This window comes from Hyphomonas oceanitis SCH89 (genome assembly GCF_000685295.1).
Lineage (GTDB): Bacteria > Pseudomonadota > Alphaproteobacteria > Caulobacterales > Hyphomonadaceae > Hyphomonas > Hyphomonas oceanitis.
This window is the reverse complement of sequence record NZ_ARYL01000002.1, coordinates 1-225,928: the sequence shown is the minus strand read 5'-3', so window position 1 is coordinate 225,928 and position 225,928 is coordinate 1. Positions and strand designations below refer to the sequence as shown.

Annotated in this window: 212 protein-coding genes, 1 tRNA gene, 1 other RNA gene, 2 pseudogenes and 2 riboswitches (1 of these 218 cut by a window edge); of the genes and pseudogenes, 105 read left to right on the top strand and 111 right to left on the bottom strand. The window is 62.1% G+C overall.

Translation table 11 applies throughout. The annotated features are described in order from the left end of the window. The 4 genes from HOC_RS02555 to HOC_RS02540 form a co-directional block, all read left to right on the top strand. Positions 1-962, top strand: partial view of a ShlB/FhaC/HecB family hemolysin secretion/activation protein gene (locus HOC_RS02555; RefSeq protein ID WP_035535656.1) — the 3' portion only. It extends 631 nt beyond the left edge of the window; only the last 962 of its 1,593 coding nucleotides appear in the window; its start codon lies beyond the left edge, outside the window; its stop codon occupies positions 960-962. Positions 963-1,159: 197 nt separating this feature from the next. Then, positions 1,160-2,752, top strand: a complete 1,593-nt coding sequence (locus HOC_RS02550; RefSeq protein ID WP_035535654.1) for a phosphoenolpyruvate carboxykinase — start codon at positions 1,160-1,162, stop codon at positions 2,750-2,752. 114 nt (positions 2,753-2,866) lie between these two features. Continuing rightward, positions 2,867-4,075 (top strand): acetyl-CoA C-acyltransferase, encoded by a 1,209-nt coding sequence (locus tag HOC_RS02545; RefSeq protein ID WP_035535652.1) that lies wholly within the window; start codon positions 2,867-2,869, stop codon positions 4,073-4,075. 194 nt (positions 4,076-4,269) lie between these two features. Continuing rightward, entirely contained in the window at positions 4,270-5,448 is a 1,179-nt protein-coding gene (locus tag HOC_RS02540) for an OprO/OprP family phosphate-selective porin (protein ID WP_051624450.1), read from the top strand. A 60-nt stretch (positions 5,449-5,508) separates the two neighbouring features. On the opposite strand, the pseudogene HOC_RS22900 reads toward HOC_RS02540, so the two are convergent. Then, positions 5,509-7,925, bottom strand: a pseudogene (locus HOC_RS22900) (TonB-dependent receptor). Positions 7,926-8,276: 351 nt separating this feature from the next. Between HOC_RS22900 and HOC_RS02530 the strand changes: the two are divergent. The 3 genes from HOC_RS02530 to HOC_RS02520 all read left to right on the top strand — a co-directional run bounded on the left by HOC_RS02530 (position 8,277) and on the right by HOC_RS02520 (position 13,606). Beyond that, positions 8,277-9,482 carry a TlpA family protein disulfide reductase gene (locus tag HOC_RS02530; RefSeq protein WP_035535650.1) on the top strand — a complete coding sequence of 402 codons (1,206 nt, stop codon included), beginning with the start codon at positions 8,277-8,279 and terminating at the stop codon, positions 9,480-9,482. A 148-nt stretch (positions 9,483-9,630) separates the two neighbouring features. Beyond that, complete coding sequence (locus tag HOC_RS02525) at positions 9,631-11,133, top strand: hypothetical protein (RefSeq protein WP_035535648.1); 1,503 nt, start codon at positions 9,631-9,633, stop codon at positions 11,131-11,133. A 217-nt stretch (positions 11,134-11,350) separates the two neighbouring features. Next, positions 11,351-13,606 carry a TonB-dependent receptor gene (locus tag HOC_RS02520; protein WP_084146096.1) on the top strand — a complete coding sequence of 752 codons (2,256 nt, stop codon included), beginning with the start codon at positions 11,351-11,353 and terminating at the stop codon, positions 13,604-13,606. Positions 13,607-13,665: 59 nt separating this feature from the next. Here HOC_RS02520 and HOC_RS02515 read toward each other — a convergent pair whose 3' ends face one another. The 4 genes from HOC_RS02515 to HOC_RS02500 form a co-directional block, all read right to left on the bottom strand. Next, complete coding sequence (locus tag HOC_RS02515; protein WP_035535644.1) at positions 13,666-14,340, bottom strand: SOS response-associated peptidase; 675 nt, start codon at positions 14,338-14,340, stop codon at positions 13,666-13,668. A 67-nt stretch (positions 14,341-14,407) separates the two neighbouring features. Then, positions 14,408-14,776: a hypothetical protein gene (locus tag HOC_RS02510; protein WP_035535641.1), complete on the bottom strand. Its 369-nt coding sequence runs from the start codon at positions 14,774-14,776 to the stop codon at positions 14,408-14,410. A gap of 33 nt (positions 14,777-14,809) precedes the next feature. After that, positions 14,810-15,643 (bottom strand): universal stress protein, encoded by an 834-nt coding sequence (locus HOC_RS20960; RefSeq protein WP_051624449.1) that lies wholly within the window; start codon positions 15,641-15,643, stop codon positions 14,810-14,812. An 80-nt stretch (positions 15,644-15,723) separates the two neighbouring features. After that, positions 15,724-16,764: a Glu/Leu/Phe/Val family dehydrogenase gene (locus HOC_RS02500; RefSeq protein WP_035535639.1), complete on the bottom strand. Its 1,041-nt coding sequence runs from the start codon at positions 16,762-16,764 to the stop codon at positions 15,724-15,726. A 233-nt stretch (positions 16,765-16,997) separates the two neighbouring features. Between HOC_RS02500 and HOC_RS02495 the strand changes: the two genes are divergently transcribed. From HOC_RS02495 to HOC_RS02480, 4 genes are all read left to right on the top strand, one after another. After that, positions 16,998-18,452, top strand: a complete 1,455-nt coding sequence (locus HOC_RS02495; protein WP_035535636.1) for a TrkH family potassium uptake protein — start codon at positions 16,998-17,000, stop codon at positions 18,450-18,452. Positions 18,453-18,547: 95 nt separating this feature from the next. Then, on the top strand, positions 18,548-20,455 hold the full coding sequence (locus tag HOC_RS02490; protein ID WP_084146095.1) for a DUF3604 domain-containing protein: 1,908 nt from the start codon (positions 18,548-18,550) through the stop codon (positions 20,453-20,455). Beyond that, a complete protein-coding gene (locus tag HOC_RS02485; RefSeq protein ID WP_035535634.1) occupies positions 20,456-21,292 on the top strand; it encodes a peptidylprolyl isomerase in 837 nt (278 codons plus the stop codon). Then, the gene (locus HOC_RS02480) at positions 21,289-22,263 is read left to right on the top strand and encodes a HupE/UreJ family protein (RefSeq protein ID WP_035535632.1); all 975 of its coding nucleotides are present in this window, start codon (positions 21,289-21,291) and stop codon (positions 22,261-22,263) included. The genes HOC_RS02485 and HOC_RS02480 overlap by 4 nt, the downstream gene beginning before the upstream one ends. On the opposite strand, the gene HOC_RS02475 is transcribed toward HOC_RS02480, so the two are convergent. The 6 genes from HOC_RS02475 to HOC_RS02450 all read right to left on the bottom strand — a co-directional run bounded on the left by HOC_RS02475 (position 22,260) and on the right by HOC_RS02450 (position 27,540). After that, complete coding sequence (locus HOC_RS02475) at positions 22,260-23,084, bottom strand: sulfite exporter TauE/SafE family protein (protein ID WP_035535630.1); 825 nt, start codon at positions 23,082-23,084, stop codon at positions 22,260-22,262. The two genes, HOC_RS02480 and HOC_RS02475, sit on opposite strands and share 4 nt — an antisense overlap. Positions 23,085-23,139: 55 nt before the next feature. Then, the gene (locus HOC_RS02470) at positions 23,140-23,556 is read right to left on the bottom strand and encodes a DUF1489 family protein (protein WP_035535626.1); all 417 of its coding nucleotides are present in this window, start codon (positions 23,554-23,556) and stop codon (positions 23,140-23,142) included. 10 nt (positions 23,557-23,566) lie between these two features. Continuing rightward, positions 23,567-24,304, bottom strand: coding sequence for a hypothetical protein (locus tag HOC_RS02465; RefSeq protein ID WP_035535624.1), 738 nt, complete (start codon positions 24,302-24,304; stop codon positions 23,567-23,569). Between the two features lie 122 nt (positions 24,305-24,426). Next, the gene (locus HOC_RS02460) at positions 24,427-25,707 is read right to left on the bottom strand and encodes an amidohydrolase family protein (RefSeq protein WP_035535622.1); all 1,281 of its coding nucleotides are present in this window, start codon (positions 25,705-25,707) and stop codon (positions 24,427-24,429) included. Continuing rightward, positions 25,704-27,074 carry an amidohydrolase gene (locus tag HOC_RS02455; RefSeq protein WP_241766864.1) on the bottom strand — a complete coding sequence of 457 codons (1,371 nt, stop codon included), beginning with the start codon at positions 27,072-27,074 and terminating at the stop codon, positions 25,704-25,706. The genes HOC_RS02460 and HOC_RS02455 overlap by 4 nt, the downstream gene beginning before the upstream one ends. A 103-nt stretch (positions 27,075-27,177) precedes the next feature. Continuing rightward, on the bottom strand, positions 27,178-27,540 hold the full coding sequence (locus tag HOC_RS02450) for a hypothetical protein (protein ID WP_035535616.1): 363 nt from the start codon (positions 27,538-27,540) through the stop codon (positions 27,178-27,180). 140 nt (positions 27,541-27,680) lie between these two features. Here HOC_RS02450 and HOC_RS02445 point away from each other — a divergent pair, with 140 nt between their 5' ends. Further along, positions 27,681-29,048, top strand: a complete 1,368-nt coding sequence (locus HOC_RS02445; RefSeq protein ID WP_035535613.1) for an acyltransferase family protein — start codon at positions 27,681-27,683, stop codon at positions 29,046-29,048. A 5-nt stretch (positions 29,049-29,053) separates the two neighbouring features. On the opposite strand, the gene gcvPB is transcribed toward HOC_RS02445, so the two are convergent. Genes gcvPB through gcvT form a run of 5 tightly spaced genes read right to left on the bottom strand, consistent with a single transcriptional unit; the run spans position 29,054 to position 33,900 of the window. Beyond that, complete coding sequence (gene gcvPB, locus HOC_RS02440; protein ID WP_156950346.1) at positions 29,054-30,625, bottom strand: aminomethyl-transferring glycine dehydrogenase subunit GcvPB; 1,572 nt, start codon at positions 30,623-30,625, stop codon at positions 29,054-29,056. Further along, the gene (locus HOC_RS02435) at positions 30,622-30,993 is read right to left on the bottom strand and encodes a hypothetical protein (protein ID WP_035535611.1); all 372 of its coding nucleotides are present in this window, start codon (positions 30,991-30,993) and stop codon (positions 30,622-30,624) included. Before HOC_RS02435 ends, gcvPB begins: the two co-directional genes overlap by 4 nt. Beyond that, positions 30,993-32,336: an aminomethyl-transferring glycine dehydrogenase subunit GcvPA gene (gene gcvPA, locus HOC_RS02430; RefSeq protein WP_035535608.1), complete on the bottom strand. Its 1,344-nt coding sequence runs from the start codon at positions 32,334-32,336 to the stop codon at positions 30,993-30,995. Before gcvPA ends, HOC_RS02435 begins: the two co-directional genes overlap by 1 nt. Positions 32,337-32,339: 3 nt before the next feature. Then, positions 32,340-32,732 (bottom strand): glycine cleavage system protein GcvH, encoded by a 393-nt coding sequence (gene gcvH, locus HOC_RS02425; protein WP_035535606.1) that lies wholly within the window; start codon positions 32,730-32,732, stop codon positions 32,340-32,342. 10 nt (positions 32,733-32,742) lie between these two features. Then, positions 32,743-33,900: a glycine cleavage system aminomethyltransferase GcvT gene (gene gcvT / locus HOC_RS02420; protein WP_035535764.1), complete on the bottom strand. Its 1,158-nt coding sequence runs from the start codon at positions 33,898-33,900 to the stop codon at positions 32,743-32,745. Between the two features lie 54 nt (positions 33,901-33,954). After that, a riboswitch (glycine riboswitch) is annotated at positions 33,955-34,039 on the bottom strand. Between the two features lies 1 nt (position 34,040). Further along, a riboswitch (glycine riboswitch) is annotated at positions 34,041-34,133 on the bottom strand. A 182-nt stretch (positions 34,134-34,315) separates the two neighbouring features. On the opposite strand from gcvT, the gene HOC_RS02415 reads away from it, so the two are divergent. Continuing rightward, positions 34,316-34,711 (top strand): hypothetical protein, encoded by a 396-nt coding sequence (locus tag HOC_RS02415; RefSeq protein ID WP_156950345.1) that lies wholly within the window; start codon positions 34,316-34,318, stop codon positions 34,709-34,711. Positions 34,712-34,855: 144 nt separating this feature from the next. Continuing rightward, on the top strand, positions 34,856-35,662 hold the full coding sequence (locus HOC_RS02410; RefSeq protein ID WP_035535602.1) for a sulfatase-like hydrolase/transferase: 807 nt from the start codon (positions 34,856-34,858) through the stop codon (positions 35,660-35,662). 14 nt (positions 35,663-35,676) lie between these two features. Here HOC_RS02410 and argS read toward each other — a convergent pair whose 3' ends face one another. Together argS and HOC_RS02400 are read right to left on the bottom strand one after the other, a co-directional pair. Continuing rightward, entirely contained in the window at positions 35,677-37,446 is a 1,770-nt protein-coding gene (gene argS / locus HOC_RS02405) for an arginine--tRNA ligase (protein WP_035535600.1), read from the bottom strand. A 3-nt stretch (positions 37,447-37,449) separates the two neighbouring features. Beyond that, positions 37,450-38,007 carry a hypothetical protein gene (locus HOC_RS02400; protein ID WP_035535597.1) on the bottom strand — a complete coding sequence of 186 codons (558 nt, stop codon included), beginning with the start codon at positions 38,005-38,007 and terminating at the stop codon, positions 37,450-37,452. 112 nt (positions 38,008-38,119) lie between these two features. On the opposite strand from HOC_RS02400, the gene ispH reads away from it, so the two are divergent. Both ispH and HOC_RS02390 read left to right on the top strand, forming a co-directional pair. Then, positions 38,120-39,067: a 4-hydroxy-3-methylbut-2-enyl diphosphate reductase gene (gene ispH / locus HOC_RS02395; RefSeq protein WP_035535595.1), complete on the top strand. Its 948-nt coding sequence runs from the start codon at positions 38,120-38,122 to the stop codon at positions 39,065-39,067. A gap of 128 nt (positions 39,068-39,195) precedes the next feature. Continuing rightward, positions 39,196-40,827 carry a DUF389 domain-containing protein gene (locus HOC_RS02390; RefSeq protein ID WP_051624448.1) on the top strand — a complete coding sequence of 544 codons (1,632 nt, stop codon included), beginning with the start codon at positions 39,196-39,198 and terminating at the stop codon, positions 40,825-40,827. Here the strand turns inward: HOC_RS02390 and HOC_RS02385 are convergent. Continuing rightward, entirely contained in the window at positions 40,824-41,375 is a 552-nt protein-coding gene (locus tag HOC_RS02385) for an NADPH-dependent FMN reductase (protein ID WP_035535594.1), read from the bottom strand. The genes HOC_RS02390 and HOC_RS02385 overlap by 4 nt on opposite strands. Positions 41,376-41,662: 287 nt before the next feature. Here HOC_RS02385 and HOC_RS02380 point away from each other — a divergent pair, with 287 nt between their 5' ends. The 5 genes from HOC_RS02380 to HOC_RS02360 all read left to right on the top strand — a co-directional run bounded on the left by HOC_RS02380 (position 41,663) and on the right by HOC_RS02360 (position 44,838). Then, complete coding sequence (locus HOC_RS02380; RefSeq protein ID WP_035535591.1) at positions 41,663-42,040, top strand: hypothetical protein; 378 nt, start codon at positions 41,663-41,665, stop codon at positions 42,038-42,040. 110 nt (positions 42,041-42,150) lie between these two features. Beyond that, the gene (trhO, locus tag HOC_RS02375) at positions 42,151-43,092 is read left to right on the top strand and encodes an oxygen-dependent tRNA uridine(34) hydroxylase TrhO (RefSeq protein WP_035535589.1); all 942 of its coding nucleotides are present in this window, start codon (positions 42,151-42,153) and stop codon (positions 43,090-43,092) included. Beyond that, positions 43,089-43,736: a glutathione S-transferase gene (locus HOC_RS02370; RefSeq protein ID WP_035535587.1), complete on the top strand. Its 648-nt coding sequence runs from the start codon at positions 43,089-43,091 to the stop codon at positions 43,734-43,736. The genes trhO and HOC_RS02370 overlap by 4 nt, the downstream gene beginning before the upstream one ends. A gap of 48 nt (positions 43,737-43,784) precedes the next feature. Further along, a tRNA-Pro gene (locus HOC_RS02365) sits at positions 43,785-43,861 on the top strand. Positions 43,862-43,881: 20 nt separating this feature from the next. Next, on the top strand, positions 43,882-44,838 hold the full coding sequence (locus HOC_RS02360) for a zinc-dependent alcohol dehydrogenase family protein (protein WP_035535584.1): 957 nt from the start codon (positions 43,882-43,884) through the stop codon (positions 44,836-44,838). Here the strand turns inward: HOC_RS02360 and alaS are convergent. Next, positions 44,835-47,474, bottom strand: coding sequence for an alanine--tRNA ligase (alaS, locus tag HOC_RS02355; protein ID WP_035535583.1), 2,640 nt, complete (start codon positions 47,472-47,474; stop codon positions 44,835-44,837). The genes HOC_RS02360 and alaS overlap by 4 nt on opposite strands. A 198-nt stretch (positions 47,475-47,672) precedes the next feature. Beyond that, positions 47,673-48,770 (bottom strand): recombinase RecA, encoded by a 1,098-nt coding sequence (gene recA / locus HOC_RS02350; RefSeq protein ID WP_035535579.1) that lies wholly within the window; start codon positions 48,768-48,770, stop codon positions 47,673-47,675. Between the two features lie 156 nt (positions 48,771-48,926). Here recA and HOC_RS02345 point away from each other — a divergent pair, with 156 nt between their 5' ends. Genes HOC_RS02345 through HOC_RS02335 form a run of 3 tightly spaced genes read left to right on the top strand, consistent with a single transcriptional unit; the run spans position 48,927 to position 50,553 of the window. Beyond that, a complete protein-coding gene (locus HOC_RS02345) occupies positions 48,927-49,139 on the top strand; it encodes a DUF2093 domain-containing protein (RefSeq protein ID WP_034735721.1) in 213 nt (70 codons plus the stop codon). Then, positions 49,136-50,038, top strand: coding sequence for a M23 family metallopeptidase (locus tag HOC_RS02340; protein ID WP_051624447.1), 903 nt, complete (start codon positions 49,136-49,138; stop codon positions 50,036-50,038). The genes HOC_RS02345 and HOC_RS02340 overlap by 4 nt, the downstream gene beginning before the upstream one ends. Continuing rightward, entirely contained in the window at positions 50,035-50,553 is a 519-nt protein-coding gene (locus HOC_RS02335) for a DUF1697 domain-containing protein (RefSeq protein WP_035535577.1), read from the top strand. The genes HOC_RS02340 and HOC_RS02335 overlap by 4 nt, the downstream gene beginning before the upstream one ends. Here the strand turns inward: HOC_RS02335 and HOC_RS02330 are convergent. The 3 genes from HOC_RS02330 to HOC_RS02320 are packed head-to-tail and all read right to left on the bottom strand — an operon-like array spanning position 50,543 to position 53,467. Beyond that, positions 50,543-51,709: a winged helix-turn-helix domain-containing protein gene (locus HOC_RS02330; RefSeq protein WP_035535574.1), complete on the bottom strand. Its 1,167-nt coding sequence runs from the start codon at positions 51,707-51,709 to the stop codon at positions 50,543-50,545. The genes HOC_RS02335 and HOC_RS02330 overlap by 11 nt on opposite strands. A 9-nt stretch (positions 51,710-51,718) precedes the next feature. Continuing rightward, on the bottom strand, positions 51,719-52,690 hold the full coding sequence (locus HOC_RS02325) for a quinone oxidoreductase family protein (protein ID WP_035535572.1): 972 nt from the start codon (positions 52,688-52,690) through the stop codon (positions 51,719-51,721). Then, positions 52,691-53,467: a TerC family protein gene (locus HOC_RS02320; protein ID WP_035535570.1), complete on the bottom strand. Its 777-nt coding sequence runs from the start codon at positions 53,465-53,467 to the stop codon at positions 52,691-52,693. A gap of 102 nt (positions 53,468-53,569) precedes the next feature. Between HOC_RS02320 and HOC_RS02315 the strand changes: the two genes are divergently transcribed. After that, the gene (locus tag HOC_RS02315; RefSeq protein ID WP_199285870.1) at positions 53,570-54,169 is read left to right on the top strand and encodes a ribonuclease HII; all 600 of its coding nucleotides are present in this window, start codon (positions 53,570-53,572) and stop codon (positions 54,167-54,169) included. On the opposite strand, the gene HOC_RS02310 is transcribed toward HOC_RS02315, so the two are convergent. Further along, positions 54,159-54,944 (bottom strand): transglutaminase-like domain-containing protein, encoded by a 786-nt coding sequence (locus HOC_RS02310; RefSeq protein ID WP_035535566.1) that lies wholly within the window; start codon positions 54,942-54,944, stop codon positions 54,159-54,161. The two genes, HOC_RS02315 and HOC_RS02310, sit on opposite strands and share 11 nt — an antisense overlap. A gap of 188 nt (positions 54,945-55,132) precedes the next feature. On the opposite strand from HOC_RS02310, the gene HOC_RS02305 reads away from it, so the two are divergent. Continuing rightward, the gene (locus tag HOC_RS02305) at positions 55,133-55,555 is read left to right on the top strand and encodes a GIY-YIG nuclease family protein (RefSeq protein ID WP_051624446.1); all 423 of its coding nucleotides are present in this window, start codon (positions 55,133-55,135) and stop codon (positions 55,553-55,555) included. A gap of 75 nt (positions 55,556-55,630) precedes the next feature. Here the strand turns inward: HOC_RS02305 and HOC_RS02300 are convergent, their stop codons facing one another. After that, entirely contained in the window at positions 55,631-56,020 is a 390-nt protein-coding gene (locus HOC_RS02300) for a hypothetical protein (RefSeq protein ID WP_156950344.1), read from the bottom strand. A 96-nt stretch (positions 56,021-56,116) separates the two neighbouring features. Between HOC_RS02300 and ttcA the strand changes: the two genes are divergently transcribed. After that, positions 56,117-57,004: a tRNA 2-thiocytidine(32) synthetase TtcA gene (gene ttcA / locus HOC_RS02295; protein ID WP_035535560.1), complete on the top strand. Its 888-nt coding sequence runs from the start codon at positions 56,117-56,119 to the stop codon at positions 57,002-57,004. A 196-nt stretch (positions 57,005-57,200) separates the two neighbouring features. Continuing rightward, positions 57,201-59,417 carry a carbohydrate binding family 9 domain-containing protein gene (locus HOC_RS02290; protein ID WP_206741521.1) on the top strand — a complete coding sequence of 739 codons (2,217 nt, stop codon included), beginning with the start codon at positions 57,201-57,203 and terminating at the stop codon, positions 59,415-59,417. Positions 59,418-59,435: 18 nt separating this feature from the next. On the opposite strand, the gene HOC_RS02285 is transcribed toward HOC_RS02290, so the two are convergent. Together HOC_RS02285 and HOC_RS02280 are read right to left on the bottom strand one after the other, a co-directional pair. After that, positions 59,436-60,158 (bottom strand): hypothetical protein, encoded by a 723-nt coding sequence (locus tag HOC_RS02285; RefSeq protein WP_156950343.1) that lies wholly within the window; start codon positions 60,156-60,158, stop codon positions 59,436-59,438. 165 nt (positions 60,159-60,323) lie between these two features. Continuing rightward, positions 60,324-61,625: an acyl-CoA dehydrogenase family protein gene (locus HOC_RS02280; RefSeq protein WP_035535554.1), complete on the bottom strand. Its 1,302-nt coding sequence runs from the start codon at positions 61,623-61,625 to the stop codon at positions 60,324-60,326. A 148-nt stretch (positions 61,626-61,773) separates the two neighbouring features. On the opposite strand from HOC_RS02280, the gene HOC_RS02275 reads away from it, so the two are divergent. The 3 genes from HOC_RS02275 (at position 61,774) to HOC_RS02265 (ending at position 64,365) form a co-directional block, all read left to right on the top strand. Beyond that, positions 61,774-62,520, top strand: a complete 747-nt coding sequence (locus tag HOC_RS02275; protein ID WP_035535551.1) for a sulfite exporter TauE/SafE family protein — start codon at positions 61,774-61,776, stop codon at positions 62,518-62,520. Positions 62,521-62,674: 154 nt separating this feature from the next. Beyond that, positions 62,675-63,577 (top strand): LysR family transcriptional regulator, encoded by a 903-nt coding sequence (locus tag HOC_RS02270; RefSeq protein WP_035535550.1) that lies wholly within the window; start codon positions 62,675-62,677, stop codon positions 63,575-63,577. A gap of 218 nt (positions 63,578-63,795) precedes the next feature. Then, positions 63,796-64,365, top strand: coding sequence for a TMEM165/GDT1 family protein (locus tag HOC_RS02265; protein ID WP_035535548.1), 570 nt, complete (start codon positions 63,796-63,798; stop codon positions 64,363-64,365). Positions 64,366-64,384: 19 nt separating this feature from the next. Here the strand turns inward: HOC_RS02265 and HOC_RS02260 are convergent, their stop codons facing one another. From HOC_RS02260 to HOC_RS20955, 5 genes are all read right to left on the bottom strand, one after another. Next, positions 64,385-65,053, bottom strand: a complete 669-nt coding sequence (locus HOC_RS02260; RefSeq protein WP_035535545.1) for a crotonase/enoyl-CoA hydratase family protein — start codon at positions 65,051-65,053, stop codon at positions 64,385-64,387. 82 nt (positions 65,054-65,135) lie between these two features. Beyond that, positions 65,136-66,872: a cation:proton antiporter domain-containing protein gene (locus HOC_RS02255; protein WP_035535544.1), complete on the bottom strand. Its 1,737-nt coding sequence runs from the start codon at positions 66,870-66,872 to the stop codon at positions 65,136-65,138. Between the two features lies 1 nt (position 66,873). Next, positions 66,874-67,335, bottom strand: a complete 462-nt coding sequence (locus HOC_RS02250) for a nucleoside deaminase (RefSeq protein WP_241766862.1) — start codon at positions 67,333-67,335, stop codon at positions 66,874-66,876. Positions 67,336-67,410: 75 nt separating this feature from the next. Beyond that, positions 67,411-67,932, bottom strand: a complete 522-nt coding sequence (locus HOC_RS02245) for a hypothetical protein (RefSeq protein WP_035535539.1) — start codon at positions 67,930-67,932, stop codon at positions 67,411-67,413. A gap of 114 nt (positions 67,933-68,046) precedes the next feature. Further along, positions 68,047-68,517, bottom strand: coding sequence for a cupin domain-containing protein (locus HOC_RS20955; protein ID WP_051624445.1), 471 nt, complete (start codon positions 68,515-68,517; stop codon positions 68,047-68,049). A gap of 143 nt (positions 68,518-68,660) precedes the next feature. Here HOC_RS20955 and rsmD point away from each other — a divergent pair, with 143 nt between their 5' ends. Continuing rightward, entirely contained in the window at positions 68,661-69,221 is a 561-nt protein-coding gene (gene rsmD, locus HOC_RS02235; RefSeq protein ID WP_035535536.1) for a 16S rRNA (guanine(966)-N(2))-methyltransferase RsmD, read from the top strand. On the opposite strand, the gene HOC_RS02230 is transcribed toward rsmD, so the two are convergent. Continuing rightward, positions 69,218-70,225, bottom strand: a complete 1,008-nt coding sequence (locus HOC_RS02230; protein ID WP_035535533.1) for a patatin-like phospholipase family protein — start codon at positions 70,223-70,225, stop codon at positions 69,218-69,220. The genes rsmD and HOC_RS02230 overlap by 4 nt on opposite strands. A 50-nt stretch (positions 70,226-70,275) precedes the next feature. On the opposite strand from HOC_RS02230, the gene HOC_RS02225 reads away from it, so the two are divergent. Together HOC_RS02225 and HOC_RS02220 are read left to right on the top strand one after the other, a co-directional pair. Then, positions 70,276-70,734 carry an NUDIX hydrolase gene (locus HOC_RS02225; RefSeq protein WP_084146091.1) on the top strand — a complete coding sequence of 153 codons (459 nt, stop codon included), beginning with the start codon at positions 70,276-70,278 and terminating at the stop codon, positions 70,732-70,734. Positions 70,735-70,789: 55 nt separating this feature from the next. Then, positions 70,790-71,575, top strand: coding sequence for an SDR family NAD(P)-dependent oxidoreductase (locus HOC_RS02220; RefSeq protein WP_035535528.1), 786 nt, complete (start codon positions 70,790-70,792; stop codon positions 71,573-71,575). Between the two features lie 79 nt (positions 71,576-71,654). Here HOC_RS02220 and HOC_RS02215 read toward each other — a convergent pair whose 3' ends face one another. Both HOC_RS02215 and HOC_RS02210 read right to left on the bottom strand, forming a co-directional pair. Continuing rightward, the gene (locus HOC_RS02215) at positions 71,655-71,939 is read right to left on the bottom strand and encodes a hypothetical protein (RefSeq protein WP_035535759.1); all 285 of its coding nucleotides are present in this window, start codon (positions 71,937-71,939) and stop codon (positions 71,655-71,657) included. Between the two features lie 167 nt (positions 71,940-72,106). Beyond that, a complete protein-coding gene (locus HOC_RS02210) occupies positions 72,107-72,394 on the bottom strand; it encodes a hypothetical protein (protein ID WP_035535526.1) in 288 nt (95 codons plus the stop codon). 207 nt (positions 72,395-72,601) lie between these two features. Here HOC_RS02210 and HOC_RS02205 point away from each other — a divergent pair, with 207 nt between their 5' ends. Beyond that, positions 72,602-73,585 (top strand): NAD(P)H-dependent flavin oxidoreductase, encoded by a 984-nt coding sequence (locus HOC_RS02205; protein WP_035535524.1) that lies wholly within the window; start codon positions 72,602-72,604, stop codon positions 73,583-73,585. Positions 73,586-73,631: 46 nt separating this feature from the next. Here HOC_RS02205 and HOC_RS02200 read toward each other — a convergent pair. Continuing rightward, positions 73,632-74,825: pseudogene (locus HOC_RS02200) on the bottom strand (PQQ-dependent sugar dehydrogenase). Between the two features lie 161 nt (positions 74,826-74,986). On the opposite strand from HOC_RS02200, the gene HOC_RS02195 reads away from it, so the two are divergent. Beyond that, the gene (locus HOC_RS02195) at positions 74,987-75,472 is read left to right on the top strand and encodes a pyridoxamine 5'-phosphate oxidase family protein (RefSeq protein WP_035535522.1); all 486 of its coding nucleotides are present in this window, start codon (positions 74,987-74,989) and stop codon (positions 75,470-75,472) included. Between the two features lie 3 nt (positions 75,473-75,475). On the opposite strand, the gene HOC_RS20950 is transcribed toward HOC_RS02195, so the two are convergent. Beyond that, on the bottom strand, positions 75,476-76,462 hold the full coding sequence (locus HOC_RS20950) for a D-2-hydroxyacid dehydrogenase (RefSeq protein WP_051624444.1): 987 nt from the start codon (positions 76,460-76,462) through the stop codon (positions 75,476-75,478). Between HOC_RS20950 and HOC_RS20945 the strand changes: the two genes are divergently transcribed. The 5 genes from HOC_RS20945 to HOC_RS20940 all read left to right on the top strand — a co-directional run bounded on the left by HOC_RS20945 (position 76,442) and on the right by HOC_RS20940 (position 81,212). Further along, complete coding sequence (locus HOC_RS20945) at positions 76,442-76,867, top strand: TIGR02301 family protein (RefSeq protein ID WP_051614532.1); 426 nt, start codon at positions 76,442-76,444, stop codon at positions 76,865-76,867. The genes HOC_RS20950 and HOC_RS20945 overlap by 21 nt on opposite strands. Continuing rightward, positions 76,867-78,783: a gamma-glutamyltransferase family protein gene (locus HOC_RS02180; protein WP_241766860.1), complete on the top strand. Its 1,917-nt coding sequence runs from the start codon at positions 76,867-76,869 to the stop codon at positions 78,781-78,783. Before HOC_RS20945 ends, HOC_RS02180 begins: the two co-directional genes overlap by 1 nt. Positions 78,784-78,834: 51 nt before the next feature. Further along, the gene (locus HOC_RS02175) at positions 78,835-79,179 is read left to right on the top strand and encodes an endonuclease domain-containing protein (RefSeq protein ID WP_051624443.1); all 345 of its coding nucleotides are present in this window, start codon (positions 78,835-78,837) and stop codon (positions 79,177-79,179) included. Then, entirely contained in the window at positions 79,176-79,874 is a 699-nt protein-coding gene (locus HOC_RS02170) for a uracil-DNA glycosylase (protein ID WP_051624442.1), read from the top strand. Before HOC_RS02175 ends, HOC_RS02170 begins: the two co-directional genes overlap by 4 nt. A gap of 72 nt (positions 79,875-79,946) precedes the next feature. Next, positions 79,947-81,212 (top strand): cytochrome P450, encoded by a 1,266-nt coding sequence (locus HOC_RS20940; protein WP_051624441.1) that lies wholly within the window; start codon positions 79,947-79,949, stop codon positions 81,210-81,212. Between the two features lie 12 nt (positions 81,213-81,224). Here HOC_RS20940 and smpB read toward each other — a convergent pair whose 3' ends face one another. Beyond that, complete coding sequence (gene smpB, locus HOC_RS02160) at positions 81,225-81,704, bottom strand: SsrA-binding protein SmpB (RefSeq protein WP_035535519.1); 480 nt, start codon at positions 81,702-81,704, stop codon at positions 81,225-81,227. 9 nt (positions 81,705-81,713) lie between these two features. Further along, positions 81,714-82,592 carry a 4-hydroxy-tetrahydrodipicolinate synthase gene (gene dapA, locus HOC_RS02155; RefSeq protein WP_035535516.1) on the bottom strand — a complete coding sequence of 293 codons (879 nt, stop codon included), beginning with the start codon at positions 82,590-82,592 and terminating at the stop codon, positions 81,714-81,716. An 89-nt stretch (positions 82,593-82,681) separates the two neighbouring features. Between dapA and HOC_RS02150 the strand changes: the two genes are divergently transcribed. The 8 genes from HOC_RS02150 (at position 82,682) to HOC_RS02115 (ending at position 93,716) form a co-directional block, all read left to right on the top strand. Then, a complete protein-coding gene (locus HOC_RS02150; RefSeq protein ID WP_035535514.1) occupies positions 82,682-84,715 on the top strand; it encodes a lytic transglycosylase domain-containing protein in 2,034 nt (677 codons plus the stop codon). 80 nt (positions 84,716-84,795) lie between these two features. Continuing rightward, on the top strand, positions 84,796-86,253 hold the full coding sequence (locus tag HOC_RS02145; protein ID WP_084146089.1) for an amidohydrolase: 1,458 nt from the start codon (positions 84,796-84,798) through the stop codon (positions 86,251-86,253). 84 nt (positions 86,254-86,337) lie between these two features. Further along, complete coding sequence (locus HOC_RS02140) at positions 86,338-88,554, top strand: hypothetical protein (protein WP_035535512.1); 2,217 nt, start codon at positions 86,338-86,340, stop codon at positions 88,552-88,554. 209 nt (positions 88,555-88,763) lie between these two features. Continuing rightward, on the top strand, positions 88,764-89,906 hold the full coding sequence (nadA, locus tag HOC_RS02135; RefSeq protein WP_035535509.1) for a quinolinate synthase NadA: 1,143 nt from the start codon (positions 88,764-88,766) through the stop codon (positions 89,904-89,906). A gap of 82 nt (positions 89,907-89,988) precedes the next feature. Then, complete coding sequence (locus HOC_RS02130) at positions 89,989-90,456, top strand: hypothetical protein (protein WP_035535506.1); 468 nt, start codon at positions 89,989-89,991, stop codon at positions 90,454-90,456. Then, positions 90,440-92,005, top strand: a complete 1,566-nt coding sequence (locus tag HOC_RS02125) for an L-aspartate oxidase (RefSeq protein ID WP_035535504.1) — start codon at positions 90,440-90,442, stop codon at positions 92,003-92,005. The genes HOC_RS02130 and HOC_RS02125 overlap by 17 nt, the downstream gene beginning before the upstream one ends. A 3-nt stretch (positions 92,006-92,008) precedes the next feature. Continuing rightward, positions 92,009-92,863 (top strand): carboxylating nicotinate-nucleotide diphosphorylase, encoded by an 855-nt coding sequence (nadC, locus tag HOC_RS02120; protein ID WP_035535500.1) that lies wholly within the window; start codon positions 92,009-92,011, stop codon positions 92,861-92,863. Between the two features lie 43 nt (positions 92,864-92,906). Next, positions 92,907-93,716 (top strand): SDR family oxidoreductase, encoded by an 810-nt coding sequence (locus tag HOC_RS02115; protein WP_035535497.1) that lies wholly within the window; start codon positions 92,907-92,909, stop codon positions 93,714-93,716. Here HOC_RS02115 and HOC_RS02110 read toward each other — a convergent pair. The 10 genes from HOC_RS02110 to HOC_RS02070 all read right to left on the bottom strand — a co-directional run bounded on the left by HOC_RS02110 (position 93,713) and on the right by HOC_RS02070 (position 104,638). Beyond that, positions 93,713-94,369 (bottom strand): O-methyltransferase, encoded by a 657-nt coding sequence (locus tag HOC_RS02110; RefSeq protein WP_035535494.1) that lies wholly within the window; start codon positions 94,367-94,369, stop codon positions 93,713-93,715. The two genes, HOC_RS02115 and HOC_RS02110, sit on opposite strands and share 4 nt — an antisense overlap. Before the next feature lie 9 nt (positions 94,370-94,378). Beyond that, complete coding sequence (locus tag HOC_RS02105) at positions 94,379-95,467, bottom strand: cell wall hydrolase (RefSeq protein ID WP_241766857.1); 1,089 nt, start codon at positions 95,465-95,467, stop codon at positions 94,379-94,381. Positions 95,468-95,896: 429 nt separating this feature from the next. Then, the gene (gene ppdK / locus HOC_RS02100; protein WP_035535491.1) at positions 95,897-98,590 is read right to left on the bottom strand and encodes a pyruvate, phosphate dikinase; all 2,694 of its coding nucleotides are present in this window, start codon (positions 98,588-98,590) and stop codon (positions 95,897-95,899) included. Between the two features lie 217 nt (positions 98,591-98,807). Next, entirely contained in the window at positions 98,808-101,294 is a 2,487-nt protein-coding gene (glyS, locus tag HOC_RS02095; RefSeq protein ID WP_035535489.1) for a glycine--tRNA ligase subunit beta, read from the bottom strand. 95 nt (positions 101,295-101,389) lie between these two features. Then, entirely contained in the window at positions 101,390-101,917 is a 528-nt protein-coding gene (locus HOC_RS02090; RefSeq protein WP_035535486.1) for a hypothetical protein, read from the bottom strand. Between the two features lie 51 nt (positions 101,918-101,968). Continuing rightward, complete coding sequence (locus HOC_RS02085) at positions 101,969-102,868, bottom strand: glycine--tRNA ligase subunit alpha (RefSeq protein ID WP_035535484.1); 900 nt, start codon at positions 102,866-102,868, stop codon at positions 101,969-101,971. A 62-nt stretch (positions 102,869-102,930) separates the two neighbouring features. After that, the gene (locus tag HOC_RS22785; protein WP_277813032.1) at positions 102,931-103,065 is read right to left on the bottom strand and encodes a hypothetical protein; all 135 of its coding nucleotides are present in this window, start codon (positions 103,063-103,065) and stop codon (positions 102,931-102,933) included. A gap of 120 nt (positions 103,066-103,185) precedes the next feature. Continuing rightward, entirely contained in the window at positions 103,186-103,914 is a 729-nt protein-coding gene (locus HOC_RS02080; RefSeq protein ID WP_051624438.1) for a tRNA1(Val) (adenine(37)-N6)-methyltransferase, read from the bottom strand. Further along, complete coding sequence (locus tag HOC_RS02075; RefSeq protein ID WP_035535482.1) at positions 103,911-104,117, bottom strand: putative signal transducing protein; 207 nt, start codon at positions 104,115-104,117, stop codon at positions 103,911-103,913. Before HOC_RS02075 ends, HOC_RS02080 begins: the two co-directional genes overlap by 4 nt. Beyond that, the gene (locus HOC_RS02070) at positions 104,117-104,638 is read right to left on the bottom strand and encodes a CC0125/CC1285 family lipoprotein (RefSeq protein WP_162174796.1); all 522 of its coding nucleotides are present in this window, start codon (positions 104,636-104,638) and stop codon (positions 104,117-104,119) included. Before HOC_RS02070 ends, HOC_RS02075 begins: the two co-directional genes overlap by 1 nt. Positions 104,639-104,767: 129 nt before the next feature. Between HOC_RS02070 and HOC_RS02065 the strand changes: the two genes are divergently transcribed. Further along, positions 104,768-105,781 carry a polyprenyl synthetase family protein gene (locus tag HOC_RS02065; protein WP_035535476.1) on the top strand — a complete coding sequence of 338 codons (1,014 nt, stop codon included), beginning with the start codon at positions 104,768-104,770 and terminating at the stop codon, positions 105,779-105,781. Here HOC_RS02065 and HOC_RS02060 read toward each other — a convergent pair. The 4 genes from HOC_RS02060 to HOC_RS02045 all read right to left on the bottom strand — a co-directional run bounded on the left by HOC_RS02060 (position 105,778) and on the right by HOC_RS02045 (position 110,733). Continuing rightward, complete coding sequence (locus HOC_RS02060) at positions 105,778-106,812, bottom strand: glycosyltransferase family 4 protein (protein WP_035535474.1); 1,035 nt, start codon at positions 106,810-106,812, stop codon at positions 105,778-105,780. The genes HOC_RS02065 and HOC_RS02060 overlap by 4 nt on opposite strands. Continuing rightward, the gene (locus HOC_RS02055; RefSeq protein ID WP_035535473.1) at positions 106,809-107,696 is read right to left on the bottom strand and encodes a 4-(cytidine 5'-diphospho)-2-C-methyl-D-erythritol kinase; all 888 of its coding nucleotides are present in this window, start codon (positions 107,694-107,696) and stop codon (positions 106,809-106,811) included. Before HOC_RS02055 ends, HOC_RS02060 begins: the two co-directional genes overlap by 4 nt. A gap of 9 nt (positions 107,697-107,705) precedes the next feature. Next, complete coding sequence (locus HOC_RS02050) at positions 107,706-109,466, bottom strand: tetratricopeptide repeat protein (protein WP_051624437.1); 1,761 nt, start codon at positions 109,464-109,466, stop codon at positions 107,706-107,708. 64 nt (positions 109,467-109,530) lie between these two features. Further along, on the bottom strand, positions 109,531-110,733 hold the full coding sequence (locus tag HOC_RS02045) for an N-acetylmuramoyl-L-alanine amidase family protein (RefSeq protein WP_035535750.1): 1,203 nt from the start codon (positions 110,731-110,733) through the stop codon (positions 109,531-109,533). Between the two features lie 428 nt (positions 110,734-111,161). Here HOC_RS02045 and HOC_RS02040 point away from each other — a divergent pair, with 428 nt between their 5' ends. Both HOC_RS02040 and HOC_RS02035 read left to right on the top strand, forming a co-directional pair. Beyond that, positions 111,162-113,825, top strand: coding sequence for an Rne/Rng family ribonuclease (locus tag HOC_RS02040; protein WP_035535470.1), 2,664 nt, complete (start codon positions 111,162-111,164; stop codon positions 113,823-113,825). A gap of 120 nt (positions 113,826-113,945) precedes the next feature. Continuing rightward, the gene (locus tag HOC_RS02035) at positions 113,946-114,941 is read left to right on the top strand and encodes an ankyrin repeat domain-containing protein (protein WP_035535467.1); all 996 of its coding nucleotides are present in this window, start codon (positions 113,946-113,948) and stop codon (positions 114,939-114,941) included. A 61-nt stretch (positions 114,942-115,002) separates the two neighbouring features. On the opposite strand, the gene HOC_RS02030 is transcribed toward HOC_RS02035, so the two are convergent. From HOC_RS02030 to HOC_RS02000, 7 genes are all read right to left on the bottom strand, one after another. Beyond that, positions 115,003-117,237, bottom strand: coding sequence for a 3-hydroxyacyl-CoA dehydrogenase NAD-binding domain-containing protein (locus tag HOC_RS02030; protein ID WP_035535464.1), 2,235 nt, complete (start codon positions 117,235-117,237; stop codon positions 115,003-115,005). A gap of 28 nt (positions 117,238-117,265) precedes the next feature. After that, the gene (locus HOC_RS02025) at positions 117,266-118,471 is read right to left on the bottom strand and encodes an acetyl-CoA C-acetyltransferase (RefSeq protein WP_035535462.1); all 1,206 of its coding nucleotides are present in this window, start codon (positions 118,469-118,471) and stop codon (positions 117,266-117,268) included. Next, complete coding sequence (locus tag HOC_RS02020) at positions 118,464-118,868, bottom strand: endonuclease domain-containing protein (protein ID WP_084146087.1); 405 nt, start codon at positions 118,866-118,868, stop codon at positions 118,464-118,466. The genes HOC_RS02025 and HOC_RS02020 overlap by 8 nt, the downstream gene beginning before the upstream one ends. A gap of 152 nt (positions 118,869-119,020) precedes the next feature. Beyond that, positions 119,021-119,461, bottom strand: a complete 441-nt coding sequence (locus HOC_RS02015) for a PaaI family thioesterase (RefSeq protein WP_035535460.1) — start codon at positions 119,459-119,461, stop codon at positions 119,021-119,023. 6 nt (positions 119,462-119,467) lie between these two features. Continuing rightward, on the bottom strand, positions 119,468-120,634 hold the full coding sequence (locus tag HOC_RS02010; RefSeq protein WP_034735814.1) for an acyl-CoA dehydrogenase family protein: 1,167 nt from the start codon (positions 120,632-120,634) through the stop codon (positions 119,468-119,470). A 138-nt stretch (positions 120,635-120,772) separates the two neighbouring features. Next, a complete protein-coding gene (locus HOC_RS02005; RefSeq protein ID WP_035535457.1) occupies positions 120,773-122,557 on the bottom strand; it encodes an acyl-CoA dehydrogenase C-terminal domain-containing protein in 1,785 nt (594 codons plus the stop codon). 100 nt (positions 122,558-122,657) lie between these two features. Further along, a complete protein-coding gene (locus tag HOC_RS02000; protein ID WP_051614547.1) occupies positions 122,658-123,137 on the bottom strand; it encodes a MerR family transcriptional regulator in 480 nt (159 codons plus the stop codon). A gap of 225 nt (positions 123,138-123,362) precedes the next feature. Between HOC_RS02000 and HOC_RS01995 the strand changes: the two genes are divergently transcribed. From HOC_RS01995 to truA, 6 genes are all read left to right on the top strand, one after another. Next, complete coding sequence (locus HOC_RS01995) at positions 123,363-126,893, top strand: peptidoglycan-binding protein (protein WP_035535454.1); 3,531 nt, start codon at positions 123,363-123,365, stop codon at positions 126,891-126,893. A 79-nt stretch (positions 126,894-126,972) separates the two neighbouring features. Further along, positions 126,973-128,304, top strand: a complete 1,332-nt coding sequence (locus HOC_RS01990) for a DNA recombination protein RmuC (protein ID WP_035535451.1) — start codon at positions 126,973-126,975, stop codon at positions 128,302-128,304. Positions 128,305-128,349: 45 nt separating this feature from the next. Then, positions 128,350-128,880, top strand: coding sequence for a peptide deformylase (gene def, locus HOC_RS01985; protein ID WP_035535450.1), 531 nt, complete (start codon positions 128,350-128,352; stop codon positions 128,878-128,880). A 58-nt stretch (positions 128,881-128,938) separates the two neighbouring features. Further along, positions 128,939-129,892: a methionyl-tRNA formyltransferase gene (fmt, locus tag HOC_RS01980; protein ID WP_035535448.1), complete on the top strand. Its 954-nt coding sequence runs from the start codon at positions 128,939-128,941 to the stop codon at positions 129,890-129,892. Further along, complete coding sequence (locus HOC_RS01975) at positions 129,892-130,383, top strand: GNAT family N-acetyltransferase (RefSeq protein ID WP_035535445.1); 492 nt, start codon at positions 129,892-129,894, stop codon at positions 130,381-130,383. The genes fmt and HOC_RS01975 overlap by 1 nt, the downstream gene beginning before the upstream one ends. A gap of 2 nt (positions 130,384-130,385) precedes the next feature. Continuing rightward, complete coding sequence (gene truA, locus HOC_RS01970) at positions 130,386-131,123, top strand: tRNA pseudouridine(38-40) synthase TruA (protein ID WP_035535442.1); 738 nt, start codon at positions 130,386-130,388, stop codon at positions 131,121-131,123. A 196-nt stretch (positions 131,124-131,319) separates the two neighbouring features. On the opposite strand, the gene HOC_RS01965 is transcribed toward truA, so the two are convergent. Beyond that, positions 131,320-131,682 carry a hypothetical protein gene (locus tag HOC_RS01965; protein ID WP_035535439.1) on the bottom strand — a complete coding sequence of 121 codons (363 nt, stop codon included), beginning with the start codon at positions 131,680-131,682 and terminating at the stop codon, positions 131,320-131,322. Between HOC_RS01965 and HOC_RS22895 the strand changes: the two genes are divergently transcribed. From HOC_RS22895 to HOC_RS01950, 4 genes are all read left to right on the top strand, one after another. Then, positions 131,628-131,924, top strand: coding sequence for a DUF6471 domain-containing protein (locus HOC_RS22895; protein WP_422120027.1), 297 nt, complete (start codon positions 131,628-131,630; stop codon positions 131,922-131,924). The genes HOC_RS01965 and HOC_RS22895 overlap by 55 nt on opposite strands. Continuing rightward, the gene (locus HOC_RS01960) at positions 131,879-132,757 is read left to right on the top strand and encodes a hypothetical protein (protein ID WP_035535436.1); all 879 of its coding nucleotides are present in this window, start codon (positions 131,879-131,881) and stop codon (positions 132,755-132,757) included. Before HOC_RS22895 ends, HOC_RS01960 begins: the two co-directional genes overlap by 46 nt. A gap of 323 nt (positions 132,758-133,080) precedes the next feature. After that, positions 133,081-134,226 carry an NADH:flavin oxidoreductase gene (locus tag HOC_RS01955; RefSeq protein ID WP_084146086.1) on the top strand — a complete coding sequence of 382 codons (1,146 nt, stop codon included), beginning with the start codon at positions 133,081-133,083 and terminating at the stop codon, positions 134,224-134,226. 65 nt (positions 134,227-134,291) lie between these two features. Beyond that, on the top strand, positions 134,292-135,128 hold the full coding sequence (locus HOC_RS01950; RefSeq protein ID WP_035535434.1) for a class I SAM-dependent methyltransferase: 837 nt from the start codon (positions 134,292-134,294) through the stop codon (positions 135,126-135,128). On the opposite strand, the gene HOC_RS01945 is transcribed toward HOC_RS01950, so the two are convergent. Both HOC_RS01945 and HOC_RS01940 read right to left on the bottom strand, forming a co-directional pair. Beyond that, complete coding sequence (locus HOC_RS01945) at positions 135,125-135,613, bottom strand: SRPBCC family protein (RefSeq protein WP_035535431.1); 489 nt, start codon at positions 135,611-135,613, stop codon at positions 135,125-135,127. The two genes, HOC_RS01950 and HOC_RS01945, sit on opposite strands and share 4 nt — an antisense overlap. An 87-nt stretch (positions 135,614-135,700) precedes the next feature. Further along, the gene (locus HOC_RS01940; protein WP_035535428.1) at positions 135,701-136,354 is read right to left on the bottom strand and encodes a TetR/AcrR family transcriptional regulator; all 654 of its coding nucleotides are present in this window, start codon (positions 136,352-136,354) and stop codon (positions 135,701-135,703) included. 171 nt (positions 136,355-136,525) lie between these two features. On the opposite strand from HOC_RS01940, the gene HOC_RS01935 reads away from it, so the two are divergent. The 14 genes from HOC_RS01935 to HOC_RS01870 all read left to right on the top strand — a co-directional run bounded on the left by HOC_RS01935 (position 136,526) and on the right by HOC_RS01870 (position 149,625). Further along, positions 136,526-137,068, top strand: coding sequence for a cupin domain-containing protein (locus HOC_RS01935; RefSeq protein ID WP_051624434.1), 543 nt, complete (start codon positions 136,526-136,528; stop codon positions 137,066-137,068). 23 nt (positions 137,069-137,091) lie between these two features. Then, complete coding sequence (gene budC / locus HOC_RS01930; protein ID WP_035535746.1) at positions 137,092-137,874, top strand: meso-2,3-butanediol dehydrogenase; 783 nt, start codon at positions 137,092-137,094, stop codon at positions 137,872-137,874. 3 nt (positions 137,875-137,877) lie between these two features. Further along, the gene (locus tag HOC_RS01925) at positions 137,878-138,939 is read left to right on the top strand and encodes a zinc-binding dehydrogenase (protein ID WP_035535425.1); all 1,062 of its coding nucleotides are present in this window, start codon (positions 137,878-137,880) and stop codon (positions 138,937-138,939) included. Between the two features lie 50 nt (positions 138,940-138,989). Further along, positions 138,990-139,355 carry an EthD domain-containing protein gene (locus HOC_RS01920; protein WP_035535424.1) on the top strand — a complete coding sequence of 122 codons (366 nt, stop codon included), beginning with the start codon at positions 138,990-138,992 and terminating at the stop codon, positions 139,353-139,355. Between the two features lie 138 nt (positions 139,356-139,493). Then, positions 139,494-142,337 (top strand): [protein-PII] uridylyltransferase, encoded by a 2,844-nt coding sequence (locus HOC_RS01915; RefSeq protein ID WP_084146085.1) that lies wholly within the window; start codon positions 139,494-139,496, stop codon positions 142,335-142,337. Between the two features lie 22 nt (positions 142,338-142,359). Next, entirely contained in the window at positions 142,360-143,916 is a 1,557-nt protein-coding gene (gene murJ, locus HOC_RS01910) for a murein biosynthesis integral membrane protein MurJ (protein WP_035535422.1), read from the top strand. A 24-nt stretch (positions 143,917-143,940) separates the two neighbouring features. After that, a complete protein-coding gene (gene trpS / locus HOC_RS01905; protein WP_035535744.1) occupies positions 143,941-144,978 on the top strand; it encodes a tryptophan--tRNA ligase in 1,038 nt (345 codons plus the stop codon). 87 nt (positions 144,979-145,065) lie between these two features. Beyond that, positions 145,066-145,524: a copper chaperone PCu(A)C gene (locus HOC_RS20935; protein ID WP_051624432.1), complete on the top strand. Its 459-nt coding sequence runs from the start codon at positions 145,066-145,068 to the stop codon at positions 145,522-145,524. 178 nt (positions 145,525-145,702) lie between these two features. Continuing rightward, complete coding sequence (locus tag HOC_RS01895) at positions 145,703-146,761, top strand: hypothetical protein (RefSeq protein WP_035535419.1); 1,059 nt, start codon at positions 145,703-145,705, stop codon at positions 146,759-146,761. Between the two features lie 80 nt (positions 146,762-146,841). After that, on the top strand, positions 146,842-147,423 hold the full coding sequence (locus HOC_RS01890) for a NifU family protein (RefSeq protein WP_035535416.1): 582 nt from the start codon (positions 146,842-146,844) through the stop codon (positions 147,421-147,423). A 32-nt stretch (positions 147,424-147,455) separates the two neighbouring features. Beyond that, a complete protein-coding gene (locus HOC_RS01885) occupies positions 147,456-148,055 on the top strand; it encodes a malonic semialdehyde reductase (protein WP_035535413.1) in 600 nt (199 codons plus the stop codon). A gap of 13 nt (positions 148,056-148,068) precedes the next feature. Next, positions 148,069-148,713: a tRNA (adenosine(37)-N6)-threonylcarbamoyltransferase complex dimerization subunit type 1 TsaB gene (gene tsaB / locus HOC_RS20930; RefSeq protein WP_051624431.1), complete on the top strand. Its 645-nt coding sequence runs from the start codon at positions 148,069-148,071 to the stop codon at positions 148,711-148,713. Continuing rightward, the gene (gene rimI / locus HOC_RS01875; protein ID WP_051624430.1) at positions 148,710-149,165 is read left to right on the top strand and encodes a ribosomal protein S18-alanine N-acetyltransferase; all 456 of its coding nucleotides are present in this window, start codon (positions 148,710-148,712) and stop codon (positions 149,163-149,165) included. Before tsaB ends, rimI begins: the two co-directional genes overlap by 4 nt. Before the next feature lie 46 nt (positions 149,166-149,211). Next, the gene (locus HOC_RS01870) at positions 149,212-149,625 is read left to right on the top strand and encodes a Fur family transcriptional regulator (RefSeq protein WP_035535411.1); all 414 of its coding nucleotides are present in this window, start codon (positions 149,212-149,214) and stop codon (positions 149,623-149,625) included. Between the two features lie 45 nt (positions 149,626-149,670). On the opposite strand, the gene HOC_RS01865 is transcribed toward HOC_RS01870, so the two are convergent. Both HOC_RS01865 and HOC_RS01860 read right to left on the bottom strand, forming a co-directional pair. Beyond that, complete coding sequence (locus HOC_RS01865) at positions 149,671-150,648, bottom strand: NAD(P)H-dependent flavin oxidoreductase (protein WP_035535407.1); 978 nt, start codon at positions 150,646-150,648, stop codon at positions 149,671-149,673. A gap of 99 nt (positions 150,649-150,747) precedes the next feature. Then, entirely contained in the window at positions 150,748-152,169 is a 1,422-nt protein-coding gene (locus HOC_RS01860) for a DEAD/DEAH box helicase (protein ID WP_035535405.1), read from the bottom strand. Positions 152,170-152,420: 251 nt separating this feature from the next. Between HOC_RS01860 and treA the strand changes: the two genes are divergently transcribed. Then, positions 152,421-154,052: an alpha,alpha-trehalase TreA gene (treA, locus tag HOC_RS01855; RefSeq protein ID WP_051624429.1), complete on the top strand. Its 1,632-nt coding sequence runs from the start codon at positions 152,421-152,423 to the stop codon at positions 154,050-154,052. Positions 154,053-154,185: 133 nt separating this feature from the next. Further along, positions 154,186-155,691 (top strand): flavin-containing monooxygenase, encoded by a 1,506-nt coding sequence (locus HOC_RS01850; RefSeq protein ID WP_035535403.1) that lies wholly within the window; start codon positions 154,186-154,188, stop codon positions 155,689-155,691. 18 nt (positions 155,692-155,709) lie between these two features. Here HOC_RS01850 and HOC_RS01845 read toward each other — a convergent pair whose 3' ends face one another. Both HOC_RS01845 and HOC_RS01840 read right to left on the bottom strand, forming a co-directional pair. Next, positions 155,710-156,168: a c-type cytochrome gene (locus HOC_RS01845; RefSeq protein ID WP_206741520.1), complete on the bottom strand. Its 459-nt coding sequence runs from the start codon at positions 156,166-156,168 to the stop codon at positions 155,710-155,712. A gap of 60 nt (positions 156,169-156,228) precedes the next feature. Beyond that, positions 156,229-157,146 carry a fatty acid desaturase family protein gene (locus HOC_RS01840; RefSeq protein WP_035535400.1) on the bottom strand — a complete coding sequence of 306 codons (918 nt, stop codon included), beginning with the start codon at positions 157,144-157,146 and terminating at the stop codon, positions 156,229-156,231. A 69-nt stretch (positions 157,147-157,215) separates the two neighbouring features. Here HOC_RS01840 and HOC_RS01835 point away from each other — a divergent pair, with 69 nt between their 5' ends. Next, positions 157,216-158,019 carry a hypothetical protein gene (locus HOC_RS01835; RefSeq protein ID WP_035535398.1) on the top strand — a complete coding sequence of 268 codons (804 nt, stop codon included), beginning with the start codon at positions 157,216-157,218 and terminating at the stop codon, positions 158,017-158,019. 136 nt (positions 158,020-158,155) lie between these two features. Then, entirely contained in the window at positions 158,156-158,899 is a 744-nt protein-coding gene (locus HOC_RS01830) for an alpha/beta fold hydrolase (protein WP_035535395.1), read from the top strand. Positions 158,900-158,919: 20 nt separating this feature from the next. On the opposite strand, the gene HOC_RS01825 is transcribed toward HOC_RS01830, so the two are convergent. Then, a complete protein-coding gene (locus HOC_RS01825) occupies positions 158,920-161,511 on the bottom strand; it encodes a response regulator (protein ID WP_084146083.1) in 2,592 nt (863 codons plus the stop codon). A gap of 197 nt (positions 161,512-161,708) precedes the next feature. Here HOC_RS01825 and HOC_RS01820 point away from each other — a divergent pair, with 197 nt between their 5' ends. Then, positions 161,709-163,577, top strand: a complete 1,869-nt coding sequence (locus HOC_RS01820) for a DUF885 domain-containing protein (RefSeq protein ID WP_035535391.1) — start codon at positions 161,709-161,711, stop codon at positions 163,575-163,577. Positions 163,578-163,684: 107 nt separating this feature from the next. Beyond that, complete coding sequence (locus HOC_RS01815) at positions 163,685-164,596, top strand: TerC family protein (RefSeq protein WP_051624428.1); 912 nt, start codon at positions 163,685-163,687, stop codon at positions 164,594-164,596. Here the strand turns inward: HOC_RS01815 and HOC_RS01810 are convergent. Then, positions 164,593-165,660 carry a FliM/FliN family flagellar motor switch protein gene (locus tag HOC_RS01810; protein ID WP_084146082.1) on the bottom strand — a complete coding sequence of 356 codons (1,068 nt, stop codon included), beginning with the start codon at positions 165,658-165,660 and terminating at the stop codon, positions 164,593-164,595. The two genes, HOC_RS01815 and HOC_RS01810, sit on opposite strands and share 4 nt — an antisense overlap. 350 nt (positions 165,661-166,010) lie before the next feature. Further along, entirely contained in the window at positions 166,011-166,427 is a 417-nt protein-coding gene (dksA, locus tag HOC_RS01805; protein ID WP_034735873.1) for an RNA polymerase-binding protein DksA, read from the bottom strand. A gap of 312 nt (positions 166,428-166,739) precedes the next feature. Here dksA and HOC_RS01800 point away from each other — a divergent pair, with 312 nt between their 5' ends. Beyond that, complete coding sequence (locus tag HOC_RS01800; protein ID WP_156950341.1) at positions 166,740-167,972, top strand: hypothetical protein; 1,233 nt, start codon at positions 166,740-166,742, stop codon at positions 167,970-167,972. A 3-nt stretch (positions 167,973-167,975) separates the two neighbouring features. Here HOC_RS01800 and HOC_RS01795 read toward each other — a convergent pair whose 3' ends face one another. The 3 genes from HOC_RS01795 to flbT are packed head-to-tail and all read right to left on the bottom strand — an operon-like array spanning position 167,976 to position 169,335. Then, on the bottom strand, positions 167,976-168,626 hold the full coding sequence (locus tag HOC_RS01795) for a MarC family protein (RefSeq protein ID WP_035535382.1): 651 nt from the start codon (positions 168,624-168,626) through the stop codon (positions 167,976-167,978). An 11-nt stretch (positions 168,627-168,637) separates the two neighbouring features. After that, positions 168,638-168,949 carry a hypothetical protein gene (locus tag HOC_RS01790; protein ID WP_035535380.1) on the bottom strand — a complete coding sequence of 104 codons (312 nt, stop codon included), beginning with the start codon at positions 168,947-168,949 and terminating at the stop codon, positions 168,638-168,640. Further along, complete coding sequence (gene flbT, locus HOC_RS01785; protein WP_035535377.1) at positions 168,949-169,335, bottom strand: flagellar biosynthesis repressor FlbT; 387 nt, start codon at positions 169,333-169,335, stop codon at positions 168,949-168,951. The genes HOC_RS01790 and flbT overlap by 1 nt, the downstream gene beginning before the upstream one ends. A gap of 422 nt (positions 169,336-169,757) precedes the next feature. On the opposite strand from flbT, the gene HOC_RS01780 reads away from it, so the two are divergent. Continuing rightward, on the top strand, positions 169,758-170,633 hold the full coding sequence (locus HOC_RS01780) for an AAA family ATPase (RefSeq protein ID WP_035535375.1): 876 nt from the start codon (positions 169,758-169,760) through the stop codon (positions 170,631-170,633). Positions 170,634-170,643: 10 nt separating this feature from the next. On the opposite strand, the gene HOC_RS01775 is transcribed toward HOC_RS01780, so the two are convergent. From HOC_RS01775 to HOC_RS01760, 4 genes are all read right to left on the bottom strand, one after another. Then, positions 170,644-171,885: a hypothetical protein gene (locus HOC_RS01775; protein WP_035535373.1), complete on the bottom strand. Its 1,242-nt coding sequence runs from the start codon at positions 171,883-171,885 to the stop codon at positions 170,644-170,646. Positions 171,886-171,983: 98 nt separating this feature from the next. Then, positions 171,984-172,757, bottom strand: coding sequence for a DUF2270 domain-containing protein (locus HOC_RS01770; protein WP_084146081.1), 774 nt, complete (start codon positions 172,755-172,757; stop codon positions 171,984-171,986). A gap of 60 nt (positions 172,758-172,817) precedes the next feature. Beyond that, positions 172,818-173,735, bottom strand: a complete 918-nt coding sequence (locus HOC_RS01765; protein ID WP_035535735.1) for a mechanosensitive ion channel family protein — start codon at positions 173,733-173,735, stop codon at positions 172,818-172,820. A 35-nt stretch (positions 173,736-173,770) separates the two neighbouring features. Beyond that, positions 173,771-174,517 carry a hypothetical protein gene (locus HOC_RS01760; protein WP_035535370.1) on the bottom strand — a complete coding sequence of 249 codons (747 nt, stop codon included), beginning with the start codon at positions 174,515-174,517 and terminating at the stop codon, positions 173,771-173,773. A gap of 124 nt (positions 174,518-174,641) precedes the next feature. Between HOC_RS01760 and HOC_RS01755 the strand changes: the two genes are divergently transcribed. Beyond that, positions 174,642-175,823: a vWA domain-containing protein gene (locus HOC_RS01755; protein ID WP_034735886.1), complete on the top strand. Its 1,182-nt coding sequence runs from the start codon at positions 174,642-174,644 to the stop codon at positions 175,821-175,823. A 17-nt stretch (positions 175,824-175,840) separates the two neighbouring features. Here HOC_RS01755 and HOC_RS22560 read toward each other — a convergent pair whose 3' ends face one another. Next, positions 175,841-176,194 (bottom strand): hypothetical protein, encoded by a 354-nt coding sequence (locus HOC_RS22560; protein ID WP_035535367.1) that lies wholly within the window; start codon positions 176,192-176,194, stop codon positions 175,841-175,843. A gap of 173 nt (positions 176,195-176,367) precedes the next feature. Between HOC_RS22560 and HOC_RS01745 the strand changes: the two genes are divergently transcribed. Both HOC_RS01745 and HOC_RS01740 read left to right on the top strand, forming a co-directional pair. Further along, positions 176,368-177,294, top strand: a complete 927-nt coding sequence (locus HOC_RS01745) for an alpha/beta fold hydrolase (RefSeq protein ID WP_035535365.1) — start codon at positions 176,368-176,370, stop codon at positions 177,292-177,294. After that, complete coding sequence (locus HOC_RS01740; protein ID WP_035535362.1) at positions 177,291-178,067, top strand: crotonase/enoyl-CoA hydratase family protein; 777 nt, start codon at positions 177,291-177,293, stop codon at positions 178,065-178,067. Before HOC_RS01745 ends, HOC_RS01740 begins: the two co-directional genes overlap by 4 nt. A 3-nt stretch (positions 178,068-178,070) precedes the next feature. Here the strand turns inward: HOC_RS01740 and HOC_RS01735 are convergent, their stop codons facing one another. Beyond that, positions 178,071-178,652 carry a GNAT family N-acetyltransferase gene (locus HOC_RS01735; protein ID WP_035535359.1) on the bottom strand — a complete coding sequence of 194 codons (582 nt, stop codon included), beginning with the start codon at positions 178,650-178,652 and terminating at the stop codon, positions 178,071-178,073. 42 nt (positions 178,653-178,694) lie between these two features. Beyond that, entirely contained in the window at positions 178,695-179,795 is a 1,101-nt protein-coding gene (locus HOC_RS01730) for an energy transducer TonB (protein WP_035535358.1), read from the bottom strand. 235 nt (positions 179,796-180,030) lie between these two features. Here HOC_RS01730 and HOC_RS01725 point away from each other — a divergent pair, with 235 nt between their 5' ends. Further along, a complete protein-coding gene (locus tag HOC_RS01725; protein ID WP_035535356.1) occupies positions 180,031-181,284 on the top strand; it encodes a TCR/Tet family MFS transporter in 1,254 nt (417 codons plus the stop codon). 62 nt (positions 181,285-181,346) lie between these two features. Here the strand turns inward: HOC_RS01725 and HOC_RS01720 are convergent, their stop codons facing one another. Then, on the bottom strand, positions 181,347-181,631 hold the full coding sequence (locus HOC_RS01720; protein WP_035535353.1) for a hypothetical protein: 285 nt from the start codon (positions 181,629-181,631) through the stop codon (positions 181,347-181,349). A 144-nt stretch (positions 181,632-181,775) separates the two neighbouring features. Between HOC_RS01720 and HOC_RS01715 the strand changes: the two genes are divergently transcribed. After that, on the top strand, positions 181,776-182,306 hold the full coding sequence (locus HOC_RS01715; RefSeq protein WP_035535350.1) for a D-glycero-alpha-D-manno-heptose-1,7-bisphosphate 7-phosphatase: 531 nt from the start codon (positions 181,776-181,778) through the stop codon (positions 182,304-182,306). Next, positions 182,303-182,995 (top strand): aspartate/glutamate racemase family protein, encoded by a 693-nt coding sequence (locus tag HOC_RS01710; RefSeq protein WP_035535347.1) that lies wholly within the window; start codon positions 182,303-182,305, stop codon positions 182,993-182,995. Before HOC_RS01715 ends, HOC_RS01710 begins: the two co-directional genes overlap by 4 nt. Positions 182,996-183,089: 94 nt before the next feature. On the opposite strand, the gene HOC_RS01705 is transcribed toward HOC_RS01710, so the two are convergent. The 7 genes from HOC_RS01705 to HOC_RS01675 form a co-directional block, all read right to left on the bottom strand. Next, entirely contained in the window at positions 183,090-183,527 is a 438-nt protein-coding gene (locus HOC_RS01705) for an EVE domain-containing protein (RefSeq protein ID WP_035535344.1), read from the bottom strand. A 69-nt stretch (positions 183,528-183,596) separates the two neighbouring features. Next, the gene (locus HOC_RS01700) at positions 183,597-184,415 is read right to left on the bottom strand and encodes a heme-dependent oxidative N-demethylase family protein (RefSeq protein WP_084146080.1); all 819 of its coding nucleotides are present in this window, start codon (positions 184,413-184,415) and stop codon (positions 183,597-183,599) included. 7 nt (positions 184,416-184,422) lie between these two features. Next, entirely contained in the window at positions 184,423-185,049 is a 627-nt protein-coding gene (locus tag HOC_RS01695; protein WP_035535342.1) for a class I SAM-dependent methyltransferase, read from the bottom strand. Then, on the bottom strand, positions 185,046-185,765 hold the full coding sequence (locus HOC_RS20925) for a hypothetical protein (RefSeq protein WP_051624425.1): 720 nt from the start codon (positions 185,763-185,765) through the stop codon (positions 185,046-185,048). Before HOC_RS20925 ends, HOC_RS01695 begins: the two co-directional genes overlap by 4 nt. Before the next feature lie 127 nt (positions 185,766-185,892). Further along, on the bottom strand, positions 185,893-186,687 hold the full coding sequence (locus HOC_RS01685; RefSeq protein WP_241766853.1) for a sulfite exporter TauE/SafE family protein: 795 nt from the start codon (positions 186,685-186,687) through the stop codon (positions 185,893-185,895). Beyond that, complete coding sequence (locus HOC_RS01680; RefSeq protein WP_035535339.1) at positions 186,684-187,217, bottom strand: rhodanese family protein; 534 nt, start codon at positions 187,215-187,217, stop codon at positions 186,684-186,686. Before HOC_RS01680 ends, HOC_RS01685 begins: the two co-directional genes overlap by 4 nt. Next, positions 187,198-187,527, bottom strand: a complete 330-nt coding sequence (locus HOC_RS01675) for an ArsR/SmtB family transcription factor (protein ID WP_035535730.1) — start codon at positions 187,525-187,527, stop codon at positions 187,198-187,200. The genes HOC_RS01680 and HOC_RS01675 overlap by 20 nt, the downstream gene beginning before the upstream one ends. 75 nt (positions 187,528-187,602) lie before the next feature. Here HOC_RS01675 and HOC_RS01670 point away from each other — a divergent pair, with 75 nt between their 5' ends. The 3 genes from HOC_RS01670 (at position 187,603) to HOC_RS01660 (ending at position 190,180) form a co-directional block, all read left to right on the top strand. Further along, on the top strand, positions 187,603-188,466 hold the full coding sequence (locus HOC_RS01670; RefSeq protein WP_035535337.1) for an MBL fold metallo-hydrolase: 864 nt from the start codon (positions 187,603-187,605) through the stop codon (positions 188,464-188,466). Positions 188,467-188,528: 62 nt separating this feature from the next. Next, positions 188,529-189,431, top strand: coding sequence for a DMT family transporter (locus HOC_RS01665; protein WP_035535334.1), 903 nt, complete (start codon positions 188,529-188,531; stop codon positions 189,429-189,431). Next, positions 189,431-190,180, top strand: a complete 750-nt coding sequence (locus HOC_RS01660; protein ID WP_035535332.1) for an N-acetylmuramoyl-L-alanine amidase — start codon at positions 189,431-189,433, stop codon at positions 190,178-190,180. The genes HOC_RS01665 and HOC_RS01660 overlap by 1 nt, the downstream gene beginning before the upstream one ends. Before the next feature lie 9 nt (positions 190,181-190,189). Here the strand turns inward: HOC_RS01660 and HOC_RS01655 are convergent, their stop codons facing one another. Beyond that, positions 190,190-191,119, bottom strand: coding sequence for a YhjD/YihY/BrkB family envelope integrity protein (locus tag HOC_RS01655; RefSeq protein WP_051624424.1), 930 nt, complete (start codon positions 191,117-191,119; stop codon positions 190,190-190,192). A gap of 169 nt (positions 191,120-191,288) precedes the next feature. On the opposite strand from HOC_RS01655, the gene HOC_RS01650 reads away from it, so the two are divergent. Continuing rightward, positions 191,289-191,822, top strand: coding sequence for a low molecular weight protein tyrosine phosphatase family protein (locus tag HOC_RS01650; RefSeq protein ID WP_241766852.1), 534 nt, complete (start codon positions 191,289-191,291; stop codon positions 191,820-191,822). A gap of 54 nt (positions 191,823-191,876) precedes the next feature. Beyond that, an RNA gene (gene rnpB / locus HOC_RS20970) (RNase P RNA component class A) lies at positions 191,877-192,259 on the top strand. 6 nt (positions 192,260-192,265) lie between these two features. Here the strand turns inward: rnpB and HOC_RS01645 are convergent. From HOC_RS01645 to HOC_RS01630, 4 genes are read right to left on the bottom strand one after another with little or no spacing between them, the layout of a single operon-like run. Next, positions 192,266-192,667: a hypothetical protein gene (locus HOC_RS01645; protein ID WP_035535330.1), complete on the bottom strand. Its 402-nt coding sequence runs from the start codon at positions 192,665-192,667 to the stop codon at positions 192,266-192,268. Between the two features lie 4 nt (positions 192,668-192,671). Continuing rightward, positions 192,672-193,631 (bottom strand): prolyl aminopeptidase, encoded by a 960-nt coding sequence (pip, locus tag HOC_RS01640; RefSeq protein WP_035535327.1) that lies wholly within the window; start codon positions 193,629-193,631, stop codon positions 192,672-192,674. Between the two features lie 12 nt (positions 193,632-193,643). Next, on the bottom strand, positions 193,644-194,099 hold the full coding sequence (locus HOC_RS01635) for a GNAT family N-acetyltransferase (RefSeq protein ID WP_035535324.1): 456 nt from the start codon (positions 194,097-194,099) through the stop codon (positions 193,644-193,646). Between the two features lie 10 nt (positions 194,100-194,109). Continuing rightward, entirely contained in the window at positions 194,110-194,769 is a 660-nt protein-coding gene (locus tag HOC_RS01630) for a DUF2959 domain-containing protein (protein WP_051624423.1), read from the bottom strand. Between the two features lie 133 nt (positions 194,770-194,902). On the opposite strand from HOC_RS01630, the gene HOC_RS01625 reads away from it, so the two are divergent. The 3 genes from HOC_RS01625 to HOC_RS01615 all read left to right on the top strand — a co-directional run bounded on the left by HOC_RS01625 (position 194,903) and on the right by HOC_RS01615 (position 197,941). Continuing rightward, complete coding sequence (locus HOC_RS01625) at positions 194,903-195,823, top strand: RnfABCDGE type electron transport complex subunit D (protein ID WP_084146078.1); 921 nt, start codon at positions 194,903-194,905, stop codon at positions 195,821-195,823. Between the two features lie 4 nt (positions 195,824-195,827). After that, positions 195,828-197,216, top strand: a complete 1,389-nt coding sequence (locus HOC_RS01620) for a DUF2330 domain-containing protein (RefSeq protein WP_035535321.1) — start codon at positions 195,828-195,830, stop codon at positions 197,214-197,216. Positions 197,217-197,323: 107 nt separating this feature from the next. Beyond that, positions 197,324-197,941, top strand: coding sequence for a TetR/AcrR family transcriptional regulator (locus HOC_RS01615; protein WP_035535319.1), 618 nt, complete (start codon positions 197,324-197,326; stop codon positions 197,939-197,941). A 5-nt stretch (positions 197,942-197,946) separates the two neighbouring features. On the opposite strand, the gene HOC_RS01610 is transcribed toward HOC_RS01615, so the two are convergent. The 3 genes from HOC_RS01610 to HOC_RS01600 form a co-directional block, all read right to left on the bottom strand. Next, positions 197,947-198,969: a threonine aldolase family protein gene (locus HOC_RS01610; RefSeq protein ID WP_035535316.1), complete on the bottom strand. Its 1,023-nt coding sequence runs from the start codon at positions 198,967-198,969 to the stop codon at positions 197,947-197,949. Between the two features lie 99 nt (positions 198,970-199,068). After that, a complete protein-coding gene (locus HOC_RS01605) occupies positions 199,069-199,821 on the bottom strand; it encodes an SDR family oxidoreductase (protein WP_035535315.1) in 753 nt (250 codons plus the stop codon). After that, the gene (locus tag HOC_RS01600) at positions 199,818-200,807 is read right to left on the bottom strand and encodes a calcium/sodium antiporter (RefSeq protein ID WP_035535312.1); all 990 of its coding nucleotides are present in this window, start codon (positions 200,805-200,807) and stop codon (positions 199,818-199,820) included. The genes HOC_RS01605 and HOC_RS01600 overlap by 4 nt, the downstream gene beginning before the upstream one ends. A 307-nt stretch (positions 200,808-201,114) precedes the next feature. On the opposite strand from HOC_RS01600, the gene HOC_RS01595 reads away from it, so the two are divergent. Continuing rightward, a complete protein-coding gene (locus HOC_RS01595; protein ID WP_035535309.1) occupies positions 201,115-201,588 on the top strand; it encodes an NUDIX domain-containing protein in 474 nt (157 codons plus the stop codon). Positions 201,589-201,948: 360 nt separating this feature from the next. On the opposite strand, the gene HOC_RS01590 is transcribed toward HOC_RS01595, so the two are convergent. From HOC_RS01590 to HOC_RS01560, 6 genes are all read right to left on the bottom strand, one after another. After that, positions 201,949-202,605 (bottom strand): CDP-alcohol phosphatidyltransferase family protein, encoded by a 657-nt coding sequence (locus tag HOC_RS01590; protein WP_051624422.1) that lies wholly within the window; start codon positions 202,603-202,605, stop codon positions 201,949-201,951. Between the two features lie 40 nt (positions 202,606-202,645). Then, complete coding sequence (locus tag HOC_RS01585) at positions 202,646-203,581, bottom strand: hypothetical protein (protein ID WP_156950339.1); 936 nt, start codon at positions 203,579-203,581, stop codon at positions 202,646-202,648. Positions 203,582-203,654: 73 nt separating this feature from the next. Next, positions 203,655-206,291 carry a TonB-dependent receptor gene (locus tag HOC_RS01580; RefSeq protein ID WP_035535306.1) on the bottom strand — a complete coding sequence of 879 codons (2,637 nt, stop codon included), beginning with the start codon at positions 206,289-206,291 and terminating at the stop codon, positions 203,655-203,657. Positions 206,292-206,452: 161 nt separating this feature from the next. Beyond that, positions 206,453-207,943 (bottom strand): inorganic phosphate transporter, encoded by a 1,491-nt coding sequence (locus HOC_RS01575; RefSeq protein ID WP_035535303.1) that lies wholly within the window; start codon positions 207,941-207,943, stop codon positions 206,453-206,455. A 111-nt stretch (positions 207,944-208,054) separates the two neighbouring features. Continuing rightward, positions 208,055-208,528: an NUDIX hydrolase gene (locus HOC_RS01570; protein WP_051624420.1), complete on the bottom strand. Its 474-nt coding sequence runs from the start codon at positions 208,526-208,528 to the stop codon at positions 208,055-208,057. Positions 208,529-209,119: 591 nt separating this feature from the next. Further along, positions 209,120-210,454, bottom strand: coding sequence for an oxygenase MpaB family protein (locus HOC_RS01560; protein ID WP_035535298.1), 1,335 nt, complete (start codon positions 210,452-210,454; stop codon positions 209,120-209,122). Positions 210,455-210,568: 114 nt separating this feature from the next. Between HOC_RS01560 and HOC_RS01555 the strand changes: the two genes are divergently transcribed. Beyond that, positions 210,569-211,183 carry a TetR/AcrR family transcriptional regulator gene (locus HOC_RS01555; protein WP_035535296.1) on the top strand — a complete coding sequence of 205 codons (615 nt, stop codon included), beginning with the start codon at positions 210,569-210,571 and terminating at the stop codon, positions 211,181-211,183. 3 nt (positions 211,184-211,186) lie between these two features. Here HOC_RS01555 and uvrC read toward each other — a convergent pair whose 3' ends face one another. Further along, positions 211,187-213,061, bottom strand: a complete 1,875-nt coding sequence (gene uvrC / locus HOC_RS01550) for an excinuclease ABC subunit UvrC (protein WP_035535292.1) — start codon at positions 213,059-213,061, stop codon at positions 211,187-211,189. A gap of 39 nt (positions 213,062-213,100) precedes the next feature. After that, positions 213,101-213,427, bottom strand: a complete 327-nt coding sequence (locus HOC_RS01545) for a hypothetical protein (RefSeq protein ID WP_035535289.1) — start codon at positions 213,425-213,427, stop codon at positions 213,101-213,103. 265 nt (positions 213,428-213,692) lie between these two features. Between HOC_RS01545 and HOC_RS01540 the strand changes: the two genes are divergently transcribed. Next, the gene (locus tag HOC_RS01540) at positions 213,693-214,904 is read left to right on the top strand and encodes a pyridoxal phosphate-dependent aminotransferase (protein WP_035535287.1); all 1,212 of its coding nucleotides are present in this window, start codon (positions 213,693-213,695) and stop codon (positions 214,902-214,904) included. Between the two features lie 7 nt (positions 214,905-214,911). On the opposite strand, the gene HOC_RS01535 is transcribed toward HOC_RS01540, so the two are convergent. Further along, complete coding sequence (locus tag HOC_RS01535; RefSeq protein WP_035535716.1) at positions 214,912-215,967, bottom strand: PAS domain-containing sensor histidine kinase; 1,056 nt, start codon at positions 215,965-215,967, stop codon at positions 214,912-214,914. A gap of 229 nt (positions 215,968-216,196) precedes the next feature. On the opposite strand from HOC_RS01535, the gene HOC_RS01530 reads away from it, so the two are divergent. Together HOC_RS01530 and HOC_RS01525 are read left to right on the top strand one after the other, a co-directional pair. Continuing rightward, positions 216,197-216,661 (top strand): Dps family protein, encoded by a 465-nt coding sequence (locus HOC_RS01530; protein ID WP_035535284.1) that lies wholly within the window; start codon positions 216,197-216,199, stop codon positions 216,659-216,661. A 131-nt stretch (positions 216,662-216,792) separates the two neighbouring features. Then, positions 216,793-217,458, top strand: a complete 666-nt coding sequence (locus HOC_RS01525; RefSeq protein ID WP_035535281.1) for a hypothetical protein — start codon at positions 216,793-216,795, stop codon at positions 217,456-217,458. 316 nt (positions 217,459-217,774) lie between these two features. Here the strand turns inward: HOC_RS01525 and HOC_RS01520 are convergent, their stop codons facing one another. Next, positions 217,775-218,680 (bottom strand): LysR family transcriptional regulator, encoded by a 906-nt coding sequence (locus HOC_RS01520; protein WP_035535279.1) that lies wholly within the window; start codon positions 218,678-218,680, stop codon positions 217,775-217,777. A 116-nt stretch (positions 218,681-218,796) separates the two neighbouring features. Between HOC_RS01520 and HOC_RS01515 the strand changes: the two genes are divergently transcribed. Continuing rightward, positions 218,797-219,264 carry an SAM-dependent methyltransferase gene (locus tag HOC_RS01515; RefSeq protein WP_035535276.1) on the top strand — a complete coding sequence of 156 codons (468 nt, stop codon included), beginning with the start codon at positions 218,797-218,799 and terminating at the stop codon, positions 219,262-219,264. A gap of 113 nt (positions 219,265-219,377) precedes the next feature. On the opposite strand, the gene HOC_RS01510 is transcribed toward HOC_RS01515, so the two are convergent. Further along, positions 219,378-220,052, bottom strand: coding sequence for a phytanoyl-CoA dioxygenase family protein (locus HOC_RS01510; protein ID WP_051624419.1), 675 nt, complete (start codon positions 220,050-220,052; stop codon positions 219,378-219,380). Between the two features lie 5 nt (positions 220,053-220,057). Next, a complete protein-coding gene (locus HOC_RS01505) occupies positions 220,058-220,675 on the bottom strand; it encodes a S24 family peptidase (protein ID WP_035535274.1) in 618 nt (205 codons plus the stop codon). Positions 220,676-220,785: 110 nt separating this feature from the next. Here HOC_RS01505 and HOC_RS01500 point away from each other — a divergent pair, with 110 nt between their 5' ends. Beyond that, positions 220,786-222,591, top strand: a complete 1,806-nt coding sequence (locus HOC_RS01500) for an AsmA family protein (RefSeq protein ID WP_051624418.1) — start codon at positions 220,786-220,788, stop codon at positions 222,589-222,591. On the opposite strand, the gene pdeM is transcribed toward HOC_RS01500, so the two are convergent. After that, complete coding sequence (gene pdeM, locus HOC_RS01495; RefSeq protein WP_241766850.1) at positions 222,588-223,358, bottom strand: ligase-associated DNA damage response endonuclease PdeM; 771 nt, start codon at positions 223,356-223,358, stop codon at positions 222,588-222,590. The genes HOC_RS01500 and pdeM overlap by 4 nt on opposite strands. 123 nt (positions 223,359-223,481) lie before the next feature. Beyond that, positions 223,482-225,928, bottom strand: a 2,447-nt coding sequence (locus HOC_RS01490) for a ligase-associated DNA damage response DEXH box helicase (RefSeq protein WP_156950337.1), incomplete at its 5' end; no start/stop codon positions are given.

The window sequence follows — 225,928 nt, the reverse complement described above, 5'->3', positions numbered from 1 at the left end:
ACAGCAGGGAGTCGCGCATCGTCGATTCCGGACGCCTCAGCGCCAGCGCATTCGGATACAGCCTCTTGCGCGAAGGCGACGTCCTGCGTGGCCGGCTCGCCGCGACACCGGATGGGGAACAGTCGCAGACCGCCAGCCTGCAATACGGCACGCCGATAGGGGCCGATGGGCTCAAGCTTGATGTTGCCGCCGTCTACCAGGCCACCAATCCCTCATCCGTTCCGATCGATGGCACCGCGACCTTCTTCTCGGCCGGTCTGAGCTATCCGGTTCTCCTGGATTTCCACCGTGAAATCGCGCTCTCCGCCGTTATAGATCATACCGAGAGCCGCAACAGCGCGCTTGGCTCGGTCTTCGCCAATGAGCGGGTCGCCGCCGCACGCCTTGGTGTTCGCGCCGGACTCATTCAGAAAAATCGCTCGATCAATGGCAGCCTGACCTATTCTCGTGGCCTGGATCCGGACAATGCCGAATCCGCGGTCGTGGGCGCCGAGACCGGCTTCAACAAGATCAACGCCACGGCAGGCGTCGTTCAGAAACTATCCAAGAACCTCTTCCTCCGCCTGCGCACCTCCGGGCAATGGACGGAGGACATACTGCCAGCCAACGAGCGGCTCATGTATGGCGGCACGGACTACGGGCGCGGCTTCGACAACGGGCTCATTAGTTTTGACAAGGGCTATAAGGCCGCTATCGAGCCCGCTTGGCGCCCGATCTCCTCAGGCAATTTCGCCAAGAGCGAACTCTACCTTTTCGCTGATTATGCCGAAGGCCGCCTCAGTCTCACTCCATCCATAGCCCGTGACTTCAATCTCGGATCCGCAGGAATCGGGGCCCGACTCGGATATAAGGACTTCGCGACCCTCGGTCTGGAATATGCCGAGCCCTGGGATGTTCCTGTCACCGGCTTCAAGGACGACTCGGTTGTAACGGTCAGTTGGGCGTTCAAATATCAGCCCTGAAATGAGACACGTTAACCGGCCAGGGGATCAAATTCGCCTCTCGTTTTAGGGCAGAATGAACGAGTTGCAGTTATGTTAGCGCTATAAGTGTTTCAAAACCTCCTGCGGGCAGGCATGAATGTTGCAGATTTTTGGTACGGGCTAAAACCGGCCCAATCAATTTTGCCACAGAGCCGAAGTCAAAGTCCGAGGAAACAATGAGCGATCAAGTAGCAATTCTCGCCGAGCTGGGCGTACGCCCGAAATCTCTCCGCAAGAACTGGAAAGAGGCGCGACTGTACGAAACATCACTCGCCAATGCTGAGGCGCGCGTCGCCACGGGTGGTGCCCTCGTCGTTGAAACAGGCCAGCACACCGGTCGCTCGGCCAAGGACAAGTTCACGGTTCGCGACGCCACGACCGAAAAGACCGTGTGGTGGGACAATAACGCCTCCATGACGCCAGAGCATTTCGATGTGCTCCTCGAAGATTTCAAAACCCACCTCGCGGGTCAGGACATCTTCGCCCAGGAACTGTTCGGCGGCGCCGATCTTGACCATCGCCTGCCCGTCACGGTTATCAACGAACTCGCTTGGCATTCGCTCTTTATCCGCCACCTGCTCCGTGTGCCGACTGATGCAGAGTATGCGAACTTCAAGTCCGAATTCACGATCATCAACTGCCCGACCTTCCGCGCCGATCCGGCGCGCCACGGCACCCGGTCCGAAACGGTGATCGCCGTGAACTTTGCCAGGCGCATGGTTCTCATTGGCGGCACATCCTATGCGGGCGAAACCAAGAAGTCGGTCTTCACGGCCCTCAACTATTACCTGCCAACGCAAGGCGTCATGCCGATGCACTGCTCGGTCAACACATCCGACAAGGATGATGCGGCCATCTTCTTCGGCCTTTCCGGCACCGGCAAGACGACGCTCTCGGCAGATGCCTCGCGCATCCTGATTGGCGACGACGAGCATGGCTGGTCCGAGAACGGTCTCTTCAACTTCGAAGGCGGCTGCTACGCCAAGATGATCAAGCTGTCGGCTGAAGCCGAGCCCGAAATCTTCGCAACGACAAAGCAGTGGGGCACTGTCCTCGAAAACGTCGTGATGGATCCCGACACACGCGAGCTTGATCTTGACGATGCCACGCTGGCTGAAAACTCGCGCGGCGCCTACCCGATTTCAGCCATTCCGAACGCGTCGGAATCAGGCCGTTGCGGCCAGCCGAAAAACCTCATCATGCTGACGGCTGATGCTTTTGGCGTAATGCCGCCGATCGCCAAGCTGACACCGGCCCAGGCCATGTATCACTTTCTCTCCGGTTACACCGCCAAGGTTGCCGGCACAGAGAAAGGCGTGACCGAACCAACCGCCACGTTCTCCACCTGCTTCGGTGGCCCCTTCATGCCGCGTCACCCGTCCGAATATGGCAACCTGCTGCGCGATCTGATCGGCAAGTATGACGTCGACTGCTGGCTGGTTTCCACCGGCTGGACAGGCGGCCCCTATGGCCAGGGCAACCGTATGCCGATCAAGGCAACGCGCGCCCTGCTCAATGCGGCGCTCGATGGTTCGCTGAACAATGTGAAGTTCCGCAAAGACGACACGTTCGGCTTCATGGTGCCTGAGGCTGTGCCGGGTGTGGATACGAAAATCCTCAATCCGCGTTCGACCTGGGCCGATACGGCCGCCTATGACAAGCAGGCCGCCAAGCTGGCCGACATGTTCGTGGCAAACTTTGCCAAGTTCGAACCCTATGTGGATGAAACTGTCCGGGCCAGCGCTCCCAAGGCGAAAACGCCTGCCTGACACTGCGATTTCCTGACGCTGACGTTAAGGGAAGGCTGGCGCCAGCGGCGTCAGCCCGTTACTGTGCGCCGCAACGTCACAATACCACTGCAAAAATCCCCGGAGGAATAGCATATGCGTGAAGCCGTAATCGTTTCGACAGCCCGCACGGGCATGGCCAAGACCGGCCGTGGCTCGCTCAATGACACCCACGGCATCACCATGGCCGGCCATGCCATCAAGCACGCCCTTGAGCGCGCTGGCGTCGAGGCCGCCGCCGTTGAGGACGTGTTCCTCGGCTCCGCCCAGCCCGAAGGCGCAACCGGCCACAACGTTGCCCGCAACGCGGCGCTCTGGGCAGGCTGCCCATCCACGACGTCCGGCGCCACGATCAACCGTTTCTGCTCGTCGGGCCTTCAGGCCATCGCCAACGCCTCGCACACGATCATCAATGAAGGCGCATCCGTCACGGTCGGCGGCGGCGTGGAAAGCCTCTCGCTGGTGTCCCGCTCGGGCCACATGAACCTCTTCCGCTACACCGAAGAAGAGCTGATGAAAAAATGGCCAGCCATCTGGATGTCCATGATCGAAACCGCCGAGATCGTTGCAGACCGCTACAGTGTCAGCCGCGAATCCCAGGACATGTACTCCGCTGAAAGCCAGCGCCGTACCGCTGAATTCCAGAAAAAAGGCTACATGGCCGAAGAGATCGCACCGCTGAAAACGCGGATGAAACTCTTCAACAAGGAAACAGGCGAAGAGTCCTACCAGGACGTCGTCTGCGACAAGGACGAGTGCAACCGCCCCGGCACGACCTATGAAACGCTCGCTGGCCTGAAGCCTGTCTTCTCCGGCGGCATGGTCGTCAAGGAAGGCAAGTACGTCACCGCCGGTAACGCATCACAGCTGTCCGATGGCGCTGCAGCTGTCGTCGTCATGGAAGCCAAGGAAGCCGCCAAGCGCGGTATCGAGCCACTCGGCCGTTTCGCCGGCTTCAATGTTGCCGGTTGCGATCCCGACGAAATGGGCATCGGCCCTGTCTTCGCCATCCCGCGCCTGCTTGAGCGTCATGGCCTGACGGTCGATGATATCGATCTCTGGGAACTGAACGAAGCCTTCGCCTCGCAGTGCCTCTACAGCCGCGACCGCCTCGGCATTGATCCCGAGAAATACAACGTCAACGGCGGCTCGATCTCGATCGGCCACCCATTCGGCATGACCGGCGCACGCTGCACCGGCTCCATCCTCCTCGAAGGCAAGCGCCGCGGCGCCAAGTGGGGCGTTGTCTCCATGTGTATCGGTGGCGGCATGGGCGCAGCTGGTCTCTTCGAGATCTACAGCTAAGCTCTCTTCTTCAGCCGCTAATGCGGCAATGGAATGCCCTGGTCCTCACGGACCGGGGCATTTTTTTGCCCGACCGCGTGGATACAAATTAATGTATCTAATGTGACTATTTTACAAATCCGTCACACAAGTGAGATGCAACCGTCACGAAACCAACCTAAAGCCCACGCTCAGCATCCAGACAAGGGCGTAAAATGGGCAAGTTCAACATGTGTTGCGGCGCCTCGGCGCTCGGTCTGACAGCTTTATGTGCGGCGCTGCCCGCCTCGGCTGAAGCGCCATGGGACCTCAAACTCTCCGGCCGCATCCTCTACGACTATACAAAGGCTGATGCCGACACGGCTGACTTTGAAATAGACGGCACCGAATTGCGGAGCGCCCGCCTCGCCGTTTCGGGCAAGACAGACATCATCAGTTTCAAGGTCGAACTTGAAACCGACGAAGGCGGCGAAATCATCGCAACCGATGCCTATGCCGACTTCGCCCCAAAAGGCACGTCCTGGAAAATCCGCGTTGGCCAGTTCAAGACACCGAACTCGCTGGAAGAACAGACATCCGGCCGCTTCACGACCTTTGCGGAGCGCGCCGAATTTACCGATGCTTTCGAGTTCGATCGCCGCGTCGGCATCGCTGCTCACACGAAAGGCAAGGACTGGACCTTCATGGCCGGTGCTTTTGGCGGCGATCTCAATGACACGCCGTCCGAGGAAGGCCTCGCTCTTGCGGCGCGCGGCACCTACACGCCCGTTCACACAGACGCCATGCTCGTCCACCTTGGCGCCTCGGTGCGCTATCGCGAGATTGGCGACAGGCAATCAAGGCTGCGCTACCGCCAGCGCCCGTTCGCCCACCTGCCCGGCCGGATGATATCGACTGGCTCCGTTGCCGAAAGCGACACGCTGGTCGGGCTGGAGGGCGCTGTGCTGCGCGGGCCATTCTGGGCCAGCCTGGAATATGCCGATGTCCGGTCAGACCTCGCCGCTGGCGGCACCGGCAACTTCACCGGCAGCGGCTTCGAAACAGGCTATTTCTTCGGCGGCGAGCGCACCTACAAGGAGGGCAAGTTCGACCGCCCGAAAGTGAACCATCCTGTCACCGAACGCGGCCTCGGTGCCCTTTCCATATCAGCGGCCTATGACACGCTGGACCTGACAGATGCCGGCGTTGATGGCGGCGCGATGAGCACGGCCCTTATCGGCCTCTCATGGTATCCGACCTCCAAGACCCGCGTTGGCCTCAGCATCTTCCAGTCCGACGCCAATCTCGGCACGTCCACCTCTGGCCTCGATCCCGCCTTCGCAGATGCCGTCCGCGCTGGCGTGACTGACGACATGGTCACCGGCGCGACCCTCCGTCTCCAAGCCGACTTCTAGGCAAATCAAAGGCCCCGGCTTTGCAGCCGGAGCCTTCTTTATATTGCGTTTTCCGCTAGCCTAGAAGCGAACCGTCAGGGTCGCCTGGAAAGTCCGCGGGTTGAGTGGGCGGAAGAAAGCAGAACCGGCAAAAACAAACGCGGTCGGCACTTCTTCATCGAGCAGGTTGTCCACGTTGAACCGCAAGCTGACATTTTCCGGAATACCAAAGTCATTCGGCCCGCCAAGGTCAAGATACGCACTCAAAAGGGTGAACGCTTCCATGTCATAACGGTCGTTGAACTGCGCATAGCGCTTGCCCGTATACTTTCCGGAGACATTAGCCACCAACCACTCGGTGGGCTCATAGGTGATACCCCCTGTTGCCAGCCACTCGGGACTATCGGGGAGGCCATTTCCGGACAAATAGTCGACCGTAGGATCGAGCGCACCCTCGCCGTCTACATTCGTATCGTCTTTAACCTCGGTCTTGTTGTAAGTCAGGTTTCCGTCGAAGTAGAGCTTTCCGCCAAAGACGTCCGGCTTGTAAACACCCGAAAGTTCAAAGCCATAGGCATCTGTCTTGCCTGCACTGATGTAGTAAGCCTCAGGTTGTGCCGTTGCCGGATTGATAACGCTTCCTGCCACCAGGCGGTTGTCAAAAGACGTGTAGAACAGCGCAGCCGAACCATAGAATTGTGGACGGTTTGTCCGGAAGCCTAACTCATAGTTTTCAGATTCCTCACCTTCCGGTGCCGGTAGCGGATCGGTTGTCGGATCCGTCGCAGCAATGGAGAAGATATCGTCCGCACCGCGTGGCAGGGCATAGTTTTGCGAGTAGGAGGCAAAGACCTGATCGGTCCCGTTCAGGTCATAAACGCCACCCACCATAGGGAGGAAGTTGTTCTCATAAGTCTCGCCGACACTCTGTGGCCCATAGCCGGGCAGGAATGCACCCGTACCTTCCTCAATGCGATAATAGTCATCATAGTCCCGGTAGCCATCAAGCGAATAGTCAACGCTGAGACTCTTGACGCCAATCTCGAGATTCAGCCGATCGTCCATAAGACTGACGGTATCTTTCAGGTAAAGCTGCAGAGTGTCTCGTACAGATGTATAGTTGCGGCGGTAGTAGACGGTCTCGTCATAGATAACGTCGCCATCAGCGGAACCATTGGTCTTGTTCAGGCGGGCCTGTGCACGAGTGTAGTCTTCATCCTCAACCCAGAAACCGGCCTCAACCTTGTGGTTCGCAGCCTGCCATTCAATGCCACCGACAAAGCCCTTGCGCGTTCCGCCAACGCCGGACAGCCCGTACTGGACGCCGCGCGGATAGACGACATCAAGCCCAACAGCACTCTGGCCAAGGAAGCGTGCCAGCGCACTACTAGTGCCTCTGGCGATACGCCATAGCCGTCCTTGTCTTCCTGGTAAGCTGTCGCCTTCAGCATCAGGTTTGGCGTTATGTCAGTCTGGAAGTTCAGCGAGTAGAGCGAGTCATCGCGGACGTTGATGCGGTCTTCATAATAGTTCGTGCACGTTCCACCCGTGAATATCGGCGTGAAGTCGGCATCAGTGATTGAGCCATCGCCATTGAAGTCATAAACACCGGGTGTTGCTGCGATACACCCGGTTTCCGGAATAGCCGCCGCATACCCATAATAATAATCGTTCTCGAACGTAGATTCTGGGGCCGACGGCGAGTCATAATCATTGAAGTCGTTATGCACATAACCGAACTTGATGAACGTATCGGCATCAAACTCATACTTGATCTTGCCCTCGATATGCTCGCGGTCGATCGTGCCGGGGCCGCGCCACAGGTCGCTGTCCGTCTTTGAACGGCTGATATAGGCGGACAGGCCATTGATATTGCCGGTCTCAAGCTTGATGAAACTGCGTTCAAGATTGTCGTCGCCCATCGTGTAGGACAGCATGCCACCGGGCGTGTCTGACGTATCCACCGTATTGTAGGAAACGATCGGGCCAAGCGAGGCATAGCTCGGCAGGGACACATCGCCTGCACCCGGCGATGCAACGACCGAGCCGAGGTTTTCATTGTCCACATAACGGAAGATCGGGCTGCCGCCGAACGCATCCGAACGGCCCATCGGGACGCCATCCAGAACAAAGCCGATCTGCTGCAGGTTAAAAGCGCGAACCGTCACCGAGTTGCCGAATTCATAAAGGCCGAGGGCACCGTCAGTCTGCACATTAAACCCCGGCAGGGATTCGAGCATTTTCAGGCCTGAAATGCCGCCCGGCGCGGAAAGCAGTTCATCCCGCGTGACCGCGACGGTATTGGTGGCTTCGTCTTGGCCAATGGCCGTATCAGCGGTCGAAACGCGATGCCCCTGCACCACAACAGTCTCTTGGCGCGCTTCGCTTTCGCCCCCGGCCTCCTGTGCATTCGCCGATGTGACCAGGCTGGCAGCGCCCAATAGCACACAGGCCGCCAGCGAAACGCGCCGTCTCTGTCGCAAACTGACTAATCTCATAGATACTCTCCCGCTTTCATCCGTCGTTGGATGTCATCAGGATTGGTCTGCTGGTCGATCCAATGAACCTTAAAAGGGTGAGAGGACATCACTTTAAAGCAATTGATCGCTTTTGATGCACTTGTGCGCTCGACCGATTAATCCGCACCCACGGCACGTATGACGCTTCCTCAGGGTAACTCCGCCGCCGTCAGAGTTTACGAAAACTCATCATCTCAATCAGTTGTTGATGTTACCGTCGGACACTAGATCACGGCCCAATACCGTAACAGCCATCACAACAGGGCGCACAATTCCATCATGTCTTTGGCTGTGCAGAACCCACCTGTCCCCGCCCGGAGGGCTCCATCCATGTTTCGACAGATCATCCTCGCTGCTGCAGTGCTGGTGCTCGCCGCCTGCTCACCTGACAAGGCCGCCGCACCGGAAGAGGCCGCGACCAGTTTCATCACGGCAAACGTCCCCCCGCCCGCCACGGCAACCGACACCAAGGGCGATGGCGTCCTGCGCGATGCCGACAACCGCCCCTATGGCTATGCCCTGCTCGGCGAGAAATTCCCTGAATTCACGGCCACGATGGCCGACGGCCAGGCGTTCGATTCTGCCGTTCTCAACCGTTGGATGGTGATTGATATCTGGGGCATCTGGTGCGGCGACTGCATGCGCGATGCGCCCTATGTGGCCGCGCTCGCGACCGCAATCGAGCAGGATCCGGACCTCTATTTCCTGTCCATCCATGTCCCGGCGAACGCCAGCCGCACCACCCCTGAGGAACTTTACGGCAAGTACGGCTCGGTCGAGGCCTATTTCACTGAGAAAGGCTACAGCTATCCCACCGTGCTCGACACGGACATGAGCATCCGCGAAAAGCTGAAAATCAGCTGGACGCCCAGCTACCTGCTGATCTCGCCGGACGGCGTCATTCGCGCCTTCCGCACGGACCTGTCCGTGGCTGGCGGCGAGCCGGTGAAAGACTTCCTGAAGGATGTCGCCCGCGTGAAATCGGAAGTGCGCAAGGCCGAGTTTGGCGGCGCGCCCCTGCCCGCTGGCATCGGCCCCGACGGCACGATGGGCCTGAAAGGCCCCACGCCTTTCACCCTCGACGCCATGAAAGCCGCCTTCCCTGGTCATGAGATCCTCACGGACCGCGCATACGTCGGCGAACAAGCCTACCCGGTCTTCCTGATCCAGACTCTCCCGGCAGATCGCCAGGCAGGTCATCTCGTCTATGTGGTCGAGCCTGACTGGACGCTCGGCAATGTCGGCTCCGTCGTGACCCGCAATACCGACGTCGCCGGACCGGACGGCGGCAAGGTGGGCCAGATGAAGCTGAAGGCGCTAAGCCCCGAGGCGCGCAGCCTCTGTAAATTCGAAACCGACGCCGTGGACGCCCTGTTCGTCTGCCCTGACAGCGCCGAAAACCCTCGCTTCATCCGCGCTTTCGGTGCCGGCGGTGATTTCGACGGCAAACTCAGCGATGCGGCGCCTGATTACCAGGAAGAAGCGGTGCTTCTGGAAATGAAATACCTGCCCCCAGCCCCTGCCGATGACCAGTAAGGCCTGCCTGTCTTCCCGACTCCCGCGTCCCAAACTGCCCGAATAAACCACATTTCATGCGGAACCGGGGAAGCACAGTTTGAATGTTCGCCTATCAGCCGCTATTGGGTAGACTTGATCCAGGACAGATCGGGAAAGGCTACGCACAATGCTGCATCCTTCGACAAAACGGCTGATCGACAAGCTGAGCGAAATGACGCGCAAGCAGCGCGTTGCCTGGTCCGAGGGCGAAGACGGCACGATCACCCATGACACCGAGGGCTACCGCGTTGTCCTCACGCCAGAGCCGCATGCCGTATTGCTCACGGACGCGCTCGGCAAGGAAATCGAGTCCTGCATGCCGGAAGAATTTGTCGACGAGCTGGATGCAGACGGCCGCCCCTATGCCAGCTTCGTAGCGGAGCTGTATCGCGAGGCACACCGGCACGCGCGCGGCGCCGAAAAGGCCATCAACACGGTCCTCAAAGGCCTGGAAAGCATCGACGCCGAGCCTGAGGGAGTCCCCGAGCCTGCGCTTGATCCTGCTGAACTGGTGGAAGATCCGGGCGACGATACAGATGCGTTCCCGGAAGCCTATCCGGAACTCGAAGGCCAGAACGACATGGCCCGCGCCGTCGCCAGCATGGCCGATGAAGTCAATGGCGGCGTCCGGACACCCGAGCCAGAAGCTGAGTCCGCACCTGAGATTGAGCCTGAGCCGACACCGGAAATCCCCTCCGCCCCCGAAACCGTCGCCACAGTCGACCCGGAAAGCGACATCGAAGCCGCCGGGGATACGCCCGAAGAGGCCACACCGGACGCTGCGGAGGCGTTCGAATACGCGCCAGCCTTCGCCACAGCGCCGGAACCAGCCTCCGCGCCCGTCGAGCCCGAAACGCCCCTCTGGCCGGAAGATGACAATAATCCCGAGATAGAGACAGCACCCGAACCAGTCCTGTCCGAACCGGAACCTGAGCCTGAGCCCGAGACCGAGCCTGAACCATCCGTCGTGCCAACAGCCACCATGGCCTCTCCTTTCGGTCGCGGCTATTTCGGATCGGGCACAGGCGGCCTCTCGCAATACATGTCGCCCGAGCCATCGGCAGAAGAACCCGCCCCCGCGCCAGAGCCTGCCCCACAGGCAGACGAGCCCCTCGCGCCCGAGGTCGAATATGCCGCTGATGTTTCGCCAGCCGCCCCTGAAATCGACCTGCCCGATGACGCGCCGTTGACCGCTGAAGTGCCCGCCGCACAGCCGGAACCCCAGCGCTTCAGCTTGTCAGGCATGTCCTCCGGCTTTGGCCTCGGCTCTGCCGGCCGCACAGGGAACCCGCAACAGGAGTCCTCCACCGCGTCCGGCTCGCCGGCCATGGACAGCCCGCGCATGGTCATCGACGGCACGGTTGACCTGCCCGATGATATAGACCTGTCGGAATTCAACGCGGGGCCAGACACACCCGCCTATACCGACCCGGTCACGGAAGCCGAGTCCGCGCCCTTCACATTCAGCGATCAGGCCGAGACACCGCCGGAACCAGCCGAGCCTTCCCGTCCTGAAGAAGCCGCCTTCGAAGTGCCCGCCAAAACGGTCGAGCCAGGCACATCTGAGCCGGAGCCGGAAGAAGCACCTCCTCCGCCCAAGCCGCCGACGCGCTTCAATCCCTGGAACTGAACGCCGCCGCGTCGCCCGGCACCCGAGAAAAACTTACCTCTCGTTGTAGCAGAGCCGCCTTCATGTTGCGGCGCAGCAACACGCGGTGACCGATGGACACAAAACCATCAAAACCGCGACACATATCATTCTCGGAACGGACAAACCGTGAGACATCCAAAGGCATAAAATCCCGCGCCAAGACGGGCTGTCTTCCATGCCACTCAGGATGCCTTCCATGACATACAGACCTGCCCTCCGCTCGCTCCTTCTCGGCTCGAGCCTCTTGATCGCGATAACCCTGCCCGCCATCGCACAGGAAACTGACGCTGAAGCCCGCCTTCCCTCCGTCACCGTGACGGCCCAGAAAGTCGAAGAGAATATCCAGGACGTGCCGATCTCGATCACCACGATCGCCGACGAAAAGCTCGATGTCCTCAAGTCCTCCGGCGCCGACGTCCGCTTCCTCTCGGCCCGCGTGCCCAGCGTCATCGCCGAAAGCTCGTTCGGCCGCGCCTTCCCGCGTTTCTATATCCGCGGCATCGGCAACACAGACTTTGATCTGAACGCCTCCCAGCCTGTCTCCCTCGTCTATGACGATGTCCCCTATGAAAGCCCCATCCTGAAAGGCTTCCCCGTCTTCGACCTCGACAGTATCGAAGTCCTGCGCGGCCCTCAGGGCACGCTCTTTGGCCGCAACACACCCGGCGGCATCATCAAGTTCGACTCCGCCAAGCCGACCAATGAATTCGAAGGTTATGGCCGCGTCTCCTACGGCAATTACAATACGCGCGACCTTGAAGGCGCCGTGAACCTCCCCGTCTTCACGGATGAGCTGGCCGTGCGCCTCTCCGGCCTCTACCAGGAACGCGATCCCTACGTGGACAACGCCTATACCGGCGAAAAAGACCGCTACGAAGGTTTCAAGGAACTCGCCGGTCGCGCCCAGATCCTGTTCACGCCAAGCGGCACCGATTTCTCCGCTCTTCTCAACGTCCATGGCCGCTCCAATGATGGTGACGCCCGCCTCTTCCGCGCGAATATCATTGATGTCGGCTCCAACGGCGTTGGTTCGAACTTCGACCGCGATACGGTCTATTTCGACGGCGACAACTTCCTGACGCAGGACAGCCATGGCGTCACGCTGAAGCTTGAAAAAGGCCTCACCGACGCGATCAAGGTCACCTATGTCTTCGGCAATGAACAGGCGACCATCGAAAGCCGCGGCGACATTGACGGCGGCTTCGGCGCAGCCTTCCTCGGCGCAGGCAATTTCGGCCCGGGTTTCATCCCGTTCGCCTCGGAAAGCTCCGGCGCCGTTGATGCCCTGCACCAGACAACCAACGAGCTTCGCTTCGCTTTTGACGATGGTGGCCCGCTCCGCGCACAGGCCGGCGTCTTCGTCTTTGACGAAAAGGTGGCGATCACCTCGAAAAGCTTCGACACGCTTTCGCCCGGACGCCCGGTCAACGGCATCGCGACCCGCCAGAACCAGACCGACAGCACCGGCATCTTTGCCTCGCTCGCTTATGACGTCACCGACAGATTCGCCCTCTCCGGCGGTGCGCGCTGGACCGATGAATCCAAGGACTTCGTCGTCGAACGCACGCTTGGCCCTTTCGGCTCCGGCACGTTCGGTCCCGTAGCTGGCTCGGTCTCTGACGATCAGGTCAGCTGGGACATCTCGGCCACCTATCAGGCAACGGACGACCTGAACGTCTACGCGCGCGTCGCCAAGGGCTTCCGTGGCCCCTCCACGCAAGGCCGCCTCGTCTTCGCAAATGATGTCTCCAGCGCCGACACCGAAACCGTTCTCTCCTACGAGACCGGCATAAAGTCGGAACTGTTCGATAATCGCGTCCGCCTCAATGCCGATGTCTTCTTCTACGAGTTCAACGACCAGCAGCTGACAATCGTCGGTGGCTTGAACAATACGGTCGCCCTCTTCAATGCCGACAAGAGCGAGGGTTACGGTTTCGAAGCCGACGTTGAAGCCGCACCAATCGACAACCTCTTCCTCACGGCGGGGCTTTCCTACAACAAAACCGAGTTCAAGGATGATGTCCTCCTTGCGCCCGGCTGTGGTGGCGGATGCACCATGCTCGACCCGGCCGTCTATGCCGCAGATGGCGTGACGCTGCTCGGCTACAATATCTCCGGCAATTCCTTCCCGAATGCGCCGGAATGGATCGCCAACGCGACGGCCCGTTACGCCATTCCGCTCGCGACCGGCGAGCTCTATGGCTACACCGACTGGGCCTACAAGGGCGACACGAACTTCTTCCTCTATGAGAGCGCAGAGTTCGGCCAGGACGGCTATTGGGAAGGTGGCCTGAAACTCGGCTACAAGGCCGATGCCGGCTATGACGTCTCCGCCTTCGTGCGTAACATCACGGACGAGGAAGCGCTGGAAGGCGCCATCGACTTCAACAACCTGACCGGCTTCGTCAACGAGCCGCGCACCTATGGCGTCCAGCTCCGCTGGGACTTCTAGGCGTCAGCATAAGCCGAACAGGAAAAGCCGGGCCACTCATGTGCGCCCGGCTTTTTCGTTCAGGCCTCGGCGATCAGGTCCGGATGATTGTTTCGCACATTGCCCACCTCCGGCCCGACCGGCCAGGCCTGCATGTCTTCCGCCGGAAAGGATTCAAATAGATGTGACGGATCACCCGCGTCAGGGTCGAGCCAGAGCGAATAATCCTCCGGCGCCACAATCACCGGCATGCGCGTATGCAGCCCGGCCATCAGGTCATTCGGCTTCGTCGTCAGGATCGTGAAGCTGTGGATCTCGGACCCGTCAATCAGCGCCGAGTCCCAAAGCCCTGCCACGCAGAACCAGCGCCTGTTGCGCAGGCTGATCGCGAACGGCGTCTTCGCGCCCTTGGCGCCCGTCCACTCGTAGAAACCGGACACAGGCACGAGGCAGCGATGATGCCGGTACGCGCCGCGAAACACCGGCTTTTCCGCCGCTGTTTCCGCCTGCGCATTGAACGTCGTAAACTTCATCTCCGACAGCGGCTTGGTCCACCAGGACGGCACCAGCCCCCAGCGCGCTGGCGCCAGCTCGCGGTGCATCCCATGTTCGGCCCGGCGCACGATCGGCTGGATCGTTGTCGGCGCAGCATTGTAAGTCGCCTCAGGCGGCTCAACATCCTCGTAGGGGATAATGCTCAGTGCCGCATGATATTCGGCCCAGGTCACGTCATGCCTGAAATAGCGTCCGCACATGCTTGCCTCTCCCCTTCCGGTAACACACGTCCCGGATACCAGAATTCGGCCGCCTTGCGCGAACCGATTACAGGCTGGAGACGTCGGTCACCTTATAGGTCAGCGGCTCTTCGCCAAAGCTCGCCACGGTCACGTATTCGCCTTCCTTGAAAACATGCTCGCCAAGGCGGTAGCCCGCCTCATCATCGCCTTCATCATCTTCGTCATAATGGAAAAACCAGCGATCCCCGCAATGCGTCAGCCGCCCATCGGCATGTTCATCATCCACTGGCGAGAAGCGCACAACGCGGCAAGCCTTGCGATTTTCCCGCCACGCTTCAACATCAAGATGCGCGTCAGGCGTCAGCGGCGCAACGAGCGTATAGCCCCGCGCCGGGTCGCCAGCTGGCAGGCCCGGATTACGGGCCAATTGTAGTGTGATGCGGCTAAGGGTCATTACAATCTCCATGAACTCAGAATGTGGAAAGTCTCAGCGCGCCAGGGCCAGCGCCGGGGCATCCTTTGCCGACAGCAGGTGCCGCGTCGTGCCGCCGAACAGGCGTTCGCCCAGCCGAGAGTGCCCATAGGCCCCCGCCACGATCATTGACGCGCCGCTGCCCTTGGCCAGCGCCAGAAGGCCACCAGCGACATCGCCCTCGATGCCAGCAACCTTTACGCTCACACCATGGCGCTTCAGCCAGTCTTCCAGTGTACCCGGCTCAGCCACCGGGCGTGCTGCATCGCGCTCCAGGTCCTTCGGCGCCTGCGCAATGATCACGTCGCCAAAAGCGCGGATCAGCGGCAGGTGAAACCGCACAGCCCGCGAAGCACCATTGCTGCCATCCCAGGCAATGATCACCGGCCCGGTCGGAATATTGTCCGTACCCGCAAGAACCAGCGGAAGCCGCGCTTCCATCATCACATGCTCGAACGCCATATAGAGCGGCGCGGAAGTTGTGGCCGCCGAGCGCGGAAACACGACCGCATCAGCCAGCGTGGCGGCATTCGCGCTGGCGCGTTCCACCGTGTTCACTTCATGGAAGAAGTCGCAGTCCAGCCCGTGCGCGCCGGTACTGGTCGCATCATGGAAGACCGTCTTGGCGATCTTCGTCATCTTTGCCTGCATGTCGATCACGCTCTGCGTCGCGGCAGGCGAGACGGTCGCCATTTCCGGCGAGGTCGACACCATCAGCACCGCCATTGGATCAGGCAGCGCGAACAGGCCGGTAACGGGCGTGTTCAGGCGCCGCGCAATCTCTATTGCGGCAAGTGTGGTCTGGCGATCTTCGGCTTCAGTACCCTGTAATACGGCAACAACTGACATGGCGCATATACCTCCTGGCGGATTGCTCCTGAGAGATAATGTACCATCCGGGCACCGTTCCGCGAACTACGCAGAAACCCCTAGCGGGCAGCGGCAATCCGTTCGCGTGCAATTCGGTCCGCAACCTGATTGGTAGGCTTTTCGCCTGACAGCGCCTCGTCCAGCACGTCGCCCAGCGTCTCGACGAGCTTGGCCAGTTTAGCGTCCACCCATTCGCGCGAGTAATTGCCGGAAATCTCGGCGGCCACATTGATGATGCCGCCGCCATTGATCACATAGTCCGGCGCATAGAGAATGCCCTTGCGCCGCAACAGCTCACCCATCTCCGGCATGACCAGCTGGTTGTTTGCGCCCCCGGCAATCGCCTTCACCTTGAAGCGGCCGAGCGTCTGCTCATTGATGATCGCGCCCAGCGCGCAGGGCGAGAAGATATCCGCCTCGACGTCATAGATCTCGTCCGGCCCCACGATACGCGCACCCGTGCGCGCCGACACGGCCTGCAGCGCAGCCTGGTCGATATCGGTGATGATCAGGTTGGCGCCTGCCTCGGCCAGATGATCGCACGTATGCGCGCCGACCGACCCAACGCCCTGCACCGCCACGGTCCGGCCCTTCAGGTCGCCGCTGCCCAGCGCACGTTTGGCTGTCTCGACAATGCCCAGAAACACGCCCCGCGCCGTGATTGGCGACGGGTCGCCGCTCGCGGCCTCGCCCTTGTCCAGCCCGGCCACATAGGCCGTCTCCTGCCGCACGATCTCCATGTCGGCGACATCGATGCCCACGTCCTCGGCTGTGTAATAGCGCCCCTGCAGGCTTTCCACGGCCCGGCCGAATGCCCGGAACAGGTCCGGCGACTTGTCGGTCTTCGCATTGCCCCAGATCACGGCCTTGCCGCCGCCCAGCGGCAGGTCCGCCATGGCGTTCTTGTAGCTCATGCCCTGGCTGAGGCGCAGCACGTCGCGCAACATGGCCTCGCCATTGGCGAAATCCCACATCCGCGTACCACCCGCCGCCGGGCCCCGCGCTGTTGAATGGACGGCAATAATCGCTTTCAGCCCGCTCGCTTCGTCCTGGAAAAGGTGCACGCCCTCATGGGCGTCATAGGAAGGGTGATCGAACATGGGAGGATGCCATTGGTTGCAAATGAAACGATATTTGGGCTTTAAGATCTTACTTCCGCTGGGTCAATCGAAACGACCCCGCGACACACCCGCCTATGGCCCAATCCTTGCCTGCTTGCTACCCAGTTTGGCCTGCCCCCGTGCCGCCTTGGCACCTGCCTTTGGAAACCTCTTGTTAACCTTAAGAAAATTGACGTCTTCGCAGGATTTGAAGCGTATCTTCCGCGCGTAAAATGCAGCTACGCCCCATCCTCCTCGCCATCGGCATCATGACCGTCCTCCTCGGCGTGGCGATGATCCCGTGCGCGCTGATGGATTTTGCCGACAAACGCCCGGAATCACACGTTTTCGCCGTTTCGGCCTTCGGCTCCATCTTCATTGGCACCTGCCTCTGGATCCTGGCGCGCAGCGGCGACCAGTCCACGGGCCAACGCGAAGCCTTCCTGCTGACCGTTCTGGTATGGGTGTTCCTGCCCGCCATAGCTTCAATCCCGTTCATGGCATCGGGAATGTCGATTACGGATTCCTACTTCGAATGCGTTTCCGGCCTCACCACGACCGGGGCGACGGTCATTACGGGCCTTGATGACATGCCGCGCGGCCTGCTCCTCTGGCGCGCCATCCTGCAATGGTTCGGTGGCATCGGCATTATCGTGACAGCCATCGCCATCCTTCCCCAGCTCCGGGTCGGTGGTATGCAGCTCTTTGAACTCGAAAGCTCTGATCTCTCCGGCAAGTTCCTGCCGCGTGTGACCGATATCGCCGCCTATCTCGGCTTTACCTACCTGCTTATCTCGATGCTCTGCGCCCTTTGCTACTTCCTCGCAGGGATGAGCTGGTTCGATGCGATTACGCACTCGATGACAACGATGTCGGCGGGGGGCTACTCCACGCACGACCTGTCCTTCGGCTACTTCAACGACACAAACGCACCCTATGTCGCGACCTTCTTCATGTTCGTGGCAGGCCTTCCGCAGAGCCTTCTGGCCATGTTGCTGTTGCAAGGACGCATCTCACCCCTGATCCGCGACCCGCAGCCACGCGTCTACCTGTCGATCGCGTTGCTCCTGTCCGTCGTGATCGTCGCCTATCATGAGGCCGTGGTTGATCCGCGCATCTTTGAAACGGCGGCACACGCGTTCAAGGATGCCCTTTTCAACATCATCTCGATCATGACAGGAACCGGATATGCCTCCGCTCCTTACGACACATGGGGTTCGCCCGTTATGGCGATATTCCTTGTCGCGACCTTCGTCGGCGGCTGCGCCGGCTCGGCCGCTTGCGGCCTGAAAATGTTCCGCCTCGAAATCACCGCCAAGGCCCTCATCGCCTATTCGCGACGCATGACCATGCCGCACCGTCGTACCCCGGTGCGTTACGGCAACAAGGTCGTTGATGAAGAAACGCTGCAATCCGTCATGGTCTTCGTTTTCCTGTATCTCGTCACATTCCTCGTTGCCGCGGCACTGCTCTCGCTATGCGGACTCGATGCCATGACCGCCATATCCGGCTCCGCCACAAGCGTGTCCAATGTCGGCCCCGGCCTCGGCCCTGTTATCGGTCCATCATCCACCTTCCAGACGCTGCCCGATGCCGCCAAGTGGATCTGCGCCATCGCGATGCTGCTGGGGCGACTGGAGTTCATCTCGGTTTTCGTCGTGCTGACGCGCCGCTTCTGGCAGGGCTGATCCTTCCCGCAAGGCGGTCTGGACAACTGGCACAATCACTGCAAAAACAACTCCCATGAGAGCGCACCAATCGCGCCCGTGGGAGGAATAGCAAAATGTGGAAGACCCTGACGCTCGCCAGTACGGCGCTCGCGCTTGTCGCCTGTAGCGGCAACAAGACCGAAACAGCCCCCGTCGAAGAAGCCGCCGCACCGCAAGCTGCCGTGCCCGAAGGCGCAACACCCGGCTATAACGAAGACCGCAACGCCTATTTCGGCGATATGCACATCCACACGCGCAACAGTTTCGACGCCTATATCTTCAACGTGCGTCGCACGGCCGATGATGCCTACCGCTTTGCCAAGGGCGAGACGATCAAGCATCCCTCCGGCTTCGACATGACCGTCGCCGGCGGCCCGCTCGACTTCTACACCGTCACCGACCATGCCGAATATCTCGGCATCCTGCCGGCCATGAACACCAAGGGCAGCGCACTGTCAGAACTCCCCCGCGCCAAGGAAATGTTCTCGACCGATCCCGATAAGATCGTCGCCGCCTTCCAGGGCGTTGGTGCCTCGGTCCGCTCCGGCGAGAAGATCGAAGACATGTATGACGAGCCGACCATCACCTCCGTCTGGCAGGAGAACATCGCTGCCGCCGAAAAGTACAACGAGCCCGGCGTCTTCACGACCTTCTCGGCCTATGAGTTCACGTCCGTCACGACACAGAGCGAAGATGGCGGCTTTGGTGGCGGCAACCTCCACCGCAACGTCTTCTTCCGCGGCGAAGCGCCTGACCGCGCCTTCTCCACGCTCGACTCCACCAACCCGGAAGACCTGTGGGACTGGATGGACCAGCAACGCGCTGAAGGCCGCGAGTCCATCGCCATCCCGCACAATTCAAACGTTTCCGACGGCCAGATGTTCAGGCTGGAAACCTATAATGGCGACCCGATCGATGCCGCCTATGCCGAGCAGCGCATGCGCAACGAACCGCTCGTCGAAGTCACGCAGGTCAAGGGCACATCCGAAACCCATCCTGATCTCTCGCCGAACGATGAGTGGGCCAATTTCGAAATCTATGACGAGCTGCTCGGCAGCTACGATGTGTCGAAAACAAGCGGCTCCTATGTCCGCGAAGCCTATCGCAACGGCCTGAAACTGCAGGAAGAAAAGGGCTTCGATCCTTTCCGCTTCGGTCTCACCGCTGCTTCTGACAGCCATGTCGCCGGCGGGTCCTATTCGGAAAAGGATTACTGGTCGAAAATCGGCATTGTCGATGGCCTGCCCTTCCAGCGCGGCTCCGTGCCCATGCCGGGCATAAAAGACTGGGCCGATCAACCCGACAACCAGACAACCAAGAATGCGAAGAACTGGTTCTCGCGCTGGTCGGCTTCCGGCCTCACCGGCGTCTGGGCCGAGGAAAACACACGCGACTCCCTGTTTGACGCCTTCCGCCGCAAGGAAACATTCGCCACCACAGGCCCCCGCATGAAAGTCCGCTTCTTTGGCGGCTTCAACTATACCGACGCCATGCTCACCAGCCCGGACCTCGCAAAGCAGGCCTATGCCGGCGGCGTGCCCATGGGCGGAGACCTCGTCGGCGCTGGCGCTGCCCCGCACTTCATCGCCTGGGCCATGCAGGATTCCAATTCTGCGCCGCTCCAGCGCGTCCAAATCGTCAAGGTCACAAGCGACGGCGAAGCTGTTTATGACGCGGCCTGCTCCGGCGGCGCCGTGCCCGATGCCAATCATCGCTGCCCCGACAATGGCGCCAGTGTCGACATCGCGACCTGCGAAACCAGCCCCGGCACAGGTGCGGGTGAGCTGAAAGCGCTCTGGTCCGATCCGGACTTCGATCCCGCCCAGCGCGCGACCTATTATGTTCGCGTGCTCGAAAACCCGACCTGCCGCTGGTCGACATGGGAAGCCAATCGCAACGCAACGCCGCCAAATCCGGCTCTGCCCGCAACCATCCAGGAACGCGCCTACACATCGCCGATCTGGTACATTCCGCCAGCCTAGATGCGCGCTCTACTCCGCGAACCCCTCGTCCATTTCGTCCTCGTCGCAGCTCTGGTCTTTGCCGGCCATGCGGCGTGGACGGCCTATGCCGACGCGCGTGACGGAACCATCACCGTCACCGAAGAAGACATGGAGCGCATGGCCGCGCTCTATGCCTCTGAATCCGGCGCCCTGCCCTCACCTGAGGACATGGCCGCCATGGTCACCGATCAGGTCCGCGACGAAGCCCTCGCCCGCGAAGCCCGCCGCCTCGGCCTCGATGTCGGCGACACGATCATCGAACGCCGCCTCGCCCAGAAGATGAGCTTCATGGTCTCCGACCTGGCCGACACGGCAGCGCCCGACGAAACCACCCTGCGCAAGTGGTACGAAGACCACAAGGCAAGCTACACGCTTCCACCGAGCATCACGTTCGAACACGTCTATTTAAACCCGGAACGGTCCGGGAATACCCCGGGAATGGACTCGGAAGCCCTCCTGAAGTCCCTCAACGGCCCCACACCAGTGGACTGGCGTCCCCTCGGAGATCCCTTCATGCTCCAACGCGCCTATGGTAATCTCCCGATACGCGAAACCGTTCGCCTGTTCGGTGCAGACTTCGCCAGGGCTCTCTTTTCCCTCAAACCGGCGCCCGAATGGCAGGGCCCCGTCTCCTCGGCATTCGGCCAGCATCTGGTGCACATCGTGGCGCTCGAAGAGGGCCGTCTCCCGCCCTTTGAAGACGTCCGTGCCAAAGTCGAATCCGACTGGCATGACGAGGCGCTGCGCGCGGCCAATGACAAGGCCATCGCCGACATCATCAAGCGCTACAAGGTCCGTATTGAAGGCGCCGAATGAGACGGGCTCTGCTCGCCTTTCTCGCGCTCGTCTGCGCTGCGCTGCCGGCCTCCGCCCATGAAGTGCGCCCGGCCTATCTCGAAGTCACGGAAACAGATCCCGGCCAGTTCGCCGTCACCTGGAAACAACCCGTGCTCGATGGCCGCCGCCTCAAGCTCGACCCGGTCTTTCCCGATGACTGCACCCGCTCGCACGAGCGCAGCGAAGTCGCCGCCGGCACCCTCATCCAGCGCTGGGACATGGAATGCGATCTCTCGACCGGCCATATCGAAATCGCGGGCCTTGAACGCACGCTCACAGATGCCTTCGTGCGCGTGAACCGTCTGACAAGCGACGATCTCTCCACGGTCCTGCGCCCCCGCGCGCTGCAACTCGACCTCTCCACGCCCACCGGCGCGCCCACGGCCACCTATTTCCGCATCGGCGTCGAACACATCATCTTCGGCTACGACCACCTCCTCTTCGTCCTCGGCCTCATCCTCCTCGTCCGCCCCCGCCAATTGCTGCCAACCGTCACCGCCTTTACCGTCGCCCATTCCATTACGCTTGCTGCTGCTGCCCTTGGTGGCATCACCCTTCCGGGCCCGCCGGTCGAGATCACGATCGCCATGAGCATCGCTTTGCTCGGTGCCGAAGCCATCTACCGTGTGCGCGGCCACGAGACGCTCAGCCAGCGCAAGCCATGGCTGATCGCCTTTGGCTTCGGGCTTATCCATGGTTTCGGCTTTGCCGGGGCGCTGTCGGAAATCGGCCTGCCCAAGGGCGCCGAAGTGCTGGCGCTGCTGCTGTTTAATGTGGGCGTCGAGGCCGGTCAGGTCCTCTTTGTGGGGGCCGTATTGCTCGCGGTTTTCCTCGCCACACGCTTCGCCCGCATGCCGCACGCCCCCGCGCGCTTTGTGGCCGCATACTGTATTGGAATTGTCGGTTCTTACTGGGCCATCGAACGAATCGTCGGTGTTCTCACCGCCTAAAACCCGAGCGCCTTGTACAGCATCCGCGCTGCCACCAGCGCCAGCAGCACTGCAAACAGCCGCTTCAGCAAGACGGCGTCCAGCTTGTGCGCCAGCTTCGCCCCGACCGGCGCCATAGTCACCGTGAACACAGAGATCAGCGCAAAGGCCGCCAGGTTCACATAGCCGAGCGAAAACGGCGGCAGGCCCTCGTGCCCCCAGCCAATGAACACCGCCACAATTGCCGACGGCAGGCCAATCGCCACGCCCCAACCTGCAGCTGTCGCTACAGCCCGGTGGATCGGCCGCCCATACAGCGTCATCAGGCTGACCCCGAACGTGCCGCCGCCAATGCCCATAAGGGCCGATAGCGCGCCAATCGCGGTGCCTAGCCCCAGCCGCGTCACGCCCTTCGGCATCTCTTCCGCCAGCCGCCATGTCGGGCGACCAAAGAAGAGCTGCGCTGACAGGAGAAAGCCCATTGAACCAAATATGCCAAGCAGTGCCCGCTTCGACAGGAACCCGCTCAGCCCCATGCCGATCAGCGCGCCCAGCACGATCCACGGCGCCCATGACTTGATGATGTCCCAGTCGACCGCGCCATGGCCATTGTGCGCCATGACACTGCGAATGGAGGTCAGGATGATCGTCGCCAGCGAGGTCGACACCGCGACATGCATCGCCGTCTCGCCATAGCCCATGCCGTCAAAGAGGAAGAAAAGCACAGGCACGATCACCGCGCCGCCGCCAATGCCGAACATGCCGGCCGCAAGGCCCGCTGCAGCGCCCGCCACGGCGAGACTGAGGAGGAGCGGCCAGTATTGCAGGAAAAGATCGGTCATGTTTCCGCTTAGCGGGCAGCACTAACCTTGTCGATGGGATCGTTCGGAGCGGCGCCTACCAGACACCTGCCTGTTTCAATGCCGCGTCGAGATCAGGCGGAATGTCCAGCGCCGCTTCGCCGGTCTTCAGATCGCGCGGTGCATCAGTGGGCTTCAGATAGCGCCAACCCTGAAAGGGCCGCTTGGCCTGGGCATATGTGCGGACAAGGTTCGGATCAAACACCAGTTCGCACATGTCGCGCCCCGTCTCATCTGCCACGGCGCGAATGTCGATAATGCGCTGGCGCACCCGGATGGCCCGCTTGATGACCCAATAGATCGAGCCGCCATCAAGCATTTCCTCGGCGCGCTTGGGGCTCATGCGGGTGTGGTGGACCGGGTTGTCGCGGCGCTGCATCTGACGCGTCTGCCAGTCCGCCAGGTCCTCAACCGTTTCGGCGCCTACGCTCAGTTTCACCATGTGAATCGTCATGGTGAGGAGTCTAGCGTGCCGGGCCGCTCAATCCAGTCATCAATTGCGGTTTGGCTGCGCGTTCGTCTTCAAATGCCTTCTGCGCCTCGGCGCTCGCGAAGAAGAAGTCCACTTTCACGATGTTGGCCGAATAGCGCCGCTCGATTTTCCGGAAAGCCGCGCGCGCCTCAAGCTCGATGGAAAACCCCGAAACATAGCTCATGCCCCAGCGCGGTTCTGTGCGCAGGAAATAGCTCTGGTTATACTTGGTCAACGTGCCGCCTTCAGGCCCTGCCACGGGCTTTGGCAACATGTAATCGATCCTCAGGAAGCGCTCGCCAACCGGGTCCAGCCAAGCCGCCGCCTGCAGTCGCTGCGCCGCCCAGACATCAAACTCGCCATCATTCTTAGACGGCGTGTGCCGGAACGAAATCTGCCAGGCATGGCCCTCATCATTCACTTGCACACTGCGCCCGAGGCTCGCACGCAGATCATCGGGAAACAGCCGACCGTCCGGCGCCGATTCCGCCGCCCAATTGGCCGCCACCTCTTCCAGCTCATCATCCTCGCCCTGCCAGTCGACGATCTGCCAGCGCTCGGCGCCTCTCTTGCGGGGATCAAAGGCATAAACGCGGCGGGCATGGTCACTGCGCAATTCCACGGTGAAGGCGGCCCGCAGAGTCTTCGGCGCTTCGGTTGCCGACAGGGCCTCGTCCATCGGACCCGACCCCGTCACCATCGTAAGCGCCATCAGCAGTGCAAGCCACATAGATCAAACCATCCCAATTCAACTTATCACCCTATTTGCGGCAACCATGCGGCAAACGGGTCAAAAAGCCTCGCAAGCGGCCATCCTAGACCGCGAAGGATTTATGGGAGTTGAACAGACAGTCAGGGCCTCACATAGGCCAGCGGGCGTTCACGCTCGTCGAGTTTGAGATAGCGATCCCGCAACTCGCTCTGACGCGTCACCATGGATTGTACCTCGCCGTCGATCATTACGACATCCGGATTTGAAGTAACTTCCAGCGGGTCGCCGTCCCACACAACGATATCCGCGCGCGATCCCGGGCCGATCACACCCAGCCCCTGCAGGCCGAATATGGATGCTGGCGCCGTCGTCAGCGCCTCCATCGCATCCTCGTGCGACAGGCCGTTGGCTACAGCATTGCCGGCGATCTGCATGGCAAGGCGCGCATTGTGCGTGGCATCACTGATCGCCGCGATGGCCACCGTGACACCTGCCGCCCGCAGACGCGCCGCATTCTCCCCGGTCGCGCCGAGCCGTTCGAAGCTCTCGGGCAGGTTCGAATAGGAATCCACGATTACCGGAATGCCTGCCTTGGCGAGGCGCGGCGCAACCCGCCAGCCCTCGTCCGCGCCAACAATAGCAATGTCGAGATCCTTGTTGGCCTCGGCGAAATCCATGATGGCGTTGAGGTCGCTCGCCTTGTTCGCCTCGATCAGGATCAGTTGCTGGCCCTTGGCGGCCGGCACCAGCGCGACCGCATCCACGCGGTCCAGCGCAGTGCCTTCATTGCTTGCGAGATAGCGGCCCGGATAGGCCTTCGCATCGTCCAGCGCAGCGCGCAGCTGTGCCCACGCCGCAGGCCGTGACCCGCCTGCCAGCGACGCCCCGTGTTCGCCCATCGAAACAAGCAGGAAGGCCTTGCGGTCAATCTCTGTATCCACAGAGCCGCTGGTGTCGGCGATAAAGCCCTGTCCTGCAAACAGGTTTGAACTGGCTTCCGGCGCAACAACAATCCGCGTGATGCCTTCAACCCGCGTCACGGCAATCGCCGTCGTGTCCGGATTGAAGCCGTCAGCGGCATCGAGCGCGACGGAATAATCGGAATCCCCGGCAGACGTGTCATCGGTCGTATTCTCGGCATCGACTTCAACAATCCCGGTCCGCGAAAAGGCCGAGATGATTCCCGGCGTCACCCATTTGCCACCGGCATCAATGACCGTCGCTTCCAGCGGCACGGGTGAGCCTGCCTTGTCGACTGACACGACACGGCCCTTGTCGATGACGATAACGCCGCTGGGAACCGTGCCCTGGCGCGTGCCGGTCCAGACCTTGCCGCCAACAATCGCAACGGGTTCGGCCGTGACCGGAAGCGTCAGGCTCGCAACAATCGCGATGAGGCTGGCTATCTTGCGCGCGCTCATTTCAGGTCTCCTTCACCGGGTTGGCCAAGCTCGAAATCCGATACCGGGCGATGGGCCGCATCGCTTCGGTCATACATGAGGGCGCCATCAATATAGACTTGGTCGGCCTTGCTGTAGACACTGAACGGATTGCCGGACCAGAGAACCACATCGGCCATCTTGCCGGGCACAAGACTACCGGTCCTGGCGTCAATTCCGAGCGACTTGGCCGGGTTGAGCGACAGCCACTGCCACGCTTCCTCCTCCGGAATGTTGATGCCGATTTTCTTTCCATCGGCCCATGCCTTGGCCGCTTCCTGGTTCAGGCGCTGGATGCCAACCTCGCTGTCGGAGTGCACGATGGCGCAGGCACCAGCCTTGTGCACCAGCGGGATGTTCTCCTTGATGCCGTCATAGGCCTCCATCTTGAAGCCCCACCAGTCGGCCCACATGGACGAACAGGCGCCATAGTCCGCCAGCTTGTCGGCAATCTTGTAGGCCTCGACGGCATGGTGGAAGGCCGTGACCTTGTAGCCAAATTCCTTCGAAATATCCATCACCTGCGCCATCTCGTCGGCGCGGTAACAGTGCATGTGAACGAGGATGTCGCCGTCGAGCACACCCTTCAGCGTGTCGAGTTCAAGGTCGCGCGTCGGGGCATCACCGCCTTCTGCTTCGTACTTGTCCCACTTGCGTTTGTAGTCGGCCGCCTGGATCCAGGCCGCGCGATAGCCCGCGACGTTGCCCATGCGCGAATAGGGCGCGCCGCCCGGATAGCGCCCGCCGCCATAGCCATAGACACGCTTCGGATTCTCGCCGCACGCCATCTTCAATGTGTAGGGCGCGCCGGGAAACTTCATGCCCTGCACTGTGCGGCTCGGTACGTTCTTCAAAATGACACCGCGACCGCCAAACAGGTTGGCACTGCCCGGCAGGATCTGCAGGGAGGTAATGCCGCCCGCCAGGGCGCGCGTGAACCCGGGGTCTTGCGGCCATACACTGTGCTCGACCCAGACTTCTGCCGTCACGGGCGCAGAAATCTCGTTGCCATCGCTCAGGGAGCTGACACCCGGCGAAGGATAGGCCCCAAGGTGGCTGTGATTGTCGATGATGCCGGGGGTCACCCAGCGGCCGGATGCGTCGATCTTCTTTGCATCGGCCGGCGCTTCTAGATCCTTGCCAATGGCCGAAATCTTCCCGTCCAAGATGAGCAGGCTGCCCTTCTCGATGAGCGCACCCTCGCCATCAATGATGGTGGCATTGGAGATAAACACCGGCTCGTTCGGGTAGGCCGCATAAGTCGACGGAAACGGGTCCTTCGGAACCGTGATCCTGTCTTCCTTATCGGCCTCTTTTTTCCCGCCGCACGCGGCCAGTAAAAGGGCCATGCAAAGCACGCCCGCCAGAGAAACTCGGTTCATTTGCTTCAGCCCCGCTTACAGCAATCAATTCTGGGGCAATTGTCCCTAGATTTGCCTGAGGGGCAAGGGCCTATGCCTTACGCGAGGCCTTCCTGGGTGTAACTTTCTTCTCGCGCCCAAATACCAGCTTCATAAGCCAGTTTGGGGCGAACCGCTCGACCTGTGGATGGCGGACGAGAACGCCTTCCATCCAGCGATGACCCCAGACCGAGTTGCGACCCAGCAGGATCACGCCGAGGATGCCGAAAGGGAGGCCGATGGGGATCAGCGGCGTCATGATGCCGATCGGAATCGACAGGGCAATCATGAACAGGCCGATCAGCGCCAGCAGCTGGCGGAACGCGGTGTTGAAACCGGAACGCAATGCAAGAACCGGCTTGGCGGCCGGCAGGGAGGATGTTTCGGTCATGTCGGTCGCTTCGTCGTCAGCCATTCGCGGATGATATGGGGTTTAATTTCGGTCCAGCCAACGAAATCATCAGGATGTGTTCAAAGTCTGGCAACACCGTTACCCGATTGCTACAAACACGAGAATTATTGCTGTCTTTTGCGGCAACCGGGCATGAGGACGGCATGAAACTACAGTCCATCCAGATCCTGCGCGGCATCGCGGCGCTGCTCGTGGTTGCTTATCATATCCGTGCGCAGGAAGTCCTCGCCATTGGCGGCAATGGCCTTAGCGAAATGCCGTTCCTCAACGGCTTCGTGAACAATGGCTTTGCCGGCGTCGACCTGTTCTTCGTCATCTCCGGCTTCATCATGGTCTATGTCACCGACGGCGTGCGTCCGGGACTCAAATCGAGCCTCGATTTCCTGTTCGCCCGTGCCACCCGGATCTATCCGCTCTGGTGGTTCTTTTCAGCGCTGATGATCACAATGATGATCGCCTACAACCTGCTCGGCTTCGGCGCCAATTGGGAGCGCGCCCTGCAGGGCCAGCCGATGGTACCATACCTTTTCAAATCCTTCTTCCTGATCCCCCAATACGCCTTCCCGCTGCCGGCCGTTGGCTGGACGCTCGTGCACGAGATGTATTTCTATGCGGCCTTCACATTGATCCTGCTCGCGCCGCGCCGCTTCCTGCTGTGGATCCTGCTTGTGTGGGGCCTCGTCATAGCGGGAGGCGCGATGGTCGGCATGTCGAAACCGCTGGCCATCGACTACGCCTCGCTTGTGCTGTCTCCGATGACAATGGAATTCATCCTTGGCGCCGTGGTCGGTGTCGCGGTCGGCTCCGGAGTCGCGTGGCGTAGCGGCTTGATGACACTGGTCGCCATCCTCTGGCTCGCAGGGTCGCTGACATTTCACCGCCCGGACGATTTAGCCCTTATTACATGGAATCGGATCATCGAGTTCGGCCTGCCCTGCACCCTTCTAGTCTACGGCTTTGCCACGCTTGAACTGTCAAAGCGGCAAGCCTGGCTCGTGCCGGCCGGGATAGGCGCATTGACCGCCGCGATGATCAGCTTCCTCTATGGCCTGCCGGCTGACAGTCCCTTCGACCAACGTGCTGGCGCCGCGATCGTGACCGTTCTTGTCGGCGCCGTCGCAATGATGGCGTCACTCTGGTTCGGCTGGCTCGGTGGCCAATCCATGCCCAACCGCCTGCGTCGCACGACGCCGTATTTCGAGGCCTGCTACAAAGGCCTCGCCCGGCTCGGCGACTGGTCCTTCTCGCTTTACCTCTGTCATGTGATCCTGCTCACATTGACCCGGCTCGCTTTCGGCTTCCTCGGAGATATCCCCGCCCTGGCACCCATCTTCCAGCTCGGCCACAAGGGCCCACTGGACAATATTGCCTTGGTCATGGTTTGCCTTGCCGCTTCGATCATCGCAGCAGGGCTTTCCTATCGCCTCATAGAGCGACCGATGATTATCGGTTTCTCAGGGCTGCGGGAGCGCCTGTTCCATAGCGACCCCACCAAGCCCCAAGTGGGCTGACGCACCTACTCGGCCGCGACGGTATCAGACGTCGGCGCCGTCCACTTCAGGATCGGCTTGCGCGCCGCCCGCGTCTCATCAAGCCGCTTGGCCGGGGCAAGATAAGGTGCACCTTTCAGCGTCTCGTCACCCTGCGCGGCGCGGCGGGCAATCGATTCCAGCGAGGCGCAGAACTGGTCCAGCGTCGCCTTGCTCTCGGTCTCGGTCGGCTCGATCAGCATCGCGCCATGCACCACCAGCGGGAAGTACATGGTCATCGGGTGATAGCCCTCGTCGATCAGCGCCTTGGCGATATCGAGCGTCTCGATGCCGTCCGCCGTGAACGCATCCGAGAACAGCGCCTCGTGCATGCAATAGCCCTCGAAGGCAGGCGTCATCACATGCTTCAGCTTGGCCGCGATATAGTTCGCGTTCAGCACGGCGTCCTCGGCAACCTGTTTCAGGCCGTCCGCGCCGTGGCTGAGAATGTAGGCCAGCGCCCGCACGAACATGCCCATCTGGCCATGGAAGGCGACCATCCGGCCAAAGCTCTCGCTCGCCTCGCCGTCCATGTCTTCGACCAGCGAATACACGCCGTCTTCGTTCTTCACCACGAAGGGCACCGGCGCATAAGGCGCCAGCGCTTCGGAGAGGACAGTCGGGCCCGAGCCCGGCCCGCCGCCGCCATGCGGGGTGGAGAAGGTCTTGTGCAGGTTGATGTGCATCGCATCGACGCCGAGGTCGCCCGGACGCACACGACCGACGATGGCGTTGAAGTTCGCGCCGTCGCAATAGAAATAGCCGCCCGCTGCGTGGATCAGGTCGGCGATCTCCTTGATATCTGTTTCAAAGAGGCCGCACGTATTGGGATTGGTCAGCATGATGCCGGCCACATCGTCGGTGCGCTCAAGCTTCGCCCGCAGCATGTCCATGTCGACGCGGCCGCGCGCATCCGCCTTGATCTCGTCCACCTCGAAGCCGCACTGCACAGCCGTCGCCGGGTTCGTACCATGCGCCGACATGGGCACCAGAACCCGCTTGCGTGTCTCGCCCTCGCCGCGCGCGATCAGCGCCTGACGGATCGCCAGCATGCCCGCCAGTTCGCCATGCGCGCCCGCCTTCGGGCTCATCGCCACGAAAGGCATGTTGGTCAGCGTCTTCAGCCAGGTGGCCAGCTCGTCGATCAGTTCCAGCGCGCCCTGCACGGTCGCCTGCGGTTGCATCGGGTGGATGTCACCAAAGCCCGGCAGGCGCGCCATCTTTTCATTAAGGCGCGGGTTGTGCTTCATCGTGCAGCTGCCCAGCGGGAAGAAGCCGAGGTCGATGGCATAATTGCGCTGCGACAGGCGCATATAATGGCGCACCATTTCCGGCTCCGACAGGCCCGGCAGGCCGGTCGCCACTTTGCGCGCGACGCCGCCAAGGCGCCCCGTCCGGTTCTTCGGCGCCGGCAGGTCCACGCCCGTCGTCTCACTGGTCCCGATCTCGAAGATCAACCCCTCAGCCTGCAACAGCCCCCGCGAGCCGGACACGGTCTCGATGGCGGACACGGAAGTCGAAGTCGGCGCCGTCGGGCGGCCTTGCGTGTTCATGGTCATACGATCACCGGAATGTTGAGGTTTTTAACGAAGCTCAGCGCTTCTTCTATCCCATCGAATTTGCATCCGACGCCAAAATAATTCAGCGGTTGTCCAGGAGAAGGCTTCTGTGGAAGTTCGCGATAATTGGACATGAAGCGATCAGAAGGAGCATTTTCTAAACTCTGAAATTCTCGAAAATTTGACCCAACGATAACGGGGTGAAAGACGAGATCGATATGGCTGTGATCTTGTCCATTGAAGTAAATGCTAGTGCCGTCCTTCTGAAATAGAAGCACCTTTTTTGTCTCATGATTATTCATCCAGCCCGCCGATTCCATTGCCAAAATGATCTCATCGCGAGCTGTATGTGCGCAGGGCTCGTTCATCAGACAATCTCCTTCAGCGCAGCCGCATAGGCCGCAATATCTTCCGGTGTCGTGCACTCTGTCGCGGCGCAGATAATCACATCGCCCATATGCTCTGCCGGGAACAGGCGGCTTGCCCGCACGCCGCCAACAACGCCCGCTTCGTCCAGCATGGCCAGAACCGCTTCGGCATTCATCGGTGTGCGGAACGCAAACTCGTTGAAGAAGCGCGGCGTCAGAATTTCCACGCCCGGCACAGCTTCCAGCGCATCGGCCAGGTCACACGCCGCTTCATGGTTCAGCAGCGCCAGATCCTTCAGGCCCTTATCGCCGAGCAGCGTCATGTGCGCCGTGAAGGCCAGCGCGCAGAGCCCGGAATTGGTACAGATATTCGACGTCGCCTTGTCGCGGCGGATATGCTGCTCGCGGGTCGACAGCGTCAGCACGAAGCCGCGCTTGCCGTCGGCATCCACAGTCTCACCGCACAGGCGCCCCGGCATCTGGCGCACCAGTTTCTCGGTACACGCAAAGAGGCCCACATAGGGCCCGCCAAAGCCGAGCGGCACGCCAATCGACTGCCCCTCGCCCACGGCAATATCCGCCCCCATTTCGCCCGGAGGCGTCACAAGGCCCAGCGCAACTGCCTCGGTAAAGACCGAGACGAACAGCGCCTTCTTCTCGTGGGCGGAATCGGCCACAGCGGACATGTCCGTCACCGTGCCAAAAATGTTCGGGCTCTGCCCGATCACACATGCCGTCAGGTCATCCACGGCGCCCGCCAATGCCATCTCGCCATCAACCGCGACAGGCAGCTGCACAACTTCCAGCCCCTGCGCTTCGCACAGCAGTTTCGTCGCCGCCGCATAATGCGGGTGCAGGCCACCTGACAGGATCACCTTCTTCCGGCGCGTCACGCGGCAGGCCATTACGGCGGCCTCGGCGCACGCGGTCGAGCCGTCATACATGGAGGCGTTCGCCACATCCATTGCCGTCAGCGCCGCAACCTGCGTCTGGAATTCAAACAGGGTCTGAAGCGTGCCCTGCGCGATTTCCGGCTGGTAGGGCGTGTAGGTCGTCAGGAATTCAGACCGCTGGATCACCATGTCCACTGAGGCTGGAATGTGGTGCTTGTAAGCGCCCGCGCCCACAAAGAACGGGCCCGACGAGGCCGAGCGGTTCTTCGCTGCGAGTTTCGAGAGATGACGTTCAACGGCCAGCTCCCCCTGATGGTCCGGCAGACCGGCCACCTTGCCACCAAGGCGGGCCGATTCCGGCACGTCGCCATAGAAGTCATCCGCGCTTTTGGCGCCGATCACTTTCAGCATGGCCTTGCGGTCGTCATCAGTCAGGGGAAGATAGCGCATGGATTAAAGGCCTTTGCAGAATTCGAGATAGGCGTCCTTGTCCATCAGGCCGGACAATTCTTCGCCATGCGACAGGCGGATCACGCAGAACCAGCCTTCGGTCTCGGGGTGCTCGTTCACGGTCTCCGGCTTGTCGGCCAGCACCGCATTGGCATCGACCACTTCGCCGCTAACCGGTGCGTACACGTCCGATGCGGCTTTCACGCTCTCGACGACGGCCATGTCGTCGCCCTTCTTGAACACCTTGCCGACTTCCGGCGTCTCGACGAACACCACGTCGCCCAGCTGCTCGGCGGCAAATTTGGTGATGCCCACAGTGCCGAGTTCGCCATGGACGGTCACCCATTCATGTTCCTCGGTATAGAACGTCACCTGTTCGGTCAGTTTCGTGCTCATAATCTCTGCCCTATCGCTTGTAATTGTGTGGAACAAACGGCAGCGCGACCACTTCGCCCGGCCGTGCCTTGCCTCTGACCATCAGGTCGATTTTCGTGCCCGGCGCCGCATGGGCGACCGCGACATATCCCATGGCGACCGGATGATCGACCGTCGGCCCAAAGCCGCCGGACGTCACAACGCCCACCACTTTGCCGTCAATCTCAATCGCGGTGCCTTCCCGGGCCGGTGCGCGCTCCAGCGGGCGGATGCCCACGCGCTTCTCGGCGACGCCGTCCTGTATGCTCGCAAGAATCCGCGCCGCGCCGGGGAAGTCGCCACCCTCGCGGCGTTTGCGCTGGATCACCCAGCCAAGGTCTGCCTCGATCGGGTCACGCGACGGGTCCATGTCATGCCCATAGAGGCAGAGGCCCGCCTCAAGCCGCAGCGAGTCCCGCGCGCCAAGGCCGATCATCTCGACCCGCTCATCCGTCAGCATCTCGTCGATCAGCGGCAGGCCCGCGGCCGGGCTCACCAATACTTCGAACCCGTCTTCGCCCGTATAGCCGCAGCGCGACACGATGCACCGTGTCCCGTTCAGCTCGAACGGCATGTGGTGCATGAATTTCAGCTCTTCGCAGCCGGGGAAGAAATCACTCATCACGTCTACAGCTTCAGGTCCTTGCAGCGCAAACAGGATGCGGTCATCAGCGCGCGTCAGCACAGCCTTGCCTTCAAGCGCTTTCTCGAAGATCGCCCAGTCCTGCTCCTTCACCGCGCCATTGACGACGATGTACAGGCTGCCCTGCGCCTCATCGCCCAGCGGGCGCGTAATGATCAGGTCGTCGAGGATCCCGCCCTCTTCGTTCAGCAGAACGGTCAGGCGCGCCTGGCCCTGTTTCAGGCCGGTAATGTCGCTCGGCACCAATGTCTCGACCAGCGCGGCGATCTTGGCATGTGCCTCGTCACCGCCGCCAATGCCCTCTTCCAGCGACAGGAAGCACGGGCCCATGTGGCTGACATCGAACAGGCCGGCATGCGTCCGTGTCCATTTGTGCTCGTCCATCACGCCCATCGGATATTGAACGGGCATTTCATAGCCCGCGAACGGCACGAGCTTGGCGCCCAGCTTTTCATGCAAGTCATAAAGCGGGGTTCGCTTCAGGTCGTCGTGTGTGTCATCAGCCATAGCGCCATCAATCCAAAGGGTGACGGATCGGCCCATGGCCGAAATACCGTCGCCCCCGCTGTCCTGGGCGCCTGAGAGATTCCGCCCGACATACGGGCTTGCTCCTTCGGCGAGGCCTCGAAGGCCTCTTTCCAGCGTGTTGACCCTGTCCGGTCCTTTTGCCTGAGCGTTTCCGGGGCGGTTGCGCCTTCGGCGGCAGCCTCTAAGGACTGCTCTCTCCCGGGACAGGGTTTGAATTGATTCCGGAACTAGACCGAATTCAGCCCCCCGGCAAGTCGGGACTATGCCAGCCATCGCCCTATCCACAATGTGCCTGCTATTCGATCACCTGCCCCGCGGCATCCGCCATGATTAATCGGGTTTTAGGGGTTATGAGATAACACGTCTGTCAGATGGATGGCTTTGGCAGATATTGGTGACAATGCTCACAACCACGCGAGCACCGGCGGCCGATAAGGGCTATGCGCTTTTCTCGCGCAACGCTCTCCTGTTCGCGCTCTTCGCAGTCGTCATCCCGAACGTGTTGTTCCTGCTCGTCGCGCCCTTCTATATCGCCTCGCGACTGATCTCGCCCCTCCTCTTTCTCGCGGCAGGCATCGCCGGCCTCTTCCTGCCCGCCCGCCTGACCTTCATTCTGTTCCTGCTCGCGGCCCTCATCGATCTGACCCTGATGGTCATGATGGCCTTCCATCTGCCCTTTGATGTGGCGCTGGATTCGCTCAAATACTCGGCCTCGATCAATCCGGCCAAGTCAGCGCTCTATGTCTGTATTGTGCTTGTTGTCACGGCGACGTCGGCGCTGTCGGCCTAGCTGATCAGCCGGAACCGGGCGGCGCTCCGCCAGGCCTCGCTGGTCCCCGCCCTGCTGCTGGCAGCCGCCCTTTCCGGCGCGGACCTTGCGTGGACACAGCCTTACTTCAACAAGCCCGACGTCCCCTTCCAGAGCGCCCGCACAATGTCCGGCCTCAGCGCGGACGCAATTATCGGTGAGCACGCCAACCTGCTGATCGTCGTGGTTGAGGGCATGGGCGCCTATGCCGACCCGGAAGCACGCCAGCTTCTGACATCGGTCCTGACCAAAAACCTGCCCGAAGGCCGCTTCAGCGTCGAAGACGGCCAGACCTATTATTCCGGCTCCACCACCGGCGCCGCGTCGCGCGAATTATGCAACCGCTGGGGCGACTATATCGACTATCTCACCGGCGCCCCGACCGATAATTGCCTGCCGAACCAGCTGGGCGCGGCCGGCTATGACACGATCGCCTTCCACGGATTCACGATGGACATGTTCCAGAGGGACAAATGGTACCCGCGCATTGGCTTCCAGAAAATGGAATTCATGGACCAGCTCCAAGTCGAACAACCGGAACACTTCGTGCAGCGCTGCGGCAGCGTGTTTAATGGCCTCTGCGATGCGGATGTCGGCAAGGCCGTTCACGCGAGACTAAAGACCGAACCGGATACGCCCAAATTCATCTACTGGCTGACGCTCAACAGCCACATCCCCTATGTCGACAGCCCGGAAGATACGATGGGCTGCCGGTCCGACACACCGAAAATCCGCAACAAGACAGTGTGCGAACTGACAAACCTCTGGGCGATCGTGTTTGAAGAAGTCAACGAAATCGCGTCTGACCCGGATCTCGCCAACACGGACATCCTGATTGTTGGCGACCACCATACGCCCCTATGGGAGCGCGCCGCGAAGGATGATTTCGTGCTCGGCAAGGTCGACTGGATCCTGCTGCGCCACAACGACTGACGTAAGGCTCACCCTTACATCCGCTCAGGCACCTCGATACCAAGAATGCCGAGACCCGCTTCCAGCTGCTTCAGCACGGCGCTCGCCAACGCCAACCGGCTTGCCCGCAGCGCAGGGTCGCTTTCATTGGCAATCGGAAGCGCGCCATAAAAAGCACTGAACGCCTGGCTCAGGCCATAGACATGTTCGCACAATATGTGCGGCATCCGCTTTTCGCGCGCGCCCAGCAGCGCCGCACCGAAACCATCCAGCGCCAGCACCAGTGCGCGCTCTGCATCATGGCCCACGGCAATCTCGCCCGGCGCATTGCCAGCCGCTTCCGCTCGCCGCAGCAGCGACTTGATGCGCACGGCGGCATACATCAGGTAGGGGCCCGTCTTGCCTTCAAAGCTCGTGAAGCGGTCGAGGTCGAACACGTAATTCGTCGTGCGCGTGTTTTGCAGGTCGGCAAAGCGCAGGGCCGCAACCGCGACGAGCCGCGCGACATTCGCTCGCTCGTCGGTGCCCATGTCCTCCGGCAGGTTTGCGGCGCCAAGCTTTCGGTCGGCCTCCTCGAACGCCATCGCGTTCAGGTCAGCGAGGCGCAGCACGCCGCCTTCGCGCGTCTTGAACGGTTTGCCGTCCGGCCCGTTCACCGTACCAAAACCGATATGTTCCATATGGCCTTCGTCGATCAGGCCCACCAGTTCTGCTGCGCGGAACACCTGCTCGAAATGCAGGGCCTGGCGCTGGTCCACCACATAGAGCATGCGCTCCGGTACCGGATGCATCGTGCTCATCCGGTCCTCGATCGTGGCAAGATCGGTCGTGTGATAGCCCGTGCCGCCGCGCGAATTAAGCAGCATGACCGGCGGCATCTCTTTCTTGTCGCTCTCCTTGGCGACATGAACGATCAGCGCGCCATCGCTTTCCTCGGCGAGGCCAGCTGTGCGGAACTGTTCGATCAGGCCGGGGATCAGGTGGTCCACATCGCTCTCGCCCTTCCACAGGTCGAACGAAACGTTCAGGAACGCATAGTCCACTTTCAGCGCCGCCACCGACACGTCGATGAAATGCTTCAGCAGCGCGCGATAGCCGGGCCGTCCCGCCTGCAGCTCGGCCACGGCATTCTGCGAACGCTGGTTGCGCTCTGCATCCGCCTTCGCCTTGTTGCTCGCGGCGGGATAGAGTCGCCCGAGATCCTCAATCGTGACAGGCGGCTCTTCCGGGTAAGGCCCGGAATAATTGGCATCGAAATAGATCAGGTCCGGCTGCTCGTCGTGAAGCTCCGTCACGAGGTGGCCCATTTGCAGGCCCCAGTCGCCAAGGTGGGTGTCAGACGTCACCCGGTCGCCAAGGAAGCGCAGGAGGCGCTGCAGCGTGTCGCCGATCACCGCCGAGCGCAGATGGCCGACATGCATGGGCTTCGCCACATTAGGCCCGCCAAAGTCGATCACCGTCACCTGTGCGTCCGGCGCCATCTCCGCGCCCGCCAACGCATCGGCCAGCACGTCAGCTGCGCGGCCCGACAGCGCCGCATCCGATACGCGAATATTGATAAAGCCCGGCCCGGCCACTTCTGCTGAAAGCACCAGCGGATAGGCCTTCAGCGCATCTGCCACGGCGGCGGCAATCTCGCGCGGGTTCTTGCCGGCCGCCTTGGCCGCGCCCATCGCGCCATTGCACTGGAAGTCAGCCAGTTCCGGCTTGTCCGAGCGGCGCACCGCGCCCCAGCGTTCCTCCAGCCCCATGGCGGAGAAAGCGGCGCCCGCGGCCGCCGTCAGGTCTCTCGTCAGGCTGGCCATGGTCTACTTTTCGGCGTTGAGCAGGAAGCGCTTGCCCGCGCGGTTGAACTCAAGCTGGTCTGCCGACAGGTCGAAGCCGACAACGATCTCGAAGTTCGTTCCGGCAATCGATTCATCCAGGCGCGGGATAAGGATCTTGCTGAAGGATTCCGTCTTCCCGTCCAGCTTCTTGCCGTTGAAGTCGGCGTCCACATTGTAATATTCCTTGGCCAGAACCTTGCCGTTCCGGCGCGTGACCGCGACGAAATAAGGATAGGTGTGACCGTCCTGGTCGGCCGCAGGCCCCTTGCCGAAGGCGAAGTCGACTTCCAGCTGTACATCCAGCGGGTCCTTGCCGGCATAGCGGCAGAAGCTGCGCACATCGGTAATTTCGGCCGTATAGGCGATCTTGTTATAGGTCTCGTCAGAAGGATCAGCGAACTGGACATAGCGCGACACATCATAGAGCGAACCCACCGGTGGGCAGGGTCCTGCATTCTGGCGCGTATCAAACGCTTCGGCCACCTTGGACTGGCAACCGACAAGGAGGACAACGGCGATGAGAGGTAAAAGTTTGCGCATGCGTCGGCGTGTCCTTACTTGGCCTGTAGAAAGGGCCTGTCCATCTGTAGCTGGAGATGTGTTAAAGGGCTCGGCGCCTTGGCGCAACGCTGCAGAGGCAGGAGATGATTAAATGAGCGACAGACCCGCCCTGACCATTCGCCTTGCCGCCCCCCGCGGTTTCTGCGCCGGTGTGGACCGCGCGATCCAGATTGTCGAGGAAGCGCTGAAGAAATGGGGCGCGCCCGTCTATGTGCGCCACGAGATCGTCCACAATGCCCATGTCGTTAGCCGGCTTGAGGCCATGGGCGCTGTATTCGTTGAAGAACTGGATGAATGCCCCACCGATCGCCCGGTCATCTTTTCGGCCCACGGCGTGCCGAAATCCGTGCCTGCCGAGGCCGCCTCGCGCCAGATGATTTATGTCGACGCCACCTGCCCGCTCGTCTCCAAGGTCCATGTCGAGGCCGAACGCCACAGCACTGAGGGCCGCGAAATCGTCCTGATCGGCCATGCCGGCCACCCGGAAGTCATCGGCACGATGGGCCAGCTGCCAAATGGCGCCATTACGCTGATCGAAACCGTCGACGATGCGGAACGATTCGCACCGAAAGACCCGAACAACCTCGCCTTCGTCACCCAGACTACGCTATCTGTCGACGATACGGCCGATATCGTGGCCGTGCTGCAAAGCCGCTTCCCGGCCATGTCGGCGCCCCATAAGGAAGACATCTGCTACGCCACGACCAACCGGCAGGACGCCGTGAAAGTCCTCGCGCCCGGCGCCGGGCTCGTCCTCGTCATCGGCGCGCGCACCAGCTCCAATTCCGTCCGCCTCGTCGAGGTGGCCCTGCGCGCCGGGGCCGCCCGCGCCGAACTCATTGCCAGCGCCGACAACATTGACTGGTCCTGGTTCGACGGCGTCTCGACGCTCGGCCTCACCGCCGGCGCCAGCGCCCCGGAAGACCTTGTCCAGGGCGTCATCGACGCGTGCCGCGCCCGCTTTGACGTCACCATGGACAGCATTGAGACCGCCAAGGAAACGGTGACCTTCAAGCTCCCCCGCGTGCTCGCAGACTAGACTCCCCGCGCCATCCGGGCGATGCAGCCTGCAAACCCAGACATAAACTATCCGGTCCGCGCTAATGAATGCGTATGGTTTTTGATGTAAAGCCGTCAGACCCTCCCGGACGAAGAGACACGAAAACCATGGCCTTTGACAAAACCACCGCTGTCGAAAACCTCGACACATGGCGCCGGCAGGCCCGCGTCTTTTTCAAACGTCTCGGCCGCAAGATCGACCATGAAGCCGTCGTCGACCATGCCTGCGAAGAAGGCCAGATATCCGGCCGCTACGCCTTCATGGCGGTCATGTCCTGCGCCATCGCCACACTCGGCCTGCTACTCTCCTCGCCAGCCGTCATCATCGGCGCCATGTTGATCTCGCCCCTCATGGGCCCAATCATGCTCATGGGCTTCTCGCTCAGTATTCTCGATCTCGCCGCCCTGCGCCGCGCCATTTTCACCATGGCCCTCGGCGTCGTCGCCGCCGTCACGATCTCTTTCCTCATCGTACGCCTGTCACCGCTGACCGAGATCACACCGGAAATCATCGCCCGCACACGGCCGAACTTCTTCGACCTCCTCGTCGCCATCTTCTCGGGTCTGGCCGGCGGCTATGCCGTTATCCAGCGCAAGGGCGAGACCATTGTCGGCGTCGCCATCGCCACCGCCCTGATGCCGCCGCTCGCGGTCACGGGCTACGGCCTCGCCGTCGGCTCCATGGCCGTCGCGGGGGGCTCCTTCTTCCTCTTCATGACCAACCTTCTGGCCATCGCGCTCTCGGTCACGGTCCTCTCGCGCCTCTATGGATTCGGCGCCGATCATGGCTCGCGCAGCACGATGTTTCAGAGTGCAATGGTCCTCACTGTGTTCGCCGCCCTCTCACTGCCCCTCGGCATCGCCCTGCGCGACATTGCCTATGAGGCCACTGCCATCAACACGGTGAAGGACGCCCTGCTCGACCCGTTCGACGATAACGAGGCCCGCATCTCGGACGTCTCGGTCCAGTTTCCAAAGCGCGAAGACATCCGCGTCGACGCCACCATCCTGACCCGCACCCGCGTGCCGGACGCCGCCAGCCAGCTCACCGCAGAGCTGACCAAACGCCTCGGCCGCCCGGTGGACATCAATCTCGGCCAGGTTCTCATCAACGAGGACAAGACGCTCGAGGCCGAAGCCTTCCTGCGCATGGCAGACACATCCATCGCCGCGCCCCTGCGCGCCGAGATATCGCGCCTGCAGACCTTCGGCGAGCTTCGCCAGACCGAGACCGAGCTGCGCGCTGCCATCCCGTTCGAACTCGCCGCCGCCGATATCAATGCCGATGCGAAGACCGCCACGCTCATGGCGACGCCGCATGACGGCCTGTCGATCTCGGCCTATCGCACGATGGAAGCCGGTCTGCAGACCAATTTCCCCGAATGGAAAATCCGTCTCGTGCCGCCCGTCAGCGAACTCCCGCTGATCAATTTCGACAATGGCGAAGCGGTCCTTTCGCCGGAAGGTGAAGCCGTTCTGGGCAATAGTATCTGGGCACTCCAGCACTGGTCCGTCACAACAGTCGAAACTGTCGGTTATGCCTCTACGGCGGGCGAGCTGCGCCGCTTTGACAACCAGACCCTCGCCTATCGCCGCGCTGCTGCCGTCGCAGAGCGCCTGACCCAAGCTGGCATCGCCGCCACCCCCATCGGCGAATACCGCGCCTATCGCCAGACCGCCGACGAGAAACAGCTCGGCTACCAGCGCTTCCAGACCGTCCTTATTCGTCCCGGCTCTTAAGCGCCTGCAAAGGCCGCAAACCCGGCCACGAAATCGCTAAGCTTCTTGCGGGTTTCGTCATCCGTCAGGTTGCCCTCGCTATCGAACAGGCCCGATGCCCGCGACACCAGCAGCCGCCCCTCGAACCAGGGTCGCATGCCCAGCGTGCGGATCACCGGCAGCCAATGGTTCTGCGACAGGATCGTGCCGAACCCACCCAGCGACGCACCGATAATAGCCACCGGCTTGCCGCCGAATATCTCGCCAATCTCCGAGGCTGGCCGCGACGTCCAGTCCACCGCGTTTTTGAACACGCCCGGAATCCCGTTATTGTATTCCGGCGTCACCAGCAAAACGCCGTCAGCCGCCCGGATCGCATCCTTCAACGCCGTCACGGCCGCCGGAATGCCCTCCGCCGCTTCCACATCTCCATCATAAAGCGGAATGCCATGCAGGGCCATGCCCGTAACCTGCACCCCCTCCAGCGCCAGCGCCTCGGCCGCGCGCACCAGCCCCGAATTATAAGACGCCTTCCGCAGGCTTCCGGAAATGGCAAGGATATGGGTCATCGGCAGGTCTCCTGAATTATCCCCCCGTCTCTAACCCGGAACCATGGCCAAGCCCATCATCAACTCCTCAAAAGCCCCCTCTCCCCGTGGGAGAGGGGGTTGGGGGTGAGGGGGCACCCAAGTCTCCACCCAAGACATACGTTTCAGCGATGCCCCTGAACAGAAGTCGTTGCGGCCAATCCTGAGCGCCTCAACATCGCTACCCCTCACCCTCGATCCCTCTCCCAATGGAGAGGGAGGGCACGAACTTATCCAACCCCAAACCGTCCCGGCGTATAATACGCCCAATGTCGGACTACAGCCTCTTCCGCCCCATGCAGGGCCTGCCTTGGTACTTGCTCGCCATCTGGCCACTGATCTATTTCAGGATCCAGCGCCTCATGGCGTGGTTCCAGGTCAATGGCGGGCCCGGCTCTCAAATGTTCTGGGGCCTCAGCAAGACAGGCCGCGTTGTCCTCATTCGTGCATCTGACGACCTGTCCGGGCATCGTTCGGGCTGTTTTCGGGCACCGGTGTCGCCTCGGCTGAGGCTTGCCCTCACAGACGAAACCAGCAGCCCGTGTCCCCTGCGCAGGCAGGGGCGGCGAATCCCGGCCAGTCGCACGCCCGCACCTCTGCCCGCGCAGGGTGTGCGGGCTTACTTGCTGCCGCTGCCGCATACCTGACCGCGAACCCAATCCCGAAAAGCCAGTTCCCACCCCCAAGCGCCCCCACAGGCGTCATACGTGCAGCCCCTTATTCAAATTCCCGCCGCGATCTGCCATAAGCGGCAGCCATGACCTTCAAAGTTGCCGCCTTCTACAAATTCTTCGCCCTGCCGGACTTCGAGTCCCGCCGCGCACCTCTGGCCGAAACGCTGGAGGCGTCAGGCGTCAAAGGCACGGTCCTCCTCGCCACCGAAGGCGTCAACGGCACCATCGCCGGCACAGCCAAGGCCATCGATACGGCCCTTGCCGCCATGCGCGCCCTGCCCGGTTGCGAGACGCTGCAGGCCAAGTTTGCCGAGGCCGACGAGATGCCCTTCCTGCGCCTCAAGGTCCGCCTGAAGCGCGAAATCGTCTCCATGGGCGTGCCGGGCACAGACCCGAACGCCATCGTCGGCACCTATGTCGCGCCCGAGGCCTGGAACGCGCTGATCTCAGACCCGGACACCGTCCTCATCGACACGCGCAACGATTATGAAGTCGCCATCGGCACATTCGAAGGCGCCGTGGACCCGAACACCAAGACCTTCCGCGAATTCCCGGACTGGTTCCGCGAATTCCGCGCCAAGCTCGAATCCGAAGGACGCAAGCCCAAGGTCGCCATGTTCTGCACCGGCGGCATACGCTGCGAAAAGGCGACCAGCTTCGTCAAGGCCGAGGGCATCGACCACGTCTTCCATCTCGAAGGCGGCATCCTCAAATATCTCGAAACCGTGCCCGAGCAGGACAGCAAATGGCAGGGCGAATGTTTCGTGTTCGACGAGCGCGTCTCCGTCCGGCACGATCTCACGCCCGGCTCCTATGACATGTGCCATGCCTGCAAACGTCCGATCACCGAGGCCGACAAACAGCACGCGGCCTTTGAGGCCGGCGTCTCCTGCCCACACTGCATCAGCGAGATGAGCGACGACCAGCGCGCCCGCTTTGCCGAACGCCAGAAGCAGATCGACCTCGCCAAGGCCCGTGGCGAAAAACACATGGGTCCGGAGGCACGCCGGAGCGAGGACGCATGAGCCTGCCCGTCCTCTATTCCTTCCGCCGCTGCCCCTATGCCATGCGCGCCCGCCTCGCCCTCGCGATCAGCGGCGCCCAAATCCGCATCCGCGAAGTTGTGCTGCGCGACAAGCCCGCCGCCATGCTCGCCGCCAGCCCCAAAGGCACCGTCCCGGTCCTCGTCCTGCCGGATGGCACCGTCATCGACGAAAGCCTCGACGTGATGAAATGGGCCCTCGCCCGGAACGATCCCGAAAACTGGCTGGATGCAAACAGTGCCGAAACGGATGCTCTCATCGTCCAGAGCGACGGCCCTTTCAAGCACGCGCTCGACCGCTACAAATATCCAAACCGCTATGACGGCGTGGACCCGGAAGACCAACGCGCTGACGGCCTCTCCATCCTCACCGAATGGAACGCCTGCATTGCCGCCTCAGGCGGCCAGCTCCTCGGCCCGCAGCGCAGTCTCGCCGACATGGCCCTCTTCCCCTTCGTGCGCCAGTTCGCCGCCACAGACCGCGAATGGTTCACCGCCCAATCCCTTCCCGCATTACAGGACTGGCTTGCGGGCCACCTTGCCAGCCCGCTCTTCAAGTCCATCATGACCAAGCACGCCCAGTGGCAACCGGGCGCCGAAGAACCGCTGCTCACAGTGGCCGGCTGACCCCCTTGAAAAATCCTGCGGCGGGCGTAAATACGCCGCTCTTCGGTTCGGAGTGTGGCTCAGCCTGGTAGAGCACTGCCTTCGGGAGGCAGGGGTCGGAGGTTCAAATCCTCTCACTCCGACCATTCAAATCCAGGGTCGCGCGATGGAAAATACCGCCCTCATCTATCGCCGTTTTGGCCCACCATCTGAGGCACTGAAACTTGAGCGCGTGCCGCTCTCGCCGCGCCCGCCCCATCTGCTGCGCGTGAAGATGCAGATGGCCCCGGTCAATCCATCCGACCTGATACCCATCACCGGCGCCTATGCCCACCGCGTCAGCCCGCCCTTGGTCGCGGGTTATGAAGGCGTCGGCGAAGTCATCGCGGCGCCAGCGAGCCACGCGCATCTGATCGGCAAGCGCGTCCTCCCCCTTCGCGGACCTGGCACATGGCAAGCCTATGTCGACTGCGATCCTGACCTCGCCATACCCGTACCGCCCTCCATCGACAGCACCATCGCCGCCCGTGGTTATATCAATCCGCTTGCTGCCCAGCTGATGCTGGACGCATGGCCCGTGAAAGGCACCCATGTCCTGCTCACGGCGGCTGGCTCAACCTGCGCCAGCCTGCTCGCGCAATGGGCCCTCGCAGCAGGCGCCAGCCGGGTGACCGGCATTTATCGCGCGCCCGAGCACAAATCTGCGCTCACCCGCAGGGGCGTCGAAGCCATACAGCTCTGTGACGCAGATCAGCTTACGGCTGCTGCCGCCTCAGCTGACGTCACGTTTGATGCGCTTGGCGGCGAGCCCGGTTCGCTGATCCTGAAGGCCATGCCCGCAGACACCGACTTTGTCAGCTACGGCCTGCTCACCGGCCGGCCCGTCCTGCCCGGCAACCCAAGGCCACGCGCCCATCACCGGCGTTTCCATATGCGCGACAGCCTCGCCGCGATGACGCCGCAGCAATGGCACACCTGCTTCGACACGCTGTGGCCACGCCTGAACAGTACGGCGCTTCCAGCAATACGAGAAGTCAGATTAGCTGACTGGCAGGACGCCCTGGCTGGCTATGACCAACCGCGGCGGCCCAAACCTATCTTGATATTAGGCGACGCGGCCTAGCCTGCCAGCGCTGCTTTGACAGCTGCGATGGCCTCGTCCGCCTTGCTGGCATCCGGGCCGCCGGCCTGCGCCATGTCCGGACGGCCACCGCCGCCCTGACCACCGAGAGCCGCCGCTGCGACCTTCACCAGATCAACTGCCGAGAACTTCGACGTCAGATCTGCCGTCACGCCAATCGCAACACCGGCCTTGCCATCGGCGACGCCGACAAAGGCCACGACGCCCGAGCCGATCTTGGCCTTGGCCTCATCGACCAGCGCGCGCAGGTCCTTGCCGCCCACGCCTTCAGCGACACGCGCGATAAGGTTGACGCCATTGATCACTTCCGGTCCGGCTGGCGCACTGCCACCGCCGCCCATGGCCAGCTTGCGCTTGGCCTCGGCCAGGTCCTTCTCCAGCGAACGGCGCTCGTCCGTCAGCGCGCTGACCTTGCGCGGCACATCCTTCAGCGGCACTTTCAGGCTCTCGGCGAGATCCTCTGCAATGCGTGCACGGCCTTTCAGATAGGCCAGCGCCTCGGCCCCCGTCGCAGCCTCGATACGGCGCACGCCAGCGGAGACGCCGCCCTCGGACGTTATCACGAATACGGCAATATCGCCTGTGCGCTCGACATGAATGCCGCCGCAAAGCTCAACCGAATAGGCCTTGCCTTCGCCCCGGCCCATGGAGAGGACGCGGACCTCGTCGCCATATTTCTCGCCGAACAGGGCAAGCGCTCCAGCCTCAATGGCCTTCTCCGGCGTGGTGACCTTGATCTCGGCGGCCGTGTTCTGGCGGATCACGGCATTCACCTGATCTTCGATTGCCTCGATCTGCGCGGCCGTCACCGGCGCGCCATGCGAGAAATCGAACCGCAGGCGATCGGCTTCGACGAGCGAGCCCTTCTGCGTCACATGCTCGCCGAGCACATTGCGCAGCGCCGCATGCAGGAGGTGCGTGGCCGAGTGATTGGCCATCACGGCCTTGCGGCGCACAGCGTCGACATGCAGCTTCGCATTCGCGCCAAGTTTGGCGGAGCCGCTGACAAGTTCACCGACATGCACGTGCACATCGCCGGCGCGCTTCTGCACGTCGCGCACGATGAAGCGCGCGCCGCCATCGAATGTGATTTCGCCATGGTCGCCAGCCTGGCCGCCGCTTTCGGCATAGAAAGGCGTTGCGTCGAACACGAGTTCAACCGCGCCGGGCTCCAGCATATCGACGAGTGCACCGCCTGCCGCGATGGCCACAAGCTTGCCCTGGTCTTCGGTCGCCGCATAACCGCCGAATTTCGTGGCGCCGGATTTGTCGCGCACGGCAAACCAGATGTCATCCGTCGCCGTATCGCCAGAGGTAAAGCCCGCGCTCCGCGAGCCCTCGCGCTGGACGTCCATGGCCGCGTCGAACGCATCGGTATCTACCGACATGCCGCGCGAACGCAGGATGTCCTGCGTCAGGTCGAGCGGGAAGCCGAACGTATCATAAAGACGGAAGGCGGTCTCGCCGGGAAGCGCGTCACCCGCGCCGAGGCCGGTCGTTGCCTCATCCAGCAACGAGAGGCCGCGGCCCAACGTACGCTGGAAACGGCCCTCTTCCTGCTCAAGCGCGGATTCAATCGCGGCCTTGGCGCGGCCGAGTTCGGGATAGGCCTTGCCCATCTCGCCGATCAGGGCGGGCGTCAGGCGATGCATCATCGGCTCACGCGCCCCAAGCAGGTGCCCGTGGCGCATCGCGCGGCGCATGATGCGGCGCAGCACATAGCCGCGGCCTTCATTGGAGGGCAGCACGCCATCCGCGATCAGGAAGGCGGACGTACGCAAATGGTCTGCGATGACGCGGAACGAGGCGAGATGGTCGCCTTCGGCCTTGGCGCCGTAGAGGTCTTCCTCGGCCTTGATCAGGTTGGCGAAGAGGTCGATCTCGTAATTGTTGTGAACGCCCTGCAGGACCGCCGCGATACGCTCCAGCCCCATGCCCGTATCGATCGATGGCTTGGGTAGCGACGTGCGCGAGCCGTCGGCCGACTGTTCGAACTGCATGAAGACCAGGTTCCAGATCTCGATAAAGCGGTCACCATCCTCGTCCGGGCTGCCGGGAGGGCCACCTGGAATCTTGTCTCCGTGATCGTAGAAGATTTCCGAACAAGGTCCGCATGGGCCGGTATCGCCCATGGACCAGAAATTGTCCGACGTGGCGATACGGATGATCCGGTCGTCCGGCAGGCCAGCAATCTTCTTCCAGAGAGCCGCTGCCTCGTCATCCTCGGCATAGACGGTTACGAGCAGGCGTTTGGGATCAAGACCGAACTCTTTGGTGACCAGGTCCCAGCCATACTGGATCGCCTGTTCCTTGAAATAGTCGCCAAAGGAGAAGTTGCCGAGCATTTCGAAGAAGGTGTGGTGGCGCGCGGTATAGCCGACATTGTCGAGGTCATTATGCTTACCACCGGCCCGGACACATTTCTGCGAGGTCGTCGCCCGGGGCGCGAACGGCGTCTCGGCGCCGGTAAAAATGTTCTTGAATGGCACCATGCCGGCATTGACGAACAGCAGAGTCGGATCGTTCTGAGGCACGAGCGGCGCCGAGGCACGGCGCGTATGGCCCTGCTTCTCAAAGAAGGAGAGGAAGGATTCGCGGATATCGTTCACGCCAGTCATGGGCAGGGTCCTAGCCGTATGTATTCATGTGCGGCGAGGGTTGTCCCACACCGGCTCCAACCGGCGATATAAAGGTCCCTTTGCGGCGCGCCAAGCCGGGTGCGCCACAAAGGGACAAGTTCAGGTACAAGACCTGGCTGCAAACAGGAGATGAAAAGCCCGAATTCGGCCGTTCAGATGCCAATTGGCGGGCAAGTATCAGCCTTCGGCGGCATCCGGCTCGATATCATCATCCTTGTCGGCTTCCATGCCGGCCGTAAGGAGCTCATCGGCGAGAAGGCCTGCATTGCGGCGAATCGAATCCTCGATCTCGTCAGCAATGGCCGGGTTTTCCTTCAGGAAGGTCCGCGTCTTCTCGCGGCCCTGACCCATCCGTTCACCTTTGTAGGAATACCAGGACCCGGCCTTCTCGACGACTTCGGCCTTGACGCCGAGATCGATCAGCTCACCAGTCTTGGAGATGCCTTCGCCATAGATGATGTCGAATTCGACCTGCCGGAAAGGCGGAGCCACCTTGTTCTTGACGACCTTGACGCGGGTCTGGTTACCGATGACCTCGTCCCGTTCCTTGATCTGGCCAATACGGCGGATGTCGAGGCGGACGGAGGCATAGAATTTCAGGGCGTTACCACCGGATGTGGTCTCCGGGCTGCCGAACATGACGCCGATCTTCATGCGGATCTGGTTGATGAAGATGACGGTACATTTCGATTTGGAGATCGAACCGGTCAGCTTGCGCAGCGCCTGGCTCATCAGGCGAGCCTGCAGGCCGGGAAGGGAATCGCCCATCTCGCCTTCAAGTTCGGCACGCGGTGTCAGCGCAGCGACGGAGTCGATGACGAGGAGTTCAACGGCGCCGGAGCGGACCAGCGTGTCGGCAATTTCCAGCGCCTGTTCGCCTGTATCCGGTTGCGAGATCAGCAGGTCGTCGAGATCGACGCCCAGCTTGCCAGCATAGACCGGGTCCAGCGCGTGCTCAGCATCGATAAAGGCACAGACGCCACCATTCTTCTGGGCTTCAGCCACACAATGCAGGGCCAGCGTCGTTTTGCCCGAGCTTTCCGGACCATAGACCTCGATGATCCGCCCGCGCGGTATGCCGCCAATGCCGAGCGCAATGTCGAGCCCCAGCGAACCGGTCGACACCGCTTCAATATCCATCACTTTCCGATCGCCCAGTCGCATGACCGAGCCCTTGCCGAAAGAGCGCTCAATATTGCTTAGAGCCGTTTCAAGAGCCTTTTGCTTATCCACACCGGATTCCTTGTCCACAAGTTGTAGCGCTGGTTTGGCCATGAGTCGTCTCCTTAGGTCCACTATGGGGGTCAGTTTGGCAAGGCCCCCTATTGCCTTCCATATTTTGGATGTACCATATTTGTTCTCTGGAACAAAGCGGAAACTTTCTGTTCTCCGCACCTTTTCTTTTCCGCCCGGATCAGGCATGATTACAGAATGCTGACACGTTCCAACCGCCAAGCGGGCGAAGCACGGCTTCGCTATCTCGATGCCGATATCCAGGTGCTCGCGCCCGGCGATTTTGTTGTGTGTGCCGTCACCGGTCGCAAGATTCCACTGCAGGCGCTGCGCTATTGGAGCGTTGACCGGCAGGAGCCCTATTGGGATGCCGCCGCCGCTGGCACGCGCATGATCCCCGCCAAGGGATGATGCTGCGGGAAATCCTGCTAACCCTTGTCATCTGCACGGGCGCGTGTGCGCAGGTGCCCGGTGAAGACCCCGTTGCCACATCCCAGCCCGCTACACCTGTCTGCGATGGCGCCCTGACGCAGGGCGGGCTCGTCATCTGCCATGGCGCCCCGGGCGAAACATTCGCGGTTGCGGGAGTCAAACAGGTGGCCGATGCCGCTGGCTCTGCCCAGTTTGGCATCAGCTCCAAGGCACCAGCGGTCATCGGCTGGACAGCCTCTGACGGCTCCTATGGTGATCTTGCCATTGCCGAACGTCATGACGAGTTCCGCACCATCAAGGGCTTTGACTGCGACAAGGTTGATGCCCGCTCGCCCGAGCAGAAGGCGCATGCCGCCCGCTCCTGGCAGATCAAGCAGGACGCATTCGCCACATTCCATCCCGGCGCCGGAGCGCTTCATGGCTTTATCAAGCCGACCGAGGCGCCTGCCTCCTCGCCTTTTGGGCCGACGCGGAAATATATTGGCGTCTCAAACGTGACCGGCAAGCCGTGCGAATCGACCTCTGTCCATCAGGGCTATGACATGGCGGCGCCGATCGGCACGCCGGTTGTCGCGCCAGCGGACGGCACGATCATCCTCGCCGATCCGGACCTCTATTATGAAGGCGGCGCCATCTTCCTCGACCATGGCCACGGGCTGACATCGGTTTTCATGCACCTCTCGGAAGTGGATGTGAAACCGGGCGATGTGGTGAAGCGAGGCGACCTGATCGCAAAGACGGGTAATTCCGGGCGCACGACCGGCCCGCACCTGCACTGGGCCGTCAAATGGCGCAATACCGAGAGCGATACGCGCGGCGGTGATTTCTATATCGACCCGGCGCTGTTGCTGGATTTGCCGGTGAGTGATCCGCAGTGACAGCCTTTGTGGCGCTCCTGCGGGCCGTGAATGTCGGCGGCACGGGCAAGCTGGCAATGACGGAACTGGCCGCCATGTGCGCGGATGCGGGGTTCACGAGCGTTAAAACCTATATTGCCAGCGGCAATGTCGTGTTCCGGTCAGACCTGTCGGAAGCGAAAGTCCGGGCGGCTTTGGACCAGCGGCTGGAAGCCTATGCCGGCAAGCCTGTCGGCGTCTTCGTGCGCACGGCCAAGGAAATGGCGGCGGTGCGCGACAATAATCCTTTCGCCAATGAGCCAGGCAATCGGGTCGTCGCGATCTTCCTTGAAGCCGCGCCCCATGCCGATGCCCTGGAGGGCCTGAAGCACCAGACCGCTGAAGTCCTGAAGCCAGGCACACGGGAACTCTATGTCTTCTATCCGGATGGCCAAGGCCAATCGAAACTCCAGATCCCGTCAGCCAGATCCGGTACAGCGCGGAACATGAACACGGTGGCGAAGCTTGCCGAGATGGCCGCAGCGCTCAGTCCGTAAGCCAGATCACGTCCGTTGCCCCTACAAAGCGCGCCATGCGGGCCAGCTCTGCGTCCAGCTTCGCCTGCCGCGCACCGGTCCATTTCACGCCGGGCTCTACCCAGAGATTGTGGACGCTGAGTTCGCCCTTGTCCCGGTCTGACTTCACCTCAATCCGCCCGACGAAACGATCACCCTCCAGCAGCGGATAAACGTAATAGCCCCACTGGCGCTTGGCCGCAGGCACGAAAATCTCGATGCGGTATTCAAAGCCGAACAGGCGCGTCAGGCGATTGCGATCACGGACGACGGGGTCGAACGGGTTGAGGATGCGCAGGCGTGAGGTGGGCGCTTGGGCGTGCTGCAGACGGGTCTCGATATCTGTCGGGGCGAGCGCGGCCGTCCACTGGCCGTCCGCGCATTCCACCTCGACCGGCACCAGCTCTTCAGGATTCGCAAGGGTCCAGGCCTTCACCTCCGCCAAGTCCGCCGCCGCCCAGAAGCGCTGGATGTCGCCCACCGTGCCGAAGGCTAACCGGGCGAGCGCCTCACGGCAGAGCCAGTCCAACTGGGCGTCATCGGCATGCACTACATCTCTCAGGTCCTGCGGGATCACGCGGTGCGTCAGGTCATAATGTTTGGTGAAGTTCTCGCGGTGCGAGGTCGAGAGGTCGCCGACATACCACATATAATCGAGCGCCAGCTTGTGAGGTGGACGGCGCCACATCTCGCGGGGGCCTTCAATCTTCGTGTCGAAGGCCTTGGTGCTGAGCGGGCCTTCCGCTGCGATGCGCGCTTTGATGTCTTCGCGCCCAGCCGCGTCCAGCATGGTGCGATACCATTGAGAGCGTTCGAAGCGCGCTTCCATGCGGCGGAACTGGCGGCGCCACATGGGATAGAAGTCCATCGGGATGAGCGAGGCATCATGCGTGAAATGCTCGAATACATGCCGATCGCGCGCGAGGCATTTTTCCAGCAGGGGCTCGCGATAGTTCTGGTTGCGACTCCAGAGGATATGGTCGTGAGCGCGGGCGACGACGCGGATCGTGTCGAGCTGGACGAAGCCGAGGCGGCGAATAATGCCCGGCAAGTCCAGCGGGCCGGTCGGCGCGGCGGACAGGCCCTGGGCTTCCAGCCACAGCCGCCGCGCATCCCGGTTGGAAATCCTCAGCGCCACGAACTCAGCCTAGGGAATGAGAACCGTCGCGCCCGTCGTCTTGCCGCTTTCGAGCGCGCGATGGGCGTCAGCGACATCCGCGAGCGGGAATCTCTGACCGATTTCGGCCTTGATTGTTCCTGACTGAAGCGCAGCAAAGAGCAGCTTCGCCCCACGTGCCAAAGCGTCCGGCGTATCGATGAAGTGAAACAGACCGGGCCGCGTCATAACCAGCGAACCGCCCGCTGAGAGGCGCGCTGGCGCGATAGGATCAACCGGCCCTGACGCGTTGCCATACGACACGAACCAGCCGCGCTTCTTGAGGCTCGATAGCGAGGCGTCTGCGCTTATCTTGCCGACACTGTCGAGCGCCATGTCGACGCCCTTGCCGTCGGTTAGAGCCTTCACCTGCTCAGCGACATTGTCATAACCGACGATCACATCGCTGGCGCCAGAGGCGCGGGCAAGCTCGGCCTTCTTCTCGGACGAGGTGACAGCGATAACGCGTGCGCCGAGGCTGGCCGCCCATGGCACGAGCAGGCTGCCGACGCCGCCGACCGGTGCCCAGACGAGCAGCGTATCGCCCTTCTGGACCGGGCGAATTTCGAACAGCAACATCCAGGCGGTCAGGCCTTTCAGCATGACCGCAGCGGCGTCCTCGTCGGTGATGCCATCGGGCAGTTTGAAGAGGCTGCCAGCTGGCGCAGTCAAGTGCGTGGCATAGGCGCCCGAGGCCACATAGCCAACCCGATCTCCGACCTTCACATTGGTGACGCCTTCGCCCACGGCCTCGACCAGACCAGCGCCTTCGCCGCCCGGCGTGAAGGGAAACTTCGCGGGATAGAGGCCGGTGCGATAATAGGTGTCGATGAAGTTGAGGCCGACGGCTGTCTGGCGCACCAAAGCCTGACCGGGGCCTGGCTGTTTAGGCTCGAACGCTTCCTTCTTCAGGACGTCCGGTCCGCCGGTTTCATGGATCCGGATGGCATAGGGCTCTGACATTCAACGATCTCCGTTTTCCGGTGCGGTCTTGCGCACGCGTATATTGAGCAGCTCAACCGCCAGCGAGAAGGCGATGGCAAAATAGAGGTAGCCCCGCGGTATGTGGAAGCCGAGGCCATCGGCCACAAGGGCCACGCCCACCAGAAGGATGAAGGATAAAGCGAGCATCTTGGTTGTTGGATGCACTGCGATGAATTTCGCAAGAGGGTCAGCCGCTATGGCCATGACGAGGGTCGACAGGACGACCGCGCTGATCATCACGATGAGATCATCCGTCATGCCGACGGCAGTAATCACGCTGTCGAGCGAGAAGACGAAGTTGATAACGAAAAGCTGGATGATAACCGCAGTAAAGCCGCTTTTGGCGTCTGTCTCTTCATGCCCCGTGCCCTCGACGGCCGAGTGGATTTCCTGCGTGCCCTTCCATAGCAGGAAGAGACCGCCAGCCAGCAGGATCAGGTCCTTTATCGTCACGTCCTCGACATGATGCATCAGGGCCTCGTCACCGCCGGATACCATGACCGCGATGGCATGCGGCAGATGGAACAAGGCATTCTTGTCGAGCCCGATGATAACGAAGATGAGCCCCAGCATGGCAATGCGCAGGAACATGGCCCCCCATATGCCGACGCGGGTGGCTTGCGCCTTCTGCTTTCCCTGAAGCTTGCCGGTGGCGATGGAGATGAAGAGCAGATTGTCGATACCAAGCACGACCTCAAGGAAGGTCAGCGTGGCGAGACTGCCCCAGAAGGCGGGAGAGGCGAGTAATTCAGTCATGTGCGGAGGAATCCTCGTGGCGGGCGGGGGAAAGACTGCAATGAATAGGAGCGTGGGGTTTATAGCAAGGCCGACTCGCGCTGGACTCTTGCGATGCGCACAATGACCCTTCTGACCTGCGGTGTCGACGAAGCTGGCCGTGGCCCGTGGGCCGGCCCGGTGACGGCTGGCGCCGTGGTGCTGGACCCGGCACGCCCGATTGAAGGCCTGACGGATTCAAAGGCATTGAAGGAATCTCAGCGCGATGCGCTGGCACCGCTGATCCGCGAACGCGCGGCGGCCTTTTGCGTGGCGCATGCCAGTGTTGAAGAGATCGACCGCCTGAATATTCGCGAGGCGACCTTCCTTGCAATGTCGCGCGCCATAGAAGGCATTGCCAGGCAGTGCCCGCTGGGGATGATCCTGATCGACGGCAACGCCTTGCCAAAGGACCTGCCCTGCGAGGCGCGCGCGATCATCAAGGGCGATCTCACCGAACCGGCAATTTCGGCCGCGTCGATCCTCGCCAAGACAGAGCGTGATGCACTGATGAAAGATATGGACGCGGTGCATCCCGGTTATGGCTTCGCCCGGCACAAGGGCTATGGCACCGCTGCCCATGCCGAGGCGCTGCAACGGCTTGGACCGTGTGTGCATCACCGCACAAGCTTCCGGCCCATACGTGAGCTGATCGCCAGCCGGGCCGCGCAAGTCACGCGGTAAGCAGCTCGACCGAGACAGCCTGATTGATCAGGTCGCAACTCCCCGATGTGGTGAGGAATGCGATATCGGCGGCGTCGCGGCCCGTTGCCACGCGCACCAGATTCTCGACGGGCACAAGCCGCGTCGCATCAACCAGCCACCAGACGCTGTCCAGATAGACTTCGAAAACGGCGTGGAAGTCCGGCGGGTTGAGCTGCCAGGCATAGGCGCTGACGGCGCGGGCTGGTACATTCAGGGCACGGCAGATGCTGATACCAAGATGTGTGAAGTCGCGGCAGATGCCGGCGCGATCAACGAACGTGTTCTCGGCTGTGGTGCCGCCATGGCTGGAGCCCGGCACATAGTCGACATGATTGTAGATCCAGTCGAGCACCGCAAGGACCTGTGTACCACCCGGGGCGAGGTCGCCGAACTCACGATGCGCAAAGGACATGAACTTGTCGGACGGGCAGTAACGGCTCGGCAGCAGGTATTCGAGCACAGGCGGCGGCAGTTCGAGCCAGGGCTCAAGCCTTGCATTCGGCGAAAGGAGCCGGGGCTTGGCATTGTCCACGGTCGCTTCGTAGACGATGCTTGTCTCGCCCTCGAAGGCCGCGCGGAAACGGCGCTCGCCATGATGGTCGGCCATGTCCTGCAGGATCGGACCATCCGGAGAGATGGTGAGGCTTTCAGACAGGATGGCCTGGTCAGGCGTTCGGGCGACATGGATCGCGACGATGGCCTGAGTATCCTGCGGGAAAGCGTAGACGAGTTCAGACCTGACGCGGAGTTTCAATGGGGTATCCTGAGCTGAGGGGTTCACGAGCGCTACGCGCAGCCTGTGGGGCGGTTCCTGTCATGCTCGGCTGCGCGGCGCTAGTGATCGTTGCCAGATCGCGCCCTTTCCCTACCGGCGGCAAACCGTTAATCCTGCATTAACCACGCATGTTTCAGGTTGCCGCTTTGGGGACGGAGACGAATCGCATGCTGTTTTTGTTTGGCTGGCACACGTGGCTGGGCGAATCGGGACGCCCGTATCGCTTCAAGATTACACTGACGCCAAAGGGCCTGCCCGAAGGTGGCGGCATCTATGTCTTTGTCCAGCGCCGTTTCGTTTTCTTCCTGTTCCCGCTCTATATCGGCAAGGCGACGAACTTCCGCTCGCGCCTGATCGGGCATGAGCGCTGGTGGGAGGCCTGGTGGAAACGCGGGGCCACCGAGCGCCACGTGCTGGTGATAAAGAAGAGCGCCGACCGCGCCCGCGTGGAAGAAGACCTGATCCGGCGCTACCAACCGCGCATGAACGACATTCTCGTCCCCCGCAACGCCAATGACGGGCCGAACAATGTGCGCCTGCGCCGCTGGTGGAAATTCAAGCGGATGTTCCGGATTCCGTTTTTGGGCTGATCGTAGCTGATGCACCTGCGACGCCTGTGAGGGCGCTTGGAGGGTGTATTTCCTGTTTTGAGAGTTGATTCCGGGTCAGGTGTCCGGGATTGGTCCCACACATCCGAATTCCCGGCGAACGCCGGGATTTCTTGCAGTTTGTTCGGAAGCCATCGCCTGAGGCCCCGGCGTTCGCCGCGGACACGGATGTGGGGTGGGCATTTCCACCATCAAAGCCGTGTTGAAACTGTGGGACAGCTGGATCGGAACCCAAGGATGCTTCGGGGTCGCACACATGTCATCGGACAGGCGGATGAGGTCGACGCGGCCATGTTTGGTGACAGCCCAGTGCATCTCGGATTCAGGGCCGCAATTGGCGTAGAACCATGCCTGCAGGCGGCGGATCTGGACGTAGATCAGCGGCCAGACAGGCAACAGGTACCAAGGCAGGCCCCGCATGGGGCGGAAGAGGCTATAATCCGGCATCGGCGACATTATACGCCGGGCTGGTTTGGGGTTGGATAAGTGGGGCCGCACTGCGCGATTGATTCCGGCCCCTCTCCCGTGGCAAAGCTGGCCGTCATGGCTGATACGATCCCTCCCCTTGCCCCGCCTTTGTTTGCCGATGCGCCCAGCTCGGTGAATTTCAAGAAGCTGCGCAAGCGGCTGGTGCGCGGCGCCCTGAAAGCCGTGGACGATTTCGGCATGGTCGACCGGCGGGCGGTGGATGCAGGCGAGAAGCCGCGCCCGAAATGGCTGGTCTGCCTGTCAGGTGGCAAGGATTCCTATGGCCTGCTGGCCGTTCTGATGGATTTGCAATGGCAGGGCGCCCTGCCGGTGGACCTCGTCGCCTGCAACCTTGACCAGGGCCAACCGGGCTTTCCAAAGCACGTGCTACCGGACTGGCTGGACACGACGGGCGTTAAATACCGGATCGAGACCGAAGACACCTATTCCATCGTGACCGAGAAGGTGGAGGCGGGGCGGACCTATTGTTCCATGTGCTCGCGTCTGCGCCGGGGCATTCTCTACCGCATCGCGCGAGAGGAAGGCTGTGAGGCCATAGTGCTGGGCCATCACCGCGACGACGCGCTGGAGACGTTCATGATGAACTTCATCCATGGCGGTCGCATGGCAGCGATGCCGCCGAAACTGCTGAATGACGAGGGCGACTGTTTCGTGCTGCGCCCGTTGATCACCGCGGCAGAGGACGACCTTGCGAAATTTGCCGATGCCATGAGCTTCCCGATCATTCCGTGCAACCTGTGCGGCAGCCAGGACGGGCTGCAGCGCGGGGCGATGAAACAGATGCTGGACGAATGGGAACGCAAGAAGCCCGGCGTGCGGCAGGTGATGGCGCATGCGCTTGCCACCGTTCGCCCGAGCCACCTGCATGACCCGCGCGTGTTCGACTTTGCCGGGCTCGAAATCGGCGGCACAGGCGAGACCGACCCGAACGTGCCGTTCTAGGCGCCGGCGGCTTCGGTGCGCCGCCCTGATTTGCGCAAAATTTTTGCAACAGAATCCCCCGGCGCTCAAACAAGGCGCTAGGAAGGCTTTATAACGCCCCAAGCTCTCTCGCGCCTCGCGCCCGGCTGCAAGCTCTGTGACAAGCAGCCAAGAAAAACGCGCCGGACACCCATCCGGCGGTGGGGGAGGATCACCTTTGTTGCGTATAGCCCTTGCGGCCGGACTGGCCCTGTCCGGCGCGGCAGCCGGATTTGCCGATGAACAGGCCCCCCGCGATTTCCAGACCTATAAGCCGACCGTCAAGCCGACGCGGATCGAGAAGTCCGAGGCACCGCGTATCGATGGAAAGCTGGACGATGCTGTCTGGACCAAGGCGGCCGAGATTTCCGAGTTCTACGAGGTTGAGCCGACCGTTGGCCCGCCAAGTGTGGAGACGCGCGTCTACATGGCCTATGACGAGGACGCGCTCTATGTGGCCATTCACGCCTATGATGATGAACCGGAAAAGATTTTCGCGACCATTCTCGAGCGCGACGGGGATGTCTGGCGCGACGACATGGTGCGCTTCTATATCGACCCGTTCGACACGGGGCTGAGCGGCTTCGGATTTGATGTGAACGCGCTTGGCGTGCGGGCCGAACGCCTGATTCAGGCCAATCGGCGCCCGGTTGATGAGTGGGACACGATCTGGGATGCGGCTGGAGAGGTCACCGATGATGGCTGGACGGCGGAATTCGTCATTCCCTTCCGCTCGTTGAGCTTTGAACCCGGCGGCGACGGATGGGGCCTGATGATCACCCGCGAACGATCGCATGCCAGCGAGGAGATCCGCTGGGCCGCTATTGACCCATCCGTGAACAAGTTCGGCTTTTCGCGCGCAGGCCGGCTGGTCGGCATACATGACATCAATCAGGGCCACGGCGTGGAAGTGCAGCTGCAGGCGGGCCTGAGCGCCTCGCGCGACTGGGACCGACCGCGCGACGATGACCTGTCGATCGAGCCGAGCGCGAATATTTCCTACAAGATCACGCCGTCGCTGACCGGCCTGTTGACGCTGAACACGGACTTTTCAGACACACCGCTCGATGACCGGCAGATCAATACGAGCCGCTTCTCACTCTTCTTCCCGGAAACGCGCGACTTCTTCCTGCAGGATGCGGCCTTTTTCGAATTTGCCGGGCAGACCTTCGGCTCCTCATCCAACAGCATCTCGGCCAATTCGAATACACCGAACGGGCAGCCCTTCTTTTCCCGGCGCATCGGTATCGTCAACGGCCAGCGCGTGACCGTGAAGGGCGGGGCCAAACTGAGCGGCGAAATTGGCGGCGTGCAGGTGGGCATGCTGACGGCCCAGACCGGCGAGGCGGCGGGCATCGATTCCCAGAACCTGTCAGTGGCCCGCGCGGCGATGGACATTTTCGGCGGCTCCCGTATCGGCGTCATCGCGACCAATGGCGACCCGACCGGCAGATCGGACAATTCACTGGCGGGGATCGACTATCTCTACCAGACGCCATCCTTCCTCGGCGGCGGGCGGCTGCAGGCCGACATGTTCTACCAGCGCTCTTTCTCGTCTCTGGTGGAAGATGATGATTCCTATGGCGTGCGGGTGGACTATCCGAATGATGCGCTCTCGTGGGTCGTCGAGGCGCGCGAGATCGGACAGGACTTCACGCCGGCGCTCGGCTTCGTGAACCGGCCCGGCACGCGGGATTATTCGGCCAGCTGGAACAGGCGGCTGCGCCAGTCCGGCGGCTGGATGCGCTGGTGGCAGTTCGGCACGCGGCACGAATTCATCACCGATCTTGATGGCAATGAGGAGACGCGGACCAATGAGGTCGCCCTTGGCCTGCAGACGAAGTGGACGGACGACATCTCGTTCTTCCTGACGAATAATGAGGAGACGATCACCGCGCCGTTCAACCTGCCGGGCGGACTGGTCGTGCCGGTCGGGCAATACAATAATGACGGCGTGCGGGCGAAGCTGCAGTCATCGCTGGCGCGGCCCTATGGCACGGTGGCCGAGATACGCCATCGCAACTTCTATGGCGGCACGTCGACGAAATATGCGCTTGCGCTGAACATGCGGCCCAATGCGCGCGTGGACGTGCGGGCCTCCTATTCGCGTGAGGATATCTCCGTGCCGGCCGGTGAGGTGAGCGTGCAGATCGGGTCGATGGATACGGTGTTCAATTTCTCGCCGACGCTCTCCATGTCGACGCAGACGCAGTATGACAATATCTCCAACAGCCTGTCCTTCTTCGGCAGGCTGCAATGGGAAGTGCGTCCGGAAACGGAAGTCTTCCTCGCCCTCGGCCACGGCGCCATCATTGATGGCGATGACTTCCGCGAGAATTTCCGCTCGGTGCAGACAAGCGCAATCCTGCGGTTCGGCAATACGTTCCGGTTCTGAGCTTACGCTTCGAGGTGTTCAGGCAGGTCCACCCACGGGGCGGGATTCGACGCTCATCATGTAGGGAATGAAAATTTCGAGTTCGAGCGGACCAGAGGGCTGGGTTACGACCCGCGATTCAAGTCCTGAGACGGTCACGATAGCTGGCGCAAAGGTCTGCTGGAGAGCAGAGGCTTCCTTGCGAATGTCGGAGATCAGGTCAGCCCGGTGCTTGTCGGTCCCGCGTGCACCGAGAAATTGCTCCTCGCCGAGATACGCTTCGGAGCGACCTTCAATCTTTATGCCCTCCAGAAAGGCCGCTGCGCGGCGCATCAGCACGTCGAACGTCTCGTCAGGCTTCGTATCAATGCTGAGCGTGAGGGTAAAATGGCCCTGGCTGGAATAGTCGGCATAGATATCGTCAAACAGGACAGTGTTGATCGGCGCATTCGTTAGGCCAAGCTCCCCACCGAACAATTCATAGCCAGATGTCGAAGACACTGCCTTCTTGAGGCGGGAGAACATGGTTTCAAGTTCTGTCTTTCGTGCGCCGGGATCGCGGCTGGCAGACTGGCAGTTCACTTCGACAAGGACGAAGTCGGCCCTGACATGCCGGAAGACGGCAGGCGCCGTCTGCATATCCCCGTTATCAATACCGCTCGCCGTAACGGTGACCGTGTCGAGTTTCGCGGACTCCTGCGCCTGAGCACCCAAGAAGCTCGCCCCGACCAGAATACATGATGATAGTACCAGACCGCGCATTTCCTCACCCCCATTTTCAACCGAGGTTTGATCAGAACCGACCTGGCGTCAAGTCTCGCGGCGGGCAGGCAAGTCCCTTGGTCGAAACACAAAGGAAGGCGCTCAAAAAGAAAAAGGCGCGCAGGTTGCCCCGCGCGCCTCTTCTGATTTGTGATCCGTGAGGACCTATTTGCGCCAGACGGCGGCCAGGGCCGGATCTTCTTCCTCGCCGGTATACTTGGCGAGTTCGGCGCGGCCGACGACCATGTGGTGCACTTCGTCCGGACCGTCAGCGAGGCGCAGCGTGCGCTGGCTCGTGTACATCTGGGCGAGCGGTGTCCATTGCGAGACGCCAGCGGCGCCGTGCATCTGGATGGCCTGGTCGATGATCTGGCAGACGCGTTCCGGCACCATGGCCTTGACCATGGAGATCCAGACGCGGGCTTCGCGGTTGCCCAACACGTCCATGGCTTTCGCCGCTTTCAGGACCATCATGCGCATGGCTTCGATCTCGATACGGGCACGCGAGATGATCTCGGTATTGCCGCCGAGCTTGACCAGCGGCTTGCCGAAGGCGGTGCGGGTCATGCCGCGAACGCACATCAGGTCAAGCGCGCGTTCGGCCTGGCCGATGGAGCGCATGCAGTGGTGGATGCGGCCCGGGCCGAGGCGGAGTTGCGAAATCTCGAAACCACGACCTTCGCCGAGCAGCATGTTGTCCTTCGGAACGCGGACGTTCTCGAAGCGCAGGTGCATGTGGCCATGCGGCGCATCAGGATCACCGAACACGTGCATCGGGCCGACAATCGTCACGCCGGGATGGGGCAGCGGGACCAGGATCTGGCTCTGCTGCTTGTTGGGCTCGGCGTTCGGGCTGGTTTTGACCATGGTGATCATGATCTTGCAGCGCGGGTCGCCGGCACCGGAGATGTAGAACTTCTCGCCGTTCAGAACCCATTCGTCGCCTTCGAGCACGGCGGTCATGGAGACGTTCTTGGCATCAGACGATGGCAGGCCCGGCTCGGTCATCGCGAAGGCGGAGCGGATCTTGCCTTCAAGCAGCGGCTTCAGCCACATTTCCTTCTGGGCGGGCGTGCCGACGCGCTCAAGCACTTCCATGTTGCCGGTGTCTGGCGCCGAGCAGTTCATGGATTCAGAGGCCATCGGGTTCTTGCCGAGTTCGGCAGCGATATAGGCATAGTCGAGGTTCGACAGGCCTTCGCCGGTTTCCGCGTCAGGCAGGAAGAAGTTCCAGAGGCCTTGCTTCTTGGCTTCGTCCTTGGCTTTTTCGAGGCATTCCAGCTGGCCCGGCGCGTAAGACCATATGTCGGTCTTGCCTTCGCCGAGGCGATGGAATTCTTCGCTCATCGGGTTGACGGTTTCCTTGATGAACTTGCGGACGTGGTCGTAAAGCGGACGCGCCGCTTCGGACATCCGAAGGTCGTTCATGTCCGCACTGGCGTCCATTGTATGTTGGGTGTCTGGCATAATGTGTCTCTCTTCCTCTCTTCTAGTCTTTGATCTGTCTTACCATCCGGGGGCGTCTGCCGTCGACCGGATAAGCGATTGATGTCCTGGGTTTCATATTCGCGCAGGCTTCTCGCCTTGTGCTGCAAACCCGGATAGACCGCAGGCCATGAGCTTGATGACTGCCCTGATCATTCTCGTGACTGTGCTCGTCACGACATTCATCTCGGGCATATTCGGCATGGCTGGCGGCATCATATTCATGGGTGTGCTGGCCGCGCTGTTGCCCGTGGCGACGGCCATGATCGTGCATGGCACGATCCAGATATTCTCGAACGGCTATCGCGCCTTCCTGTGGCGGGCGCATATCAACTGGACGATCTTTGGCCGCTATGCGCTGGGCTCGCTTGTCGCCGTCGGCCTCTTGTTCGCGCTGTCCTGGCGCCCGGATCATCAGACGGTCTATCTGATGCTGGGCCTGACGACGACGCTGGTCTGGCTGCCCAAGTCCATTGTCGATCTCGATATCCAGAAGCGCTTCCAGGCTGAAGGCGCGGGCTTTGTCGTGCAGGCGCTCAACACGGTTGCGGGCGTTGCCGGGCCGCTGCTGGACCTGTTCTTCGTACGCACCGACATGACGCGCCACCAGATCGTGGCCACCAAAGCGGTGACGCAGGTTCTGGCGCATTTCGTAAAGGTCGTGTTCTGGAGCGTTCCGGTCATCATGGCCGCTGGCGCAGGCGCCCTGCCCCCGGCCTGGCTGATTATTGCGGCCATTCCGCTGTCCATGCTGGGCACGACGCTGGGCGGCAAGGTGCTGGAGCGGATGACCGACGTGAACTTCAAGAAGGGCATGAAATATCTCGTCACCGCGATTGGCGCCGTGATGCTTATGAAGGCCGCAGGCTGGCTCTGAGGCTGCGCGCCTTGAGGCGTCAGTCAGCGTCATCGCGGCGTGCATTGGGTAAACTCCACTCATCTGAGTGTGTGTCTGCCGCATTGTAGACTATTCGGCAACTTTATCTTATGAAGCCCAATCATCACCAATAGTGATATTAGGGTCAGCCGCCATGAACCTGCGCACCATCGACCTCAACCTGTTGCCCGTGCTGGAGGCCGTCTATACCGAGCGTAGCCTGACGCGTGCGAGCGAGACGCTGCGGATCACCCAGCCCGCGGTGAGCAATGCGCTGGCCCGGCTGCGGGTGCATTTCGAAGATCCGTTATTCGTGCGCGAAGGGCGCGGCGTGAAACCGACGGCCATGGCCGAAGCGCTGATGCCAGCCGTACGTGACGCGCTCGACAGACTGCGCGCGGGGCTTGAATCCCGCTCGGTGTTCGAGCCCGCCCATTCGACGCGCGTGTTCAATATCTCGGCCCGCGATGCGGGCGCCTTCCTGATGGCCCCGGCGCTGGCCAAGCGGATGGAGACCGAGGCACCGGGCGTGCGCATCTCGTGGAGCCAGGTGAACCGGACAGCCATCTCGACCGAGCTGGCCTCCGGTCGTCTGGACCTCGCCATCGAGATTGACGGCCTGCGCGGGGCAGACCTTGAGCGCCAGCACCTGCTGGCGACGCCCTATGCCTGCGCCATCGCCAATGACCACCCGCTCGCCGATCAGCCGATGACGCAGGCGCGCTTCCTGGAGCTGCGCCATATCGCGGTGTCCAGCCGCCGCGAAGGGCGCTCCTATGTCGAGGAAATCGTGCGGGCCGCCGGACACAGGATCACGCCCGTACTGCGCCTGCCCCATTATATGCCGGCCATCGAGATTGTGCGGCAGACGCATCTGGCAGTTACCGCGCCGCTGCCGCTGGTCGAGCATGCGGGTGTCAGGGTCTTTGCCCTTCCCTTCGACTATCGCCCGCTCGACAGCGTGCTCTACTGGCGCCGTGAGAATGCGGAAGACCCGGCGCTGACCTGGCTGAAGGGCCTGCTGACCGAGATCGCCGGAGCAGCTGAACTGACTTGAACGCACGCTCGCCGTGAGCTAGGGAGCCTCTGTCAATTGGGGAGTAGCCAGCCGGTGCGTGCACCGGGCCTCCATGTCAACATACTCGGCTGAGAGGCCGTGGTGTGGAGGGAGCGGGTCACCGTTCGGGCGAGACCAATGACGTCGCATTCCTGTCCGGGCCGGGCATGGGGTGCAGCGTCATTGTGTCATCAAGTGCCCGGCCCGGAGACAATTCAATGGAAGCCCTCTTCACCTCTACCGCCGTCGTCGCGCTGGCCGAAATCGGCGACAAGACACAGCTGCTCGCGATCCTGCTGGCCACGCGCTTCAAGGCGCCATGGTCCATCGTGGCCGGCATCTTCGTCGCGACAATTGCCAACCACTTCCTGGCCGCGCTGGTCGGCTCGCAGGCCGCCGCCCTGCTGGATGGGCAGTGGTTCCGCTACCTGATCGCCGCCTCGTTCATCGCCATGGCGCTGTGGACGCTGGTTCCGGACAAGGTGGACGATCTGGACGACAAACCGGCCCGCTTCGGCGCCTTCGTCACCACGGTCATCGCCTTCTTCCTGGTCGAGATGGGCGACAAAACGCAGATCGCGACCATTGCGCTGGGCGCACGTTTCGAGAACCTCGTGCTTGTCACCATGGGCACCACACTCGGCATGATGATCGCCAATGTGCCAGCTGTGTTCCTCGGCCATGAACTGATCAAGCGCGTGCCGATGAACGTGGTGCGCATGATTGCGGCGCTCCTGTTCCTCGTTATCGGCCTCTGGCTGCTGGCACAGACGGCCGGAGTTGTCTGATGCGCAACCGCCTGAATGCCTAGCGCGCCACAGTCGGCGCGATGACGTCCACGAACGGTTTGCGCAGGATTTTCTTGTTACCTGCAAGCGCCGCAGCAGGCAGGGCCTTCAGTCGCTCGGCCTCGGCCATGGCTTCGGCCAACACCTGATCCGGCGCGACCGCCTTGTCGAGATAGCCGACAGTAACGGCCTCTTCCGGTGTGAACAGTGTGCCCATGATAACGGACTCTGTGAGATAGAGCGGGTTCAGCCGCGCCTTGCACAGCTCCAGCGCGAACACCGGTAGCACCATGCCGATCTGTGTCTCGTTGGCGCCGATCTTGTAGGGGCCGGTCGCGCCGATGCGCTTGTCACAGCCGAGCAGGATGAAGCAGCCCATCGCGATGCCGTGCCCGGTACACGCTGCCACGACCGGCATGGGCAGGGTAAACAGGCGCAGCGCCAGCGCGCCGCCGCCATTGACGAGACTGCGCACTTCCTCGGGCGACGAGCCCATGATGGTCTTCAGGTCAAAACCTGCGGAGAACCTGTCCGGTCGCCCCGTGATAACAACGGCCTTGGCCTCTTTCTCGGCCTGGTCGAGCGCGGCGTTCAGCGACTCCAGCATGGTGGGGCTGATGGCATTGGCCTTGCCATCATCCATGGTGATGATGGCGATGTCGTTCTCGATTTTGATCGTGGCGGTCATGAGGATCTCCCTGTTTGCGAAAGCTTAGGCCCGCCCTGCCCTTGCGGGAAGCAAGCCTGACGTTACGGGGCTTCCAGAAGGCTCAGGCCCCGCCGAGGGCCACGCTGTATTGTTCATCGCGCTCAGATGCCAAACGGCTCCGGACGGTTTCTGCGTCATATCCGAATTCGGCAAGCGCCCGACCCGCCATCTGGAGGCCGGATTCGATCGCATCGGGAATGACATGGTTCGCACCGGCCTCGCGCAGCCGCGCAGCATGTTCATGGTCGCGCGCGCGGGCGACAATAGGCACATCCGGACGCAGCGTGCGGAAGGACCTCACCATGGCCTCGGCTGCTGCCACATCGTCCACCGTCACCACAAACAGGCGCGCGCCATCAGCACCCGCACTGCGGAGAATTTCAGGGCGGGCAGCGTCGCCCAGGAAGACCTGCCAGCCGTCCTTGCGCTCTTTTGCAAGCCGCACGACGCTCCGCTCCAGCGCGACGATATCGGCCTCTTCCGTATCGAGGATATGAGCTACCGCCTGACCGACGCGGCCGAAACCCGCAATGATGACGTGCCCCTTCAGCTCGGAGAAATCCGCATCAAGCGCGCCAGACGGCTCCCGCGTCGCCAGCCGGGACACCGCGAACGCTCCCACGCGGCCAAGAACCGGGATCAGCAGCATGGAGAGGCCTGCAACCGCAGCCAACATGCCGGACACATCCGCGTCCAGCACGCCAGCTGAACCGGCGGCGGCGATCACGACGAAAGCAAACTCGCCGGCCGGGGCCAGGAGGAAAGCCGCCTCGAGCGCGAGCAGCCTGTCACCGGCAAACAGCCGGCACGCGGCGAACACGATCAGGAACTTGACGAAGAGCAACGCCACCAGCCCGCCGAGGATTAGCCCCGGCCGGGTGACAAGGGACGGCAGGTCGAGCGCCATACCGACCGTCATGAAGAAAACGCCGAGCAGCAGCCCCTTGAACGGTTCGAGATCCACCTCTGTCTGGTGCTTGAACTCGGTCTCTCCAAGCAGCAATCCCGCAAGGAAGGCGCCGAGAGCCAGCGACAGACCTGCCGTGGCGGTGATGGTCGCGGCGCCCACGACGGTCAGCAGCGTCAGGGCCATCAGAAAGTCGCGCCCGCCCATCATGGCGGCGAGCCGAAACATGGGCCGCAGTGCAAACCTTCCGATCAGCATGATCAGCGCAATCGCCAGAAAGCCCTTCACCGCCGCCTCCAGCAGAGCCGCTGAGACGTTCGCGTTCTCGCCCACACTCATGAAACCAACAAAGATAAGGATCGGTGCGACGAGTATGTCCTGGAACAGGAGCACGCTGAGCGCCGCACGCCCGACAGGTCGGCTGGCGCGCTTCTGCTCGATCAGGATCTGCATGACGATTGCCGTCGAGGACAGCGCGAGCGCCAGGCCGCATATGATGGCCGCTTCCGCCGGCAACCCTGCGAAATAGACTACCGCGCCGATAGCAGCTGCGCTCAGCGCCGACTGGAGGCCCCCAGCCCCGAACACCGCGCGGCGGAGCGACCAGAGCTTTTCAAACGAGAATTCGAGGCCAAGGAGAAACAGGAGGAAAAGGATGCCCAATTCCGCAAAGGGCGCAGCCGCCTCTGGGTCCGACACGGACACATATTCCAGCAACGGCTGCACATGCGTAAGCGACCCGAGCGCATAGGGGCCGAGCGCCACCCCAGCCAGCATGAAGCCGACGACTGCCGGCAGGCGGAGATAGCGGAAAACCGGCACAACCACGCCAGCGGCAAACAGGAAGATCAGCGCATCCTTCACAAGAAGGTCGTATCCGTGTCCGTCCATCTCAGCCCCGCCGCGCGCGGAAGAAATCCTTCAGCAAGGCGCTCGCCGTCTCACCCGCCGTCTCATCCTGCTCCACGTCCGGCCGCCAATGGCAGGTCGGCTGCTCGAAGAAGCGCGCGCCGTGGATGACGGCCCCGCCTTTCGGGTCGCAGGCCGCAAAGACCAGCTTGCCGATGCGGGCAAGGCTGATCGCTCCGGCGCACATGGCGCAGGGTTCAAGCGTCACATACATATGCAGGTCAGTCAGGCGGTAATTGCCCAGCTTCTCCGCCGCGGCGCGCAGCGCGACGATCTCCGCATGCGCGGTCGGGTCGTGCCCGCTGATCGGAGCATTGGCGCCTTCGGCAATGATCTCACCCGTCGCGGGATCCACAATCACTGCCCCCACAGGCACTTCGCCCGCTGCAGCCGCCAGTCCGGCCAGCTCCAGCGCACGCGCCATCGGGGAGAGGGTAATTGTCATTCGCCTTGGATCGCCCCGAAAGCGCAGGAAGTAAACCCGCAAGGGTATTGTATTGCCTGACAGCTCAACCAGCCATCAAAATGCTGTCGGCTGTGAAAACACGAAAAGAAATATCGCGAGCAAGACACCAAAGACAAACACAAACGGATTGAAGAATGAATTCCCAACCACGGCATCGATATAGTCTTCCCCACACTTGCCCTCCGCTCTGCGAAGTGCAGCCATATTGCGCGGCCCGGTAATCATGTTGGAGCGCCCCAAGGCAATCAAGACGAAGCGAGCGTATCGAACCCATTTCAGGTGCTTCGTAATCAGAAAGTGCCCCCCCAAGACCGCTACGACCACACATAAGCCGACCCCAATAATCGCGGGCCAACTGCCGAAAAAAGCTGCCGCCTTATATGCCGACGTCACAATGAATAAGGAAACCCACAATGCCACCCAGGAGCCAAATCCCGCCACCACCTGTTCGGGAGAGGGCTTTCTGGTGCGCTCGCGCGACTCTGCATCAATGATCTCGACAATATCCTCAGGTATTCCAGCGCTGATGAGTGCGGGCCTTAACTTTGGCTGGTTTTTCCGATAGCTGCCGAACACTCAGGATTCTCCTACCAACTCTCAGATCGGCTCAAGAATGCGCATCATTGCCGGACAGCACAAGGGTCGCGCCATCGCGGCGCCGAAAGCCTGTCGATCTCAAAGCGGGTATCGTCAAGGCGCGGGTTGCGTCCCCTTGGGAGAGGCAGCTGAGGGATCTCCCTTCTTGAATTCCACGCGAACGGCCAGGAAGGGCCCGGTGCCCCGGTTCTCGACAGAGTGCAGGCCCTCGGGCGCGGCCATGACGGTCAGCGCGGCCGGCATGGCCGGCGCTTCCTCCCGGCCGGTCTCCACCAGCTGGCCGTCCTGAAGCGCATAGGTGACATAGGTGATCGGCTGGGGCTGTTCAAAATACATGATGCTTGGCCACTGATGCTCGTGGACGGGCTCGGCAGCGCCGGGTGCGATGGAGACGCGGAGGACGCGGACCTCGTCATTCTCCAGCAGCACCTCGTGGCTGGCCGGCGCGGCGGCCACGGCATCGTAGGCCGAGAGCGTGACCGGCTGCGGGGCAGTGTGGGCGCAGGCAGCAGCCGCTGTCACGAACAGCGAGGCAGCGAGGAAATGACGAAACATCAAGGCCATGAGAAACTCCGGATTCCACAGGAGAGATGAGTCTAGCCGATTTCGGAGGGCGCGTCGCGGGAAAGGATATGCCCTGCCCACGGCAATTGCCATCCCGAGGGGGCCGCCCTAGACGGTCGGGAGACCATACCGGAGCCGAACCCATGCGCATCATTGCCGGACAGCACAAGGGCCGCGCCATCGCGGCGCCAAAGGGCCAATCGACCCGTCCCACGGGCGACCGGGCGCGTGAAGCCGTGTTCAATCTCATCGCCCATGCGGCCTGGGCCCCGCCGATTGATGGCGCCCGCGTGCTCGACCTTTTTGCCGGGTCCGGCGCGCTCGGGCTGGAGGCCATGTCGCGCGGGGCAGCGTTCTGCGTGTTCGTCGAAACCGATGCGGGCGCGCGCGGCACGATCCGCACCAATTGCGAGACGCTGGGCCTGTTCGGCACGACCAGTATCCAGCGCCGCTCGGCGACCGACCTTGGCCCCATCCCGGCAGGCGTCGGCGCGCCGTTCACAATCGCCTTCCTCGACCCGCCCTATAACAAGGGTCTCGTCGAACCGGCGCTGGACCAGCTCGCCAAGGGTGGCTGGCTGACCGATGACGCCATCGCGATTGTCGAAACGGCTGCAGACGAGATGCTGGCCTTTACTGGTTGGGAAATACTCGACGCGCGCACCTATGGCGCCGCCAAGGTCAGCTTCCTGCGGCGCGCCTAGATATCCAGGAACTCTTTCCTGAGGTCGATATTGGACGTCTTGGTGCCAACATGATGGGAGTCCTCGGTCAGCCATTGGTCTGCTGCCGCACGGCCAAGGTCGCGCAATTTGGTCAGGAAATCCCAGCTCGTGTCATACTTGCTGCTGAGATCAAAGGCGAGCAGGTCCTTGCCGCCGCGAATGGCATGGATGTTCAGACGGCGGTATTTCTTGATGACCGCTTCCTTCAGCATGCCATCATCGATCAAGTGCTGCACGAAAGCGATGGCGCGTAGTTCGCCGATCAGGGACGCGTTGAAACTGATCTCGTTGATGCGTTCGGAAATCTCCCCCGCGCGCTTTGGCACGCCCGGCCGTGCCAGCGGATTGAGCATCACGAGGAGAACATCGCGCGGCGCGCCTGAATAGATCAGTGGAAAGAGGCTCGGATTGCCCATATAGCCGCCATCCCAATAGGGGTTGCCGTCCACCTCAACCGCCTGGAACACCTGCGGCAGGCAGGCCGAGGCGAGCACGGTGTCAGCGGTGATCATCGTGCGATCGAACACTTTCACCCGGCCGCTTTCCACATTGGTGGCCGACAGGAAGAGCTTGATGCCGGACGCGTGGATGGCGTCGAAATCAATCTCGTCCTCGATGATCTTGCGCAACGGGTTCAGATTGAACGGATTGAGATCATAAGGGCTGGCGAGGCTCTGCAGCGCGCTGGCATAGGCAAAGGCCATAGCGCCCCAGGTTCCGAACGGCGCCATGCCGGAACCGGAGCGCGACACGCTGCGCCAGACCGATTCGAGGCTCGCTTTCGCGCCATCTGCGCCGTCCCTGGCGAAACCCGAGGCCCAGGCCACGGCGTTCACCGCACCCGCCGATGTGGCCGAAATGCCGGCGAGGTCTAGATCGGGCTCCTCTGTCAGTCGGTCGAGCACGCCCCAGGTATAAGCCCCGTGCGAACCGCCGCCCTGTAGGGCGAGACTGATGGACCGACGCTTAGGTGGCTTTGCCATATCGGAATCCTTGCTAAGAGTTCGACCTAACCCGCAAAGGTATAGGATTGATGACCCCTGAGAGCCCGTCCGCCGTCATGCGCCCCGTTCCTGCTGTGGGAACAGCCTGTTTTCGCGGTGATGACGTGCTTTTGATCAGGCGCGGCACCAAGCCCTTGGCCGGCGACTGGTCCATTCCGGGCGGAAAGCTGGAATTCGGCGAAAGCCTGGCCGCCGGCGCCCTGCGCGAACTGCACGAAGAAACAGGCGTCACCGCGCGCATCGTCGGCCTTGTTGACGTGATCGATGCCATATTCACGTCCCGGCGAAGCGGCGAGACCGCCCGGCACTATGTCCTGTTTGACTATGCCGCCGTCTGGGAGGCCGGTGAGCCGCTGGGAGGCGACGATGCTGCCCATGCCGAATGGATCTCGCCGGACCGGCTGGATGCGCTTGGCCTCTGGGATGAGACAAGGCGCATCATCGAAGCCGCAAGGGCGCTCGTGGGGAACAGCTCAATTATCGCTTGACCCTCCGCAGGGTCAGCTATGTGTTGTCGCCAAAACAATCCCTGAGGAGACACCTATGACCTATGCACCCTTCGACCTGACCGGAAAAACCTGCCTTGTGACGGGCGGCAACAGGGGCATCGGGCTTGGCATGGCCGAAGCGCTCGCGGCCTCGAATGCCGATGTCGCCATCTGGGGCCGCAAGGCAGACGCCAACAAGGAAGCCGTCGCGAAGCTGGAGAAACTGGGCACAGGACGTGTCGCGGCATGGGAGGTGGATGTCGGCGAAGAAGATCAGGTCGTGAAGGCCATGGCCGATACCGAAGCCCATTTCGGCCGCATCGACACCTGTATCGCCAATGCCGGTGTCGGCCGGGGCGCCAGCAGTTTCGAGGAAATGACGCTGGAAACCTGGCGCTTCAATCACCGAATCAACATGGAAGGCGCCTTCTTCACACTGCGCGAAGCGGCGAAATCCATGGTCAAACGTGCCAAGGCGGGCGATCCGGGCGGCTCACTGGTCGGCACTGCGTCGCTGGCCGGTATCGAAGGCGCTGGCCGGAACCAGGCCTATGCCTCCACCAAGGGCGGCCTGATCTCGATGATGAAAGCCATCGCCGTCGAATATGGCCGCTACAATATCCGCAGCAACTCTATACTGCCGGGCTGGATCGCCACCGACATGACCGAAGCGGCCCAGGACAATGACACGTTCACAACGAAGGTGATCTCGCGCGTCCCGATCCGCCGTTGGGGCGAGCCTGAGGATTTCGGCGGCATGGCCGTCTATCTCGCGTCTGACGCCTCAGCCTATCATTCCGGCACCACACAGATCATCGATGGCGGCTATTCCGTCTTCTAGGCCGGGCAACATACAGGCATGAAAAAAGGGCCGCTCCGGAAACGGAACGGCCCTTGTTCAGCTCGGTTGGTGCCGAAGCCTATTCTTGTGGCTCTTCAGTCACTTCGTCTGCAGCTTCTGCAACGTCGTCAGCAGCGGCGTCGAGCGAGTCAGCAGCGTCGTCGAGGGCTTCGTCAGCAGCGTCGAGCGAGTCGGAAGCGACTTCGGCCGTTGCGTCAGCAGCAGCTTCTGTTGCGTCAGCAGCGGCTTCAACAGCTTCCGAAGCGGATTCGACAGCGGCTTCAGCGGCAGGTGCGGCTTCTTCTTTCGGGCTGCAGGCGGCGAGTGCCAGCGCAGCAGCGCCGATGATCATGATGTTCTTCATTGTGTTACCCCTGTTGTTGGTCAGATGACCGGGGAGGCCCATAGCACTTCTCGGTCATTACTAAAAGTTCATTTTATCATTCAGTCGTGTCGTTCCGACTGTTGGTTTCTTATAAAGGAAAAAGCCCTCTCCCGGTAGGGAAAGGGCGAATTCCGGTAGAATGGCCGTTATTCGGCATCCGGTGTGGACACTTCAGTGTCAGCTTCGGCTTCCGCTTCAACGGCGGCTTCGGCATCAGCTTCGTCTTCTACGACAACTTCGCCTTCGGCGTCGCCTTGAGCTTCGACAGTCACTTCCGCGTCGTCATCAACCACAACTTCTGCAGCCGCGTCAGCGTCTTCAACGACGGTGACTTCAACGTCAGGCGTTACAGTGACTTCTTCTGTTGGGCCCATAGCCATGGCACCACCAGCAAACAGGGCTGCGATCGCAGCGCTTGCAAAAAGTTTCGTCATAGGAGCTTCCCCTCATTTGACTTATTCACACCGAGTGGACGATTCCCTCGGCTTAAGGTGGTATTTGACTGCAGATCGCGGCGGGAATGGGGCAGACTGTAGGCGATTGTGTCCATGCGGAAGCAGAATTGCCCCCCTTGCGTTGACGCGGGGGCGGCCATTTAGCGTCCACAATACAAAATCCATTACAGAAAGGACGCCTTCCCGATGGCCCTGAAAACTGCACTGACAGAACTGCTGAAAGTTGAACACCCGATCATGCTGGCAGGCATGGGTGGCGTTTCCTATGCCGAAGTCTGCGCTGCCATGTGCAATGCGGGCGGATATGGCGTTCTAGGCATGGCCGGTACCGGACCGGACTTCATCGCCGGACAGATGAAACGCGTGCGGGAGCTGACCGACAAGCCGTTCGGCGTCGACCTTCTGGCCGCCAGCCCGGAAAGCCTCGAAGAATCCGTCGATGTCATCATCAAGGGCGGTGCCGATTCCTTCGTCGCCGGTCTTGGCGTGCCAATGCCGATCATGAAGCGCCTCAAGGATGCCGGCGTGAAGGTCATGGTTGTCGGCGGCGCCGTGAAGCATGCCATCAAGGCTGAACAGGCGGGCTGTGACGCCGTCATCCTGCAGGGCGGCGAAGGCGGTGGCCATACCGGCCTCGTCGGAACGATGCCGCTCGTCGCCCAGGCCGTTGAAGCCGTGAACATCCCGGTCATTGCCGCTGGCGGCATTTATGACGGCCGCGGCCTTGCCGCTGCCCTCGCGCTCGGCGCCTGCGGTGTCTGGATGGGTACGCGCTTCATCGCCTCCGAAGAGGCCCACGCCGCGAACATGTACAAGCAGGCCGTTGTCGGCGCAGGCGATACGGACACCACCCGCACGCGCTGCTATTCCGGCAAGCCAATGCGCTGCCGCACGAACGAGTACATCAATGATTGGGAATCGCGCCCGGAAGACATCCAGCCCTTCCCGCACCAGGCCATCCATTCCACGCAAACCGGTGTGATCGGCGGCATTGGCGGCATTGTCGACGAAGCAAAACTCAATCAGGACACGTCCTGTTTCGCCATGGGCCAGTCAGCTGGCGGTGTGCACGAAGTGAAGCCTGTCGCAGGCATTGTGGCCGACATCATGCGCGACGCCGAAGCGGCCATCGACCGCATGTCCGGCCTGCGCACCAAAGCAAGCGCCTGATTAGAGGACCGGCCAGACACGCATGCGTCTGGCCGGTCATTTGGCTCTATTCAGCTGGCGTCAGTCTCAACAGGCGCCCACCTTCGCCATCTTCCAGCACATAGATCGCGCCATCAGGGCCTTGCTCCGGCTCGCGAATGCGCTTGCCCCATTCATAACGGGCAGCCTCTGACGCCTCTGGTGCCCCGTCGCCATCGCCTGACGCTGGCTTGAACGAAACCCGCACAAGCGCCTTGGAAGAGAGACCGCCAATAAAGGCATTTCCCTTCCAGTCTGCAAATGTATCGCCATCATAGAACATCAGGCCCGCCGGGCTGATCGCCGGCACCCAGGCAACCGACGGCGCCTCAAAGATTGGCATGCTGGCATGGCTCGGAATCTTCGTGCCATCATAGTGCTCGCCTTCGGAAACGAACGGATAGCCATAATTCTTTGATCGGACGATCAGGTTCAGCTCGTCACCACCCTTCGGCCCCATCTCCTATTCCCAAAGGCGCCCTTCACTGTCGAATGCAATGCCGAGCGGATTGCGATGGCCAAGCGTCCAGACCTGATCAGTCGCCGCACCATTACCGAAGAACGGGTTATCCTCCGGCACGCTGCCATCCTGATTGATACGGATGATCTTGCCGAGGTTCATGGCCATGTTCTGGGCCGGGTTGAATTTCTGCCGCTCGCCGGAACTGATAAAGAGATGCCCATCAGGCGAGATAGCGAGCCTGTGGCCATAATGGCCATTGCCCTCCACCTTTGTCGACTGACGCCAGATCACTTCGCGGTCCGATAGCGCCCCGCCGGTTTCGGTAACGGTCAGCGTCGCGCGCTCCACCGCTGCGCCGCTCAGACTGTCATCATCCGCGTCGCGTTCGACATAGGAGAGGAACACAGTGCCATTATCCGCAAAGTCCGCATGCAGGATGAAGTCACCCATCCCGCCCTGCCCGCGCGGATCGACCGTCGGCACATTGGAGAGCTTGCCAAGCTTCTTGCCCTCGGTTGAGAGCAGCCAGATGTCGCCTGCCTTCTCGGTCACCACAGCGCGACCGTCCGGCAAGAACGTCATCGCCCATGCACTGCCAAATGTTTCAAGCGGCATCGCAGACAGCTTCATGCCATCCGTACCCGTTATGGTTTGTGGCCCGTTATTCTGCGTCTGCGCACTCACCTGCGGTGAGCCGCATTGGGCAAGAACGAATGTGGAAACGACCGCGCCAAGCGCGCGCGTGAAGTGATGGGACATGGTTTCTCCTTTTAACCTGGTTACGCGCCGCTTTCCGGGCGCCTCGCAGGAAGGGGTCCTGCGCCTGCAGCTTGATTATCTTCCTCGAAAGCGGCCTGCCTCTCGGAACAAGTCCTGCGCCTGCTGGTTGTTCCGACATAGTCCAATTACAGGAGACATCCATGCCCAGCCAAAAAGAAATCGAAAAGAAACTCTGGTCCGAACTCAAGTCAGACCGCACCATCATGCTTGGTCTCGAAAACGGCGCTGGCGGCGCCACTCAGCCCATGACGGCCATCCTCGAAGACGATGACCGCGGTCCTGTCTGGATCTTCTCCTCCAGCGACGTGGATCTCGTTCAGGCCCTGGGTGTTGGCCCATCGGCGGCCGTCGCGCAATTCGTCTCCAAAGGGCACGGGCTCTTTGCATCGCTCCATGGCCAGCTTCAGCTCCAGAACGATCAGGCCACCATTGAACGCCTCTGGAACCCGTTCATCGCCGCCTGGTTTGACGGCAAGGACGATCCGAAAATCCGTCTCATGCGGCTTGACCTCGACCATGCCCATGTGTGGCTGAACGAGAACAGCGTATTTGCAGGCATCAAGATGCTGTTCGGCAGCGACCCGAAGAAAGACTACAAGGACAAGACGGCCGATATCGCCCTCTAGGCCTCAGGCAAATTCAGACTTGTCGATCAGATGCTTCAGCGGTTCGCCGTTGAAGTATCTGTGCAGGTTTTCAATGAACGTATCGTCGGCGCCGATGACCGTCCCATGCGTTTGGGGGCTGTCATGCGGCGTCAGCGTTATTTTGGGATGCGTCCAGAGCGGATTGTCCTGCGGCAGCGGCTCTTCGGACGCCACATCCAGCGCAGCATGTCCGGGCCGACCCGCATCCAGCGCGGCCATCAGATCAGGCTCGTTCACCAGAGCCCCGCGCCCGAGGTTCATGAACAGCGCATCGGGCTTCATCGCAGCAAAGAAGTCCGCATTGGCAATGCCTTCCGTTTCCGGCGTGTGCGGCACGCAGACGAGAACCACATCGGCATCGGGCAATTCGGCCATCACTTCATCAGGATGCACGATCCGGTCAGCGCCTTCGACCAGGCCCTGCGAGCGCTTCACCCCCGTCACCTGACCGCCAAGCGCCATCACGCGCCGCCCGGTCGACGATCCAATCGACCCAAACCCCACAATCAGCCATTTCGAGCCGCGAATCTCGCGCGAATCGAGACGGTCCCACACACCTGCCGCCTGCTGCGCCCGGTGTTTCGGCCCGTGCCGGAAATAGTCCAGCGCCTGCCAGAGCGCCCATTCGGACATAGCCTCTGATTGCGTGTGGTTGGTGGTGAATTTATTGGCCGCCTTGCCGATCATCACAAAGGCCGGATTCTCAATCCCTGCCGCCGCTGACTGGAACCAGTCGAGCCGCCCGCCGCTCACGACAGCCATCATGAATGTGCGCACATGCGGCCCCCAGAAGGCGTCGGCCGTGCCAAAGACAATCTCGGGTTTCGGCTCTGTCACAACCTCACCAGTCGATGCCTTGGAGAAGACACCATTATCGTCCATGACGATCATATTGAGTTTGTCTTCAAGGCCCTTGAGCCGTGGAGCGATGCGCGCGAAGGTCTTCGCATGAACAAGACAGTCTTTCATGGCGCCCTGCTTAGCGCGCTCCTGCTTGCGGGCGCAAGCAATGCCTCGGCCCAGTCGGGCATTCCCTTGCGTGGCCCTGACTATTTCCGCGATGCGTCAGAGCTCGCGGCAACGCTCGGCTCGGCTCACGCCATACGCGTGCGCTGCAATGGCCGCGAGGACCAGTACTGGCGCCGCTACATGGCGGACCTGCTGCGCTATGAAGCGCCCGAGAAGGGCAATTTGCGCTCCTCCCTCGTGCAGGGCTTTAACAACGCCTACACCCGGACAAGCGCCCAGTATCTCTCCTGCGACAACCGCGCGATTGAGGCCGAGGCCCGCTTTGCCCGTGATGGCCAGGATATCTCCGGGCGCATGGCGACCCACTATTTTCCCAAGGACACCCGCAAGCGAGGACCGAACTGATGATGAAATGGCTGATGGCAGGCGCAGCAGCGCTGCTGGCAAGTTCATGCACCGCGCTCACCCCTGCCCCGCTGGAGGATGACGCGGCCCCCTTCGATGCCGCCGCCAAACCCGGCCCCGGTGATCGCATGCCCTCCGGGCGCGCGCTGGGCGTGCGTTCGGCTGTGGTTGCGCCGCATGCCGCCGCCGCGACAGCCCACCCGCTCGCCACCCAGACCGCGCTTGATGTCATGAAGGCTGGCGGCAACGCCATGGACGCCGCCATCGCCGCGAACGCCATGCTTGGCCTCGTCGAGCCCACCGCCAACGGGATTGGCGGCGACCTTTTCGCCATTGTCTGGGATCCGCAGACAAAGCAGCTCTACGGTTATAACGGCTCGGGCCGCTCCGCCATGGGTGCAACACTCGCCGACATGCAGGCCAAGGCCGACAAGTACATGGACGGGAAGGAAATCCCGCCCTTCGGCACCGCGCCCGTCACGGTGCCCGGCACGGTCGACGCCTGGTATGCGCTGCATGAAAAGTTCGGCAGCCGCCCGATGCTGGCAAACCTTGAGCCCGCCATCCGCTATGCTCGCGACGGCGCACCGATCCCGGAAGTCATCGCCTATTACTGGAGTTTCGGCCCGAAACGCTTCGAGCCCGCGCATGAAAGCGGCATGCTCGAAGAGTATGACAATGCGAAGAAAACCTATTTCTCGCCCCAGCCCCAAGAAGGCAGCCTCTTCACCAATCCGGACCTCGCCGACACGCTGGAGCGGATCGGCCAAAAGGGTCGCGACGAGTTCTACAAGGGCGGAACCGCCCGGACCATGGACACCTATTTCAAACGCATCGGCGGCCCCCTCCGCTATGAGGACTTCGCTAAGCACACAGGCGAATTCGTCGAACCGGTCTGCGTCACCTATCGCGCCGACTACAAGGTCTGCGAACTGCCCCCCGCAACGCAGGGCATCACCGCGCTGCAAATGCTGAAAATGCTCGAAAAGTTCGACCTGAAAGCCATGGGCTATGGCTCCGCCGATTCCCTGATGGCGCAGATCGAGGCCAAGCGCATAGCCTTTGCCGACCGCGCCCATTATTTCGCTGACCCGAGCTTCTCCCGCATCAAGGAAGACGCCTTTCTGAAGGCCAACCGGCTCGACCGGCAAGCCGCGAGCATCAAGCTCGACAAGGCCATGGACCGCGTCCCGAACTTCCCCTTCGGCGATGTCGAAGCCTCCATCACGCCTGAGGCAGCCGCCGCTGCAGACGCCAAGCTGAAACAGGGCGACACGACTTATCTCACGGTCACCGACAATGACGGCATGATGGTCTCGCTGATCCAGTCGAACTATCGCGGCATGGGCTCCGGCCTCGTTGCAGACGGGCTCGGCTTCATGTTCCAGGATCGCGGCCAGCTCTTCAGCCTCGACCCGAACCATCCCAACGTGTTCGAACCCGGCAAACGCCCCTTCCATACGATCATCCCGGCCTTCGCGTTCAAGAAGAACAAGCCGTCCTGCCAGACGCGCGCCCTGCCCATAGATCAGGCCTGCCCGTTCGAACCGTGGCTCAGCTTCGGCCTGATGGGCGGCGGCATGCAGCCCCAGGGCCATGTCCAGATCATCCTGAACCTCGTCGATTTCGATATGGGCCTGCAGGAAGCCGGCGATGCAGCGCGCTGGGAACATGTCGGCGGATGTGAGCCGACCAATGCCTATAGCGGCGACCCGTGCGAAGCAGACAAAGGCGTCGTCCAACTCGAAAGCGGCATACCGCCTGCCGCTCGCGCCGAACTCGAACGCCGTGGCCAAACCGTCGAATGCTGCAAGGCGAACGCTGGCGGCTACCAGGCCATCATGCGCGACTTCGACAGTGGCGCCTGGATTGCGGCCACCGAAATGCGCAAGGACGGCGTCGCAGATGGCTACTGAAAAAGCCCCTTCTCCCTTGGGGGAGAAGGGGTTGGGGTTGAGGGGGCACATGTGACCCGCAATCTCTCCACCCCCCGCGCCCGAACACTGCGCCAGTCATCCAACGCCCCCGAAGACGCCGCTTGGCAGGCGCTTCGCCAGATGCGAACCCACGGCTTCCCGGTTCGGCGCCAGCATCCGATCAGCGGCATGATTGTCGATTTCGCAATCACCAAGGCGCGGCTCGTGATCGAGATCGACGGCGGAATTCATAAACTGGCAGAAGTGCAAAAGCGCGATTCCGAGCGGGATGCCCGCCTTACGGCCCTCGGCTGGGACATCCTGCGAATCCCGGCACAAGACGCTTTTGATGCCGACCATCTTGTCCGGCGCGTTCAGGAGAAACTGGGACTATGACCCGTGCCGCCCGCCCCCTCACCCCTGCCCCTCTCCCCCAGGGGAGAGGGGAATTCCCACCCGAAGCCCCCCGCGACTGCCCGCTCTGCCCCCGTCTCGTGACCTATCGCGAGGCGGTTGCCGCACGCGAACCGACCTGGTTCAACGGCGCCGTGCCGAGTTTCGGGGACGAGACGGCCCGTCTTCTGGTCGTCGGCCTCGCCCCCGGCGTGACCGGAGCCAACCGCACAGGCCGCCCCTTCACGGGCGACTGGGCAGGCGATCTCCTCTATGCAACCTTGGAAAAATTTGGTTTCTCGTCAGGGACTTACGCAGCAGACCCCGAAGATGGACTGACGCTTGAGAAAGCCATGATAACCAATGCGGTACGCTGCGTACCGCCTGAGAACAAGCCGGTCGGCGCCGAAATCAACACCTGCCGACCCTTCCTCCAGTCCCGCATCAAGGCCCTGCCCCATCTCAAGGTCCTGCTCTGCCTCGGCAAGATCAGCCACGACTCCACGGTGCGCACGCTGGGCCTGAAACTCAGCGCCCACCCCTTCGGCCACAACACGCGCTACGAGGTGGACTTCGAGGGTCGTCCCCTCACCCTGCTCTCCAGCTACCATTGCAGCCGCTACAACACGAATACCGGTCGCCTGACGGCCGAAATGTTCGAGGACGTGTTTGCCGTGGCGCGTGACGTCATCGGCTAAGCCCCCGCGACACCTGCTTGCACGATAGGCAACAACCTATAAGGTAGCTTACACTATCTTATAGAGGGCGCCATGGACATCCAATCGCTAACGGCCATCGAGTCGCTGGGCTTCACCGGCGGCCGCGACAGCTTCAAGGCTTTCTGCGCGACCGCCTTTTCCGAAGACACGCCCCGCTTCCTGCGCAACGCCGCGAATGAACTGGTGATCTACCGCCATGAGGACCTGCGCGCATTCGGCGCCATGCCCGAAGTCGGCGCGCTGCCATCCGGCCTCATGTTCCCGGGCCTGCACAACCTTCCCGATGATGCCCCCTTGCCCCCCGGCGGCAGCATTGGCGGCGTGATCTCCAACCAGGTCTTCACGGCCAATCCGCCCGTCCACGGCCCTGTCCGCATGACACTCTGGCGCCAGCTAAATCCGAAAAAAGCCGCCGAAATGGAAGACACGGCCCGCCTCGTTGTGCGCGGCATCCTCCACGATATCCGCACACGCAGCGAGATCGACTTCATCGAGCACGTGGCCGAACAGCTGACAGCGCGCTTCTGGGGCCAGATGATCGGCATGAAGCGGGAAGAGATCGCCGCAGCAGCCGTCGCCGTGCGCGACATGACATCGATGTTCTACATTCGGATGACGATGGACGACCTTCAGGTGGCCGACACAGCCACTGCCGCCTACGGCAAGCTTGTCGAAACGGCTGCCCTGCGCAGCCTGGCCGCAGGCAAACATCCCCTGGTCAATGATCTCGCCAAAGACCTCGCCGCAATAGATCTGGCCGATGACCCTGCCGAAGCCGGCGTGGTTGCCAAGAATGTCGGCAAGCTTCTGGCCGGCAATCTCGTGGACGGTTTCCATACCGCCGCCATTGCCGCAGCGAACACCGTATTCGCCCTGCTGCAAAACGCCGACGCTATGGAGGAGCTGCGCGCCCATCTTGACAAGATCGGCGCAGCGGTCATGGAAGCCCTACGCTGCGAGCCGCCGGTTATTGCGCTCAAACGCTATGTCCTGCGCGACATGACCTATGCCGGCGCCGCCATTCCAAAGGGCACGACCGTCATGATGCTCTGGGCAGCCGGCAATCACGACCCCGCCGTCTTCGACCAGCCGGCCGAATTCCGCCTCGACCGCGACCTGCGCGGCGTCACCACGTTCGGCGGCGGCGCGCATATCTGTGTCGGCCGCATCGTGGCCACCATGCTCGTCCGCGTCTTGCTGGAAGAACTGCACGCTCAGGATATCCGCCTCACGCTGGCAGATGACAACTATCCCTGGATCGACAACCACCTCATGTCCCAGATGCGTCACATGCCTCTGAACGTGCAGGCAGGCTAAGGGCGCAGCCCCTCACCCCTCTTTCAGGATCCGCGCCTTTTGCCGCTGCCAGTCGCGCTTGGCTTCGACCTCGCGCTTGTCGTGCGCCTTGCGGCCCGTTGCCGTGCCGATCAGCAGTTTCGCGATGCCCCGGTCGTTGAAATAGAGTTTCAGCGGCACGATCGTGCGGCCTGCCCGCTCGACTTCCTGCGACAGCTTTGCCAGCTCCCGCTTGGAGACCAGCAGCTTCCGCTTGCGCTTCGGTTCGTGGTTGAACCGGTTGGCGGCATTATAGATCGGGATGTCGCAATTGATCAGGTAGAGGCCGCCATCCTCGACGCTGGCATAGCTCTCGGCGATGTTCGCCTTGCCCTGCCGCAGGGATTTCACTTCTGAGCCGACCAGCATGATGCCCGCCTCCAGCGTGTCTTCCACAGCGTATTCACGCCGGGAACGCCGGTTCTCTGCAACGAGGCCATCGCCCCTGCCCTTGGTCTGCTGTGTCTTTGACATGGCGTCTATTTAGGCATGGATGCCGGCAAGTGCCAGAGCGGCGTCTATCGTCTCGCGCGCGGCGGCATCTGGCTGCGTGATCGGCAGGCGCACATCCGGCTCGCAGAGGCCAAGACGCGACAGCGCATATTTGGCTGGTCCCGGCGACGGCGCACAGAACAGCGCCTTGTGCAGCGCGATCAGCTTGCGTTCAATGGCCTGCGCTCCGGCGAGGTCGTCCGCATGGAAAGCGGCATGCATGGCGGCGCACATGTCCGGCGCCACATTCGCCGTCACCGAAATGCAGCCCTTGCCGCCCATCGCGAGATAGCCAAGTGCATTCGGGTCTTCGCCCGACAATTGCACGAACTGCGCAGACCCGATCAGCGCCGCGTGCTGGCTGACGCGCGCCACGTCGCCCGAAGCATCCTTGATGCCGACAATGTTCGGCAGTTGCGCAAGCCGCGCCACGGTTTCAGGCAGAAGATCCACAACGGTTCGGCTCGGCACATTGTAAAGCAACACAGGCAGGGCAACAGCGTCATTGATCGCCCTGAAATGGGCCTCAAGCCCGTCCTGGTTCGGCTTGTTGTAATAGGGGCAAACCACAAGCGCCGCGTCTGCGCCGACCGCCTTTGCGTGTTCGACAAGGTCAATCGCCTCATCGGTTGCATTGGACCCCGCGCCGGCAATCACGGGCACGCGTCCTGCAACCACTTCTACACAAAGCGTCACGACGTCCTTGTGTTCTTCGGTGGTTAGAGTCGATGTTTCACCGGTTGTGCCGACAGGCACGACGGCACTGGAACCGCCGGCGATCTGGCGCTCGACAAGCGCGGCAAAGGCCTTGCGATCGACAGCCCCGTTCCTGAAGGGTGTGACCAGTGCTGGGATTGAACCATGAAACATCGTATTGTTGCCGCGATTAGGGAGTTGGTGGGAATTGTAGCGTAATATTTAACAATGCCTTCTCATGCTTTGGCGTAGAAATAAACTCCATGACAGCTCCATTACACCGCCCTTTCGCCGTTTCGATTTTATTGGGCCTCGCCGCCCTCAGCGCTTCGGCGTCAGGCCTGCCTGATGCGCCGAGCCTGAAACCGCAGCGCGTCTATGCCTCTCAGACGACTGACGCAAAGAATGCGGAAATCCTGCACAAGGCGCTCGACGCCGCAGGCCGCTATGACTGGAACGAAGTGGCTGACCTTCAGGCACGGGCCAGCGACCCGGCTGTACGCAACCTGATCCTGTGGATGCGCGCCAGCGCCGGCGTGCCGGGCATGAGCTTCGATGAAGTCAAGAATGCCATGGATACGCTGCCGACCTGGCCGAAGCAGGGCGCCATGCGCAAGCGCGCCGAGGAGATCATTGATCTGTCCTCGCTTGGCCATGGCGACCGCATTCTCTGGCTCACGCAATCCGGTCCGCGCACGGGCGCCGGCAAGATCGCCCTCGCCCGCAGCTACAAGGCCGTTGGCCAACCCGCCAAGGCCGAGGCCCTCGTCCGCGATGCCTGGCACAATAATTCCATGGAGCGCGATCTCGAACGCATCGTTCTGGCCACCTATGGCGGCCTGCTGACCGAGGCCGACCACCGCGCCCGTATCGAATTCCTGCTCTGGACCAACCAACGCACCGCCGCTTCAAACCTGAAGCCGCTCGTCAGTTCCGACTATCGCAAACTGGTCGACGCGCGGATCGGTCTGGCTGGCCGTGGCCGCAATGTCGACAGGCTGGTCGAAGCTGTCCCCTCCTCTCTTCAGGACAATCCGGGTCTGCTCTATGACCGCGCCCGCTGGCGCCGCACACGCGGCAATCAGGAAGGCGCAACGCCGCTCCTCGTCAGCATCAATGCCAATGACGTGCCTGAAGCCGGGCGTTCCAAACTCTGGGACGAGCGCAATATCGCCATGCGCGACGATCTCAAGAACCGCAAATGGTCGCGCGCCTACCAGCTCGTCGCCCCGCACGCCATGACCGAGGGATCCGACTTTGCCGACGCCGAATGGGCCGCCGGCTGGATCGCGCTGCGCCTGAACAACAATCCCGACCGTAGCCTGAAACACTTCCAGGACATGACGGCCAGCGTCGGCACGCCGATCAGCCTTGCCCGCGGCGAATACTGGACAGGCCGCGCCGAAGATGCGCTCGGCCAGACAGATGCTGCCGTGCAATCCTATGCTGGCGCCGCGAAATACAATTTCACCTATTATGGCCAGCTCGCCGCCGAGCGCCTTGGCCAGAAGAAGCTCTCCCTTGCTGCTTCGACCGATCCAACGCCCGAACAGATCACCGCCTTCAATGCCCGCCCGCTGGTCAAGGCCCTCCGCCTGCTTGGCGAAGCAGGTGAAGACCGCATGTTCCGCGAATTCGCCTACCATCTGGATGATCAGCTCGATAACGAGGCCGAGTTCATCCTCCTCGCGCAGCTCGCCAATGAGTATCACGTGCCCGATATCGGCGTGCGCGGCGCCAAGGCCGGTCTCGCCAAGGGTATCGTCGCGACGGATGCCGCCTATCCGGTTGTGAGCTATCCGATGCTGCGTGAACCACAGGTCGAGCGCCCACTGATGCTCGCCCTCTCGCGCCAGGAAAGCGAAATGAACCCGAACGCCGTCAGCCATGCCGGCGCGCGCGGCCTGATGCAGTTCATGCCCGCCACCGCCCAGCGCGAAGCGCGCATGCAGGGCCTGCCCTTCCGCACATCATGGCTGACCGATGATCCGGGCTACAACATGACCCTTGGCGGTCAGCACCTCGACACACTGCTCTCCCAGTTCAAGGGCAGCTACATCATGACCGCCGCCGCCTATAATGCGGGCCCGAGCCGGCCGAAACAGTGGATCGAGGATTATGGCGACCCGCGTACCGGCCAGGTCGACCCGGTCGACTGGGTGGAGTTCATCCCGTTCGGTGAGACGCGCAACTATGTCCAGCGCGTGCTCGAGAACACACAGGTCTACCGCCAGCGCCTCGCCGGAACGCCTGTGGATATCGAGCTTTCCGAAGATCTGGAACGCGGCAAGAACTAGGCTGCTGTGGCCCGCCCGCCACTTGGCAGGGCGTCAAACTCCGTTAGGGTCCGCCTGAACCGTTTCAGGAGTACCCGCCTATGTTCCGTCCAGCCGCCTTGACTGCCCTCGCCCTCGTTCTGGTTGCCTGCGGAGGCCCCGGCAAGGACAAGGGCACCGAAGCGACAGCCGACGGTCAGGGACCGACCGTTCTGACGACCCGGAATGGTCAAGGAACGGACTCCGTTGTCCCCGCGAGTGCCCCGGCAACGCCCCTGCCTACCGCCGACCCGTCCCTTGTTGAGCTCTACAAGCGCCTCCATGCGGCCCCGGAACTCTCCTTCGAGGAAGCCAACACGTCAGCGATCCTCGCGACCGAACTGCAGGGCCTCGGCTTTGAAGTCACAACCGGCCTCGGCCAGGACTGGGTGGTCGACAAGTCCATGAAAGACAATGGCCGCGTCGTCGACGGCGTCGGCGGCTATGGCGTTGTTGGCGTGTTCCGCAATGGCAATGGCCCGACGGTTCTCATCCGCACCGACATGGACGCGCTGCCCGTGCCGGAACAGACCGATTTTCCCTTTGCCTCCAAGGTCGAAGCGACCACATGGACCGGCGTGGAAAGCAATGTCATGCACGCCTGCGGCCATGATGTGCACATGACGACATGGGTCGGCACTGCGCGCGACCTGATCGCCAACAAAAAGAAATGGAAGGGCACGCTGGTCATGATCGCCCAGCCCGCCGAGGAGATCGGCCTTGGCGCTGAAGCCATGCTGGCCGACGGCCTCTTCACGCGCTTCCCCAAGCCTGACTACAATATCGCCCTGCACGTCTCCGCCGGCGCCCCGGCCGGAACGGTCGAATATTCCACCGGCTTCGCCCTCGCCAATGTCGACAGCGTCGACGTGGTCGTCAAAGGCGTCGGCGGCCATGGCGCCTACCCGCACACGACGAAAGATCCGATCCTCGTTGCCTCGAATATCGTTGTCGCGCTGCAGAGCCTCGTCTCGCGCAATACCGATCCGCAGGACAGCGCCGTCGTCACGGTCGGCTCGTTCAAGGCCGGCGCCAAGCACAACATCATCCCCGATGAGGCCACCCTGCTGATCACCGTGCGCTCCTATGACGACAAGACCCGCCAGATGCTGCTCGACGGCATCAAGCGCATCGCCAAGGGCGAAGCCGAAGCCTTCGGCGCGCCGGAGCCCGAAGTCACGGTCGAAAGCGACTACACCCCCGCGACCTATAATGATCCCGACACAACGGCCCGCACGATGAAGGCTGTCGGCAAGGCCATCGGCGCAACGAACGTTAAAGAGGTCAAACCCGTCATGGGCGGCGAGGATTTCAGCCAGTATGGCCGCACCGCAGAGAAAATCCCGAGCGTCATCTTCTGGCTCGGCGCAGTGAACCCGGGCAAATATACCGAGTCCAAGAATGGCGGCGCGTCTCTTCCATCGCTCCACTCCTCGGGCTTTGCGCCAGATTATGACCCGACAATTGCGACGGGCGTTGAAGCCATGTCGGCGGCGGCCATTGAGCTCTTCAAGGACTAGCGCTGCCCGCAAGGGCCAAACTTTCAACTTCCCAATGAAGTTAACAAATGGTTAAGGTTTCCCACGTGTGGAGTGGGGACGCCAATGCTGGCTATGTTGAACGTGGAATGGCGGCCGGGCTGGCCGCGATGGAGCGGGTTTGACAAGGAAGACCTCTGGTTGGGGGTCTTCATCCTTTGCGTGGCGGCACTGGGCGCTCTCGCCGTCGCAATCACAGATCTGGAGAACACGGAGGCTGTCTCCGGCTGGCTCGCCTGGAGCCTCATCATCGCCCTGCCACTGGCCGCTTATGTTGCGCTCAGCCTGTTCATCATCCGCAATCGCTGGGATGCCACCCACAAGGACGACGCACCCGGCACCGAAGAACAGCCCGCTTTCCACACGGCCTTCCTCTTCCTGTTCCTGCTTCTCTCGGTCCTGGCTTGGATCGCCTTCGGCCCGAATGTGCCCTTCGGCGCGTGGCCGTGGCCGGTTGACCTGACACATCCGGTCCAGCGCAGCATCTATCTCGGCGCCATCGGCGCAGGTTTCCTGCCACTCCTATACGGCTTTCACCTTGTCGCCTCAGAAGCCGGCGGCAAAGGCCACCGCAACTATTTCAAACACCCCGAAGGCCCGGTCAGCATGGCCACGCTGCTGGGCGGCGTCGCCCTGATCGGCGCCATTGGCACGGGTGCATGGGCGGCCGGCGAACAGGTCTTTTCGATGGAGCAGAATTTCGGCCTCGTCATCATGGCGCTGGTCGTGATGGGCTTTCTCGCCTTCATCTTCCTGCCCCACCTTTCCAGCCTGATCGGAGAGCGCGAAGACACTGACAAACCCGATGTCGCAAAAGCTGGCTTTGCCATGCATCCCGGCTATCTCGTCAGCGGTCTCGACGCGGCAATGGTGCGCCTGCTCGCGCCGCTTTCGGGCGCAACGCAGGGCGGGTTGATGGTGCCCCAGCTGATCCTCCTACTCATCATGCTGCCTTTGTCGGCCATGGGCTATGCCCTGCCCCACCCGTGGGGCCTCGCACCAATAGCCATTGCCAGCCTGATCATCTTCGGCCTCGGGCGCCGCTGGGCCTGGGTCGAGGACGACCGCGAGAAGGCGCTGCGCATCCAGACCACGCGGTCAGACCAGTTCCGCATCGGCTTTGCCAATGACCTGCGCGACGAAGCCCTGATGGGCTATGCTTGGCTGTTCGTGCTGGTGCCGCTGGCCCTGCGTCAGATCCAGATGCATTTCGACCTTTTCGAACCGGTCGACCCGATGATCCTTGCCGGCGCCGCCCAGTCTACCGGCCTCATTGAATGGCTGAAATTCTTCGGCACCGAACTCGCCAAGGGTGTGCCCATTGTCGACTGGGTGGATATTTACGACGTCACGCAGGAAGAGCCTTTCATTCCGAAAGGCGCCGCCGCCCGGCATATCGTCTTCATCTCGCGCCTGCTCGTCGACGTCGTCCTGATCGCCGCCCTGCTGCAGGCCTTCGGCATCATGCAACGCAACAAGGCACAGAAACGCCTCTTCGAAGCGGGGCAGATCGACTTTTTCGATCCTTTCATGGAACGCCGCATCCTGCGCGAATCCTATCGCAAGCCCGGCACTGACGGCATTCCGCTGAAAGCGCGCGCCCTCGATTTCTTCAAGGCGCACCTCGACAAGAGCCAGGAACTCGACCGGGGCGACTATTACTACAATACCCGTCGCCTGAACGAGCTCTATCAGGACAAGGACGAGCGCGTGCGCACCGTGGCGCAATGGCTCGCCCGTGATCTCGTCGTCGGCTCCGTCACCGAGCGAATGGCCAAGCTGGCCACCATGTTCAGCAATACGCCCCAGGATAAACGCGAAGAAGGCGACTGGGCGCGGAAATTCTATCGCTATGTCGACGATGTCATCGCCGATGCCAGATCATCGCGCGCCTACTGGCAGCAGGAAGAGTCAAAGCGCCTGTCGCGCCTGTTAAGCCTCATCTCTGAGGATCGCGAGTTCGATCATGTCCGCGCCCGCGCCTTTGCCCTGCTCGGCAAGCAGGATTCCCTGCACGCCGCCAAGGCGCTTGCGGCCCGGCTCGTGCGCCCCGAACACGCCACGAGCCTGCCCGAGATCAGCCCGACCACGGCGCCTGACTGGCATTTCCGGCGGCAGCGGCGGCAGTCAGAACGCGTGCTGGCCGCAGAGCAATTGTTCAAGATCCGCATGAACATCGAGGACCGCCGGAACGGTACTGGTAGTGCCACACTGGCTTTCATAGACGCCGTGATCACCTATGTCCGCAATGAAGGTGGCAAGGGCGAGCAGTTCGGCGTTTAGCGCAGCTGATCTGGCGTTAACGGGCCCCTACTTGCCATCCTCCCACCTCACCTATAGAAACCCTTTTGCTCATAGTGCGTATAACTATCGCATAAGCTTTGTACTTGAGCCCTGATCCCGGCCGTTTGAAGGATACCCTTGAAACGGCAGCTTTCAGGTCCATATTATACTCACATCGAGCATAAGTCGCCCGGTGCAAGGAGGAACACATGGCCCGTCTGATCGATTCAGCTCCCGGATGCCCCACCCCGACGCCGCTTCGTGGCGCCTCTGCCGCCGAAGCGCGCGGCTTGTCCTATGACGCCGCCGTCAAGGCAGAAACCGACCATCTCTATCCGCTGGTCGCCGATTTCGTGACGCCGATGGAATGGCCCGCCGTGGCGCCCCTCGTGGCCGCCATCAATCGCCTCAAGAAAGAGAAGAACGCTGTCATCCTGGCGCACAATTACATGACGCCCGACATTTTCAGCCTCGTCGGCGACTTTCGCGGTGACAGCCTCCAGCTCGCCCGGGAAGCCTCCGCTACAGAAGCGGACATAATCGTACAGGCCGGCGTGCACTTCATGGCCGAAACCTCGAAAATCCTCGCGCCGAACAAGACCGTTCTGATCCCGGACATGCGCGCAGGCTGCTCTCTCGCGGCCTCCATCACGGGCGCCGATGTGCGCCTGATCAAGCAGAAATATCCGGACTATCCGATCGTCACCTATGTGAACTGCACCGCCGAAGTGAAGGCCGAGTGCCACATCACCTGCACGAGTTCGAACGCGGCGCAGGTTGTCGAGGCCGTCGCGAAAGAATGGAACTCTGACACGGTCATAATGGTGCCAGACCAGTATCTGGCAAAGAACGTGGCCGCCCAGACCGATATCCGTATCCTGACATGGCCCGGCGCCTGCGAAGTGCACGAGCTGTTCTCCGCCGACGACGTGAACCAGCTCCGCGAGGCCCATCCGGGCGTCGTGATCCTGGCCCACCCGGAATGTCCGCCAGACGTGCTGGAAGCGGCTGATTTCGCCGGATCCACCTCGGCATTGGCCAATTATGTCTCGGAAAACAGCCCGAGCAAAGTGGTGCTGCTGACGGAATGTTCGATGAGCGACAATGTCGCCGCCGTGAACCCCAACGTGAACTTCATCAGGCCGTGCAATCTTTGCCCGCATATGAAGCGGATCACGCTGGAAAACATCTATGACTGCCTGGTGACGGGCAAGTATGAGGTAAAAATCCCCGAGGATGTCCGCGTCCGGGCCAAGCAGGCACTTGATGCCATGATGGCCCTGCCGAAGATGGAACGTCCCCTGGCGTTCGAAACCGGCCTGAAGCCGCTGGAAGTCGAAATGGTCATGTAAGGCAGCCGCGCAGTTGTGCGCTGGCGCGGGGTGGGATTATGGTTGTGACGGGCGTTTTGGCAAAGGCACAGAGGAGTTCCGCATGTTTCCGGTCAGGTTCCGTATCGCGGCGGCAGCTGCGCTGTCCCTGCTCGCCTGCTTCCCTGCTTCCGCGGGGAACGACAAGGACACCGACAAGACGGATGTCCTCGGCACCTGGAGCTTCCAGACGCGGCCCTATCGCAATGGCGAATGCGTCATGACCGGCACGATGAACCTCTCCCCCCATCCGGACAAGGGTAAGTATACGTGCGAGCTGACGGCCGTGGAGATGTGCACATTATGGGGCCGCTCAGTCGTGCGCCAGTCCTGCCAGGCCAGCCGCTATGGCGACCAGGTCTCCATCCGTTCCCAGATCGAGGAAATGCTGGAGTCAAAGGTCGAGGGCCTGATCTACATGCCCGACAATTTCACGCTGACAATCGAATCCGCCGACCGCATGTTCGGCGCACTCGTCTCTGCGGTCACGGCACCGGCCGAATTCCGCCGAGCCAATGACGGGATATCCTGATCCAGTGACCGGGGGGAACATACAAACCATTACCGCGCCCGCTGCGGCCGCGAGCGACGTACTTATCGTTGGCGCAGGCCTTGCCGGCCTCTTCCTTGCGCTTGAACTTGCGCCGCGCCGCTGCCTTGTTATCTCGCCTGCCCCGCTCGGCCAGGCCGCTTCGTCCGCCTGGGCACAAGGCGGCCTCGCCGCTGCGCTCGACCCGCTCGACAGCGCCGAGCAGCACGCCCGCGACACGATCAATGCCGGCGCGGGTCTCGTCGACCCCATCATTGCCCGCCTCATCGCCGAGGAAGGCCCCGCACGCGTTCGCGATCTGATCGCCCTCGGTGTCCCGTTTGACCGCACGCCCGACGGCGCGCTCGCTTTGTCGCTTGAAGCCGCCCACAGCCGCCCCCGCGTGGCGCGTGTGGCAGGCGATCTTGCCGGCAAGGCGATCATGGACGCGCTCGTCGCAGCAGTTGCCGCCTCGACCCACATTACCGTCATCGAAGGCGTACGCGCTGTCGGCCTGCTTCAAGACGAGACGAACCGCGTTGCGGGCGTCGTGTTGCGCGATGCTGCGGGCAACATCACCACCCAGACAGCCTGCCAGACCGTGCTTTGCACAGGCGGCACAGGCGGCCTTTTCCAGGTCACCACCAATCCGCGCGAAGCCCGCGGCGACGCGATCGCCATGGCCTATGAAGCCGGCGCGCTCATCGCAGACGTCGAGTTCGTCCAGTTCCACCCGACAGCCATCGATATCGGCCGCGACCCTGCACCGCTCGCCACTGAAGCCCTGCGCGGTGAAGGCGCCACGCTGCGCAACCGCGACGGCAAGCGCTTCATGGCCAATTATCACACGCTGGAAGAACTCGCCCCGCGCGACGAAGTCGCTCGCGCCATCCATTCCGAACGCGCCGCAGGCCGGGGCGCCTTCCTCGACTGCCGCACAGCCGTCGGCACGCATTTCCCCGAACACTTCCCCACGGTCTTTGGTGCCTGCAAGAGCGCAGGCATCGACCCACGCTTCGACATGATACCGATTGCGCCGGCAGCGCACTATCACATGGGCGGCATCGTCGCAGATTTCTGGGGCCGATCCACCCTGAACGGATTATCCGTCTGCGGCGAATGCACCTCGACCGGCGCCCATGGGGCCAACCGCCTCGCCTCCAATTCCCTACTCGAAGCGGTGGTCTTTTCCCATCGCATCGCCGCGCACCTGCGCGAGGCAGACCTTGATGAGCCCGGTGCTTCAACGGCCACCATTCCGGCCTCCTTGCCACATGACGCCCTCCAGACCCTGCGCGGCGAAATGTCTGCCAAGTGCGGCGTCGTGCGTGACGCATCAGGCCTGACTGATCTTATCGGGACCGTCGAAACGCTTCGCGATCAACACGGCCCGGCGCGGCCACTGGTCACCGCGGGCCTGATGGCGCGCGCCGCCCTTGCGCGCGAAGAAAGCCGCGGCGGGCATTATCGCAGCGACTTCCCGGAAACCGGCGAGCCTGAACGCCAGTTCCTGCTTCGCGATTTCAAAGACACAGCTGAAGAGATTGCCTGATACATGAGCCCCGTGCCCCCGCCCCTGCCCGCCATCATCCTTGATCCTATCGTGCGCCTTGCGCTCGCAGAGGATCTTGGACGCGCAGGCGATCTGACCACCGACGCGACGATTTCGCCCGAGACAAAAATGAGCGTGGTTATCGCTGCGCGCCAACCGGGCGTCATCGCAGGCCTTGATGCCGCCACGCATGCGCTTCACCTGGTCGATCCCGCGATGCAGCTCTCAATTGAGAAACCGGATGGCAGCGCCATCGTGCCCGGCGACGTGGTCGGCCGCCTCGACGGCACAGCCCGCTCAATCCTGACGGCCGAACGCACGATGCTGAACTTCATTGGCCGCCTCTCTGGTGTGGCCACGCTGACCCGCAAGTTCGTGGAGACAATTGCCCACACGGATGCGCGGATCGTCTGCACACGCAAGACCACGCCCGGCCATCGCGCCCTCGAAAAGCGCGCCGTGCGTTGCGGCGGCGGAACAGCCCACCGCTACGGCCTCGATGACGCCATCCTCATCAAGGACAATCACATCGCCGCCTGCGGTTCGATTGCCGAAGCGATGACACGCGCCAAGGCCTATGCGGGCCACTTGCGCATGATCGAGATCGAGGTCGACACGCTCGACCAGCTGGAAGAAGCGCTGAAGTTCACCCCCCATGCCGTATTGCTCGACAATATGGATACGGACATGTTGCGCCGCGCCGTTGCCATGATCGACGGCCGTGTCGTCGCTGAAGCCTCAGGCGGGGTAAACCTCTCCACCGTGGCCGCAATTGCCGAAACCGGCGTCGACTTCATCTCTGTCGGCGCCCTCACCCATTCCGCGCCAAACCTTGACGTGGGGCTCGATGTCGTCTGACACTCTGAGTTGATGACACAACTTCTCGCATGAAGGACAGGGCATGACCCGATCGGGCGGACGCAAGAGCATATTCATCACCGGCGCGGCCTCCGGCATCGGCGCCGAAACGGCCCGCTACTTCTCCAAGCGCGGCTGGTATTGCGGCCTGTATGATGTGAACTCCGCCAGCCTGGCTCAGGTCGCCGACGAAATCGGCATGAAGAACTGCCATGTCGCGACGCTAGACGTGCGCAAGCGCGCCGACTGGGCCGCCGCTGTGAACGGCTTCGGCGAGGCCACCGAAGGCGCCATGAACGTGCTCTTCAACAATGCCGGCATCGGCCGTCATGGCTGGTTCGAGGATATCTCGGGCGACGACAATGACGCGCTCATCGATGTGAACGTCAAAGGCGTGATCAATGGCGTCCATGCCTGCCTACCCCTGCTGAAGGCGACGCCCGCCTCGCGCATCGTCAACACCGCATCGACGGCTGGCATTGTCGGCGCCCCCCAGCTCGCCGTCTATTCTGCCACCAAGTTTGCCGTTCGCGGCCTGACAGAGGCCCTCGACGCTGAGTTCCGTGATCTCGACATCCGCGTGACCAGCCTGATGCCCTGGTTCGTCGACACGCCAATTCTCGACATGGGCGCCTCTGAGGGTTCGAACGTTAAAATGTCCGACCAGATGCGCGAGAATGGCATGACGGTCTATCCGGTCTCCATGGCCGCCGAACGTGCCTGGGACGCAGCCCATGGCAAGGACATCCACTATATGGTCGGCAAGGATGCCGAACAGGCGCGCTTCATGACGCGCTGGCTGCCCGGCGCCATCCGCAAGCGTGTGAAAGCCAGCGTTCCCCCACGCGATTAGGCGCGCTTGCGGGCAACCGCCAGACCGTCATGCCCCTTGCGGCCCACCTGCTGCAGCACAATCGACTCAAATTGCGGATACGATGACAGGCGCCGATTGAACTCGGCCGCCCCGCGCGCCATCACATCGTCCACGGGCGGGTCGATAACGGCCCCTTTGCGGATGACATTATCGGCCATAAACAGGCCACCGGGGGCCAGCAAACGGGCCGCCTCTTCCAGGTAATCCGGATATTGGTCCTTGTTGGCATCAAGGAATACCAGATCAAAGGGGCCTTCCAGCACCTGCAGGCTTTGCAGTGCGGGCCCTTCGATCATATGACAAACGCCTTCCAGAGCAGCCAGCCTGAATGTCTCGCGTGCAAAGGCGGCATGTGCTGCGTCCAGTTCGAGCGTTGTCATCTGGCCACCCTCCGGCAGCGCCCGCGCCATCCAGACGGTCGAATAGCCGCCCAGTGTGCCAACCTCCAGCATTCGGGTCGCGCCTGTCAGCTTGGCCATCAAATAGAGGAACTTGCCCTGCCCGGCCGAAACTTCGATCTCAGGCAGGCCTGCGGCGCGCGCCCGATCGCGTATAGACTCAAGAATCACATCCTCAGATGCAAAAAGACCGTCGATATAAGTATCGACGGTCTCAAAGATCTTGTCCTGCATAAGGCCCGCCTACTGTAGTGCCGAGCCGTTCACATCATTGCTGGCAACCGTAATGCCGGTCTGCTTGGCCATATAGGCGGCAATCTTGTCAGCATTGCTTGGCGTGTTCAGTTCAGGCTCGACATAGTCGACCGACTTGATCGTGGTCAGGCGTGGTGCGCCGTTTGTGATCGTGCGGTCGGAGGTCGTGACAGTCGCCGGGGCGATCGTCGGAGCTTCAACGGTCTGGATATGGGACGTGGCCGCGCCATCAACCGGCGTGATCACTTCATCCGCGCTGAGCGAAGCCATACGCACTTCAGCACGCTTGGCTTCATAGCCCTTGCGAACGCTGGCCCATTCCGAGCCGCGTGGGAAACGGTAGAACACGTGCATGCCGATCTTGTCGGTCTTCACGAGGCCTGCGCTCCAGATCGGATCGACATAAGTGGCGTGGTAGTGCGTTGCGCCGCCCGTATTGTCGACGCTGAGATTCATCATGACGTGCGCTGCGATCGTCTTGGCGCGCTCCCAGTTACGGCCCATCGGAGGCGTGCTGAGCGCCCCGTCACAGGTGAACGTGAACTGGCAACCCGTCGTGCGGGTCGCGCCCTGGAACACGACGCCACAGGCGGTGTCAGGATAGCGATGGTCGCGCATGCGGTTGGCGATGACTTCGGCAACGGCCATCTGGCCATCGAGCGGCTCATGGGCCGATTCATAATACACGGCCTGCGCCATGCACTTCTGTTCCGCGCTGATCGCCTCGGCGCGCTTGATATGTTCGGGGCGGAAGCTGACCAGCGAGTTCAGCGCGGCACCATCACGGTCGCGCATCGCAAAACGGCTCATCGAGGAACCGGTGTCGCGCTCCAGCGTATATTCAACGGTACGCATCCACGGCGTATCGAGCAGAGCAGGCGCATAAGCTGCCGTACGTACGCTCACACCGGCGTCTTCCATGCTGGCAAGGCGCACGGCCTGCTCGCGGAAATCGGCGTCAGCCCGCTTTTCGGCCTGAATCTGGCCGACCATGGGCAAAGTGACAGTCGCAGCTACGGCGCAAACGGCAATCGTTGCACCGCGGACAAAAATATCTCGCTGTTCGTCGTCTGTCATCGTCATCCACCAACGCTTGAGCTTCTCTCGGAGCCCACTCATTGGCGTCAGAGTCGCCCGTCGTGGTTTAAGAACCCTTAACAACATCACCGCTCCCCAATCCCCGGCAGACGATATGACTTCGTCATTTTGACCCGGGCGTATTTGGTTTGACTAAAATTTAGAGACCGTTTCGGCCCCGCTTCTAGGCGGGAAGTAGGCGGCCAGCCCCCTTCCTAGCAAGAACTCAGCCAGTTCCGTCAGTGACATTTCCGAAAGGTGAATCCGGCATGTGCGTATGACATTCGCGTAATATACGAAATGTCTCCTGCACTCTGTTGAATTTCATAAGAATTTAAGACCTGCCCCCCCGGGACAGGTCATTGGCACTCAAAGCACGTGTGACAAAACTACAACACCGTTTTGCCATCGAAACGAGCGGCTTGCTCTCTATTTAAGCGATTCTTTGAGGGCTGCGTGCGCTGCCGCGAGACGCGCAATTGGCACCCGGTAGGGTGAGCAGGACACATAATCGAGACCCGAGCGATGGCAGAAGGCCACGGAAGCCGGGTCACCACCATGCTCGCCACATATCCCAAGTTTAATGTTCGGGCGGGTCTTGCGGCCCCGTTCAGCAGCGATTTTCACCAATTCGCCGACGCCAACCTGGTCCAGCGTCACAAAGGGGTCTTTCTCGTAAATGCCCTTGTCCTCATAGATCTTGAGGAACCGGCCTGCATCATCACGCGATATGCCCAGTGTTGTCTGCGTCAGGTCATTGGTACCGAACGAGAAGAATTCGGCGGAATTGGCAATATCGCCGGCCTGCAGCGCAGCGCGCGGCAGCTCGATCATCGTGCCAACCATGTATTCCAGCGTCGTGCCGGTTTCGGCAAACACGGCCTTGGCGGCTTCATCGACCACTTTCTTGAGGATCTGAAGCTCCTTGTGGGTGGCCACAAGCGGGATCATCACTTCCGGAATCGGCTGGCGGCCCGTCTCTTTCGACACATTCACCGCGGCCTCGAAGATGGCCCGCGCCTGCATCTCGTAGATCTCAGGATACGTAATGCCGAGGCGGCAACCGCGGTGTCCCAGCATGGGATTGCTCTCATGCAGGTCAGCGGCGCGGCGCTTCAGCTCATCCACCGATACGCCGGATGCCTTGGCCACTTCGTCCATGTCCGCATCGGAATGCGGCAGGAACTCGTGCAGGGGCGGGTCAAGCAGACGGATCGTCACCGGCATTTCGCCAAGAATGCGGAACAGTTCCTCGAAATCGCTGCGCTGCATCGGCAGCAGCTTGGCGAGCGACTCGCGGCGGCCCTTCTCGTCATTCGAGAGGATCATCGCGCGCACTTCAGGAATGCGCTCGGCGTCAAAGAACATGTGCTCCGTGCGGCAAAGGCCAATGCCCTCGGCGCCGAAATCAACCGCCGTGCGGGCATCCAGCGCCGTTTCAGCGTTCGCGCGCACTTTCAGGCGGCGGGCTTTGTCGGCCCACTCCATCAGCGTGCCGAAATCGCCCGACAGGTCAGGCTGCATCATCTCGACAGCGCCCAGCATCACCTGACCGGCAGCACCGTCCACGGTGATGACGTCGCCCTTTTTCACTTCGCGGCCCATGACGCGGAACACGCCCTTGGCCGTATCGATCTGCAGGCCACCGGCGCCGCAGACGCAAGGACGACCCATGCCGCGCGCCACAACGGCCGCGTGGCTGGTCATGCCGCCGCGCGCCGTCACGATGGCGCGGGCCGCGTGCATGCCCTTGATGTCTTCCGGGCTGGTCTCGATGCGAACGAGGATAACGTCCTCGCCCTTCTCGGCCAGCGCAAAGGCTTCCTCGCTGTCGAATACGACCTTGCCCACGGCCGCGCCGGGGCTGGCTGGCAGGCCGGTCACGATCACGTCGCGCTTGGCATTGTCGGCAATGGTCGGGTGCAGCAGCTGGTCGAGCTGTGATGGCTCAAGGCGCAGCACAGCCTCGTTCTCGGTGATCAGCCCCTCGCGCGCCATATCGACCGCGATTTTCAGCGCGGCAGCGGCGGTGCGTTTCCCGTTACGGGTCTGCAGCATGTAGAGGCGGTCATTCTCGACCGTGAACTCAAGGTCCTGCATGTCTTTATAATGGCGCTCCAGCGTGTTCGCGACATCGCGCAGCTGGGCATAGACGGCCGGCATGGCTTCTTCGAGCGGCGCATCGCTCGAACCGAGCGTATCGGCGCGTTCGCGCGAGATGGGCGCCGGTGTACGGATGCCCGCCACCACGTCTTCGCCCTGCGCATTGATCAGGTATTCGCCATAGAAGATGGCTTCGCCATTCGACGGGTCGCGCGTGAAGGCAACGCCCGTGGCGGAGGTTTCGCCGAGGTTACCGAACACCATGGACTGCACGGTGACAGCGGTGCCCCATTCGGCGGGAATGTCGTTCAGCTTGCGATAGGTGATCGCGCGGTCATTCATCCACGAGCCGAACACGGCCGAGATGGCGCCCCAGAGCTGTTCCTTCGGATCATCCGGGAAAGGCTTGCCGAGCGCTTTTTCGACGGCTTCCTTGTAGGAAACGATCACGGCCTTCCAGTCTTCAGCCTGCATCTCGGTATCGAGCTCAAAGCCCTGACGCTCTTTATAGTCGTCAAGAATGTGCTCGAACGTGTCATGGCGCAGGCCAAGCACCACGTTGGAATACATCTGGATGAAACGGCGATAGCTATCATAGGCGAAACGGTCGCCGGCCAGCGTCGCAAGCCCCTTCACGGAGGCTTCGTTCAGGCCAAGGTTCAGCACCGTGTCCATCATGCCCGGCATCGAGGCGCGCGCGCCCGAACGCACGGAGACAAGCAGCGGGTTTTCCGGATCGCCAAAGCCCTTGCCGGATTCCTTTTCCAGCGCGATCAGCGCAGCGTCCACCTGCGGCGCGAGCGTGGAAGGATAATCGCGGCCCAGCTCGTAATAAGCGGTGCAAACAGCGGTCGAGATGGTGAAGCCGGGGGGCACCGGCAGGCCGAGCTTGGCCATTTCAGCAAGGTTAGCGCCCTTGCCACCGAGCAGGTTCTTCATCGACGCATCGCCGTCGGCCGTCCCGCCGCCGAACCCGTAAACCCAGGTCTGTTCTGCGTGTTTCAAAGCCGGTTCACCCATGTACTTCACCCTTTTATCGACCGTGTGGATCAGATTCCTGCCACAAAACCTGCAATTCCTATGCTGCATTGCAACCCGGATTGCCAGACCCTGACGTGCGTGAAATCGCCCATCGCGCTAGTTTTCTGTACGACCCCACCCGGAGTCAAACATGCGTGGCCCATATGCCACGCATTGGTAAACGCCTTGCATCCGCAATCGTTCAGAATTGGGGCAGTCAGCCCTCAATCAGCGAAAAATCGGCAACCTTGTGAAGGTTAGCGCGAACATCGCTGAGAAGCGCCAGGCGGTTTGCCCGCACGGCCGGGTCGTCATCATTCACCATGACGCCCTCGAAGAAGGCATCGACCGGCGCCCGCAGCCTGGCCAGCTCGGCCATCGCCCCGGCAAAATCCTCGGCCTTCAGCGGCGCAACAATCGCCTCGCCCACATTGGACAGCGCCGCATAAAGCGCCTGCTCTTCCTTGGGGCCCTTCTTGATGAGGTCGGCATCCACAACAAGCCCGGCTCCGGCCCCTGCCTTCGCAGGGGACCCGGAATCCTTCTGAGGCCGTGTCCCCTGCGAAGGCAGGGGCACAGATTTCGCAAGAATATTGGAGGCCCGCTTGTACAAGGCCAGCAGGTCTTTCCCGTCTTCCGTATCGAGGAACGCCCCAAGCGCCTCAACGCGCCGCGTGATAAGCACGAGATCATCCTCACCGAGCGCAAAGACGGCGTCGATCAGGTCATGCCGCTGGCCCTGGTCGCGCAGGACTTGCTTCAGGCGGTCTGCGAAGAAGGAGAGTAGGTCATTTACAAGTGTCACGATTGCATAATCAGCTTCAACTAAAACCGCGCGCAGCTGTTCTGTTTGAATTTTATTAAGCTGGACCGGGTCGAACTGCTTTCGCGCCTCGTCAGACATATCCATCAGCGCCAAGTCTAGCCGTGAAACTATTCGACCAATACCTTCAACAATTTCTACAGCATTTATTTGTTCTTCCGAACAGGATACGCCTTCTCGAATAGAAAGAAATTCCTCCCGCACTGCGGCGTATTCGGGGCTATATTTAAAGAAGATTGCCCACACACCTGCATGAAGCCATTCATCAAACACTCGCCCGTCCATATGTGGCTCATCGTAAAATGGCTCCAAATTCAACCCCACCTCGAATATATCACTATTTTTGTAGAGACTAAGGTACGCGCCTCTGATTACCTGGCCCAATGACTGCCTAATGCCGCTTTCCAGCGCGAGCCGCACCACACCCAACGCCGCGCGGCGCAGAGCAAACGGATCCTTCGACCCCGTCGGCTTCTCGTCAATCGCCCAGAACCCTACCAGCGTGTCCAACTTGTCGGCCAGCGCCACGGCCACGCTGACCGGATCAGTCGGCACGGCGTCAGACGGCCCCTGAGGCTTGTAATGGTCGCGGATCGCATCGGCGACAGATTCAGGCTCCCCCGCTTCCAACGCATAATACCGCCCCATCACGCCCTGCAGCTCCGGGAACTCACCGACCATCTCCGACACAAGATCCGCTTTGCTCAATTCGGACGCGCGTCGCGCCAGTTTCGCTTGTGCATCGATCTTTTCGGCAAGCCATTCGGCCATTTCGGCCACACGCTCCACCTTGTCGCCGAGGCTACCCAGCTCTTCCTTGAACGCAATCGTCGACAGCTTCTTCGCCATCTCGTCCAGCGGCGTCGCCTTGTCCTTCTCCCAGAAGAAACGCGCATCGGAGAGACGCGCCGAGAGAACCCGCGCATTGCCCTCGGCAATCTTCACGCCGCCATCGGCCGCGTCGATATTGGCGACCACAATGAAATGCGGCGCCAGCTTGCCACTCCTGGCATCATTCACCGCAAAGTATTTCTGGTGCGTGCGCATCGACAGCGTGATCACTTCCGGCGGCAGGTCCAGGAAGTCCGGGTCCATGTCGCCCAGCACCACGACCGGCCATTCGGCAAGGCCCGTCACTTCTTCCAGAAGCCCGGCGTCTTCCACCCAGGTCAGCCCCGCCTTGGCGCACACATCCGCAATGCCCTTGGCGATCACATCGCGCCGCGCATCGCGCGTCAGCCGCACATGGCCTTCGCCTTCCAGCTGTTTTGAATAATCCGCCCAGCCCGTCACCGTGAACGGCCCGCGCCCATGCACGCGGTGGCCCTCGGTCTCGTTGCCGCTCGCCAGCCCGTCCACATCAAACGGCACAATCGCCCCATCCAGAACGCAGAGAATCCGCTGCAGCGGGCGCACCCAGCGCAGCTCGCCCTCACTTGTTGAATTTGGGCCCCAGCGCATCGACTTCGGCCAATGGAAGCCGCGAATGATCGCAGGCACAGCCTCGGCCACAACGTCCGCCGTCAGGCGGCCCGGTCTGTCCAGCATGGCAACATAGAAGTCGCCCTTCTTGGGATCGCTGCGCACTTCAGCCTGGTCAATCGAGGTCAGCCCCGCGCCCTTCAGGAAGCCCGCAATCGCCTGCTCCGGCGAGCCGACCTTCGGCCCCTTGCGCTCTTCGGCCACATCCGCAGACTTCACCGGCAGGCCGGTCACATGCACGCTCAACCGGCGCGGCCCGCTGGCCGTCTCCAGCGCGTCAAAGCCGAGGCCCGCCCCCTTCAGCGCATCGCCCAGCGCCTTGCCAAGGTCAGCCTCGGCCTTGGCCTGCATACGCGCAGGGATTTCCTCGCAAAAGATCTCGAGCAGAAGGTCAGCCATAGGGAGTCCAGCCGTTGGAAAGTAAGACTGCACGGCATAGACGCGCCTGCGCCGGGGTCAAGACTTGCGCGCCAGATCACATGGCCTTGCCCGGTCTAAACCCCGCAAGTTCCGGTAAAGGGAACGGCCCTCCCGCTTTCCGGCTGGGTCACCTGGATCGTGCCCTCATAGCTCTTGTACTCGAACCCGTCGCCGACCTCGGTTACCTCCAGCTGGACCATCAGGCCCCGCGCCTCATTGGCATAAAGCCATGTGCTGGTGCCTTCAGTGTCCGTCTTGGACACTTCCTTCAGCGGCACGGGCTCGCCCTCAAGGCCAATGGCGCCGGGGGCCGGCACGCCTGCAATCTCGGTCATGAACAGCAGAGGTCCCGGTTCGCTCTCGGCGTTCACAGCATGGAAGCTGCAATAGATTTCATTGGTCGCGGGCGTGAAGTCCGTCAGCTCCCAGGCCGAAGCTTCGTCGGCCTTCTCGATCGGCACGGGCTCCTGCGTCACCGTCGGCATTTCAGCAGCCTCCGTTTCGGTCACGGTAGCATCAGGCGAAGGCGCCTCTGTTTGCGGGCCGCACGCAGCAAGTCCGGCAGCGAGCGCAAGGGCGGATAGGGCAGATGTGAATTTCATGGGCAGGTCTCCTCTGCCCACACCTACGCTTAGATGCCCAATCCGTTTCAATCAGGAAGCGCGCGCCTCTTCCTGCTCTGCCCATTGCGCAGCCGCGCCGCGGGCCAGATCGCGCACGCGGGCGATATAGGCCTGACGCTCGGTCGGGCTGATCGCGCCGCGCGCATCGATCAGGTTGAACGTGTGGCTGGCCTTCAGCGCATAGTCATAGGCGGGCAGCGGCTTGCCTGCGTCACGCAGGGCGTTCGACTGGCTCTCGCAATCGGCAAACCAGCGCTTCAGCATCTCGACATCGGAATGTTCGAAATTGAAGGCGCTCTGCTGGCGCTCGTTCTCGAGGAACACGTCGCCATAGGTCAGCGGCACGGCGCTGTCAGGGTCGTTGAACGGCAGGTCGTACACATTGTCGACGCCGAACACATACATCGCGAGGCGCTCAAGCCCATAGGTCAGCTCGCCGGAGACCGGGAAGACATCAAGCCCGCCGACCTGCTGGAAATAGGTGTACTGGCTGACTTCCATCCCGTCGCACCAGACTTCCCAGCCGAGGCCCCACGCGCCGACGGTCGGGTTCTCCCAATCGTCTTCCACGAAGCGGATATCGTGCACCATCGGGTCGATGCCGATCTTGTAGAGGCTGGTCAGGTAGAGGTCCTGCAGGTTCGCCGGGTTCGGCTTCAGAATGACCTGGAACTGGTAATAATGGCCAAGCCGGTTCGGGTTCTCGCCATAGCGCGCATCCTTCGGCCGCCGCGACGGCTGCACATAGGCCGCCCGCCAGTTCTTCGGCCCGAGCGCCCGCAGCACCGTGCCCGGATGCAGCGTGCCCGCGCCGACTTCCATGTCATAGGGCTGCAGGATCGCGCAGCCCTGCTCGGCCCAATAGGCCTGCAGGGTCAGGATCAGGTCCTGGAAGGATTTCGGTTTCGGCTGGGCTTTGGGCGCTGGCATGGAAACTGTCCGGAAATTGTGTGTCGCCCGGACCTACAAGGCAGCGCGGCAGCACGCAAGCGTCAGAGGCCTTTGGAGTCCGCGTGGTCGGCCGAGCCGCTCTTGCGCCCGGTCAGTGCGCGGTAAAATGCCGGATGCCCGAGCATGGCGATACCGAGCCCGAAAAACACTGATCCGAAGAGGAGAACGCCGAACATGATGCAACGAGCCTTTCCTTGCCCTCATCCTCTACCTGAGGTGGGCAAGTGGCAAGCGTTTGCAAGTTGAATTCGGATGATGGGTCCGGGAATGGACTCCGAATACCCCTTGAATACATGCTACCAGGTGATCGAATGCCCTTCCGTTACCCGGAGACCGGCCTCGGAAGGCCCACCCGAGGCGTCACGCGTATACAGCGGCGCCAACAGCCGGACAGGCCCGCGCTTCAGGCCCTTGCGCCCACGCACCAGAACGCGCCGCGCCTCCTCGCCGGGCCTCGAAGCGACCGGCAAAACCGTGATATCGCCCGTCTGCCTGTCCAAAGCCGCCAGCAGCCGTGCCAGTTCGGCCGCCCGGTGAACCAGCACGACAGGCGCCCGCGGCTTTGCCGCAAACACCATGGCTTTCACCCAGCCAGCGACATCAAGGGATTCAATATACGCACCCGCCTTGCCCTCGCCCGGCGGCGAAATGCGGCCTGGCTCGAAATACGGCGGATTGGCAAAGACGAGATCGAACCGGTTCTCATGGCGCTTCACCCAGTCGGAAGCTTCAGCAGCCTCTACAGAAACGCGATCTTCAAAACCATTGGCCGCGACACCGGCCTGCGCCAGCTCCGCCATCTGCGCGTCGATTTCGACGCCGGTGAAGCGCACACCGGGCAACCGAAACGCCGCCGGCAACATAGCCCCGCCACAGCCACATCCCAGCTCCAGCGCTTCTCCGCTATCCCTGTCCTGCAATGCCGCCGCCAGTAGCAGCGAGTCGCTGCCGGCCCGGAATCCCTTTAATGGCTGAATGAGTTTCACGCGGCCTTGGTAGACCGTGTCCTGCGTCGTCGCGGTCACCCGCGGTCGACTCCGGAAAGGGCCTTTTCCGCAGCCGTCATCAGGTCTTCGCGCACCATGACGCGGCGCGGAAAGGCACCGATATTGCCTTCAATGGCTGACATATGCTGGTCGGCAACGAAATATTCGATGCCCGCTTCCTGCAGCAAATGTTCAATATACGAGAGTTTCACCAGGTCATTGGTGCGGAAGACTTCTTCCATCAGGGCGCAGTGCCACGGAGGTTGATGTCGACCGAACGCGCGTCATAGACGGATGAACGATCAGGCTTTTCGCCCTTGCCGGTAATGATATCGATCACTGTGGTGATATTCGGACCGCTTGAACCAAGCGGGAGGCCGATACCGACGCCCATGCCCACGCCGCTGCCATAGGAGCCGCTTGACCCGCCAACGCTGACAGACGAGCGACTGCCGGAGCGGCCAGTTTCTTGATCAGTGTAACCGCCGGTGACCTCGAACCAGTCACCACCTTCCTGAAGGGTGATTTCGGCTGCGCGGAGCAAGGCCATGTCATGCGACCGGCCTGCATCGGAATCCGTGTAGGAGACGCGATAGCGCCCCTGTTCGATTTTCTGGGATGCATAGCCTGCCGCACCATCGGAACGTGCAGGTCCATAAGGCGTATGACTCGCACAGGCGGCGAGCAGGGCGAAAGCGGAGACGGCGATGAGGGTTTTCATAAGGGATATAAAGCCCAGAACCGGCATCTGTTCCAGCCCCACGCACACAGCGCCTATGGCGACATGCGCAAACCTGCGCCATATAGCTGCGGCCCGGTGCCGCGTCGTCCTTGGCGCTTGTATCGCATAAGCCTAGATAGCAGCTTAGGCTGATCCAACAGGAGTTACTTCTTGACCCTCGCGCCGAGACCCAGATCCAAGGCGGCCATCGGCTCGATCGTCGAACGCATGCAGGCGCTTGTCGCAGACGACCTCGCCGCCGTGGAAATGCTGCTGGCCGAACGCGCCGCCAGTCCTGTTGCCGTCATCCCTGATCTTTCCGGCTATATCGTGTCGGCTGGCGGCAAACGGCTTCGCCCGATGATCACGCTGATTTCAGCGCAGGCGGTCGGCAAGACCAGCCGCGCCACCCATGCGCTCGCAGCTGCGGTCGAATTCATCCATACCGCCACGCTCCTGCACGATGATGTCGTCGACGAGAGCGATCTGCGCCGCGGCAAGCCCGCTGCCAAGGCGATATGGGGCAACAAGGCGTCCATCCTCGTGGGCGACTTCCTGTTTGCCCGCGCCTTCAACCTGCTTGTTGAAACCAACAGTCTCGACATCCTGAACCGGCTCGCGACAGCCTCAACCACAATTGCAGAAGGCGAAGTGCGCCAGCTCGCGGCCATGAAGGCGCGCGACCTGCCCACCGAAGACTATCTCGCCATTGTCGAGGCCAAGACTGGCGCCCTGTTCGAAGCGGCCGCCGAGACTGGCGCCATGTCGACGGGTAGCCATGAACACGCAGCAGCGCTCGCCACCTATGGCAAGAATCTGGGCCTCGCCTTCCAGATCATTGATGACGTGCTCGATTATGGCGGCACAACAACGGTTATCGGCAAGTCTGTCGGCGACGATTTCCGGGAGTGCAAGATCACCCTGCCGGTCATCATTGCCCGCCGTCGCGGTTCAGACGAGGACCGCACATTCTGGGAACGCGCGCTGAATCCGGATACACAGGCGGAGCAGGATCTGGCCCACGCCGTCCACCTGATCCGCGCGACCGGCGCGGCTGAGGCCACGGTGCAGGAAGCGGAAGCCTATGCGGCGCTCGCCAAGGGCGCGCTGCGCAGCCTGCCCCAGAGCGTCTATCGTGACGCCCTCGAAGACCTGGCCGATTTCTGCGTGGAACGCGCCTACTAGCGTCCTTCCTCGGCCAGCTTCCGGCCTAGCGTCCGCCTCTGCCAGACCCACAGGCCGATGCCTGCGGCGCCGAGGATAATGATGATGCGCGCGCCGATAATCGGCCCGAGGCCCAGAAGGCCTGCACCGCACGCGAAGCTCATCGCCGCCCATAGGGCCGAGACCTTCCAGTGTGGCCAACCGTCCCGCAACAATAGCTGATAGGCATGATCCCGGTGCGCCTCGAACAGGTGCTTGCCGGCGCGGGCCCGCCAGATCAGCGTCAGGAAAACGTCCACCAGGAAGGGCAGTATCAGGGTCGCGGGCTCCCACACCGTCATGCGGCAGGCCACCATGAGTCCGGCCGCGCCCAGCAAGGCGCCCATACCGAGGGCGCCTGTATCGCCGGCAAACAGCTTGCCCGCCATGTTCCAGACGAGGAAGCCGAGGATGGCCGCAGCGGCGAGCGCCGCAAGATGACTCATGATCGCTTCGTCATCGGTATCGGGGTCGGTAATATCGAGCAATTTCAGCAGGATGGCGAAGGCGATGAGCATGATGGCGGCGCTGCCCATGGCGAGGCCATTGGCGCCGTCCATGAAGTTCGTCGCGTTCATCAGCACGAACAGCCAGAGCCCGACACCGAGCACTGAAAACCAGACGGGCAGCGCATAACCCGCATCCGGCCCGAACGGCATGTGGAAATGGCCAAGCCGCGGACCGAAGGCGGCCGCCAGAAGCGAAATGGCCCCCAGCAGCACGAGCTTCCGCTTCGAATCCAGACCCCGGATGTCGTCATAAACTCCAATGATTACAGCCATCAGGATGAACATCAGGAGCGCAGCCAGCTCTGTGCTGTAGATAGCAACCAGGTCGCCGGTCAGGCCGAGGCCGAAGGCGACGGTGGCGAAAATGGCGATGCCACCGGAGGTCGGCACGGGGGCTTTCTGTGTCTTGCGTCCGCCGTCCGGCGCATCCGTCACGCCGAGCCGGATCACCAGCCAGCAAAACAGGGCCGAGATGATCGGCATGCCCAGAAGCACCAGAGTCATGACAGGTCCGCGCCTCCCAGCAGCGTCGCGCGCACCCATGCTTCGGGCTGCTGAGCCCTTAGGGATTCTGCAGATTCCCTCGCCGCATCAAGGGTCGCGTACAGGCATACAAAGGTCGCCCCCGAGCCACTCATGCGGGTCATCAGGGGACTTTTCGGACCATTCAAGGACCATTCCGGGGACTTCAGGGCGGCATGAAGGGTCAGTGCGGGGGCCTCAAGGTCGTTTCGCTGGCCAGCCAGCCAGTCGATCAATTCGCCCATATCGGCAAACTCCGGCAAGGGCCCGCATTCGGCAAATCCGGCGCCGCCATCGGCGGCATCGAAGGCAGCAAAGACCGGCCCCGTCGGACAGGCCATGCCCGGATTGAAGAGAACCGCCGGGATCGGCGCGGGCAGGCGGACAGGTTCGACCCGCTCCCCTTCCCCGCGCATGAAAGCGGGCTGGCCGAGTAGAGCCACCGGCACGTCACCGCCGAGCTGCGGCGCGACGGCGCGGGCATGCCGAGGGTTAATGTCCCAGAGGCGGGTGAGCAGGCGAAGGGCAGCGGCGGCGTCCGCCGATCCGCCGCCAATGCCGGCTGCGACCGGCAGCGACTTTTCCAGATGCAGCGCCGCGCCGTGCTTGATGCCTGCTTCGGCCTGCAGCGCACGCGCGGCCTTGAGGACGAGATTATCACCGCCGGTGCCAGCCTTCTCTGCGCCGGGGCCGGTGACGGAGAGCGTCAGGATGTCCGAGGGCTCGACTGTCAGTCGGTCGGCGGCTTCCGGCCCGGCGAAGACAACCAGCGAGTCGAGGTCATGGCGCCCATTGGCTTTGGCCGGGCCGACATGCAGGAAGAGGTTCACCTTGGCCGGCGCGAATGTGCTGAATGAGGTCGGCATTGGCTGGGATCAGTTCCGGCGGGCGACGGCCAGCGCTGTAGATGTATCAGACTCAGCCTTCTTCAGCAGAACCGCTTCGGGGCCGGAGGTCATCTTGGCCTCGATACGGGCCTTGTCTTCGGGGCTCGGGTCAAGCTTCAGGGCGCGTTGCCACTGGAAGCGGGCTTCTGTCTTGCGGCCCATCTGCCAATAGGCATCGCCGAGATGATCGTTAAGGAGCGAAACGCTGGGCGATAGCTCAACGGCCCGTTCGAGGAATCGGGTGGCCAGCTCGTAGCGGCCCATCCGGTAGTGCGCCCAGCCGAGGCTGTCGACGATATAACCGGACTGGGGCTCCAGCTCGACGGCGCGGCTGATCATGTTCAGCGCGGCATCGTAATTGAGGCCCCGGTCGATATAGGCATAGCCGAGATAGTTCAGGATCGACGCATTCTCGGGCTGGAGGGCAAGCGCGGTCTTGAGATCGGCTTCCGCCTGAGGCCAGCGATCCGTCTGTTCCAGCGTCGTGCCGCGCGCATAGATGACGCGCCAGTCCTGACGGCCAGCGCTGGCATCTTCGGCGATGACCTCGCTGAGCAGGTGTTCGGCTTCGTCATCCCGGTCCAACGATCGGAAGAGATCGGCCAGCTGGATCTTGAGGCCCCGGTCGGGGGAATGTTGGAGCGCCTCGCCCGCAACAGCGATAGCTTCCTGATTGCGCCCTTCCCGGCGCAGGGCCCAGGCCATCTGGCCGCGCGCGGTGGCGTAGAATTCGGACTTGTCAGGGATGCGCGAGAGGACGGCAACGGCCTCTTCGCGGCGGCCGGCATTGTCCAGCGACTGGCCCCAGAGCGAACGGGCGACCTGCAGGTTCGGGTCGAGCGCGAGGGCGAGCACGAAATAGACGCCGGAGAGATCGTCATCGGTTTGCATCATCAGCGCTGCCGCCGGCACATAGACGGCGAGCGCCGCGCCTTCGCGCGTGGTCAACCGTGTCGGCTTGATCTTGCGACCGGCAAGGACATCGGCGCGGAGGGCATCAAGGCCCGCATTCTGGCCGATGTCGTCGCGAAACGTCTGGAGGATTTCAAGCGCACGGTCGCGCTGGCCACCGGCGACCAGAAGCTGCGCATGGGCATGCACGCCCACGGCCAGCCGTGCGCCGGAGTCCCAGAGCGTTTCAAACGTGGCGAGCGCCGCCGCGTCATCCTTCTCGGCCATTTGCAACAGGCCCATCATGTAGAGCGTGGCGCTGTCGAGGTTCGCATCGCCGGACAGGCCGCTGCGAAGGTAGGCCTCGGCGGCATCGGCGCCGTCCTTGTCAGCGATACGCCAGGCCGAGAGGCCGCGCGCGATCACTTCATTGAACGGGCCGTACTTGGTTTCATCCAGATAGGGTGTGGCTTCGTCTTCCTTGCCGCGCACCATGGCATCGACGCCGAGCGTGAGGCGCACCAATGTCGCCTCGCTGCCAACCTGGCTGGCGCGCTTGGCAAGGCCCACGGCGGTTTCATAGTCGCCAGCGAGCAGGGCCGAAAACACCGCCCGCTCTGCAATGCCGGACTTTTCAGGGGCCGTGTCGATCGCGGCGGCATAATATTCAGCTGCCGTTTCGGGATCATTGGTCATCGCCGCAAAGCGGGCGACGAGGAAGTCGCCATAGGCCTGCGCTTCGGCCGGACGGCCATTGGAGAAGAGCGCATTACGCAGATCGTCATTCGATGGCGCACTGACGCACGACCCGGCCAGCAGGATGGCGGAGAGGGCTGACAGGGGCCGGAAAAGTCTCATATGAACAATCTTTCAGCAACTGCGCCTCGCGGCAAGGGTCAAAGGCCGCAGGAGAGCCCGCTATTTAGTCAGATGCGACAAGGACTTCCTGCCTGTCGAAGAACTTGTCGATACCGCGTTTGACGGCCTGCATGGATTTTTCGCGTCCGGATGACGATTGCAGCCGCCTGGCGTCGTCCGCATTGGTGAGGAAGCCCATCTCGAGCAGGACGGCCGGGACATCCGGCGCCAGCAGGACATAGAAGCCTGCATTGCGGTGCGTACTGCGCAGGACAGGACCAGCGGCCTTCAGTTCGGGCAGCAAATCCTCGGCAAAAGCGGCCGAATGGCTCTTGGTCTCACGCTTGACGAGATCTTCCAGGATGCTCCCGACGACCTTGGACCCGCTGGTCTCGATCGGGATTTTCCAGTCATTCTTGTCGGCTTCCTTGTCGATCCGACGCTCGCCGCGCTCCGAGATCGTGTAGACGGAGGCGCCGGAGACGTCTGGCGAGCCCGCCGCGTCGGCATGCAGCGAGATGAAAAGGTCTGCGCCCCATTTGCGGGCAAGCGTGACGCGGTCTTCCAGTTCGATGAAATGGTCATCTTCGCGCGTCAGGCGAACCGTATAGCGCGGGTCCTTGTCCAGCAATTCCTTCAGGTAGAGCGCCGCTTTGAGGGTCACGTCCCGCTCGAGCAGGCCCTTGGAGGACTGGGTGCCGGGATCCTTGCCGCCATGGCCCGCATCGACAACGATGACATATTGGCCGTGGCCCTTGCGATTGCGCGGGCTGAGCGGCCCTGCCGGGGCAATTTCAGCAGATGCCAGCGTGATACTGGCCTTGCGGGCATCGGATTCTGCGCGTGCGAGCCGCTGCATGTCGCGTTTGGCGATACTGGCAAAGCGGGCCGTGGAGACGGTTTCAAGGTCGATAATGATGCGCCAGGCCTTTTCCTTGCCGGTTGGCGGCAGGGACAGGACCCGGGAAACCACCAGCGGGCGGTCGAGCAGGAAGCTGAGACGCCCGCCGGATAGGGCCCAGTTGGCCACCCCGCCCATGCCATTGCCGGCGCGGGACTGCGTTTCACCCTGAAGCGGCAGGACCAGGCTGCGTTGTCCCCCCGATTCGGCCAGAAAAGCCTGCGCATCCTGCGAAATATCGCTCCAGACCGTAATTCGCGTCGGCGCGCCGTCTCCGACCACGCGGACGTCACTGATATCGGCCCCGGCATAAAAACCGAAGACAATACAGGCGCATAGCAGGATAAGAGGGCGAAAAAGGATCATTTGGTCTGTCTGGCCGGACAAGCCGTTGGTAAAGGGAAATGGTTTCCATTCTCCCTAGCAGACCGAAGATTAACCCAGCATTGACTGCACATGCGTCATGTTAATGGTGCTGGCGGATATTCGCCCTTTCAATTCCCCCTGAAATTGGGCAGTATCCTGAAAGTAGCCGCATATCAGGCTATTCAACAAGTTTCCCAATGACGCGTCAGCGATCGCGCTTCACCGAAAAGGCAAGCGGGCGCCGCGCTCCGGAAAGCAGAGCAATATGTGCACGGGTGCCGTGGCCATCGTCAATTCTACCATGCCGCCTTTGGGTGCATGGGACAGGCATGGCTGCACCCTTTCCCAACAAACACAGACCGGCCTGACCGCTCGCACGAGGCGCCTTGCGCCCATGGCGGCGTCGCCGGATCATAAGGTTATGTTCCATGAGCAAACTCATGCTAATCGACGCCGCCCACCCGGAAGAGACCCGTGTGGCCATCGTCAATGGCGGCCAAGTCGATGATTTCGACTTCGAAACAACCGGTAACGAACAGCTTCGCGGCAATATCTACCTCGCAAAGGTAACCCGCGTAGAGCCATCGCTGCAGGCCGCTTTCGTTGAATATGGCGGCAATCGCCACGGTTTCCTCGCCTTCAGCGAGATCCACCCCGACTATTACCAGCTTCCGGCTGAAGACCGCGAAGCCCTCCTGAAGGAAGCCGCCGAAGAGGCCGCTGCCCAGATCGAGGATGAAGACGACGACGATATCGAGGGCGACGAAGACGCCCATGCCGACGCTGATGACAGCGACGACAGCGATGACGACGCCTCCGACGATGACGAGGATGATGGCGACGACGAGAGCGAAGACGGCGAGTCCAAGGCCTCGGCCAAGCCCGCTCGTGGCCGTCGCCCGGCCCGCAAGGAATCGCCGCGCTCATCCATCTCCAAGCGCTACAAGATTCAGGAAGTGATCCGGCGCCGGCAGGTGATGCTGGTGCAGGTCGTCAAGGAAGAACGCGGCAACAAGGGCGCTGCCCTGACCACGTTCCTGTCGCTGGCAGGCCGTTATTCGGTGCTGATGCCCAATACGCCACGCGGCGGCGGCATCTCCCGCAAGATCGTCAATGGCGCCGACCGCAAGCGCCTGAAGTCCATCGTTGCCGAGCTGGATGTGCCCGATGGCATGGGCCTGATCGTGCGCACGGCCGGTGCCAAGCGCACCAAGGCCGAAATCAAGCGCGACTATGAGTACCTCTCGAAACTATGGGAAACCATTGTCGAGAAGACGCTGACCTCCGAAGCGCCGATGCTGATCAATGCCGAAGGCGGGCTTGTACACCGCGCGATGCGCGACATGTTCGACAAGGAGATCGAGGAAGTCTGGGTTCAGGGCGACGAGGCCTATCGCGAAGCGAAAGATCTCGCCAAGCTGATCATGCCGAGCCAGGCCAAGAAGGTTCAGCAATGGAAGGAAGGCGATCCGCTGTTCGTCTCCGAAGCGGTCGAAGACCAGCTGGATTCCATCTATTCCCCGACCGTTCAGCTGAAATCCGGTGGCTATCTGGTGATCAACCAGACCGAAGCGCTCGTCGCGATCGACGTGAACTCCGGCAAGTCCACCAAGGAACGCAATATCGAGCAGACCGCCGTACGCACAAACCTGGAAGCAGCGGAAGAAGCCTGCCGCCAGATGCGCCTGCGCGACCTGGCCGGCCTCGTCGTGATCGACTTCATCGACATGGACGAGAACAAGAACAATCGCGCCGTCGAGAAGAAGCTGAAGGAATGCCTCAAGGTTGACCGTGCCCGCGTCCAGCATGGTCGCATCTCGCAGTTCGGCCTGATGGAAATCTCGCGCCAGCGTCGCCGTCAGGGCGTGCTGCAGGCGACATCCGACCCGTGCGAAGCGTGCAACGGCACGGGGCGTCGCCGCTCTATCCCGTCGGCGGCTCTGCAGCTGATCCGCGCCATCGAGGCCCGCGCCTCGACCGGCGGACTGAAAAGCATCTCGGTGAAGGCGCCAACAGATGTTGCGCTCTACATCCTCAACCAGAAACGGGAAGCGCTGATCGAGATCGAACGGATGGCCGGCTTTGCCGTGTCGATCCACTCGTCCGAAGACCTGCTGCCCGGCGACTTCATGATCGATGCCGAGCGCGACCCGAACTCGAAACCGAAGAAGAAATCACCGCCACGTTCGCTGTCCAAATCCACCAAGCCCGCTGTCTCCGATGAGGATGATGACGAGGATATCGAGGACGAGGATGACGAGGCCGTCGCCGAAACGGATGACGAAGCCGAGGACAAGGCCGAAGACACGCAAGGCAAGCCGCGCAAGCGTCGCCGTCGTCGGGGTGGCCGCGGCCGCAACCGCGATGCCCGTGATACGGGCCTCGAAGTGATTGATGGCGAGACTGCACCTGCTGCCGCATCTTCGGATGATGACAGCGACGATGATGCCGATGACGAGGGCGAGGGCGGCAATGCGCCTGAAGCCCGCTCGGACGATAGCGAGGAAGCCGGCCGCAAGCGTCGTCGTCGCGGTCGCCGGGGTGGACGTCGCCGTCGCCGTTCGGGTGGCGAGGACCGTGCCGAAGGCGCCCAGGAAGGCGCGCCAACGGATGGCGGCGCCTATCTCGACGGCCTGTCGGCCAGCGCACCGGAGATGCTGGACGCCGAAGCGCCAAGCGACGCCAAGCCTGAAGAGGCCCCTGCCCCAGCGACTGAGGCCAGCGAACCAGCGCCTGCGAAAGCTGCCGAAGTTGAAGCGGACACCGACACCGACGAACCCGTGAAGGCCGAGAAGCCGAAACGCGCCCGTCGTTCGCGCGCCAAGCCGAAACCAGAGGCCGAGGCGCCTGCTGCTGAGGCCGCCCCTGCGCCTGTCGAGACCAAGGCCGCGCCTGAACCAAAGGCCGAGCCAAAGCCTGCGCCGGACGTGACGCCCGCGCCTGTGGTCGAAGCGGTCAAGGAAACCGTTGCGGCTGAAGCTGCCCCGGCGCCTGAACCAAAGCCTGAGCCCAAGCCGGAACCGGCGAAGGCAGAGGCCAAGGATACCGGCACCAAGCGTAAGGGCTGGTGGGCCCGCGCCCGCGGCGAATAAGGCCCCACCAACAAGCAGAAACAAAAAGGCCGGAGCATCACTGCTCCGGCCTTTTCAATTTGACCGCTTGCAGATTTTTGGTCCCGGGTTCAACTGGCTGGTAGAACGCGGTGGAACCTTATGTCATTTGGAAACCTGACCTCCAGCTTCGGGTTCAGCCTGACGTTCTGGACCATTGCTGTCGCTGAAGCTGCGGCCCTGCTCTTCCTGTTCCTGAGCACCTTGGGCCAGCCGCAATATGGCGGGAATGATGGCGGACGCGAGATGGCCCTCGTGTTCTTCATCCTCACGCCGGGCATCGTCCTGCTGCTATGCATGCTGCTCTTTGCATTCAGCCGCTCGCCAGTCTGGCGCATGCTGGCGCTCCTCGCGGTTATCGGCCCCGGCCTGCTCCTGCTCAGCAACAGGGTGCGTTCGGCCACGATGACGCACCGGATTGAGCAAATGCAGCTTGGGCGCGGGTATTTTACGGTACGGGCAATGAACGACATGGGGGCGGCGATCGTGGCGTGCGATACCGCAGCCATGCAAAGCCTCGCACCGGGCATGGACCTTGATGCGACGGGCAAGGAAGATATGACGCTTGTTCGCCTTGCCGTGGAACGCGCCAGCGACGGCCCCGCCTGCGAGCGCGGATCGCGCCTCGACGTAGTGATGACGCTGCTGGCACTTGGGGCGGCGCCCGACAGCGGTCTCGACAGGGCGCTTGCCGCGACGAGCCCCAAAATTCTTGATGCCTTGCTGAAGGCTGGCGCCAATCCCAACCAGGTTGACAGTTTTGGCAACCCGCTGGTCTTTCGCTGGTGCGCCAGCCTGCCATTGACCCATGCACGGATGCTGATTGCACATGGACTCGACCTCGAAGCGACGGAGTATGGCGCGCCGCTGGCGCTGGTGCTCGCGATCAACAGGCGCTGGGATCTGGTCGAATTGCTGATCCAGAGCGGCGCCGATTGGCGCATCCCGCGCGAAGACGGCCGCACTGTGAGCGGTGAGCTGGCGGAGCAACTTGCAGAGCTGCAGGAAGGCCAGAATGCCGTGCCACCGGTCATGTTGCGCGTCAGCGACCTGATAGGCACACTTCCGCAAACGGATAAATCTGCATTACAGCCCTGACAAAGAAAAAGGCCGGAGCATCGATGCTCCGGCCTTTTCTTTTACGTAACGCGCTGACGCTTTAGGCGGCGGCTTTGGCTTTCTCGCCGCCGGGTGGGAAGCGATCGTAGAAGCCTTCGCCCTTGGCAGCCATGTCGCGCAGCAGGTCGTTCGGACGGAAGCGTTCGCCATACTTGTCGGCAAGGCGGTCAGCCTCTTCGACGAATGGCTTGATGCCCCAGATCAGGTCCATGTAGCTGGCGCAGCCGCCCGTGTACGGCGCAAAGCCCCAGGCGAGGATCGAGCCGATGTCGGCGTCGCGCGCATCCGTGATGACACCTTCTTCAAAGCAGCGGGCCACTTCGATGGCCTGACGCACGAGGAAGCGATGGGTCAGTTCCGTCTTCAGCGCAGGCGGGCACTCGTCGACCTTGACCTCGATCATCTTGTTGATGTCGGGCCAGAGGCGTTCCGGCTTGCCCTTCTCGTTATAGTCGTAGAAGCCCTTGCCGGCCTTGCGGCCAACACGGCCCTGGTCTTCGACCAGCCAGGCGAGGAATTGCGTACGCTCGTCGCCCTGGACGTCAGCGCCCATGGCTTCCGCCGTGGCGCGCGTGACCTTGAGCGCCGTGTCGATGCCAACAGAGTCGGTCACTTCGAGGGCGCCCATCGGCATGCCGCACTGGCGACCGACATTTTCGATGATCGCAGGCTTGATGCCTTCGGCCAGCATTTCCATGCCTTCGCGCGTATATGTGCCGAAGCAACGCGAGGTGTAGAAGCCGCGGCTGTCATTGACGACGATTGGCGTCTTGCGGATGGCCAGCACGTAATCGATCGTCTTGGCCAGTGTCTCTTCGCTGGTTTCCTCGCCCGAGATGATCTCGACAAGGCCCATGCGCTCGACCGGCGAGAAGAAGTGAATGCCGATGAAGTTGGCAGGGCGACTGGACGCCTTTGCGAGGCCTGTGATCGGCAGGGTCGAGGTGTTCGAGCCCATGACAGCCGTATCAGCGAGCTGCTCCTCGGCCATCTTCGTGATCTTGGCTTTCAGCTCTTCATTCTCGAACACGGCTTCGACGACAAGGTCGGCGCCTTTGACATCATCATAGGATGTGGTCGGCGTGATAAGCGCGAGCAGGGCATCGCCCTTCTCCTGCGTAAGCTTGCCGCGCGAGACATCCTTCTCGACGAGCTTGCGGGAATAGTCCTTGCCCTTCTCGGCATTCTCCATGGTGACGTCGACAAGCACGGTCGGGATGCCAGCCTTGGCCTGGACATAGGCGATGCCTGCACCCATCAGACCGGCGCCGATGACGGCGACCTTCTTCAGCTCGTATTTCGGGTAACCCGCCGGACGGTTGCCGCCCTTGGAGAGCGCCTGCGTCGACAGGAAGAGCGAGCGGATCATGGCTTTCGCCTCAGGCCGCTGCTGCGTGTTGATGAAGTAGCGCGTCTCGATGCGCAGGCCGGCGTCGATTGGCACCATGATACCTTCATAGACGCAGGACAGGATGTTCAGCTGGGCCGGATAATTGCCATAGGTCTTGGCGTGGAGCATGGCGTTGGCCATGGTCATCACTTGACCGGCGCCGGGGCTGCGGTGTGGAACGCCGCCGGGCACTTTGAAGCCCTTCTCGTCCCAAGGCGCTTTCGCTTTCGGATTGGCCTTCACCCAGGCCTTGGCCCTGGCAACGGTTTCCGACGATGGCGCCAGTTCATTGACGACGCCCATGGCGAGCGCCTTCTCGGCATTGAAGCTTTCCCCCTGAAGGATCAGCGGCAGGGCCGTCTGCACACCGACGAGGCGTGGCAGGCGCTGCGTGCCGCCCGCGCCCGGCAGGAGGCCGATCTTGGCTTCCGGCAGGCCGAATTGCAGCTTCGGATTGTCATTGGCTGCAACACGGTAATGACCCGCGAGCGCCACTTCGAGACCGCCGCCAAGGGCGAGGCCGTTCAGCGCAACCGCGACAGGCTTGCCACAGGTTTCGAGCTGGCGAAGCGTCTTGTTCAGCGAGAAGCCCGCATCGAACTGGGCCTTCTTGATTTCGGCCTCGCTCTTGGGCTCGGACGATCCGCCGCTGCCGGCGCGGTCGCCCATTTCGCCGAGGTCAGCCCCGGCGCAGAAGCCGCTGGCCTTGCCAGAGGAAATGACGAGGCCCTTGATCGCGTCATTGGTCGCGACTTCCTGCGTGAAGGCGATGATGTCGGCGACGGCCTTGCCGGTCAGTGTGTTCATGCTGCGGCCGGGGACATCGAACACGGCATGGGCAATGCCGTCCGCGTCGATGTCGAATGAGAATGTTTCGAGTTTCATGTCTGTCTTCCAGTAATTCGGGTAAGGATTAAACGCGCTCGATGATGGTCGCGGTGCCCATGCCGGCGCCGACGCAGAGCGTGATGAGGGCGGTTTCCTTGCCGCTCCGCTCAAGCTCGTCGACCATGGTGCCCATCAGCATGCCGCCGGTCGCGCCGAGCGGGTGGCCCATGGCGATGGCGCCGCCATTCACGTTCATCTTGTCGTGCGGGATGTTCAGCTTGTGCATCATCAGGAGGACAACCGAAGCAAAGGCTTCGTTCAGTTCATAGAGATCGATGTCTTCCGGGTTCATGCCGGCTTTTTTCAGCGCCTTGAGGGACACGTCCGTCGGGCCGGTCAGCATGATGCCGGGCTCGGAACCGATGGAAGCCATGGCGCGGATACGGGCACGCGGCTTCATGCCGAAACGCTCACCCATTTCCTTCGATCCGAACAGGACGGCCGAAGCGCCGTCCACGATGCCCGACGAGTTGCCAGCGTGGTGAACGTGGTTGATCTTTTCCAGTTCCGGGTAGCGCTGCTTGATGACTTCATCAAAGCCCATGGCGCCCATGCCGAGGAAGGATGGCTGCAGCGCGGCGAGCGACTGCATGTCGGCTTCGGGGCGCATGTGCTCGTCATGGTCGAGGCGGATGCCGCCCATCTGGTCCTTCACAGGAACGATGGACTTGGCGAAGCGGCCCTCTTTCCACGCGCGGGCGGCACGCTTCTGGCTTTCGACGGCGAAGGCATCAACGTCATCGCGCGAGAAGCCCCATTTGGTGGCGATTGTGTCGGCCCCGACGCCCTGGGGCGAGAAATAGGACTTGATGGCGATTTGCGGGTCGGACGACCAGGCACCGCCAGCAGCGCCCATCGGCACGCGGCTCATGCTTTCAACGCCGCCGCCGATGGCCATGTCGGCTTCGCCGGTCATGACTTTCGAGGCAGCCATGTTGCAGGCTTCGAGGCCGGAGGCGCAGAAACGGTCAACCTGCACGCCGGCGGTCGTGTCGGCATAGTCAGCATTCAGCACCGCGATGCGGGCAATGTCGCCGCCCTGCTCGCCAACCGGCGAGACGCAGCCGAAGACGACATCGTCGACCATGGCGGTGTCGAGTTCGTTCCGGTCACGGATGGCTTGCAGGACTTGTGTGCCGAGGCTGAGCGCGGTGATTTCGTGGAGGGAGCCGGAGGACTTCCCTTTGCCGCGCGGGGTGCGGACGGCGTCATAGACATAGGCTTCATTCATGGGAGAGGCTCCTTTGGAGATGAGAGTTTAGCTGCCCGTCTTGCCGGGCATTGCGCAAGGCATGGTCGATTGTATCAAGAACGCCTTCCAGGTTTTCATAGATATCGAGATTGGTCACACGCAGACTGGTCCAGCCAAGCTGCGCCAGTGTCGTGTCGCGCTGGCGGTCACGGGCGATTTCATGATCCTCCGCGTGCGTGGCGCCATCCACTTCCAGAACCAGCCTCGCCCGCGTACAGGCAAAATCGGTAATGTAGCGACCCACCGGATGCTGGCGACGGAATTGCCATCCGTCCCGCTGCCGGCCCTTCAGACGCGACCAGAGGATTGTTTCCGCATCCGTCATCTTCCGGCGCAGCGACTTGGCAAATTGGCGAATGTCGGGATCAGCCTTCATGAGGGGCCCCCTCCGTCATCTGGCTGCGCCAGCTGCCACCTCCGCCGCTATGCGGTGGAGGAAACCCCTCGATGCACCGTACGGACCCTTTCCTCCACCGCATCGCGGGGGAGGTGGATCGCGCCACAGGCGCGAGACGGAGGGGGAAAGCATCACTCATCATGCGTATCGTGTTTCTGAACCACCGGGTTGAGCGTGAGGCTCGCGGCGCAGCGGGCTGCTTCCTTGCCGCGGGAATCGAAAAGTTCGGCCTCGGCGAAAACCATCGCGCGGCCGATATTGCGCAGGCGTGCGACCACTTCGATAACGCCGACACGCACGGGTCGCAGGAAGTGCGTGTGGAGATCGACGGTCGAAGGCAGGGCGCGCTTGCCCGCCTTCATGCCGGTCAACATGCCAATCGTATCATCCATCATGGCGACGAGATACCCGCCCTGGATCACACCTGCGGGATTGGTGAATTCCTGGCGGCCCTCAAAGCGCACACGCGTCTCCCACTTCTTCATGTCGAGCGACAGGAGCTTGAAGCCGAGCGACGTCGAGGACGGGCTCGGCTGTGGGAAGACTTCCGTGATGCGTTTGCTGTCAGGCATATGTGTCTAGAGTGTCCTCGCGATGAGCATTTTCATGACTTCGTTGGCGCCGCCATAGATGCGCTGGACGCGGGCGTCGGCATACATCTGGGCGATGGGGTATTCGTCCATATAGCCGAAGCCTCCGTGTAGCTGGAGGCACTCGTCGATGATCTTGCACTGGAGATCGGAGATCCAGTATTTCGACATGGAGGCTGTTGCGGCATCGAGTTCGCCCTTCAGCAGCAATTCTGTACAATGGTCTGCAAACACTTTTGCGACAGTCGCTTCGGTCTTGGCTTCGGCGAGCTTGAACTGCGTGTTCTGGAAATCGAAGATCGTCTTGCCGAACGCCTTGCGGCCTTTGACATATTCGACGGTCTCGTGGATTGCGCGTTCGATCATGCCGATGCCCTGAAGGCCGATGATGTGGCGCTCCTGCGGCAGTTTCTGCATCAGCTGGATGAAGCCCTTGCCCTCTTCCTCGCTGAGCAGTGCCGACGCCGGCACGCGCACGTCGTTGAAGAACAGCTCGGACGTATCGGCCGCATGCTGGCCGACTTTCTCGAGGTTGCGGCCGCGCTCGAAGCCTTCAAGGCCATCGGTCTCGACGCACAGGATCGAGATGCCCTTCGCGCCCTGGGTCGGGTCGGTCTTGCAGCAGACGAGGATCAGGTTGGCGGTCTGGCCGTTCGAGATGAAGGTCTTCGAGCCATTGATGATGTAGCTGTCGCCGTCTTTCTTCGCGGTGGTCTTCATGCCCTGAAGGTCAGAGCCTGCGCCCGGCTCGGTCATGGCGATGGCGGTGACGAGTTCGCCGGTGCAGATTTTCGGGAGCCAGCGCTGCTTCTGGTCTTCGGTGCCATAAGCGGTGATGTAAGGGGCGATAATGGCGTTGTGCAGCGTGATACCGAAGCCGTCGACGCCCTTCCACTGCTGCTGTTCGATGATGATGGCCTCGTGGCGGAAATCACCGCCCGCGCCGCCATACTCTTCCGGCACCGATGCGCCGAGCAGGCCCATTTCGCCTGCCTTGGTCCAGATCTCGCGCGGCACGATGCCAGCCTTGCGCCACGCCGGAACGTGCGGCGCGCATTCCTTTTCGAAGAACTGGGCGACGGCATCGGAGAAAATGTCCATTTCCTCGTCATTGCGCCAATTCGACTTCGGCACATTCAATGGACTCTCGCGCATTACTCAGTCTTCCCTTTGATTTTTGACGCGGCACTTGCCGCTTACGTTCACGTAAACATGTAAGAAACAGACCGCCGCTTGCACAGTGGTCACGCTGCGTCAGGGATGTGCGCGCGAATGCGCACACCCCCAGCGGCGTCAGAACTGATCGACCGACAGCGCCATCATCGACTTGGCGCCGGTCTTGACCTTGGCCAGATGCGAGGCGGCATCGGGCAGCATGCGGTCAAGGAAGTATTGGCCGGTCAGCAGCTTCTCGGCATAGAAAGGCTCGCCGTCGGCCTTCTTGTCGATCGCCACCTTGGCCATTCGCGCCCACATATAGGCAAGCGCAGTGAGGCCGAAGAGGTGCAGATAGTCGTGGCTGGAGGCGCCAGCATTGTTGAAATCCGACATGCCGTTCTGCATCAGCCAGTTCGTGCCTTCCTGCAGCTGGGCCCGCACGGTCGAAAGGCCTTCGATGAAGGGCTTCAGTTCGGCATCGTCGCCCGCCGTGCCGATGAAATCGTCAAGCTCGGCAAAGAAGCTGAACACGGCGCGCCCGCCATTGCTGGCGAGTTTGCGACCAACAAGGTCGAGCGCCTGAATGCCGTTCGTGCCTTCATAGATCATGGTGATGCGGCAATCGCGGACATATTGCTCAAGGCCCCACTCGCGGGTGAAGCCCGAACCGCCATGCACCTGCAGGCCGACATTGGCGCTCTCGAACCCTTTGTGGGTCAGGTAGGCTTTCACGACGGGCGTCAGCAGGGCCATATAGTCCCCTGCCCGCTCGCGGACTTTTTCGTCATTTGACTTGTGCTGCAGGTCGCCCTGGAAAGCAGTCCAGTAGGCGAAGGCACGGGCGCCCTCGATGAAGGCTTTCTGGTCGAGCAGCATGCGGCGCACATCCGGGTGTACGATGATCGGATCGGCCACTTTCTCAGGGGCCTTGGCGCCATTGAGCGACCGGCCCTGAACGCGGTCCTTCGCGAAATCGACGGCATTCTGGTAGGCAATCTCGGCTTGCGACAGGCCCTGCAGGCCAACGCCGAGGCGGGCTTCGTTCATCATGACGAACATGGTGCGCATGCCCTTGTGTTCCTCGCCGACGAGCCAGCCGGTCGCGCCGTCATAGTTCATGACGCAGGTCGCGTTGCCGTGGATGCCCATCTTCTCTTCAAGGCCGCCGCAGGAGCAGGCATTGCGCTCGCCCAGCGAGCCGTCTTCCTTGACGATATATTTGGGCACCACGAACAGCGAGATGCCCTTGATACCTTCCGGAGCGCCCTCGATCCGGGCAAGCACAAGGTGAATGATGTTTTCGGTGAGGTCCTGCTCGCCGCCGGAAATCCAGATCTTCTGGCCGGTAATCTTGTAGCTGCCATCAGGCTGCGGCACGGCTTTGGTCTTGATCAGGCCGAGATCTGTGCCGCACTGCGGCTCGGTCAGGTTCATCGTGCCTGCCCATTCGGCAGAGGCCATTTTCGGCCCGTACTTCTGCTTCTGCTCTTCCGAACCGCCCGCCATCAGCGCCTCATAGGCGCCGCCGGTGAGGCCGGGATACATGCCGAACGCCATGTTGGCGGAGGAAATCATCTCTCCCCAGGCCAGACCGACGACCTGCGGCAGGCCCTGGCCACCCATGGCGGTGTCCTTGGTCAGCAGCGGCCAGCCATTCTCGACCAACATTTTAAACGCTTCGGGAAAACCGTCCGGTGTTTTGACGCTGGCGTCATCATTGCGCTTGCAGCCCTGCACGTCGCCGACATGATTCAGCGGAAAAAGGACTTCCTTGGCGAACTTGCCACCCTCTTCCAGGATCGCGTCGATCAGGTCAGGCGTCGCATCCTCGAAGCCGGGGAGATTGGAGTAATTCTGAAGCTGGAGCACTTCATGAAGAATGAATTGCATGTCGCGGACAGGTGCGTCGTAACGGGGCATGTGAGCTTCCTTGTAAACAAAAATGGCAACTGGCGATCAGTCTAGAGCAATCGTCTAGAAAGGTCGTTCCAGTTGCCAGGACCTCGGATAAGGAGGTGGATCAGACTTCGTCGAGCTGGCGACGTGCGACCGCTTCATAGGCCGCGACCTGGCGCTTGCCTTCTTCGTTCGGGCCGACCTTCTGGATGAGATCCTCAAGCCAGAGGATGCCCTTGCGCAGTTCGGTCAGCGCCGTGTCGATGTCTTCGCGCTGGACTTCCAGCTCTTTGACCTGCTTCCGGAACTTGTCGAGCATCATGTACTTCTGAGCCCGTTCGCCGTCGTCCAGCACGTAAAGATCAAGGATTTCACGAATATCGGCCAATGGCAGGCCGAGACGCTTGAGGCGCACGATAATCGTAAGGCGAGCACGGTCCCGGTTCGAATAGACACGGGTCATGCCATCGCGCGCCGGATGCAACATGTCCTTGTCTTCATAGAAGCGAAGGGCACGTGGCGTCACACCATATTCCCGGGCAAGCTCGGAAATCGTGAAGGTGCGGCTATCGGCGGCGGAAATGTGTGATGTCTTGTGATGCATTTGGTCAGCTTAGACCACGGGTTACGCGAACGTCAACGTCAACTTTACGCGAACGTACGGGGAAACTTGCCCCTTGGTAAACGGAAACGGCCATCCATTACCAAATCGCAGGTAAATATTTACCTTTAACCTCGCTTTAAGACCAAGCCTGTCATCACGGTAAACGAGTGTGAACGAATCGGCCTCTAAAGTTAACTTCCAAGGCCGGGTGAGGGAGTATCGGGGATGAACCAGACAGGCCCCTGGAGTGTCAAAGGCATTGACCAACGCGCACGCGATGCGGCGCGCGAAGCCGCCAGTGCGGAAGGCCTCACCCTTGGTGAATACCTCAACCGCCTTTTGATGTCTGACGATTACGACCTGCCGAACGAGATTTCCTCCCTATATCGTCCACAAGGCCGCAATCATTCCGAGATGGCGCCTCCGCCACAGCCATCGACTGCCTCGTCAACACTGGACCGCCTGACCCGGCGTATCGAAGCCGCCGAAGCGCGCTCGACCCTCGCCATCACGGGCATGGACCACACCGTGCTGGGCCTTGTCGCCAAGCTGGAACAGGCCGAAGGCAACAGCAACGCGGTTATCGGCCATGTCGAAAACCTGATCGACGAAATTCGCGGCACGCACGAAGCGCTGCAATCCAAAGTACGCCGGCTGGAAGAAGATGACTCCGCCCAGCAGAATCTGGACGCCCTGAAATCGCTGGAAGACGCGCTCGGCAAGCTGGCCACGCATGTCTATGAAGAAAGCGAAATGACGCAGAATGACACGCAGGCCATCAAGGGCCGTGTCGAATCAGGCTTCGCTGACCTCAATGACCGTGTCGAAGGCATGGAGACCAAAGTCCAGTCGACCCTTTCCGAGGCGGCTGCCCGCGTCGAGAAGGCCGTTGAGGACGCCGAGAAACAGTCCAAGGGCGCCGCCAAGGAAGTGGCCGAACGCCTGTCCGCCGTGGAGGCTGATGTCTCCGGCGCGCTGGAATCCATGGAAGGCACGCTGCTGCGCATCCAGGACCGGCTGAATCGCGCCGAGACGACGACGGACGCGGCGCTGAAGAGCCTGGAATCCACGTTCACAAGCCTCGACAGCCGCATAGAGGCCGTCGCACAGGCCTCCGACCCGGAACTGGCTGACCGCCTGCGGGCCGAATTCGAAGCCAAGTTCGAAGACCTGACGAAATCGGTCCGGGAAACGGTGGATCAGGCCCGTCTTGAGCTGGCCGATGAAATTTCCCGCGCCGCCGAGGGTTATGACGGCACGGCCGTGACCACGATCAAATCCGAGCTGACCGATGTGCAGAAGCGCCTCGCCGCCACGGAAGAGCGCCAGACACGCGCGATGGAAACCGTGTCGAGCCAGGTCAACCGCATGTCGTCCAGCTTCGACGAACGTATCCGCGAAGTCGAAGCCCGCGACGACACGGCCGCCACTGAAGCCATGCGCGCCCAGTTCGAACGCCTCGGCGAGACGGTCAGCGCCCGGATCGATACGCTGGCCGAACGCGTCGACGAGCGCGTGACTGAAAGCGAAACCCGTAGCGCAGACGCCATCGAGCAGATCGGCGAACAGGTCGCCACTGTCGCCTCCCGCCTGCAGAAGCGCCAGGACGATGCGGTCAAGGCGATCGCGACGCATATGGAAGAGAACCGCAAGCGCACCGATGCGCGCCTGTCGGATGCCCTGTCCAATGTGTCCGAGCGCCTCGAGCAGATGCAGAGCCAGTCGACCTCTGCCCTGTCGCCTGTGCAGCGCGCGATTGCGTCGCTGGCGACACGGCTTGAAAGCCTCGAGGAATTTACCTCGCCGCCTTATGCCGATCCCGGCGGCGCTGACACGCTGCCCGATGCCCCTGACTTCTCCACGCCGCCCGTCGCTGTGCATGTTCCGCCGCAAGCCCAGGCAGCCGCCGCCTTCATGCCCGGCCTGCCGGATGCGGACGATGATATCGGCGACGAGGACTTCTTCGCTGGCGAAGACGATGCCCTGAAGGCCGACACTTCGGACGTCTTTGGCGATGCGCCTGACGCCTATGCTGAAGACGACGATGACGACGAGTTTTTCGAAGCCGGTATCCAGGGATGGAATGCGGCGCTGGAAACCGCCCGCAAGTCGGACGCGGCCAGCGCAGACGCGCCGCATGATGCCGCCCCCCTCACAAAAGCCGAGATCGGGCCGGAAGCCTATTTCGATCCGCTGTCCGAGCTGGACGGCATTGATGGCGTGCATGACAGCCACACCGAGGCTCGCGCCTCAGACATCTTCGATACAGATGATGACGAGGATGACGACTTCCTCGAAGCCCTCCTGCCCGCCGCCGCGCCTGCCCCTGCGCAGGACGAAATGCTGGCAGACGAAGAGGCACCGCTCGCAATCCGCGAAGACGATACAAGCGACTATATCGCCCGCGCCCGCCGCGCCGCAATCAGCGCGGCCGGGAGCCCTGCAACCGCCGCGCATCGCCGCGACCGGCGCAGTACGGACATGCCCGGCTACCGCACGCAAGGCTCCAGCAAGCTGCCACTCTATGCGGCTGCATCGGCCGTCGTAATCACCGGCGCTGCCGTAGGAGGCTATCTATACATTCGCGGCAAGCAGGCTGCGCCTGTCGTTGCCGCATCGGTCGACACCTATGTTGATCCGGGTGCACCCGAAATCGTTGAGGCACCTGTGTCGGCTGTCGAGGCCGCCTCTGAAGCGGCTGCGCTGGCCGAGGCGCCACTGGACGGCGCACCTGTGCCGGAAGCCCTGCCAGCAGGCGCAACCGATGCCGATCTGTTCGATGCTGAAGACGTCGCGGCTGAACTTGCCGCCCCCGCCCCTCCCCCTGCCCCCAAGCCTGCAGCGGCGGCAGCGGTCGAGAGCAAGGCTGCGCCGACGCCTGCCCCTGAGCCCGAACCGGCCGCCAAGGTGATGGCGGCAACCGCCAGCTTCCCGGCCATCTCGCCATTTGTCTCCGTCGAGAGCGCAGCGGCCTCGGGCAATCATATCGCCCAGTACCAGTTGGCGCAGGACCGTATCGCTGCCGGCGATTACGCCGCTGGCGCCTCGATGATGCGCAAGTCGGCCACCAAGGGGCTTCCGATTGCCCAGTATGGCCTCGCCAAACTGCACGAAAAGGGCATGGGCGTTCCGAAAGACCTGTTCCTCGCCCGCGACTGGACCCAGAAGGCCGCCGAGGGCGGCAACGTCAAAGCGATGCACGACCTGGCCGTCTATTTTGCCGAAGGCGAAGGCGGTACGCAGAGCTATGCTGGCGCCGTCGAGTGGTTCCGCAAGGCCGCAGAGTTCGGCATTGTCGACAGCCAGTACAATCTCGGCATTCTTTATGAGCAGGGTCTCGGCATCAGCCCGAACCTGACTGAAGCCCTCTTCTGGTTTGAAGTGGCCTCGAAGAGTGGTGATCCGGGCGCACCGGCAAAGGTCAAGGAGCTGAAGGCTCGCGTCTCTCCGGAAGCCGCCGAGCAGGCCCATAACCGCGCCGTTGCATGGGAAGCCTCGCGCGACAATGCGATCAGCAATGGCCGCTTCGGCGCCCAGCCATGGAACACGGGCAACCCGCTCCAGGTTCAGGGCGTGCAGGTGGCGCTCTCCGCGCTCGGCTACCAGATTGGGACGCCGGACGGCGTCGTCGGCGGGTCCACTGCGCAGGCAATCCGGGCCTATGAAGCGGCGAATGGCCTTCCAGTGACTGGCACGATTACCGGCGACCTGATCGACAGCCTCAATGCCCGCGCTGGCGAAGCCGCCAACGGCTGAGCCGAATTGGTTGCGGATGAGGCGTGACAGCCGTATTCGTTCTAGATATGTTCCATGAGAATCGTGGCAGGATATCTGAATGACACCTTTTATCACTATCGGCTCGATCGGCCTTGATGCCGTTCATGTATTCCTCCTGCTGGCCGCGATTGGCATGGGCGTTTTCGCGTGGACGCTGCGAGGCAGTACCGCCCTCATCCGTCGTGACCTGAAGCGGGCTGAAGAAGACCTGGCCGATACGAAACAAGCGCTGCGCACCCAGCAGGAAGTGGCCCGTCAGGCCGAGATTGCCCTCGCCGAGGCACGCGCCCGCAGCGCAGAGGAAGAAACCAAATTTGCGCATCTGGCCCAAGGCGTGCTGCAGCGCGCGAACACCGCATTCCTGGAACGCGCGGACGAGACATTCAAGCGCCACCGGGAAGGCGCGCAGGGCGAGCTGAAAGAGCTGATGAAGCCGATCGGCGAGAATTTTGACGCCTTCAAGAAACGGGTCGACGACCTTGAAAAGGTTCGCACCGAGGACAAGTCGCTCCTGTCGGAGCAGGTCAAATCCATCGGCGAAAGCCTGATCCGAAACACTGCCGAGACCGGCAAGCTGGTCAACGCGCTGACCGCGCCGAAAGGTGGCGGGCGCTGGGGCGAGATGACCTTGCGCAATGTGATGGAGCAGGCCGGCCTCTCGGCCCATTGCGACTTCAGTGAGCAGGTCCATGACGCGACCGAGGAAGGCCGCCAGCGGCCGGATGCGATCATCCGCCTGCCGGGCGACCGCCAGATCGTGATCGATTCCAAGGTGTCGCTCGCCTCCTACATGGCGGCTGTGGAAGCCGAAGACCCGGCGCAGAAGATCGTCCACCTGAAGGCCCATGCGACCAGCGTTCAGCGCCACGTCAACACGCTGGCCTCGAAGGACTATCAGTCAAACCTCGGCAACCGGTTTGATTACATCGCCATGTTCATTCCGGGAGAGAACTTCTTCGCCGCAGCGCTGGAGCATTCGCCGGACCTGATCGAGAAGGCCATGAGCCGCCAGGTGATCGTGACGACGCCGACCACGCTGATCGCGCTGGCGCGGACCGTGGCCCATCTCTGGCGCCAGCATCACCAGAACGAGAATGCCATGGCGGCCGCCGAGCTTGGCGCCGAACTGCATGGCCGGATGGGCGTGATGCTTGGCCATATCGAGAAGCTGGGCAAGACGCTGAACGGCTCGGTCGACCATTTCAACTCGGCCATGGGATCGTTCGACAAGCGCGTGCTGCCGACGCTGCGCAAGTTCGAAGACATGGAAATCGCCCCGCCGAACAAGCCGCTGGCCGAGCCGAAACAGATCGAAAACCGGGCCAATACGCCCGAACCGGTGGGTGAGCTGGACTTCGGCACAAAGAAAAAAGCCCTGCCGGCGGAATGAACCGCACCAGTTGACCAAACGCCCTACCCTACATATCTGACTGTCATGGCCATTCGCGAGATCCTCACCGTACCCGACCCGCGCCTCAAGGAGGTGTCAAAACCCGTTGAAGGCGGTGTCACCGACGACGTTCGCGCGTTGATGGATGACATGCTGGAAACCATGTATGACGCGCCGGGCATTGGTCTGGCCGCAATCCAGATTGGCGTGCCGCTGCGCGTGATCGTCATGGACCTTGCCCGTGAGGACGAAGAGCCGAAGCCGCGCTATTTCGTGAACCCGGAAATCCTCGAAACGGTTGAAGAGACACAGCCCTATGAAGAGGGCTGTCTCTCCGTGCCGGACATTTTCGACGAGGTGGAACGCCCCCAGCGCTGCCGCATCCGCTACATGGATTATAATGGCAACGAGATCGAGGAATGGGCCGAAGACCTCTATGCGGTCTGCATCCAGCACGAGATGGACCATCTCGAGGGCACGCTGTTCATCGATTATCTGTCGCGCCTCAAGCGCCAGCGGGCCGTCGACAAGGTGAAGAAGGCGAAGCTCCGCAGCCTGCGCGAAGACGCCGCCTGAGCCTTCGGGTCCAATCTTTCCTTTATTGCCTGCGCCGGGCGCGCTAGACCCCCGCACCATGACCAGACCGCTTCGCCTTGCCTTCATGGGCAGCCCCCAGATTGCCGTTGATGTGCTCGCCGCGCTGGTCGCTGCGGGCCATGAGATCGCCTGCGTCTATTCCCAGCCGCCGCGCCCTTCCGGCCGGGGCAAGAAGCTGACGCCGACACCGGTTCAGGCCTGGGCGGAAGAACACGGGCTGGACGTGCGCACGCCGAAGAGCCTGAAGAAGGCGCCGGAGCAGGAGGCCTTTGCGGCGCTCGGCCTCGATGCCGCTGTGGTGGTCGCCTACGGGCTGATCCTACCGCAGGCCATTCTGGATGCGCCGCGCCTTGGCTGCCTCAACATGCATGCCTCGATCCTGCCGCGCTGGCGGGGCGCTGCGCCGATCCAGCGGGCGATCATGGCGGGCGACAGTGAGACCGGCGTGGACGCGATGCTGATGGATGCCGGGCTCGATACCGGGCCTGTGCTGGCCTCTGCGCGCACACCTATCACGCCGGCAACGACAGCGGGCAATCTGCACGACCGGCTGGCGGAGCTGGCTGCGGAGCTGGCGCCGCGTGCGCTGGCCGGGCTGGCGGACGGGTCGCTCAAGCCTGTGGCGCAGCCGGAGGGCGGCGACACGTATGCCAGCAAGCTGACGGCGGCGGACCAGCCGATTGACTGGTCAAAGCCTGCTGCCGAGGTGGACTGCCAGATACGGGGCCTCTCCCTCTTCCCCGGTGCCATCTGCCACTGGACGCCGGAAGGCGAGGCAGAGCCTGTGCGGCTGAAGCTGCTGATGAGCGAAGCGACCGGGGCGAGCGGTGGGGCGGCGCCGGGCACGGTGCTGGACGACCGGCTGCTGGTGTCGTGCGGCGATGGCGGCGCGGTACGCATTAGCCAGCTGCAGCGCCCCGGCAAAGGGCCGATGACGGCGGCGGTGTTCCTGAACGGCACGCCGATTGTGCCCGGCACGGTGCTGAGCTGATGAGCGTGTGGATTCGCCCGGCGCATGATGACGAGATTGACGCGCTCGCGGCGCTGAACACGGCGGCGTTCGGCCAATCGGCCGAGGGCAAGATCGTGCGCAAGCTGAAGCGGGATGGCGACAGCGTACTGTCCCTGATTGCGCATGATGACAGCCAGATCGTGGGGCATGTACAGTTCTTCCGCATCCAGATTGACGGCGCGCCGCTGGCCGTGGGCCTTGGGCCGATGTCTGTACTGCCCGCGCGGCAGCGGCAGGGCGTGGGCAGCGGGCTGGTGCGCACGGGACTGCTGGCGCTGGAGGGCGCAGGCGAGACACGCGTGTTCGTTCTGGGGCACCCGGACTATTATCCGCGCTTCGGTTTTTCAGCCGAGATGGCCTGCAATTTTACAGCGCCATGGAACGGGCCGGCCTTCATGACGCGGGCGCTGACCGATGCGGCGCCGGGATCGGGCACGCTGACCTATCCCGCAGCGTTCGAGGCAGGTTGAGCATGGCGCGTTACAAACTTCTCATCGAATATCATGGCGGGCCTTATCAGGGCTGGATGCGGCTGCCGGGCAAGCCGACGGTTCAGGGCGCGCTGGAAGAGGCCGCTGCGGCGCTGGATGGCGGGCCTGTCGAGATATATGGCGCGGGGCGCACCGATAGCGGCGTGCACGCGATGGGACAGGTGGCGCATTGCGACTTTGCGATTGACCGCCCCGGCAAGGTGGCCGACGCGCTCAACGCGCATTTGCGGCCCCACCCGATTGCCGTGCTGAAGGCGGAAAAGGTGGACGAGGATTTCCACGCGCGGTTCAGCGCCAGGGCGCGCCACTATCGCTTTGTCATCATCAACCGGCGCGCCAACCTGACGGTGGAGAACGGCCTCGCGTGGCGCATCTCGCCGAAGCTGGACGCAAACCGGATGCATGAGGCGGCGCAGGTTCTGCTCGGCACGCATGATTTCACCACGTTCCGCGATGTGGAATGCCAGGCGAAGAGCCCGGTCAAGACGCTCGATAAGTTTGATGTCGCCCGCTATGGCGACCGCATCGAATGTACGCTGTCGGCGCAGAGCTTCCTGCACCGGCAGGTGCGCTCGATGGTCGGCTCGCTGGTGGAAGTGGGGCGCGGCAAGCGCGATGCGCGCTGGATGACGCAGATACTGGACGCGGCAGACCGCAAGGCCTGCGGGCCGGTCTCACCGCCGGACGGGCTGTTCCTTGAGAAAGTGGATTACGACTGAGTGAGCCCCCCGTCCGAAGTTGCCTGCGCAGGCAGGCATCCATGGACCGGAACAGGCAACACGCCTCTTGGGGAGCAATTGGTCCATGGACCCCCGCCTGCGCAGGGGTCTGCGGCGTAACATAAAACGCTGCACATGCGGCGCCTGTGAGGGCGCCTGGAGGGTGGTCTCGGGTTTTCGGGGATTGGATTGCGGGTCAGGTGTCCGGTATGGGGCCCAAGTGGCCGTATTCCCGGCGGAGGCCGGGATCTCTCGCGGAGGCGAGCAGGGACAGGATTGCATGAGACCCCGGCTTTCGCCGGGGATACGGAGATGTTTCAATTTCAGGCGCTAGCGCTGCCGCGAGGCGCGGCGAGACGGGCGCGCTGATGCTGCGCGGCCCCTGTTCCGGCGCGTCGGATATGGCGTCCACATAGATCGTGCCGCAGCGGTCGACGGAGATGAGCAGGCCCTGCCCGCTCTCCTTCATCCAGCGGTTCAGGTTCCACAATTGCAGCCACAGCCATGGCCAGAAGACGACATGGACGTGCGCATAAAGATGAGCGTGAGCCGGGTGCATGGCGCGGATTATACGCCCAGTGGGAGGGGGTGAGGAAAAATGGGGGGATTTCCCACAGAAATGCGCAACTCAAGTTGTGGGGAATCGGGTATAGTTACCGAGCCGAAGAGCTTGAGGAGACTTGGTTTTATGGGAACGGTGCCGACAGTCGCAACAAGATCTGTAGGGGGAAGTTCACTGGGGCTTTCATACTACAATGTCTGAGCGCAACGGGAGTGAGCAGCCTAAGCATCGAGGACTAATCGTCTCAATCTTTCTTGCTGGCGTTATCTGCTTAGCAGTATGGCTCGTTTATAGCCACATACATCGCACAGAGCGCAACAATGCCGCTTCCGAGTATGAGAATAAAGGCTTTATCGAATGCGTATCTACGAGCGCGCTGATTGATGCTCCGACGTGCCTTACGAAGGCGTTCACACCCCCATATGAACAATCCACCGATTACTATGACCTGAAAGCCCAGCAAGATATGGCAAAGTGGGCTTTGCTCATGCTGGTCGTGACCGCTGTCGGTGTTGTCTATATCGCCATCACTCTCAAAGAAGCTGCCTCAGCAACTCTCGCCGCCCAGGACGCCGTTCGCGTAACCCGCCAAATTGGCGAGGCTCAAACTGTCGCGTACCCGGTAAGTAACCGCATGACTATTGAGCTGTTCAGGGAAAACGGCAAACATTGCGGCGTCCTTATTATTTCCCATTGGACGAATGCCGGGAATACTCCAACACTCGATTTTGGCGCCACCCACCGTCTTAAGATCAAGGTTGGAGATGAGGTAAAATTGAATGAACCGCTGCCCACGAATGTGGAAGAGGGGCTCAAAACAATCGATCCGCACAACTTAGCGACTTTGCACAGCGAGCTTAAGGACAGCCGTCTTGCCGACTATGAGGAGGCGATGAAAGACGGAACTATTTCCATCTCTGTCGAGGCCATTGTCACGTACCGAACGGTCTTCAAGAAAGTTGAAACCGTTACTGCGCATTACCGCTCTGTCGAGCCCCGGTATGACGCCCGCGCCACTGATGTCTCTCCATTCAGCACTCGGATGGCTAGATACGATCCAGACCAAGATTGATGCTAGCAGCTTAATCATGTCCGCTGCCCCTTGGCGCGTCTGCTACATAAGTCCGCAGAAGACGACATGGACGTGCGCATAAAGATGAGCGTGAGCCGGGTGCATGGCGCGCAGTATACGCGCGGTGGGAGGGGGTGGGAAAAGTGGGGGGATTTCTTACAATTTGGGGCACGATGCGACGCAGGCCCCTACCGCAAGGTTATTCAAGTTTAGCCCCGCTAAACCAACACGATATGTTGCCATTGGCGGGGGCGGGCCCATCTTGCTTGGGTCGGCGCTGTCGCGTGCGGCGTTCGCAACCGATCAGACCCTGCACGAGGCCCATGATGACAACCGCTCCCCTGTTTGAAACACTGACACTGGCCCATGGGCCCGCGTGGAAGAACCGGTTCATGCTGGCGCCGCTGACCAATACGCAGAGCCATCCCGACGGAACCCTGTCGGATGAGGAATATCACTGGCTGACCCTACGGGCGACAGGCGGCTTTGGCCTGGTGATGACGGCGGCGGCGCATGTACAGGCCGTGGGTCAGGGCTTTCCGGGCCAGATCGGCGCATTCGGGGATGAACATATCGAGGGCCTGACGCGGCTGGCCGCCGGGCTGAAGGCCAGGGGCGCGGTCTCGTCGCTGCAGCTGCACCATGCAGGCGACCGTTCGCCGGCCGATCTTGTCGGCGTGCCGGTGGGCCCGTCGGACGAGGCGGACAAGGGCGTGCGCGGCCTGACGCTGGCGGAAGTGGAGCAGCTGCGCGATGATTTCATTGCGGCGGCAGTGCGCGCGAAAAAGGCCGGGTTTGACGGCGTGGAAGTGCATGGCGCGCATGGCTATATCATCGCGCAATTCCTGTCGGCGGAGATCAACAAGCGCGAGGATGCCTATGGCGGCAGCCTGGAGAACCGGGCGCGCCTGTTGTTCGAGATTGTGAATGGCATTCGCGCCGCAACGGGGCCGGACTTCCAGCTTGGCCTGCGCCTGTCGCCAGAACGCTTTGGCCTTGATCTGGGCGAGATGCTGACCGTGACCAAGCGCGTGTTTGCCGAGCAGGTGATCGACTTCTTCGACCTGTCGGCCTGGGACGTGAACAAGGAGCCCGCCGACGAGGCCTTCAAGGGCCAGACGCTGGTGTCGCTGTTCACAGCGCTGGACCGGGGCAAGATCCGCCTTGGCGCGGCAGGCAAGATCATGGATGCGGCAACGGCGGTGAGCGTGCTGGACGCGGGATGCGATTTCGTGGTGATCGGGCGCGGGGCGATCCTGCGGCATGACTTCCCCGAGCGCGTGCGCCGGGACGCGGCCTATGCGTCGCCGCCTTTGCCGGTGCCGGAAGCCTGGCTGAACGCACAGGGCCTGAGCACAGCGTTCGTGGACTATATGCGCGCGTGGCCGAATTATGTGGCCAAGGATGGCGACGATACAAGCGCGTATGACGGTCTTGAAGTGACGCTGGCGGCAGACGCCGTCAGCTGACGCGAGGGAGCGCTTGAACTGGTGGCCCTGTTGGTGCGTTAAGCGGGCAAGCCGAGGAGAGACCAATGAGCGACGCAGGCCCTGCAGCCGTGGACCAGAAGACCTTATGGAACGGCGCGGCGGGCGAAGCGTGGGTGCGCGGTCAGGACGTGCTGGACGCGATGCTCCGCCCGTTCGAGGCGATGCTGGCCGAAGCGGCGGCTAGGTGCCGGGGGCGTGTGCTGGACGTCGGCTGTGGCACCGGCGCGACGACGCTGGCCGTGGCGGAGGCCGCGCCGGAGGCCGAGTGCGCGGGCGTTGATATATCCGAGCCGATGATTGCCGCCGCCGTGGCGAAGGCGAAAGCGGCCGGATCCAGCGCGCAGTTCTTCTGTGCCGACGCGCAGGATCATGGCTTTGCCGATGCGAGCATCGAGATGATCGTGTCGCGCTTTGGCGTGATGTTCTTTCGCGACCCGGTGGCGGCGTTTGCAAACCTGCGCCGGGCCGCAATGGCGGGCGGTCGGCTGCATGTGATTGCGTGGCGCAGCGCAGACGAGAACCCGTTCATGACGACGGCCGAGCGCGCGGCGGTAAAACTGATCCCGGACTTCCCGGTGCGCAAGGCCGAGGGGCCAGGCCAGTTCGCCTTTGCCGACGCGACCCATGTGCGCGGCATTCTGGAAGCGGCCGGCTGGCGCGATGTGAGCCTGATGCCGGTGGATGTGGCGTGTGAGATGCCGGAGCCGGCCTTGCGCAATTACCTGATGCAGATGGGGCCGCTCGGTGTGGTGCTGAACAGGGCCGATGCCGAGACGCGCGACCGGCTGAGCACGGCGGTGCGCGCCGCGTTCAACCGTTATGTTGACGGAGACACGGTGCGCTTTGACGCCGCCTGCTGGACGATCACCGCGCGGGCCTAGAGGCCGAAGCGGGCCTTGTCGCCGGCGATCAGGGCTTCGAGCTTTGGCATGCCGGACTTGAGGCCGCCGGCGAGCTGCTTGGTGACGAGCCAACCGAGCGGGAAGATGGCGCTGGCGCGGCCTGTCCAGCGCAGCTCGCAGCCGCCGAGTACGTCGACGATCTCATAGTCTTCGACACCGGCGGAGATGGGCAGGCTGGACTTGTCGAAGCGGAAGGCCATACGGCGGCCTTCTTCCCAGAGGAAGAAATATTCCTCGATGACCATGTCGCCGACTTCGACTGTGCGGGTTGTGCCGTCCCGGAAGGGCTTGGGGCTGGTCCAGGTGACCTTTGTAATGGGCAGCCATTCGGTCCACGCTTCGGCATCAAGCAGGGCGGCCCAGACGGCGCTGGCCGGGAACGGGAACTTGTGCGCGATGGTGCCCTTGGCGCCTTCGAGATAATGCTCGGCGACCGGTTTGTGCTGTTTCAATGCCTTGGCCATAAGTCATGCCCTCCCCTGCTTGGCGTGCGGTAAACTATGCTGGTGGAGCGGCGCGCTTGTCAAAGCCTCCGGCGCAATGCCGTGGCGTCAGCAGGCGGGAATGCCCATCGCGTCGCAATGGGCCTGATGCTCGGCGCGGATACGGTCGAGCGCGCGGTGGATGATGTCGCGTGACGGGTCGTACATCAGCTCGATCGTGATGCCGCGCAGGCTGAGGATCAGGATGCGGGCATGGACGATGCAGGCAGTCACGTCCTTTGCGCCGGCAGCAGCAGCGATGTCAGCGATGTCGCGGTCGATCTCGATTTCAATGCGCTGGGCGATGGGCCTGAGTTCGGCGGCGAGGGCGGCATCCCAGCGCGCGGCGAGCAGGATTTCCGTGATGGCCGCCGATTCCGGAATGTTCTGCGTGTCCCAGAAGAGATCGCACATGGCGCGGTATTTGACGGCCGCGTCGCTGATCGATTCGTAGCGCGCCTGCGTGTCGGCCACCATGGCGCGCATGGCGGCATCGGCAGCAGCAGACATGAGCGCAAGGCGTGTGGGAAAAAGGTTCAGCACGGAGCCGCGGCTGACACCTGCAGCGGCCATGACAGTTTCCACCGATGTGGCGGCATAGCCCGTCCGGCTGAGGCAATCGACAGCTGCGGTGATCAGCGCGCGGCGGGTTTCCTCGCCCCGGCGTGTGCGGCGGCGGCGTTCGGGATGGGCCGGTTCAAGCGTCTTTGTCTGCGTGTCCATGACACACCTTAACCGGGTGAGCACAGGGGCCGTCAACCTTGAAGACAATTCATATTGGTCAGTGTTGACTATTATAGCGTTTGGGGTAGCGTTTCGGAAAGACGGCACCCGACCCAAGTCGGGCAAGCCCAACACAAGCGCCGGAAAACGGCCGATACGGAGGAAACAGCTTTGCCCCACACAGCCACCCAGGAACAGTCCGACACCGTGAACCGCGGCGGATTCCAGATATTCCGCACGGCCGATGCACCGTCACTCGACGAGACGGCGCACATGGATGTGGCCGACATGACACCTGAACTGGAAGCCGGCATTGGCGTGGCGCTGGAAGCGGGCTTTGCCGAGGGCAATGTGGTCAAGACGCTGTTCTCGCAACCGGGCTTCAGCCTGACCTATGCCTGGTTCAAGAGCGGCTTCCCGCTTCCTCTGCACACGCATGATGTGGATTGCCTCTATTATGTTGTCGCCGGGAGCCTGCAGCTCGGCACGGAAACGCTGAACGCGGGCGACGGCTTTTTCGTCGGCGCGAACAAGGCTTATCGTTACACGCCCGGCCCGCAAGGCGCCGAAGTTCTGGAGTTTCGCGGACAGGAAAATTTCGACATCAGGTTTCTCGCGAAAACCGTGCCTGCCTGGCAAAAGATTGCCGGCGCCGTGGCCGACCGCTGCCCCGATTGGGCCAACGAGTCTCCTCCCAGCGCCGCCAAGGCCTGAGCGGGGCAGCGGGACAAATGACCATGAAAAGATTCGAGAACAAGGTTGCCGTCATCACTGGCGCAGCCTCCGGCATTGGCGCAGCAACGGCCCGCCTGATGGCACGCGAGGGCGCGCATGTCGTGCTGGCAGATATTGGCGACGAGGGCGGACGCTCGCTGGCGCGCGACCTGGGGCCGACAGCGCTGGCAGTGAAATGCGATGTGTCGAAACAGGCCGATGTGGACGCGCTGATCCGCGCGGCAGTAGAGAGCCATGGCCGGATCGACATCCTTTTCAACAATGCAGGCATTGGCAGCTATGGCACCAGCGTGGAGATGGATGCCGCGACATGGGAGAACGTGATCGCGGTAGACCTGCACTCGGTGTTCTATGCGTGTCACGCGGCCATCCCGCATATGCCGCAGGGTAGCGCCATCGTGAACACGGCGTCGATCTCGGGCCTTGGCGGGGATTATCGCTTTGCCGCCTATAATGCGGCCAAGGGCGCTGTGGTGAACTATACGCGGGCACTGGCCGTGGACCATGCGCGGGATGGCATTCGCGTGAACGCGCTCTGTCCCGGCCTCGTCGACACACCGATCACGGCGGGCGTTCACCAGATACCGGGCCTGAAGGAAGACTGGACCCAGCGCATTCCGATGCAGCGCGCCGCGGAGCCGGAAGAGATGGCGAATGTGGTTGCCTTCCTCGCCTCGGATGCGGCGTCTTATGTGACCGGCTCGATCATCGTGGCGGATGGCGGGGCAACGGCGCATACGGGCCAGCCCGAGATCGCCCGCTTTGCCGAACTGCCGGTGGGCTAAGCCATGCGCGCAGCAACCCTCCAGGGGCACCATTTTGCCATTCGCGAATTGGCCGATCCCACACCTGCGAAAGGCCAGCTGCTCGTGCGGCCACTTTTTACAGGTATCTGCGGCAGCGACCTGAGCCTGCGCAAGCAGATGGCGGCCGCCGCCGATGCAACGCCGCCCGAAGCACAGGGCCAGTTGCCAGTGATCATTCCCGGCCATGAATTCTCGGCCGAACTGGTCGGCATGGCGCCCGGGACGGACACCGCGCTGAAGATTGGCCAGATCGTTACCGCCCTGCCCTTCACGCATGGCCATGACGCACCGCAGGCCATCGGCCTGTCGCCGGACCATGGCGGCGGGCTGGCCACGCTGAGCTGCGTGGATGCGGTGCGGGCCTTTGCCATTCCCGGCGATGTGCCGGCGGACCTTGGCGCGCTGACAGAGCCGGTCTCGGTGGGCCTGCACGCGGCCAATTTAGCGAGCCGCAATGCGGGGCCGAATATGGTGATTGGCTGTGGACCTGTGGGCCTGTCAGTGATCCTCGCGCTGCGCCTGCAGGGGCGCGGGCCGATCCTCGCCGCAGACTTCTCGCCGGAGCGGCGGGCCGTGGCGGCTTCGCTCGGCGCCGATATCGTGCTGGACCCGGCCGTGGATTCGCCCTTCAGTCGCTGGACCGATTTTGCCTTTACACCGCATCCTATGTCGCCTCTGCTGGAGCGCGAGTTCAGCGGTCTGCCGCCGGGCATCAATGTGTTCGAATGCACCGGCGCGCCCGGCGTGATCGACCAGATCGTCAAGGCAGCCCCGGCGCATAGCCATATCATCGTGGTGGGTGTCTGCCCGCATGTGGAGAAGCTGACGCCGCTGGAAGCCATCGTGCGGGAGTTGACGCTGGAATTCAGCTTTGCGTACCGACCGGAGGAGTTTGCGGCAGCGCTGGAGATGATCCGCGCGCATCCGGATGAGGCGGCGCGCCTGATTACCAGCCGCCAGCCGCTGGAGCGAACGGAAGCGGCCTTTGACAGCCTCGCGAAGAATCCGAGCGAGATTAAGATCCTGATCGATCCGCAGGCTTGAGACGAAAGGTTCTGATCGACAGCCCTGAACGCCACGACTAGGTTCCTCCCATGATCAAGCTGACCTTCTGCCTTCGCCGCCTGCCGCATCTCAGCCGCGAGCAATTCCAGACCTATTGGCGCGAGAGCCACGCGCCGCTTGTGGCGAAGCATGCGAAGACACTGGGCGTGGTGCGCTATGTCCAGCTGCACACGGGGCATGACGCGCTGAACACCGGCATTGCAGGCTCACGCGGCGCACCGGAGGAATATGACGGTGTGGCTGAGCTGTGGTTCGAGAGCGAAGACGCCATGGCCGCCAATACGAGCGAGGCCGCAGCGGCCGCCGGGCGCGAATTGCTGGACGACGAGAAGAAGTTCATCGACCTCGCCAACTCGCCACTCTGGTTCGGCGACGAGCATGTGATCGTGGGCTGAAACGTAGCCCGCGCTGAGTTACCATATTTGAAACCCGTTTGGATTAGAGCCATGTCTGGCAGGGGCGTGCACGACCCTGATCGCGGAAATGTGGCCATGGTCGGCAGCGCCGGAGCTGCTATAGGATAGCGCATGAGTATGACGTCGAACCCTGCAAGCACCGGCCCCAGCCTTGTCGATACCCGTAATTCGCCACTGCGCCGGCCAGGCCGCTGGCGGATTTCGAACATCATTGACGGGCGCGCCCTGCGCATCAAGCTGACGTCCGCCGCCCAGCAGCACCAGGGCGATCCGCAAGCGGCGCGCAAGATCGTGATCGACCATTTGCACGCCGCCCTTTTCCGGGGCCGCCTGATCGCGCAGGAGCGCCTGCAACAGGGCGCCGACGGGCTGGACACGGCTCGCCTGCTCTGCGCCGTACAGGATGAAGTCATCAGCGCGCTTTATGATTACACGACGACGCATGTGATCCGCGCGCGCAACCCCACAGAGGCCGAGCGTATCGCGGTCGTCGCCACAGGTGGCTATGGACGCGGCGTGATGGCGCCCTCCTCCGACACGGATCTCCTGTTCCTGCGCGCCTACAAGGTGAGCCCGCATACCGAGAGCGTGATCGAGTACATGCTCTATGCGATGTGGGACATGGGCCTGAAAGTGGGTCATGCCTTCCGCACGCCGCAGGATTGCGTGAAGCTGGCCGCCGAGGACGTGACGATCAAGACCTCGATGCTGGACGCGCGGTTCATCTGCGGCGACCAGACGCTGGCGACGGACATGTTCGAGCTGTTCCAGCGCGAAGCGGTAAGAGGCAAGGACGCGCAGTTCATTGCCGACAAGCTGGCCGAGCGCGATGCGCGCCATGCCCGCCACGGCGACGCGCGCTATGTGGTCGAGCCGAACCTCAAGGAGGGTAAGGGCGGCCTGCGCGACCTGCAGACGCTCTACTGGATTACCAAGCACATGTATGGCGGGCGCACGCTGGAAGACGTGATGCAGAATGGCCCCTTCACGCCGCATGAGTACAATATCTTCATCCGCGCCGCGAAATTCCTCTGGACCGTGCGCTGCCATCTTCACTTCGTGACAGGACGCCCGGAAGAACGGCTCGGCTTTGACCTGCAGCCGGAGATCGCCTCGCGCATGGGCTATCGCGACCGGGGCGAGCAGCAGGGCGTCGAGCGTTTCATGAAGCGCTATTTCCTGATCGCCAAGGATGTCGGCAGCCTGACGCGTATCCTTGCGGCGAAACTGGAAGCCGACCACAAGAAGAAGCCCGAGGGCCTGCGCCGCTTCCTGCCGATCCGCGCGCCGCAGGCGCTGAAGGAAAACGGTTTCATTATCGACAATGGCCGTATCAATACGGTGGACGAAGACGTGATGGCGTCAGATCCGCTGAACATGCTGCGGCTGTTCACGATTGCCCGGCGCGAAGGCAAGGACATCCACCCCGATGCCCTTACGGCGCTGACCCGCAACCTGCGCGCCATGAATGACAGCGTGCGTGAGATGCCGGAAGCGCGCCAGTTGGTGCTGGAATCCATCATGGGCGGCGATCGCCCGGGTCAGGTGCTGCGCTGGATGAACGAGTCCGGCCTTCTGGGCCGCGTGATGCCGGAATTTGGCGGCATCGTCGCGCAGACCCAGTTCAACATGTACCATCACTATACGGTGGACGAGCACACGATCCGCGCGGTGGAATATATCTCCGACATGGAGCACGGGCGCGGCGAGACGATCAAGCTGGTCAGCGAGCTGTTCCCGCTGCTGGAGAACCGTCGGGCGCTCTACATGGCGATGCTGTTGCACGATACCGGCAAGGGCAAGGGCGACCAGCAGATCGAGGGCATGAAGACATCGCTGCGCGCCTGCCAGCGCCTTGGCCTGCCGGAGGCGGAGAGCGAACTTGTGGCCTGGCTGGTAGGGCATCACCTCGAAATGAGCGAGACGGCGCAGAAGCGTGATATTTCCGATCCGCGAACTGTGGCGAAATTCGCTGACCTTGTGGGTTCGCTGGAGCGGCTGCGCCTGCTCTACATTCTTACCGTTGCCGACATCAAAGCCGTCGGCCCGGCTGTGTGGAATGCGTGGAAGGGCCAGTTGCTGGCTGACCTTTACAATAATACCGCTGCTGCCCTGCGCGGCGGTCGCACCGATGAGGCCGGTGTGCTGGCCGAACTGGAAGCGCGCGCCGAGCGTCGCCGCGAAGCCCTGATCGACCGGGTTGGCAAAGTGCCGGCGCTGATGCTGGAAATGGAAACGGCCTACTGGACGGGCTTTGATCTCGATGACCTCGCCTGGCAGGCTCGCGTGCTGAATGACGAACAGGAAGTGGTGGCGCACCGCTATCTCGCCGATGGCGGCGCGGTGGCGATGATTGTGTCGGGCGCTGACCGGACGGGCCTCTTCGCAGACCTCGCCGGAACGCTCGCGCGGCTCGGCGCCAACGTCGTCTCGGCGCAGGTGTTCACCAGCAACCGGGGCCGTATCGTCGACATCTTCATGCTGCAGGACGCAAGCAAGGGCGCCTTTGCCGCCGGAGATGCGCCGCGCATGGAACGGCTGGAAAAAGCCATGCGGGACGCCCTTGCCGACAACGCGATCAAGGGCGAGGTTAATGCACGGGCCGGACGACGCGAGGCGGCCTTCCTGGTTCAGCCTTCAGTTCAGATCCGCGACGACCTGTCTGCCGACTATACGGTGATCGACATTGCCGGGCGCAACCGGCCGGGCCTCTTGCATGAAGTGGCCGACGTTCTGGCCGACATGAAACTGTCGATCCACTCGGCGCATGTGGGCTCTTACGGCGAGCGCGTGTTCGACGCGTTCTATGTACAGAATGCCCGCGGCCAGAAAATGGGCACGAAAGCCCGCAAAGACACACTCAAGGAACGTCTTCTCGCCGTATTGGGGCGCGAAGAACCGGATGCACCGCAAACCCCGGCCCGGAAACTGAAACGCTCCCGCGCCGTGGACAGCTTCTGAGAATTCACCCAAGGGAAATTGCATGAGCGTCGCGCGCAACACTCTCGTGCAATCATCCCTGACGCTGGCCAGCCGCGTGCTGGGCATGGTGCGCGATATCCTGCTGGTGGCCACGATCGGCGCCGGGCCTGTCGGTGATGCCTGGGCGACGGCGCAGCAATTCCCGAACCTCTTCCGCCGCATCTTTGCCGAGGGGGCTTTTGCGTCCGCTTTCGTGCCGACCTATGCGCGCACACTCGAGGCCGAGGGACCGGAAGCGGCCCGCGCGGTGGCGCAGGAGGCGATGCGCGTTCTGTTTGCGGCGACGGCAGCGCTGACAATACTGGCCCAGATTTTCATGCCCTGGGTGCTGCTGCTGATCCACGGCGGACAGGCCGACGACCCGGAACACTATAATCTGGCCGTGCTGCTGACGCGCGTAACGATGCCCTACCTGACCTTCATGGCGCTGGCGGCGCTCTTGTCAGGCGTGCTGAACTCGTCTGAGCGGTTCATTCTCTCGGCGGGCGTGCCGACACTTCTGAACCTCTGCCTGATCCCCGCTGCGCTGATAAGCGACGACCCGGTAACCACGGCCAAGGCCGCCTCGATTGCGTATTTCATCGCGGGCGTCCTGCAGGCCGGGGCGCTCTGGTGGGGCGTAAGCCGCCAGAAAGTGCATCTCAGCCTGCTCGGCCTGCCGCGCCTGACACCGGCGGTGAAGAAGGTGATGATGCTCGCCCTGCCCGGCACGTTTGCGGCCAGCGGCACGCAGATCAACATCATTGTCAGTCAGTCGCTCGCGAGTTTCGAAGTAGGCGCCAAAAGCTGGCTCTATGCGGCGGACCGATTGTACCAGCTGCCGCTGGGCCTTGTCGGCGTGGCAGTGGGCGTTGCGATCCTGCCGCGCCTGTCGCGGGCGGCGCGCGCGCTGGATGATGATTCCAGCCGGGCGACGATGGATGAGGGCATCGGCCTTGCCATGGCGCTGACCCTGCCGGCGGCGGCATCCCTGCTGATTGCGCCGGTCTTCCTGATTGATGCCTTCTTTGCACGGGGCGAGTTTACCACGTTCGATGCGCTGCAATCGGGCAATGCCCTCTTCCATTTCGCGTGGGGCGTTCCGGCCTTCGTGCTGATCAAGGTATTGGCACCGGCCTTCTTTGCACGCGAGGACACGAAGACGCCGATGCGCTATGCGCTTGCCTCGGTGTTCATCAATACGGTGCTGGGCGCGGGTCTGTTCTTCTGGATGAAGGCCAACGGCCAGCAGGGCTTTGTCGGCCTCGCGATTGCGACCAGTGTGGCCGCCTGGGTGAATGTTGTCCTCCTGTGGACCACGCTTGTCCGGCGTGACTGGTACAGGCCCGGGCCGAAACTGGCTTCCGGCGTGATCCGGGCGCTGCTTGCTACGGCGGCCATGTCTGCGGTCGTCCTCTATCTGCTGCACATCCTGCCGACGGTGGAAGCCTATCTCTATGGCAGCAAGGCGCTTTCGGCCGGTGCGATCGTGCTGGCAGGCGGCGTGACCTATGCCGTGGCGGCCCTGATAACGGGCGCTGTGCGGATCAGCGACATCCGACGCACTATGCGACGCTGATCAAACGCGCTATTGGCCCTGCGCATGACTGATACGACCCCTGCCTATACCGGCCCCGAGCGCGTTTTCTCCGGCATCCAGCCAACGGGAAACCTGCACCTTGGCAACTATCTCGGCGCACTGAAAAAGTTCGTCGACCTTCAGGAAGCAGGCCACGACTGCATCTTTTCGGTCGTGAACATGCATGCGATCACCCTGCCTGTGGCCCGTGAGGCGCTGCTGGACCAGACGCGCCAGATTGCAGCAGCCTTCCTTGCGTGCGGCATCGACCCCGACAAATCGATCGTCTTCGCGCAATCAGCCGTGCCTGCGCATGCGGAACTGGCCTGGGTGTTCAACTGTGTTGCCCGGATGGGCTGGGTCGAACGGATGACGCAATTCAAGGACAAGGCCGGCAAGGATTCCGAGCGGGCCTCTGTGGGCCTGTTCACCTATCCCGTGCTGCAGGCTGCGGACATCCTCGCCTACAAGGCCACGCATGTGCCCGTCGGCGAAGACCAGAAGCAGCACCTTGAACTCAGCCGTGACATCGCTGACCGTTTCAACCGCGAATATGACGCGCCGGGCTTCTTCCCGCTGCCCGAGCCCATGATCAAGGGCCCTGGCGCCCGAATCATGAGCCTGAAGGACGGCACGAAGAAGATGTCGAAGTCCGACCCGTCGGACCTGTCGCGCATCAACCTGGTGGATACGTCCGACGAGATCTCGAAGAAGATCAAGAAGGCCAAGACCGACCTTGAAGGCGACATGCCGAGCGAGGTCGACGGTCTGAAGGGGCGTCCGGAAGTCGAAAACCTTGTCGGCATCTACAGCGCGCTGTCGGGCGAAAGCGTCGAGGCCGTGCTGCGCCAGTTCGGCGGACAAGGCTTTGGCACGTTCAAGCCAGCGCTGGCGGATGTGACCGTGGCCCACCTCGCGCCCATCACTGCGCGCTATCGCGAAATTCTTGCCGATACGGCGAGCATCGACCACGCGCTGGCCAAGGGCGCCGAAAAGGCCCGCGCGATTGCTGCGCCTATCATGGACGAAGTGCGGGACATTATCGGTTTCTGGCGCGGCTGATACGCCCCTGCGGCGGCATGCACCCTTTCCCCTCCCGGACTTCAGGCTTAGCGTGAGCGCAGAATTATTCCCCCGGAAGGATACCCCATGAAACGCCTCTTACCTGCCGTTGCACTGATTGGCCTTGGCCTGGTGGCTGCCTGCTCGAATCCTGTTCCTGAAGGCGAAAGCGCCCTCGACATTTCCGGTGCCTATATCGTGATGCCGGCCGGTGGCCAGGGCATTGCCAGCGGTGGTCTGGTGGTGAAGGTGCGCGGCACCGACGAGATGCTGACCGGTGTGACCACGGACGCGGCAGACAGTGTCGAGCTGCACACGATGGCGATGGACAATGGCGTAATGCGGATGCGCCAGGTGGAATCGTTTCCCGTGACCGAGAAAGCGCCCCTGGTGCTGGAGCGCGGTGGCAACCACCTCATGCTGTTCGGCTTTGACAAAAGCCTCGCCGTGGGCGATTCGGCCGATCTCGTCCTGACCTTCAGCGATGGTCAGGGCAAAGAACAAATGATGGTGACAAAAGCCGAAATCATTGGCCAGGCAGACTAACTGCCATTTTTTTGAGCACGCGCCGGACAAAAAAACCAAAGCACGCCAAGGGTTTTGGCAACTGACTTGCAATGAAGATTGCGGGTTGCCTAGATTTAACTGTTAAGGGACTGTTAATAGGCTTGAATTGCCCGCATAGTGTCGTGGGGGCAACAGTTTCAGCGTGTGGATGTAGAGTATGGCATTTGATAGTCGCCTGCCAGCGGCCTACCAGGAGGAAGGGCCCGTCGTGACCCGGATTGGTACCGATCATCTCGTGACTTTCGACTATGCCGAACCCAGTCCGATCATGTTGTTCTTCCAGCGCTGGTGGCGCCGCTCCATCCTGATGCTGAAGGTCGGCACGGTTGTTGGCGCCGTGCTCGCGTATCCGGTCATGACCGTGATGTCGCACAAGATTGACGACAGCGACGTCGTGCTCTCCTCGAACCAGGCCTGGGCCTCGCCGGAAGCCGGCGTTGCCATCAACAAGATTGCCCGCGAGCTGGAAGGTACCGGCTGGGCCGGCGACCGTGCCAGCTGGCACCCGCAAGCCCGCCTCACCGCGATGCCCGCCTGGCAGAAAGCGACCGCCGACGCCCTAGCCGAGCATGCCCGCCTTCTGGCCGTGATGAGCCCGGTCAATGGTGAGCCCGACGCCGATCTTACGGCAGCTGCGCGCCTGCTCCACGGCATGCCGGGCGATGACATGCGCCCGCGCCTGACGTCAGCTGCAGAGGCGCTCAACCGTTTTGACACACGCTCTGCCCGCGGCCTGGCGACCCAGCCCGACCGAATGGAGCTGTTAAAGGCTGAATCCCGCCTGTTCGCGGGCTGGGCCGAAACCGACCTCGCCGACCTTTCCGCCCAGATCAATGCTGAAACGGTCGAATGGCCCGCCAGCCGTCAGGACATCATTGCCTTCTATGGCGCCAAGGCCCGTGCCCATGTCGCCCGCGAGATGTTGCTGGCCTCTGAACGTGCCGATCCGCGCTTCAGCCGCATGCCAGACGTGCAGGCTACCATGACCAAGGCCAAGGAGGCCTGGGGCCATGCAGCGCATATGAAACCGCTGATCGTGTCGAACCAGCCCGGCGACGGCATGCTGATGGCCAATCATCTGGCCAGCATGGGATTCTACCTGTCCGAAGCCAAGGCTGCGACCCTGGAACTGGCAGATGCGATCGACGCCCTGCCCGCAGAAGACGTCGAATCTGTCGCGCAGCTGGACCCTGCCCTTGGCGTTGCGGCGCCCTGAAGGCGGCTTTGCCCTTGAACACATAGCATCTTCGGGCCATCTGACCCCTTAGATAGCCATGTGAGAGGGGCCTGACGCCCATGTTCATCCAGACCGAACCGACCCCGAACCCGGATACCGTGAAATTCCTGCCCGGATTGCCCGTTGCGGGCGATCTCGGCCCGTTCGACTTCCCTGATATCGGCAGCGCCCGTATGAGCCTGCTGGCGCGCGCGCTGTTCCAGGTAGACGGTGTGGACCGTGTGTTCCTCGGCAGCGATTTCGTGTCGATCAACAAGGACCCGGCGCGCGACTGGAAACATGTGAAGCCGATGGTGCTGGCCGCCATCATGGACCATTTCATGGCTGGCCTGCCAGTTGTCGAAGATGGCGCCGTCGCCGCGAGCAACGAAAGCGGCGATGACACAGTCTATGAAGGAGATGCAGCCGAAATCGTCGAAGAGATCAAGGAACTGATCGAGACGCGCGTGCGCCCGGCCGTTGCCCAGGATGGCGGCGATATCATCTTCCATCGCTTCGAACCGGATACAGGCATTGTGCACCTGTCGATGCGGGGCGCCTGTGCGGGTTGCCCCTCCTCGACAATGACCCTGAAGCAGGGCATCGAAAATATGCTCAAGACCTATGTGCCAGAAGTCACGGCCGTCGAAGCCGTCCTTTAGGACACTTACAAAAGATAGAAGGACATCCCGCCATGGCTCACCCGGTCAACGACCACGCCCTTGACGTCATCTTCCGCGATGCGCGCAGCCAGAACGGCTTTCTCGACAAATCGGTGCCCGAAGTACTGGTTCGCGCCGTTTATGACCTCGCGAAGATGGGCCCGACGAGCGCGAATTGCTGCCCGGCCCGCTTCGTCTGGATCACCAGCGACGAGGCCAAAGCGCGCCTGAAGCCCCATATGGGCGGCAACAATACCGACAAGACAATGGGCGCGCCCTATGTCTGCATCATCGCCTACGACCTGAAATTCCAGGAAAAAATTCCGAAACTGTTCCCGCACGCGCCGGAAGCGAAAGACTGGTTCAATTCCAATCGCGATGAGACCGCCTTTCGCAATGGCACGCTACAGGGCGCCTATCTGATGATCGCGGCCCGCGCGCTCGGCCTTGATTGCGGTCCAATGTCCGGCTTTGACGCTGATGGCGTGAACAAGGAATTCTTCGAGAGCCAGGATGGCGAGATGCAGCATTGGCGCGCCAATTTCATCTGCAATATCGGGCATGGGGACAAATCCAAGCTGTTCGACCGCAGCCCGCGTCTCGACTTTGAAGAAGCCTGCCGGGTTCTCTGATCCCGCACAAAAAATGCTGGTTCTCGCTCTCAATACCGCCTCTGCCGCTCTCGAAGCGGCACTGGTGCGCGACGGTGATAATCTCGCCGACGCGCGCGAGGACATGGCGCGTGGCCAGGACAAGCAACTGCCGGGCTTCGTGGAGCGCCTGCTGGCGGACGCCGGTGTCACTCTGCAGCAAGTTGACCGTATCGCGGTCGTGACCGGGCCGGGCAGCTTCACAGGCATCCGTATAGGTGTCGCCTATGCGCGCGGCCTTGCGCTAGTAACAGGCGCGCCCTGCATTGGCGTGACCAGCCTCGAAGCGGCCATTCCCGCCGGCATGGAGGGCAACACGCTCGGCGCGCTGCAGGCTCAGAAACGCCCGCCGGACCAGACCTGGTGGGTGCAGGGCCTCGAGGGCGATGAAGGCATTTCAGCGCCTGTGGAAGTCGGTCTCGACGCGCTGAAAGCCATGCTGGAAGGCTTCAAGGTGCCCATCTTCATGGATGGCGCCGAGGCGCTTGGTTCACTGGCAGAAGCGCTCGACATACGCCCGATGCGGCCCTCGGCGATTACGGCCGCGCTCAAGGCGCAAAGCTTTGAAGCAAGCAACCACTCCCCTGCCCCCGTTTATGCCCGCGAGCCCGACGCAACCCTGCCCGGACAAAAACCATGACGCAGCCCGTCATTGTCCTCCGGCCCGACGATGCCGGACGCGTAGCGATGCTGCATGCGACCGGTTTTGCCGATCCGTGGAGCCCGGCAGCCTTTCGCGACCTCCTGTCTGAGAGTACGACGTTCGGCCTTGGCGCAGAGCGATCGGGTACACTTGCCGGTTTCATTCTGGTCCAGACCGTGGTCGGCGAAGCGGACATCCTGACGATTGCTACCGCACCTGATTTCAAGCGAATGGGCATCGCAGCACACTTGCTGAAAAGCATGATCACCCGACTGGGCGAACGCGGCATTTCCCGCATCATGCTGGACGTGGCGGAGGACAACCTTCCTGCACGGAGCCTCTATGACGGGCTCGGCTTCAGTGAGGATGGCCGCCGCCCCGGTTATTACACGACCGGACGGGATATCCCGGTCGCCGCCGTGCTTATGTCGCGGTCGCTCGCGTTATGAGCGCTACCATCTGGACTTCCCGCGCCACTGGGGGCAGATAAGTGAAATGGACAGACTAGAAAAACTCTGCGCTGAAAAAGGCCTCCGCATGACGGAGCCGCGGCGCGTGATCGCGCGCATCCTGTCGATGTCGGACGACCACCCCGATGCCGAAGAGCTGCATCGCCGCGCCAATACGATGGACTCATCGATTTCACTGGCAACCGTCTACCGGACCGTGAAACTGTTCGAGGATGCCGGCATCATCGAACGCCATGACTTCCGTGACGGTCGCGCCCGCTACGAGGAAGTGCCCGACGAGCACCATGACCACCTGATCGACATCAAGACCGGCGGCGTCGTCGAATTTCATTCGGAAGAGATCGAAGCCCTGCAGGTCGAGATCGCGCGCAAGCTCGGCTACAAGCTGGTCGATCACCGGCTGGAACTTTACGGGATACCGCTCAAGGACGGCGAGTAGCCCGGCCGCCTCCCCCGTCGGGGAGAGGCAGCCAAGCGATAAAGCCTAGTTTTTCAGGAAGCCGCCGAGGCGCTTGTTGATGATCTCTTCGGCCTCGGCCATGATCCGGTCGATCAGTTCCTTACAGGTCGGGATATCGTGGATGAGGCCGGCGACCATACCGCAGCTCCATGCGCCGGCATCCATTTCGCCATCCATCATGATGCGCGGATAGACGCCTGCCACTTCTTCGGCAATGTCCTTGAACTCCAGCTTCGAGCCGAGTTCCTTTTCCTTCTTGAGAAGACGTTCGACGGCCACATTGGTCAGAACGCGCTCGGTATTGCGCAGCGGCCGCATGACGAGGCGCGTGTCGAGTTCGCTGGCCGCGACGATCGCGTCCTTCACGTTCTGGTGCACGGGGGCTTCTTTCGTCGCGATGAAGCGCGTGCCCATGTTCATACCTTCAGCGCCCATGGCGAGCGAGGCCACAAGGCTGCGTCCGTCAGCCTGACCGCCCGAGGCGACGAACGGGATATCCAACTCGTCAGCCGCGCGTGGCAGAAGGATCATGTTCGGGATGTCGTCTTCGCCGGGGTGGCCACCGCACTCGAAACCGTCGACGCTGACCGCGTCACAGCCGATCGACTGGGCTTTCAGCGCGTGGCGCACGGCGGTACATTTGTGGATGACCTTGATGCCGTGTTCCTTGAGGATCGGCAGGACCTGAACGGGGTTGTTCCCGGCGGTCTCGACGGCCTTCACGCCGCCATCGATGATGGCTTTGACATAGCCCGGATAGTCTGGTGCGTTGACGACCGGCAGGAAGGTGAGGTTCACGCCGATTGGCTTGTCGGTCATGTCGCGGCAGCGGGCGATCTCGTTGGCGAGATCGGCCGGGGTACGCTGTGTGAGCGCCGTGATGATGCCAAGACCGCCAGCATTTGATACAGCGGCAGCCATTTCAGCAAATCCGACAAAGTGCATGCCGCCCTGGATGATCGGGTGCTCGATGCCGAACATTTCGGTGATACGGGTTTTCATGGGTCGCCTCCAAATACGATTTTGCGCCATCCTTGAACAAGGACGGCGCAAGTCGCAAGGCTTACGATGGGTAAAGGGCGGCAGCCCCTCACCTCTTCCCTAGCTGGACGCGGGCGACCAGGAACCACGGCTCCGGGCCGCTGCGGGTGTTGCGCCACCGCCATTGCCGGAACGCTGACCACCGGGCTTGCCACCCTGCTTGCGGCCACCATTGCCACCGCCGGAGTTCGGCTTGCCGCCTTGGCCGTGGGCGCGTGGCTTGCCGCCACCACCACCACCACTGCGGGCATGGCCACGGCCACCGCCGCCACCGCCGCCTGGACGGCTACGGCCGCCATTGCGTTGCTGCTTGTGCGGGCCCTCTTCTTCCGGAAGGGACAGGTCGAGCGCCGTGCCGGCTGGCGGATCAAGGCGCGGGATCGACTTGCCGGTCAGCTTTTCGATATCGCGCAGGTAGGCGCGCTCGTCATTGCCGACGAGCGAGATGGCGATACCGGTCTTGCCGGCGCGCGCCGTACGGCCGATGCGGTGGACATAGGATTCCGAAATGTTCGGCATGTCGAAATTGATGACATGGCTGACGCCGTCAACATCAATGCCGCGGGCGGCAATATCGGTTGCGACCAGGATCGGCGCCTTGCCGCTCTTGAAAGCGTCGAGCGCGCGGATGCGCTGGTTCTGGCTCTTGTTGCCATGGATCGCTTCAGCATAAAGGCCGTCATTGGCGAGGTTTTTCACGACCTTGTCGGCGCCATGCTTGGTGCGGGTGAAGACGATGGCGCGGTCCATGTCGTCAGCCGAGAGCAGCTCCGACAGGAAGGCCGGCTTGGCCTGACCCTTGATCATGTAGACGGCCTGTTCGATGCGCTCGACGGGCTTCGATTCCGGCGTCACGGCGATTTCGACAGGGTCGCGGAGGAAATCGTCAGCAAGGGCGCGTATCGGCTTTGGCATCGTCGCCGAGAAGAGCAGCGTCTGGCGCTTCATTGGCACGGCAGCCATGACCTTACGGATGGCCGGCATGAAGCCGAGGTCCATCATCTGGTCGGCTTCGTCGAGCACAACAGCGGTCGTGTCAGCGAGGCTGATGGCTTTCGTGTCCATATGGTCGAGCAGGCGGCCGGGCGTGGCGATCAGGAAATCGACGCCGCGCGACATGGCCTTGATCTGTGCGCCGGGCTTCACGCCGCCGACAACAACAGCAACGCTCGGGCGCATGTGGCTGCCATAGGCACGCACGCTGTCAGCAATCTGGGCGGCCAATTCGCGGGTTGGCGCCAGGATGAGGACGCGGGCCGTGCGAGGCGCAGGGCGCGAAGGCTTGGTGGCCAGCAGGCTCAGCAGCGGCAGCACGAAAGCAGCGGTCTTGCCGGTGCCGGTCTGGGCGATGCCGACAACATCCTGGCCCTTGAGCAGAACGGGAATGGCTTGCGCCTGAATTGGGGTCGGCATGGTGTAGCCCTCAGCTGTAATGGCTTTGAGGACGGGCTCGGCGAGGCCGAGTTCGGTAAATTGGGTCAAAATGACTCTTTCATGTTCGTGCGCACAAAACAGGGCACAATGCCCCGGCGCGCGGATGGCTCTAATTGTAAAGGAAGCCTTTGGTGATCGGCATCCCGGTTCGTTGCGCACTCGACGCGAAACCGGATAGGCTTACGATCAATGCGAGAGCAGCGGCACGCCTTTAAGGGGCGCTGTCCCTGCTGAAGCAGCCTATTGCACGCTTTGCTGCGCCGCACAAACGAATTTGTGAGTGAAAGGGTTAACGCGGAATGAGACATGACTGGATACGACGCTCCGCGTTTGCGCTGGCCCTGCTGGGCGTTGCCTGCAATGTGACACCGCCAAAGGCAGCCGAGACCGCCTCTGACACGGCGCCACCTTCCGTCCTGTTCGGCGATCTCTATATTGATGCGGCCAAGGCCCGTATCCATCCGGACACGAAGACACTGGCCGATGCCGTACCCCTGCGCGCGCCAGCCGAGATCGTGGCGGACTATGACAGGCAGAAGCCCATGTCAGAGACGGCGCTGCGCAATTTCTTCGATGCCAATTTCCGCGTGGACCCGCCCGTAGAGACCGTGGCGCCGCCTGAAGGCCTGTCGCTGCGGGACCATATCACCGCGCTCTGGCCCCTGCTGACACGCACGACGACCGAAGCCGAGCCCGGCAGCTCGCGCCTGCCTCTGCCGGAGCCTTATGTCGTGCCGGGCGGCCGCTTCACCGAGATCTATTACTGGGATTCCTATTTCACGATGCTGGGCCTTGGGGCTGAACAGGCGAGCCTTCGCCGCAGCATGGTCGATGATTTCGCCTACATGATCCGCACCTATGGCCATGTGCCGAATGGCAGCCGCACCTATTACCTCAGCCGCTCGCAGCCACCTTTCTTCTATCTCATGGTCTCGTTGCTCTCGCCCGACGATCCGGCAAAGGCTTGGGCCGAGTACCTGCCCGAGCTGAAGGCCGAGCATGCTTTCTGGATGGCGGGCGAGATGGATGCGGCACCGGGTTTGCCATCGCTGCGCGTGGTGAAGCTGGCTGATGGCAGCGTGCTGAACCGCTATTATGACGGACGCGATGTGCCGCGTGATGAATCCTATGGCGAGGATCTTGCCGTTGCGGTGGGGACGGACCGCCCTGCCCCTGAAGTTTACCGGGACCTCCGCGCAGCCGCGGAGAGCGGATGGGATTTCTCTTCGCGTTGGCTCGTAGACGGCAAATCCCTCACGACGATCCATACGACCGATGTGGTGCCACCAGACCTGAACGGTCTGCTCTACGGCCTTGAAAAGGCGATCGCCGCAGGCTGCGTCGTGGCGGATGATCCGGCCTGTGCCATTTCCTATGCGGACAGGGCCGACAAGCGCCGCGCCGCGATCAATGCCCTGCTCTGGAATGCGGACACAGGCCTCTATGACGACCTCGACTGGAAGACGGGCAAACTGCTTGGCCATGTCACAGCCGCCGGGCTCTACCCCCTCTTCACGGGCGCTGCGGAAGAGGCAAAGGCAGCTGAGGTCGCATCGGCTACCCGTGCGCATCTTCTGGAGCAGGGAGGCATCGTCACCTCCACGATCAATACCGGCCAGCAATGGGATGCGCCGAATGGCTGGGCGCCATTGCAATGGGTGTCGGTGACCGGCCTATGCCGCTACGGCGACAGTGCGCTTGCCGGCGAAATTGCCAAGCGCTGGGTCTCCACCGTCTCGCGCGTCTATGACGATACGGGGCGCCTGTTGGAGAAATACAATGTCATGGACGCCGTGCCGGGCGGCGGCGGCGAATATGCCCTGCAGGACGGGTTCGGCTGGACCAATGGCGTCACAATCGCCCTGATGGATGCGATGACGGAGCAAGGCAATGGCGCCGCCTTCACCTGCCCAGCCATGACCGGCCCCTGACGCAGCGGCACTGCGGCGTCTTCGCCCTTAAGGGATTTTCCGGAGTGTACAGGCGCGCCCGTTTGCGCTTCCATGGCAGGAAGATGGCGGACCTCACGCAAGGCACCGCACCACAGGGACGGAAACGAAGACAATGGCAGACACACAGACACTCGAAAACCGCTCAAGCAGCACAGACACCGAGCATTTCGATGTCCTGATCGCGGGCGCCGGCATTTCCGGGATCGGCGCGGCCTATCACCTGAAGACGCAGACGCCGGGCAAGAGCTTCGTCATCCTCGAAGCGCAGGAAAGCTTTGGCGGCACATGGCTGACGCATAAATATCCCGGCATCCGTTCTGACAGCGACCTTTATACGTTCGGCTATCGCTTCAAGCCCTGGACCGGTCAGCCCATCGCCGCAGCAGACAAGATCCTGACCTATATGCGCGAGGTCATCGACGAGAACGATATCACGCCGCACATCCGTTACAGCCACAAGATCCTGTCAGCGAGCTGGTCGTCGCAGGACAAGAAATGGACCGTGGAAACCAAGCGGTCCGACACAGGCGAGATCGTGCGTGTAACCGCCAGTTTCCTCTGGATGTGTCAGGGCTATTACGACCATTCCAAGGGCTTCACACCGGAATGGGAGGGCATGGACGATTTCAAAGGCCAGATCATTCACCCGCAGACCTGGCCGGAAGACCTCGACTACAAGAACAAGCGCGTCATCGTAATCGGGTCCGGCGCCACGGCCGCGACGGTCGTGCCCGCCATCGCTGGCGACTGCAAGCATGTCACACTGCTGCAACGCTCGCCGACCTATTTCATTCCCGGCCGCAATGAGAACGAACTGGCCGACGAGCTGCGCAAGCTGCAGATCGACGAGACATGGATTCACGAGATCGTGCGCCGCAAGGTACTCTTCGATCAGAATGAGTTCACACGCCGCGCGACCGAGGAATCCGATGTGGTGAAGGAAGAGCTGCTCGCCGGTGTGCGCGAATTCCTCGGGCCGGACTTTGACGTGGAAAAGCATTTCACGCCCGCTTACCGGCCATGGCAGCAGCGCATCGCCTTCGTACCGGACGGCGACCTCTTCCAGGGTATCGCCAGCGGCAAGGCCAGCATCGTGACAGACCATATCGAGCGGTTCACGGAAAAAGGCATCCTGCTGAAATCCGGCGAGGAGCTGGAAGCCGACATCATCGTCACCGCGACAGGCTTCAACCTTTCCGTCCTCGGCGGCATTCCGTTCACGGTCGACAACAAGCCGGTCGATTTTGCCGAGACAGTCACCTATCGCGGCATGATGTTCACCGGCGTGCCGAACATGGCCTGGGTGTTTGGCTATTTCCGTGCCAGCTGGACCCTTCGCGTGGACCTCATGGGCGACTTCATCGCGCGCCTTTTGAAGCATATGGACGAAAAGCATGTCCACCAGGTCGAGGTGGCCCTGCCGCCGGAAGATGAGGACATGGAGCGCCAGCCCTGGATCGACGCCAGCAATTTCAATCCGAACTACCTGATGCGGTCGATGCACCTCATGCCGAAACGCGGCACGAAGCCCCAGTGGCAACACAATCAGGACTATTGGTCGGAGAAGGACGACTTCCCGAAGATCGACCTGGAAGCCCCGGAATTCATCTACTCCTGAGGAAGGCGCGCCGCCGGCCTAGAGGTCGTGTGGCGCCTGAATGCTCTGGATATAGGTTAGCAGCGAGTCGATATGCTCCGGCTCGAACTCAAAGATCGGCATGTCCGGATGGCCCACCATGATGCCTTCGGCCAGAGGCTCAGCGAGGTCCTCGATCGGATAATGTTTCGACAAGTCGCGGAACGGGATGGCGTCGGCATGCGGGCTGTCGCCTTCGGTGCCCACGGCATGGCAGGTCGCGCAGACCGTTTCGGCAATCTCGCGTCCCTGCCCCAGCTTCTCCTCTGGCGTATTGGCAAAAGATGGGTCTGGGCGCTCGACTGGCTCGGGAACTGGGAGAGATGGCTCAATCGGCTCGACGGCCTCGCGCTCTGGTGCGGGCGTGGGTGTGGGTTCTGGCGCAGGCGCCTTGTTGCAGGCAGCAAGCAGGCAGGCCGCAGCCAATGCCGGCGCGAGAAATGTGTTTCTGCGAATCATGATGGGGTCTCCTGCATTCTCAGCAGACCCTAGCCCGACCAGCCCGCAAGGGACAGGGCGTCAGGCCGCGACAGCCCCTTTCGCCTCATCGTGGCGCACCGCACGGCGCAGCACATCGAGATAGCCATGCGAGATACACTCATGGTCGCGGTAATAGCCGCGTGACGAGAGCAGCTTGTGCAGACGTGGCAAGTTGTAGCCCGGCACGGCGGCAAAATGGTGATGCTCAAGGTGGTAGTTCACTTGGTTCGGCGCAATCAGCAGCCGCTCCCACCATGAGGCGAGGGTCGTGCTCGTATTGTCCCGCGGATCAAGGCTGTCACGGTTAAGCGCCACGCCATGCTCGCCGATCTGGCGCACGCGGGTTAGCACGGGATAGACGAAAATTTCCGCCGCCCACCACATCAGGTAGGCCCATGGCGCGCCAACAGCCGTCAGCACGGCCAGCAGACCGATATGGAAGGCAAGCCAAGGATAATGCTTCTTCAGCTTGAAGCCCTTCAGCTTCATCACCGTGTCGCGAAAGCCGGTGCGGCCCGTCACATCGCGCATCAGTTTGCGTTTCAGGCTGTCTTTCGACACGGGGTAATTCTTCACGAAAATCTTGTCCGGGTCCTGGTCGGTGCCGGCATATTTGTGATGCTTAAGATGATAGGTGCGATAGGCATAGACCGAGATATTCATCGGCGCGCCGCACAGCCAGTGGCCGATAAAGTCATTGCCTTTCTTGCTGCTGACAAAGGCATGATGGGCACAGTCATGGTTAAGGATGCCGAGGCCAAGCTGGCGCCCGCCGAGGAAGAGGATCGCCGCAAGAATTGTCAGCGGATTGGTCCAGATGATCGGCACGGCAAAGGCCGCCACGATCAGCGCCCAGTTGAACACGAGCGAAGCGATGGCCTTCACATCCGAAGGTGTTGACAGCTCGCGCAATTCTTCCTTCGTCAGGGCCTCTGACAGGCGTACAGCTTCGGTCATGTTGGGGTCTCTTCCCTTCGACTTCTTTATCTTTTTGTCTTTGTAACACAAATATGCACAATACGTCAAATGTCGTTACGTTTTAAACCTACTAAAACTGAAGACGTCTCCGCGCGTACGCTGGTCCTGTCGCTGATGAGCGTGCCGGGGCGGCGTCCGCAGACTCTGGCCTATCTCTCCCGCGCGGGCGGCCTGTTCGGCATGGAGCCGACCGCGATTCGCATGGCGGTGACGCGGCTTGTGAAGGAAGGCCTGCTGGAAAGCGTCGACCGGGGCGTCTATGCGACCGGGCCGAAAGCCGCCGCCTTCACGGCCGAGATCAGCAGCTGGCGCAATGCGCCCGATCGCACCCGGCCATGGGGTGGCGGGTGGATTGGCGTCCTGACAAACCATCTTGGCCGCACAGACCGGAAAGACCTGCGGGCCCGCATGCGCGCGCTTCGTCTTTATGGGTTTGCGCAGGCGGAAGCCGGCCTCTGGGTGCGGCCCGACAATCTGCGCCTGTCCCTCGATAAGTTGCGCGAGGCGCTGACCGGCATCGGCTTGCAGGAAGACGCCCTCCTCCTGACGATCAGCGACACAGCCCTGCCCGCAGGCGTGGACTGGCAGGGCCTCTGGTCCACCGACGACCTGAAAGCGACCTATGAAGGGGCCATCGCCGCCATGCAGGGCAGCCGCAAGGCCGCCGCCAAACTACCCGCCGATGACGCCGCCCGCGAGACGCTGTTGATCGGCCAGTCCGTCATCCGCACGATCAACCTCGACCCGCTCCTGCCGGAAGATATTGGCGACGCCGCCCTCTTTCGCGAGATGGTGTCGGAAATGGATGCCTACGATGCCTTCGGCCGCACCTTTTGGGACCAACTGGCCTAGTTTTGCGAAATGGTGCTTGCCGAAACGACATCCGGCGCCTGCACACGCCACCAGAGCGCGAAATCCTTGCGCCCGGCTGCGGGTTGTGGCTCACTCTTGAGAGGAACAGATAACCGGGCTCGGGGGAGCAAGACACATGATCCTGTTCGTGCATGGCGTGCCTGACACGCCCTTTCTCTGGCAGCCCCTGATCAAGGCGCTCGCCCTCAAACCCGACCAGTGGATCGCGCCGGCCCTTCCAGGCTTTGGCTGCCCCGTGCCGGATGGCTTCAAGTGCACAAAGGATGCCTATGCCGACTGGCTGATCGGGCAGATGGAAGCCGTCGGCGAGCCGGTCAATATTGTCGGCCATGACTGGGGCGCGCTTCTCACATTGCGCGCCTGCTCGCTGCGGCCAGACCTGGTCGAAAGCTGGTGCGTCACCAATGCCGTGATCGACAGCCATTATTCCGGCCACCGCATGGCGCGCCTGTGGGCAACGCCCCTGCTCGGGGAACTGGTGATGATGGGCATGCGCGACACAGAAAAGCTTGAAGCCGCGCTGGTCGATGGTGGCCTACCCGCGCCTATCGCTGCCCATGAAGCACCGCTGGTCGACAAGACCATGCGCCAATCGATTTTGAAGCTCTATCGTTCAGCCCGTGGCCTGCGCTTTTCCGGGCAGTGGGAAGAGGATCTCGCCAACCTGCCCTCAAAGGGCCAGCTTTACTGGGGCGAGAACGATCCGTTCGTGAATCTCTCCGTCGCGCAACGCTTTGCCCAAAACTGGAGCGTACCGCTACATGTCGAACCCGATGCGAGCCACTGGGCCTGCGCTGAGCACCCTGGCAGCTTTGCCCTCGTGCTCAAGGAATTCTGGGCGACGAAACGGATGATGTGACGCCCGAGAGCCGCTCAGGATCAGGCAGCTTCGGCTTTCGGATTACCCAGTTCCATCTTCACGCGCTCGGCCAACTGGCGGGACGTGAACGGCTTGGCCAGGAACGAGACCGCACGGTCATCGTCCAGCTGCTTGGCAAGGTCGCGCTCGGCATAGCCGGAGATGAAAATCACGCGGGCATGGCCGAGCAATTCCTTCGCTTCACGGATCAGCGTCGGGCCGTCCATGCCTGGCATGACAACGTCGGAGATAACGAGATCAAAGGCGCCCGGATTGTCTTCCAGCACTTCCATCGCCTCTTCACCATCGCAGGCTTCCGAGACTTCATAGCCGCGCTTGCGCAGCTGTGTCGCAGTGATGGCACGCACGCCGTCTTCGTCCTCGATCAGCAGGATGCGGCCGCGACCGGAAATGTCGACCGGACGGTGGGCCTGCTTCTCGGCCTGGGTCATCTCGACCGGGGCCGGGATGTCTTCGGCCTTAAGCGCAGGCAGGTAAATCTGGAACGTGGTACCCTTACCGACTGTGGACAGCGGGCAGATATAGCCGCCCGACTGTTTGATGATGCCGTAGACCGTGGCGAGGCCAAGGCCCGTGCCGACGCCAGCTTCCTTCGTCGTGAAGAAGGGCTGGAAAATCTTGTCCATCACTTCGCGCGGCATGCCGTGGCCGGTGTCCTCCATCTCGATCAACATGTAGTCGCCATCTTCGACATAGCCAAAACCTTTAGCTTGCGCATCCTTGCCTGTGGCGCGGGCGGTACGGATCGTCAGCTTGCCACCATTATTATGGCTGATCATGGCGTCGCGCGCATTCGTGGCGAGGTTGATGATCGCGGTTTCGAGCTGGTTCTTGTCGGCCTTGATGTGCGGCACGTCGCGGCCATGCTTCACGTCGATCTCGACACGCTCGTCGAGAATCTGGCGCAGCAGGATGGAGAATTCCGACAGGAAATCCGTGACGTTGAAAATCTCGCGCTTGAAGGTCTGCTGGCGCGCATAGGCGAGCAGCATGCGGACAAGGTCTTTCGCACGGATCGAGAATTCGTGGATGGATTTCAGGTTATTATAGGACGGGTCACCCACCGGGTGGGTCGTCATCAGGTCCTCATTGTTGAGGATGATGCCCTGCAGCACATTGTTGAAATCATGCGCCACGCCGCCAGCGAGCTGGCCGATGGCCTGCATCTTTTCACCATGTGCGAGGCGCAGTTCCAGTTCGCGCTGTTCGGTAATGTCGATCACGTAGGCAACCGACGGACGGCCATTATTGTCGAGCGTAACGAATACGTTGACGTGGCGCGGCTCACGGCCGGCCAGCTTCAAGCCGACCGGCTTGTCGATGGCATCAATCAGCAAGCCATTGAGCGATTCCTGGCCGTCCTCAGCAACGAAGAGATTCGAGAAGCGGCCACCGGGTGTCGCTTCGCCGCCCGTCATTTCCATCAGCGCGCGGTTGGCATCGAGGATGATGGCCCCGTCCACACCGTCGCCCTGCAGGCGGACGGCACCAAAGGGTGCATCGTCGAACATCGGGTCGCCATCGAGGCGCGGCGGGCGCGAGGAGGAGGCGAAATTCAGGCGCTCTTCCTGTCCGTTCAGCACCTGCTGGTTGGCAAGGATGATCGTGCGGCCAGCCGCTTCAGAGCCACGGCCTGCCCAGGTCGTGATCGCCTGCACCGGCACTTCGACGCCGTCACGGGCGCGCAACTGAATATCGGCGCGGCCCGGCGCACCGGACTTGCGGTCGCGTGCCAGCATTTTCACGAATTCGGGACGCATGATGTCGTCGATGCGAATGTTCTTGGCCGATTCCGGCAGGCCCAGCATTTCACGCAGCCAGCTGTTGGCATAGGTGATCGTGCCATCGGGGCGCGCAGCGAAGAAGCCCATGGGCGCATCTTCGACGTAAAGGGATTTCAGGTCCGATGCGCCGGTCGCTTCCTGCTGACCGGCGATGCGGCGGATGCGCCAGAGCACGCGCTGGCGTGGCAGCGGCGAAACACCGATCTCGAACTGGGCGGGAACCTGCTCTGCACCAATTGTGATCGGCGGCAGGACTTCGCGGCGGGCCTGACCGGCCTTGGCGGCCTTGGAGAGGCGGTAGACCGGAGCCGCAAGGCCCGGATTGGCGCCGAACAGGCGGTCGACGGTCACGGCCCCGCCATCGGGCTGACCGACCATCAGTGCGAGCTGGCTGAGCTCGGTATAGGATTCATTGGCTGCCACAGGCGCGCCGCCCTGATCAGTGATCAGAACGGACTCGTCGAGCGCCTCGATCCAGCCGAAACGGGGAATATTGGTCTGAACGGTACGCGCGGCTGAGCCACGTTCCGGAAAGAGGCCGAGGAAACGCCCTGCCCCGCGAACGCTCCACAGGAGGAAGACAAGACCGCCGGATGCCATCGAGATCAGCAGGATCGGACCAGGCGCACCCGACGCCTTCGGCCATGCCAGCGCAACACTGGCCGCCGCGATCGAAATCAGCAGGCAGCCCCAGAACAGGAGCTGCATGATGTCGAAGCGTCCACCCATAGCGGCGAAACCTTCGCCGCCGATGGTTTCGCCATCATCGCCAGAATTGGTCGCCTGCGTCAGTTCCAGGGAATCCATCGTGTTACGTCTCCTGCACCGACAGCATAAAATCACATGCCGGATCACTCTACACTGATTCCACGGCGAGGGGCCGACTCAGCCGAAGCGGAATCCTAGTCCACATAGTTTGACACTGCAAAGGTTAACGAAAGCGAAAAAAGCGTTAAGAGTCACAGTGGAAATTGCATTAACCTCATCAGATTCCGGAGTTTCACATGATGCGTACTGCCACTGCCATCGCAGCTGTTTTGCTGCTCGCCGCGTGCACCAGCCCGACCCAATCGGGAGTGCCCGAAACCGAGGTGCTGACCGTAGCCGACGTCACCGTGGACGAAAGCGCCCGGCTAAACGATTGGTTTGAAGTCAAATTTCAGGAAATGGTCGCGCGCAGCCCGATGAGGCAGACCTATCTCGGCATCAAGGACGACTATGGCCAATGGGACGACGTTACAGAGGCACATGCGCTCGGTGACCTTGAACTGCAGCGCGCCACCGTTGCGGAAATGAAGGAGTCCTTTGACTACGAAAAGCTCGACCCGCAGGCGAAACTCTCCTGGCGGCTGGCGGAATATGAGCTGGCCGATGCCGAAGCCCAGTTCCCCTTCCGCGACCACGAATACATCTTCAACCAGATGCACGGCGTGCAATCGGGCATTCCCGCCTTCCTCGTGAACCAGCACAAGGTGACAAGCCTGGCGGATGCCAAGGCCTATATCTCGCGCCTCAATGGCATTCCGGAATATCTCGGCCAGAATGTTGCCAACGCGCGCGCCGCTGCGGCGAAAGGCATCATGCCGCCACGCTTTGTCTACGACTATGTCCTCGCTGATTCCCGCAGTGTCATCAAAGGCGAGCCCTTTCCACCGCTTGCCGCGAACTGGACGCCCGACAGCCCGCTATTGGCAGATTTCAGGGGCAAGGTCGAGGCACTGGTTGAGGCCGGCACGATCCCACAGGCCGAAGCCGACACACTGATGGACGACGCCAAGACTGCGCTGGTTGAGAAAGTAGGCCCAGCCTACGAAGCCGCGATCGCCGAAATGAAGGCGCAAGCTGAGGTGGCCACGACAGATGACGGTATCTGGAAGCTGCCTGACGCGGATGCCTATTATGCCATGCGCCTGAAGCATATCACCACGACCGACATGAGCGCCGACGAGATCCATAATCTCGGTCTCGCGGAAGTTGCCCGCATTCAGGACGAGATGCGCGGCATCATGGTCGAGGTCGGCTTTGAGGGGACGCTGAAGGAATTCTTCGAATTCATGCGGATTGATCCGCAATTCTTCAAACCGAATACGGAGGAAGGCAAAGCCGAATACCTGGCCGAAGCAACCGCAGCGATTGACCAGATGCGCGGCGACCTGCCCGAAGTGTTCAAGACATTCCCGAAGGCAGAGCTGATCGTGAAGGCCGTCGAGCCGTTCCGCGAAAAGTCGGCCGGAAAGGCGTTCTATTCACGCCCCGCTCCGGATGGCAGCCGTCCCGGCACATATTACGCCAATCTCTATCGCATGCAGGACATGCCGACCTACCAGATGCAGGCGCTTGCCTTCCATGAAGGTATTCCGGGCCACCATATGCAAATCGCGCTGGCGCAGGAACTCGAAGGCATCCCGAGCTTCCGCAAGTATGGCGGCTACACGGCCTATACCGAAGGCTGGGGGCTCTATTCAGAGCTGCTGCCAAAAGAAATGGGCTACTACTCTGATCCGTATGATGATTTTGGCCGTCTCGCGATGGAAATCTGGCGTGCTGCCAGGCTCGTGGTCGATACCGGCATCCATGACAAGCACTGGACCCGCGAACAGGCGATCCAGTACCTGCTGGACAATACGCCAAACCCCGAGGGCGACTGCAAGAAGGCCATCGAGCGTTATATCGTGATGCCGGGACAGGCCACGGCCTACAAGATCGGGATGCTGAAAATCGTCGAACTGCGCCAGACCGCAAAGACCGCCTTGGGCGACCAGTTTGACATTCGCGATTTCCATGACGTCGTGTTGCGGGACGGCGCCGTGCCACTAGCCGTGCTCGAACAGAATGTCGACACCTGGATCGCAGAATCCAAACAGGCTGAATAGCTATGCGGCGGCCCCGGCAGCGTGTTTCCTTGCAGAAGGGAACCCTGCCGGGCCCGATGCGCTGTCTAACCTAATGCGATCAGGAGTCAGCAACAGGGGGCGCAGACATGCTCGGCGACATCATCAACGAAGTATTCTCGACATCGGGGCTGTTTACGCTCCTTATGCTTCTGCTGCTGCAGGCGGTGCTTGGCTTCGACAACCTGCTTTACATCTCCATCGAGTCCAAGCGTGTCGGCGAGGAGAAAGCCCCGATGGTCCGGCGCTGGGGCATCGGGCTCGCTGTGCTGTTCCGCGTCGTTCTCCTGTTCATCATTGTCGGCCTGTTCGATGCGATGGCCGAGCCATTGTTCGGCGTGTATCTCTCCAAATTCATCAGCGGCGAATTCACCTTTCAGGCGCTTGTGACAATGGCGGGTGGCGCCTTCATCATCTACACGGCCATCAAGGAGATCTCGCACCTCCTTACCGTTGAATTCATTGAACATACTGACGGAGCGCAGCCTAAATCGGTCGCGCAGGCCATCGTCAAGATTGTGGCGATGAACCTCGTTTTCTCCTTCGACTCGATCCTCTCGGCCATGGCGATTGCCAATATCAAGACGCTCGACGCCGTCGGCCACCCTGTCATTCATTACCAGGTCTGGCTGATGGCGATCGCGATTGTCGTGTCGGGTATCGCGATGGCGTTAATGGCCGATCCAGTGGCAAATTTCCTCAAGAAAAACAGGATGTATGAAGTCCTCGGCCTGTTTATCCTGTTCCTGGTCGGCGTGCTGCTGGTCACCGAGGGCGCGCACCTTGGGCACCTCACCCTCTTCACCTACGCAATAGAGGCGATGAGCAAGTCCAGCTTCTATCTTGTCATTTTCGTGCTGGTGGTGACCGACATCATCTCGACCAATTACCAGAAACGGCTCTGGGCACAGAAGGAGGCTGAACTGTTTAGCGATGGGTCGGAACAGGCCTCACGCGACGGCGCTGATGCGCATATCAATCGCAAACAGCAGAGGGTCTAGCGCAGGGCCGGGCCGCGCTTGGTGATGCGCAGGGCCATGTGAGCGCCCTTGCGGCCGATCTGGGCTTCAGCCGCCACGGGGCCATTGCGGCCGCCTGACAGCAGCTCAACGGGCTGGTCAGCCGGCAGACCCAGAAGCAGTGTGGATCCGGCTTTCAGGTCCGTCAGGCGTGACAATGGGACAGAGAGGCTGGCGATGCGCGCGGTTAGTACGGCGGTTACCGGGGCCGCCTTTGGGGCATGGGCGGGTGCAGCTGTGACCATTCCCTGCCCATTCCCGGGCACAGGTCCGGTATCGAAAAGGTCGTCGCTCGCCAGAATCAGCCGCGCCGGCATCCGCGACTGCTCGAAACGGACATCCAGATCGATGACATCCACGGCGCCCGGCCGCGCGAGCGCGGCGGCGAACTCGGCATCGGTTTCGATGCGCGCGAAGCTGAGCGATGAGGATATGCCAGTGCCGAGGGGGCGGACGAGGCCTTCGAGCAAGGCAGCGTCAACGGGCGTCAGCTCGCGCGGCGTATAGGCGCCTGGCTTACCGCCACAGGCACTTTCGATGAGGGCATTGGCGAGTTCCGCGCTGAGGCTGAGCATGGCGACGATCTCGCCATTCGGCGCTGCGAAGCAGGCAATCGCCTGCCCTGTTTCCACGGTCGACGTGGCCAGTGCAGACGCGAACGTGCCATCGGAGACGGCCTTGACGGTGGCCGCCGCGCGCAGGCCGCAGCCCTGGCGCAGGGCCAGCGAGAGACGCGCAGCAACGCGTAGGGCATCTTCCGGCACATCCGTGCGCGGGGTCAGGACTGCAGGCGTATCGAGATCCGGGATCGCGCGGTCGACCACTTTGGCAGGTGGCAGGGGCGCAGGCTCTGGCGCCATGTCCGACAGGTCCGGCCGCAGCAATGCCTCGATCTCGGCGGAGCTGAGCTTTTCGCGCAGGATAGGCTTCTCCTTCACCGCATCGAATGTTTCAAAACTGGTCGGCATTTCGAGCACGACGGCGCTTTCACGCCTTGGAGACATGTCCCATCCGTCATCGGCGGTGGATGGCAATGGCCTGCTCATGGGGGCGATCAGTTATCCCGTCCGTTAAACATACGTTGTGCCCTAAAGAGAGTTAACGGGTGGTTAGGACTTTCACCGCAGGGCGCCTATGCGCACAACACAGCGCCGCCGAATCACCTCTCGCATTAACCGAATCGGAAGTCACGTTAAGCAAGCAGGCCTTGCCTTAAGCCCATGGTTACATTCAAGTAACCCTGTGTTTGGACCTTGATGCGATCATACCCTTAACGCACGAGGCAAACACAGATTCGCCATGGCGTTGGGTTGATGGACTAAAAAAGGCGGCGGCACTTCCGAAAACCGGGAGGCCGCCGTTCTTGTTTCCGGACGTGATCTGAAGCGGGTGGCGATCAGTCGTCGCGCAGCGTGCGTTCCTTGCGCTCGTGACGCTCCTGCGCCTCAAGGCTCAGCGTTGCTGTTGGACGGGCTTCAAGGCGCCGAAGGCCGATAGGCTCACCTGTCGCTTCGCAGAACCCGTAGGTTCCGTCATTGATGCGGCGAATGGCGCTGTCGATCTTCGAGATCAGCTTGCGCTGACGGTCACGAGTCCGAAGTTCCAGAGCCTTGTCGCTTTCGGCAGACGCCCGGTCGACAATGTCAGGGAGCGAACCAGATTCATCCTGCAGATTGTGGATGGTCTGTTTAGCGCCGTCGAGAATGTCCGCCTTCCAGTTCTCGAGCAACCGGCGGAAGAATGCCAGCTGACGCTCGTTCATGAACTCCTCGTCATCGGAGGGGCGGTAATCGTCTGATAGTTCAATACTCATAGCAGACACCTTCATTAAGGTTTGGCCCGATATAGAGCGGCTAGCGATTCACCGCAATCGGGAAAGCTGAGTTAATTTTCCCAATCTTTTCATGTAATTGCGCCAATTTCGCGTATATTTCATGTTATTGTGAACACCGAAACACTCTCCCGGAGCGCCAAAGCCGGTGCAATTTGCAGGCCAAGGCTTGATCTTTGGGCCAACGCCGCGCTCTATGATCCTTCGTCCAAAGTGCAGCTTTCGCAACGGTTAAAGCCCATGGCCCGCCGACGGAAAAGATCGATCCGCTCCTCAGGTTGGATGCAGGCTGTGATGTTTAACTCATTGCTGATCCTCATGCCTGTGATCGCCGCCCAGATACTGGGAGCGGCCTTTTCAGGCGCGACTTTCTCGGATGCGCCGACCGTCGAAGCCATCGACCAGACGCGTCGCAACATGGACGAATCCTTCGCCGCAATGGCGCCGCGCAATGCGGACGACAAGTACAAGTTCTGGCACGATATCGTCTCGCGCGAACTGACGGCACGCGACGTGACGGCGGCACGCGGCTTCCTGCTGACCGCGCCGCAGATGCTGAGCCGCGAAGAGGTGAAGGAACTGATGGCCGCGGCGGACGCGGAAGTGACGGGCACGGAAGATGAGCGCATTGCGCTGGCCGCGCTGCGTAAGCTGCCAGTCGAAGTCAGCCAGCGGTTTGCCGAGGCAAGCGGCGCTGCCCGCAACATGAGTACACTGACCGAGCCCGTAAGCGACACGATCACTGAAACACCGGCAGAAGAGCCTGAACCGGCACCAGCCGCCACCGAAGACGCTCCGCCTGAAGAGGCCCCCTCCCCCGTTGCCGAGGCACGTTTCGCCATGCTCGGCACACATGCCGATCTCGCGAACCACTCGGAACGCTGGCTGCAGGGTGACCGTGTGGACGAGCTGGTCCTGAAGATCACCGGCATCGGACTCGCCGAATCCAGCGCGCAGGATGCAACGGCCGAGGCCAATATCCGCGCGCTATCCATCCTGAAGTCTGCCCGACGCTCGCGCCGCATGACGCCGGAATTCACCGACTACATCACGGACCGTCTCGATGCTGCGCTACCGGATTCCGCCCTCAAGCCTGCACTGGAAGAGGCCTTCACCGATCTTGCCACCACCAAGGTGCGCGTGGAGCGTGTGCGTGCGGCCTATGCCGGCGCCATCAACCCCAAAGGCCTCGCCCGGCTGGAATCCGATCTCGCACAGATCAACCGTATCGGAACGCTGACCGATCCGGCCGCTGCGGTGACTCTGATCGAGCAGGTACGGGACGGCGCAGACCTGCGCCGGGTGCGCCTGATTGCCGAAGCCGGCGGTGACCGGTCCGTCGCGCTGGTCAAGCAGATGGGGCCATCAGCCATGCGCATTGCCGATACCGGCGTGCGCTGGACACGCGAACTCGTGCTGCAGTTCATGGGGCTGACGGCGGCCGGTCTGGTGCTGTTCTGGGTCACACTGTCGACCCTGCGCCGGACATTGCTGCGCCGTCGCCCACGCCTGGAAGCGCCTCAATAGAGCTTAGCCGAGACTGAACGCGCCCTTGATGCCGTCGATGAGCAACTGAACCGACAGCGCCGCCAGGATAACGCCGAGTATCCGCGTCAGCGCACCGGCCACGCTCGCACCCATCAGGCGCACAAGCGGCGTTGCGATCAGGAAGATTGCCAGCGTCAGCAACAGGTTCAGCCCGATGGCCGATAGAACGACGGCTTTCTCGGTCCATACGGTGGCCTGGGACATGTAGAACATGGCCGTCGCTATAGAACCCGGCCCCGCAATCATCGGGATGCCGATGGGGAATACGGAAATATCGTCCGGCTCTGTCGCGTCATCGTGGCCTTCGAGCAATTCCTCTGCGCGGTGTTCGCGCCGCTCAGTGCGCTTCTCGAACACCATGTCGAGCGCGATAAGGAACAGAAGCGCGCCACCCGCCGCCCGGAATGCATCAATCGAGATGTGCATGGCGCCGAGCAGCCAGGCCCCACCAAACGCAAACAGGAACATGATGATCGACGCAACGAAGGTCGATTTGAACGCCATGCGCCGCCGATAGGCCGCATCGCCTTGCGCTGTCAGCGTTGCGAACACCGGCGCCACGCCGGGGGCATCGATCAGCACGAAGAATGTGACAAAAGTGGCGGTAAAAAGGGAGATCAGTTCTGGGCTCATGCGCGAGGCCCCTAATCCCTATGGCCTGCGGCGTCGAGTATTTCCTGCACCAGCGGAGCCACTTTCAGCACACCGGAATGGGTCGAAAACTGGGAGAGATCCGCCGCGCCGGAAGCCAGTGCCACCATCATGCGGTGCCCGCGCAAGCGCTGCAGCAGGCCTTCCTCACCGCGATGCCCGCTGGCCGTGGCTGTGCGCCCTTCCCCGAGATCGACCACAAGGCCTTCGCCCTTGCCAGCTTCCAGACGGGCAATCGCCTCGTCGAGGCCAAGGCGGGCGTCTGGGGAGCGTGCGCGCGCTGTCATGAGAGTACCGTCCGCCATCAGGCGGCCTCTGCCATCTCGCGCGCCATGAGCTTGCGGCAGCGACTGAGGGCCTTGTAGAGGTCGGCGGCGGCCACATCGGCCGAAATCTCGAGCACATCGGCCCTGTCTTCATCCTGCGCGGCATTGGCCAGCAGGGTGGCAATGGATTCAGCGGCCTGCGCATAGGCGGGGCCGTCGACCTCGCCGAGCAGGTACATCTGCATCACGGCAAAATAGGCGCGGCGCACAGGCGTCGTCGCATCCGCCGGGTGAAGGATATCCTTCTCGCGCAGGACACGGGCCTGGTTTTCCAGCAGCAGCACGCCGCGACGGTCGCCATTGCGCACGACAGCGCCATTGACGACGAATGTCTCGCCAGGCTTCAGGGAAAGCTTCAAGGGCATCGTTAGGAAATCCGATTCGACCTGATTTCCTTGAATTTTGCAGAAAGGCGTTAACGCTTGATTGCCACGCGTTAATCAAGGCTTGGCAGGCCGGAACGATAGTGCGGGATAGTAGTGCCATGCGCCCGTTATCATCGGGCAGTTTGGATCATACGGCCTGCACCTGTCCTGAAACGCCTTTCCTGCATGGGAATGGCAGACCATGAACAGGCGCGACACTTAGCTGAAGCTGGTGCTCCGCGGCGGCGCGCATGGCGTAATCTTCATACCACGGATCGCGATACGGGCGAAGATGTTTCCGCTACGGAATGGCCGGATTACCACTTTTTCACGGAATGTCAGGCTTCCCGCCACGTCAAAGCTTGCTCCGCCGGGCGCGGCGCCTATTGTGAGCCTAACGAGTTACAAGAGGATAGAGCCCCATGCGTTTTGAAGGCACCAAGGACTACGTCGCCACCGAAGACCTGAAAGTGGCCGTCAATGCTGCCATTGCGCTGGAGCGCCCCCTGCTGATCAAGGGCGAACCGGGCACCGGCAAGACCGTGCTGGCCATTGAAGTGGCCAAATCGCTCGGCTGCGAGCTGATCGAATGGCACATCAAATCCACCACCAAGGCCAACCAGGGCCTCTATGAATATGACGCGGTTTCGCGCCTGCGCGACGGCCAGATGGGCGAAGAGCGCGCCAAGGACGTCAAGAACTACATCAAGAAGGGCAAGCTCTGGGAAGCATTTACCGCCAAGAAGCGCCCTGTCCTGCTGATCGACGAGATCGACAAGGCCGACATTGAATTCCCGAACGACCTTCTGCAGGAACTCGATCGCATGGAGTTCTTCGTCTACGAGACGAACGAAGTCGTGAAGGCGAAAGTGCGCCCGATCGTGATCATCACGTCGAACAATGAGAAGGAACTGCCGGACGCCTTCCTGCGCCGCTGCTTCTTCCACTTCATCAAGTTCCCTGACGAAGAAACGATGCGCGAAATCATCGACGTGCACTTCCCGGACATCAAGAAGAAGCTGGTCGGCGATGCGCTCACCACGTTCTACGCCATGCGCGAACTGCCGGGCGTCAAGAAGAAGCCATCGACCAGCGAACTGCTCGACTGGCTGAAGCTCCTGATGAACGAGGATGTCGACCTCGAGACGCTGCGCGAGCAGAACCCGGACAAGCTGACGCCGCCACTGCACGGTGCGCTGCTGAAAAACGAGCAGGACGTCGCTTTGTTCGAACGCCTTGCCTTCCTCTCGCGCCGCCAGGACGGCCCGGGCGGCGGCCGTCGCGGCCCGGCGGGCTGAGTCTGCTTCCCTAGTTATTCTTGCCGTCAAGCAATTCTTCCTGGTTGCGGGGAGTCGTCGCTACAGATTGGCTGGGAGACGTAGCAGCCACAGGTGGCACTATCGCCGGGCTCGCGTTGGATTTGGCAGCGGCTGCGGTCAGCTTGCCTAGACGTTCCTGCGCATTCTTCTCGACAGCTTCTGCTTCCGTGACCGCCTTCTCAGCCGCAAGCTTATTAGCGCCTTTTAGTGATAAATTGTTTGCAGCCCTAGCCGCGTCAGCTTGCTTCTCGGCATCGTTCAGCTCTTCCCTTGCGCTTTGCAGCAAGGCTGCTTGAACAGCCTGTGGAACCACTTTTGAGTCCACCGCAGAGATCTTCGTCAGCAGATTGGAATAATCTCCCGTTTCACCATCAAATAGCTCCGAAAGACGCTCAAGTCCTGGGTCGGCATAGAAAGTTTGAGCCTTTTGGGCATTTTCCAGCCCGGCGATCAGAGAGCATTTTGCATTGTACTGAACGGCATCGGCAATCGCCTGCTCAACAGTATATACCGCGATGCTTTCTTTCTGATTTTTCTTGATGCTCTTGAATACACCGTCGCGCTCCTCGGCAATGCCGCGCGTAATCACTTCCGCCAAGAGCTTGCGGAAAAAGTTGCCATTATATTCGGCACGCGAGCCGGTAATGATAGCCGCAGCTCCAGAAAGAGCACGACTGGTCCCGGCTGGTGTCAGGACAGCCCCCAGTCCTGCCGTAAGCGTCGCAGCGTTTCCATAAGCGAAATTGACCTCACTTTGAGTTGCCAGCAGGTGCCGCCGGTATTGGTCGCACGCTTGATTAGACGCCAGGATTATTCGGTCCTGAACTCTGTTACGTCGAAACTTGAGGCTCGATGCCGACGTGACTTCATTCGTTTCAAAGTCTTCGTCAGTGGCATCCTGATAAAAGCCCGATAGGGCACAAGACAGTTTCTGATCCTGACGCATTTTTGCATTATCGCCAGAACACAACTTGTCCTCATCAGTACTCGCAACTGTCTCCGCCTGTCTCGAATTCCATTTCGCGGATTCGCGCCATCCAGACTTATTTTCGGGGTCAAGCTCTGTCAGTAGATCAACAAATTTCAGCGCTTTGTTCTCATAGTCCGTTTGATTCAGGAAACCCGTCGCTCCCGGGTCAAGATCAACGATCCCTCCACTGAGACTTCTATCGGGATCGATAGATGAACAAGCCGATACACCTATCAAGGCACTGAATATAACTGCACGCATGTTGAAACCTCCCCCCAGCTTAACGAAAGGTTAACATACGTAGACGGACTTATCAATTAAAAGAGGTAGTAATTTTCTACCCAAGGGATTCTTTTGTCTTACCGCCCGAGAATATCCATGTTCGTATGGGCTTCTTCGCGGTCGAGCGTGTTGGCGTTTGTGTTGACGTCCTGACGGCTTTTCAGGAAGTCGGCCATCTTAGACTTGTCATAGCGCTCGTCGAGCCAGGTCTTCACGGCAATGCCGATCCAGATGGCATGGAAGGTCAGCCCGCCCGCAATCGCGACCAGGCCCGGAATCGGGCCGATATGCGCACGCCGGATGAATTGCGACCAGGTTTCCACATCCGTCGGGTGGATGGCAATCTTGGCAAAATAGGCCGCGCCCAGAATGGCAAACAGCCAGCCATAATTGCGGCGCAGGCGGCGGCCAATCGCGCGGATCATCGAGATGCGGTATTGTGGCTTTTCGTAATCGTCTGACAGCGCGGTGCCCCGGTCGAGCGGGATACGGGCCCCCTCCCCGCGCAGCATGGGCACATAGAAGGCGATCTCCAGCACCCGCGCGCGGAAGCGCCAGACATAGAAGAAACGATAGCGCCGCGATTCCAGCGTCAGGAACACGATGCAGAGCGCGCCAACCAGAACGATGGGAAAGGGCGAAGCCTGCGCGCTGGCAAAGGCGACCGACAGGCCGATGCCTGTAGAGATCACGGCCCAGTTCGTCGTCTGGTCCAGCCGCTGGCGCCACACGGTAGAGCGATACACTTCGGCGCGGTAGAGGTGCGCAATGGCGCCCACTTCCTTGCTGCCGCAAATGGCTTCGGGCGGGTCGCCGTCCGGATCGGCCAGGTCATTATCGAATTCGGTCATCGGTGTCCTTTATGGACTTGTTCAATGGCGACGCAAGGCCCGGCCGATGTGGCCGCGACGTTACCCGCTCTTCGTGTCGCCGGACTCAGGCGAATCTGTGTCCGACTTGCCGGAATCTTGCAGCCGTAGCGGCATTGCTTCCGGGCGGAAGGAAAGGGTCGATTGCGGGAACGGGATCGTGATGCCGGCATCGTCCAGTGCCTGTTTCACGGCAAAGGCCACTTCGTCATAGGATCCGCGCTGGTCAGCCGGCTGGCTCTTGGTCCACCAGAGCAGGCGGAAATCGATGGACGAGCCGCCAAACGACACGCACTGAACCTCGGCGTCACGCTCGCTGCTAACGCTCTCGCAGGCCTCCAGGGCGCCCTTCAGGGCATCGCGTGCCTCTGGCATGCTCGCATCATAGTCGACGCCGACGACAAGCTCCTGCCGCTTCAGGGCATGGTCCGTCTCGATGCTCACCGGGTTCTTGAACAGGAAGGAATTGGGCACGATCACAAGTTCCCCGTCCGTCTCGCGCACATGCGTCTCGCGAATGAGGATATTCTCGACGCGGCCATACACGTCCTCGCATTCGATCATGTCGCCGATCCGCATCTTTTCGCGGCTGAGGATGATGACGCCGGCGAGGAAATTCTCGAACACGTCCTTGAAGGCAAAGCCGATGGCAACCGATGTGAGGCCCAGCCCGGCAATGATGTCAGCAGGTGAAATGGAGGGCAGCAGCACTGTCAGCGCAATCGCGACGCCGACGATCCAGGCTGCAATGCCGATCAGGTTCTGGGCCAGTGTCCGCAGCGCCTCGCGCACATGCGCCTTCTTCATGGCCGCCGAGACAATCGCCCGCGCAATACGCGCCACCAGCAGGATGCCGACCAGCACAATGATGGCGAGAACGAGGTTGGGGAGGCTCTTGAAAAATCCGGTCGCCATGCCGTCAAGAGACTCGCGAAGGTCAGTCAGGGGGGTAAGCTCCATGCGGCCATTACGCATGAGCCGCCGATTTGTTCAGTCTACCGCGCGCAATAGCCTAAGGATGCCACAGGCGCATAGCCTTCCAGCGCCCCGCGCACATGGCGCGTATCATCCGCTGACGCCTCTTTGCGGATGCGTGATGCCAGTGCTCCGGCATGCCCTGTGATCCGGGCACGCCACAGCGCATAGCGCAAACTGTCCGGCGCCGCCGTCATCGCCACGGCACGGTCAAACCCGGACAGGTCGCAAGCCCGCATCGAGAGTTCAGCCAACGCATGGCCGAAATCGGATTTCTCGAAATCGTCGCCCATGCCGCCGCGTGTATGCTTTGTCTGGGCCAGATCAAACATGGCCTGCGTCAGGCGGCGCTTGGTGACGGCATCCGGCGCAAGGCGAACGCCAGCAGCCATGATTTCCGGACGCCCTGTGTTGAACGGCACCGCTCCGGTCCGGGCGCGCTGCTCGAACCCGTCCCAGCCGCTCTCGGCGACAACGTCGCGGGCCTGATCGACGGCATAGTCCACGGCCGGGCTGCGATGAATAGCGGGCGCCCCAAGCCGAGCTTGCCATTGCTGCAACAGGGCCGCGTCCCCCGCCTGCCCCACAGTTTCAAGGAAAAAGGGCTGAATCCGTGCCTTTTTCTCAGGAGGAAGGGGCGATGCCGCCGCCCAGATCGCCTCGAACATACAGGATGGCTCGCTTGCAGCGGCGCAGGTTTGCGTATCGGCACGCGCCGTAACGTCTAGCGAAAAGACGGCACACAGGATCAGGAAAGCCCTCAGCATGGCCTGTCCTCTAGGCCATCCGGGGTGAACCGGACATGAGCAGGCGCCCTTTTCGCTGCGTCAGCTTGGACATGGGGCCCAAGGCGGGTTATCTTTTGCCAAAGACGACAGGAAAGACGCCCATATGTTCCTCAACTTCTTCAATGAATTGCGCGAAGCCAAAGTGCCGGTGACGCTGAAGGAATACCTGATGCTCATGGAAGCCATGGACAAACAGGTCATCGATTCGAATGTAGAGGATTTCTATTACCTGTCCCGCGCGGCCCTGGTGAAGGACGAGCGCAATATCGACAAGTTCGACAAGGTGTTCGGACACGTCTTCAAGGGCCTCGACAGCATGGCAGACGCCGTCGACGTGACCGACATTCCCGAGGAATGGCTGCGCAAGATGTCCGAGAAATTCCTCTCCAAGGAAGAAATGGACGAGATCGAGGCCATGGGCGGCTTCGAGAAACTGATGGAAACCCTGCAGAAGCGCCTCGAGGAGCAGAAAAAGCGCCACGAAGGCGGCAACAAGTGGATCGGCACGGGCGGAACATCCCCCTTCGGCGCCAATGGCTACAATCCTGAAGGCGTGCGCATCGGGCAGGAGAAGTCCCGCCATCGCCGCGCCGTGAAGGTGTGGGACAAGCGCGAATTCAAGAATTACGACGACAGCGTCGAGCTTGGCACCCGCAACATCAAGGTTGCCATGAAGCGCCTGCGCAAATGGGCCCGCAAGGGCGCGCCAGACGAACTGGACCTCGACCAGACGATCCGCAACACGGCCCGCAAGGGCTATCTCGATATCGAGATGCGCCCCGAAAAGCGCAATGCTGTGTCTGTCCTCCTGCTGCTCGATGTTGGCGGTTCGATGGACCCCTATGTGCGGATCATGGAAGAGCTGTTCTCGGCGGCCAAGTCGGAGATCAAGAACCTCGAATACTATTACTTCCACAACTGCCCCTATGAGGGCCTGTGGAAGGACAATCGCCGCCGCATGAACAACCGCATACCGACCTGGGACGTGCTGAACAAGTTCCCGTCAGACTACAAGGTGATCGTCGTCGGCGATGCCACGATGAGCCCGTACGAAATCACCTATGCCGGCGGCTCGGTCGAGCACTGGAACGAGGAAGCCGGCGGCATCTGGATACAGCGCTTCGTGCAGCGCTTCCCGAACATGGTCTGGCTAAACCCGGTCAAGGAAGGCGCGTGGGACTATACCGGCTCGATCAAGCTGATCCGCGAACTGATCGGGGAGCACCGCATGTTCGAGCTGACCCTCAGCGGCCTCGACGAGGCGATGAAGGAACTCGGGCGCTAGCCCATTCAGCGCGGCGCTTACTGATAGTCGCTGCAGAAGTCCGGATTATTTATCGTATCGCCAAATCCGCAACCGCGGCGGATTTCGTCGCGGATCATGTCGCAGCTGTTCTGCGCATTGCACGGCGGATGGGTTGCAGGTGATATCTGGATGCACTGGCCCACCAGCACGCGAGCCGCTTGGGCGCCAATGTCCTGGTCGCACGTGGCCTGCACAGTCTCCGTCTCTGTCGTCTCGGGCGCTGCAGCCTGCGGGCTATCGGTCGCCTCCTTTTCCAGCGACGCGGATGGCGCTGCTACATCGCCGCCGCTCGGCGAGCAGGCCGTAACAAGAGCTGAAACGAGCAGGAAAAGAATGGGTACAGGTTTCATAAGGCATTCCTCCGTTCCTTCAGCAACGTCACAGGCGCGGCAAGGTTGCCAGCATGCCCCACCGCTTTCACAGGACAGTCTAGAAACGCCAGATATGCAACCTCTCCCCCTTGAAAGCATTTTTTTTGAGGACCACGATGGTCGGAAAATAGAAAACACACGGGAGGCCCCGAATGGCGCGCATCAAGGCAAATGGCATCGAGATCGAATACGAGGCGACCGGGTCACCAAATGACCCGATGATGCTGCTCGTATCGGGTTTTTCCGGTCAACTGACGCGATGGCCCGAAAGCCTGAAGCGCGGCCTGGCAGATGCGGGCCGCCATGTCATCACGTTTGACAATCGCGATATCGGCCTCTCGACGGAATTCGCCGGCAAGGTGGCGGCTGCCCCGCGCGATATCGTCAAGGCTGTCGCCGAAGGCAAATCCGCCCGCGATATGGTGCCCTATGTGCTGGACGATATGGCCGCCGACGCGGCTGCGCTGGTCGAGGCGCTTGGCGCAACACAGGCAGACATCATGGGCGCCTCGATGGGCGGCATGATCGTCCAGCTGATGGCGCTGAACCATCCGGCCCAGGTTCGCACACTGATCCCTGTGATGACCACATCAGGTGCGCCCGGCCTGCCGCAGGCCGACCCCGCTGCGCAGGCCGCGCTCACCGCAGTGCCCGACATGCGCACTGCCAGCGCCATCGCCGAGCTCTCCGTCAAATCTCGTCATGCGATCGGCTCGGTGCCCGAAATGCGTGCCAGCGATGACGAAGTCCGCGCGCAGTCCATGGCCGATTTCAACCGGTCCGACCGGCCGCTCGGCGTGGCCCGGCAATATTCTGCAATCCTTGCCCAGCCGCGGTGGCACGAGCGCCTCGCCGGACTCACGGTACCGACGCTGGTGCTGCACGGCGCTGCTGATCCGCTGATCAAGCCGGAAGCAGGCCGCGATATTGCGCACCGCATTCCTGGCGCGGAGATTGAGGTGATCGATAAATGGGGCCATGACCTGCCCGAGAAGATCGTACCGGCCTTGCTGGAGCGGATTGTCCCATTCCTTCACCGCAATGCGCCTGAAGCGACCCGCGCAAACTTTTCCCGATGAGCGGGGCGGCTTCTGTTGGAACGCGGCGTGAGGGCGCGGTTCTTATCGTCACGATCAATCGCCCTGCCCGGCGCAACGCCGTGGACCGGGAGGCGGCGCAGGCTCTCTATGACGCGTTCAAGGCGTTTGATGCCGACGACACATTATCCGTCGCAATCCTCTCCGGCGCGGAAGGCAACTTCTGCGCAGGTGCAGACCTTCAGGCGGTTGCCGCTGGCAAAGGCAATCCCGTGCGGCCAGAGGGGGACATGGGCCCGATGGGGCCGACGCGGCTCGAACTTTCCAAGCCCGTCATAGCCGCCATCGAAGGCTATGCCGTGGCGGGCGGCATGGAACTCGCCCTCTGGTGTGACCTTCGCGTCGTATCTGACACCGCGCGCTTCGGCATCTTCTGCCGCCGTTTCGGTGTGCCGTTGATTGATGGCGGTACGGTCCGCTTGCCCCGCCTGATCGGCGCTTCGCGGGCGACAGACCTGATCCTCACCGGGCGCGAAGTCGGCCCGGACGAGGCGCTGGCCATCGGGCTTGCGAACTACGCCGCCCCGGCTGGCAAAGCACTCGACCGCGCGCTTCAGCTTGCCAATGACATCGCCGCCTTCCCGCAAAACTGTATGCGCGCTGACCGGCTATCCGCGATGCGCCAGTGGAGCCTCGACATGGAGACGGCGCTAAAGGCGGAAATCGAGGGCGGTCTCGAGGTGCTGAAGTCCGGCGAAACGCTGCAGGGCGCTACTGCTTTCACCAAAGGCAAAGGTCGCCACGGCGCCTTTTAGGCGTCAATCCTTATGCCGGTCGAACCAGTCGGCACGCATGGCTTCCCAGACCAGCGACGCCCGTGTCGTGCCATCTGTCCGCACGCTCGTCACCTCACCCCGCCGCTCAAAGCCGAGCCCGTCCAGCAGACGGTGCGTTGGCACGTTCTCAGGGCTTGCCGTTTCGCAAATGAGATCAAGGTGCAGCGCCCGAAACATCCAGCTAAAGCTCATGGCTGCGCCCGCTGTGCCACGGCCCTGATGGTGTAGCGAGGGATCAAGCGCCCCGCCGAGCTCCCCCGCCGCCCAGTGCGGCCAGACCTGAATGTCGCTGTAGCCGACGATGGCGCCGTCGCGATCCTCACGCACGAATAGCAGCCCCTCGCCGTCTGCCTGCTGGGCCAGATGATCCGTGATGAAGGTCTCAACGCTGGCCTCCGTCAGTGGCCTCGGCAATGTGTAGATCGGCGCGTGCACGGCGGGGTCCGACAGGAAAGCCAGCAGCGCAGGCGCGTCCTCTGGACCGGCTAGGCGCGAAGCGTCAGGCCCGTCGCCCAGATGTGTCACGCTGCGAACCGCGTCCCGGATCGCATTGATCCGACTCATCGGAACCTCAATACGCGTGACCGGGATGCCCTCTGCCACCGCCTAGTCGCTGCCATGCAAGGCGCTGAGGCAGTCCTGCTGCGCGCCATAAGTGGCGGCCCTGTCGAGACAAGCCTGATAGTGGCCGGGACCGCGCTCGTAGAAGAACTGGTCTGCCGCAGACCACTCCCTCCGGAGCGTATTCGGCGCCCGATAAGTCGGCACCACTTCGCGTCGGACCATGGGGGTCGGTGCGTCGGCAGCCTCATCACTGGCCTGCGCAGCCAGTTTGGCAGCATCGCGCGCACGCAGCGTCTGCTCACGGCGCAGGATCTGGCCGCCATACGCAATCATCAGCTGGCGATCTAAATCGTACCGGCCCCTTTCGGCGCGGATCCGCTTGTCCATAATGGCGCCGACCCAATGCTCCATCTCGTCCGGCGCGGCGGAATCATAGGTTGCATGCCATTCCGCCGCCTGCGCACCATAGCCTGCCAGCATGTCGTCCCGGCAATTCATCCAGGCGAACACTTTTTCAAACGCCGTTCCTGTGCGGCGCAGCGCGTCCCAGCCCATCGTGTCGATCGTCTTCGATTGGCTGACAGGCGGCTGGTAAGCGGGAGACGGGCCACAGGGCGTATCAAAGTCGAGCGTCGCGTAATAGTCGGCCCAGCCGCGCGCGATGCCGGCGCCCTTCTCGGCCTCATCAGCATAGGGCTTCATCGTCAGCGTATTGACCGTCAGGAAGGGAAAGGCCTTTTCGCCGCGATAGGTCAGCTCTTCCCAGGCTGCATCACCCGACCGGCAAATACCTTCCTCGCCAGACTGTTCGAAGGCGACCATCTGCGACTGCTGCGACGAGGTGATAGCGATACCCAGAATCTTCGCGGGCTTGTACCCGGCCTCCCGAATTGCCGACACAGCCGCGTCCCTGAACAGCGGGAGCGTGCATTCGGCCGAAATATCCCTGATCTTGCCCGACCGGCCAACCTTGAACTGGGTGCTGCAACATCCGCTCAGCCCCTCACGCGCCGCTGGATCCGGCATGACAGCCACAATGGCGCCGTCCACGACGGGTGGCGACATCTGCGCCTGCCCTGGCTGCCCTCCGGCCGCGCAGGCGACAAGGAGTGCGGCGGCGAATGCCGTTGCGTTCCACTTCATCAGCGCGTCTCCATTGGTTGTGCGTCCAGTTAGTATGAATTTCGGCGCGCGTCCGTTTCATAAAAGTCACGCACTGCGAAATAGGGCATGCCGGGCCGGCAAGCGCCGTGTCCACTGGATTCCAATGCCATGAATCTCTCAGCAAAGCCCAAGCCGCGCAAGGCACATCAAGCGCTGGTCGTGATGCCCTGTCACAGTGATTGACCTTTGGCCATTTCCCGCCCAAAGCGTGAACATGACCGACTCTCCCGCCTCCCGGAAGCATGGCAAGAACGCGTTTTTCTTCGTCCTCGTAACGGTCGCAATCGATATGCTGGGCTTCGGCCTCATCATCCCGGTTGTGCCCAGCCTGGTGCAGGAAATGCTGCATGTGCCGCCCGAAGACGCCACAATCTGGCTCGGCATGCTGGCGGCCACCTATGCCCTGATGAATTTCATCTTCGGGCCCATCGTCGGCGCCCTATCAGACCGTTTCGGCCGGCGTCTCGTTCTGCTGGTCTCCATTGGCACATTGGTCGTGGATTTCCTGATCATGGGCGTTGCAGGCTCGATCTGGCTGCTCTTCATCGGGCGGGCCCTGTCCGGCATTTCCGGCGCCACCTATTCCACTGCGAATGCTTATATCGCTGACGTCACCGAGCCGGAGAACCGCGGCAAGGCCTTTGGCATGATCGGCGCCGCATTCGGTTTTGGCTTTGTGTTCGGGCCGGTCATTGGCGGCTTCCTTGGCGAGATCAGCCCGCGCGCGCCCTTCTTTGCGGCAGCGGGCCTCGCCGCCCTCAATTTCTGCTACGGCTTTTTCGTATTGCCGGAATCACTGGCACCGGAAGACCGTCGTCCGTTTGACATCAAGCGCGGCAACCCGTTTGGCGCGGTGAAACATTTCTCGAAACTGCCACACATCGCCTGGTTCCTTGTGGCAGCAGGCATCTTCTTTCTCGCGCATACGGTGTTTCCGGGCACATGGTCGGTGCATGGCGAGATCCGCTATGACTGGAGCCCGAAAGAAATCGGCTTCTCGCTGGGCCTTGTCGGCATCGGCGCCGCCGTTGTGCAGGCGGGCCTGATGGGCATGATCCTGAAACGGCTTGGCACAGTGCGCACGGCACTGCTGGGCATGGGCGTCAGCTTCTTCACGTTGACCGCCTTCGCCTTCGCCGGACAGCCATGGATGGTCTACCTGATCATCCCGATCAGCGCGCTCGGCGGCGTGACTGGCCCGTCGATCAACTCGCTGATGTCCACGCTGACACCGCGCAATGCGCAAGGCGAGCTGCAGGGTGCCAGCTCAAGCCTCAACTCGCTTGCGATGATCATCGGCCCGCTCACGATGAACGGCGTGCTCTATTACTTTACGCATGACGGCGCGCCATTCCGCTTCGGCGGCGCAGCCTTCCTGATGGCCGCCTTGCTGAGTGCCCTTGCCATCGTGCCCTTCATGCGCGGTGTACGCGAGAACCGTTCTGCCATACCGACCGCAGCGGAGTAAAAGGCCGCAGGGCAGAGCCGGATCGCCTCGAGTTGAGGTCATGGGGCCTGCCTGCGAGAACGCTAGGCCTTATGCTTGACCAGCATGCCGACAATCACGCCGACAACCCCGCCACCTACGCCGCCTTCCATTACATAATTGAGGATGTTCTTCAGCGCCGTTGGCCCCTGCGCGGGAACGCCGAACAGATGCACGTTGGCAGCCTCAAGACCGTAATATGTGCCAACGCCGCCGAGCAGTCCGCCTATGATGCCGCCGATGCTACTGCCGCCTGTCAGCTTGGACGCCAGAGGCCCCATCACGAGTCCACTGACGGCGCTCAGGATAAGGGGAAGATATTGTTCCATTGGTTTTGCCCTCCCATGGATACTGCGTGGAGGCCGTTGCCGACCGTCAGCGCGAAACAACTTCTTTTCGGGACCGAGGTCCAGCGGTTTCCCCATTGCGACAAGTCTTGCAACTTGGGCGGCGCGCGGGCAAACAACGCCTAGATGACCTCCCAGCGTCCTGCCCTCTTCCTCGACCGCGACGGCGTGATCAACGTCGACAAGGGCTATGTCAGCCAGGTGTCAGACTTCGAATGGATCGAAGGCGCGGCAGAGACAATCGCGGCGTTCAAGGCGCGCGGCTGGTTCGTGTTCGTCGTGACCAACCAGTCCGGAATCGCACGCGACTATTATTCCGAGCATGACATGCACACGCTGCATGAATGGATGCAGGAACGCCTCGCCGAGCAGGGAGCCTCGATCGACCGGATCTATTACTGCCCCTATCATGACGAGGGCGAAAACCCGCGCTATCGGCGCGACAGTTTCGACCGCAAGCCCAAGCCCGGCATGCTGCTGAAGGCGATGGCCGACTTTCCCGTGAAGCGCGAATCCTCCTTCCTGATCGGTGACAAGCAGACCGACATCGACGCCGCAAAAGCGGCCGGCGTCGCAGGCTTCCTGTTCAATGGCGGCGACCTCTTCCAGTTTGCTGAATGGACACTCGCCGGCTTTGAGGAAGGCAATCGCGGATGAAGATGATCGGCATCATCGGCGGCATGGGCCCAGCCTCGACACTGATCTATTACGACACGCTCTGCCAGCTGGCACGCGACCGTTCCGGCGGCAATGCCAGCGCGCGCGTGATCATCGACGCGCTCGACTTCGGCGAGATTCAGGCCCTGCAACAATCCGGCGATTGGGACGAGGCCGGGCGCCAACTCGCTGCCTCAGGCCAGCGCCTCGAACAGGCCGGCGCCGAGCTGATCCTGCTCGCCACCAACACGATGCATAAGGTCGCCGCGCCGCTGCAGGTCGCTCTAAACGTACCCTTCGTGCATATCGTGGATGCGACTGCCGCGCGTCTCACCGCTGACGGACGTACCGCTCCTGCTCTGCTCGGCACGCGCTACACGATGGAAGACGCCTATTATCCGAACCATTTCGCCGGGACCTTCGGCGCGCCGCCTTTGATTCCGGATACGGCTGAGCGCGACGACGTCCACCGCATAATCTTCGACGATCTTGTCAAAGGCATTGTGACGCCGGAAACCACGCGCCGCTATATCGAGATCGTTGAAGCACTTGCCACGCGCGGCGCCGACAGTGTGATCCTCGGCTGCACAGAGATCGGCCTCGTCCTCAACACGGCCAACAGCCCCCTGCCCGTCTATGACAGCGCCCGGATCCATTGCGAGACCGCGATGAAACTAGCGATCAGCTGAACAGCGCTCATCCTGAGCGAAGTCGAAGGATAAGCGTGTGCTTCCCCGGGGCTAGTCCTTCGACTTCGCTCAGGATGAGCCCCTCAAGCCAGTCTCACACAGGCTTCAGCGTCTTCGGATCAATCCCGCCCATACGGCAAACTTCCTTCCACTCGGATGCCTGCACAGGCTGCACCGACAGGCGGAAAGACGTCACAAGGCTCATCTCCTCGAGCTTCGGGTTCGCCTTCACATCCTTCAGCGATACCGGCTTCGGCATATCGGCCAGCGCACGGATATGCACACAGTCCCAGCGCTCATCATCCGTCGTGGAGTCCGGCGCGCTGAGCGCACAAACCTCGGCAATGCCAACGACTTCCAGCCCCTTGTTGGAATGATAGAAGAAGACCTGATCGCCGAGCTTCATCTCGCGCATGAAATTGCGCGCCTGATAATTGCGAATGCCGGACCATTCCTCGCCCGCCTTGCCTTTTGCCTTCTGCTGCTCCCAGCTCCAGGCGTCGGGTTCGGACTTCATCAGCCAATAATTCATCTCTGTCTCCGGTACTGCCGTGCCAGCCTGATCTAGGCGGCGCCGTGCCTCACGTCCACCCAGAGGCCGTCAGGCAAGCTGCGCCAGTGCGGCCCGGACGAGCCGATCATGGTCCGGCCAGCCCTTGTACTCTGCCAGTGCCGGGTCAATGCCGTTCCACGCGTCCGCAAAAGCCTGCCTGTGGGCGGCGTTCGGCAGGGCAGCGCGCAGTGGATCAATACAGACGCGGATCGTGAACACCACGGCCCCGGTCTCCGGCAGTTTCGAAATCGTCTGCCGCTCCACGCGCAAGTGTAAAAGTTCCAGCGCCGCATCATCCGGCGCCGTGCGGGCCATGGCCTTCAGCGGTCCGCTGCTGGGCGTAAAGCGCGATGGTCCCGCCTGAACCGTCCAGTTGAACCGCTCCAGCACATGGCCTGGCCGCAAGCCGTCAAACATGCGCGCAATGCGGCTCACAAGGCCCGGATTGGCATTCGGCACCGGTCCATGCAGGCCCGTCAGCGGTTGGCCAATCTTGTCAGCGAGAGACCAGAATGTCGGCGCGACAAGGCTCGCCGCGCGCAAGGTCCACAAGCCGTCTGCATTGGGCATCAGCAGGCAGAGATCGTCGGAGACGCGCGCTGCCGCCATTTCCAGCGGGCTTTCCCAGATATCATCGCCCATGCCTGTCACCGCCAGCACGGCGCCCGCCAGTTCCTCGATGACAGCAGGAATACCTGTATCCGCGAACACGAGGTCACGGTGCGTGCGCATCAGCACAGTCTTGGCCGGCAGCCAAGCAGCCGCCTCGGTATCAGGCACCAGCCAGCGCTCGGTATCGATGGGGGCCAAGCCGGGTGCGAGACTCGGTGGCCCTGCTAGGTATGGCAGGTAGGGTGGTGTACGCATCGTGAGTTCAGGCCGCGCGGGCAGCGCCCCAGCTGACAAAACCGGCCACCTTCGGCGTGGATGGCAGGTACATGGTTTCTGCCTCCTCCAGCCGGAAACCGGATTCGGTGAACAGCGCAGAGATATCGCGCGTCAGGTGGCACCCGCCCGCCAGTGGCTTCCACACAGGCTCGATCCGGCGCTGCCATTTAGCGACGCCTTCGTCCGGTGCAAGGCCATGCTCGGAAAACAGGATACGGCCTTCAGGCTTCAGCACACGGCGTGTTTCGGCCAGCGCTGCGCGCCAGTCAGGTATGGTGCACAGTACGAACGTGATGACGGCCGTATCGACGGAATTGTCTTCCAGCGGAATGGCTTCCGCGCCCGTTTCAAGGAATTCGATATTATTGCCAAAGCCGAGTGTGCCCGCTTCACGCCGCGCCTTCACCAGCATGCCGGGCGATGGTTCGAGCGCATAGAGACGCTCGACCTTGCTGGCATTATACATGGCGAAATTTGTGCCAGACCCGCAGCCGAGTTCCAGCACGCGACCCTCAGCCTTCGGAACGACCTTCTCGCGCTGCTTCATGATCGGTTTGGTGCCGCAGGCGCAAGCGATCAGGTTCGGGACAACATAGCGCTCCCAAGGGTTCATTGCGTGCGGCCCCCGGTCGACTGGAAGCCAGGATAGGTGCCCTTCTGGATCAAGCCCTTCGTCGCCTCGGTCGGGCGCGCTACGAGCGCATCCTGCGTGATGTTCACATTGTATTCGAACCCGTCACCCATGGGCTGATAGGTCGCCGAGCCGTATTGCGCATCAATGCCGAACCGCGGGCCTTCCTTCTCGGCCAGCGCATGCACGTCGAGGCCGGGGTTCTGCGTGAGGGCAATCCCATTGGTCTGCGCCTCGGTCACCGCATCAGACGAAAAGCGCTTTGCCTCGCGGCCTTCAAGATAATCGAGCCGGTAGATCGAATCATACCCGAGCATGTTGGCCACGGGCTGCAACTTGATGACCTGCGCGCCGATCTCGAACTGGTTACCCTTCAGGATCGGCTGTGCACCAGTCGCCTCAAGCAATTTCTGGCCATCGGAAAAAGTGACGTCTACCTTGTACGTGTCCGGCGCGCCTTGAACCGCAGCAAACTTGATATTGGCAACGTCACGCTCATAGGTGAGGCGCTTGTAGGTCTGCAGGTTGAGGCCTGCAAAGGCCACCACACCGGCAATGCCCAGGAAGCCGACGCCGAAGAACAACCGTCCGCCGCCAGCCATGGGCTTCAATTGCGCGAGTTTCCCGAAGCCTGCGAATAGCAGCATCAGGCCAATGACACCCGCCACAGCAGGCAAGATCCACCAGATCAGTCCCATTCAACATCTCCCTTCGCGGTTCCTGGCCTGCATCCCTCAGCCAGCCGCATTCACCCATACCTATATCATCTTCATGATGGGCATTTAGCAAGCGGATGCATACGCGATGCGGCCGTTCTTGTCAGGGTTAAACGGTCATTGCGCCCCATGCGTTCCACGCAACATAGGCGGCAACGACGAGGATCATGACCGCAAAGGCGGATCGGGCCGTCCGCACGCGTGTCTTCAGCAGGCGGGAAATCCCAATCCCTACAAGGCCGCCCACGGCGCCGCCCAGCAACAGCAACAACACAAGGCGCCCATCGACCAGGCCTGACAGCGCATAATTGGCGGAGGTCGCCGCCCCGAACAGGGCCACAGATACGAGCGAGGAAGCTGTCGCATTTGTCATCGTCATGCCTGCAGCCAGCATGAGGCCTGGCACGATCAGGAACCCGCCGCCAATACCGAAGAAACCGGCCGCCATGCCTACGATCAGGCCCAGAGGCGCCAGCCGCAGCATGATGGGCCGGGTCAGGTGCACGTCCGGATTGCCTGCAAAGGCCGGCTTGCGGAACATTGACAGTGCAATCACCGCCATCGCCGCCGAGAAAGCCAGCAATAGCTGGGTGCCGTCCACCTGTTTCGCGATACTCGACCCGATGATCGATCCGGCAAAACCCGATAGCGCGAACACGATCGCGCAGGGCCATTTCACATTGCCTCCGCGCCAGTGGCCAACCAAGCTGAACAGCGCAATCGCCGCCACAGCCGCGGCAGACGTGCCGATGGCCACATGGGGATCGCTGACGCCCACGACATAGAGCAGCAGCGGCGCAGCCAGCACCGAGCCGCCGCCCCCGAACGTGCCGAGGAACACGCCGATGATCGCGCCGCTGATGATCGCAGCGACAATAATGTCGGGGGTCAGAGCGAAGGTCACGCGGCAGGTGCTCCTTTCCGGTTCCAAGGCATAACGGCCAGCACATTCGCCATCCCGCACCAGCCGCTGAGGCCTGCGAAAGTCAGTCCCGCGCCAACAAAGCCGGAGAGACCAAAGAAGCCTGGGTGCACGGTAAAGCCAAGCACCACACCCGTCAGCACCAGGAGACCAGCGGTAATCTGCACCTGCCGGTTCATCGGCAGCGGCGCGCTCGCATCCTGAACGGTGGGCAAGCCGGCCTTTTTCCAGGCATCCAGCCCGCCTTCGAGAATATAGGCATTACCGTTCACATGCGCGGCCAGACGGTCGCAATTGGCTTCGGTCCGCATGCCGGACTTGCAATGGAAGACGGCATGCTGGTCGGCATCGAGCATCAGCCCGGCCGTGTCCACGCCCGAGAGGGGCAAGGAAATGGCCCCGCCAATATGCTCGCGGCCATATTCATCAGCCTCGCGGATATCAACGAGTTTCAGTTCACCGCTCTTGATACGGTCAGCAGCGGTTTTAGGGTCAAGTCTGGTCAAGGTCATCGAGCATCTCCGGGCAATAGATCGCCGCCAGCGTCATGATCACCTTGATCGCAGCCGGGTCGGCAATTCTGTAATGGATGGACTGTCCCTCGCGCCGGTTCGTCACGAGGCCTTCATCGCGCAGCACCGCAAGGTGTTGCGACAGGGCCGATTGCGAGAGGCCGATATGGCCCTGCAAGTCGCTCACCGTCATCTCCCCTGCCCCGAGACGGCAAAGGATCATTAGACGGTGTTCATTACCCATGCTCCGCAGCAGCCTTGCCGCCTTGGAAGCCTTGTCCCTGAAGAGGGCCGGATCGAGGAAAGTCATTGTCATGGGTCATATATATTAGCTATTGCTAATTTAGCAAGTGCTAATATATACTTTGATGAAAGGAGCCAAACAATGCTCAAGACAGACGCCTATTTCGACACAGCCACATCCACCGTCACCTATCTCGCCTGGGATGACGCGACGCTGGAAGCTGCCATCATTGACCCCGTCATGGATTACGAGCCCCATGCTGCGCATCTCTCCACGGCCTCGGTTGATCGCATCCTGGCCGATGCCAAGGCGCGCGGCCTGAAAATCGTCTGGGCCCTCGACACCCATGCGCATGCCGACCACCTCTCCGCCGCCCACCATGTGCGCGACGTGACCGGCGCGAAGGTCGGCATCGGCGCGCGCATCACCGAGGTCCAGTCGGCCTTCTCCGCCCTGTTCCACGCGACGGATGTCTGCCCGAACGGCAGCGCCTTCGACGCCTTGTTCAAGGATGGCGAGACCTTCTCGCTCGGCGAGCTAGCCGTGCGCGTCATCCATACGCCCGGCCACACACCGGCCTGCGTCACTTATGTGATCGATGATGCAGCCTTCGTCGGCGATACGCTCTTCATGCCGGACTATGGCACCGCGAGGGCAGACTTCCCTGGCGGTGACGCGGCAATGCTCTATCAGTCAATCCACCGCATCCTCGATCTGCCGCCCGAAACCCGCGTCTTTGTCGGGCACGACTACCTGCCCGTCGGCCGCGACAAGCCAGCCTGGGAAACCACTGTGGCAGAGCAGCACGCCGCGAATGTGCACGTCCATGACGGCGTTGACGAAGCCGCCTTCGTTGCCATGCGTCAGGCCCGCGACGCCACACTCGCGGCCCCCCGCCTCATCCTGCCCTCGCTACAGGTGAACATCCGGGGTGGCGCACTGCCTCCGGCAGAGGATGACGGCCAAGTCTACCTGAAAATCCCGGTCAACCGGCTGGGCGTGTGATATGCATTCGGGCAGGGCAAAAGGCCCTGCCCTTCGCCCCCAAAGCCTGATATCGGGCGGGTATGGTTTTTCGTGACTTCGCACTGCTTTTCGCCGTCTGCCTCGTCTGGGGCCTCAACATCGTGCTCAGCCGCTGGGTCGTGGCCGATGTCGGCGTGCCGCCGCTTTTCTTTGCAGCCGTGCGCTTTACGGGTGTCGCGCTCTTCCTGATCCCGTTCCTTCGGCCGAAACCGGAAGACCTGAAAACCCTGTTCATGATCGCCCTCATGATCGGCTCGCTGAACTTCGCCCTCCTCTTCATCGGCCTGACCACCGCTGAGGCCTCGGCGGCCGCCGTCACCGGACAGCTCGGTGTGCCAATCTCCACCCTGCTCTCCATGGCATTCCTCGGCGAGACAATCGGCTGGCGGCGCGGCCTCGGCATCATGCTCGCCTTTGCGGGCGTTGTGCTGATCGCCTTTGATCCTGGCAGTTTCGGCATCTCCGTCGGCCTACTCTATATCGTCGCCTCAGCCTTTATCGGCTCGGTGGGCGGCATCCTGATGAAGCGCATGGCGCCTGTCACCGGCCTTCAGCTGCAGGCCTGGGTCGGCCTTTTCAGCTTCCTGCCGCTCTTCCTCTTTTCCTATCTCTTCGAGTCGAACCAGATCGGCAGCTATATCGGCGCGGGCTGGCCCGTCTGGCTCGCTAGCCTCTTCGCCATTGTCGGCGTCTCGATCTTCGGCCACGGCGCCTTCTATACACTGCTCAAGAAATATGACGTGTCGATGATCTCGCCGCTGACCCTGATGACCCCGATATGGGGCGTTATCTTCGGCATCGTTCTTCTGAACGAGCCGATCACCGCGCGCCTCATCCTCGGCGCCGCCATCTCGCTCTCCGGCGTTTTCGTCATCGCCATCCGGCCCAACCGCCGCATGCCCGAAGCCGCGCTCGGCAAGAAGATCGGCCCGGGAGACAGCTGATGCAGGTGGAACAGGTCCCCAGCCCCAATTTCAACGACCGCAAGCACGCGGTCGACATGCTGGTCCTGCACTATACCGGGATGGAAAGCGGCGAGGCGGCCCTTGCCCGCATGTGTGACCCGGCAGCCGAAGTCTCGGCCCACTACATGGTCTGGGAAGAGGGTCGCATCACCCAGCTCGTGGCGGAAGACAGACGCGCCTGGCATGCCGGCGTCTCAGTCTGGCAGGGCGATACGGACCTGAACTCCCGCTCCATCGGCATTGAGATCGTCAATGGGGGCCATGATGTGCCTTTGTCAGACGGCACGCTGCCGCCCTATCCGGACGCGCAGATCGCCGCCGTCATTGCGCTCTGTAAAGGCATCCTGTCTCGCCATGACATTCCGGCCAGCCGCGTTGTTGCCCATTCCGACATCGCCCCGGCCCGCAAGACAGATCCCGGCGAGCATTTCCCCTGGGCGCAGCTTGCAGCGGAGGGCATTGGCCTGTGGCCATCGTCCGCTCCGCTCAGCCTCGACGAGTCCTCCCTCATGCCCGGCGATAGCGGCCCGGCCGTCAGTGACCTGCAGAACATGCTTTGCACCATCGGCTATGGGCTGGAGGCCACCGGCACCTATGACGAGACCACGCGGCTCGTGATCAGCGCGTTCCAGCGCCGCTACGTGCCTGCGCAGATTACGGGCGCCGCCGATCCGGAAACGCTTGAACGTATCGCAAATGTCTATGGGCTGTTCGCTGGCGCGGCCTGATCTGCCCGATCAGATTGTAATCGCCCCGTCCGCGCCTGCTTCGTCTTCCTCGGCAATCAGGCCTTCGCGCGGCAGGCGGCTCGCCCATTCAACGGCCAGCGCCGCGCCGAGCAGCAGGGCCGAGACCGAAACCGACAGCCAGATGAAGCCAAGGATCACAGAGGCCAGCGCTCCGTAAAAGGAATCCAGCGCCGAGAATTTCAGGTAGATGTGGAACGCCCATGTCACAGCCAGCCACGCCAGGGCCCCTGCCGCCGCCCCGGCCGCCTTGGCGCGGTTCCCCTTGATCCGCCCGTGCAGCGACAGCGCAATGATCATGTAGAAGATCGCAAAGCATGCGAGCCCCTTGCCCAGCCACAGGCGCGAAGCAATGTCCGACAGGCCCTGCGCCAGGTCGAACGCAATATAGCCCTCATTCTCGGTAATGAACGAAGCCATCAGCTGCAGCGCGCCGAGGATCCAGACAGCCAGGATCAGCAGCGCCGTCATCAGGATCGACACGCCCTGGAACCGGATGATCTTGGTCGCCCGCTCGCTGCCGGTCACCATGCGGATGCCGGTAATCGCAGCCTTGGCCCCGGAACTCGCCGTATAGAACACGACGATGATCGCACCAATGGCCTGCAACGTCAGCGTCCGTGCGGTCATGCTGCGGATCGTGTCGAGATCCGCCTTCGACAGCGGCGCCACGGCCGAGACCAGCACCTGGTCAATCGTGTCAGACAATTGGCGGCTGAGATCGGCCGGCAGCAGGGTGAACAGCAAGGTCACGGTCAGGTAGACAAGGGGAAAGATCGAGAACAGGGCGTAGAAGCTGATCCCGCCGGTCACGATACGGATTTCGGGCTTGGACAGGCGCACGATGGCGCACCAGAGCGGCATCAGCAGCCAGTGCTTCACCACCTCGGGCACGGGCATTCGGTCTATCAGCTTGCGCATTCGGCCTCCGGGAGGATTCGATCAGGCTTTGTGCCAGGCTCAATGTGAACCGATCCGGCCCTTAAGGCCATGCTTGATCCTGACTTGAGCAACAAGCCCGTTTCGGCTATTTTGTATTCATCAACCTCTATTGCCGCGGCTGCTGACCCGACAATATGAGGAATTAAACATGTCACATCCCGTCTCCCGGGCGGCGCGGCGCGCGCTTGCCCGCATTCATGGCGACCGCAAGGTCGAGCCTACCTATCGCGGATTCGCCGAGAAAAACTGGAAACTCGTCTATTTGCGCCATAACAAGCTGCACCGGGCCCGCCAGCTCGGGAAGATCTGGCCGCATAAGGAGTGGAAGAAGCTGATGGCCGATAGCGAGCCCGTAAAAGTCCTGTTCGTCTGCAGCCGCAACCAGTGGCGCAGCCCTACCGGCGAAGCCGTCTTCGCGCGCGTGGAAGGCGTGTCGGCCCGCTCGGCCGGCACGGCCAGCGATGCCCGCCGGAAAATCTCGGTCACCGATATCCGTTGGGCGGACCTGATCCTTGTCATGGAAGACAAGCACAAGTCCCGCCTGCGGGCCGAGTTCCGGCAGGAAGTCGCCTACAAGCCCGTGCACGTCCTCGATATCCCGGACGACTATAAATACATGGATGCGGACCTGGTCGAGCTGATCCGCGCCAAGGCCGAGCCCCTGATCTTCGATCAGGGGTGAACGCCCGGCGGGACTCGAACTCCGGCGCATTACCCGCTATATGCCCTCCCATGACCAGACGGCCGGGCAGCCGCTGGTGGTGGGGTAACCTGCCATTGGAGGAAAGTCCGGGCTCCAGGGAGACAAGGCGGCGGATAACTTCCGCCCGGCGCGAGCCGAGGGAAAGTGCCACAGAGAGCAGACCGCCTGCCGCTTCGGTGGCAGGTAAGGGTGAAAGGGTGGGGTAAGAGCCCACCGCGGGCCTGGTAACAGGACTGGCAAGGTAAACCCCGCCTGGAGCAAGACCAAGTAGGGGGTGCATATGGGATGTCTTCAGCCCGCGCCCCGGGTGTGTCGCGAGAGGCAGGCTGCAAGGCCTGTCGCAGAGGAATGGTTGCCGAACCGATGTCCCGAGAGGGCGCGGGGAACAGAACCCGGCTTACAGGCCGTCTGGTCATATATTTTCAGGTCTTCCGCCGCAGGAATTTCAGGCCCGACCAATCCGCGTCCACAGCGCAGACCTTCACGTCGACCCAGCCCGTCGGCAGGATGACGGTCCGCAGGTCATCCTCGGTCAGGTCCTGGAACAGTTTCGAACTCTTCTTCGGCCACGATATCCGCAGCATGCCCTTCTCGACCACATGGCCCAGCGCCTTCTGAATTCCGGTGTCGAGGGCGCGCCGGTCGGCGCAGAACAGGTGCACAAGGTCTGCCTCACCCGCCCGCTTCAGGAAGCGCACACCTTCGGCGCCTTCCACAAGCGCCTCATAATCCATCGGCGCGCCGATGGGCAGGCAGGTCATGCCCGGCTTCAGACCGAGCTTTTGGAATAGCGGCTTGCCGGAATAACCGTGCGTTTCTGCCATGCCCTCATTCCCCCTTCCCCGCATACTTGTCCGTCGCACGGATCAGCTGGTCGAGAATGCCGGGCTCGGAATACGCGTGGCCCGCGCCTTCGATCAGGTGGAAGTCCGCTTTCGGCCAGGCCTTGTGCAGTGCCCAGGCAAAGCGCGCCGGGCATGGCATGTCATAGCGGCCATGAACGATCGTTCCCGGAATATCCTTCAGCCTGCCCGCATCGCGCAGCAGCTGGCCCTCGTCCAGCCATCCGCCATGCGTGAAATAATGGTTCTCGATCCGTGCGAAGGCGAGCGCAAATTCATCCTCGCCGAACTGGTCACTGGTCGACGGTTCCGGCAACAGCGTGATCGTCTGGCCCTCCCACTGGCTCCACGCCAGCGCTGCTTCCATCTGCGCCGCCCTGTCATCGCCGGTCAGGCGCTTGCGATAGGCGGCCATCATGTTGCCGCGCTCGGCCTCCGGGATTGGCGCGAGGAAACGCTCCCATTTCTCCGGGAACATCTCCGACACGCCAAACTGGTAATACCAGTCCAGCTCTGCCTTGGTCAGCAGGTAGATCCCGCGCAGCACCAGCTCGCTCACACGCTCCGGATGCGTCTCGGCATAGGCCAGCGCCAGCGTCGAGCCCCACGAGCCGCCGAACACCTGCCACGTCTCCACACCCATCATCTCGCGCAAGCGCTCAATGTCCGCCACCAGGTGCCATGTCGTGTTCGCCTCCAGCGAAGCATGCGGCGTGGACTTGCCACACCCCCGCTGGTCAAACAGCATCACGTCGTAAAGCGCCGGATCAAACAGGCGCCGATGGCTGCCGGAAAATCCACCGCCCGGCCCGCCATGCAGGAACACGGCAGGCTTGGCGCCCTTGGTGCCCGAGCGCTCCCAATAGATCACATGCCCGTCACCGACATCGAGATGGCCGGACGCATAGGGTTCGATTTCGGGATAGAATGTGCGCAGGTCTGACATGAGTGGGGCGCCTTAAAGGTCAAGGTGGAAGAACTGGTTGAAGTCGCTCTTCTCATAATCCCCGAAGGCCTCGCCCTCAACAAAGCCATTGCGTTGATAGAGCGTCAGCGCCGGATCAAACGCCGGCCCGCTCCCCGTCTCGAGGCTGAGGCGATGATAGCCCCTCGCCCGCGCTTCGCTGATTATGTGCGCCAGCAGCCGCGCCGCGACGCCCTTGCGCAAATGCGCCTCATAAGTCCGCATCGACTTGATCTCGCCGCTGCCGTCGCCCAGCGCCTTCAGCGCGCCCATGCCGAGCAGCGTCTCGTCTTCCCACGCGGTGTAAAAGCTGATCTCCGGCGCCTTGAGGCCGGACAGGTCCAGCGCGAACACATTCCCGGCCGGCGAATTGGCATGCATGCCCGCAAGGTGCACGCGCAACAGGTCCAGCACCCGCGCATCCTCGAAGTCACCGGGCCGAATATCCATTCTGCAAAGCTCACACGCCAGGGCGCATCTCCGCGATGAACGCATCGGCGTCCGCGATGGAGCGCTCCATGTCCGCGATCAGGCTCTCGACATTCGACTGCAGGCCTGCGGTCTCCGGCTCCAGCGCCGCAATCGCCCGCGCATTCAGGTTATGCTTCAGGTACAGTACGCGGTCGTGGAACATCACCAGCACCGGATCCATCGAGGCCGCCGCCGCATCCATCTTCATGACCAGCGTGTCATAGCGCGCTTCGGTTTCGGCCAGCTGCTCCGCCGCCTTCTGGCGCAGGCCCGGATCGGAATATTCGGTCAGCTCGCCATTCCATTCCTTGAAAAGGTCACGGGCCACCGATTTCACGTCCTTGATCCGCGAGCGCACCTTGTCCGCCTTGTCGACCGACCGGTCATAGGATTTCGACAGGCTGTCATAGCTGCTTTCGAGTGCACCCGGCTCGACATAAACCACCGCGCGGAAGGCCTCGAGCGCATTGGCAAACTCGGTCTTGGCTGCTTCCTGACTGCGCGCGGTTTCAGAGACGCGCTGCACAAGGAGATCGCGCTTCTCATAGCCGATCTTTTCCATCGCGCCATAATAGGTGGATGCACAGCCTGCGAGCGTCGATGTGGCCAGTAGCGCGCCGATCAGGCCCGCACGAAGAATCGTTTTCATGGTCGAATCCCCTCCAATTGGCCTTTACTTGCCGTGATCCGGCCCATGGGTCCAGACTTTACAGGCTTTCGCGGCGCGAAGCTTTCATGAACCCGCCGTAATCTGAGCGCATTTAGTGTATGATGTGAGTCGAATGGACGCAGTGGCTCGCCTTCCCCTCGCGCTCTTCCGCACGATTGATGCGGACCCTCGCCATTGGCAAATCATCGCCCTCGCGGGCCTCTTCCTGTTTTCCTACAGCACAAGCAGCTTCGGCGCCGAGCCCTCCGCGCTCCTTTTCGCTTTCTGCGGCGCCATGCTCGCACAAGGCCTTGGCTCGGCGGTTTTGAACCTGCGCGCGGGCCGCCCCCTGCTCCACGGCTTCGACCCCAAATCTGCCCTGATCACCACGCTCGGCGTCACAATCCTCCTGCGCGCCGCCGCCCCGTGGATCTGGTTTGCTGCCGCCTTCACCGGCATCGCGCTGAAATTCCTTGTGCGCATCAAGGGCAAGCATGTGTTCAATCCGGGCTGTATCGGCATTGTCGCAATGATGCTGCTGCTCGGTCGCGACGCCTGGGTCTCACCCGGCCAGTGGGGCCAGATGCCCCTCATTGCCGGCTACGCCCTCGCCCTCGCTGCACTCACCCTCTCCAGCGCCAAACGACTCGACATCGCCATCGGCTTCCTCGCCACCTTCGCCGCCATCCTCTTTGCCCGCGCGATGTGGCTGGGTGACCCCATGGCCATCCCGCTGCACCAGCTCTCGTCCGGCTCGCTGCTGATCTTCGCCTTCTTCATGATCACCGATCCGCGCTCGACACCGGACAGCCGCGTCGGCCGCATCCTCTTCGCCATGGCCGTCGCCGGGCTCGCCACCTGGTTCATCATCGGTCCCAACCAGCGCGGCGCGCCGCTGATGGCCCTTGCCGCCCTCGGCCTGCTGACGCCCCTGCTTGACCGCGCCCTGCCCGCGCGCCGGTTCGAATGGCCGCGCGGCACACCTGCGCCTGACCGAGCTCGGCCCATTTTCACGCTATCACCACTGAAACCTTGGGGGACGAAGGAGACATGACAAGATGAAACTGAAGCACCTGATCGCCAGCCTCGCGCTGCCGCTGGCTGGCCTCGCCTTTGCCGCGCCGGCAAGCGCCTTTTGCGGCTTCTATGTCGCCAAGGCCGACACGGACCTCTTCAACGACGCGTCCAAAGTCGTCCTCGCCCGCGATGGTGACCGCACCGTCATCACCATGGCCTCGGATTTCCGCGGCGATGTCTCGGAATTCGCCATGGTCGTGCCGGTCGTCGCGGTGCCGGAGCGCGAACAGATCAATGTCGCCAATCCGGCGCTGATCAAACATCTCGACGCCTACACCGCCCCGCGCCTCGTCGAATATTACGACGAAAACCCGTGCGAGGCAGACAGGCGCTATCGCATGATGGAGAATTCGGCCCCCATGCCGGCCCCGCCCATGCCCAGCGCAGCTGACGAGGCGGAATCCCTAGGCGTCACCATAGAAGCCGAATACGAAGTCGGCGAGTATGACATCCTTATCCTCTCTGCCGAGGAATCCGATGGCCTCATCAAATGGCTGAACCAGAACGGCTACAAGATTCCCAAGGGTGCCGAGGAGACCGTTGGTGCTTATCTGAAGCGCGACATGAAATTCTTCGTCGCCAAGGTCAGCCTCGAACGCCATGACGGCTCGGCCATGCTGCGTCCTATCCAGGTCGCCTATGAGGATGAGGACTTCATGCTCCCCATCCGTCTCGGCACCGTCAATGCCGAGGGCAAGCAGGAGCTCTTCGTGTTCGCGCTCACCAGCAAGGGCCGCGTCGAAACCAGCAATTACCGCACCGTGAAATTGCCCTCCGACATGGATGTGCCGATTTACGTGAAGGATGAATTTGCCGACTTCTACAAAGCCATGTTTTCCCATCAGGTCGAAAAAGAGAACGGCAAGGCAGTCTTTATGGAATATGCATGGGACATGTCCTGGTGCGATCCCTGCGCCGCAGAGCCGCTACGCCCCTCCGAACTTCGGGAACTTGGCGTGATGTGGCTTGATGACGCACCCGAGGGCCCCACGCCCCGCGGAATGGCCCCTTCCCCGGTCGATGTTTTCGTCACGCGCCTGCACCTGCGCTATGATGCGAAGACCTTTCCGGAAGACCTCACATTCGAAATTACGGGCGACCGGGAGAACTATCAGGGTCGCTATGTCCTGCGCCATCCCTGGCGTGGTGACTACACATCGTGCAGCGCTGCCAGTGAATACGCCAGTTCACTGGTAGAACGCTGGGACGCCGAAGCCGTGGCCTTGGCAAAACTCACGGGATGGGATGTGAATGACATTCGCGACAAGATGGCTGACGGCGGATATTCCGCTGCCGCGATCCGGGGTGTGGATGTAGAGAATCCCGTCAACAAAAAATCATGGTGGAAACGCCTCTGGGGTAATGGCTAAACTGCAACAAATATTGTAGGTTGCGCGGGTGGGGAAATCCCGTATGAATGCGCTGCGAATGCTTCTTAATTGCGAGAAGTATACTTTCTGTCTATGAGGAAATGCCAATGCCGCGTCCGGTGGGTGCACGGAACCATGACTTCAAGGAGAAGCGCGCAGCCCTGGTCGATGCCCTGACCAACTTTGCGCTGGAGGCGGACCTGCGCCGTCCGTCACTGCGTCAGTTCGCGATTGCCGCCGAAGCGTCAGAGCCCACCCTGCGGTACTATTTTGATGACCGCGCAGGCGTCGTTGTTGCCATCCTCGAAAATATCGGCCAGCGCGGCTCACCGATCTGGAACACGATCTCCGTTCCGGCGGAAAATCCGATGGATGCCGTCGAGCAATATTATCGGGTTGCTGATGCCGGCATGCGCTTCGCAAACTTTACGCGCGCTCACGCCTTCGGCCTCATCGAAGGCATCGCCGATGAGACGGCCGGCAAGGCCTATCTCAAAAACATGCTGGAGCCAGCCCTGACCTCCATTATGGATAAACTGCGGGGCACGCCAGGCAGCCCGCCGACAAATGCCGCCCTTCGCGCAGCGGCCCTTGCCATCATGTCGCCCCTGCTCATCATGTCGATCCACCAGAATCTGCTGGGCGGCAATACGGAAGCCCCGATCGACGCAGAGGCGACAATCGGCTTCCTGCAATCATGGCTGGGAACCGCCCTCTCCGCCTAGACGCCTCAGCCCATTGCGATCGCGACGGCACTGATCTCGTCATCCTGGGTGGCCCAGGAACAGACGAACCGGTGGCTGCCATCCGGCCAAGGATAGAACACCGCCCCCGCCGCTGTCAGCCGCTCGGCCAGCCCATCGGGCAGGCGGGCGAACACTTCATTGCCACCCGGCTTGGTCACCAGATGCACGCCCGGCTGCGCCATCAGCGTCGCCGCGAGTTTCAGCGCCGACTTGTTGGCGCGCGCGGCGAGGTCGAGCCATAGGCCGCCATCCAGCATCGCCTCGGCCTGGGCCGCCAGGTAGCGCATCTTGGGTGGCATATGCCCGGAGCGCTTGGCCCGCGCCCGTAGCTCGCCCCACTTCTCGCGCGCCTTGCCGAACAGCATGATGATCTCGCAGCCCATGGCGCCTGTCTTGGTCAGGCCGAAAGTCAGGACATCGACGCCCGCTTTCCAGCTCATCTCCCCCGGGCTCGCCCCGGTTGCGGCCAGCGCATTGCCAAACCGCGCGCCATCAAGGTGCACCACGAGGCCCGCCGCGCGCGCTTTCCCGGCGAGGTCGCTGATCTCGGCCACGCTATACGCGGTGCCGCTTTCAGTCAGGTTGGTCAGCGACAGAACATGCGCTGGCGTCTGGTGTACGAAACCATGATCGATTTGCGCCAGCGCCGTCGCCAGCGTGTCTGCACCAATCTTGCCGCCCGTCCCGGGCAGCAGGTGAAGCTTGCCACCGCCGGAAAAGAATTCCGGCGCGCCGCGTTCGTCAATCGCGATATGCGCGGCGTCGTGGCAAAGCACCGCGCCAATGGACGGGCAGAAGCATGACAGCGCAAGCGCATTTGACGCCGTGCCGGACGCGGTCATCCAGAAATCGAAATCCTCGGTCTCGAACACGTCAGCCAGTTGGCCGCGCAACCGAGCTGTCACGCCGTCGCCGCCATAGCTTGCCTCATTGCCCGTATTAACGCGGGCAAGCGCCGCCAGGACATTGGGATGGGCCGGGGCGGACGTATCGGAGGAAAAGTTCATGAAGCCTCTGGGAGTTCGATCTGCATCAATGGGAATTGTGCGGGATTGATAGGGTTTCGCGGCGCCTTTGACGATGGGCTTTTCGCCGCGCCAGACGCGCTAGATCTGTGTATCCGGCGTCTGCCACATCAGGTGCTGGCCGCCATCGGCCGCGATCATCTGACCGGTCACGCTGGTCGCTGAAATCAGGTAGCGCAGCGCCCGCACGATCTCATCAGGGTTGGAGCCCTCCTCGGTCAGCGTCGCCTGCTTCTCGGCTTCAAACGCCGCTTCACTCTGGTGCACGCTCTTGAGCGTCGGCCCCGGCCCGATCCCGTTCACACGCACGTGCGGGGCCAGCGCCTGCGCCAGCGTCTGCGTCGCCTGCCACAGCGCCGCCTTCGATAATGTATAGGTGAAGAATTGCGGCGTCAGCTTCCAAACCCGCTGGTCGATCAGGTTGACCACAAGCCCCTTCTCACCGGGCGCAAGGCCCGCCGCCATCTTCTGCGCCAGGTGCACAGGCGCGCGAAGGTTCGCTTCCATATGCCCATCCCAGTCAGCGCGCGTATGGCCGGCTGCGCTATCATCGGTGAAGACGGACGCCGAATTGACCAGCAGGCTCACGGGCTGGCCGAGTTCAGCCCCTGCCCGCGCGACCAGATCGGAGACCTGGCCCTCGTCTGCAAGATCAGCCTGAACTAGGGACGCCCGTCCGCCTGCCGCCTTGATCGCCTCATGCGTTTCCCGCGCGCCATCCTTCGAAGAGCGATAGTGAATGGCAACTGCCCAGCCATCCTGCCCCAGCGCTTCGGCCATGGCCTTGCCAACCCGCGCACCCGCGCCTGTCACAAGGGCCGCACCGGGCCTCATGCGCCTGCCGGCTGGAACAGGCCAAGAATGTTGAACCCGTTGATCAGCCCGTAAATATAGATCGCATAGATCAGCAGCAGCAGGATCCCGACGAGCCGCCCGACCCTTGCCTTGGTCATGATCAGCAGCGCGATGATCACCGCCGCGAGCCCCATGGCCCAATGGTCATACTGCCTGAACGTCGGCGCCACATCGAGCGGTCCGAAGAAGGAAATGATCCCGCCCGCGCCCAGAATGTTGAACACGTTGGAGCCGAGAATGTTGCCGATGGCCACATCGCCCCGCTTGCGCAGCGCAGCCGCAACGCTGGCGCCAATCTCCGGCATCGACGTACCGATCGCCAGCAGCGTCAGACCAATCCATTCCTGCGGCACGCCATAGAACTCGGCCATGCCGACGCCGCCGGCAATGATCAGCTGCGCGCCGAGGATCAGCCCGGCAATGCCAAGCGGGATATAGGCCAGCGCCCGCCACAGGGCCATGTGCGGATCATCATCCACCGCAACGCCCGGGTCGATGCCAGCCGCCACGGCGCGGCGCGCCGAGATCAGCGTAAAGCCGCAATAGCCTAAAAGGATCAGGATGAAGAAGAAGCCGATACCGGCCGTTAGCGGCATGACCGCCGTGAGGCCGATCCAGAGCGCCGTCGCGAGCAGCATCGCGCCAAGCGCGCGGCCTTCGCCCTTCCCGCCCGCAAAGAAGGGCGAAATCAGCGCGGGAAAGCCCAGAACGAGACAGACATTGGCGATGTTGGAGCCGACAATATTGCCCAGCGCGAGCCCGGGCTGTCCGCCCATCGCAGCGTCGAGCGATACAACCATTTCGGGCGCGGACGTGCCGAACCCGACAATGAAAATACCGGCAATAAGCGGCGAGACACCAAACCTGCGCGCCAGCGCCACCGCGCCATTGACCAGGAAATCCCCGGCAAAGGCCATGATGGCGAGCCCCCCCAGAAGGGCGGCAATCAGCGTCAGGTCCGGCATGCTGCCTGAGCGTCCCTAGTCGAGACGCTTGAATTCGATGAGGTTCAGGATGCCGAACACAAGCACGATCACGCCGATGGCAATCAGTGAGGGATGGATCTGGATCATTGCACCGTCTCGCTTTTGTCTGTTTTTGCAGCTGTTATCACTAGTTGCCCCGTCCTTACAGCGCGTTGCCCCCCTTGGCGAGCCTCATTCGACACCAAAATCGCCCGATTCCGCGGGGTCACGACCAAGTCAACGCGTCTCCTTCGACTTCCCGTCCGGTCGGCGCTAGGCTCGCAAATCAGCTCTCGGAGACCCTGCATTGGCCACCCTTCGCACCCGCCTCTTCCACACCTATGCGCGTCTGCGCCGCCCGATGACGCTGGGTGTGCGCGCGGCGGTTGAGAATGAAGCGGGCCGCGTCTTCCTCGTGCGCCATACCTATGTGAAGGGCTGGTACATGCCCGGCGGCGGCATCGAGCGCGGCGAACCGGCCATTGAGGCACTGTCCCGCGAACTGATTGAGGAAGCCGGCGTCAGACTGACCGGCCTTCCCCAGCTTGTCGGCTTCTATTCAAACCACCACGTCTTCAGGAATGATCATGTCCTGCTCTACCGCGTCCCCCATGGCAGCTGGGCCGAAACGACCGCCACGTCCTTCGGCGAGATTGCTGAAACCGTATGGGCCGATCCGCTTGATCCCCCTGACGGTGCAACACCCGGCACGATCAAACGTCTCGCTGAAATCTATGGCAACGAGGCCGCAAGCCCCTTTTGGGCAGGCCCCAGGTCCTAAGCCCCGGCAAACGCCAGCAGGGCCGGCACGCACAGGAACAGCAGCGCGGCCAAAATGAAGGCGAGGAATTTGATCTCGGGGGCGACGCGCTTTTTCATGCGTCCAGAATTTGCCCGCGATTGAGGCCGATCACGGGCAGAATACCGACCGTGTTGCGAAATCTCCGCCTCATTCCCGCCTTGGGTCTTAACGCGACATTAAGGAAATTCACCGAGGATTAGAACGTGGTCAGGATGCTTCTCCATCCTTTCGCGCAAAAGACCCCTCGCGGCCCCGGTTCTTCCCCTTGCCGGCGTGCCGCACCGCATAAGAACGCCGGCCCACGTCCACGCGGGGTCGGCGTTTTGCGTTCCGGCCAGCTCAGCGCCGCGTTGCGCGGATGTAACGCCAGCCCGTGATCAGCGACAGGGCAGCTGCCACCCAGAGCAAGCCCACCAGCATGAAAGAGCCGATCACAAAGACAAGCGGCGTCGCCCCGCTGGCATCAGCCGCCATATCAGCCGGCGCAAAAGCCAGCGGCAGCATCAGGCCGATAATGGCCGCCATCTCGAATCCGGTCTTCCACTTGGCGAGGTTGGATGGATCAACCACAGCCTTTCCAGCCGGCGTCGTGCGCAGCCAGGTCATGAACACATCGCGCCCGATAATGGCCGCCGCCGGCAGGCAGATCAGCCAGGTCTTTAGCACCATCGCAAGGCCCAGCAGCGCCGCCCCAACCAGCAGCTTGTCGGCAATCGGGTCCAGCCAGACACCAAACCGGCTCTGCGCCTTCAGCTTGCGGGCGAGATAGCCGTCAAGGAAGTCGGTCAAAGCGCCCGAGAGAAAGCCCAGCAAAGCGAACTGATACCAGAGCTGCTGCATCACCGTGTGCCGCAGCAGATCTTCCGGCGGCATGTCCGGCGTCACGGCGCCGGCGGCCACGCCCGAAAGCTCAGCGTTCCATATTCCCCATATGACGAGGCCCGCAAACGCACAGCGGGCAATCGTCAACGCATTCGGTACCCATTTGAAATCCATGACCACTGCATTGCCAGCGCTTGGCCGCCCCTGCAATGGGTCACGGCACCTTACGGGTAAATGGCTGCGCATCCGGCGTATTCAGCGCGACATCCGGCAGCGCGATCTCGCTGACCTTGCCGCCTGCTCGGTCAATCGCGAATATCGTGCGTCCCTCGCCCGGCGCGAAGGAAAACGCCTGTCCGCCAACGCCGAGCTTGATCGTCGCCACATGGATCATGGTGGGCCCCATGCGGGGGCGCGCCAGGACATACATTTCCGGCAGGTCGTGCCCCAGCACATAAAGCAATCCGTCCGGCCCGATTGCCCCGCCTGAGGCCGCATGCGGCGCCATGCGCTTGATCACGCCATCCGGGAACAGCCAGCCGCCGGTGCGGCGCCACTCCTTGTCGAAGGTCACAACGCTGGAATAGGTGCTGTCCTTGAACGGCACGCCGCCATTTCCGGAATAGTGCGCAAAGCCTGCAATACGCCCTCCGTCGATATCGTCGAACCAGGTCAGCGAGCCTTCATCCATCATGCCCAGCGAATGCGTCTCCACATGGGCCATGCTCACCGCATCGAACACTTCGATTGATGACCCCATTGGCACCAGCGAATAGTTCGAGTTCGCACACCAGAGCTTCTCATCACGCGCATAGCAGGAATTCATGTGACGGATCAGGCCCTTGTGCGGCGCCGTAAAGCGCGCCACCAGCTGGCCGGTATCGCGCCGGTATTTGCCGATCACCGTATTGTCGAGCGCGTAGAAAAAGTCGATGTCCACCGCCACGCCCTGATCGGCCTCCGGGGCGTCATAGATGCGCACCGTCTTCGCTTCCAGCTGCGCCACCGGCGGAGCGACATAGTCCGGCACGGACTCAAGATCGACAATCGCCACGGCCACAGGCGCAGCAGCAACCTCACCACTCACGCAGGCCGACAGCCCCAGCGCGCCTGCCACACAAAGGCCCAAGGCCCGGAACGGATGTCTCATGTCAAACCCCTTGAATGCGAGAGAGCCAGCCCCCGCAAAGGGGCTGGCACCCGATTGGTAAAACAGTCCCGACCTAGAAGCCGTAGCTAAAGCCGAGATAGACCGTGCTGCCGACATATTCGTATTCGGTGATCCGTGTCTCGTCCCGGCCCTGGAATTCCGTGGTCGGTTCATTGTTCAGGTTCACGCCTTCAATGAACAGCTTGAGATTGTCGCGCACTTCATATGACAGCCGCGCATCCCACCGGCCGAACTCGCCCTGGTCGAGATCATTGTCGCTATTGTTGAGATCAACATCCGTCAGGAAGCTGCCATTATAGGCATAGCTGACCGAGGCATCGAACCCGTGATTCTGGTAGAAGGCGGAGAAGGCATAGGTCTGCTCGGCCTGGTTCAGCAGCGGCAGTGTCTCGCCATCCACTTCCGTCTCGCCATCCAGGAAGGTCGCGCTTGCCGACACGCCAAACCCGGCGAGGTAATCCGGCAGGAAATTGTCGAACTGCGTCTGCGCAATCAGTTCAAGCCCCTTCAGCGTGCTCGACCCGGCATTCACCGTCGTGGAGACATTCAGGCTCTGCGTGATGTCGGCCGGATCGACCGCACCGCTGAGGCCGCGCCGCGCGAGTTCGGCCGCAATCTCGGCCTGCGTGGTGAACTGTTCCGACAGGCCGACCAGGTCGTCGGAAATGTCCTTGTAGAACACGGCCGCCGACAGCATTGTCAGCGCGTTCGGATACCATTCCGCCGAAATGTCATAGTTCCACGAGACGCGGGCCTTGAGGTCCGGATTGCCGATCGAGAGATTGGCAATGCCCGCTTCCTCGCCATAGGAGGAGCGCGGCGCGATGGCGTCATAATCCGGCCGTCCCAGCGCCCGCGTGATCGATCCGCGCAGTTTCAGCGTATCGGTCACGTCCCAGTTCGCCAGCACGTCCGGCAGCACGGTCAGGTAGTCGCCGCCATCCGACACCCGCACGGCCGTTTCGCCTTCGAGCAGGTAGCCGGAGGAGTCCACATCGGTCGCCTCCACGCGCACACCGGCAATCAGCTGGACCGGCCCGACCTGGCGCACGCCCATGACATAACCAGCCAGAACGGTCTCGGTGATGTCATAGTCGCTGGCATACTCGCTGATGAATCCATCGCTCGTGTTGCGTTCGAAATAGGCCGCATTGGCCGGATCCGCGAGGAAGGCGTTCATCGCCTCATAGTCCATGAAGATGTTCGGCGCGCACATGATCTCGTTGCAATTGGTGAAGGCGCCCCGGGTGAACGCATCCGACGTGCCGAGGGTCAGGCCTGCGCCCGCATCATCATACCGCGAGAGGCTGTAATCCCACGCGCGGTCGACCTGGCGTGCCTTGACGCCGGCCTTGAACCAGGTGTCCGTATCCCGGTCCCAGCGCACGTCGAACTGGCCCGACAGGCCGTCCTCGTCCATATGGCTGTTTTGGAAGCGCGCACGGCGGAAATCGATCAGCGAGGCATCCTGGCGGTCAGGCGTATCGGCATCCGGCGTGATGGTGACAATGCCGTCGCCGTTCAGATTCCACGTATTCGGCCCGAAGATCTTGCCCGAGCGCCACTCCCAGAAGTCATAGTCCTCGTCGATCTGGTTCTGGTTCATCTGCACTTCGTAATTGAAGGTCAGGGCATCAACGACATTCTCGCCGCCCGCCGCCAGCGTGAAGATTTCCTTGGTCGTTTCTTCATTGCGCAGGTTGGCGGCAATCCGGTTGGCGCCCGACGTACCCGATGTCGGCGTGTCGAACACAATGCCCGTGTCGAAATTCTGCTCATAGCGGTTGCGGTGCTGCAACTCGTCCCAGGTCGCAAAGAAGGCGCGGGCGAAATATTTCGTGTTGTCGTCCGGGCGGAATTCCACCGTGCCGTTCAGGTTCAGCCGTTCACGGCCGATCACGTAATAATTGTTTTTCACGTTCACCGGCGCCACGCCGCCGACCGAGCCGCTCGCCGTGTCCGCATCATTGACCGCCCAGTCGTCGGCATAATAGCCGGGCGCGATATATTCCCGGTCCGTCCACGAGCCAGCCAGCAGCCAGCCGAACGTGCCCGCGTCATTCTGCCCGGCCAGCGTGCCGTCCAGCGCATAGGGATTGGAGCCGCCAACGGCGCGGTCATCAGGCTCGATTTCCTCGAAGCCATAGCGGCCCGTGGCATAGCCCCAGAGAGTCTCATCCTTGTCGAATGGCGATTTCGTGTCGACATTCACCGTGCCGCCAATGCCCTGGCCGTCGAGATCCGGCGTCAGCGCCTTGATCACCTGCACCGAGCCCAGCACGCCGCCGGCAATGATGTCGAGCGGCGCATTGCGCCCGCCGCCTTCCGTCTCGGGCGACCCGAGGCTGGCGCCATTGATCGTCACATTGTTGAGCGACGGATTGATGCCGCGGATCTGGACGTAGCGCCCCTCGCCCTTCTCAACCAGCATCGAGACGCCCGCAATCCGGTTGAGGCTTTCGCCCACATTCTTGTCAGGTAGCTGGCCGAGTTCGTCGACGCCGAGCGCATCGATCACCGATAGCGCGTCGCGCTTTTCCTCGATGCCCTTCTGGCGGGAAAGCTGGCTGCCCTGAACGATGACGGTGTCGAGCACACGATCATCTTCGACGGGCTGCTCCTGTGCGCCGACATGGCCGGCAAGAATGGAAAGGCTCGCGCCGAGCAGGATTATGGAACGGAATGACATGGAGTTGACCCTTGGATAATTGACCCTCGGGGCGATCCGTTAACGGCGCTTCATGACACTCGCGTAATACTCGCGTGAACTGTTTTAGACAGAATCCATCCATGTCCCCCGGGGGTTGCGAGCTTGCGGAAACACGGCGTCCGTCCGGTAGAAAGCGACTTTCAGCCGAGCATCTCGAACACGAGGAAGATCGCGGCGGACAGGCCACCAGCCGCTGGCACGGTAATAACCCAGGCCGCGATGATCGTCATGAAATGATGGCGCCGAACGAGACGGCGATAGCGCGGCTGGTCGCCGCCAACAGGTTCGTCGCGGTCGGGGTTGCGCGGGTTGCGGGCAATATATTCGCGCCGCCGTCTCGAATTGGCCGTATACCATTCGCGAAAGAAGCCGACGCCGAACACGGCGCCCACCGCGATATGCGTCGAGCTGACCGGCAGGCCGAGCGCCGAGGCGACGATCACAGTGATCGCTGCCGACAGGGCCACACAGAAGGCGCGCATCGGGTTGAGCTTGGTAATCTGGTCGCCCACCATACGGATAAGTTTCGGCCCGAACATGATGAGGCCGAACGAAATGCCCAGTGCGCCGATCGCCATCACCCAGAGCGGGATGCCAACCTTGGCCGCCACTGCGCCTGACTGCGCCGTCGACACGATCGCGGCCAGCGGCCCGATCGCATTGGCGACATCATTGGCCCCGTGCGCGAACGAGAGCAGCGCCGCCGAGAAGATCAGCGGCAGCTTGAACAATTCCCTGAGCGACTTGTTGCGGTTTTCCATCCCGCGCGACTGGCGCTTGATCAGCGGGCTTGAGACGAGCCAGGTCAGCACGGCCATGCCAAGGCCGATCAGGCAGGCCTGCGGGAGCGTAATCTCGATCAGGTGCTTCAGGCCCTTGGTCGCCAGATAGGTCGAGAACGCCCCTGCCATCACCGCGACCAGCAGTGGCACCCAGCGCCGCGCTGCCGCAATCTTGTCGTCCTGATAGATGATCGCCGTCTTGATAAAGGCGAGGAAACAGGCCGCAATGATGCCGCCCAGCAGCGGCGAGATCACCCAGCTTGCCGCAATCTGCCCCATGGTCGGCCAGTTCACCGCCGCAACGCCTGCCGCCGCGATCCCTGCCCCGGCCACACCGCCGACAATCGAGTGCGTCGTCGAAACCGGGGCGCCGAACACGGTCGCGATATTGATCCACAGCGCCGCCGCGATCAAAGCCGACATCATGAGCAGGATGAACGTGTTGGCATCCGACAGGCCGGCCGGGTCGATAATCCCTTTGGAAACCGTGCCGACCACATCGCCCCCGGCAATCAGCGCGCCCGCGCTTTCGCAGATCGCCGCAATCGCCAGTGCGCCCATCATCGACAGCGCTTTCGACCCCACAGCCGGGCCGACATTGTTGGCCACGTCATTGGCGCCGATATTCAGCGCCATATAGGCCCCGATCGCGGCGGCCATGACAATGACGACTGATCCCGGCGTGTCATGGATAATGCTGCTGACCACCAGCGCGCAGAGCGCGATGAACACCAGCGCCAGTCCCGGCATCAGAAGGGAGCGTGAGACCGAATGTGAGGCCTGCTCGATCTGCCCGACCTTTGAAAGGTCCTTGTCGAGGGTCGGCTTCATTCCGCTGGATTGGGGCATGTTGGCTCTTGTTTCCGTCTTGCTTGGCCGCGCGGTAGCACGCCTTGCAGGCCGGATACAGGATTCGCGTTCAGATTTCAGGACGAATTTCTGGGACTGTGACCCCTGCCCTCAGGGCGCAAACCGCGTCAGCAGCGCACTCAACTCCGGATAGTCCACTTTCACCGCCGCCTCGCCGGGCGAGAACCATCCCAACTCACGCTGACCTGCTTCCGGGAATTGGCTCACATGTTCGCTTACTTCCAGCGCATAGACGGTCGCCTCGCACTCCATCACCGTTCCGGCGCCAATCCGCTTCTCGTAATGAAAGCTGCCCACGGGCGAGGCATCCACCGCGCCGCGCACACCGGCTTCTTCATACGCTTCGACCGCCGCCATCTCGGCATCCGGCTTGCTCTCTTTCGGCCAGCCCTTCGGCAGCATCCACTGGCCGCGCCCGCGCGTCGTCACCAGCAGCACTTCATGTCCCTCACCTGCCCGGCGCCAGCACAGCGCAGCCACCTGCTGCGCCACAGGCGGCCGCAGCCACGACCCTGTCACCAGGGCGGCCAATTCGCGCTTGAGACTGAACTCAGTAGGTTTCATGACACTAATGTGACCGCATTCGCTTCAACCTGCAATAGTGCGCCTGCAAAAGCGCCGCCACGCGCTTCGGCCTGCCCAAAGTGAGGTCCGCCGGAAGCGATGCGCCCATTATCAGGGCAAACCATTAATGACGCGTCTGCGCGACTTGGCCGCGCCTAAGCGATAATTGAGCCAATTGTCAGGATCAGGGCCGTCATCAGGCCAGCAAAATGAAGTGCCACACCCCGCCAGACGGCGGGGCGTGGCGCCTGGTAAGCTGGATGGGGACGCATGCAGTGCTTACCAGGCAGTTTTGAGCCTTTGCCGGGTCTCATCGTGTCTCTCCCTTCCGGCGATGCGGAGTGGAAGGCACACGACAATTCGCCTTGGGTATTCTTTATTGTTATTGAAACAATTTACGCCGCGCGGGCGCAACTGGATCAGCGCGACAACAACTTGAATATGAAATAATTTCCCACCTGCAGGCGCCATTGCAGTTTCAGCGCAATAAAACATGACCCGCGCCGCCAGCAAGCGGGACTGGGAGTGAGACCAGTCCCGCCGCCCCCGCAAGAGCTCAGAGGACCGTAAGGGGGCGGTCCGTGAGCTCCATCAGTGACTGTGCGCCGCGCCAGCCGGTGTCGCAGGCCGATAGGCCCCCGCATCTGTCGTGAATTCGGCATGGCCATAGCGCGCCAGCAGTTTGCGTATCTTGCCCGTCAGTCGCCGGTCGGCGAGCCCTTTCAGGCCCGGCGTCGCCAGGGCCAGCTTGTAGGCCGCCATCTTCAGCGCAATCCCGGTCCCCATCACCGCTGCAACCGCATAGTCGAGGTTGCTGACCGGTACGCCCATGTCGGCGGCTGCCTTCCGGTCCCCGCCCAGGAATTGCTGAATGAACACGATCCGCGAGAACCGTTTCTCGATGGCATCGAACACGCGGCTACCGAATGATTTGTCCGGCGGCATATAGGCCGCCAGCGTCGCCCGCACGAGCGCCCCGCAGGTCGCATCGTCAAACCCGTCGCGGATCGATCCGCCGCGCGCATTCATGATGTCGATAATCCCCTGCGGCGTGTCCATCAGCAGGTCTTCCGGCAGGCCCAGCAGGTAACAGCGATAGCGGCTGAACTCGACCCGCGCACGCTCTTCTGCCGTAAATTCCGTGCGCCCTTCGGCCACCATCTGGTAGGCCAGCAGGAACACGTCGATCAGGCCCGCAGGCATCTGGTCCACCTGCGGGATCGGGATACCATAGACGGACACATCCCATCCCTTCACGCGCCGCAGCACATTGAACCGCACCATCGAGTGCATCAGGCGCACCATGGCGGCGGCCTTGAAGCCCTCGCCATGCGGCTCCATCGCCCCCGGCAGGGTCGTCACGGTAAAGAAGGTCGCCGTCTCGTTGACGCGCCGCGCCGCCGTCGTGCCGCTCAGTGTCCCGGTCAGCGCCATTGGCAAGGCAGTATACTTGTTCAGGAATGTCGCGAGGAACGAGCCCCGGATCATCCACGGCGCGGCCACGGCCATTGGCAGCCGGTTCAGCCGCGCGCCCTCGCGCACCAGGTCCATGTTCAGCCAGTCTGGCTTGGTCTCCATCTCGGCGATCAGGGCCACCAGTTCCGGCGGCGCATCCGGCACCGCCTCAATGCCCTTGTCACAAGCGGTCTGCAGCATGTCGACCAGCTTCTTGAAGCCATATTCGCCCATCAGCGCGGCATAGGCATCCGCCGTCACATCGCCCAGCATCGTATAGGCCCGTACGCGGTCCACCATGTCGGCCGGCGGCGTCGGGAACTTGTCTGCATAGGAGGCAATCGAACTGACCGAGACATCTTCGGTATAGCGCTCAGGCAGTACGGAGAAATCGACATCCCCATACATGGCGGGCAATGCAGCCTTTTGGTGCGCAATGCGGTCGTGGATGGATGCGTGACCTTCAGGCATGATTCAATCCCTCTCGCTGCTCACTTGGCAGCCTCACTTATATATGTAAGTAATCCTCATGTTTTCTACTCGCATCGGTTGATACGGGGCGGAGAGGGCAGAGGGAAAATATAAGTGACTGAAAAAACGAGAAGAAATCCAAAGCAGGCCCGCGCTCAAGCGACGGTTGATGCCATTCTCGAGGCGACGCTTCACATTCTTGAGACGGAAGGCCTCAGCAAGCTCACCACAAACCACATCGCCGAGCGCGCAGGTGTCAGCATTGGTACACTCTACCAGTATTTCAGTGATCGGGATGCGATATTGGCCTCGCTGGGAAAGCGTCAATCCGATGGCATCGGAGAGCGCATACACGAAATCATGCATGACCCGTCCGAGCCCGACGGCATACGCAAGGTCGTCCGCGCATTGATGCACGGCGTACAGGGATCGGCCGAAACCCGTATCGTGCTCAGCGATGCCCTGTTCCGCGTACACGGTGAAGCGGCCATTATCGATCACAGCAAAGCTTTCAGCGACATCATGCAAAGCCACCCAGAGCTGAGCTTTATCAACCGGCCCGAGTCAGCCTTCATCCTCACCCATGCCGTGGTCTGCCTCCTGCGCGCAGCGATTGCCGAGCCGGGACTTGGTCTCCAGTCAGCCTCCCTGGAAGACGAACTCGTGCTGCTTATGGAAAGCTACCTCATGGCGCTTGCTGTCCGCGCGCAAAATCAGCCAAAGGAATAGGCCTCAGCCGCTATGGAAATGCCCATAGATGCGCTCGGCCAGCGCCTCGTTGACGCCTTCGACCGCCATCAGGTCCGCCACTTTCGCCCGTGACACCCCGCGCGCCGAACCGAAATACTGCAACAGCGCCTTCTTGCGCGCCGGGCCGATGCCCTCGATCTCGTCGAGCGGTGAGCGCGCAATATCCGCCGACCGCTTCGCCCTGTGCGCGCCAATCGCCCAGCGGTGCGCCTCGTCGCGCAATCGTTGCAGGTAATAGAGCACAGGGGCCGTCTCCGGCAGCTTGAACGGCGCCCTGCCCGGCCGGAAAAACTGCTCGCGCCCGGCATTGCGGTCGACGCCTTTGGCAATAGACACAAGGTTCACGTCATCGGGCCCGAGGCCCAATCCGGCCAGCGCCTCCAGCACGGCGTTCAGCTGCCCAAGCCCGCCATCGATCAGCACAAGGTCCGGCCAGTTGCGGTCATTACCGACCGCCTTCTCCTTCAGGCCGCGCGCAAAGCGACGCCGCATCACTTCGCGCATCATGCCGTAATCATCGCCCGGCTCGATATCCGTGTCCTTGATGTTGAACTTGCGATAGGCGGTCTTCATGAACCCGTCCGGCCCGGCGACAACCATGCCGCCCACGGCATTCGTGCCCTGGATGTGCGAGTTATCGTAAATCTCGATGCGCTGGGGCAGCGTCTCCAGCTCGAACAGTTTCTGCACCTCGTCCAGCAGCCGCGCCTGGCTCGCCGTCTCGGCCAGCTTGCGCGTCACGGCCTCGGTCGCATTGCGCTCGGCCTGTGTGACCAGGTCCCGCTTCGAGCCGCGCTCCGGCCGGCGGATCTCGATTTTCCGGTCCGCTTTCAGTTCCAGTGCCTCGCCGATCAGGCTCGCCTGGTCCGGCATCTCGTTGACGAGGATCAGTTTCGGCGGCGGGCGCTTGTCATAGAATTGCACCAGGAAGGCGGCGAGCACTTCGCCCACCGTCTGGTCACTGTCATGACGCGGATAGTGCGCCGTCGCGCCCCAGTTCTGCCCGGCCCGGATGAAGAACACCTGCACACACGAGACCCCGCCCTCCATCGCGATGGCAAAGATGTCAGCCTCTTCCAGCCCGTCCGGGTTCACGTCCTGCGTCGCGCGCACATGCGCCAGCGCGCGGATCCGGTCACGCAGGCGTGCCGCGGTCTCGAACTCCATCGCCTCTGCGGCCACGTCCATTTCTTCGGCCAGCCGCTTCTGTAGGTCGGCCCCCTTCCCGCGCAGGAAGTCTGCCGCCTCATCGGCCAGCTCGGTATAATCCTCTTTCGAGATCAGCCCCACGCAGGGCGCCGAACAGCGCTTGATCTGGTGCAGCATGCAGGGCCGCGTGCGCGCATTGAACACACTGTCCTCACAGGTGCGCAGCAGGAAGGCCTTCTGCAGCGTGTCCAGCGTCTGCATGACCGCCCCGGCGCTCGCGAACGGCCCGAAATAGTCGCCCTCATTATGCTTGGTACCACGATACTTCTTGATCTGCGGCGCCTCATGATTGCGCCGGATCAGGATATAGGGAAACGACTTGTCGTCGCGCAGCAGCACATTGAAGCGCGGCTTCAGGCTCTTGATCAGGCTCGCTTCCAGCAGCAGGGCCTCGGTCTCACTCTCGGTGACAACGAATTCCATTCGCCGCGTCAGCAGGATCATCCGCGCAATCCGCTGCGTATGCCCGCCAAGGCGCGCATAGTTCGACACGCGCGCCTTCAGGTCGCGCGCCTTGCCCACATACAGGACCTCGCCGCCATCGCCGAACATGCGATAGACGCCGGGGCGCCCGGGCAGCCGTTTCAGATTGTCCTTGATGACGTCGACGCCGCGAAGCGTAGTTGCGTCATTCTCCTGCGATTCCATGGCTCCCTAGATAGCGCCTGCGGGCGCTGCTTGCGAGGCCTAGAACAGATCGCGCATCAGTTGCTCGACATCGAGCCCGCTATCAAAGCCCCAGCCAATGCCGAAAGCAAAGATCATCACGATCACAACCGCATAGAAGAACTCACTGCCCTGCTTCTTCTCGCTCTTCTTCTTCCGTTTTGCCAGTTGATGCGGACGGAAGGCCAGGATCAGCAAGATCAGCGCGAACACGACCAGTCCCATCAGGCGCTGCATATCGCTGAGGCGCTCGAGCCAGATATACATATCGTGCGCTCCGTGCCGCGTCTCGCGCACGATCAGATCCCATATTTCCTCGAAGGGTAAAACATCGTTCGATGAGACCATGGCCTCAGCAGTCCTCCATCGGTCCCGGTCTGTTTACCGGATCCTGATCTTCCAGCATCGCAGGTATGGTTGAAAAACCGATAAAGAAATCCGATGAAATTCAGCCAATTGGCATAATCGCGCGTCAGACCCGCCCCGCGTGGCACAGGCCTGCGTCCCGCAGCCGCATGGCCGCAGATTCGGGAAAAGCTTGCCGCAAACGTCCATGCGTCCTAAGGCACAGGCCATTCGCCCAACCCCCAATCCGCACCTCGGGATTTACATAATGTCCGCTGAAATCCGCCTCGCCGACGCCCTCGAACGCGTCAAGCCGTCCGCCACGATCGCCGTCACCACAAAGGCCGCTGAACTCAAGAGCGCCGGGCATGACGTCATTGGCCTCGGCGCCGGAGAGCCCGATTTCGACACGCCGGACAATATCAAGGAAGCCGCCATCAGGGCGATCCGCGAGGGCAAGACCAAGTACACGCCCGCCGACGGCCTGCCCGAGCTGAAACAAGCCATCTGCGGCAAATTCCTCCGCGAGAACGGCCTGACCTACAAGCCATCCCAGGTGCATGTCGCGCCGGGCGGCAAGCCGGTGATCTATAACGCGCTCGTGGCCACGCTGAACCCCGGTGACGAAGTCATCGTGCCCGCCCCCTACTGGGTCTCCTACCCTGAAATGGTGCTGATGGCCGGCGGCGAGCCCGTCATCGCCCCGTGCGGACCGAACACGCAGTACAAGCTGACGCCGGATGCGCTCGAAGCAGCCATCACGCCGCGCACCCGCTGGATCATCCTGAACTCGCCATCGAACCCCACCGGCGCGGCCTATACGAAGGCCGAGCTGCGCGGCCTCGCCGACGTGCTCCTGCGCCATCCGCAGGTCTGGATCCTCACCGACGACATGTACGAACACCTGGTCTATGACGGCTTCGAATACTGGACCATCGCCCAGGTCGAGCCTGCCCTTTACGACCGCACGCTGACCATGAACGGCGTCTCCAAGGCCTATGCCATGACCGGCTGGCGCATCGGCTATGCCGCAGGCCCGGAAAAACTGATCAAGGCCATGGGCAAGGTCATCAGCCAGACCACGTCCAACCCCTCCTCGATCAGCCAGTATGCCGCCATCGAAGCCCTGAACGGCCCGCAGGACTTCCTTGAGCCGCGCCGCAAGGTCTATCAGGAACGCCGCGACATGGTTGTTGCCGGACTCAACAAATGCGAAGGCCTGCACTGCCCGACGCCTGAAGGCGCCTTCTATGTCTATCCGTCCTGCGCGGGCGTCATCGGCAAGACGGCCCCGTCCGGCAAGGTCATCGAGAATGACGAAGATTTCGCCACGGAGCTTCTGGAAACCGAAAAGGTCGCTGTCGTCTTTGGCGCCGCCTTCGGCATGTCCCCGGCCTTCCGCGTCTCCTACGCGACATCGACCGAAGCCTTGACCCAAGCGCTTATCCGCATCGAACGCTTCTGCGCCGCCCTGAAATAGGCGCGGTTCAGGCTTTCCGCGGCATCCGGAATTCAAACGTCGTATGGTCGGCGTCGGACACGACGCTGAGGCGCCCGCCATGGGCGTTGGCGATGGCTTTGGCGATGAAAAGGCCAAGGCCCAACCCTTGCTGTGAAGCACGCATATCTCCGCGCACGAAAGGTTTGAAGAGATTCGCCATGACATTGTCCGGGATCTCTCCCCCGGCATTGGTCACGGTCAGGACAAAGTCCCCCTCCTCGTCCACGGCCTGCACCTGGATCGGCTTGCCCGGATCACCATGGGTCAGGGCATTTGCCACCAGATTCGACATCAATTGCTGCAACCGGCTGGCTTCACAGTTGAGGCCTTCCGCAAAATTATAGGTCTCCTCGATCATCGCCTGCGGGTGCGAGATCCGGATTTCGCCGACAGCCTGGTGTAGGGCCTCGGCGAGCGCAGGGTGTGGCACGAGGTCAAGCGATATGCCGCTGCCCAGCCGGGCCCGCGCAAAGTCCATTAGGTCATTGATCAGGCCCGCCATGCGCTCAATCGACCCATTCGCGGCCTCAAGAACCTGCAGCGCACGGTCCGTCTGCGCCTCACGTGACGCGATCCGGATGGCCGAAGAGACGGCGCTGAGCGGGTTACGCAGATCGTGCCCCAGCACGGCAATGAACTGTTCCCGGAACCGCGCCTCTTCTTCCTTATTGGATAGGGCAGACAGATCCTCGTGATGCTGCGTCACATCGCGCGCGCTGCAATAGAACAGCCCATCGTCCGGCACGCAATTCCATGAGAGCCAGCGATAGGTGCCATTCTTATGGCGATACCTGTTCTCGAAATTCAGGACCGGCAGGCCCTTCTGTATCGCGACAAAGGCCTCCTGCGTCCGGGCGAGGTCATCGGGATGAATGAAATCGAGGAACTGGTTTCTCTCGATATCTTCCGGCTTGTACCCGAGCGTGGCCTCCCAGGCAGGATTTGTCCCCCGGAAGTAGCCGTCACTGTTCAGTACACCCAGAAGGTCGGGCGTTATCAGCCAGGTTTTGGTGGAAAACGTATTGGCAGCGGATAGGGGCATGGATCTCCAGCAAATCATGACGATACGCATGATCGTCATACGCCTGCATTTCAGTTGCAAGCATACAGACAAATCAGTGCCTGCTCACTAACAATTGTTGCATCAGCGTCCACCATTCTGCGCAAATGCTATTGAATATCTCTATATCTCTCAAGCGCTAAATAGATTGGCATGATGCGGGTTCGACCCCATTTCGGGTCTATATACGCAACGTCAAAGGAATTAGACCATGCCCATCGATATCGGAATGAACGACAAGGCCCGCCAGTCTTCCGCCCAGGCGCTCAGCGTCCTGCTCGGCGAAACCTATGCCCTTTACGTGAAGACGCACGGCTATCACTGGAACGTCACCGGCCCGCGCTTCAACTCGCTGCACACCATGTTCATGACCCAGTATACCGAGCTCTGGACCGCCCTCGACGAGATCGCCGAACGCATCCGCGCCCTTGGCCATTTCGCGCCGGGCTCGTCGGCAGAAATGCTGGAAGAAGCCACGATCAAGCCGGACAATGGCGTACCGGACGCCGAAGCCATGATCTCGAACCTCGTCAAAGGCCATGAAGCGATCAGCCGCGCCGCCAAGATCGGCCTCAAGGTTGCCGAGGAAAACAATGATATCGTGACGGTCGACCTGATGACCCGCCGCGCCGACATTTCCGAAAAAACCGCTTGGATGCTGCGCGCCAACCTCTAGGCACGCCAGCAGGTTTCAAGGAATTCGATCCCTGAGGGGCTCCCACGCGGAGCCCCTTTTTTGTGGCGCGGCAAGTGTCGGATAGCCCGTCCCTTATCCGCCCCCTCCAAAACCATGCCTACAATCACCCCATGTTTCCGCTCGATGAACAGGACATGGAGATCGTGGCGCCCGAAGGCTGGGCGCGGCTTGATCGCGTGGTGCTCATGGCCGTCGACCTGCTCGGCCCCGTCGCCGACGCGATCCTGCCGAAAGGCGTCGCCGCAAAAATCCTTGCCATCCTCAAACCCGCCGAAGCCCTCGCAAGACGCCTCCTCTATCTCTTGGCACCCGATCTAATATCCATGTCCCCGGCGAAAGCCGGGGCCTCATCAAGTTCGGTCCCAGCGCCCACCGCAAGAGATCCCGGCCTTCGCCGGGATAGTCGGAAAATACTGTTCCGCCTGACGGAGGCCCCCACACGTGGGCCCAGACCCACCGGCCCCCGCATCCGCTATCTCGACGGCCCGCCCGCGCCGCCCAAACCGCCTGCACGCCCCAGCGCCCCGCCAACCGCCGCTAAACTCAGAGACCGCCTCATCGCGCTCAGCATGGTCCTCGGCGACCCGGACCATCACGCCAAGCGCCTCGCGCGCTTCCTCGCCCGACGCGCTGCAAAAGGCAGCCCGCGCCCCGTGCCCTTCAATTTCGCCTATGTCCCCCGTCTCGCCCGTCACGGGCTCGAGGAAGACCTGCGCGACGCCCTCGAATTCACCAATGCCGCCGCCCAGTACAAGGCCACCGCTCCGCCGGGCTAGCGGCATAACGGTCGCACAGCGCCTTTCCCACTCAGGTAGAGTGAAAACAAACGAATGCATTTTTCCTTTTTGGACAGCCTGCCGCGCCGCGATGGGCGCCCTTGGCGTGCGCGCAATAAAAAAAAGCCCGGCAGCGAATGAACGCGCCGGGCTGATGAGTATTGGGCCCCGAAGGGGGGAGGAAACGCCCAATCGGAGGAGATTGGGAAATGCCCGGGGCCCAAGGCATGACCCATAGATAAAGCTTCGCAGCTGCAGCACAACCTGCATGACAGCAGGTCACCCATGCACAAATGCAATTCATCAAACGTTCAAACTAGCCTTGATGCATGGACGGACGGCGCAAGGCCTCCGTTTCGGCCGTCACAAAGTCACGGAAGGCCGCCACACGCTTCGACCGGCGCAAGTCACTCGGATAGACGAAGTAGAGGTCGAAGATCGGCCCGACATGCTCCGGCAACACCTTGATAAGGCGCGGCATTGTGCTGGCCATATAGTCCGGCACATCGGCAATCCCGAGCCCGGCATCCACCGCCCGCAGCATGGCAAACACATTATTCAGCTTCAGCGAGGCCGGGCGCGGCGGGCTGTCATCACGGCCCACCCGGCAGGCAAAGCTCATCACGTTCAGCAACGAACTTTCGTCGCCATAAGCGATGATACGATGATTATCGAGGTCCTGCGGCGTGCGCGGCATGCCGTTCTGCTTCAGGTATTCCGGCGAAGCATAGAGGTTCGTCGCCACCGTACCGAGCTTGCGCTGGATCAGGTCGGCCTTGTCCGCCGCCCATAGCCGGATGGCGCATTCGGCCTCCAGTTTCAGCAGGTCATAGTCATTATCGTCGAGTCGCAGGTCGAGATGCAGGTCCGGATGCTTGCGCGTGAACCCGCCAAGCCGTGGCACCAGCCAGGTCGACCCGAACGCCACCGGCGCCGACACGATCAGCTCGCCCTGCGGCGTATCCTGCTGGTCCTTCAGCGCTGCATTGGCCGATGTGGCCGCTGCCGCCATCTCCATCGTCGAGCGATACAGCGTATGGCCGCTATCGGTCATCACCAGGCCGCGCGCATGCCGCTGGAACAGCGAGACGCCCAGCGCCTCCTCCAGCGCCGCAATCTGACGCGAGACAGCCGACTGCGATATCCCGAGCCGTTCGCCCGCAGATGTCAGGCTGCCCGCTTCGGCCGCCGCGTGAAATGATCTGAGCTTACCCCAATCCATGGGGCGGTTTGTGACGCCAGTTTGACTTAAGGGCAAGCACAGAATGTGCCGCATCTGCGAAATCGCTTTTTCGCCCTGAATGTGTATTTTGCGGTCTCACCACAGGAGATACTCGCATGTCAGACCCGTTTCTCATGAGTCCCGTCGGGCATGTCCGCTGCGACCGGACCGAAGCGATCGATGATGACTGGGACAGCGTTCCCGCCCGGATTGAACTCGACACGTCCGTCTTCGACTTAGAAGCGCTGATGGGCCTCGAAACCTTCTCCCATGCCGAAGTGATCTTCCTGTTCGATCAGGTGCCGGACGCAAAGATCGTCACCGGCGCGCGCCACCCGCGCGGAAATACGGACTGGCCGAAAATCGGCATCTTCGCCCAGCGCGGCAAGAACCGCCCCAACCGGCTCGGCGCCACGGTCTGCGAAATCCTCTCCGTCGACGGCACAGTGCTCCACCTCAAGGGCCTCGACGCCATCGACGGCACCCCCGTCCTCGACATCAAACCCGTCATGTCCGGCTTCCAGCCCAGGGGCACCCTGCGCGAACCCGGCTGGTCAAAAGAGATCATGGAGACCTACTGGTAGCCCTCCCCTCTCCCTCGGGAGAGGGGCCGGGGGTGAGGGGTCACAGGATCACCCTCAAACACAAGCGCCCGCAGCGACGCACGCCACCCCTCATCCTCCTTAGGAGGCTGACCTCAATGGCTCACCCACTCCAATGGAAAGGGCAATTCCTCGCTTGAATAGTCGATCCTCAGGGCGCGGCGATGCCCGCCTGACGCGACCGATGAGGATGACGACCGATGCAATGCCAGCGCCTTCACGAACAGAAGGTCTCCCCGACTTGCCTCGCAAATCTCGACGGGTGAGGTCATCGCAATATCCTTTGCCTGATCTGACGCGATGCGTCCCAATGTATGTGTGCCCTCCGCAATTTCGAGGCAACCATTATGGCTGTCCGCAGCATCGAGATGAACACGGACAAAGAACATGGATTGCAGTATGCTGATCGGCGGCTCGCAATGCCAGAAGCCGTCCTTTTTTACCCACGCGCCATAGCCTTCCAGATCATGGCGCGCGCGCACGGCAATGACCCGGTCCTGATGCCAGGGCACGCCCCAATTCGCGTCCGCCGACTTGTCAAAGGCCACGAGCCGTACGGGCTTCGCGCGCGGCAGAACACTTTCACAAAGCCGCCCGATCGAACTCTCCTGCCCCAGCGCCACACGCAGGGCATCAGACCATTTCAGCCGGACACCTGGCCTCGCCTCAACGCGGCAAGCTTCATCCAGCAGGGCGAGTTCCGTTTCCGACAAGGCATCCCGAACCCAGAACCGGCCCGTCTCTTCAAATGCCTCCATCGCGCCTGTCATCGCCCCTACTGGCTCGCCCACAATATCCGCGCGATCCAGGCGATCTCGTTCGGCTTGAAGCTGCGCACCGGATAGTCCGGGTTCAGGGAGGCGAGATCCACAACGCGCGTATTGCGCCGCTCCAGCACTTTGGCCATCACTTCGCCGCCGGTCGTCTTGGCCACCACCCGGTCGCCCGGCTTCACCTCGGCGCCCGGCGCGACGATGATCCGGTCGCCTGCGCGATAGGCCGGCTCCATGGAATCCCCGCTGATCTGCAGCGCATAGACCGCTTCATCGCCGAGCCCCGGAAACCGCACCTCTTCCCAGCCCGCGCCGACCGGAAAACCACCATCGTCAAAAAAGCCGTCCCGCCCCGCCTGCGCAAAGCCGATCAGCGGCGCGAGGCCCCCGCGTCGCCCTTCCAACATGGCAGCGAAATCATCAAACCCGCTGCCCACCGCTTCCAGCACGCGCGCCAGGCTCTCGGTCGAGGGCCAGCGCGGACGGCCATCGGCGCCTTCGCGTTTGGAGGGGTTGAACGCTGTCGGGTCCAGCCCCGCCCGCCTGGCAAGGCCCGAGGCCGACAGGCCGTGATGCGCGGCCAACTGGTCGATTCCCCGCCAGATATCCCGGTGCTGCATGGCAAATGGCCCTGTTCTGTCCGACGCCCTGTATAATGGGTATATAATCCTATCGTCAAGTCCGCCACGCATCGCAATGAACCAAAGTGGTTTCAGCACGTTACGGCAAAATGAAATCCCTTTCCGGCCTCAGTTCGCTTGAGCGAACCGCGTTCTATATCTGCGCCGCGCTGCTCACGCTCGCCGTGCTCGTCCTGGCCTTCCTGCTGGCCATGACGCAGCCGCGTTTCGCCACCCCCGTGGTCAACCGGGCCCTCAACGCCTGGGGGCCAGACGGCGCCAGGGTCGCCTCCGCACACTTGCGCTTCCCCGCCCTCAGCACGCTTGTCCTTTCCGGCGCTGACGTGCCCCAGCTGGCCGAAGTCAAAACCGGAGCGCTCTCTGCCAACGTGTTCGGCTTCCTGCCCGGCATTCCATGGCTCTCCGAAGTCAGCGCCCGCGACGGCCGCATCAGCCTCGCCGGGTCAGACGATAGCAAGGACAGCGCGCGCCCCGACCTGCGCAAATGGGTCGACTATATCGACCTCGCCAATATCGATCTCGCCTTCAATCCGGAGAAGCCCGAGCGCACGCTGAAGCTGGTCTCCGCCGAGGGCTCAGTCCAGAACGGTAACGTCACGCTCCACGCTACGGGCGCCGATTCCGAAGTCCGTTTCGAAGGCAGCGCCAAGGCCTCCGGCGGCAGCACGCTCGGTGGCCGCGTCCGCATCAAGGGCGACAACATGGCTGATATCGCCCGCTTCGTCGGCCTCGCCGCGCCCGATACGCCGCCCTACAATCTCACCGCCCAGCTCGCCATCAAGCCCGGCGCCTATGACCTCGATGATATTGCCGGCACGGTCGGCGACAGCGACCTTGCGGGTTCCATCCTCGTCGATCTCGACAAGGAGACGCCCTACATCACCGCCGACATCAAATCCAACCAGCTGGATTTTGACGACCTCGGCGTCATCTTCGCCCTCCCCTTCGGCACCGGCAATGGCGAGACGGTGGGCAAGGCGCAGCGCCAGGCCAAGGAAGCCTATCAGCGCGACAGCCGCCTCATCCCCAATATCGAGATCGACTTTGCCCGCCTCGATGCCGTTGATGGCCAGGTGCATTATGTCGCTGACACGGTAATCAATTCCACGCTCGACCTCACCGGCGTCGAACTCGATTTCACCATCACGGGCCGTGTCGTGAAGGCCAAACTTGCCCGTTTTGCCTTCAATGAAGGCACGATCACCGCCTATGCCACGATCGACGGCACGCAGCAGCCGGCCCAAACCAATGTCGTCGGCTCGCTCGACCATGTCGCCCTCGCCAGCCTGTCGCTGGACAAGATCGCGCGCGGCAATGTCGATGGCGAGTTCAAGGCCGACATGTCCGGCAACCGCCTGCGCGACGCGTTCGGCCGCGCCAATGGCAGCCTCTCGATCTGGTCGACGGATACGCAGGTCCTCGCCCTCGGCAGCGAGGCGCTCGGGCTCGATATCGGCGAGGCGCTCGTCCTCCTCGCCTCGGAAGACAAGGCCGATCCGGTCTTCACTCCCGCCCGCTGCCTCGCCGTCGTCATGGACATCAACAAGGGCATCGGCACGCTGAACCCGGCCGTACTCGACACCGAAGACAGCCTCATCGTCATGAAAGGCGATGTCGATTTCGAGACCGAAGCGCTCGACATCAAGATACGCTCTGACGCCAAGGATGCCTCATGGGGCACGCTGGTCGGCAATGTCTCCCTCGGCGGCACGCTGCGCAAGCCAAGCGTCAATCCGCTGAACGGCAAGGCCGTGCTGCAAGTTGGCCTCGCTGTCGTCCTCGCGCAGGTCGCCGGCCCGCTCGCCGCCCTCCCCTTCATCGAAACCGGCAGCGGCAAAGACGCCCCCTGCGGCGCCCTCCTCTCCCGCGCCAAGAATGCGCAGACCGAAGGCTAAAGCCGCCAGCGGCTTGCGGCCACATCCGGCACAAGGCTTTTGGCTGACACCGCAAATACGCGCTCGCCGCCCAGCGCAAAGGCCATCAGGCCTTCCGGGAAGAGCGGCGCGAAGGCCGCGTCCAGCACATTCAGCCCGCCGGTGAACGTGCCCATGGCCGGCATCACCAGCCGCGCCCCGTCGCTGGCAAAACAGCGCCGCCGCACCAGTCGCCCGCGCCCCTTCACCTTGGCCGCCGGATGCAGGTGGCCGGCAATCTCGCCCGCCGCGCCGGTCGGCTCATGCCGGAACACAAGGCTGCCGATCCGCAACACTTTCGCCGCGCGTCCGCCCAAATACGCTGGCGGGTCGGGGTCATGGTTGCCCTCCACCCAGACCCAGTCATGCGCCCCGGTCAGCGCCTGTATCCGCGCCGCGTAAGGAGCGGGCAGGCGCAGCTCGGCCGCCCGGTCATGAAAACTGTCGCCCAGCGAAATCACCGTCCGCGGCCGCAGCGCCGCGCAGAGGCGCTCGACCAGGTTCAGCGTCGCCCCGGTATCATAGGGCGGCAGCATCTGCCCCCGCGCCGCATAGGCACTGCCCTTTTCCAGGTGCAGGTCCGACACGACCAGCACGCGCTCCGCCGCCCACCACAGCGCGCCTTCCGGCAGCGGCAACAGCAGCTCGCCGGCCAAGTGCAGCATCGTATCCGAGGGGCGCGCAGCGAGAGCCGTCATGACACCGAAAATGGCCCGCATCGCGAACCGGGTCAAACGCAGAATCCACATCTCCCAAGCGCTCATCCTGAGCGAAGTCGAAGGACGGGCGCGGGCTTCCGGTCTGCATCGCACGAGGCGCATCCTTCGACTTCGCTCAGGATGAGCCTCTTTGTTAATCGGGTGGGTGCCCCGCTAATCCCGCATCGCGTCCCGCACCAGGTCCGCCTCTGCCTCCCCCAACACCGCGTCCTGCACCGAGGCCCCGAACACCGGCTCCCGCCCGATCTCCAGCATGACCGGCACGGCAAACGGGCTGATATGGTCCAGCACATTGTGGTCGATCTTGCCGCGTATCCGGACCAGCATGTCCGACAGGCGCCGCACGTCCAGCAGGCCTGTCGCCGCATCCTGCCGCGCTGCCTGCAGCAAGATATGGTCCGGCTCGTGGCTGCGCAGCACGTCATAGATCAGGTCCGACGAAAAGCTCACCTGCCGCGAATTCTTCTCCTTGCCCGGAAGGTTGCGCGCGATCAGGCCGGAGATCTGCGCGCAGTGCGCAAAGGTCCGCTTCATCAGCGCGCTCTCGTCCAGCCACTCCTCCAGATCGTCGCCCATCATGTCCGGATGGAACAAGTCGCCCATGTCCAGCCCAGACATGTCCTCCATCGCCCAGACCGACATCGCATATTCGCTCGCCACGAAGCCCAGCGGTTTTGCCCCCATCCGCTCCAGCCGCCGCGTCAGCAGCATGCCCAGCGTCTGGTGCGCGAGGCGCCCCTCGAACGGATAGCAGACCATGTAATGCCGCTCGCCGCGCGGGAAAGTCTCCACCAGCAAATGGTCCGGCGGCGGAATGCTGGAGCGCCGCACCTGTACTTCAAACCACTCGCGCACGGGCCCCGGCAGTGCGTCCCATTGCGCCGGGTCATGGATCATCTGGCGCACCCGCTCGGCCAGAAAGGTCGTCAGCGGAAATTTCCCGCCATTGTAACTCGGTATGGCCGGCTTCTCGCCTACCGCCCGCACCACAAGCGCATCGAGCCCTTCGACGCCGATCAGGCGCAGCACTTCGCCGCCGAACAGGAACGTGTCGCCCGGCACCAGTGTCGAGATGAAATATTCCTCCACCTCCCCCAGCTTGTGCCCCGCCCGCACCGTTCGGCCTGATCCTCCCTCGCCTGCGGGGGAGGTGCCCGCAGGGCGGAGGGGGCCTTCCCCCTTCCCCACAAAGCTTGCCAGCCGCACCGACAATTGCACCGCCTCGACAATCGCGCCGACATTCATCCGGTGCTGCTGCGCGTCCTGCCGTGTACGCGCCACCCAGCGCCCGTCGGGCCGCCGCACGATCCGGTGGAACCGGTCATAGGTCTTCAGCGCATAGCCGCCGCTCGCCACGAAATCGACAATCCGCTCGAACGTCTCCCAGTCGAGCCAGGCATAGGGCGCCGCGCGGATGATCTCATCATAGAGCGGCGCGAGGTCGAACCCGTCGCCGCAGGCCCGGCCCATCACATGCTGCGCCAGCACGTCGAGCGATCCCTGCCGCAAGCCCTCGCCATCAATCTCGCCCGCCTCGACCGCCGCCTCCGCCGCACGGCATTCCAGCACCTCGAACCGGTTCGTCGGCACCAGCACGGCCCGGCTTGCCTCGTCCATCCGGTGGTTCGCCCGGCCGATCCGCTGGATCAGGCGCGCGGCGCCCTTCGGCGCGCCCATCTGGATCACCAAGTCCACCTCGCCCCAGTCAATGCCGAGATCGAGCGTCGACGTACACACCACCGCCTTCAGCTGCCCGGCGGCCATCGCCGCCTCGACGCGCACACGCTGCTCCCTGGCCAGCGAGCCATGGTGCAGCGCAATCGGCAGCCCGTCCTCATTCGCCCGCCACAGCTCCTGGAACATGAACTCGGCCTGGCTGCGCGTATTCACGAACACCAGCGCCATCTTCGCGCCTTTGATGGCCTCATACACTTCCGGCACGGCAAACCGCCCCGAATGCCCCGACCACGGAATCCGCTCACGCGAGACAAGGATATCCACCTCAGCCGAAACGCCGCCCTCGGCACGGATGATGCGTACACCACCCGCTTCTCCTCCCCCGCTTGCGGGGGAGGTGGCAGACGGCGCAGCCGGCTGACGGAGGGGAGAAGGCCGCACATCCAGCCACCGCGCCAGTTCCTCCGGTTCCTTCACTGTCGCGGAGAGCCCGATGAACCGGCAGGCCGGCGCCCATTCCGCCAGCGTGGCCAGGCCAAGCGACAGCAAGTCCCCCCGCTTCGACGCGGCCATCGCGTGCACCTCATCAATAATCACGCATTTGAGGTCGGCAAAGAAGTCCTTCGCATGGTCAGACGCAATGAAAAGCGCCAGCTGCTCCGGCGTCGTCAGCAGCACGTCCGGCGGGTTGCGCCGCTGCCGCTGGCGCACATGGGACGGCGTGTCGCCCGTGCGTGTCTCGATCCTTATATCCAGCCCCATGTCGCCCACCGGCGCCATGAGATTCCTCTGCACATCCACCGCCAGCGCCTTCAGCGGCGAGATATAGAGCGTGTGCAGCGCGGGCCTTTTCTTATCCTCCCCCGCAAGCGGGGGAGGTGGCCGCGCAGCGGTCGGAGGGGGCACGGCTTCAGGCTGCGAAA

Excerpts from the sequence above, each read along its gene's own strand:
- HOC_RS01720 (WP_035535353.1), bottom strand. The coding sequence starts at position 181,631 with ATGGAACAATATCTTCCCCTTATCCTGAGCGCCGTCAGTGGACTCGTG.
- HOC_RS01680 (WP_035535339.1), bottom strand. The coding sequence starts at position 187,217 with ATGACCTTGACCAGACTTGACCCTAAAACCGCTGCTGACCGTATCAAG.
- HOC_RS02140 (WP_035535512.1), top strand. The coding sequence starts at position 86,338 with ATGCTGGCTATGTTGAACGTGGAATGGCGGCCGGGCTGGCCGCGATGG.
- HOC_RS01990 (WP_035535451.1), top strand. The coding sequence starts at position 126,973 with ATGACACCTTTTATCACTATCGGCTCGATCGGCCTTGATGCCGTTCAT.
- HOC_RS01505 (WP_035535274.1), bottom strand. The coding sequence starts at position 220,675 with ATGCAGCACCGGGATATCTGGCGGGGAATCGACCAGTTGGCCGCGCAT.
- fmt (WP_035535448.1), top strand. The coding sequence starts at position 128,939 with ATGACCAGACCGCTTCGCCTTGCCTTCATGGGCAGCCCCCAGATTGCC.
- trpS (WP_035535744.1), top strand. The coding sequence starts at position 143,941 with ATGACTGATACGACCCCTGCCTATACCGGCCCCGAGCGCGTTTTCTCC.
- HOC_RS01790 (WP_035535380.1), bottom strand. The coding sequence starts at position 168,949 with ATGGCGGACGGTACTCTCATGACAGCGCGCGCACGCTCCCCAGACGCC.
- budC (WP_035535746.1), top strand. The coding sequence starts at position 137,092 with ATGAAAAGATTCGAGAACAAGGTTGCCGTCATCACTGGCGCAGCCTCC.
- HOC_RS01760 (WP_035535370.1), bottom strand. The coding sequence starts at position 174,517 with ATGCTGAGGGCTTTCCTGATCCTGTGTGCCGTCTTTTCGCTAGACGTT.
- HOC_RS02345 (WP_034735721.1), top strand. The coding sequence starts at position 48,927 with ATGCTGACACGTTCCAACCGCCAAGCGGGCGAAGCACGGCTTCGCTAT.
- HOC_RS01735 (WP_035535359.1), bottom strand. The coding sequence starts at position 178,652 with ATGAGTCGGATCAATGCGATCCGGGACGCGGTTCGCAGCGTGACACAT.
- HOC_RS02130 (WP_035535506.1), top strand. The coding sequence starts at position 89,989 with ATGTTTCCGGTCAGGTTCCGTATCGCGGCGGCAGCTGCGCTGTCCCTG.
- HOC_RS01530 (WP_035535284.1), top strand. The coding sequence starts at position 216,197 with ATGCCCATCGATATCGGAATGAACGACAAGGCCCGCCAGTCTTCCGCC.
- HOC_RS02280 (WP_035535554.1), bottom strand. The coding sequence starts at position 61,625 with ATGCCAGACACCCAACATACAATGGACGCCAGTGCGGACATGAACGAC.
- HOC_RS02005 (WP_035535457.1), bottom strand. The coding sequence starts at position 122,557 with ATGCCCCGTTACGACGCACCTGTCCGCGACATGCAATTCATTCTTCAT.
- truA (WP_035535442.1), top strand. The coding sequence starts at position 130,386 with ATGGCGCGTTACAAACTTCTCATCGAATATCATGGCGGGCCTTATCAG.
- HOC_RS02305 (WP_051624446.1), top strand. The coding sequence starts at position 55,133 with ATGCTGTTTTTGTTTGGCTGGCACACGTGGCTGGGCGAATCGGGACGC.
- HOC_RS01645 (WP_035535330.1), bottom strand. The coding sequence starts at position 192,667 with ATGGCAGAAACGCACGGTTATTCCGGCAAGCCGCTATTCCAAAAGCTC.
- HOC_RS01965 (WP_035535439.1), bottom strand. The coding sequence starts at position 131,682 with ATGCACCCGGCTCACGCTCATCTTTATGCGCACGTCCATGTCGTCTTC.
- HOC_RS01590 (WP_051624422.1), bottom strand. The coding sequence starts at position 202,605 with ATGGATTTCAAATGGGTACCGAATGCGTTGACGATTGCCCGCTGTGCG.
- HOC_RS02540 (WP_051624450.1), top strand. The coding sequence starts at position 4,270 with ATGGGCAAGTTCAACATGTGTTGCGGCGCCTCGGCGCTCGGTCTGACA.
- HOC_RS02215 (WP_035535759.1), bottom strand. The coding sequence starts at position 71,939 with ATGAAGAACATCATGATCATCGGCGCTGCTGCGCTGGCACTCGCCGCC.
- treA (WP_051624429.1), top strand. The coding sequence starts at position 152,421 with ATGAGACATGACTGGATACGACGCTCCGCGTTTGCGCTGGCCCTGCTG.
- HOC_RS01655 (WP_051624424.1), bottom strand. The coding sequence starts at position 191,119 with ATGCGCAAGCTGATAGACCGAATGCCCGTGCCCGAGGTGGTGAAGCAC.
- HOC_RS01705 (WP_035535344.1), bottom strand. The coding sequence starts at position 183,527 with ATGAATTATTGGCTGATGAAGTCCGAACCCGACGCCTGGAGCTGGGAG.
- HOC_RS01800 (WP_156950341.1), top strand. The coding sequence starts at position 166,740 with ATGTTTAACTCATTGCTGATCCTCATGCCTGTGATCGCCGCCCAGATA.
- HOC_RS02270 (WP_035535550.1), top strand. The coding sequence starts at position 62,675 with ATGAACCTGCGCACCATCGACCTCAACCTGTTGCCCGTGCTGGAGGCC.
- HOC_RS01500 (WP_051624418.1), top strand. The coding sequence starts at position 220,786 with ATGAAATCCCTTTCCGGCCTCAGTTCGCTTGAGCGAACCGCGTTCTAT.
- HOC_RS01820 (WP_035535391.1), top strand. The coding sequence starts at position 161,709 with ATGATGCGTACTGCCACTGCCATCGCAGCTGTTTTGCTGCTCGCCGCG.
- HOC_RS02195 (WP_035535522.1), top strand. The coding sequence starts at position 74,987 with ATGCCCAGCCAAAAAGAAATCGAAAAGAAACTCTGGTCCGAACTCAAG.
- ispH (WP_035535595.1), top strand. The coding sequence starts at position 38,120 with ATGAGCGACAGACCCGCCCTGACCATTCGCCTTGCCGCCCCCCGCGGT.
- HOC_RS02315 (WP_199285870.1), top strand. The coding sequence starts at position 53,570 with ATGACCCTTCTGACCTGCGGTGTCGACGAAGCTGGCCGTGGCCCGTGG.
- HOC_RS01850 (WP_035535403.1), top strand. The coding sequence starts at position 154,186 with ATGGCAGACACACAGACACTCGAAAACCGCTCAAGCAGCACAGACACC.
- HOC_RS02455 (WP_241766864.1), bottom strand. The coding sequence starts at position 27,074 with ATGGCCCTTTTACTGGCCGCGTGCGGCGGGAAAAAAGAGGCCGATAAG.
- HOC_RS22895 (WP_422120027.1), top strand. The coding sequence starts at position 131,628 with ATGGCCAGAAGACGACATGGACGTGCGCATAAAGATGAGCGTGAGCCG.
- HOC_RS02050 (WP_051624437.1), bottom strand. The coding sequence starts at position 109,466 with ATGAGACTTTTCCGGCCCCTGTCAGCCCTCTCCGCCATCCTGCTGGCC.
- HOC_RS01635 (WP_035535324.1), bottom strand. The coding sequence starts at position 194,099 with ATGGATATTCGGCCCGGTGACTTCGAGGATGCGCGGGTGCTGGACCTG.
- HOC_RS02525 (WP_035535648.1), top strand. The coding sequence starts at position 9,631 with ATGCTGCATCCTTCGACAAAACGGCTGATCGACAAGCTGAGCGAAATG.
- HOC_RS20925 (WP_051624425.1), bottom strand. The coding sequence starts at position 185,765 with ATGGGACTGATCTGGTGGATCTTGCCTGCTGTGGCGGGTGTCATTGGC.
- HOC_RS01825 (WP_084146083.1), bottom strand. The coding sequence starts at position 161,511 with ATGGATTCCCTGGAACTGACGCAGGCGACCAATTCTGGCGATGATGGC.
- ppdK (WP_035535491.1), bottom strand. The coding sequence starts at position 98,590 with ATGGGTGAACCGGCTTTGAAACACGCAGAACAGACCTGGGTTTACGGG.
- HOC_RS01675 (WP_035535730.1), bottom strand. The coding sequence starts at position 187,527 with ATGACTTTCCTCGATCCGGCCCTCTTCAGGGACAAGGCTTCCAAGGCG.
- HOC_RS02045 (WP_035535750.1), bottom strand. The coding sequence starts at position 110,733 with ATGATCCTTTTTCGCCCTCTTATCCTGCTATGCGCCTGTATTGTCTTC.
- nadA (WP_035535509.1), top strand. The coding sequence starts at position 88,764 with ATGGCCCGTCTGATCGATTCAGCTCCCGGATGCCCCACCCCGACGCCG.
- HOC_RS01700 (WP_084146080.1), bottom strand. The coding sequence starts at position 184,415 with ATGCGTACACCACCCTACCTGCCATACCTAGCAGGGCCACCGAGTCTC.
- HOC_RS01725 (WP_035535356.1), top strand. The coding sequence starts at position 180,031 with ATGACCGACTCTCCCGCCTCCCGGAAGCATGGCAAGAACGCGTTTTTC.
- HOC_RS01845 (WP_206741520.1), bottom strand. The coding sequence starts at position 156,168 with ATGATTCGCAGAAACACATTTCTCGCGCCGGCATTGGCTGCGGCCTGC.
- rimI (WP_051624430.1), top strand. The coding sequence starts at position 148,710 with ATGACGCAGCCCGTCATTGTCCTCCGGCCCGACGATGCCGGACGCGTA.
- gcvT (WP_035535764.1), bottom strand. The coding sequence starts at position 33,900 with ATGGCTGATGACACACACGACGACCTGAAGCGAACCCCGCTTTATGAC.
- pdeM (WP_241766850.1), bottom strand. The coding sequence starts at position 223,358 with ATGTGGATTCTGCGTTTGACCCGGTTCGCGATGCGGGCCATTTTCGGT.
- HOC_RS02230 (WP_035535533.1), bottom strand. The coding sequence starts at position 70,225 with ATGGCAAAGCCACCTAAGCGTCGGTCCATCAGTCTCGCCCTACAGGGC.
- dapA (WP_035535516.1), bottom strand. The coding sequence starts at position 82,592 with ATGTTTCATGGTTCAATCCCAGCACTGGTCACACCCTTCAGGAACGGG.
- HOC_RS01995 (WP_035535454.1), top strand. The coding sequence starts at position 123,363 with ATGAACCAGACAGGCCCCTGGAGTGTCAAAGGCATTGACCAACGCGCA.
- HOC_RS01885 (WP_035535413.1), top strand. The coding sequence starts at position 147,456 with ATGGCTCACCCGGTCAACGACCACGCCCTTGACGTCATCTTCCGCGAT.
- HOC_RS01570 (WP_051624420.1), bottom strand. The coding sequence starts at position 208,528 with ATGAAACCTACTGAGTTCAGTCTCAAGCGCGAATTGGCCGCCCTGGTG.
- HOC_RS20950 (WP_051624444.1), bottom strand. The coding sequence starts at position 76,462 with ATGAAAGACTGTCTTGTTCATGCGAAGACCTTCGCGCGCATCGCTCCA.
- gcvPA (WP_035535608.1), bottom strand. The coding sequence starts at position 32,336 with ATGCGCTATCTTCCCCTGACTGATGACGACCGCAAGGCCATGCTGAAA.
- flbT (WP_035535377.1), bottom strand. The coding sequence starts at position 169,335 with ATGCCCTTGAAGCTTTCCCTGAAGCCTGGCGAGACATTCGTCGTCAAT.
- HOC_RS01545 (WP_035535289.1), bottom strand. The coding sequence starts at position 213,427 with ATGGTCTCATCGAACGATGTTTTACCCTTCGAGGAAATATGGGATCTG.
- HOC_RS01890 (WP_035535416.1), top strand. The coding sequence starts at position 146,842 with ATGTTCATCCAGACCGAACCGACCCCGAACCCGGATACCGTGAAATTC.
- HOC_RS02530 (WP_035535650.1), top strand. The coding sequence starts at position 8,277 with ATGTTTCGACAGATCATCCTCGCTGCTGCAGTGCTGGTGCTCGCCGCC.
- HOC_RS20960 (WP_051624449.1), bottom strand. The coding sequence starts at position 15,643 with ATGTCAGTTGTTGCCGTATTACAGGGTACTGAAGCCGAAGATCGCCAG.
- HOC_RS02125 (WP_035535504.1), top strand. The coding sequence starts at position 90,440 with ATGACGGGATATCCTGATCCAGTGACCGGGGGGAACATACAAACCATT.
- HOC_RS01520 (WP_035535279.1), bottom strand. The coding sequence starts at position 218,680 with ATGGATTGGGGTAAGCTCAGATCATTTCACGCGGCGGCCGAAGCGGGC.
- HOC_RS01695 (WP_035535342.1), bottom strand. The coding sequence starts at position 185,049 with ATGAACCCTTGGGAGCGCTATGTTGTCCCGAACCTGATCGCTTGCGCC.
- HOC_RS02255 (WP_035535544.1), bottom strand. The coding sequence starts at position 66,872 with ATGGACGGACACGGATACGACCTTCTTGTGAAGGATGCGCTGATCTTC.
- recA (WP_035535579.1), bottom strand. The coding sequence starts at position 48,770 with ATGGCCAAACCAGCGCTACAACTTGTGGACAAGGAATCCGGTGTGGAT.
- HOC_RS02410 (WP_035535602.1), top strand. The coding sequence starts at position 34,856 with ATGTCCGGCCTCAGCGCGGACGCAATTATCGGTGAGCACGCCAACCTG.
- HOC_RS02170 (WP_051624442.1), top strand. The coding sequence starts at position 79,176 with ATGACCCGTGCCGCCCGCCCCCTCACCCCTGCCCCTCTCCCCCAGGGG.
- HOC_RS01525 (WP_035535281.1), top strand. The coding sequence starts at position 216,793 with ATGTTTCCGCTCGATGAACAGGACATGGAGATCGTGGCGCCCGAAGGC.
- HOC_RS01605 (WP_035535315.1), bottom strand. The coding sequence starts at position 199,821 with ATGAGGCCCGGTGCGGCCCTTGTGACAGGCGCGGGTGCGCGGGTTGGC.
- HOC_RS02040 (WP_035535470.1), top strand. The coding sequence starts at position 111,162 with ATGAGCAAACTCATGCTAATCGACGCCGCCCACCCGGAAGAGACCCGT.
- HOC_RS02510 (WP_035535641.1), bottom strand. The coding sequence starts at position 14,776 with ATGACCCTTAGCCGCATCACACTACAATTGGCCCGTAATCCGGGCCTG.
- HOC_RS01895 (WP_035535419.1), top strand. The coding sequence starts at position 145,703 with ATGGCATTTGATAGTCGCCTGCCAGCGGCCTACCAGGAGGAAGGGCCC.
- HOC_RS01670 (WP_035535337.1), top strand. The coding sequence starts at position 187,603 with ATGCTCAAGACAGACGCCTATTTCGACACAGCCACATCCACCGTCACC.
- HOC_RS01515 (WP_035535276.1), top strand. The coding sequence starts at position 218,797 with ATGTCAGACCCGTTTCTCATGAGTCCCGTCGGGCATGTCCGCTGCGAC.
- pip (WP_035535327.1), bottom strand. The coding sequence starts at position 193,631 with ATGTCAGACCTGCGCACATTCTATCCCGAAATCGAACCCTATGCGTCC.
- HOC_RS02370 (WP_035535587.1), top strand. The coding sequence starts at position 43,089 with ATGAGCCTGCCCGTCCTCTATTCCTTCCGCCGCTGCCCCTATGCCATG.
- argS (WP_035535600.1), bottom strand. The coding sequence starts at position 37,446 with ATGGCCAGCCTGACGAGAGACCTGACGGCGGCCGCGGGCGCCGCTTTC.
- murJ (WP_035535422.1), top strand. The coding sequence starts at position 142,360 with ATGAGCGTCGCGCGCAACACTCTCGTGCAATCATCCCTGACGCTGGCC.
- HOC_RS02150 (WP_035535514.1), top strand. The coding sequence starts at position 82,682 with ATGACAGCTCCATTACACCGCCCTTTCGCCGTTTCGATTTTATTGGGC.
- HOC_RS02020 (WP_084146087.1), bottom strand. The coding sequence starts at position 118,868 with ATGAAGGCTGATCCCGACATTCGCCAATTTGCCAAGTCGCTGCGCCGG.
- HOC_RS01950 (WP_035535434.1), top strand. The coding sequence starts at position 134,292 with ATGAGCGACGCAGGCCCTGCAGCCGTGGACCAGAAGACCTTATGGAAC.
- HOC_RS02475 (WP_035535630.1), bottom strand. The coding sequence starts at position 23,084 with ATGACCGATCTTTTCCTGCAATACTGGCCGCTCCTCCTCAGTCTCGCC.
- HOC_RS02275 (WP_035535551.1), top strand. The coding sequence starts at position 61,774 with ATGAGCTTGATGACTGCCCTGATCATTCTCGTGACTGTGCTCGTCACG.
- HOC_RS02465 (WP_035535624.1), bottom strand. The coding sequence starts at position 24,304 with ATGTGGCTTGCACTGCTGATGGCGCTTACGATGGTGACGGGGTCGGGT.
- HOC_RS20945 (WP_051614532.1), top strand. The coding sequence starts at position 76,442 with ATGAACAAGACAGTCTTTCATGGCGCCCTGCTTAGCGCGCTCCTGCTT.
- HOC_RS01795 (WP_035535382.1), bottom strand. The coding sequence starts at position 168,626 with ATGAGCCCAGAACTGATCTCCCTTTTTACCGCCACTTTTGTCACATTC.
- HOC_RS01710 (WP_035535347.1), top strand. The coding sequence starts at position 182,303 with ATGAAGATGATCGGCATCATCGGCGGCATGGGCCCAGCCTCGACACTG.
- HOC_RS01575 (WP_035535303.1), bottom strand. The coding sequence starts at position 207,943 with ATGCCCCAATCCAGCGGAATGAAGCCGACCCTCGACAAGGACCTTTCA.
- HOC_RS02015 (WP_035535460.1), bottom strand. The coding sequence starts at position 119,461 with ATGCCTGACAGCAAACGCATCACGGAAGTCTTCCCACAGCCGAGCCCG.
- HOC_RS22560 (WP_035535367.1), bottom strand. The coding sequence starts at position 176,194 with ATGAAACCTGTACCCATTCTTTTCCTGCTCGTTTCAGCTCTTGTTACG.
- HOC_RS02285 (WP_156950343.1), bottom strand. The coding sequence starts at position 60,158 with ATGCGCGGTCTGGTACTATCATCATGTATTCTGGTCGGGGCGAGCTTC.
- HOC_RS02300 (WP_156950344.1), bottom strand. The coding sequence starts at position 56,020 with ATGCCGGATTATAGCCTCTTCCGCCCCATGCGGGGCCTGCCTTGGTAC.
- HOC_RS01775 (WP_035535373.1), bottom strand. The coding sequence starts at position 171,885 with ATGCGTGCAGTTATATTCAGTGCCTTGATAGGTGTATCGGCTTGTTCA.
- gcvPB (WP_156950346.1), bottom strand. The coding sequence starts at position 30,625 with ATGACCATGAACACGCAAGGCCGCCCGACGGCGCCGACTTCGACTTCC.
- HOC_RS01745 (WP_035535365.1), top strand. The coding sequence starts at position 176,368 with ATGGCGCGCATCAAGGCAAATGGCATCGAGATCGAATACGAGGCGACC.
- HOC_RS01650 (WP_241766852.1), top strand. The coding sequence starts at position 191,289 with ATGTCACATCCCGTCTCCCGGGCGGCGCGGCGCGCGCTTGCCCGCATT.
- HOC_RS20935 (WP_051624432.1), top strand. The coding sequence starts at position 145,066 with ATGAAACGCCTCTTACCTGCCGTTGCACTGATTGGCCTTGGCCTGGTG.
- HOC_RS01585 (WP_156950339.1), bottom strand. The coding sequence starts at position 203,581 with ATGAGACATCCGTTCCGGGCCTTGGGCCTTTGTGTGGCAGGCGCGCTG.
- smpB (WP_035535519.1), bottom strand. The coding sequence starts at position 81,704 with ATGTCAAAGACACAGCAGACCAAGGGCAGGGGCGATGGCCTCGTTGCA.
- HOC_RS02380 (WP_035535591.1), top strand. The coding sequence starts at position 41,663 with ATGTCGGACTACAGCCTCTTCCGCCCCATGCAGGGCCTGCCTTGGTAC.
- HOC_RS02260 (WP_035535545.1), bottom strand. The coding sequence starts at position 65,053 with ATGACCGCCACGATCAAAATCGAGAACGACATCGCCATCATCACCATG.
- HOC_RS02250 (WP_241766862.1), bottom strand. The coding sequence starts at position 67,335 with ATGACAATTACCCTCTCCCCGATGGCGCGTGCGCTGGAGCTGGCCGGA.
- HOC_RS01870 (WP_035535411.1), top strand. The coding sequence starts at position 149,212 with ATGGACAGACTAGAAAAACTCTGCGCTGAAAAAGGCCTCCGCATGACG.
- HOC_RS01915 (WP_084146085.1), top strand. The coding sequence starts at position 139,494 with ATGACGTCGAACCCTGCAAGCACCGGCCCCAGCCTTGTCGATACCCGT.
- HOC_RS02340 (WP_051624447.1), top strand. The coding sequence starts at position 49,136 with ATGATGCTGCGGGAAATCCTGCTAACCCTTGTCATCTGCACGGGCGCG.
- HOC_RS02500 (WP_035535639.1), bottom strand. The coding sequence starts at position 16,764 with ATGTTCGATCACCCTTCCTATGACGCCCATGAGGGCGTGCACCTTTTC.
- HOC_RS01715 (WP_035535350.1), top strand. The coding sequence starts at position 181,776 with ATGACCTCCCAGCGTCCTGCCCTCTTCCTCGACCGCGACGGCGTGATC.
- HOC_RS02090 (WP_035535486.1), bottom strand. The coding sequence starts at position 101,917 with ATGAAATTCACATCTGCCCTATCCGCCCTTGCGCTCGCTGCCGGACTT.
- HOC_RS02145 (WP_084146089.1), top strand. The coding sequence starts at position 84,796 with ATGTTCCGTCCAGCCGCCTTGACTGCCCTCGCCCTCGTTCTGGTTGCC.
- HOC_RS02480 (WP_035535632.1), top strand. The coding sequence starts at position 21,289 with ATGAGACGGGCTCTGCTCGCCTTTCTCGCGCTCGTCTGCGCTGCGCTG.
- HOC_RS01925 (WP_035535425.1), top strand. The coding sequence starts at position 137,878 with ATGCGCGCAGCAACCCTCCAGGGGCACCATTTTGCCATTCGCGAATTG.
- HOC_RS02520 (WP_084146096.1), top strand. The coding sequence starts at position 11,351 with ATGACATACAGACCTGCCCTCCGCTCGCTCCTTCTCGGCTCGAGCCTC.
- HOC_RS01835 (WP_035535398.1), top strand. The coding sequence starts at position 157,216 with ATGTCGTTACGTTTTAAACCTACTAAAACTGAAGACGTCTCCGCGCGT.
- HOC_RS01540 (WP_035535287.1), top strand. The coding sequence starts at position 213,693 with ATGTCCGCTGAAATCCGCCTCGCCGACGCCCTCGAACGCGTCAAGCCG.
- HOC_RS01630 (WP_051624423.1), bottom strand. The coding sequence starts at position 194,769 with ATGAAAACGATTCTTCGTGCGGGCCTGATCGGCGCGCTACTGGCCACA.
- HOC_RS01510 (WP_051624419.1), bottom strand. The coding sequence starts at position 220,052 with ATGACAGGCGCGATGGAGGCATTTGAAGAGACGGGCCGGTTCTGGGTT.
- glyS (WP_035535489.1), bottom strand. The coding sequence starts at position 101,294 with ATGGCTGACCTTCTGCTCGAGATCTTTTGCGAGGAAATCCCTGCGCGT.
- HOC_RS02460 (WP_035535622.1), bottom strand. The coding sequence starts at position 25,707 with ATGAGCGCGCGCAAGATAGCCAGCCTCATCGCGATTGTTGCGAGCCTG.
- uvrC (WP_035535292.1), bottom strand. The coding sequence starts at position 213,061 with ATGGAATCGCAGGAGAATGACGCAACTACGCTTCGCGGCGTCGACGTC.
- HOC_RS02400 (WP_035535597.1), bottom strand. The coding sequence starts at position 38,007 with ATGCGCAAACTTTTACCTCTCATCGCCGTTGTCCTCCTTGTCGGTTGC.
- HOC_RS02115 (WP_035535497.1), top strand. The coding sequence starts at position 92,907 with ATGACCCGATCGGGCGGACGCAAGAGCATATTCATCACCGGCGCGGCC.
- HOC_RS20940 (WP_051624441.1), top strand. The coding sequence starts at position 79,947 with ATGGACATCCAATCGCTAACGGCCATCGAGTCGCTGGGCTTCACCGGC.
- HOC_RS01960 (WP_035535436.1), top strand. The coding sequence starts at position 131,879 with ATGTCTGAGCGCAACGGGAGTGAGCAGCCTAAGCATCGAGGACTAATC.
- HOC_RS02085 (WP_035535484.1), bottom strand. The coding sequence starts at position 102,868 with ATGCCAGCGCCCAAAGCCCAGCCGAAACCGAAATCCTTCCAGGACCTG.
- HOC_RS01620 (WP_035535321.1), top strand. The coding sequence starts at position 195,828 with ATGAAACTGAAGCACCTGATCGCCAGCCTCGCGCTGCCGCTGGCTGGC.
- HOC_RS01780 (WP_035535375.1), top strand. The coding sequence starts at position 169,758 with ATGCGTTTTGAAGGCACCAAGGACTACGTCGCCACCGAAGACCTGAAA.
- HOC_RS01755 (WP_034735886.1), top strand. The coding sequence starts at position 174,642 with ATGTTCCTCAACTTCTTCAATGAATTGCGCGAAGCCAAAGTGCCGGTG.
- HOC_RS02055 (WP_035535473.1), bottom strand. The coding sequence starts at position 107,696 with ATGCCGACCTCATTCAGCACATTCGCGCCGGCCAAGGTGAACCTCTTC.
- HOC_RS01920 (WP_035535424.1), top strand. The coding sequence starts at position 138,990 with ATGATCAAGCTGACCTTCTGCCTTCGCCGCCTGCCGCATCTCAGCCGC.
- trhO (WP_035535589.1), top strand. The coding sequence starts at position 42,151 with ATGACCTTCAAAGTTGCCGCCTTCTACAAATTCTTCGCCCTGCCGGAC.
- dksA (WP_034735873.1), bottom strand. The coding sequence starts at position 166,427 with ATGAGTATTGAACTATCAGACGATTACCGCCCCTCCGATGACGAGGAG.
- HOC_RS02320 (WP_035535570.1), bottom strand. The coding sequence starts at position 53,467 with ATGACTGAATTACTCGCCTCTCCCGCCTTCTGGGGCAGTCTCGCCACG.
- HOC_RS22785 (WP_277813032.1), bottom strand. The coding sequence starts at position 103,065 with ATGTTCGGCGTTCTCCTCTTCGGATCAGTGTTTTTCGGGCTCGGTATC.
- HOC_RS02030 (WP_035535464.1), bottom strand. The coding sequence starts at position 117,237 with ATGAAACTCGAAACATTCTCATTCGACATCGACGCGGACGGCATTGCC.
- HOC_RS02435 (WP_035535611.1), bottom strand. The coding sequence starts at position 30,993 with ATGAACGAGCCCTGCGCACATACAGCTCGCGATGAGATCATTTTGGCA.
- HOC_RS01580 (WP_035535306.1), bottom strand. The coding sequence starts at position 206,291 with ATGTCATTCCGTTCCATAATCCTGCTCGGCGCGAGCCTTTCCATTCTT.
- HOC_RS02495 (WP_035535636.1), top strand. The coding sequence starts at position 16,998 with ATGCAGCTACGCCCCATCCTCCTCGCCATCGGCATCATGACCGTCCTC.
- HOC_RS02390 (WP_051624448.1), top strand. The coding sequence starts at position 39,196 with ATGGCCTTTGACAAAACCACCGCTGTCGAAAACCTCGACACATGGCGC.
- def (WP_035535450.1), top strand. The coding sequence starts at position 128,350 with ATGGCCATTCGCGAGATCCTCACCGTACCCGACCCGCGCCTCAAGGAG.
- HOC_RS01625 (WP_084146078.1), top strand. The coding sequence starts at position 194,903 with ATGGACGCAGTGGCTCGCCTTCCCCTCGCGCTCTTCCGCACGATTGAT.
- HOC_RS01955 (WP_084146086.1), top strand. The coding sequence starts at position 133,081 with ATGATGACAACCGCTCCCCTGTTTGAAACACTGACACTGGCCCATGGG.
- HOC_RS01815 (WP_051624428.1), top strand. The coding sequence starts at position 163,685 with ATGCTCGGCGACATCATCAACGAAGTATTCTCGACATCGGGGCTGTTT.
- HOC_RS02110 (WP_035535494.1), bottom strand. The coding sequence starts at position 94,369 with ATGCAGGACAAGATCTTTGAGACCGTCGATACTTATATCGACGGTCTT.
- HOC_RS01610 (WP_035535316.1), bottom strand. The coding sequence starts at position 198,969 with ATGAACTTTTCCTCCGATACGTCCGCCCCGGCCCATCCCAATGTCCTG.
- HOC_RS01940 (WP_035535428.1), bottom strand. The coding sequence starts at position 136,354 with ATGGACACGCAGACAAAGACGCTTGAACCGGCCCATCCCGAACGCCGC.
- HOC_RS01810 (WP_084146082.1), bottom strand. The coding sequence starts at position 165,660 with ATGAGCAGGCCATTGCCATCCACCGCCGATGACGGATGGGACATGTCT.
- HOC_RS02545 (WP_035535652.1), top strand. The coding sequence starts at position 2,867 with ATGCGTGAAGCCGTAATCGTTTCGACAGCCCGCACGGGCATGGCCAAG.
- HOC_RS01740 (WP_035535362.1), top strand. The coding sequence starts at position 177,291 with ATGAGCGGGGCGGCTTCTGTTGGAACGCGGCGTGAGGGCGCGGTTCTT.
- rsmD (WP_035535536.1), top strand. The coding sequence starts at position 68,661 with ATGCGCATCATTGCCGGACAGCACAAGGGCCGCGCCATCGCGGCGCCA.
- HOC_RS01865 (WP_035535407.1), bottom strand. The coding sequence starts at position 150,648 with ATGAAAACCCGTATCACCGAAATGTTCGGCATCGAGCACCCGATCATC.
- HOC_RS02060 (WP_035535474.1), bottom strand. The coding sequence starts at position 106,812 with ATGACTCTGGTGCTTCTGGGCATGCCGATCATCTCGGCCCTGTTTTGC.
- HOC_RS02205 (WP_035535524.1), top strand. The coding sequence starts at position 72,602 with ATGGCCCTGAAAACTGCACTGACAGAACTGCTGAAAGTTGAACACCCG.
- HOC_RS01660 (WP_035535332.1), top strand. The coding sequence starts at position 189,431 with ATGCAGGTGGAACAGGTCCCCAGCCCCAATTTCAACGACCGCAAGCAC.
- HOC_RS01840 (WP_035535400.1), bottom strand. The coding sequence starts at position 157,146 with ATGACCGAAGCTGTACGCCTGTCAGAGGCCCTGACGAAGGAAGAATTG.
- HOC_RS02470 (WP_035535626.1), bottom strand. The coding sequence starts at position 23,556 with ATGACGATTCACATGGTGAAACTGAGCGTAGGCGCCGAAACGGTTGAG.
- HOC_RS02025 (WP_035535462.1), bottom strand. The coding sequence starts at position 118,471 with ATGAATGAAGCCTATGTCTATGACGCCGTCCGCACCCCGCGCGGCAAA.
- HOC_RS02000 (WP_051614547.1), bottom strand. The coding sequence starts at position 123,137 with ATGCATCACAAGACATCACACATTTCCGCCGCCGATAGCCGCACCTTC.
- HOC_RS01765 (WP_035535735.1), bottom strand. The coding sequence starts at position 173,735 with ATGGAGCTTACCCCCCTGACTGACCTTCGCGAGTCTCTTGACGGCATG.
- HOC_RS01615 (WP_035535319.1), top strand. The coding sequence starts at position 197,324 with ATGCCGCGTCCGGTGGGTGCACGGAACCATGACTTCAAGGAGAAGCGC.
- HOC_RS02210 (WP_035535526.1), bottom strand. The coding sequence starts at position 72,394 with ATGACGAAACTTTTTGCAAGCGCTGCGATCGCAGCCCTGTTTGCTGGT.
- HOC_RS02325 (WP_035535572.1), bottom strand. The coding sequence starts at position 52,690 with ATGTCAGAGCCCTATGCCATCCGGATCCATGAAACCGGCGGACCGGAC.
- nadC (WP_035535500.1), top strand. The coding sequence starts at position 92,009 with ATGAGCCCCGTGCCCCCGCCCCTGCCCGCCATCATCCTTGATCCTATC.
- HOC_RS01830 (WP_035535395.1), top strand. The coding sequence starts at position 158,156 with ATGATCCTGTTCGTGCATGGCGTGCCTGACACGCCCTTTCTCTGGCAG.
- HOC_RS01770 (WP_084146081.1), bottom strand. The coding sequence starts at position 172,757 with ATGACCGAATTCGATAATGACCTGGCCGATCCGGACGGCGACCCGCCC.
- HOC_RS02485 (WP_035535634.1), top strand. The coding sequence starts at position 20,456 with ATGCGCGCTCTACTCCGCGAACCCCTCGTCCATTTCGTCCTCGTCGCA.
- HOC_RS02220 (WP_035535528.1), top strand. The coding sequence starts at position 70,790 with ATGACCTATGCACCCTTCGACCTGACCGGAAAAACCTGCCTTGTGACG.
- HOC_RS02360 (WP_035535584.1), top strand. The coding sequence starts at position 43,882 with ATGGAAAATACCGCCCTCATCTATCGCCGTTTTGGCCCACCATCTGAG.
- HOC_RS02010 (WP_034735814.1), bottom strand. The coding sequence starts at position 120,634 with ATGCGCGAGAGTCCATTGAATGTGCCGAAGTCGAATTGGCGCAATGAC.
- HOC_RS20955 (WP_051624445.1), bottom strand. The coding sequence starts at position 68,517 with ATGGCCTTGATGTTTCGTCATTTCCTCGCTGCCTCGCTGTTCGTGACA.
- gcvH (WP_035535606.1), bottom strand. The coding sequence starts at position 32,732 with ATGAGCACGAAACTGACCGAACAGGTGACGTTCTATACCGAGGAACAT.
- HOC_RS02445 (WP_035535613.1), top strand. The coding sequence starts at position 27,681 with ATGAAACTACAGTCCATCCAGATCCTGCGCGGCATCGCGGCGCTGCTC.
- HOC_RS01560 (WP_035535298.1), bottom strand. The coding sequence starts at position 210,454 with ATGCCTGAAGGTCACGCATCCATCCACGACCGCATTGCGCACCAAAAG.
- HOC_RS02265 (WP_035535548.1), top strand. The coding sequence starts at position 63,796 with ATGGAAGCCCTCTTCACCTCTACCGCCGTCGTCGCGCTGGCCGAAATC.
- HOC_RS01945 (WP_035535431.1), bottom strand. The coding sequence starts at position 135,613 with ATGGCCAAGGCATTGAAACAGCACAAACCGGTCGCCGAGCATTATCTC.
- HOC_RS01730 (WP_035535358.1), bottom strand. The coding sequence starts at position 179,795 with ATGAAGTGGAACGCAACGGCATTCGCCGCCGCACTCCTTGTCGCCTGC.
- HOC_RS02180 (WP_241766860.1), top strand. The coding sequence starts at position 76,867 with ATGATGAAATGGCTGATGGCAGGCGCAGCAGCGCTGCTGGCAAGTTCA.
- HOC_RS02450 (WP_035535616.1), bottom strand. The coding sequence starts at position 27,540 with ATGGCTGACGACGAAGCGACCGACATGACCGAAACATCCTCCCTGCCG.
- HOC_RS02515 (WP_035535644.1), bottom strand. The coding sequence starts at position 14,340 with ATGTGCGGACGCTATTTCAGGCATGACGTGACCTGGGCCGAATATCAT.
- HOC_RS02225 (WP_084146091.1), top strand. The coding sequence starts at position 70,276 with ATGACCCCTGAGAGCCCGTCCGCCGTCATGCGCCCCGTTCCTGCTGTG.
- tsaB (WP_051624431.1), top strand. The coding sequence starts at position 148,069 with ATGCTGGTTCTCGCTCTCAATACCGCCTCTGCCGCTCTCGAAGCGGCA.
- HOC_RS02490 (WP_084146095.1), top strand. The coding sequence starts at position 18,548 with ATGTGGAAGACCCTGACGCTCGCCAGTACGGCGCTCGCGCTTGTCGCC.
- HOC_RS01535 (WP_035535716.1), bottom strand. The coding sequence starts at position 215,967 with ATGCCCCTATCCGCTGCCAATACGTTTTCCACCAAAACCTGGCTGATA.
- HOC_RS02385 (WP_035535594.1), bottom strand. The coding sequence starts at position 41,375 with ATGACCCATATCCTTGCCATTTCCGGAAGCCTGCGGAAGGCGTCTTAT.
- HOC_RS02105 (WP_241766857.1), bottom strand. The coding sequence starts at position 95,467 with ATGACAGACGACGAACAGCGAGATATTTTTGTCCGCGGTGCAACGATT.
- HOC_RS02035 (WP_035535467.1), top strand. The coding sequence starts at position 113,946 with ATGTCATTTGGAAACCTGACCTCCAGCTTCGGGTTCAGCCTGACGTTC.
- HOC_RS02550 (WP_035535654.1), top strand. The coding sequence starts at position 1,160 with ATGAGCGATCAAGTAGCAATTCTCGCCGAGCTGGGCGTACGCCCGAAA.
- HOC_RS01600 (WP_035535312.1), bottom strand. The coding sequence starts at position 200,807 with ATGCCGGACCTGACGCTGATTGCCGCCCTTCTGGGGGGGCTCGCCATC.
- HOC_RS01975 (WP_035535445.1), top strand. The coding sequence starts at position 129,892 with ATGAGCGTGTGGATTCGCCCGGCGCATGATGACGAGATTGACGCGCTC.
- HOC_RS01665 (WP_035535334.1), top strand. The coding sequence starts at position 188,529 with ATGGTTTTTCGTGACTTCGCACTGCTTTTCGCCGTCTGCCTCGTCTGG.
- HOC_RS02075 (WP_035535482.1), bottom strand. The coding sequence starts at position 104,117 with ATGGAAGAAGTCTTCCGCACCAATGACCTGGTGAAACTCTCGTATATT.
- alaS (WP_035535583.1), bottom strand. The coding sequence starts at position 47,474 with ATGACTGGCGTGAACGATATCCGCGAATCCTTCCTCTCCTTCTTTGAG.
- ttcA (WP_035535560.1), top strand. The coding sequence starts at position 56,117 with ATGGCTGATACGATCCCTCCCCTTGCCCCGCCTTTGTTTGCCGATGCG.